233 protein-coding genes, 4 tRNA genes and 2 pseudogenes (2 of these 239 only partly in view) are annotated in these 221,544 nt (G+C 64.9%); 125 read left to right on the top strand and 114 right to left on the bottom strand.

The window, feature by feature from the left end; translation table 11 throughout:
• From ASD73_RS07610 to ASD73_RS07575, 8 genes are all read left to right on the top strand, one after another.
• A protein-coding gene (locus tag ASD73_RS07610; RefSeq protein ID WP_235534460.1) for a hybrid sensor histidine kinase/response regulator crosses the window boundary here: on the top strand, window positions 1-2,337 show its 3' portion. The gene continues 48 nt to the left of window position 1, outside the view; only the last 2,337 of its 2,385 coding nucleotides appear in the window; the start codon falls outside the window, past its left edge; its stop codon occupies window positions 2,335-2,337.
• Window positions 2,327-2,680, top strand: coding sequence for a response regulator (locus ASD73_RS07605; protein ID WP_056371167.1), 354 nt, complete (start codon window positions 2,327-2,329; stop codon window positions 2,678-2,680). The genes ASD73_RS07610 and ASD73_RS07605 overlap by 11 nt, the downstream gene beginning before the upstream one ends.
• A gap of 121 nt (window positions 2,681-2,801) precedes the next feature.
• Window positions 2,802-3,881 (top strand): recombinase RecA, encoded by a 1,080-nt coding sequence (gene recA / locus ASD73_RS07600; RefSeq protein WP_056371166.1) that lies wholly within the window; start codon window positions 2,802-2,804, stop codon window positions 3,879-3,881.
• Window positions 3,882-4,026: 145 nt separating this feature from the next.
• On the top strand, window positions 4,027-4,848 hold the full coding sequence (gene speB, locus ASD73_RS07595) for an agmatinase (RefSeq protein WP_056371165.1): 822 nt from the start codon (window positions 4,027-4,029) through the stop codon (window positions 4,846-4,848).
• A gap of 9 nt (window positions 4,849-4,857) precedes the next feature.
• Window positions 4,858-5,508 (top strand): glutathione S-transferase family protein, encoded by a 651-nt coding sequence (locus ASD73_RS07590; RefSeq protein ID WP_056371164.1) that lies wholly within the window; start codon window positions 4,858-4,860, stop codon window positions 5,506-5,508.
• A complete protein-coding gene (locus ASD73_RS07585; protein WP_056371163.1) occupies window positions 5,498-6,094 on the top strand; it encodes a hypothetical protein in 597 nt (198 codons plus the stop codon). The genes ASD73_RS07590 and ASD73_RS07585 overlap by 11 nt, the downstream gene beginning before the upstream one ends.
• A gap of 72 nt (window positions 6,095-6,166) precedes the next feature.
• Window positions 6,167-8,812 carry an alanine--tRNA ligase gene (alaS, locus tag ASD73_RS07580; protein WP_056371161.1) on the top strand — a complete coding sequence of 882 codons (2,646 nt, stop codon included), beginning with the start codon at window positions 6,167-6,169 and terminating at the stop codon, window positions 8,810-8,812.
• Complete coding sequence (locus ASD73_RS07575) at window positions 8,809-9,285, top strand: SRPBCC family protein (RefSeq protein ID WP_056371159.1); 477 nt, start codon at window positions 8,809-8,811, stop codon at window positions 9,283-9,285. The genes alaS and ASD73_RS07575 overlap by 4 nt, the downstream gene beginning before the upstream one ends.
• Window positions 9,286-9,372: 87 nt before the next feature.
• Here ASD73_RS07575 and ASD73_RS07570 read toward each other — a convergent pair whose 3' ends face one another.
• Both ASD73_RS07570 and ASD73_RS07565 read right to left on the bottom strand, forming a co-directional pair.
• Window positions 9,373-9,786, bottom strand: coding sequence for a holin family protein (locus ASD73_RS07570; RefSeq protein ID WP_056371157.1), 414 nt, complete (start codon window positions 9,784-9,786; stop codon window positions 9,373-9,375).
• Window positions 9,787-9,846: 60 nt separating this feature from the next.
• Window positions 9,847-10,416, bottom strand: coding sequence for a glycoside hydrolase family 108 protein (locus ASD73_RS07565; protein WP_056371154.1), 570 nt, complete (start codon window positions 10,414-10,416; stop codon window positions 9,847-9,849).
• Window positions 10,417-10,489: 73 nt separating this feature from the next.
• Between ASD73_RS07565 and ASD73_RS07560 the strand changes: the two genes are divergently transcribed.
• Both ASD73_RS07560 and ASD73_RS07555 read left to right on the top strand, forming a co-directional pair.
• Complete coding sequence (locus ASD73_RS07560; RefSeq protein WP_056371151.1) at window positions 10,490-11,467, top strand: NADPH:quinone oxidoreductase family protein; 978 nt, start codon at window positions 10,490-10,492, stop codon at window positions 11,465-11,467.
• A 97-nt stretch (window positions 11,468-11,564) separates the two neighbouring features.
• Window positions 11,565-11,888, top strand: coding sequence for an EF-hand domain-containing protein (locus ASD73_RS07555; protein ID WP_056371150.1), 324 nt, complete (start codon window positions 11,565-11,567; stop codon window positions 11,886-11,888).
• On the opposite strand, the gene ASD73_RS07550 is transcribed toward ASD73_RS07555, so the two are convergent.
• The 4 genes from ASD73_RS07550 to ASD73_RS07535 all read right to left on the bottom strand — a co-directional run bounded on the left by ASD73_RS07550 (window position 11,885) and on the right by ASD73_RS07535 (window position 14,737).
• On the bottom strand, window positions 11,885-12,658 hold the full coding sequence (locus ASD73_RS07550; RefSeq protein ID WP_056371147.1) for a TSUP family transporter: 774 nt from the start codon (window positions 12,656-12,658) through the stop codon (window positions 11,885-11,887). The genes ASD73_RS07555 and ASD73_RS07550 overlap by 4 nt on opposite strands.
• A 78-nt stretch (window positions 12,659-12,736) precedes the next feature.
• Window positions 12,737-13,792, bottom strand: a complete 1,056-nt coding sequence (locus ASD73_RS07545) for a proline racemase family protein (protein ID WP_056371145.1) — start codon at window positions 13,790-13,792, stop codon at window positions 12,737-12,739.
• 27 nt (window positions 13,793-13,819) lie between these two features.
• A complete protein-coding gene (locus ASD73_RS07540) occupies window positions 13,820-14,563 on the bottom strand; it encodes a sulfite exporter TauE/SafE family protein (RefSeq protein WP_056375975.1) in 744 nt (247 codons plus the stop codon).
• 97 nt (window positions 14,564-14,660) lie between these two features.
• Window positions 14,661-14,737: transfer RNA gene (locus tag ASD73_RS07535), tRNA-Pro, on the bottom strand.
• A gap of 259 nt (window positions 14,738-14,996) precedes the next feature.
• Between ASD73_RS07535 and yajC the strand changes: the two genes are divergently transcribed.
• From yajC to secF, 3 genes are read left to right on the top strand one after another with little or no spacing between them, the layout of a single operon-like run.
• Window positions 14,997-15,326 carry a preprotein translocase subunit YajC gene (gene yajC, locus ASD73_RS22935; protein WP_052182143.1) on the top strand — a complete coding sequence of 110 codons (330 nt, stop codon included), beginning with the start codon at window positions 14,997-14,999 and terminating at the stop codon, window positions 15,324-15,326.
• A 55-nt stretch (window positions 15,327-15,381) separates the two neighbouring features.
• Complete coding sequence (secD, locus tag ASD73_RS07525) at window positions 15,382-16,995, top strand: protein translocase subunit SecD (RefSeq protein ID WP_056371141.1); 1,614 nt, start codon at window positions 15,382-15,384, stop codon at window positions 16,993-16,995.
• 12 nt (window positions 16,996-17,007) lie between these two features.
• Complete coding sequence (gene secF / locus ASD73_RS07520; RefSeq protein ID WP_056371139.1) at window positions 17,008-17,988, top strand: protein translocase subunit SecF; 981 nt, start codon at window positions 17,008-17,010, stop codon at window positions 17,986-17,988.
• Between the two features lie 62 nt (window positions 17,989-18,050).
• On the opposite strand, the gene ASD73_RS07515 is transcribed toward secF, so the two are convergent.
• Together ASD73_RS07515 and ASD73_RS07510 are read right to left on the bottom strand one after the other, a co-directional pair.
• On the bottom strand, window positions 18,051-19,226 hold the full coding sequence (locus tag ASD73_RS07515; RefSeq protein WP_235534231.1) for a glycosyltransferase: 1,176 nt from the start codon (window positions 19,224-19,226) through the stop codon (window positions 18,051-18,053).
• Window positions 19,227-19,787 (bottom strand): helix-turn-helix domain-containing protein, encoded by a 561-nt coding sequence (locus ASD73_RS07510; RefSeq protein WP_056373343.1) that lies wholly within the window; start codon window positions 19,785-19,787, stop codon window positions 19,227-19,229.
• Between the two features lie 88 nt (window positions 19,788-19,875).
• Between ASD73_RS07510 and ASD73_RS07505 the strand changes: the two genes are divergently transcribed.
• Complete coding sequence (locus tag ASD73_RS07505) at window positions 19,876-20,358, top strand: DUF6456 domain-containing protein (protein WP_082521427.1); 483 nt, start codon at window positions 19,876-19,878, stop codon at window positions 20,356-20,358.
• 30 nt (window positions 20,359-20,388) lie between these two features.
• Here ASD73_RS07505 and ASD73_RS07500 read toward each other — a convergent pair whose 3' ends face one another.
• Complete coding sequence (locus ASD73_RS07500) at window positions 20,389-20,874, bottom strand: DUF2569 family protein (protein WP_056371138.1); 486 nt, start codon at window positions 20,872-20,874, stop codon at window positions 20,389-20,391.
• A 60-nt stretch (window positions 20,875-20,934) separates the two neighbouring features.
• On the bottom strand, window positions 20,935-22,710 hold the full coding sequence (locus ASD73_RS07495) for an ABC-F family ATP-binding cassette domain-containing protein (RefSeq protein WP_056373339.1): 1,776 nt from the start codon (window positions 22,708-22,710) through the stop codon (window positions 20,935-20,937).
• Window positions 22,711-22,844: 134 nt separating this feature from the next.
• Between ASD73_RS07495 and ASD73_RS07490 the strand changes: the two genes are divergently transcribed.
• On the top strand, window positions 22,845-23,591 hold the full coding sequence (locus ASD73_RS07490) for an SIMPL domain-containing protein (protein ID WP_056371136.1): 747 nt from the start codon (window positions 22,845-22,847) through the stop codon (window positions 23,589-23,591).
• Between the two features lie 20 nt (window positions 23,592-23,611).
• Here ASD73_RS07490 and ASD73_RS07485 read toward each other — a convergent pair whose 3' ends face one another.
• Window positions 23,612-24,292, bottom strand: a complete 681-nt coding sequence (locus ASD73_RS07485; protein WP_235534230.1) for a prolyl hydroxylase family protein — start codon at window positions 24,290-24,292, stop codon at window positions 23,612-23,614.
• Between the two features lie 113 nt (window positions 24,293-24,405).
• Between ASD73_RS07485 and ASD73_RS07480 the strand changes: the two genes are divergently transcribed.
• From ASD73_RS07480 to ASD73_RS07425, 13 genes are all read left to right on the top strand, one after another.
• A tRNA-His gene (locus ASD73_RS07480) sits at window positions 24,406-24,482 on the top strand.
• A gap of 98 nt (window positions 24,483-24,580) precedes the next feature.
• Entirely contained in the window at window positions 24,581-25,630 is a 1,050-nt protein-coding gene (locus ASD73_RS07475) for a Glu/Leu/Phe/Val family dehydrogenase (protein WP_056371134.1), read from the top strand.
• A gap of 85 nt (window positions 25,631-25,715) precedes the next feature.
• On the top strand, window positions 25,716-26,069 hold the full coding sequence (locus ASD73_RS07470; protein WP_056371132.1) for a YbaN family protein: 354 nt from the start codon (window positions 25,716-25,718) through the stop codon (window positions 26,067-26,069).
• 210 nt (window positions 26,070-26,279) lie between these two features.
• Window positions 26,280-27,014 carry a heme ABC transporter permease CcmC gene (gene ccmC / locus ASD73_RS07465; protein WP_056371130.1) on the top strand — a complete coding sequence of 245 codons (735 nt, stop codon included), beginning with the start codon at window positions 26,280-26,282 and terminating at the stop codon, window positions 27,012-27,014.
• Window positions 27,015-27,017: 3 nt separating this feature from the next.
• Entirely contained in the window at window positions 27,018-27,173 is a 156-nt protein-coding gene (locus ASD73_RS23020) for a hypothetical protein (RefSeq protein WP_200934911.1), read from the top strand.
• Window positions 27,170-27,607 carry a cytochrome c maturation protein CcmE gene (gene ccmE, locus ASD73_RS07460; protein ID WP_056371128.1) on the top strand — a complete coding sequence of 146 codons (438 nt, stop codon included), beginning with the start codon at window positions 27,170-27,172 and terminating at the stop codon, window positions 27,605-27,607. The genes ASD73_RS23020 and ccmE overlap by 4 nt, the downstream gene beginning before the upstream one ends.
• Window positions 27,604-29,574, top strand: a complete 1,971-nt coding sequence (locus ASD73_RS07455) for a heme lyase CcmF/NrfE family subunit (RefSeq protein ID WP_056371126.1) — start codon at window positions 27,604-27,606, stop codon at window positions 29,572-29,574. Before ccmE ends, ASD73_RS07455 begins: the two co-directional genes overlap by 4 nt.
• On the top strand, window positions 29,571-30,101 hold the full coding sequence (locus ASD73_RS07450) for a DsbE family thiol:disulfide interchange protein (protein WP_056371124.1): 531 nt from the start codon (window positions 29,571-29,573) through the stop codon (window positions 30,099-30,101). Before ASD73_RS07455 ends, ASD73_RS07450 begins: the two co-directional genes overlap by 4 nt.
• A complete protein-coding gene (locus ASD73_RS07445) occupies window positions 30,098-30,532 on the top strand; it encodes a cytochrome c-type biogenesis protein (RefSeq protein ID WP_056371122.1) in 435 nt (144 codons plus the stop codon). Before ASD73_RS07450 ends, ASD73_RS07445 begins: the two co-directional genes overlap by 4 nt.
• Window positions 30,529-31,200: a tetratricopeptide repeat protein gene (locus ASD73_RS07440; RefSeq protein ID WP_056371119.1), complete on the top strand. Its 672-nt coding sequence runs from the start codon at window positions 30,529-30,531 to the stop codon at window positions 31,198-31,200. The genes ASD73_RS07445 and ASD73_RS07440 overlap by 4 nt, the downstream gene beginning before the upstream one ends.
• A 39-nt stretch (window positions 31,201-31,239) precedes the next feature.
• The gene (locus ASD73_RS07435) at window positions 31,240-33,201 is read left to right on the top strand and encodes a potassium transporter Kup (RefSeq protein WP_056371117.1); all 1,962 of its coding nucleotides are present in this window, start codon (window positions 31,240-31,242) and stop codon (window positions 33,199-33,201) included.
• A gap of 89 nt (window positions 33,202-33,290) precedes the next feature.
• Window positions 33,291-34,136, top strand: coding sequence for a hypothetical protein (locus tag ASD73_RS07430; protein ID WP_056371115.1), 846 nt, complete (start codon window positions 33,291-33,293; stop codon window positions 34,134-34,136).
• On the top strand, window positions 34,136-34,612 hold the full coding sequence (locus ASD73_RS07425; RefSeq protein WP_056371113.1) for an AHH domain-containing protein: 477 nt from the start codon (window positions 34,136-34,138) through the stop codon (window positions 34,610-34,612). The genes ASD73_RS07430 and ASD73_RS07425 overlap by 1 nt, the downstream gene beginning before the upstream one ends.
• Window positions 34,613-34,672: 60 nt before the next feature.
• Here ASD73_RS07425 and ASD73_RS07420 read toward each other — a convergent pair whose 3' ends face one another.
• Both ASD73_RS07420 and ASD73_RS07415 read right to left on the bottom strand, forming a co-directional pair.
• A complete protein-coding gene (locus ASD73_RS07420; RefSeq protein WP_056371111.1) occupies window positions 34,673-35,107 on the bottom strand; it encodes a DUF4279 domain-containing protein in 435 nt (144 codons plus the stop codon).
• Between the two features lie 85 nt (window positions 35,108-35,192).
• Window positions 35,193-36,164, bottom strand: coding sequence for an NAD(P)H-dependent flavin oxidoreductase (locus ASD73_RS07415; protein WP_056371109.1), 972 nt, complete (start codon window positions 36,162-36,164; stop codon window positions 35,193-35,195).
• A gap of 310 nt (window positions 36,165-36,474) precedes the next feature.
• Here ASD73_RS07415 and ASD73_RS07410 point away from each other — a divergent pair, with 310 nt between their 5' ends.
• On the top strand, window positions 36,475-37,353 hold the full coding sequence (locus tag ASD73_RS07410) for an OmpA family protein (protein ID WP_056371107.1): 879 nt from the start codon (window positions 36,475-36,477) through the stop codon (window positions 37,351-37,353).
• A gap of 89 nt (window positions 37,354-37,442) precedes the next feature.
• Here ASD73_RS07410 and ASD73_RS07405 read toward each other — a convergent pair whose 3' ends face one another.
• Both ASD73_RS07405 and ASD73_RS07400 read right to left on the bottom strand, forming a co-directional pair.
• Window positions 37,443-37,937: a hypothetical protein gene (locus ASD73_RS07405; protein WP_056371104.1), complete on the bottom strand. Its 495-nt coding sequence runs from the start codon at window positions 37,935-37,937 to the stop codon at window positions 37,443-37,445.
• A 54-nt stretch (window positions 37,938-37,991) separates the two neighbouring features.
• Window positions 37,992-38,819, bottom strand: a complete 828-nt coding sequence (locus ASD73_RS07400) for an alpha/beta fold hydrolase (protein ID WP_056371102.1) — start codon at window positions 38,817-38,819, stop codon at window positions 37,992-37,994.
• Between the two features lie 128 nt (window positions 38,820-38,947).
• On the opposite strand from ASD73_RS07400, the gene ASD73_RS07395 reads away from it, so the two are divergent.
• From ASD73_RS07395 to ASD73_RS07375, 5 genes and pseudogenes are all read left to right on the top strand, one after another.
• On the top strand, window positions 38,948-39,958 hold the full coding sequence (locus ASD73_RS07395) for a GlxA family transcriptional regulator (RefSeq protein WP_056373334.1): 1,011 nt from the start codon (window positions 38,948-38,950) through the stop codon (window positions 39,956-39,958).
• A gap of 89 nt (window positions 39,959-40,047) precedes the next feature.
• A pseudogene (locus ASD73_RS07390) lies at window positions 40,048-40,398 on the top strand (YciI family protein); the annotation flags it as partial.
• A 134-nt stretch (window positions 40,399-40,532) separates the two neighbouring features.
• Window positions 40,533-41,795 carry an RNA polymerase sigma factor gene (locus ASD73_RS07385; protein ID WP_056371098.1) on the top strand — a complete coding sequence of 421 codons (1,263 nt, stop codon included), beginning with the start codon at window positions 40,533-40,535 and terminating at the stop codon, window positions 41,793-41,795.
• Complete coding sequence (locus ASD73_RS07380; protein ID WP_200934909.1) at window positions 41,792-42,460, top strand: DUF6445 family protein; 669 nt, start codon at window positions 41,792-41,794, stop codon at window positions 42,458-42,460. Before ASD73_RS07385 ends, ASD73_RS07380 begins: the two co-directional genes overlap by 4 nt.
• Before the next feature lie 192 nt (window positions 42,461-42,652).
• On the top strand, window positions 42,653-43,690 hold the full coding sequence (locus ASD73_RS07375) for a choice-of-anchor A family protein (RefSeq protein ID WP_056373333.1): 1,038 nt from the start codon (window positions 42,653-42,655) through the stop codon (window positions 43,688-43,690).
• Window positions 43,691-43,792: 102 nt separating this feature from the next.
• Here the strand turns inward: ASD73_RS07375 and ASD73_RS07370 are convergent, their stop codons facing one another.
• From ASD73_RS07370 to ASD73_RS07360, 3 genes are all read right to left on the bottom strand, one after another.
• Window positions 43,793-44,287, bottom strand: coding sequence for a hemerythrin domain-containing protein (locus tag ASD73_RS07370; protein ID WP_056371094.1), 495 nt, complete (start codon window positions 44,285-44,287; stop codon window positions 43,793-43,795).
• 74 nt (window positions 44,288-44,361) lie between these two features.
• Window positions 44,362-44,583: a hypothetical protein gene (locus ASD73_RS07365; RefSeq protein WP_235534229.1), complete on the bottom strand. Its 222-nt coding sequence runs from the start codon at window positions 44,581-44,583 to the stop codon at window positions 44,362-44,364.
• 8 nt (window positions 44,584-44,591) lie between these two features.
• Window positions 44,592-44,903, bottom strand: a complete 312-nt coding sequence (locus ASD73_RS07360) for a hypothetical protein (RefSeq protein WP_056371090.1) — start codon at window positions 44,901-44,903, stop codon at window positions 44,592-44,594.
• Between the two features lie 148 nt (window positions 44,904-45,051).
• Here ASD73_RS07360 and ASD73_RS22740 point away from each other — a divergent pair, with 148 nt between their 5' ends.
• Window positions 45,052-45,189, top strand: a complete 138-nt coding sequence (locus tag ASD73_RS22740; protein WP_156377328.1) for a hypothetical protein — start codon at window positions 45,052-45,054, stop codon at window positions 45,187-45,189.
• A 12-nt stretch (window positions 45,190-45,201) separates the two neighbouring features.
• Here the strand turns inward: ASD73_RS22740 and leuA are convergent, their stop codons facing one another.
• From leuA to ASD73_RS07340, 4 genes are all read right to left on the bottom strand, one after another.
• Window positions 45,202-46,866, bottom strand: a complete 1,665-nt coding sequence (leuA, locus tag ASD73_RS07355) for a 2-isopropylmalate synthase (RefSeq protein WP_056371088.1) — start codon at window positions 46,864-46,866, stop codon at window positions 45,202-45,204.
• A 203-nt stretch (window positions 46,867-47,069) separates the two neighbouring features.
• Window positions 47,070-47,570: a rhodanese-like domain-containing protein gene (locus ASD73_RS07350; RefSeq protein ID WP_056371086.1), complete on the bottom strand. Its 501-nt coding sequence runs from the start codon at window positions 47,568-47,570 to the stop codon at window positions 47,070-47,072.
• Between the two features lie 128 nt (window positions 47,571-47,698).
• Window positions 47,699-48,052 carry a hypothetical protein gene (locus ASD73_RS07345; protein ID WP_056371084.1) on the bottom strand — a complete coding sequence of 118 codons (354 nt, stop codon included), beginning with the start codon at window positions 48,050-48,052 and terminating at the stop codon, window positions 47,699-47,701.
• 86 nt (window positions 48,053-48,138) lie between these two features.
• Window positions 48,139-48,777, bottom strand: coding sequence for a YceI family protein (locus ASD73_RS07340; RefSeq protein WP_056371082.1), 639 nt, complete (start codon window positions 48,775-48,777; stop codon window positions 48,139-48,141).
• A gap of 193 nt (window positions 48,778-48,970) precedes the next feature.
• Here ASD73_RS07340 and ASD73_RS07335 point away from each other — a divergent pair, with 193 nt between their 5' ends.
• Entirely contained in the window at window positions 48,971-50,077 is a 1,107-nt protein-coding gene (locus tag ASD73_RS07335) for a helix-turn-helix transcriptional regulator (RefSeq protein WP_082521425.1), read from the top strand.
• A 254-nt stretch (window positions 50,078-50,331) separates the two neighbouring features.
• Here ASD73_RS07335 and ASD73_RS07330 read toward each other — a convergent pair whose 3' ends face one another.
• Window positions 50,332-50,745: a hypothetical protein gene (locus ASD73_RS07330; protein ID WP_056371080.1), complete on the bottom strand. Its 414-nt coding sequence runs from the start codon at window positions 50,743-50,745 to the stop codon at window positions 50,332-50,334.
• Window positions 50,746-51,065: 320 nt separating this feature from the next.
• On the opposite strand from ASD73_RS07330, the gene ASD73_RS07325 reads away from it, so the two are divergent.
• Window positions 51,066-52,721, top strand: a complete 1,656-nt coding sequence (locus tag ASD73_RS07325) for a pentapeptide repeat-containing protein (RefSeq protein ID WP_056371078.1) — start codon at window positions 51,066-51,068, stop codon at window positions 52,719-52,721.
• Here the strand turns inward: ASD73_RS07325 and ASD73_RS07320 are convergent.
• From ASD73_RS07320 to miaA, 8 genes are all read right to left on the bottom strand, one after another.
• Complete coding sequence (locus ASD73_RS07320; protein WP_056371076.1) at window positions 52,684-53,943, bottom strand: adenosylmethionine--8-amino-7-oxononanoate transaminase; 1,260 nt, start codon at window positions 53,941-53,943, stop codon at window positions 52,684-52,686. The two genes, ASD73_RS07325 and ASD73_RS07320, sit on opposite strands and share 38 nt — an antisense overlap.
• Window positions 53,940-54,548, bottom strand: a complete 609-nt coding sequence (gene bioD, locus ASD73_RS07315; protein WP_056371074.1) for a dethiobiotin synthase — start codon at window positions 54,546-54,548, stop codon at window positions 53,940-53,942. The genes ASD73_RS07320 and bioD overlap by 4 nt, the downstream gene beginning before the upstream one ends.
• Complete coding sequence (locus ASD73_RS07310) at window positions 54,545-55,681, bottom strand: 8-amino-7-oxononanoate synthase (RefSeq protein ID WP_056371072.1); 1,137 nt, start codon at window positions 55,679-55,681, stop codon at window positions 54,545-54,547. The genes bioD and ASD73_RS07310 overlap by 4 nt, the downstream gene beginning before the upstream one ends.
• A gap of 14 nt (window positions 55,682-55,695) precedes the next feature.
• A complete protein-coding gene (locus ASD73_RS07305; RefSeq protein ID WP_056371070.1) occupies window positions 55,696-56,313 on the bottom strand; it encodes a DUF6151 family protein in 618 nt (205 codons plus the stop codon).
• Window positions 56,314-56,353: 40 nt separating this feature from the next.
• The gene (gene ilvC / locus ASD73_RS07300) at window positions 56,354-57,394 is read right to left on the bottom strand and encodes a ketol-acid reductoisomerase (protein ID WP_056371067.1); all 1,041 of its coding nucleotides are present in this window, start codon (window positions 57,392-57,394) and stop codon (window positions 56,354-56,356) included.
• A 104-nt stretch (window positions 57,395-57,498) separates the two neighbouring features.
• A complete protein-coding gene (ilvN, locus tag ASD73_RS07295) occupies window positions 57,499-58,017 on the bottom strand; it encodes an acetolactate synthase small subunit (protein ID WP_037518885.1) in 519 nt (172 codons plus the stop codon).
• Window positions 58,018-58,022: 5 nt separating this feature from the next.
• On the bottom strand, window positions 58,023-59,777 hold the full coding sequence (ilvB, locus tag ASD73_RS07290; protein ID WP_056371064.1) for a biosynthetic-type acetolactate synthase large subunit: 1,755 nt from the start codon (window positions 59,775-59,777) through the stop codon (window positions 58,023-58,025).
• A 74-nt stretch (window positions 59,778-59,851) separates the two neighbouring features.
• Window positions 59,852-60,826 carry a tRNA (adenosine(37)-N6)-dimethylallyltransferase MiaA gene (gene miaA / locus ASD73_RS07285; protein ID WP_056371062.1) on the bottom strand — a complete coding sequence of 325 codons (975 nt, stop codon included), beginning with the start codon at window positions 60,824-60,826 and terminating at the stop codon, window positions 59,852-59,854.
• Here miaA and serB point away from each other — a divergent pair.
• From serB to ASD73_RS07270, 3 genes are read left to right on the top strand one after another with little or no spacing between them, the layout of a single operon-like run.
• Window positions 60,825-61,709, top strand: a complete 885-nt coding sequence (gene serB / locus ASD73_RS07280) for a phosphoserine phosphatase SerB (protein WP_056371061.1) — start codon at window positions 60,825-60,827, stop codon at window positions 61,707-61,709. The genes miaA and serB overlap by 2 nt on opposite strands.
• A gap of 4 nt (window positions 61,710-61,713) precedes the next feature.
• Window positions 61,714-62,385, top strand: a complete 672-nt coding sequence (locus ASD73_RS07275; protein ID WP_056371059.1) for a DMP19 family protein — start codon at window positions 61,714-61,716, stop codon at window positions 62,383-62,385.
• The gene (locus tag ASD73_RS07270; RefSeq protein ID WP_056371056.1) at window positions 62,385-62,735 is read left to right on the top strand and encodes a DUF2200 domain-containing protein; all 351 of its coding nucleotides are present in this window, start codon (window positions 62,385-62,387) and stop codon (window positions 62,733-62,735) included. Before ASD73_RS07275 ends, ASD73_RS07270 begins: the two co-directional genes overlap by 1 nt.
• Window positions 62,736-62,893: 158 nt before the next feature.
• On the opposite strand, the gene ASD73_RS07265 is transcribed toward ASD73_RS07270, so the two are convergent.
• Together ASD73_RS07265 and ASD73_RS07260 are read right to left on the bottom strand one after the other, a co-directional pair.
• Window positions 62,894-63,100 (bottom strand): hypothetical protein, encoded by a 207-nt coding sequence (locus tag ASD73_RS07265; RefSeq protein ID WP_056371054.1) that lies wholly within the window; start codon window positions 63,098-63,100, stop codon window positions 62,894-62,896.
• Between the two features lie 54 nt (window positions 63,101-63,154).
• Window positions 63,155-64,030: a LysR family transcriptional regulator gene (locus ASD73_RS07260; protein ID WP_056371053.1), complete on the bottom strand. Its 876-nt coding sequence runs from the start codon at window positions 64,028-64,030 to the stop codon at window positions 63,155-63,157.
• A 193-nt stretch (window positions 64,031-64,223) separates the two neighbouring features.
• On the opposite strand from ASD73_RS07260, the gene bla reads away from it, so the two are divergent.
• Entirely contained in the window at window positions 64,224-65,138 is a 915-nt protein-coding gene (gene bla / locus ASD73_RS07255; protein WP_056371051.1) for a subclass B3 metallo-beta-lactamase, read from the top strand.
• 21 nt (window positions 65,139-65,159) lie between these two features.
• Here the strand turns inward: bla and ASD73_RS07250 are convergent, their stop codons facing one another.
• From ASD73_RS07250 to ASD73_RS07240, 3 genes are all read right to left on the bottom strand, one after another.
• The gene (locus ASD73_RS07250; RefSeq protein ID WP_056371049.1) at window positions 65,160-65,993 is read right to left on the bottom strand and encodes a phosphate/phosphite/phosphonate ABC transporter substrate-binding protein; all 834 of its coding nucleotides are present in this window, start codon (window positions 65,991-65,993) and stop codon (window positions 65,160-65,162) included.
• Window positions 65,994-66,080: 87 nt separating this feature from the next.
• On the bottom strand, window positions 66,081-66,407 hold the full coding sequence (locus tag ASD73_RS07245; protein ID WP_056371047.1) for a DMT family transporter: 327 nt from the start codon (window positions 66,405-66,407) through the stop codon (window positions 66,081-66,083).
• Complete coding sequence (locus ASD73_RS07240) at window positions 66,404-67,048, bottom strand: FMN-dependent NADH-azoreductase (RefSeq protein ID WP_056373329.1); 645 nt, start codon at window positions 67,046-67,048, stop codon at window positions 66,404-66,406. Before ASD73_RS07240 ends, ASD73_RS07245 begins: the two co-directional genes overlap by 4 nt.
• 93 nt (window positions 67,049-67,141) lie before the next feature.
• On the opposite strand from ASD73_RS07240, the gene ASD73_RS07235 reads away from it, so the two are divergent.
• Window positions 67,142-67,660, top strand: coding sequence for a MarR family winged helix-turn-helix transcriptional regulator (locus ASD73_RS07235; protein ID WP_082521582.1), 519 nt, complete (start codon window positions 67,142-67,144; stop codon window positions 67,658-67,660).
• Between the two features lie 18 nt (window positions 67,661-67,678).
• Here ASD73_RS07235 and ASD73_RS07230 read toward each other — a convergent pair whose 3' ends face one another.
• Window positions 67,679-68,944, bottom strand: coding sequence for an SPOR domain-containing protein (locus ASD73_RS07230; RefSeq protein WP_056371045.1), 1,266 nt, complete (start codon window positions 68,942-68,944; stop codon window positions 67,679-67,681).
• Between the two features lie 257 nt (window positions 68,945-69,201).
• On the opposite strand from ASD73_RS07230, the gene ASD73_RS07225 reads away from it, so the two are divergent.
• From ASD73_RS07225 to ASD73_RS07215, 3 genes are read left to right on the top strand one after another with little or no spacing between them, the layout of a single operon-like run.
• Window positions 69,202-69,924, top strand: coding sequence for a ParA family protein (locus ASD73_RS07225; protein ID WP_037518907.1), 723 nt, complete (start codon window positions 69,202-69,204; stop codon window positions 69,922-69,924).
• Window positions 69,925-69,941: 17 nt separating this feature from the next.
• Window positions 69,942-70,634 carry a hypothetical protein gene (locus ASD73_RS07220; RefSeq protein WP_056371043.1) on the top strand — a complete coding sequence of 231 codons (693 nt, stop codon included), beginning with the start codon at window positions 69,942-69,944 and terminating at the stop codon, window positions 70,632-70,634.
• Window positions 70,635-70,656: 22 nt separating this feature from the next.
• The gene (locus ASD73_RS07215) at window positions 70,657-72,060 is read left to right on the top strand and encodes an SPOR domain-containing protein (RefSeq protein WP_056371041.1); all 1,404 of its coding nucleotides are present in this window, start codon (window positions 70,657-70,659) and stop codon (window positions 72,058-72,060) included.
• A gap of 99 nt (window positions 72,061-72,159) precedes the next feature.
• On the opposite strand, the gene ASD73_RS07210 is transcribed toward ASD73_RS07215, so the two are convergent.
• From ASD73_RS07210 to ASD73_RS07185, 6 genes are all read right to left on the bottom strand, one after another.
• On the bottom strand, window positions 72,160-73,356 hold the full coding sequence (locus ASD73_RS07210) for a hypothetical protein (protein ID WP_235534228.1): 1,197 nt from the start codon (window positions 73,354-73,356) through the stop codon (window positions 72,160-72,162).
• Window positions 73,357-73,508: 152 nt separating this feature from the next.
• Window positions 73,509-74,732, bottom strand: a complete 1,224-nt coding sequence (locus ASD73_RS07205; protein ID WP_056371036.1) for a dihydroorotase — start codon at window positions 74,730-74,732, stop codon at window positions 73,509-73,511.
• Window positions 74,723-75,718, bottom strand: a complete 996-nt coding sequence (locus ASD73_RS07200) for an aspartate carbamoyltransferase catalytic subunit (RefSeq protein WP_056371035.1) — start codon at window positions 75,716-75,718, stop codon at window positions 74,723-74,725. The genes ASD73_RS07205 and ASD73_RS07200 overlap by 10 nt, the downstream gene beginning before the upstream one ends.
• Window positions 75,719-75,731: 13 nt before the next feature.
• Window positions 75,732-76,049, bottom strand: a complete 318-nt coding sequence (locus tag ASD73_RS07195) for a DUF1294 domain-containing protein (RefSeq protein WP_235534227.1) — start codon at window positions 76,047-76,049, stop codon at window positions 75,732-75,734.
• Window positions 76,046-76,507 carry a Holliday junction resolvase RuvX gene (gene ruvX, locus ASD73_RS07190; RefSeq protein ID WP_056371033.1) on the bottom strand — a complete coding sequence of 154 codons (462 nt, stop codon included), beginning with the start codon at window positions 76,505-76,507 and terminating at the stop codon, window positions 76,046-76,048. Before ruvX ends, ASD73_RS07195 begins: the two co-directional genes overlap by 4 nt.
• 15 nt (window positions 76,508-76,522) lie before the next feature.
• The gene (locus tag ASD73_RS07185) at window positions 76,523-77,812 is read right to left on the bottom strand and encodes a DUF3089 domain-containing protein (RefSeq protein ID WP_056373323.1); all 1,290 of its coding nucleotides are present in this window, start codon (window positions 77,810-77,812) and stop codon (window positions 76,523-76,525) included.
• A 203-nt stretch (window positions 77,813-78,015) separates the two neighbouring features.
• Here ASD73_RS07185 and ASD73_RS07180 point away from each other — a divergent pair, with 203 nt between their 5' ends.
• The 8 genes from ASD73_RS07180 to ASD73_RS07145 all read left to right on the top strand — a co-directional run bounded on the left by ASD73_RS07180 (window position 78,016) and on the right by ASD73_RS07145 (window position 86,510).
• Entirely contained in the window at window positions 78,016-79,788 is a 1,773-nt protein-coding gene (locus tag ASD73_RS07180; protein WP_056371031.1) for a DUF4153 domain-containing protein, read from the top strand.
• A gap of 181 nt (window positions 79,789-79,969) precedes the next feature.
• Complete coding sequence (gene gatC / locus ASD73_RS07175) at window positions 79,970-80,272, top strand: Asp-tRNA(Asn)/Glu-tRNA(Gln) amidotransferase subunit GatC (protein ID WP_056371029.1); 303 nt, start codon at window positions 79,970-79,972, stop codon at window positions 80,270-80,272.
• Entirely contained in the window at window positions 80,272-81,753 is a 1,482-nt protein-coding gene (gatA, locus tag ASD73_RS07170; protein ID WP_056371027.1) for an Asp-tRNA(Asn)/Glu-tRNA(Gln) amidotransferase subunit GatA, read from the top strand. The genes gatC and gatA overlap by 1 nt, the downstream gene beginning before the upstream one ends.
• 1 nt (window position 81,754) lies before the next feature.
• The gene (gene gatB / locus ASD73_RS07165) at window positions 81,755-83,221 is read left to right on the top strand and encodes an Asp-tRNA(Asn)/Glu-tRNA(Gln) amidotransferase subunit GatB (RefSeq protein ID WP_056371025.1); all 1,467 of its coding nucleotides are present in this window, start codon (window positions 81,755-81,757) and stop codon (window positions 83,219-83,221) included.
• Window positions 83,222-83,316: 95 nt separating this feature from the next.
• The gene (locus tag ASD73_RS07160) at window positions 83,317-83,793 is read left to right on the top strand and encodes a hypothetical protein (RefSeq protein ID WP_156407318.1); all 477 of its coding nucleotides are present in this window, start codon (window positions 83,317-83,319) and stop codon (window positions 83,791-83,793) included.
• A 16-nt stretch (window positions 83,794-83,809) separates the two neighbouring features.
• Window positions 83,810-85,141, top strand: coding sequence for an amidohydrolase family protein (locus tag ASD73_RS07155; RefSeq protein WP_056371021.1), 1,332 nt, complete (start codon window positions 83,810-83,812; stop codon window positions 85,139-85,141).
• A 98-nt stretch (window positions 85,142-85,239) separates the two neighbouring features.
• On the top strand, window positions 85,240-85,704 hold the full coding sequence (locus tag ASD73_RS07150) for a hypothetical protein (RefSeq protein ID WP_056371018.1): 465 nt from the start codon (window positions 85,240-85,242) through the stop codon (window positions 85,702-85,704).
• A complete protein-coding gene (locus ASD73_RS07145; protein WP_156377327.1) occupies window positions 85,701-86,510 on the top strand; it encodes a hypothetical protein in 810 nt (269 codons plus the stop codon). The genes ASD73_RS07150 and ASD73_RS07145 overlap by 4 nt, the downstream gene beginning before the upstream one ends.
• Here ASD73_RS07145 and ASD73_RS07140 read toward each other — a convergent pair.
• Together ASD73_RS07140 and ASD73_RS07135 are read right to left on the bottom strand one after the other, a co-directional pair.
• On the bottom strand, window positions 86,470-88,155 hold the full coding sequence (locus ASD73_RS07140; RefSeq protein WP_056375974.1) for an amidohydrolase: 1,686 nt from the start codon (window positions 88,153-88,155) through the stop codon (window positions 86,470-86,472). The two genes, ASD73_RS07145 and ASD73_RS07140, sit on opposite strands and share 41 nt — an antisense overlap.
• Window positions 88,156-88,310: 155 nt before the next feature.
• Entirely contained in the window at window positions 88,311-88,508 is a 198-nt protein-coding gene (locus ASD73_RS07135; RefSeq protein WP_056371013.1) for a hypothetical protein, read from the bottom strand.
• Between the two features lie 192 nt (window positions 88,509-88,700).
• On the opposite strand from ASD73_RS07135, the gene ASD73_RS07130 reads away from it, so the two are divergent.
• Both ASD73_RS07130 and tig read left to right on the top strand, forming a co-directional pair.
• Window positions 88,701-88,785, top strand: a tRNA-Leu gene (locus ASD73_RS07130).
• 87 nt (window positions 88,786-88,872) lie between these two features.
• The gene (tig, locus tag ASD73_RS07125) at window positions 88,873-90,480 is read left to right on the top strand and encodes a trigger factor (protein WP_056373321.1); all 1,608 of its coding nucleotides are present in this window, start codon (window positions 88,873-88,875) and stop codon (window positions 90,478-90,480) included.
• A 148-nt stretch (window positions 90,481-90,628) separates the two neighbouring features.
• Here the strand turns inward: tig and ASD73_RS07120 are convergent, their stop codons facing one another.
• Window positions 90,629-91,246 carry a DNA-3-methyladenine glycosylase family protein gene (locus ASD73_RS07120; protein WP_056371011.1) on the bottom strand — a complete coding sequence of 206 codons (618 nt, stop codon included), beginning with the start codon at window positions 91,244-91,246 and terminating at the stop codon, window positions 90,629-90,631.
• Window positions 91,247-91,347: 101 nt separating this feature from the next.
• On the opposite strand from ASD73_RS07120, the gene ASD73_RS07115 reads away from it, so the two are divergent.
• Complete coding sequence (locus ASD73_RS07115) at window positions 91,348-91,665, top strand: 2Fe-2S iron-sulfur cluster-binding protein (protein ID WP_056371008.1); 318 nt, start codon at window positions 91,348-91,350, stop codon at window positions 91,663-91,665.
• 3 nt (window positions 91,666-91,668) lie between these two features.
• On the opposite strand, the gene ASD73_RS07110 is transcribed toward ASD73_RS07115, so the two are convergent.
• Entirely contained in the window at window positions 91,669-92,436 is a 768-nt protein-coding gene (locus ASD73_RS07110; protein WP_056371006.1) for a TrmH family RNA methyltransferase, read from the bottom strand.
• A gap of 79 nt (window positions 92,437-92,515) precedes the next feature.
• On the opposite strand from ASD73_RS07110, the gene ASD73_RS07105 reads away from it, so the two are divergent.
• The 4 genes from ASD73_RS07105 (at window position 92,516) to ASD73_RS07085 (ending at window position 97,375) form a co-directional block, all read left to right on the top strand.
• A tRNA-Tyr gene (locus tag ASD73_RS07105) sits at window positions 92,516-92,601 on the top strand.
• A gap of 197 nt (window positions 92,602-92,798) precedes the next feature.
• Window positions 92,799-94,016 (top strand): tyrosine-type recombinase/integrase, encoded by a 1,218-nt coding sequence (locus tag ASD73_RS07100; RefSeq protein ID WP_056371005.1) that lies wholly within the window; start codon window positions 92,799-92,801, stop codon window positions 94,014-94,016.
• 482 nt (window positions 94,017-94,498) lie between these two features.
• A complete protein-coding gene (locus tag ASD73_RS07095) occupies window positions 94,499-96,286 on the top strand; it encodes a ParB/RepB/Spo0J family partition protein (protein WP_056373319.1) in 1,788 nt (595 codons plus the stop codon).
• 765 nt (window positions 96,287-97,051) lie between these two features.
• Window positions 97,052-97,375, top strand: coding sequence for a DUF736 domain-containing protein (locus ASD73_RS07085; protein WP_056371001.1), 324 nt, complete (start codon window positions 97,052-97,054; stop codon window positions 97,373-97,375).
• A 55-nt stretch (window positions 97,376-97,430) separates the two neighbouring features.
• Here the strand turns inward: ASD73_RS07085 and ASD73_RS07080 are convergent, their stop codons facing one another.
• Window positions 97,431-97,652, bottom strand: coding sequence for a helix-turn-helix transcriptional regulator (locus ASD73_RS07080; RefSeq protein WP_056373317.1), 222 nt, complete (start codon window positions 97,650-97,652; stop codon window positions 97,431-97,433).
• Window positions 97,653-98,189: 537 nt separating this feature from the next.
• Between ASD73_RS07080 and ASD73_RS07075 the strand changes: the two genes are divergently transcribed.
• Genes ASD73_RS07075 through ASD73_RS07060 form a run of 4 tightly spaced genes read left to right on the top strand, consistent with a single transcriptional unit; the run spans window position 98,190 to window position 100,547 of the window.
• The gene (locus ASD73_RS07075; RefSeq protein WP_056370998.1) at window positions 98,190-99,083 is read left to right on the top strand and encodes an ArdC family protein; all 894 of its coding nucleotides are present in this window, start codon (window positions 98,190-98,192) and stop codon (window positions 99,081-99,083) included.
• On the top strand, window positions 99,080-99,331 hold the full coding sequence (locus tag ASD73_RS07070) for a sigma factor-like helix-turn-helix DNA-binding protein (RefSeq protein WP_056370996.1): 252 nt from the start codon (window positions 99,080-99,082) through the stop codon (window positions 99,329-99,331). Before ASD73_RS07075 ends, ASD73_RS07070 begins: the two co-directional genes overlap by 4 nt.
• Before the next feature lie 58 nt (window positions 99,332-99,389).
• Complete coding sequence (locus tag ASD73_RS07065) at window positions 99,390-100,319, top strand: nucleotidyltransferase and HEPN domain-containing protein (protein ID WP_056370994.1); 930 nt, start codon at window positions 99,390-99,392, stop codon at window positions 100,317-100,319.
• Window positions 100,320-100,334: 15 nt separating this feature from the next.
• Window positions 100,335-100,547: a hypothetical protein gene (locus tag ASD73_RS07060; protein ID WP_056370992.1), complete on the top strand. Its 213-nt coding sequence runs from the start codon at window positions 100,335-100,337 to the stop codon at window positions 100,545-100,547.
• Between the two features lie 2 nt (window positions 100,548-100,549).
• On the opposite strand, the gene ASD73_RS23160 is transcribed toward ASD73_RS07060, so the two are convergent.
• On the bottom strand, window positions 100,550-100,768 hold the full coding sequence (locus tag ASD73_RS23160) for a conjugal transfer protein TraD (protein WP_056370990.1): 219 nt from the start codon (window positions 100,766-100,768) through the stop codon (window positions 100,550-100,552).
• Window positions 100,769-100,784: 16 nt separating this feature from the next.
• Window positions 100,785-101,282 (bottom strand): conjugal transfer protein TraD, encoded by a 498-nt coding sequence (locus ASD73_RS07050; protein ID WP_327196913.1) that lies wholly within the window; start codon window positions 101,280-101,282, stop codon window positions 100,785-100,787.
• Between ASD73_RS07050 and traA the strand changes: the two genes are divergently transcribed.
• The gene (traA, locus tag ASD73_RS07045) at window positions 101,281-104,193 is read left to right on the top strand and encodes a Ti-type conjugative transfer relaxase TraA (protein WP_056370986.1); all 2,913 of its coding nucleotides are present in this window, start codon (window positions 101,281-101,283) and stop codon (window positions 104,191-104,193) included. The two genes, ASD73_RS07050 and traA, sit on opposite strands and share 2 nt — an antisense overlap.
• A 9-nt stretch (window positions 104,194-104,202) precedes the next feature.
• Window positions 104,203-104,925: a DUF6118 family protein gene (locus tag ASD73_RS07040; RefSeq protein ID WP_056370985.1), complete on the top strand. Its 723-nt coding sequence runs from the start codon at window positions 104,203-104,205 to the stop codon at window positions 104,923-104,925.
• 270 nt (window positions 104,926-105,195) lie between these two features.
• Here ASD73_RS07040 and ASD73_RS22225 read toward each other — a convergent pair whose 3' ends face one another.
• Window positions 105,196-106,167, bottom strand: a complete 972-nt coding sequence (locus ASD73_RS22225; protein WP_162256169.1) for an HNH endonuclease — start codon at window positions 106,165-106,167, stop codon at window positions 105,196-105,198.
• A 117-nt stretch (window positions 106,168-106,284) separates the two neighbouring features.
• On the opposite strand from ASD73_RS22225, the gene ASD73_RS22220 reads away from it, so the two are divergent.
• The 4 genes from ASD73_RS22220 to ASD73_RS07010 are packed head-to-tail and all read left to right on the top strand — an operon-like array spanning window position 106,285 to window position 109,465.
• Entirely contained in the window at window positions 106,285-107,184 is a 900-nt protein-coding gene (locus tag ASD73_RS22220; protein WP_082521421.1) for an Eco29kI family restriction endonuclease, read from the top strand.
• Window positions 107,185-107,225: 41 nt separating this feature from the next.
• Window positions 107,226-107,648: a very short patch repair endonuclease gene (locus tag ASD73_RS07020; RefSeq protein ID WP_056370977.1), complete on the top strand. Its 423-nt coding sequence runs from the start codon at window positions 107,226-107,228 to the stop codon at window positions 107,646-107,648.
• Window positions 107,645-108,823: a DNA cytosine methyltransferase gene (locus tag ASD73_RS07015; protein WP_056370975.1), complete on the top strand. Its 1,179-nt coding sequence runs from the start codon at window positions 107,645-107,647 to the stop codon at window positions 108,821-108,823. Before ASD73_RS07020 ends, ASD73_RS07015 begins: the two co-directional genes overlap by 4 nt.
• The gene (locus ASD73_RS07010; protein WP_056370974.1) at window positions 108,824-109,465 is read left to right on the top strand and encodes an Eco29kI family restriction endonuclease; all 642 of its coding nucleotides are present in this window, start codon (window positions 108,824-108,826) and stop codon (window positions 109,463-109,465) included.
• Here the strand turns inward: ASD73_RS07010 and ASD73_RS07005 are convergent.
• Window positions 109,462-111,594: a Z1 domain-containing protein gene (locus ASD73_RS07005; protein WP_056370972.1), complete on the bottom strand. Its 2,133-nt coding sequence runs from the start codon at window positions 111,592-111,594 to the stop codon at window positions 109,462-109,464. The two genes, ASD73_RS07010 and ASD73_RS07005, sit on opposite strands and share 4 nt — an antisense overlap.
• Before the next feature lie 521 nt (window positions 111,595-112,115).
• On the opposite strand from ASD73_RS07005, the gene ASD73_RS07000 reads away from it, so the two are divergent.
• The 3 genes from ASD73_RS07000 to ASD73_RS06990 are packed head-to-tail and all read left to right on the top strand — an operon-like array spanning window position 112,116 to window position 116,577.
• Window positions 112,116-113,621: an SIR2 family protein gene (locus tag ASD73_RS07000; RefSeq protein ID WP_056370969.1), complete on the top strand. Its 1,506-nt coding sequence runs from the start codon at window positions 112,116-112,118 to the stop codon at window positions 113,619-113,621.
• On the top strand, window positions 113,618-114,166 hold the full coding sequence (locus tag ASD73_RS06995) for a hypothetical protein (RefSeq protein ID WP_056370967.1): 549 nt from the start codon (window positions 113,618-113,620) through the stop codon (window positions 114,164-114,166). The genes ASD73_RS07000 and ASD73_RS06995 overlap by 4 nt, the downstream gene beginning before the upstream one ends.
• 5 nt (window positions 114,167-114,171) lie before the next feature.
• Window positions 114,172-116,577, top strand: coding sequence for an AAA family ATPase (locus ASD73_RS06990; RefSeq protein ID WP_056370966.1), 2,406 nt, complete (start codon window positions 114,172-114,174; stop codon window positions 116,575-116,577).
• A gap of 653 nt (window positions 116,578-117,230) precedes the next feature.
• On the opposite strand, the gene guaA is transcribed toward ASD73_RS06990, so the two are convergent.
• Entirely contained in the window at window positions 117,231-118,817 is a 1,587-nt protein-coding gene (gene guaA, locus ASD73_RS06985; protein ID WP_056370965.1) for a glutamine-hydrolyzing GMP synthase, read from the bottom strand.
• 197 nt (window positions 118,818-119,014) lie between these two features.
• Between guaA and ASD73_RS06980 the strand changes: the two genes are divergently transcribed.
• Window positions 119,015-121,471, top strand: a complete 2,457-nt coding sequence (locus ASD73_RS06980) for a TonB-dependent receptor plug domain-containing protein (RefSeq protein WP_056370964.1) — start codon at window positions 119,015-119,017, stop codon at window positions 121,469-121,471.
• Here ASD73_RS06980 and ASD73_RS06975 read toward each other — a convergent pair.
• From ASD73_RS06975 to ASD73_RS06950, 6 genes are all read right to left on the bottom strand, one after another.
• A complete protein-coding gene (locus ASD73_RS06975; RefSeq protein ID WP_056370963.1) occupies window positions 121,468-122,517 on the bottom strand; it encodes a glycosyltransferase family 4 protein in 1,050 nt (349 codons plus the stop codon). The two genes, ASD73_RS06980 and ASD73_RS06975, sit on opposite strands and share 4 nt — an antisense overlap.
• Window positions 122,518-122,529: 12 nt before the next feature.
• Complete coding sequence (locus ASD73_RS06970; RefSeq protein ID WP_056370961.1) at window positions 122,530-123,411, bottom strand: UDP-2,3-diacylglucosamine diphosphatase; 882 nt, start codon at window positions 123,409-123,411, stop codon at window positions 122,530-122,532.
• A gap of 151 nt (window positions 123,412-123,562) precedes the next feature.
• Window positions 123,563-124,996: an aldehyde dehydrogenase family protein gene (locus tag ASD73_RS06965; RefSeq protein WP_056370959.1), complete on the bottom strand. Its 1,434-nt coding sequence runs from the start codon at window positions 124,994-124,996 to the stop codon at window positions 123,563-123,565.
• A 132-nt stretch (window positions 124,997-125,128) separates the two neighbouring features.
• Entirely contained in the window at window positions 125,129-126,775 is a 1,647-nt protein-coding gene (locus ASD73_RS06960) for an acetolactate synthase large subunit (protein WP_056370957.1), read from the bottom strand.
• Window positions 126,776-126,956: 181 nt separating this feature from the next.
• Window positions 126,957-127,295 (bottom strand): hypothetical protein, encoded by a 339-nt coding sequence (locus tag ASD73_RS06955; RefSeq protein ID WP_056370955.1) that lies wholly within the window; start codon window positions 127,293-127,295, stop codon window positions 126,957-126,959.
• Window positions 127,292-127,834, bottom strand: coding sequence for a hypothetical protein (locus ASD73_RS06950; RefSeq protein WP_056370953.1), 543 nt, complete (start codon window positions 127,832-127,834; stop codon window positions 127,292-127,294). Before ASD73_RS06950 ends, ASD73_RS06955 begins: the two co-directional genes overlap by 4 nt.
• A gap of 117 nt (window positions 127,835-127,951) precedes the next feature.
• On the opposite strand from ASD73_RS06950, the gene ASD73_RS06945 reads away from it, so the two are divergent.
• Window positions 127,952-128,425, top strand: coding sequence for a hypothetical protein (locus tag ASD73_RS06945; RefSeq protein WP_235534225.1), 474 nt, complete (start codon window positions 127,952-127,954; stop codon window positions 128,423-128,425).
• Between the two features lie 58 nt (window positions 128,426-128,483).
• Here the strand turns inward: ASD73_RS06945 and cobT are convergent, their stop codons facing one another.
• On the bottom strand, window positions 128,484-130,307 hold the full coding sequence (gene cobT, locus ASD73_RS06940; RefSeq protein WP_056370951.1) for a cobaltochelatase subunit CobT: 1,824 nt from the start codon (window positions 130,305-130,307) through the stop codon (window positions 128,484-128,486).
• Window positions 130,308-130,493: 186 nt separating this feature from the next.
• On the opposite strand from cobT, the gene ASD73_RS06935 reads away from it, so the two are divergent.
• Window positions 130,494-131,687 (top strand): MFS transporter, encoded by a 1,194-nt coding sequence (locus ASD73_RS06935; protein WP_200934907.1) that lies wholly within the window; start codon window positions 130,494-130,496, stop codon window positions 131,685-131,687.
• Entirely contained in the window at window positions 131,684-131,815 is a 132-nt protein-coding gene (locus ASD73_RS23425) for a hypothetical protein (protein WP_268800288.1), read from the top strand. Before ASD73_RS06935 ends, ASD73_RS23425 begins: the two co-directional genes overlap by 4 nt.
• Here ASD73_RS23425 and ASD73_RS06930 read toward each other — a convergent pair.
• The 4 genes from ASD73_RS06930 to ASD73_RS06915 form a co-directional block, all read right to left on the bottom strand.
• The gene (locus ASD73_RS06930) at window positions 131,812-133,005 is read right to left on the bottom strand and encodes an alpha/beta hydrolase (protein ID WP_056370946.1); all 1,194 of its coding nucleotides are present in this window, start codon (window positions 133,003-133,005) and stop codon (window positions 131,812-131,814) included. The two genes, ASD73_RS23425 and ASD73_RS06930, sit on opposite strands and share 4 nt — an antisense overlap.
• A complete protein-coding gene (gene cobS / locus ASD73_RS06925) occupies window positions 133,002-133,991 on the bottom strand; it encodes a cobaltochelatase subunit CobS (protein WP_056370944.1) in 990 nt (329 codons plus the stop codon). The genes ASD73_RS06930 and cobS overlap by 4 nt, the downstream gene beginning before the upstream one ends.
• 93 nt (window positions 133,992-134,084) lie before the next feature.
• Window positions 134,085-134,522: an ester cyclase gene (locus ASD73_RS06920; protein WP_056370942.1), complete on the bottom strand. Its 438-nt coding sequence runs from the start codon at window positions 134,520-134,522 to the stop codon at window positions 134,085-134,087.
• A gap of 11 nt (window positions 134,523-134,533) precedes the next feature.
• Window positions 134,534-135,025, bottom strand: coding sequence for a J domain-containing protein (locus tag ASD73_RS06915; protein WP_235534223.1), 492 nt, complete (start codon window positions 135,023-135,025; stop codon window positions 134,534-134,536).
• Window positions 135,026-135,203: 178 nt separating this feature from the next.
• On the opposite strand from ASD73_RS06915, the gene ASD73_RS06910 reads away from it, so the two are divergent.
• The 7 genes from ASD73_RS06910 (at window position 135,204) to ASD73_RS06880 (ending at window position 139,444) form a co-directional block, all read left to right on the top strand.
• Window positions 135,204-135,482, top strand: a complete 279-nt coding sequence (locus ASD73_RS06910; protein ID WP_056370938.1) for a BolA family protein — start codon at window positions 135,204-135,206, stop codon at window positions 135,480-135,482.
• Window positions 135,483-135,484: 2 nt separating this feature from the next.
• Window positions 135,485-135,853, top strand: a complete 369-nt coding sequence (locus tag ASD73_RS06905) for a cupin domain-containing protein (protein ID WP_235534222.1) — start codon at window positions 135,485-135,487, stop codon at window positions 135,851-135,853.
• Entirely contained in the window at window positions 135,853-136,737 is an 885-nt protein-coding gene (locus ASD73_RS06900) for a pirin family protein (RefSeq protein ID WP_056370934.1), read from the top strand. Before ASD73_RS06905 ends, ASD73_RS06900 begins: the two co-directional genes overlap by 1 nt.
• Window positions 136,734-137,183, top strand: coding sequence for a hypothetical protein (locus ASD73_RS06895; RefSeq protein ID WP_056370932.1), 450 nt, complete (start codon window positions 136,734-136,736; stop codon window positions 137,181-137,183). Before ASD73_RS06900 ends, ASD73_RS06895 begins: the two co-directional genes overlap by 4 nt.
• Before the next feature lie 82 nt (window positions 137,184-137,265).
• Complete coding sequence (locus ASD73_RS06890) at window positions 137,266-138,189, top strand: alpha/beta fold hydrolase (protein WP_056370930.1); 924 nt, start codon at window positions 137,266-137,268, stop codon at window positions 138,187-138,189.
• Between the two features lie 224 nt (window positions 138,190-138,413).
• Window positions 138,414-139,196, top strand: a complete 783-nt coding sequence (locus ASD73_RS06885; RefSeq protein ID WP_056370928.1) for a helix-turn-helix domain-containing protein — start codon at window positions 138,414-138,416, stop codon at window positions 139,194-139,196.
• 2 nt (window positions 139,197-139,198) lie between these two features.
• Window positions 139,199-139,444 carry a hypothetical protein gene (locus ASD73_RS06880; protein ID WP_056370927.1) on the top strand — a complete coding sequence of 82 codons (246 nt, stop codon included), beginning with the start codon at window positions 139,199-139,201 and terminating at the stop codon, window positions 139,442-139,444.
• Here ASD73_RS06880 and ASD73_RS06875 read toward each other — a convergent pair.
• A complete protein-coding gene (locus ASD73_RS06875) occupies window positions 139,441-139,860 on the bottom strand; it encodes a hypothetical protein (RefSeq protein ID WP_082521418.1) in 420 nt (139 codons plus the stop codon). The genes ASD73_RS06880 and ASD73_RS06875 overlap by 4 nt on opposite strands.
• On the opposite strand from ASD73_RS06875, the gene ASD73_RS06870 reads away from it, so the two are divergent.
• A complete protein-coding gene (locus tag ASD73_RS06870; protein ID WP_056370925.1) occupies window positions 139,859-141,016 on the top strand; it encodes a serine hydrolase domain-containing protein in 1,158 nt (385 codons plus the stop codon). The two genes, ASD73_RS06875 and ASD73_RS06870, sit on opposite strands and share 2 nt — an antisense overlap.
• On the opposite strand, the gene ASD73_RS06865 is transcribed toward ASD73_RS06870, so the two are convergent.
• On the bottom strand, window positions 141,011-141,832 hold the full coding sequence (locus tag ASD73_RS06865; protein ID WP_056370923.1) for a PhzF family phenazine biosynthesis protein: 822 nt from the start codon (window positions 141,830-141,832) through the stop codon (window positions 141,011-141,013). The two genes, ASD73_RS06870 and ASD73_RS06865, sit on opposite strands and share 6 nt — an antisense overlap.
• Complete coding sequence (gene pdxH, locus ASD73_RS06860; RefSeq protein WP_056373314.1) at window positions 141,829-142,407, bottom strand: pyridoxamine 5'-phosphate oxidase; 579 nt, start codon at window positions 142,405-142,407, stop codon at window positions 141,829-141,831. The genes ASD73_RS06865 and pdxH overlap by 4 nt, the downstream gene beginning before the upstream one ends.
• 133 nt (window positions 142,408-142,540) lie before the next feature.
• On the opposite strand from pdxH, the gene ASD73_RS06855 reads away from it, so the two are divergent.
• From ASD73_RS06855 to ASD73_RS06820, 8 genes are all read left to right on the top strand, one after another.
• Window positions 142,541-143,476 carry a DnaJ C-terminal domain-containing protein gene (locus tag ASD73_RS06855; protein WP_056370921.1) on the top strand — a complete coding sequence of 312 codons (936 nt, stop codon included), beginning with the start codon at window positions 142,541-142,543 and terminating at the stop codon, window positions 143,474-143,476.
• 3 nt (window positions 143,477-143,479) lie between these two features.
• Window positions 143,480-144,556 (top strand): YihY/virulence factor BrkB family protein, encoded by a 1,077-nt coding sequence (locus ASD73_RS06850; RefSeq protein WP_082521416.1) that lies wholly within the window; start codon window positions 143,480-143,482, stop codon window positions 144,554-144,556.
• Window positions 144,553-145,380, top strand: a complete 828-nt coding sequence (gene fabI, locus ASD73_RS06845; RefSeq protein WP_056370919.1) for an enoyl-ACP reductase FabI — start codon at window positions 144,553-144,555, stop codon at window positions 145,378-145,380. Before ASD73_RS06850 ends, fabI begins: the two co-directional genes overlap by 4 nt.
• Window positions 145,373-145,903 (top strand): GNAT family N-acetyltransferase, encoded by a 531-nt coding sequence (locus tag ASD73_RS06840; protein ID WP_200934906.1) that lies wholly within the window; start codon window positions 145,373-145,375, stop codon window positions 145,901-145,903. The genes fabI and ASD73_RS06840 overlap by 8 nt, the downstream gene beginning before the upstream one ends.
• A gap of 4 nt (window positions 145,904-145,907) precedes the next feature.
• Entirely contained in the window at window positions 145,908-146,984 is a 1,077-nt protein-coding gene (gene aroC, locus ASD73_RS06835) for a chorismate synthase (protein WP_056370918.1), read from the top strand.
• Between the two features lie 7 nt (window positions 146,985-146,991).
• Window positions 146,992-148,770, top strand: a complete 1,779-nt coding sequence (locus ASD73_RS06830; RefSeq protein ID WP_056370915.1) for an SLC13 family permease — start codon at window positions 146,992-146,994, stop codon at window positions 148,768-148,770.
• 95 nt (window positions 148,771-148,865) lie between these two features.
• Window positions 148,866-150,218, top strand: a complete 1,353-nt coding sequence (locus ASD73_RS06825) for a dicarboxylate/amino acid:cation symporter (RefSeq protein ID WP_056370913.1) — start codon at window positions 148,866-148,868, stop codon at window positions 150,216-150,218.
• Window positions 150,219-150,265: 47 nt separating this feature from the next.
• Window positions 150,266-151,597, top strand: coding sequence for a dicarboxylate/amino acid:cation symporter (locus ASD73_RS06820; protein ID WP_156377324.1), 1,332 nt, complete (start codon window positions 150,266-150,268; stop codon window positions 151,595-151,597).
• A 3-nt stretch (window positions 151,598-151,600) separates the two neighbouring features.
• On the opposite strand, the gene ASD73_RS22735 is transcribed toward ASD73_RS06820, so the two are convergent.
• Entirely contained in the window at window positions 151,601-152,470 is an 870-nt protein-coding gene (locus tag ASD73_RS22735) for a hypothetical protein (protein ID WP_056375971.1), read from the bottom strand.
• A gap of 173 nt (window positions 152,471-152,643) precedes the next feature.
• Between ASD73_RS22735 and ASD73_RS06810 the strand changes: the two genes are divergently transcribed.
• Both ASD73_RS06810 and ASD73_RS06805 read left to right on the top strand, forming a co-directional pair.
• A complete protein-coding gene (locus ASD73_RS06810; protein ID WP_082521414.1) occupies window positions 152,644-154,047 on the top strand; it encodes a cytochrome P450 in 1,404 nt (467 codons plus the stop codon).
• A 94-nt stretch (window positions 154,048-154,141) separates the two neighbouring features.
• Window positions 154,142-154,534 carry a hypothetical protein gene (locus ASD73_RS06805; protein ID WP_056370909.1) on the top strand — a complete coding sequence of 131 codons (393 nt, stop codon included), beginning with the start codon at window positions 154,142-154,144 and terminating at the stop codon, window positions 154,532-154,534.
• Between the two features lie 108 nt (window positions 154,535-154,642).
• Here the strand turns inward: ASD73_RS06805 and ASD73_RS06800 are convergent, their stop codons facing one another.
• Together ASD73_RS06800 and ASD73_RS06795 are read right to left on the bottom strand one after the other, a co-directional pair.
• On the bottom strand, window positions 154,643-155,137 hold the full coding sequence (locus ASD73_RS06800) for a PIN domain-containing protein (RefSeq protein ID WP_056370907.1): 495 nt from the start codon (window positions 155,135-155,137) through the stop codon (window positions 154,643-154,645).
• Window positions 155,137-155,376: a type II toxin-antitoxin system prevent-host-death family antitoxin gene (locus ASD73_RS06795; protein ID WP_056370905.1), complete on the bottom strand. Its 240-nt coding sequence runs from the start codon at window positions 155,374-155,376 to the stop codon at window positions 155,137-155,139. Before ASD73_RS06795 ends, ASD73_RS06800 begins: the two co-directional genes overlap by 1 nt.
• Before the next feature lie 247 nt (window positions 155,377-155,623).
• Between ASD73_RS06795 and ASD73_RS06790 the strand changes: the two genes are divergently transcribed.
• The gene (locus tag ASD73_RS06790; RefSeq protein ID WP_056370903.1) at window positions 155,624-157,012 is read left to right on the top strand and encodes a cation:proton antiporter; all 1,389 of its coding nucleotides are present in this window, start codon (window positions 155,624-155,626) and stop codon (window positions 157,010-157,012) included.
• 2 nt (window positions 157,013-157,014) lie between these two features.
• On the opposite strand, the pseudogene ASD73_RS06785 reads toward ASD73_RS06790, so the two are convergent.
• Window positions 157,015-158,558 (bottom strand): annotated as a pseudogene (locus ASD73_RS06785) (tryptophan halogenase family protein).
• Window positions 158,559-158,625: 67 nt separating this feature from the next.
• On the opposite strand from ASD73_RS06785, the gene ASD73_RS06780 reads away from it, so the two are divergent.
• Window positions 158,626-159,342 carry an extensin-like domain-containing protein gene (locus ASD73_RS06780; protein ID WP_056370901.1) on the top strand — a complete coding sequence of 239 codons (717 nt, stop codon included), beginning with the start codon at window positions 158,626-158,628 and terminating at the stop codon, window positions 159,340-159,342.
• On the opposite strand, the gene mddA is transcribed toward ASD73_RS06780, so the two are convergent.
• The 11 genes from mddA to ASD73_RS06725 all read right to left on the bottom strand — a co-directional run bounded on the left by mddA (window position 159,339) and on the right by ASD73_RS06725 (window position 168,992).
• A complete protein-coding gene (gene mddA / locus ASD73_RS06775) occupies window positions 159,339-160,079 on the bottom strand; it encodes a methanethiol S-methyltransferase (protein WP_082521579.1) in 741 nt (246 codons plus the stop codon). The two genes, ASD73_RS06780 and mddA, sit on opposite strands and share 4 nt — an antisense overlap.
• 57 nt (window positions 160,080-160,136) lie before the next feature.
• Entirely contained in the window at window positions 160,137-160,493 is a 357-nt protein-coding gene (locus ASD73_RS06770) for a HesB/IscA family protein (RefSeq protein ID WP_056370897.1), read from the bottom strand.
• Window positions 160,493-160,963 carry an SUF system Fe-S cluster assembly protein gene (locus tag ASD73_RS06765; RefSeq protein ID WP_056370895.1) on the bottom strand — a complete coding sequence of 157 codons (471 nt, stop codon included), beginning with the start codon at window positions 160,961-160,963 and terminating at the stop codon, window positions 160,493-160,495. Before ASD73_RS06765 ends, ASD73_RS06770 begins: the two co-directional genes overlap by 1 nt.
• Window positions 160,960-162,141, bottom strand: coding sequence for an aminotransferase class V-fold PLP-dependent enzyme (locus tag ASD73_RS06760; RefSeq protein WP_082521413.1), 1,182 nt, complete (start codon window positions 162,139-162,141; stop codon window positions 160,960-160,962). Before ASD73_RS06760 ends, ASD73_RS06765 begins: the two co-directional genes overlap by 4 nt.
• Window positions 162,138-162,869: a SufD family Fe-S cluster assembly protein gene (locus ASD73_RS06755; RefSeq protein WP_056370893.1), complete on the bottom strand. Its 732-nt coding sequence runs from the start codon at window positions 162,867-162,869 to the stop codon at window positions 162,138-162,140. Before ASD73_RS06755 ends, ASD73_RS06760 begins: the two co-directional genes overlap by 4 nt.
• Entirely contained in the window at window positions 162,866-163,609 is a 744-nt protein-coding gene (sufC, locus tag ASD73_RS06750; protein ID WP_056370891.1) for a Fe-S cluster assembly ATPase SufC, read from the bottom strand. The genes ASD73_RS06755 and sufC overlap by 4 nt, the downstream gene beginning before the upstream one ends.
• A complete protein-coding gene (locus tag ASD73_RS06745) occupies window positions 163,596-163,943 on the bottom strand; it encodes an Imm53 family immunity protein (protein WP_056370889.1) in 348 nt (115 codons plus the stop codon). The genes sufC and ASD73_RS06745 overlap by 14 nt, the downstream gene beginning before the upstream one ends.
• Window positions 163,940-165,427, bottom strand: a complete 1,488-nt coding sequence (gene sufB, locus ASD73_RS06740; protein ID WP_056370887.1) for a Fe-S cluster assembly protein SufB — start codon at window positions 165,425-165,427, stop codon at window positions 163,940-163,942. The genes ASD73_RS06745 and sufB overlap by 4 nt, the downstream gene beginning before the upstream one ends.
• Window positions 165,424-165,885 (bottom strand): SUF system Fe-S cluster assembly regulator, encoded by a 462-nt coding sequence (locus ASD73_RS06735; protein ID WP_056370885.1) that lies wholly within the window; start codon window positions 165,883-165,885, stop codon window positions 165,424-165,426. The genes sufB and ASD73_RS06735 overlap by 4 nt, the downstream gene beginning before the upstream one ends.
• Window positions 165,886-166,182: 297 nt before the next feature.
• On the bottom strand, window positions 166,183-167,070 hold the full coding sequence (locus ASD73_RS06730; protein WP_056370883.1) for a helix-turn-helix domain-containing protein: 888 nt from the start codon (window positions 167,068-167,070) through the stop codon (window positions 166,183-166,185).
• Between the two features lie 101 nt (window positions 167,071-167,171).
• Window positions 167,172-168,992 (bottom strand): DUF885 domain-containing protein, encoded by a 1,821-nt coding sequence (locus ASD73_RS06725; protein WP_056373302.1) that lies wholly within the window; start codon window positions 168,990-168,992, stop codon window positions 167,172-167,174.
• Between the two features lie 93 nt (window positions 168,993-169,085).
• On the opposite strand from ASD73_RS06725, the gene ASD73_RS06720 reads away from it, so the two are divergent.
• From ASD73_RS06720 to ASD73_RS06710, 3 genes are all read left to right on the top strand, one after another.
• Window positions 169,086-170,153, top strand: a complete 1,068-nt coding sequence (locus tag ASD73_RS06720) for a quinone-dependent dihydroorotate dehydrogenase (protein ID WP_056370880.1) — start codon at window positions 169,086-169,088, stop codon at window positions 170,151-170,153.
• A gap of 74 nt (window positions 170,154-170,227) precedes the next feature.
• The gene (gene ggt, locus ASD73_RS06715; RefSeq protein WP_056373300.1) at window positions 170,228-171,919 is read left to right on the top strand and encodes a gamma-glutamyltransferase; all 1,692 of its coding nucleotides are present in this window, start codon (window positions 170,228-170,230) and stop codon (window positions 171,917-171,919) included.
• A 49-nt stretch (window positions 171,920-171,968) separates the two neighbouring features.
• The gene (locus ASD73_RS06710) at window positions 171,969-173,774 is read left to right on the top strand and encodes an AMP-dependent synthetase/ligase (protein WP_200934905.1); all 1,806 of its coding nucleotides are present in this window, start codon (window positions 171,969-171,971) and stop codon (window positions 173,772-173,774) included.
• Window positions 173,775-173,848: 74 nt separating this feature from the next.
• On the opposite strand, the gene ASD73_RS06705 is transcribed toward ASD73_RS06710, so the two are convergent.
• From ASD73_RS06705 to ASD73_RS06665, 9 genes are all read right to left on the bottom strand, one after another.
• On the bottom strand, window positions 173,849-174,295 hold the full coding sequence (locus ASD73_RS06705) for a hypothetical protein (protein WP_052187219.1): 447 nt from the start codon (window positions 174,293-174,295) through the stop codon (window positions 173,849-173,851).
• Window positions 174,296-174,356: 61 nt separating this feature from the next.
• Window positions 174,357-175,085, bottom strand: a complete 729-nt coding sequence (gene gloB / locus ASD73_RS06700; protein WP_056370878.1) for a hydroxyacylglutathione hydrolase — start codon at window positions 175,083-175,085, stop codon at window positions 174,357-174,359.
• Between the two features lie 68 nt (window positions 175,086-175,153).
• Complete coding sequence (locus ASD73_RS06695) at window positions 175,154-175,561, bottom strand: VOC family protein (protein ID WP_056370877.1); 408 nt, start codon at window positions 175,559-175,561, stop codon at window positions 175,154-175,156.
• A gap of 10 nt (window positions 175,562-175,571) precedes the next feature.
• The gene (locus ASD73_RS06690) at window positions 175,572-176,009 is read right to left on the bottom strand and encodes a VOC family protein (RefSeq protein WP_056370875.1); all 438 of its coding nucleotides are present in this window, start codon (window positions 176,007-176,009) and stop codon (window positions 175,572-175,574) included.
• 9 nt (window positions 176,010-176,018) lie between these two features.
• A complete protein-coding gene (locus ASD73_RS06685; protein ID WP_056370873.1) occupies window positions 176,019-176,456 on the bottom strand; it encodes an acyl-CoA thioesterase in 438 nt (145 codons plus the stop codon).
• Between the two features lie 9 nt (window positions 176,457-176,465).
• Window positions 176,466-177,230, bottom strand: a complete 765-nt coding sequence (locus ASD73_RS06680; RefSeq protein ID WP_056373296.1) for an alpha/beta hydrolase — start codon at window positions 177,228-177,230, stop codon at window positions 176,466-176,468.
• Window positions 177,227-177,481, bottom strand: coding sequence for a DUF6356 family protein (locus tag ASD73_RS06675; protein WP_037511175.1), 255 nt, complete (start codon window positions 177,479-177,481; stop codon window positions 177,227-177,229). Before ASD73_RS06675 ends, ASD73_RS06680 begins: the two co-directional genes overlap by 4 nt.
• Before the next feature lie 70 nt (window positions 177,482-177,551).
• The gene (locus ASD73_RS06670; protein ID WP_056370870.1) at window positions 177,552-177,932 is read right to left on the bottom strand and encodes a VOC family protein; all 381 of its coding nucleotides are present in this window, start codon (window positions 177,930-177,932) and stop codon (window positions 177,552-177,554) included.
• A complete protein-coding gene (locus tag ASD73_RS06665; protein WP_056370869.1) occupies window positions 177,929-178,351 on the bottom strand; it encodes a MerC family mercury resistance protein in 423 nt (140 codons plus the stop codon). The genes ASD73_RS06670 and ASD73_RS06665 overlap by 4 nt, the downstream gene beginning before the upstream one ends.
• Before the next feature lie 146 nt (window positions 178,352-178,497).
• On the opposite strand from ASD73_RS06665, the gene thrS reads away from it, so the two are divergent.
• The 5 genes from thrS (at window position 178,498) to ASD73_RS06640 (ending at window position 184,092) form a co-directional block, all read left to right on the top strand.
• Complete coding sequence (gene thrS, locus ASD73_RS06660) at window positions 178,498-180,501, top strand: threonine--tRNA ligase (RefSeq protein WP_056370868.1); 2,004 nt, start codon at window positions 178,498-178,500, stop codon at window positions 180,499-180,501.
• A gap of 2 nt (window positions 180,502-180,503) precedes the next feature.
• A complete protein-coding gene (locus ASD73_RS06655) occupies window positions 180,504-181,352 on the top strand; it encodes a metallophosphoesterase (RefSeq protein WP_056370866.1) in 849 nt (282 codons plus the stop codon).
• Window positions 181,349-182,047, top strand: a complete 699-nt coding sequence (locus ASD73_RS06650) for a helix-turn-helix domain-containing protein (protein WP_056370865.1) — start codon at window positions 181,349-181,351, stop codon at window positions 182,045-182,047. Before ASD73_RS06655 ends, ASD73_RS06650 begins: the two co-directional genes overlap by 4 nt.
• A gap of 9 nt (window positions 182,048-182,056) precedes the next feature.
• Window positions 182,057-183,208 carry a hypothetical protein gene (locus tag ASD73_RS06645; RefSeq protein WP_056370863.1) on the top strand — a complete coding sequence of 384 codons (1,152 nt, stop codon included), beginning with the start codon at window positions 182,057-182,059 and terminating at the stop codon, window positions 183,206-183,208.
• Between the two features lie 122 nt (window positions 183,209-183,330).
• Window positions 183,331-184,092, top strand: a complete 762-nt coding sequence (locus ASD73_RS06640; protein WP_056370861.1) for a sulfite exporter TauE/SafE family protein — start codon at window positions 183,331-183,333, stop codon at window positions 184,090-184,092.
• Here the strand turns inward: ASD73_RS06640 and ASD73_RS06635 are convergent.
• Both ASD73_RS06635 and ASD73_RS06630 read right to left on the bottom strand, forming a co-directional pair.
• The gene (locus ASD73_RS06635; protein WP_056370858.1) at window positions 184,089-186,590 is read right to left on the bottom strand and encodes an ABC transporter permease; all 2,502 of its coding nucleotides are present in this window, start codon (window positions 186,588-186,590) and stop codon (window positions 184,089-184,091) included. The genes ASD73_RS06640 and ASD73_RS06635 overlap by 4 nt on opposite strands.
• Window positions 186,591-187,262, bottom strand: a complete 672-nt coding sequence (locus ASD73_RS06630) for an ABC transporter ATP-binding protein (RefSeq protein ID WP_235534220.1) — start codon at window positions 187,260-187,262, stop codon at window positions 186,591-186,593.
• A gap of 47 nt (window positions 187,263-187,309) precedes the next feature.
• Between ASD73_RS06630 and ASD73_RS06625 the strand changes: the two genes are divergently transcribed.
• Window positions 187,310-188,023, top strand: a complete 714-nt coding sequence (locus ASD73_RS06625; RefSeq protein WP_056370854.1) for an arylesterase — start codon at window positions 187,310-187,312, stop codon at window positions 188,021-188,023.
• 91 nt (window positions 188,024-188,114) lie between these two features.
• Here ASD73_RS06625 and ASD73_RS06620 read toward each other — a convergent pair whose 3' ends face one another.
• From ASD73_RS06620 to ASD73_RS06610, 3 genes are all read right to left on the bottom strand, one after another.
• Entirely contained in the window at window positions 188,115-188,567 is a 453-nt protein-coding gene (locus tag ASD73_RS06620; RefSeq protein WP_056370853.1) for an outer membrane protein, read from the bottom strand.
• Window positions 188,568-188,790: 223 nt separating this feature from the next.
• Entirely contained in the window at window positions 188,791-190,035 is a 1,245-nt protein-coding gene (gene rlmN / locus ASD73_RS06615; RefSeq protein WP_056370851.1) for a 23S rRNA (adenine(2503)-C(2))-methyltransferase RlmN, read from the bottom strand.
• Between the two features lie 81 nt (window positions 190,036-190,116).
• Window positions 190,117-190,860, bottom strand: coding sequence for an SDR family oxidoreductase (locus ASD73_RS06610; protein WP_056370849.1), 744 nt, complete (start codon window positions 190,858-190,860; stop codon window positions 190,117-190,119).
• A gap of 112 nt (window positions 190,861-190,972) precedes the next feature.
• Here ASD73_RS06610 and ASD73_RS06605 point away from each other — a divergent pair, with 112 nt between their 5' ends.
• The 3 genes from ASD73_RS06605 to ASD73_RS23525 all read left to right on the top strand — a co-directional run bounded on the left by ASD73_RS06605 (window position 190,973) and on the right by ASD73_RS23525 (window position 192,058).
• A complete protein-coding gene (locus tag ASD73_RS06605) occupies window positions 190,973-191,365 on the top strand; it encodes a winged helix-turn-helix transcriptional regulator (protein ID WP_056370847.1) in 393 nt (130 codons plus the stop codon).
• 71 nt (window positions 191,366-191,436) lie between these two features.
• Window positions 191,437-191,937 (top strand): DUF3885 domain-containing protein, encoded by a 501-nt coding sequence (locus ASD73_RS23155; protein ID WP_443027973.1) that lies wholly within the window; start codon window positions 191,437-191,439, stop codon window positions 191,935-191,937.
• A gap of 10 nt (window positions 191,938-191,947) precedes the next feature.
• A complete protein-coding gene (locus ASD73_RS23525) occupies window positions 191,948-192,058 on the top strand; it encodes a DUF3885 domain-containing protein (RefSeq protein WP_082521412.1) in 111 nt (36 codons plus the stop codon).
• Between the two features lie 153 nt (window positions 192,059-192,211).
• On the opposite strand, the gene ASD73_RS06595 is transcribed toward ASD73_RS23525, so the two are convergent.
• The gene (locus ASD73_RS06595; protein WP_056370843.1) at window positions 192,212-192,541 is read right to left on the bottom strand and encodes a UrcA family protein; all 330 of its coding nucleotides are present in this window, start codon (window positions 192,539-192,541) and stop codon (window positions 192,212-192,214) included.
• A 151-nt stretch (window positions 192,542-192,692) separates the two neighbouring features.
• On the opposite strand from ASD73_RS06595, the gene ASD73_RS06590 reads away from it, so the two are divergent.
• Window positions 192,693-193,574: a LysR family transcriptional regulator gene (locus tag ASD73_RS06590; protein ID WP_056370841.1), complete on the top strand. Its 882-nt coding sequence runs from the start codon at window positions 192,693-192,695 to the stop codon at window positions 193,572-193,574.
• Here ASD73_RS06590 and ASD73_RS06585 read toward each other — a convergent pair.
• Together ASD73_RS06585 and ASD73_RS06580 are read right to left on the bottom strand one after the other, a co-directional pair.
• A complete protein-coding gene (locus ASD73_RS06585; protein ID WP_056370838.1) occupies window positions 193,571-194,263 on the bottom strand; it encodes an aspartate/glutamate racemase family protein in 693 nt (230 codons plus the stop codon). The genes ASD73_RS06590 and ASD73_RS06585 overlap by 4 nt on opposite strands.
• A 232-nt stretch (window positions 194,264-194,495) precedes the next feature.
• On the bottom strand, window positions 194,496-194,993 hold the full coding sequence (locus ASD73_RS06580) for a hypothetical protein (RefSeq protein ID WP_056373294.1): 498 nt from the start codon (window positions 194,991-194,993) through the stop codon (window positions 194,496-194,498).
• Window positions 194,994-195,163: 170 nt separating this feature from the next.
• Here ASD73_RS06580 and dnaN point away from each other — a divergent pair, with 170 nt between their 5' ends.
• Window positions 195,164-196,279, top strand: a complete 1,116-nt coding sequence (gene dnaN, locus ASD73_RS06575) for a DNA polymerase III subunit beta (protein ID WP_056370836.1) — start codon at window positions 195,164-195,166, stop codon at window positions 196,277-196,279.
• Between the two features lie 52 nt (window positions 196,280-196,331).
• Here the strand turns inward: dnaN and ASD73_RS06570 are convergent, their stop codons facing one another.
• The gene (locus tag ASD73_RS06570; RefSeq protein WP_056370834.1) at window positions 196,332-197,675 is read right to left on the bottom strand and encodes a PQQ-dependent sugar dehydrogenase; all 1,344 of its coding nucleotides are present in this window, start codon (window positions 197,673-197,675) and stop codon (window positions 196,332-196,334) included.
• A gap of 174 nt (window positions 197,676-197,849) precedes the next feature.
• On the opposite strand from ASD73_RS06570, the gene ASD73_RS06565 reads away from it, so the two are divergent.
• Window positions 197,850-198,065: a hypothetical protein gene (locus ASD73_RS06565; RefSeq protein ID WP_056370831.1), complete on the top strand. Its 216-nt coding sequence runs from the start codon at window positions 197,850-197,852 to the stop codon at window positions 198,063-198,065.
• Between the two features lie 4 nt (window positions 198,066-198,069).
• Here the strand turns inward: ASD73_RS06565 and argC are convergent, their stop codons facing one another.
• The 3 genes from argC to ASD73_RS06550 all read right to left on the bottom strand — a co-directional run bounded on the left by argC (window position 198,070) and on the right by ASD73_RS06550 (window position 201,433).
• Window positions 198,070-198,996 (bottom strand): N-acetyl-gamma-glutamyl-phosphate reductase, encoded by a 927-nt coding sequence (gene argC, locus ASD73_RS06560; RefSeq protein ID WP_056370829.1) that lies wholly within the window; start codon window positions 198,994-198,996, stop codon window positions 198,070-198,072.
• Between the two features lie 3 nt (window positions 198,997-198,999).
• Window positions 199,000-199,944 (bottom strand): C40 family peptidase, encoded by a 945-nt coding sequence (locus ASD73_RS06555; protein WP_327196912.1) that lies wholly within the window; start codon window positions 199,942-199,944, stop codon window positions 199,000-199,002.
• 85 nt (window positions 199,945-200,029) lie between these two features.
• Window positions 200,030-201,433, bottom strand: a complete 1,404-nt coding sequence (locus ASD73_RS06550) for a leucyl aminopeptidase family protein (RefSeq protein ID WP_056370825.1) — start codon at window positions 201,431-201,433, stop codon at window positions 200,030-200,032.
• Window positions 201,434-201,487: 54 nt separating this feature from the next.
• Here ASD73_RS06550 and ASD73_RS06545 point away from each other — a divergent pair, with 54 nt between their 5' ends.
• The 3 genes from ASD73_RS06545 to ASD73_RS06535 are packed head-to-tail and all read left to right on the top strand — an operon-like array spanning window position 201,488 to window position 203,478.
• On the top strand, window positions 201,488-202,321 hold the full coding sequence (locus ASD73_RS06545) for a DUF4163 domain-containing protein (RefSeq protein WP_056370823.1): 834 nt from the start codon (window positions 201,488-201,490) through the stop codon (window positions 202,319-202,321).
• A 15-nt stretch (window positions 202,322-202,336) separates the two neighbouring features.
• Window positions 202,337-203,272: an SDR family oxidoreductase gene (locus ASD73_RS06540; RefSeq protein ID WP_082521411.1), complete on the top strand. Its 936-nt coding sequence runs from the start codon at window positions 202,337-202,339 to the stop codon at window positions 203,270-203,272.
• Between the two features lie 23 nt (window positions 203,273-203,295).
• Window positions 203,296-203,478, top strand: a complete 183-nt coding sequence (locus ASD73_RS06535) for a DUF3008 family protein (RefSeq protein WP_056370821.1) — start codon at window positions 203,296-203,298, stop codon at window positions 203,476-203,478.
• Window positions 203,479-203,481: 3 nt separating this feature from the next.
• On the opposite strand, the gene ASD73_RS06530 is transcribed toward ASD73_RS06535, so the two are convergent.
• The gene (locus tag ASD73_RS06530) at window positions 203,482-205,023 is read right to left on the bottom strand and encodes a flavin-containing monooxygenase (protein ID WP_443027958.1); all 1,542 of its coding nucleotides are present in this window, start codon (window positions 205,021-205,023) and stop codon (window positions 203,482-203,484) included.
• A 189-nt stretch (window positions 205,024-205,212) separates the two neighbouring features.
• Here ASD73_RS06530 and ASD73_RS06525 point away from each other — a divergent pair, with 189 nt between their 5' ends.
• The 3 genes from ASD73_RS06525 (at window position 205,213) to ASD73_RS06515 (ending at window position 207,898) form a co-directional block, all read left to right on the top strand.
• Window positions 205,213-206,337, top strand: coding sequence for a DUF47 family protein (locus ASD73_RS06525; RefSeq protein WP_162248136.1), 1,125 nt, complete (start codon window positions 205,213-205,215; stop codon window positions 206,335-206,337).
• Window positions 206,338-206,352: 15 nt separating this feature from the next.
• Window positions 206,353-207,366, top strand: coding sequence for an inorganic phosphate transporter (locus ASD73_RS06520; protein WP_056370818.1), 1,014 nt, complete (start codon window positions 206,353-206,355; stop codon window positions 207,364-207,366).
• 70 nt (window positions 207,367-207,436) lie between these two features.
• Window positions 207,437-207,898, top strand: coding sequence for a hypothetical protein (locus ASD73_RS06515; protein ID WP_056370816.1), 462 nt, complete (start codon window positions 207,437-207,439; stop codon window positions 207,896-207,898).
• Between the two features lie 4 nt (window positions 207,899-207,902).
• Here the strand turns inward: ASD73_RS06515 and ASD73_RS06510 are convergent, their stop codons facing one another.
• From ASD73_RS06510 to ASD73_RS06500, 3 genes are all read right to left on the bottom strand, one after another.
• Window positions 207,903-209,375, bottom strand: a complete 1,473-nt coding sequence (locus tag ASD73_RS06510; RefSeq protein ID WP_056370814.1) for a DUF4403 family protein — start codon at window positions 209,373-209,375, stop codon at window positions 207,903-207,905.
• Between the two features lie 66 nt (window positions 209,376-209,441).
• Window positions 209,442-210,812 (bottom strand): 30S ribosomal protein S12 methylthiotransferase RimO, encoded by a 1,371-nt coding sequence (rimO, locus tag ASD73_RS06505; RefSeq protein WP_056370812.1) that lies wholly within the window; start codon window positions 210,810-210,812, stop codon window positions 209,442-209,444.
• A gap of 19 nt (window positions 210,813-210,831) precedes the next feature.
• On the bottom strand, window positions 210,832-211,551 hold the full coding sequence (locus ASD73_RS06500; RefSeq protein WP_056370810.1) for an esterase/lipase family protein: 720 nt from the start codon (window positions 211,549-211,551) through the stop codon (window positions 210,832-210,834).
• A gap of 64 nt (window positions 211,552-211,615) precedes the next feature.
• On the opposite strand from ASD73_RS06500, the gene ASD73_RS06495 reads away from it, so the two are divergent.
• Window positions 211,616-211,942 (top strand): DUF423 domain-containing protein, encoded by a 327-nt coding sequence (locus ASD73_RS06495; protein ID WP_056373287.1) that lies wholly within the window; start codon window positions 211,616-211,618, stop codon window positions 211,940-211,942.
• Here the strand turns inward: ASD73_RS06495 and ASD73_RS06490 are convergent.
• The 5 genes from ASD73_RS06490 to ASD73_RS06470 all read right to left on the bottom strand — a co-directional run bounded on the left by ASD73_RS06490 (window position 211,939) and on the right by ASD73_RS06470 (window position 216,139).
• Window positions 211,939-213,006, bottom strand: a complete 1,068-nt coding sequence (locus ASD73_RS06490; protein WP_056370808.1) for a potassium channel family protein — start codon at window positions 213,004-213,006, stop codon at window positions 211,939-211,941. The two genes, ASD73_RS06495 and ASD73_RS06490, sit on opposite strands and share 4 nt — an antisense overlap.
• Window positions 213,007-213,147: 141 nt before the next feature.
• Window positions 213,148-213,912: a 5'/3'-nucleotidase SurE gene (surE, locus tag ASD73_RS06485; protein ID WP_056370806.1), complete on the bottom strand. Its 765-nt coding sequence runs from the start codon at window positions 213,910-213,912 to the stop codon at window positions 213,148-213,150.
• 97 nt (window positions 213,913-214,009) lie between these two features.
• Window positions 214,010-215,290 carry a serine--tRNA ligase gene (gene serS / locus ASD73_RS06480; RefSeq protein WP_056373286.1) on the bottom strand — a complete coding sequence of 427 codons (1,281 nt, stop codon included), beginning with the start codon at window positions 215,288-215,290 and terminating at the stop codon, window positions 214,010-214,012.
• A 43-nt stretch (window positions 215,291-215,333) separates the two neighbouring features.
• The gene (locus ASD73_RS06475; RefSeq protein ID WP_200934904.1) at window positions 215,334-215,801 is read right to left on the bottom strand and encodes an SRPBCC family protein; all 468 of its coding nucleotides are present in this window, start codon (window positions 215,799-215,801) and stop codon (window positions 215,334-215,336) included.
• A complete protein-coding gene (locus tag ASD73_RS06470) occupies window positions 215,798-216,139 on the bottom strand; it encodes an ArsR/SmtB family transcription factor (RefSeq protein ID WP_056370804.1) in 342 nt (113 codons plus the stop codon). The genes ASD73_RS06475 and ASD73_RS06470 overlap by 4 nt, the downstream gene beginning before the upstream one ends.
• Before the next feature lie 138 nt (window positions 216,140-216,277).
• On the opposite strand from ASD73_RS06470, the gene ASD73_RS23010 reads away from it, so the two are divergent.
• From ASD73_RS23010 to ASD73_RS06450, 3 genes are all read left to right on the top strand, one after another.
• Window positions 216,278-217,081, top strand: coding sequence for a hypothetical protein (locus tag ASD73_RS23010; RefSeq protein WP_200961042.1), 804 nt, complete (start codon window positions 216,278-216,280; stop codon window positions 217,079-217,081).
• Between the two features lie 717 nt (window positions 217,082-217,798).
• A complete protein-coding gene (dksA, locus tag ASD73_RS06455) occupies window positions 217,799-218,260 on the top strand; it encodes an RNA polymerase-binding protein DksA (RefSeq protein ID WP_056370802.1) in 462 nt (153 codons plus the stop codon).
• Between the two features lie 84 nt (window positions 218,261-218,344).
• A complete protein-coding gene (locus ASD73_RS06450) occupies window positions 218,345-218,734 on the top strand; it encodes a PilZ domain-containing protein (RefSeq protein ID WP_056370800.1) in 390 nt (129 codons plus the stop codon).
• Window positions 218,735-218,779: 45 nt separating this feature from the next.
• Here ASD73_RS06450 and ASD73_RS22205 read toward each other — a convergent pair whose 3' ends face one another.
• The gene (locus ASD73_RS22205) at window positions 218,780-218,938 is read right to left on the bottom strand and encodes a DUF465 domain-containing protein (protein ID WP_082521410.1); all 159 of its coding nucleotides are present in this window, start codon (window positions 218,936-218,938) and stop codon (window positions 218,780-218,782) included.
• 123 nt (window positions 218,939-219,061) lie between these two features.
• Here ASD73_RS22205 and ASD73_RS06445 point away from each other — a divergent pair, with 123 nt between their 5' ends.
• Both ASD73_RS06445 and ASD73_RS06440 read left to right on the top strand, forming a co-directional pair.
• On the top strand, window positions 219,062-219,259 hold the full coding sequence (locus ASD73_RS06445; protein ID WP_056370799.1) for a YdcH family protein: 198 nt from the start codon (window positions 219,062-219,064) through the stop codon (window positions 219,257-219,259).
• 132 nt (window positions 219,260-219,391) lie between these two features.
• Window positions 219,392-219,838 carry a DUF1465 family protein gene (locus ASD73_RS06440; protein WP_235534217.1) on the top strand — a complete coding sequence of 149 codons (447 nt, stop codon included), beginning with the start codon at window positions 219,392-219,394 and terminating at the stop codon, window positions 219,836-219,838.
• A gap of 15 nt (window positions 219,839-219,853) precedes the next feature.
• On the opposite strand, the gene ASD73_RS06435 is transcribed toward ASD73_RS06440, so the two are convergent.
• Window positions 219,854-220,933 (bottom strand): DUF2332 domain-containing protein, encoded by a 1,080-nt coding sequence (locus tag ASD73_RS06435; protein WP_056370795.1) that lies wholly within the window; start codon window positions 220,931-220,933, stop codon window positions 219,854-219,856.
• A gap of 39 nt (window positions 220,934-220,972) precedes the next feature.
• Between ASD73_RS06435 and hisG the strand changes: the two genes are divergently transcribed.
• A protein-coding gene (gene hisG / locus ASD73_RS06430; RefSeq protein ID WP_056370793.1) for an ATP phosphoribosyltransferase crosses the window boundary here: on the top strand, window positions 220,973-221,544 show its 5' portion. The gene runs 91 nt beyond the window's last position; 572 of the gene's 663 nt are visible here — the first part of the coding sequence; its start codon is at window positions 220,973-220,975; the stop codon falls past the right edge of the window.

Genomic DNA, 221,544 nt, shown 5'->3' with positions numbered 1-221,544 from the left:
GGACTGGCCTTGCTGTCCGCCGCGCTGCTGTTCTGGGCGACGCGCGATGCGATATTGGCGGTCGGCTTCCTCGCCGGGCTTGCGGTTGCCGCGGGCGGGGTGCTCCTCGCGCGGCGGCTGTTCCCGGCGGCGGTGACGGGCGAGGCGGTCGCGCCCGACTGGACGATGCTACGTCAGGCGGTGAATCACGACGATGTCGCGATCGCGGTTACCGATCGCGGCGGCCGGATGGTTTGCGCGAACGATCTGTTCGGAACCTGGATGGGCGGTTTTGTCACGCCGCCCGGGCTGCCGCTCGAAGGGCGCGGCGCCGAACTGCTGAAAAATGCCGGCCGTATCGCCTGGCGCGACGGCGAAGGGTCCGTCGACGATATTGCGGTGGGCCCGTTGCAACTGCGCGCGCAGGTGACGCGCACGGGGCAGTCGGAGGATTATCTCGTCTGGCGCTTTTCGGCGATCGAGCGGCTCGATATCGTTTCGGAAATCCTTCGCCATCTCGATGGTCCCGCAGGCCGCACACTCGGCCATGCGGGGGTGATGGCCGCGCTCGTCAGCGCCGAGGGGCGGCTGCGCGTCGCGAACAAGGCATTCCTCCTCCGCGCGCTTGGCGAGGACGATGCGGTCCATTATGCCGGCCGCGATGTCGCGCCGATGATCCGGCTCGACGACGCCGGTGCGCTCTATTTCGCGCGCGAAGGCGATCGCGCGACGCCGGTACGCCTGATCCAGATTCCGCTCGCGCCCGCCGATAACAATACGCCGATGCTGCTCGCAATGCTCGATGAGGAAATGGGGCCCACCGACCGCGGCACCGCGCAGACCTACGTCGAAACCCTTCTCTCGTTGCTTCCCTTTGGCTTGGCCATGGTCGATCGCGACGGGCGCTTCCTCTATGTGAACCGGGCATTCGTTCGGGCGGCTAACCTTCCCGAAGGCAAGATGCCGCGTTATCCGGGCGACATCGTCGTCGGCGAGGACAAGGGCGCGCTCGCCGATATGATCCGCCGTCACAGCAGCGGTCAGCAGGTCGGGGGCGACCTGTCGATCCGGCTCGCGGGGCAAAGCGGCGATCCCGTGTCGATGCGGATCGTTGGCGTGCGCGGACTGGGCGAGGCGGCGGTGCTGCTCAGCCTGAAGGATTCGAGCGAGGAATCGCGCCTGAAGCAGCAGGTGGCGCAGGCGTCGAAGATGCAGGCGGTCGGGCAGCTTGCCGGCGGTGTCGCGCACGACTTCAACAATATCCTGACCGCCGTTCTCGGCGCGTGCGATCTGATGCTGATGCGCCATACGCCGGGCGACAGCGACTATGACGATATCCAGCAGATCCGCAGCAACGCCAACCGCGCCGCCAGCCTGACGCGGCAATTGCTCGCTTTCTCGCGGCAACAGACGCTGCGCCCGCAGATCTTGCAACTGCCCGATGTGATCTCCGAAGTGTCGCACCTCTTGAAGCGCCTGATCGGTGAGACGGTCCAACTGGCAGTGCATCACGGTCGCGGCCTTGGCGCGGTACGCGCCGATCCGGGGCAGCTCGAACAGGTCATCATCAACCTTGCGGTCAATGCGCGCGACGCGATGCCGGGCGGCGGAACGCTGACCATGGAAACCTATCCGGTGTCGGCCGCCGACGTCCGGCAGATGGGCAATGAATTCATGCCGCCCGCCGATTATTGCGCGCTGAAAGTCAGCGACACCGGCACCGGTATTCCCGCCGACGTGCTGCCCAAAATTTTCGAACCTTTCTTCACGACCAAGGATGTCGGCAAGGGGACCGGACTCGGGCTCTCAACCGTCTATGGGATCATCAAGCAATCGGCGGGCTATATCTTCGCCGAAAGCAAACCGGGGCAGGGGACGAGCTTCTTTATCTATCTGCCCGTCCATCGTGCCGAGGGCGATACCCCCGTCGTGGTGCCGCCGCCTGCCAAGCCCAAGAAGAGCCAGTGGGGCACTGGAACGATCCTGCTCGTCGAGGATGAGGATATGGTGCGCGCGGTCGCGGAACGCGCATTGACCCGTGCGGGTTATAGCGTCGTAACCGCCTCGCAGGGCGAAGAAGGGCTCGAGCGTTTTGCCCAGATGGAGAAGGTCGATTTGATCATCAGCGACGTTGTGATGCCGACGATGGACGGGCCCGCGATGGTGCGTGCGATGCGCGCCAGGCGGCCCGACCTGCCGGTCCTGTTCATGTCGGGCTACGCCGAGGAGCAACTCCGCCAGTCGATCGACATCGACGATGTCGCCTTCCTCCCCAAACCCTTCTCGGTCGCGCAGCTCGCCGAGGCGACGTCGGCGGCGCTCGACGAGGCCGCGCATCGGATGTCCAATGGCCAGTAACCCCCGCATCCTGCTCGTCGAGGACGATGTGCTGATCGGCATGATGCTCGTCGATATGTTCGATGCGCTCGACCTTCCCGAACCCGCGCAGGCGACGAGCAACGAAGAGGCGCTGGCGCTCATCGCGGCCGAGCCGCTGGCCGGCGCGCTCGTCGATATCAACCTCGGGGAGGAAAAAGGCTGGCCGGTCGCCGACGCACTCGCCGAACGCGGCATTCCCTTTGCCTTCACTTCGGGCGGCGGCGACGTCATTCCGGCCGCGCACGCGCATCGCAAGCTGATCACCAAGCCGTTCCGGATCAGCGATATCGAGGCGGCGCTAAATGGCTTTTCCACGGAATAGAGCGTTTTTCATCCCTGTGAGTTTTATTTTGTTCTCCACTTGTTCTGGGAGAACAAATGTGGCACATAGTTCCGGCGTTGCGATGCTTCTACTGTCGCTCTAGAGCTGGAAAGGGACGGTTATGGCCGGACAATTGTCACTCGTCGAATCGGGGAAATCAGTGAATAATACGGACAGGCAGAAGGCACTCGACGCCGCGCTCGCGCAGATCGATCGCGCGTTCGGCAAGGGCTCGGTAATGAAATTGGGCTCGAAGGAAACGATGCAGGTCGAGTCGATCTCGACCGGCTCGCTCGGCCTCGACATCGCGCTCGGCGTCGGCGGCCTGCCGCGCGGCCGCGTCATCGAAATCTACGGTCCCGAAAGCTCGGGCAAGACCACGCTGGCGCTGCACACGCTCGCCGAGGCGCAGAAGGGCGGCGGTACGGTCGCCTTCGTCGACGCCGAACATGCGCTCGATCCCGTCTATGCCCGCAAGCTTGGCGTCAACATCGACGAACTCATCGTGTCGCAGCCCGACACCGGCGAACAGGCGCTCGAAATCGTCGACACGCTCGTGCGTTCGAACGCGATCGATGTGCTCGTCGTCGACTCGGTCGCGGCGCTCGTCCCGCGCGCCGAAATCGAAGGCGAAATGGGCGACAGCCACGTCGGGCTTCAGGCACGCCTGATGTCGCAGTCGCTGCGCAAGCTCACCGGCTCGATCAGCCGCTCGCGCTGCATGGTGATCTTCATCAACCAGCTGCGCATGAAAATCGGCGTGATGTACGGCAACCCCGAAACCACGACCGGCGGCAACGCGCTCAAATTCTACGCCTCGGTCCGCCTCGACATCCGCCGCACCGGCCAGATCAAGAATGGCGACGAAATCGTCGGCAACACCACGCGCGTGAAGGTGGTGAAGAACAAGGTCGCGCCGCCGTTCAAACAGGTCGAATTCGACATCATGTACGGGCAGGGCATTTCGAAGATCGGCGAAATCCTCGATCTGGGCGTCAAGGCCGGCATCGTCGAGAAATCGGGCGCCTGGTTCAGCTATGATTCGATCCGCATCGGGCAGGGCCGCGAAAATTCGAAAACCTTCCTCAAGGAAAACCCCGAACTGATGGACCGGCTCGAAACCGCGATCCGCGGTCGCACCGAAGCGGTGGCCGAAGAAATGATGGCCGGCCCCGACGACGAGGGCGACGACGACAATTGATAGCCTTCCGTCCGGTTCGCTTCGGCGGACCGGACGGCTAACGGCGGCGGGCCTCCAGCCCCTTGCACCTGCATCCCTCTCCCCTGCAGGTGGGCCCGCCCGCCGTTGATCCTTGCCTGACGACCGCAAGCGGGTACAACGCGCCATGCCCGCGATCCGCCTCTTCGGTCTTCCCACCGACATCAACAGCAGCTTCGAACGCGGTGCCGCCGCCGGCCCCGCTGCGATCCGCGCGGCGCTATGGAGCGACCGCGGCAATATGGCGAGCGAACTCGGCCCCGAAATCGGCACCGACATCGCGCTCACCGACGACGGCGACCTCCCGCTGACCGAAGACACGGCGCAGGACGACGCTGCCATCCGTCGTTACATCGCGTATGTGCGCGAAGATGGAGAAGTTCCGCTCGCCCTCGGCGGCGACCATGCCGTAACCTTCCCGCTCGTCGAGGCCGCAGCGACGTGCTTCGGACCGGTCGATATCCTGCATTTCGACGCGCATCCCGATCTCTACGACGATTTCGCGGGGAATCCGCGCAGCCACGCGTCGCCCTTCGCTCGCATCTGCGAGGCGGGGCATGCCAAGCGGCTGGTGCAGGTTGGCATTCGTACGCTGAACAACCACTGCCGCGAACAGGCAGCGCGCTTCGGCGTCGAGATTATCCCAATGACCGGTTTTACCGCCGATGCGGTGCCGGTCCTTGACGGGCCACTCTATATTTCGATCGACCTCGACGGTCTCGACCCGTCCGCGGCGCCGGGCGTCGCGCATCCCGAGCCCGGCGGGCTGACGGTGCGCGAAATGCTCGCTATGCTACACAAGCAGACCGCGCCGATCGTCGGCGCCGATATCGTCGAGCTTCATCCCGGCCGCGATATCGGCGATGTGACCGCGATCCTCGGCGCCAAGCTGGTGCGCGAGCTCGTCGCGCTGATCGACCGCAATGGAACCCCGCAAACTGCCCGCTAGGAGAGCGTCATGAGCCTGATCGTCCACCATCTGAACAACAGCCGCTCGCAGCGCATCCTGTGGCTGCTCGAGGAAATCGGCGCGCCGTACGAGATCAAATTTTACGACCGCGATCCGGTGACCAACCTCGCGCCGCCCGAACTGATTGCGGTCCACCCGCTCGGCAAGTCGCCGGTGATCGAGGTGTTCGACGATTCCGCTTCCGGCGGACGGGGCCGCGTCGTCACTGAATCGGGCGCGATCACCGAATATCTGTGCGAGCGGCACGGCGGCGGCCATCTGGTCCCCGAGCGCGGCACTGACGATCATATCAGCCACCTCGAATGGCTGCATTTCGCCGAAGGGTCGGCGATGACGCCGATCCTGCTGCGCATCTATACCGCGCGGCTTGGCGACGCCGCGGCGCCGATCGAGCCGCGCATTTCGCAGCAACTCGATTCGCACTTCGCCTATATGGAAAGCCGCGTCGGTGAGAATGGCCACTTCATCGGCGACAGCCTGTCGGCCGCCGATATCATGCTGAGCTTCCCGGCGGAAATCGCGATCATGCAGGGCATGGCACCGCGCTATCCGAAGCTCGCGGGCTTCGTGAACGCGTGTCACGTCCGCCCCGCATGGCAGCGCGCGCGCGAAAAGGGCGGCGCCTATTATGGCTATTGATCGCTCGGTGCGCGGCCGCCTGATGGTGGTCGCGGCCTTGACGCTTCCTGCACCGGCGGCGCTCGCTGCGCCGCCGGCCGTCGCGCCCGAAGTCGAGCGCGAGGTTGTCGCACCCGAGGGCGTGACCTTCGCGCCCACCCCGACCGACGAGGAAGGCGCAATCGATCGTCTCGCCGCCTATACGATAGCGCTGGCGAAGCGCGATTATAAGAGCGCCTATGCGATGCTGCGCCTGTCGTTCCAGGCGTCGAATCCGCGGCTCGAATGGGAAATGAACCAGCGCAAGCGGGCCGGGCTGTGGGCCGATGGCACGATCCGTATCTTGCGCCTCAGCTGGTATCTCGATCCCGCGGGTCAGCCCCCCGGGCTCTACGCGGCCTTCGATTTCCGCGGCGATCGCCCGGACAAGACGATGGATTGCGGCTATGTCGTCGTCCACCGCGCGGCGCCGGTTGCCGGCTGGACGGTGGTGCGGACCGACACGTCCGAAGTGCCCCCAGACCTGATCGAAGACGGGGTTCCCAAGGCCGATGTGCTGCGCGAGCTGCCCTGCTATCTGGGCAAGGGGATCGCGACCAATTTCTGACCAATTGTGCCGATGACGGTCATCGACACGAACCGGCTTGTCGCATCGCCGCAAAATCCCTAATTCGCGCGCATGACATCGACCAATGACATTCGCCGCTCGTTCCTCGACTATTTCGCGGGGACCGGCCACCATATCGAACCGTCGGCACCGCTGGTGCCGTACAACGACCCGACGTTGATGTTCGTCAACGCCGGGATGGTGCCGTTCAAGAATGTCTTCACCGGGCTGGAGAAGCGTCCGTACAGCACCGCGGCCTCGTCGCAGAAATGCGTGCGCGCCGGCGGCAAGCATAATGACCTCGATAATGTCGGCTTCACCGCCCGCCACCACACCTTCTTTGAAATGCTGGGGAACTTCTCCTTCGGCGACTATTTCAAGGAACAGGCAATCCACCATGCGTGGTCATTGGTCACCAAGACCTGGGGGCTGGCGCCCGAGAGGCTGACCGTCACCGTCTATCACACCGATGATGAGGCGTTCGACCTGTGGAAGAAGATCGCCGGCCTGCCCGAAGAGCGGATCATCCGCATCGCGACGAGCGACAATTTCTGGTCGATGGGCGACACCGGGCCGTGCGGCCCGTGCAGCGAAATCTTCTATGACCATGGCGACCATATCTGGGGCGGCCCTCCGGGATCGCCGGAGGAAGACGGCGACCGCTTCGTCGAAATCTGGAATCTGGTGTTCATGCAGTATGACCAGCGCGGACCCGGCGACCGCGTCGACCTGCCGCGGCCGAGCATCGACACGGGCATGGGACTGGAGCGCGTCGCGGCGGTGCTGCAGGGCGTCCACGACAACTACGACACCGACACGTTCAAGGCGCTGATCGCCGCATCGGTTGACCTGACCGGCGTGCCGGCCGAAGGCGCGACGCAGGCAAGCCACCGCGTGATCGCCGATCACCTTCGCGCATCGAGCTTCCTTGTTGCCGACGGCGTGCTGCCGTCGAATGAGGGGCGCGGTTATGTGCTGCGCCGGATCATGCGCCGCGCGATGCGCCACGCGCATCTGCTCGGCGCTAAGGATCCGCTGATGTACCGGCTGCTGCCGTCGCTGACCGCCGAGATGGGCGCCGCTTATCCCGAGCTGATCCGCGCGCAGCCGCTGATCGCCGAGACGCTGGAACGCGAGGAGACCAAGTTCCGCCAGACTCTCGACAAGGGCTTGCGCCTTCTCGACGAGGCGACGGTCGGGATGAGCGCGGGCGCGACGCTGCCCGGCGATGTCGCGTTCAAGCTCTATGACACATACGGCTTCCCCTATGATTTGACCGAAGACGCGCTGCGCACGCAGGATATCGCGGTCGACCGTGCCGGCTTCGACGCCGCGATGGCGCAACAGAAGGCGGCGGCGCGCGCGGCGTGGAAGGGCAGCGGGCAGAAGGCGTCGGAGGAAATCTGGTTCGACCTGGCCGAAGCCAATGGCAGCACCGAATTCACCGGCTATGGCGCGACCGCGGGCGAGGGAGAGGTCATCGCACTCGTCAAGGACGGCGTGCCCGTCGACGAGGCCAAGGCGGGCGACGAGCTGGTCGTGCTGACCAATCAGACGCCCTTTTATGGCGAGAGCGGCGGCCAGATGGGCGACGCGGGTACGATCGCGACGCTCGAAGGCGCCAAGGCCTCGGTCAGCGATACGAGCAAACCGCTCGGACGGCTGCATGCGCATCAGGCGAAGCTGGAGGCGGGAAGCCTGAAGGTCGGCGATACCGTCCAGCTGACCGTCGATGCCGCGCGGCGCGACCGCATTCGCGCCAATCACAGCGCGACGCACCTCGTGCATGCGGCGCTCCGCAACCGGCTGGGCGGGCATGTCACGCAGAAGGGCAGCCTCGTTGCCGAGGACCGCTTCCGTTTCGACTTCTCGCATCCTAAGGCGCTGAGCGCCGAAGAGATCGCCGACGTCGAAGCCGACGTGAACGCGCAGATTCGCGGTAATGAGGCGGTGACGACGCGGCTGATGACCCCCGACGATGCCGTCGCGGCAGGTGCGCTCGCGCTGTTCGGCGAGAAATATGGCGACGAAGTGCGCGTGCTTAGCATGGGCAAGGCGACCGAGAATCATTATTCGGTCGAACTTTGCGGCGGCACGCACGTGCGGGCGCTGGGCGACATCGCCTTGTTCAAGATCATCAGCGAAAGCGCGGTTTCTTCTGGCGTGCGGCGTATCGAGGCGTTGACGGGGGATGCAGCGCGCGTCTGGCTGAACGGCCGTGACGAGGCGCTGAAGGCGGCGGCGGCGGCGCTCAAGACCTCGCCCGACGATGTGCCGGCGCGCGTCGCGCAACTGGCCGAGGCACTGAAGAAAGCCGAGCGTGAACTCGCCGATGCGAAGAAGGCGCTCGCTATGGGTGGCGGTGGCGGCGCGGCCGCGGGGCCGGCGGTCGAGCAGGTTGGCGATACGGCGTTCCTTGCGCAGGTGGTCGATGGGCTCGACCCCAAGGATCTGCGCGGCACGGTCGACGGGCTGAAGAAGCAGGTCGGTAGCGGCGTTGCGATGCTGGTTGCGGTCAACGACGGACGCGCTTCGGTCGCGGTCGGGGTGACCGACGACAAGACCGGCAGCCTCAGCGCAGTCGACCTGGTCAAGGCGGCGGTCGCGGCGCTTGGCGGGCAGGGCGGCGGCGGACGGCCCGACATGGCGCAGGGCGGCGGGCCCGACGGCGGCGCGGCGAATGACGCCGTCGCGGCGGTCAAAGCCGCGCTCGCTTGAAACCGACCAAGAAGACGCGGCGCATCGATCATGCCGAACGGCTGATCGCCGCGCCGCTCGTCGATGTCTTCGCGGCCTTCACGAGCGCGGCAAAGCTTGCGCGATGGTTGCCGCCCGAGGGCGCGACGGGGACGTTCCAGCATGTCGACCTGCGCGCGGGCGGCGGCTTTTTGATGCGGCTGACCTTCGACGACGCCGATGTCGAGACCAAGAGCGACGACGATAGCGATGTCGTGGAAGTCTATATTCCGACACTCGATGACGGGCGGCTGGTGGTGTGGCAGGTCGAATTCGAATCCGACGATCCGCGCTTTTCGGGGACGATGGAGATGCACTGGTATCTGTCGCGGCAGAGCGGCGGCACGCTGGTCACGATCGACGCGCATCATGTGCCGCCGGGGATTTCGGCGAAGGATCACGTCGAGGGGTTGAATAGTTCGCTCGCGAATTTGGCGCGAGTGGTGGAGGAATAGTCGTCGTCCCTGCGAAGGCGGGGACTGCTGTCGGCCTTGCGCCACATCTCCAGCGTTCCCCGCCTTCGCGGGGACGACGTTTTTTTGCTAGCCCTCCACGCCCTTTGCTTTCCCCCATGCCCGTGCGGCGGTGTACCCCAGATAACCCGTCCCGAAGAGCGCGTAGAGCGACTCCGGAATGCCTGCGAGATAGGCGTTCATGCCATCCGCGATGCCCTTTGCCGTCTCGGGCCGCGCAGCGGCGATCAAGCCCATCGGGATGGCCCAGAGCAGCAGGGCGTACATGACGTAGAGGAAGCTCGGCCGCGCGCGGCTGGTCCATGGGTCGGGGCTGTTCGCTTCGGCGACGATCGCGGTCATTCGGGTGCGGATCGCCTCCATTTCCTGGCTGCTCTCCATTTTGAGGAGTTCGAGCTTGGCGCGGTCGCGCGCTTCGGGGTCGGGGATGATCTTGTCGATCAACTTGGCAATGGGGCCGATCAGGCCTTCGATAATGCTCACGGCAATGCTCCTGCAGGTTCAAAGTTCAGGGAAGTTCAGCCCAATGGCGCGCGTGAGGCTTCAGTCGTTGCCGATGCGGCCCGCGAGCCAACCGTAAAGGAAGGCTTCCTGGCTCGGGCGGCGTTCGGCGAGCGCGATGTAGCGTTCGCCCTGCAGCGCCTCCATCGCGCGCAGGAGGACGGTTTCGCCGTTCTTTCCGCGTGCTTTCAGGAAACCGTCGATCGCCGAAAGCGTGCGCGGACCGACCTCACGATCGACCGCGATGTCGGGATAGTCGCGCGCCGCGCGGTTGAGCGCGTTGAGCGCGCGCTGAAGAAAGCCCGCGGCGGTGCCGGCGCCCATGTTGACGCCGGTGTCGAAGAGTTCGGCGGCAATCCGGGATGCGCGCAGCGCGACCTTATCGAAGCCGGGGCGCAGCCAATAGAGGCGGCGATAGATCGACGCGGCCTCGGCGCGCGGCAGATCGCGCATTGCGCCCGCATAGCCCTGCGCGCGCGCAACGGCTTCGGTGATTCCCCAGCAGGTCGGGCCGCCGCGGTCGGCGGGGTGGTTTACATATCGGCCTTCGCGGTCGATGACGGCATCGATCAATGTGTCGGCCGTGCAGGTCGATGGGTCGGGTCTTGGCATGATTCGTTCCTTCTGGTTGGTTGAGCGGATAGAACGAACCATATAGGGATATTGTAGGAAAGGGTTTTTGCCGATGCGGGCTATCGAGGTTCGCGAATTGCTTCCTGATCACGCGGGCGCAGCACTGGAGGATTTACCCGTACCCGTGCCCGGCCCCGGCGAAGTTCGCGTACGGGTGCGCGCGGCGGCGATCAATTTCCCCGATCTGTTGATGACCGGCGGCGGCTATCAGTTGAAGCCCGACCTGCCATTCGTGTCGGGGCTGGAATTCACGGGCGAGGTCGATTCGGTGGGCGAGGGCGTCGACGGCTGGGCGCCGGGCGACGCGGTGATCGGCGGCAATCGGTTCGGCGCGATGGCCGAATATAGTGTCGTTCCGGCGGCAAACCTGCGTCGGAAGCCCGAACGGCTCAGCTGGGACGAGGCCGCCGCCTATCCGGTCGCCTATCTGACCGCCTATGTCGCACTGGTCCGCTGCGCGCGGGTCGAGCCGGGCGAGTGGGTACTGGTGCATGGCGCCGCGGGCGGCGTTGGGCTGGCGACGGTCGATCTGGCGAAGGCGCTGGGTGCGCGTGTCATTGCGGCGGCGAGCAGCGCGGAAAAGCGCGAGGCGATTGCGCGGCTCTACGCGCCCGATGCGGTGATTTCCGCCGCGCGGGGATTTCGCGAGGAGGTGAAGGCGCTGACCGATGGCAAGGGCGCCGATGTGATTTTCGACCCCGTCGGCGGCGACATATTCGACGAATCGACGCGCTGTATCGCGTTCGGCGGGCGCCTGCTTGTCATCGGCTTTGCGTCGGGGCGCATAGCCGAGGTGTCGGTGAACATGCCGCTGATCAAGGGCTTCTCGGTCGTCGGGGTGCGCGCGGGCGAATATGGGCGGCGCTTTCCCGAGCGCGGGGCGGAGAATGTCGCGGCGATCGATGCGCTCGCCGCCGCCGGGAAAATCCGGCCGCACGTCCATGCGTCGCTCGACCTCGCCGACTGGCGAGAGGGCTTTGCGATGCTCGAGCGGCGCGAGGTGGTGGGCAAGGTCGTGCTGAAACCGTGACGAGCCGAAGCCGCTGGCATAGTTTTGCGACACGCAAGCTGCCATGTCCTCGGCGAGGCGTCCCGGCACTTTTGCCGATATGACCAAAGGACATGGAATGAAGAAATTGACGATGATCGCCGCTTCGATCGGTATGGCTGTTCCAGGCATCGCTGCCGCCCAGCCGCCGCAGGATGGCGGCCGCATGTTCGCGATGATCGACGCCAATAGCGACGGCAAGCTCGACAAGGCCGAGATCACCAAAATGGCTGAAATGCGCGCCCAGAAGCAAGGCGATCCGACGATGGCCTCGCCGGAAAAGGTCGATGCCTTTATCAAGTTTCTCGATGCCAACGGCGACGGCCTGGTCGACAAAGCTGAGTTGGCCGCGAAGCAAAAGGCGCGTGCGGAACCGCCGCCGCCGGCCGATGCACAGCCCTAAAATAGCGTCCACAACGGGTTGGCGGGGTCGGCGAGCAGCTTGGCGGTCAGGGCAAAGGACATGACGACAAGCAGCGGCCGCACCCCGCGACCACCGAAACGGATCGCGAGCCGCGCGCCGAGCTGGTTGCCGGCGACATTGGCGACGGCCATTGAGAGGCCGAGCAGCCACAGGACGTGACCGCCGACGATCATCGCGAGCAGGCCGGCGACATTGGTCGCGAGGTTGAGGAACTTTGCGTTGCCGATCGCGCGAACGAGCCCGAGCCCGCCGAGCGCGACGAGGGTGAGCGTCAGGAACGAGCCCGCGCCCGGGCCGAAGAAGCCGTCGTAGAAGCCGAGCGCCGTGACGATGAGGGTGAGGCCGAGCGGGCCGACGCGCGCGTGGCGGTCGACGCTGCTCATCGGCGGCGCGAGCAGGAAATAGAGCCCCATCGCGATCAGCAGCAGCGGGACGAGCGCGGCGAGGAAATCTGAGCGGACATATTGGACGGCGGTCGCGCCGAGCACCGAGCCGGCAAAGGCGCCGGCCGCGGGCCATGCGAAGCGGCGAAGATCGACATGCCCCGCGCGCCAGAAGGTCAGGAAGGCCGAGCCGGTGCCGATCGTGCTTTGCAGCTTGTTCGTCGCGATCGCCGAGACCGGCGGAACACCGACCGCCATCAACGCGGGAATGGTGAGGAGACCCCCGCCGCCCGCCATCGCGTCTACCGTCCCGGCGAGAAAGGCGACGCCGATCAGGAAGGCGAAGATTTCGGGCGCGAATTCCATGCCGGCGCTCCTAGGTGCGATCGTCCGGCTTGGCCAGCATCTAGCGCCGCCGCATAGCAATGCGGCGGACGCGCCGCGTCACACCGGCGTGTCGAGGTCGGCGAGGCGGCGCGGGAGAGTGAAGCCAGCACCGAAGCGGTCGCCAGGCTCCGCGATCATCTCGCTGCGCCCCGAATACCAGGCCTGGCCGGCGACCCGGACGCGCGACGCGGCATCGAGTCCGGTTCCGCTCGTCGCGGCGAGCGTTCCGATGAAGCCTTCGCCCGATACGCCCCGGATTTCGCAGCTGTCTCCCACTGTCATCTCGCCCTTTGCGGCGGCGAGCGCGATGCGCGCCGTTACCCCGCTGCCGGTCGGCGAGCGGTCGATCTGTCCGTCTGCGAAGATGCAAAGATTGTAGCTGGGCTGGCCGCCATGCATGCCGAGCGCCACATCGTCGGTCAGGATCGTGCCGTAGAGAAAGCCGAGATCGGGTTCGGTCGGATGGACGATGGACCCGCCGGTACGGATCGCCTCGTTGATCGCGGTCGCGGCCTGTACGAGCTCTGCTAGCGGCGTTTCCATCAGCGACAGGCCGATGCGGCTGGCGGGCAGGATCGCGTAGAAGGCGCCCCCGAAAGCGATGTCGACGTGGACCGGGCCGCGGCCGGGAACCTCAACAGTCCGATCGAGCGCGCTCGCAAAAGATTCGACGCTCTCGAATGCGACGCGGGTGACGCCGGCTTCGTCCGTCTCGACATCGACCTGGATGACGCCGCAAGGGGCCTCGAGCCCGAAGCGGGCCTTGCCGTCAACGCGCGCGACGCGCCCCGTGTCGATCGCCCAGCGGCCGATCGCGATGGTCGCGTGGCCGCACATCGTGCTATATCCTTCCTGATGCGTGAAGAGCACGGCAAGGTCGGCCCCCGCTGCGCAGGGCTCGGTCGGGATCACGCCGTACATGCCGTCATGCCCGCGCGGTTCGAGCATCAGCATCGTGCGCAGGTGATCGAAGCGTGTCTGGGCATCGCGCCTTCTTTCCAGGATCGTGTTGCCGGCGAGCGGGGGATATCCGGCCTCGACGATACGGACGGGCTCGCCTGCGGTGTGCATGTCGACGATGCGGATGATCGTGGTTTCGCGATTCGATGTCATATCCGTATCTCAGTCGAGCGCGGGGCGTCAGGCAAGCACGATCTGCGCCGCCTGGAACAGGAAGGTCGCGCCGATGATCGTGACGATCCAGCGGCGGCTGGCGCGGAAATGCGCGTCGCTGATGCGGTCGAGGATGGTGCCACCGACCATGATCCCCGCCATCGACGCGAACACCGCGACCGCGGTGACGGACAGCGGGATGATCTCGCGCGCCGATGTGCTGAGCAGCAAAGCGCCATAGACGAGGATCTTGGACGCGTGCCCGATCGCCTGCATCACCGCCTTGGTCGCGACGACCTGATGCCGGCCCAGCTTGGTACGGATAAACAGCAGGTCGGTGACCGGACCCGATACCCCCGAAACAAGCGCGAGACCGGTCGAGACGAAGCCACCGCCGAGCGCGTGCCAGCGGTTGCTGGCGTCAAGAGCCAGCCAGCGTTCGGGCAGCCAGACGAGAATCGGCATCAGGCCAAGCCCGAGGAAGACGTAGAATTTGGTCGGGGTAAAAATCACCAGCGATAGGAAGCCGATCGATGCCGCGGCGCCGATCCCGAACCAGAGCAGTACCGGCCAGGCGACATGCGCGCGGTGCAGTATGACGCGCCACGCGTTCGAGGCGAACTGGATCACGCCGTGGAGCGCGAGCGCGGTGGTCACCGGCAGGATCCATGCGAGCACGCCCATGAAGACGAGCCCGCCCGCCATGCCGAAAATGCCCGAAAGGATGGAAGTCAGGAATGCGGCGGCAACGATCAGAATGCCCGCCTGCATATCCTTGCGCTTTCCGGTCGTGCCGATGCGCCGCCTCCGGCCCCGATTGGCGCACGATCCTGTCAGCACGCTGTCAGATTGTCATGTAAATTTAAATTGGTCGGGACGAGAGGATTCGAACCTCCGACCCCCACACCCCCAGTGTGATGCGCTACCAGGCTGCGCTACGTCCCGACCGGCCCCCGTAAGGGTAGGCGAGGCCCCTAGCGCGGGTTGGCGGGCGATGCAAGCGGGGATGGCCCGTTGTTGCCGCAATCGTTGCTACGGGCTTGATCTTACCGTCATCATTCCCATTTCGGCCACGCTTGCCAAGGGGGAGGGGCGCAGCGACCGGTTGCGCGCAACTTCCCTGCGTGATAGGCGCCGCGCCATATTTGCGTGCCGGTTCCGCAACGGGAATTGGCAATGCTTACGAACGGAAAGTTTTTCACTCATGTCGACGCAATTGCTTCTGACCCAGGCGGCCGGATCGGGCGGCGGGGCTGCCGGTTTCCTGATGCTAGTCCCCTATCTGCTGATCTTCGCGGTGTTCTGGTTCTTCCTGATCCGCCCGCAGCAGGTTCGCGCCAAGGAACATCGCGCCAAGGTCGCGGCGGTCAAGCCGCGCGACCAGGTCGTGACAGGCGGCGGGATCGTCGGAAAGATCACGCGCGTCGACGATGATTTCGTCGACGTCGAAATCGCGCAAGGTGTGAAGATCAAGGTCGTCAAATCGACCCTCGCCGACGTTCTGCAGCCCGGCGGCAAGCCCGCCAACGACTGACGCGGCGGGCCCCGCGTCCTTCGCGGTCCCGCTCTTGCTATCGGATCTTTAGACCATGCTCGATTTCCCGCGCTGGAAGACCATCGGCATCAGCATCATCCTGCTGCTCGGTATCCTTTTTTCCATCCCCAGCTTCCTGCCTGAAAAAACGCGGGACAGCCTGCCGTCGTTCCTGCAGGCGAAGGTCAATCTGGGCCTCGACCTTGCCGGCGGCAGCCACCTCTTGCTCGAAGCCGACATCGCCGATCTGCGCAAGACGCAGCTCGCGAATATGGAAAAGACCGTGCGCGCCGCGATGCGCGGCGAAAGCGGGGCCGACGACGATATCGCGATCGGCGAGCTGTCGACCGCGGGCGGCAAGATCAGCTTCCTCGTCCGCGATCTCGCGAAGCTCGACGAAGCTCGCGAACGCCTGTTCAACGAGACGCGTGGGGCACAGCTGACGGGCCAGCGCGACTGGACAGTCACCGTGGTCAATTCGACGCGGATCGAGATGACCCCCACTGGCGCCGGACAGGCGCAGGCCGTCGCGAACGCGATGGATACGGCGCGAGATATTATCGACAAGCGCGTCAACGCGCTGGGTACGCGCGAACCGACGATCATCCGCGAAGGCACCGACCGCGTCGTCGTGCAGGTTCCGGGCCTGCAGGATCCCGCCGCGCTGAAGGAACTGATCGGCAAGACGGCGCGGCTTGAATTCCGTATGGTCGACGCCAACGCCGATCCCGCCGAAGCCGCCGCGGGCCGCGTTCCCGTCGGTAGCGAAATCGTTCCCTATGCCGAGGGCGAAGGCAGCGGCGCCGCGTTCGAAGTGCTGCGCCGGCAAGTGATGATCAGCGGCGAGCAGCTGATCGACGCCAAGCAGAGCTATGATCCTCAGAACAACCAGCCCGTCGTCTCCATTCGCTTTGATTCGGGCGGTTCGAGCACCTTTGCCAAGGTGACGGCGCAGAGCGTCGGCAAGCGGTTCGCGATGGTGCTCGACGGCAAGGTGCTGTCGGCGCCGTCGATCAACGAGCCGATCCTGGGCGGCAGCGCGCAGATTTCGGGCAGCTTCAGTGTTGCGAGCGCGAATGCGCTGGCGATTTCGCTGCGCTCGGGCGCCTTGCCGGTGAAGATGACCGTCGTCGAGGAACGCACGGTGACCCCCGAACTCGGTGCCGACTCGATCCGCAAGGGCGCGATCGCGGGCATCATCGCGACGGTGTCGGTGCTGGTGCTGATGATCGTCGTTTACGGCCGGTTCGGCGTCTATGCGTGCGTCGCGCTGGTCTTCAACGTGTTCCTGATCATCGCGGTCATGGCGGCGTTCAATGCGACGTTGACGCTACCAGGGATCGCAGGCTTTGTACTGACGATCGGCGCCGCGGTCGACGCCAACGTGCTGATCAACGAGCGAATACGCGAGGAATTGAAACGCGGGCGAAAGGTCTTTCAGGCCGTCGAGCTGGGCTATAGCGAGGCCAGCCGCGCGATTTTCGACGCTAACGTCACCAACGTCATCGCCGCCGCGTTGATGTTCTGGTTCGGTTCGGGCCCGATCAAGGGCTTCGCGGTTGTTCTAACCATCGGGATCGTCACCAGCGTCTTCACCGCCGTTACCGTCACGCGCATGTTCGTAGCCCATTGGCTGCGGACCAAGCGCCCGACGTCGATCAATATTTAAGGGAGCGAAACGATGCGCTTGCTGAAACTCGTTCCTGACGACACCAATATCGACTTCCTGCGGTGGCGGAAAGTCGCGTCCTTCATGAGCTTTTTCCTCGTGGCCGTGTCGATCGCACTGGTCGCCGTGAAGGGCCTGAACCTCGGCGTCGACTTCGTCGGTGGCCAGTCGGTTCGCGTTGAATTCACTCAGGGGATGCCGCCAATCGACGAAATTCGCGAAAAGGTCGGCGACATCGGCCTTGGGGAAGCGACGATCCAGCAGTTCGGATCGGACAAAGCGGTGTCGATCCGCACCGCGCTTCCTGACGGCGACAAGGCGGCCGCCGAGCGCGCGGGGCAGCAGCTGGTATCGGGCATTCAAAAAGCCTTCCCGACCGCGAAGGCCGGTTCGGTCGAAACCGTTTCGGGTAAGGTCTCGGGAGAATTGATACGAACCGGGGCTATCAGCCTGGGCCTCGCGATCCTCGGCATTTCCATTTATATATGGATACGCTTTGAATGGCAGTTTGGTGTCGGTGCGCTTGGTCGCCTGTTTCACGAAGTGTCGCTGACATTCGGCCTGTTCGCGGTGACGCAGATGCAGTTCGACCTGAACAGCGTTGCGGCGCTGCTGACGATCGTCGGCTATTCGCTCAACGACACGATCGTCGTCTATGATCGTATTCGCGAAAACCTGAAAAAATACCGAAAGATGGAGATCGTTCCTCTCCTCAATCTCAGCATCAATGAAACGCTGTCGCGTACGGTCATGACGACGGTCGCCATGGTCCTGGCGCTCGGCATGCTGTTGATCTTTGGCCCGGACGTGATTTTCGGCTTTACCGCTGCGATGCTGTTCGGTGTGTTTATCGGCGGCTATTCCTCGGTGCTGATGTCGACCCCGGTGCTGGTGTGGCTGAAAGTCGGCCCGCACAGTTTCGTGCCGCGCACGACCGCGGGCATGGACGGTGGCGAGCGCGTCGAGCGCAAGGACGACGGCGCGGTCGTCTGAGGCCCGAAGCTTTGTAAAAATAGGCGCCGGCCTGCTCTGGGAGTGGGCCGGCGTTGCCGTATCTAGCGACTTACGCAGCGGCGGAGATGCGCGGCGAGTTCGCGGCCGTTTCGGTCCCAGTCGAACCGCCCGCCGAGACTCGCAGCGACGTCGGACGGTGAGGGCGGGGCCGCGAGAATCTCTCGAACGGCTGTGGCGATCGCGTCGGGCTTGCGCTCGACGATCCGACCTGCAACCGGTGACGTCACCAGTTCGGCCGCCCCGCCCGCATCGCTGATCACGATCGGCGTGCCGCAGGCGAGCGCCTCGACCCACGCATTGGCGAGCCCTTCGCTGACCGACGGCATCACGACAAGGTTGGCGGCGCGATAAAGCCGGGGGAGGTCGGCGTTGGCGACGGGCCCCAAGAAGTGGACGCGGGTTGCGACACCAAGCTTTTGCGCGAGCGCGCGGTATCGTCCTTCCTCATCGCCCGCGCCGGCAAGCCAGTAGTGGGCGTCCGGCAGCGCGGGCAGCGCTTCGATCACGAGCGCCTGCCCCTTGCGTCCGATCAGTGCGCCGACGGTGAGGATTGTGGGGGTGCCGGTCATGCCCAATGCTGCGCGCGCGGTGGCACGGTCGCCGGGGTGGAAGCGCGCGGTGTCGATGCCCGTGTAATGGACAGCGATCCGGGCGGGATCGATGCCGATCGCGGCCATGTCGCCGCGCATCGCTTCGGAGACGGCGAGCAGGCCGGTGGCTTTCCTGCCCGCCTCGATCACCTGCGATCGCGTCGCCGGGTCATGGCCGAAGTGGCTGATGTCGGCGCCGCGCGCCTTGGCCGAAAAAGGGAGGCTGAGCGTATCCGCGACGCGCATCGCGGCAGGGCCGTCGGGGTAGAAGAATTGCGCGTCGATCACGTCGAAGGACTTGCCGTGCACGGCGGACAGCACGGCGTTTGCGATCTTTGCCGGATTAAAGTGCGCACCAACGCGGGGGATCAACGTGAAGCGCGGGCGGAGGACGGTAAGGCCGTTCCAGCTCTCGCTTCGCGGCAGGTCGCGGAGGGCGCGATAGCGTTGGTGAAACGACAGCGGGAAGGGGGGCAGACCGACAGGGGCGACAATCGTGAGCTCGATGCCCGGCTGCGGCGCAAGCGCGCGCAGGCTCTTCTCGACGAACAGCCCGAAATTGGGCCGCGCGGCGTCGGGGAATAACGTCGCGATCGACAGGACGCGCAGTGGCGGAGCGACGGACACTCAGAGCGTACGGAGCAGACGGACGGCAACCGCGGCCCACGGCGGGTTGCTAACGACCTGCTGGCGCTGGCCGGTGCCGAGCGGGAGGAGGTGAAGTTTCTCGCCGTCAACGTTGAGCAGGCGGGCGAAAAAGAAACGGCCGGCGGGGCGGGGGACGAGCAGGTCGCGGTTGAGCGCGCTCGCCCAGTCGCCCTCGATGCGGCGGCACCAGATTTCGTCGCCCGCGCGATAATCGCCGATCGACGAGGTGACGCGCACCGCGACCATATCCTCGCCCGGGCGCGCGGTGAGCGCCTGTTCGACGCGCGTCGGCGCCTGCGCACCCTCGGCGCCGAGCAGCGCGGTGATCGTGAGCTGCGTGTCCTGCGGCAGCTGGACGAGTTCGGCGGCATCGACCCCGAGCGCGGCGGCGATGCGGTTCATCCAGCCGAGCGACAGCGTACGCGTGCCCGTTTCGAGGCGGCCGATCGTCTGGGCGGTCGTCGGCGGATTGCAGCGCTGGCCGACCTCCTCGAGCGTCAGGCCCTTGGCGCGGCGGACCGAGCGGATGCTGTTGATCATCGCAAAACCTTCAAATAACCAAATCGGTTTCTTCTTTCCTACAAAATAATCCAGTGTCAAGCCCGGCGTGCAAGCCAAGGAGAATCGCATGACCGCACGCCGTCTCGAAACAAGCATCCATCCCGACGACCGGATCGATCCGGGCAAAGGGGGGCCGCAGGTAATGCGCCATGTGACGGTCAATGTCGCCGAAAGCCCGATCGCCTGGCTGGCATCGCGCGGGTTGCTGACGGCGGCGCAATCGGGCGCGGGCGAACGATTGCGCGGCGACTATGAGCTGGCGGGGTTATCGGCGCGGGTGACGATGCGTTGGGACGCCGCGCCGATGGGAAAGAGCCGCGGCGGCGCGCGGGCGTCCGACGCGTCGCTGGCGCGGATCGATGCGCACCGGCGCTTTCACGCCGCACTCGACGCGGCGGGGCCGGGGCTGGCCGACATCTGCTGGCGCGTCATTTGCGCGGGAGAAGGGATTGGCGATGCGGAGAAGGCGCTGGGGTGGCCGGCGCGGTCGGGCAAGCTGGTGCTGGGGTTGGCGCTCGACCGGCTGGCGCGGTTTTACGGGACGGGGTGAAGCGCGCTGGCCGGCACCGGGCTCCGCTCCTCAGGCTGGCTTGTCATAGGTATATGCTACGCGCTTCGACATCACCAAATAGGCCGTCCAAACGACGGAAAAACCACATGATATTCCCGCTGCACGTAATGCGTTTGGAACAAGCGACGCGCGATAATCGGCAACGTCTGTGAAAAAGGCTGCCTTCATAGCAAAGTCCACCAATATCGGCATCAGCGCCAGAAACCACAGACCGATGACGGCGATCCGGATGGACGACCACTGGCGGGCGGCAATGAGCCGATAGGCTAGAAAGATCGAAACAGAGGCGGCAATAAAACCCAGTATCCAACTGGAGCTGATGTAGCTTTGTGTATTGGCGCCGAAAAGAACCTGGTTGAGGATCGCAGCTTCTCTTACATTTGCCATCGCCCGGAGCAATAACAGGATCGGGCAGATGATCATGAGAAGAAAAACCAGAAGCGCGAGCCACCCGCCGACCCCGACCAGTTTTTCTCGTGCGCTATTGTCGTCCATTATTCTTCCCCTTGGGTGCACCATGTCGTGTCTTTGTGCGATTACCACGGCTTTTGGATGTCATCCCAGAGCTTCGACCTCTTCGGCCAGTTCCAGCCAGCGGTCTTCGGCCGCCGCCTTTTCCTCGCGGAGTTGTTCGAGCTTGGCCGTCAGTGCGTTGAAGCGCGCATTGTCGCGCGTGAAGAGGCTGCCGTCGGATAGTTCGCTCTCGATCCCGGCCATTTCCTTCTCGATCGCTTCGATCCGGCCGGGCAGCAGGTCGTAATCGCGCTGGTCCTTGTAGCTGAGCTTCTTGCGCGCGGTCGGCGGGGGCAGCGGCGCGGCGGTCGCGGCCCTGGCTTTTACGGTGTTGGGCTTGATCCGCTTTGCCTCCCAATCGGCATAGCCGCCCGCGACGATGTCGACCCTGCCCGATCCGTCGAGGCCGAGCGTCACGGTGACGGTGCGGTCGAGGAAGTCGCGGTCGTGGCTGACGAGCAGCACGGTGCCGGCATAGTCGGCGATGACTTCCTGCAAGAGGTCGAGCGTTTCGAGGTCGAGATCGTTTGTCGGCTCGTCGAGCACGAGCAGGTTCGATTCGCGGGCGAATTCGCGCGCGAGGAGAAGGCGCGAACGTTCGCCGCCCGAGAGCGCGCCGACGCTCGCCTCCATGACGCCGGGGTCGAACAGGAATTCCTTGAGATAGCCCTGGATATGCTTTTTGACTCCGCGCACTTCGACCCAGTCGCCGCCGTCGGCGAGGATGTCGCGGACGGTTTTGTCCGGCGACATCAGGCTGCGCTGCTGGTCGATGATGATGCCGTCGAGCGTCGGGGCGAGGGTGATGCTGCCTTCGTCGGGCTGGATCTCGCCGGTGAGGAGCTTGAGCAGGGTCGACTTGCCCGCGCCGTTCGCGCCGACGATGCCGATGCGGTCGCCGCGCTGGACACGGAAGTCGAAATTCTTGATGATCGTGCGGTCGCCGAAGCTTTTGGATACGCCCTCGGCGACGATCACCGATTTCGAGCGGACGTCGTCGTTGGCGAGGCCGAGCTTGGCGACGCCGGGGCCGCCGATCATCGCAGCGCGGGTCGCGCGCATTTCCTTGAGCTTTTCGAGACGGCCCTGATTGCGCTTGCGGCGCGCGGTGACGCCGCGTTCGAGCCAATGCGCCTCGAGCCGCAGTTTCGAATCGAGGCGCTGAGCGGCGCGGGCCTCTTCGGCGGCGACGGCGTCGCTCCATTCCTCGAAGCCGCCGAAGCCGATTTCCTTGCGGCGGATGCTGCCGCGGTCGAGCCACAGCGTCTGGCGCGTCAGGCGGGTGAGGAAGGTGCGATCGTGGCTGATCGCGACGAAGGCGCCGGTGTAGCGCGCGAGCCAGGATTCGAGCCAGTCGATCGCGGCGAGGTCGAGGTGGTTGGTCGGCTCGTCGAGCAGCAACACGTCGGGGTTCTGCGCGAGCGCGCGGGCGAGCGCGGCGCGGCGGCGTTCGCCGCCCGAGGCGCTGGCGGCGGTGCGGCTCATGTCGATGCCGAGCTGGTCGGCAATCGCGGCGACCTCGAATTCCTCCGGCGCGTGCGGCGCGGCGACGGCGAAATCCATCAGCGTCGCGAAGGACGAAAAATCGGGTTCCTGTTCGAGCATCACGACATGCGTGCCGGGGACGATCACGCGTTTGCCCTTGTCGGCGTCGATCTGGCCGGCGAGCAGCTTGAGCAAGGTCGTCTTGCCCGCGCCGTTGCGGCCGATCAGCGCGAGGCGGTCGCGTTCGCCGACATAGATGTCGAGATCCTGGAACAGCCAGCCGCTGCCCTGCACAAGGCCGAGGCCTTCGTATGAAAGAATAGGAGCTGCCATGATGAACGGCGCGCTACCGATACGTTCAGCATCATGCAAGCGCCGTCCGCGCAAAGGCCGGAACGGGTTCGCTCCGTCTGCGTTACGGGGCGGAGATCAGGAACCACCGGAAGCCCGGTTCACAGGAGAATGAAATGACGAAGCAATTGTTCGCCGTTATGGCAACCGGACTGGCGCTGATGGCGGCAACGCCCGCGCTTGCGCAGCAGGGAGGTTCGACGGTGACAGCAGCAACGACCCAGGGCCCGATCCTGACCTTTTCGGTCAGCGAGGAAGTGCGTTCGCGTCCCGACCAGGCGACCGTTGGCGCCGGCGTTACGACGACCGCGCCGACCGCGGTCGAATCGATGCGCGCCAATGCCGCCGCGATGGACAAGCTGATCGCAGCCGTGAAGGCGCGCGGGATCAAGGCCGAGGATATCCAGACGAGCGGCATCAACCTGTCGCCGCAGTATGATTATAACAACCGCACCGACGGCCAGCCGCCGCGCTTCCTTGGCTATCAGGTGAGTAACATGGTGCGCGCGACGACGAGCAAGATCGAGGACATCGGGCCGTTGCTTGACGCGCTCGTTGCCGCGGGCGGCACTAACATCGACGGACCGTCGTTCGGCATGAAGGACCCCGACGCTCAGTTGGTCGGTGCGCGCGGCACCGCGATCAAGGCGGCCGAAGCGAAGGCGCAGGATTATGCGCGCCTCGCGGGCTTCCGCGGCGTCGAGTTAGTGTCGATCAGCGAAGGCGGCAGCTTTGGCCCGCAGCCGCCGATGCCGATGGTTCGGATGGCGATGGACGCCGGTTCGGCGAAGGCGACCCCGGTCGAGCCGGGTCGGGTCGCCAATACGCTGACGCTGAATTTCCAGTATCGTCTGGTGAAGTAAGCAGCGGGCGGGAGCTGGCCTTAGGCCAGCTCCCCCTCGGCCCATGGCCAGGGGCGTTCGCGGAACCATTTCGTGATGATATATTTGCGGCCTTTGCGCACCTTCATCCCGTGATGGAGCGTGTCGGGGTTGGCGGTGCCGTCGAGGTGGACATTGTTCCACGCGAGCAGCTTCCCGGCCTCGGGCTGGTGCATCTTGCCGGTCGCGAGGAAGCGCGTCGCGCCCCCGGCGGCGGGTTCGTTGAGGTAGATCATCAGCGTCCAGCTGCGCTGGCCGGGAATCGCGCAATAGGTTTCCCAATCGCTGCCGTGCGGGTCGAAATAATCGGTGTGTGCCTTGAATTCCTGTCCGACGTCGTAGCGCTGGCCCTGCATCGGTTCGCCATATTCGCGCGGGATGCCGGTGAGCTCGTGGAGCCGATCGTTGACCGCGATAACGATCGGGTCGCGATGGTCGAGGTCGCAGGTCGTGCTGGTGCGAAAGGCGTCGTCACCATTCGGGTCGGCGATTGTCGATGGCCGCACGTCGCGGTCGATTTGCGCGATCAGCGCGGTACAGGTTTCGGCGTCGAGAAAGCCCGACAGCATGAACTGCTGCAGCTTTGGCGTCGGCGCGCGGCGGATACCGGGAACGGCGGCGAGCCGCTCGGCGGTACGGTCGGCGCCCGAGGTCGCCATGTCGACATGTTCGTTCGCAGCCATGGCCCGCTTTTTAGCAGGGAAGCGCGTGCGAACAATGCTTGACGAGCGGGGGGATGCGCGCCTATTCGCCGCGCGCTGTCGAGGGTGCTTCGTGCGCGCTCTTCGCTTATGTGGCGACCATAGCTCAGTTGGTTAGAGCGCCGGTTTGTGGTACCGGAGGTCGCGGGTTCGAGCCCCGTTGGTCGCCCCATTTTCTCTATCTTCGCGCACATGCGGGATTTGGGGTGACTCTCAGCCCCTATCGGATTATTGCGTTCGGACGTAATTTTCTAATGCGAGGATGAGTCTATGTCCGCTGTCTGGGATTTCGCCGATTTCGACGATCATGAACATGTCCATATGTTCCGCGATCGCGCCAGCGGGCTGACCGCGGTTATTGCCGTCCACTCGACGCACCTCGGCCCCGGCGCGGGCGGCGTGCGCTATTGGCATTATCCGCAGCGTGCGGCGGCGATCACCGACGCGCTGCGCCTGTCGCGCGGCATGAGCTACAAGAATGCGATGGCCGGCCTGCCGATGGGCGGCGGCAAGGGCGTGATCCTTGCCGACGAACATGGTGCGAAGACCCCCGAACTGCTCGCGGCGTTCGGCCGGTCGGTCGAGTCGCTGGGCGGCGCCTATGTGACCGCCGAGGATGTCGGGATCACCGACGCCGATATGGTCCAGATTTCGAAGCACACCAAGCATGTCAGCGGCCTGCCGGTGGCGAGCGGCGAAGCGGGCGGCGATCCCGGCCCGCTGACCGCGCTCGGCGTCTATCTCGGCATCAAGGCGGCGATTCGCGAAGGGCTGAACACCGACAGCGCGAAGGATGTCCGGATCGCGATCCAGGGTGTCGGCAGCGTTGGCGGCGGCGTCGCGCGGCGGCTGGCGGCCGAAGGCGCGAAGCTGACCCTCGCCGACGTCAATCTGGCGCGCGCCAAGGAACTCGCCGACGAACTCGGCGCTGAGCTGGCCGATTCGGCGGCGATCATGGAGGTCGAGGCCGACGTGCTGAGCCCCAACGCGCTCGGCGCGATCCTGACCGAGGCAAGCATCGAGAAACTGCGCGTGCCGATCATCGCGGGCGGTGCGAACAACCAGCTCGCGACCGCGGCCGACGGCCAGCGCATCCATGACCGCGGCATCGTCTATGCCCCCGATTATGTGATCAACGCGGGCGGCATCATCAACGTCGCGCTGGAATATCTGGGGCAGGGCAGCCGCGAGGAAGTCGAGAGCCGCATCCACCTGATACCCGGCCGGCTCGCCGAAATCTGGGCCGAGAGCAAGGCGAGCGGCACGCCGGCGGCGTCGGTCGCCGACCGGATGGCGCAGAAGCTGATCGGGCGGGGTTGAACGAAATAGCCCCTCTCCTTCAGGGGAGGGGCATAAACGCTTCGAGGGCTGGCGCGCGGTCTGATTTCCGCTAAGCCAGCCGTCGATGAAACGGCATTTTTATCTGGTCGCGGGCTGGGCGTCGTTGGGGCTTGGCGCGATTGGCGCGTTTCTGCCGCTGTTGCCGACGGTGCCGTTCGTCATTCTCGCCGCCTTTTGTTTTGCGCGCTCATCGCCGCGGCTCGAGAACTGGCTGCTGACGCACCCTCATTTCGGCCACCATATCGCGGCGTGGCGCGAGAAGGGCGCGATCAGCCGCAAGGGCAAGATCGCCGCGACGGCCGCCTTTGCCTTCAGTATTATCCTTGCCGCGATCTTTTCGCCCTGGCCGTGGGTGATGGTGCCGGTAATTGCCGCTGCCGTCACCGGAAGCTGGATATGGACGCGGCCCGAGGGGTGAGTTCGCTTCACGTCTTTCGTCACCCCGGACTTGATCCGGGGTCCACGACTTCAAGAACGCCCACGGATCCCGGATCAAGTCCGGGATGGCGAGGGTCTAGTGGTCAAAGGCTTGACCTTCGGCGTAGGGGAGCGGCACAAGCCTCGCCGGGTCGCGCCGGGCAAATTGCTGGACCGCTTTCTCCGGCTCGCCTAAGGACGACGCGATCCGATGCACGCCTACGCTAATCCCACGCGCTTTCTTGCGATTGCCAAGCCGCTGACGCCGTGGTTGCTCGGTGCCGGGCTGTTGCTTGTGCTCGCTGGCGGCTGGGCCGGGCTCGCGATGGTGCCAGGCGATTACAAGCAGGGCGAAACCGCACGCATCCTTTATGTCCATGTCCCGTCGGCCTGGCTCGGCATGGGCGGCTGGACGTCGCTGGCGATCGCGGGGCTGATCCAGCTTGTCTGGCGGCATCCGCTGTCGGGCATCGCGGCGCGCGCGATCGCGGTGCCGGGGATGCTGTTCACCGCGCTGTGCCTTGCGACCGGATCGATCTGGGGACGCCCGACCTGGGGAACCTGGTGGGAATGGGACGGGCGGATGACGTCGATGCTCGTCCTGCTGTTTCTCTACGCGGGCTTCATTGCACTGACGAGCGGCGATGACGGGCAAAGGCAGGGCGGATCGCTTTCGCGCGGCGCGGCGATCTATGCACTCGTCGGCGCGATCAACATTCCGATCATCAACCGCAGCGTCGTATGGTGGAACAGCCTGCATCAGGGGCCGAGCATCACGCTGGGCGGATCGAGCATCGACGGCGCGTTGCTGTGGCCCTTGGGCTTGACCGTGCTCGGCTTTTCGTTGCTATTCGGCGCCATCGTCTTGATGCGGATGCGGCGGATCATCGCCGACAACCGCGTCGCGGCGCGGCTCAGGCGGCTCGCGGACGACGAAGGGGACTGACGCGTGACGGGGGTGATTAGCGGGAGCGGGCAATGGGCGTTTGTCGCCGCGGCCTATGGGCTGACGGCCGTGCTGACCGGCGCGGTGCTGTGGGCCAGCTGGCGCGCGATGAAAAAGGCCGAAAAGCGCAGCGACGCGCTGCGAAAGGACCGCAAGTGAAGGCCAAACATCAACGGCTGATACTGGCGTTGGTCGCGCTGTGCGGTGTCGCGGGCGCGGGTGTGCTCGCGGCGAGCGCATTGCGCGACGAAGCCGCCTATTTCCGTACGCCGGTCGAGATCGAGGGCGGCAAGGCCGCAGTCGATGAGCCGATGCGGCTGGGCGGGATGGTCGCCAAGGGCAGCATCAAACGGCAGGCCGACGGGCTGACCATCCGCTTCGTCGCGACCGACGGCAAGGCGTCGGTGCCGGTCGAATATAAGGGCATCGTCCCCGACCTGTTCGGCGAGGAGAGCGGCATGGTCGCCGACGGCCGGATGCGCGCCGACGGGATTTTCGTAGCCGACCGCATCCTCGCCAAGCATGACGAACGCTATATGCCGCCGCAGATGGGCGACATGCCGAAGAATATGAAGGCGCCGGCAACGACATGATTGCCGAACTCGGTCTGGCCCTGCTGTGGATCGCGGCCGCGCTCGCGTGCCTGTCGCTCGTCGCGGGAACCTTGTTCCTGCGCGGGGGACCGAAGGATCTGGCGGCGCTCGTGCGGCCGGCGAGCGTTGCGCAGGGCGTGCTCACCGCGGCGGCGTTCGGCCTGCTGATCGCGCTGTTCGTGCGCTCGGACATGTCGGTCGAACTGGTCGCGCGCAACAGCAACAGTTTGAAACCGATGATCTTCAAGGTCGCGGGGACGTGGGGCAATCATGAGGGCTCGATGCTGCTCTGGCTGATGATCCTGTCGCTGTCAGGCGGGTTGATCGCGATTTTCGAAAAGCGGCTGCGCGAGGACACGCTGGTCGCGACATTGGCTGCGCAAGCGGCGCTGAGCCTCGGCTTTTTCGCATTTCTCCTCTTCTCGTCGAACCCGTTCAAGCGGCTTCCGGTGGCGCCGCCCGACGGGCAGGGGCTTAACCCGCTGCTCCAGGACATCGGGCTCGCCTTCCATCCGCCGACGCTTTACGTCGGCTATGTCGGGCTGTCGGTCGCGTTCAGCTTTGCCGTCGGCGCGCTGATCACACGCGAGATTGGACCCGCCTTCGCCCGCGCGATGCGGCCGTGGGTGCTGGGCAGCTGGATTTTCCTGACGCTCGGCATCACCGCGGGCAGTTACTGGGCCTATTATGAGCTTGGCTGGGGCGGCTGGTGGTTCTGGGATCCGGTCGAGAATGTCTCGCTGATCCCGTGGCTTGCGGGCGCGGCTTTGCTTCATTCGGTAGCGGTGACCGCCACCCGCAATGCCCTGCGCGCGTGGACGGTAATGCTCGCGGTGATCGGCTTTTCGATGTCGATGGTCGGCACCTTCATCGTGCGGTCGGGACTGCTGACGAGCGTTCACAGCTTTGCCGTCGATCCCGAGCGCGGGACCTTCCTGCTCGCGCTGATGGCGATCTATATCGGCGGCGCGCTGACGCTGTTCGCGCTGCGTGCCGGGAGCGTCGCCGAGGGCAAGAAGTTCGCGCTGCTGAGCCGCGAAGGCTCGCTCGTCATCAACAATCTGCTGCTCACGACGATCCTCGCGCTCGTCCTGCTCGGCACGCTCTATCCGATCGTCGCCGAGGCGATGGGCGAGAAGATTTCGGTCGGCCCGCCTTATTACAACAAGGTCGCGGGGCCGCTCGCGCTGATCCTCTGTCTTGTCATGGTGGCGGGGCCGCTGCTGAGCTGGCGCAAGGATGACGGGAAGCGGCTGTGGTCAAGGCTGCCGCTGGCGATTTTCGCGGGTGCGGTGGTTCTGTTCGGCCTCGTCCTGTTCGGCGGCAAGGTCGGCATTTTGCCGCTGCTCGGCATGACCGTCGCGGGTGTCGTCGCAGTCGCGAGCCTCGCGCCCTTGTGGGGGCGCAACCTGCGCCGCACGCCGCTGGCGACCTGGGGCATGGTTGTGGCGCATTTCGGCGTCGCGGTTTGTCTTGCGGGGATGGGCGCCGAGAGTGCCTTCATCAAGGAACGGCTGGTCGCCGCGGCGCCGGGTGAGGTGATCAAGATCGGCGATTTTGCGGTAAAATTCGCAGGGGTCAAACCGGTGGCGGGGCCGAATTATACCGCGATCGAGGGCACCTTGGTCGCGACCGCCTCTTCGGGTAGCAGTTTCACCATGCGCCCCGAGGCGCGCACCTTCCCAGGTCTGATGGGCACCGCGCCGACCGAGACCAACGAGGCAGCACTGCTGACGCGGCCGGGCGGACAGCTTTATGCCGTGCTGGGCCAGCCGGTGACGAGCGACGACAGCAGCGCCGACCGCTACCAGATCCGCCTGTGGTGGAAACCGCTCGTGTGGTGGATCTGGCTCGGCGGCGCGCTCATCGCCGTCGGCGCATCGCTGTCGCTGCTCGGCCGCGCGCAGTTGCTGAACATCTGGCGCGCGCGCCGCAGCCGCAAATCACAGGAGCGTTTCGCGCCATGAAGAACCGCTGGGTCCTTTTTGTACCGCTGGCGATCATGGGGCTGCTGTTCGGCGCCTTCATCTATCGGCTGGTGACGCCCGCCGAGACGCTGATCCAGTCGCAATGGATCGACAAGCCGATGCCGCTGTTCGACCTGCCGCCCGCGACGGCGGGAGTGGAAGGGCTGAAGAGCAGCCAGCTTGCCGACGGACGGCCGCGGCTGGTCAATGTCTTCGCGAGCTGGTGCATCCCGTGCCGCGCCGAGGCGCCACAGCTCGAGGCGCTCAAGGCCGCGGGCGTTCCGATCGACGGCATCGCGATCCGCGACCGGCCCGAGGATGTCGCGATGTTCCTGCGCGAATATGGCAATCCCTTCGACCGCATCGGGTCGGACATGCAGAGCAGCGTCCAGATCGCGCTGGGGTCGTCGGGTGTGCCCGAAACCTTCCTGATCGACGGCAAGGGCATCATTCGCGAGCAGATCCAGGGCGTGATCCTTGCCGATCAGGTGCCGGGGATTGTCGCCAGGCTCGAGGCGATGAAGTGACGCTCCGGCTCCTGCTTCTCTGCCTGCTCGGGGCATTGGTGCTGCCGTCGGCGGCGCAGGACCGACTGCCGCCCGCGCCCTATGCCTATCAGCAGCTCAAGGATCCGGCGCAGGAAGCGCGGGCGAAGGCGCTCATGGAAGAGTTGCGCTGCCTCGTCTGTCAGGGGCAGTCGATTGCGGATTCCGATGCACCACTCGCGGGCGATATGCGCCACGAAGTGCGCAGCAAGATCGCGGCGGGCGAGAGCCCGGCCGAAATCAAGACATGGCTCGTCGCGCGTTATGGCAATTGGGTCAGCTATGACCCGCCGTTCGACGGCGCCACGGCGCTGCTCTGGCTCGGACCATTGCTCTTCCTCGCGCTCGGCGGATGGCTGGCCTTTGGCCGTTTCCGCCGCGGCGAGAGCGAAGACGGGGAGGATGCGGCATGATCTGGCTGTGGGTCGTACTCGCCGCCCTGCTGACGATCGGCGGCATCTTCTGGCTCGGCAAACTGCCCGCGGCGGCACGGCCGCTGGCGGGGGCGGCGGTGATGCTGGGGCTCGCGGGCTATGCGTTGCAGGGCCATCCGTCGCTGCCCGGCAAGCCCGTTGCGGCGCGCGAGGAGCCCGAGAATTTCGGCAAAGCGCTGACCGATCAGCGGCAAGGCATGTCCGAACGCTTTGGTGCCGCGGCGCAGTGGCTCGGCATGTCCGACGGTTTCGCGCGGACGGGAAAGACCGAGCTCGCGGCGAAGACACTCGAAAAGGGATTGGAGAGATATCCCGATAATGTCGACCTGTGGGTCGGGCTCGGCAATGCGCTGGCGGCGCATGGCGGCGGCGTGATGTCGCCCGCCGCGGCGCTGGCGTTCGACAAGGCGGCGAAGCGGGATCCGTCGCATCCGGCGCCGCCCTTTTTCGCGGGCCTCGCGCTGGCGCAGGGCGGCGACCTGAAAGGCGCCGAGACGGTGTGGAGCCGGCTCCTCGCGCGCAGCCCGGCCGATGCGCCGTGGCGCCCCGATCTGGAGATGCGGCTTGCGCGATTGCGTGACGCACTTGGGCCACAACTGCCCGCCGAAACCCCGGCCGCCGTGCCGGCGCCGGACGTCCCGAATTGAAACCTATTACAAAGGCTCAGGCTCGTCTAAAGGCCCGCAATGACTGCTGAGTCGCAACAGGCGGCGGGCGGCGCCGCGGGCGCCGCGACTGCCGGCGCCGAAACGGCCCATTACGGGCATGGGCATCACAGCGATGGCAAGCTGAAGCTTGCCGTCGGCGCGATCGGTGTCGTGTTCGGCGACATCGGGACCAGCCCGCTCTACGCGTTCCGCGAAACCTTTGCCGGGCATCATCCGATCGAGGCCGACCGGCTGCACATCTATGGCGTGCTCAGCCTCGTCTTCTGGTCGATGATGCTTGTCGTCACCTTCAAATATGTGCTCACGATCATGAAGGCCGACAATAAGGGCGAGGGGGGCAGCCTGGCGCTGCTCGCGCTGATCAGCCGGTCGTCGGGCGAGAAGCGCTGGACATGGCCGATCATCCTGCTCGGGGTGTTCGCGACCGCGCTTTTCTATGGCGACAGCATGATCACCCCGGCGATGTCGGTGCTCTCGGCGACCGAGGGGCTGACCTACGTCAACAAGGGGTTCGAGCCCTATATCGTGCCGATCGCGCTCGCGATCCTCATCGGGCTGTTCGCGATCCAGGCGCGCGGGACGGCGAAGGTCGGGATGCTGTTCGGGCCGATCATGCTCGCTTATTTCACGATGCTGGCGATCCTCGGCATGATCCATATCGTCGATCATCCGGGGATCATCGTCGAGACGCTGAATCCGGTGAACGCGCTGCGCTTTTTCTACGTCGATGGTTTCACCGCCTTCATCGCGCTCGGAGCGGTCGTGCTGGCGGTGACGGGGGCCGAGGCGCTTTATGCCGATATGGGGCATTTCGGGCGCGGGCCGATCGGGCTTAGCTGGCTGACCTTCGTGCTGCCGGCGCTGATGCTCAATTATATGGGGCAGGGCGCGATGGTGCTCGAGGCGGACATGGGACCGCGAAGCGACCTGATCGCCGACCCCTTCTTCCAGATGATGCCCGAGGCGTGGCAGGTGCCCGTCGTCATCCTCGCGATCCTCGCGACGATCATCGCCAGCCAGGCGGTGATTTCGGGCGCCTTCTCGCTGACCCAGCAGGCGATCCAGCTCGGCTTCATGCCGCGTCTGCGCGTCGAGCATACGAGTGCTTCAGCGCAGGGACAGATTTATATCCCGATGGTCAATTGGGGGCTGATGGTGATGGTGATCATCCTCGTGCTCTTCTTCGGATCGTCGAGCAACCTGGCCGCGGCCTATGGCATCGCGGTGACGGGGGCGATGTTCATCGACACCTGCCTGCTCAGCGTCGTGCTCTTCACATTGTGGAAATGGCCGGCGTGGAAGGCGCTGCCGGTGCTCGCGGTCTTTTTCATCGTCGACATCGCGTATTTCGGCGCGAACCTGATCAAGGTGCCCGATGGCGGCTGGGTGCCGCTCGCGATCGGGCTCATCATCTTCACCTTGCTCACCACCTGGTCGCGCGGTCGCAAGCTGATGCAGCAGGAGATGGCCGAAGGCGCGATGCCGATCCCGGTATTCGTGAAGTCGGCGGCGAACAGCGCGACGCGCGTGCCGGGCACCGCGGTGTTCATGACGTCAAGCAGCGACGGCGTGCCGCACGCGCTGCTGCACAACCTCAAGCACAACAAGGTCCTGCACGCGCGGATCATCCTGCTCACGATCAAGATCGCCGACGTGCCTTTCGTGCAGGAGGAGAAATTCTGCCTGCTCGAGGATCTGGGGCAGGGGTTCCATCGGCTTGTGCTCAATTACGGCTTCATGCAGCCGATCGACGTGCCCGAGGCGCTGACCCGCGTGACGAGTTGTGGCGGCGAATTCAAGATGCTCGAAACCAGCTTTTTCCTGTCGCGGCAGACGCTGATCGCGGCGAGCAAGCCCGGCATGCCGATCTGGCGCGAAAAGCTGTTCGCGTGGATGCTGCGCAATTCGGAAAGCGCGATGGAATATTTCCGCCTGCCGACCAATCGCGTCGTCGAACTGGGAAGCCAGGTGGCGATCTAGGTTAACTTTCCGACATCGGGCAATAAGCGTTTGTACATCGGGGTAAGTCTTGCAATGCAAGGTCGACCCAAAAAAGGCCGCGCAATAGCATGGATGTCGGCAACCCTGACGCTCTGATCCTGCCGGTTCCACCGGAACCCTTTGCCCTGATCGTCGGAACGGCGATGCAGGGCGGTTCGAGCGATACCGTCGAAACCGCGCTACGCCGCATGGGGCTGCGGCCCGAGCGCGTCGACGGCGACGGCGCCGATTTGGCCGCGCGGGTCGCGGCACCCCGTTTCCGTCTGACGTTCGGGGCGGTGTCGGTTCTGGCCGGCCCCGCGGCCGATGCCGCGCTGGACCTCGCCGATCCCGATCATCCGTCGACCAGCCTGCTTGCGGCCAGCTTGCCACGACGATGGCGCGAGAGCGGGGCGTGCTGGGTCTTTATCCCGGAGCGTGACCCCAAGCGCGATGGGGCGCCGGGGCCATCGACCGTGCAGCCGACACGAATGCGCGAATTCTTCAAGATGATGGTGCTGCTGATCGACCTGTTCGATGCCAGCCATATCTTCTGGTCGCCGGCGCGGCTGTGGTCGGATGCGCCGCAATTTCGTGCTTCGATCGCCGAAATGCTGGCCAGCGGAATGCCGCCGGTGCTGCACCTCGTCGCGTTCCGGCGCCGCGAAAATGGCGCCGATGCCAGCATGGGAACACGGGGGCTGGTGCTGTTCGCGGGGCAGGAACTGGAAGCGCGAATACCCGTCGGCTGGACCGTCGCCGAAATGGTCCGGCGGCTGTCGCGGCTTGCGCTCGACATGATGCTCAACGGCCCCGTCCAGCATGCGCGGACAATGCGCGGGCTGGAGGCGGGAGAATGGATTGAACTGCTGCCGCCTTTGCGCAGCACGGACCACAGGTCGACCGTCATCGTCGAGTTCGGCCGCGATAGTTGATGCAGCCGCGGGGATGGCAGGGCGCACCGCCGCCGCAAAGTGGGTTCCAGCGCCATCACCTGATCCCCATCGCCCTGACCCAGCGCCCGCAAATGGCGGCGATGTTCGAGCAACTGCATGCCGAAGGTTTCGCGCTCCAGCATTTCGGTCGCAACGGATTGCTGCTCCCCGCGTGCGAGCCGGTGGCGCTGCGGTCCGGTCACGCGCTGCACCGCGGGCCGCATCATGGCTATAACGATGTCATCGCGGCGCGGGTCGAGCGGATCCGGGCACATTTCGCGCTTCACGCACCGGCCGATCCGCGAATGGCACGGCGCACCGCCGCCATGCGCCTGCGCCTGTTGCAGGACACGACGCGCCGCGCCCTGACCGACCGGCACGGCGCGGGTTTCTGGCTCAACCGGCGCGACCCGATGCGGCTGTTCGTCGACCGCCCCTATCTCGACGAGGCGATCGACAGGCTGTTCGGTGCTTAGCGTGCAACGCGGACTTTCGACCGGTTGCGGACGCTTTAAAGAGGCAGGTTTTTCCTAATCTCAGCCGTCTGAAGAAGCGATCGGCCCATCGCCGCTGTCGTATATGTCGAGGTTGAGCGACAAACCACGACGGCCAAGCGCCAGAAGGGTGTCCGCCGAGAGCACCGTTTCTTCGTTTACGCTGTCCATAATAGCCCCGCAGACGATCTCGCTCGTCATCTCGGTGTTAATTCTTTCCCATACAGAATCGTCATCCGGAACTTTTTCGAGCAGTTCCGTTATCAACCGTTCCATTGGCTCGCCGGGCCGCCACCCCGTGGTTAGTTGGAAGCGGCCAGTGCGTGCCACCATCTCCTGACCGTCTTTAGAACGATAGACCTCACCCTTGCGACATTGATAATCGGATGGCTGCCCGAGCCGTTGAGCTAACTCGTCAGGGTCGAGCGTATCTCCGATAAACCACAACGAAACCTTGCACTCTGCAAAATCAACCATTGCGTGAGCATAGCCGATGGAAGTCTCTTTTCCACCCCAAACCAGACATCGCTGAACAGCCCAGCAAGCGGCGTCGGTGCTTGGCTTATAGGCGCACCTTCGCTTCGAGTTCGCGGCGCGCGGCGAAATATTGTGCTTCGAGTTCGGCGACATATTCGGCGACCGGGCGGACCGCGGTGACTGGGCCGATGCCCTGGCCCGATCCCCAGATATCCTTCCACGCCTTGACCTTGGTATTGCCGCCCGAGCCGAAATTCATCGTCTTGAGATCGCCCTCGGGCAGATTGTCGGGATCCATGCCTGCGGCGACGATCGATTGGCGAAGATAGTTGCCGTGCACGCCGGTAAAGAGGTTCGAATAGACGATGTCGCCGGCGCGTCCCTCGACGATACCGTTTTTGTAGCTGTCTTCGGCATTGGCTTCGGCGGTGGCGATGAAGGCGCTGCCGATATAGGCGAGGTCGGCGCCGCACGCCTGCGCGGCGAGGACCGAGCGGCCGTGGCCGATGGCGCCCGACAGCGCGATCGGGCCGTCGAACCATTCGCGGATTTCCTGCACCAGCGCGAAGGGCGATTGGCGGCCGGCATGACCGCCCGCGCCCGCGGCGACGGGGATCAGGCCGTCGGCGCCTTTTTCGATCGCCTTGCGCGCGAAACGGTCGTCGATGATGTCGTGGAGCGTGATGCCGCCCCAGCCGTGCACCGCCTGATTGAGCTCCTCACGTGCGCCGAGCGAGGTGATCGTGATCGGCACCTTCCATTTCTCGCACGTCGCAATGTCGTCGAGCAGCCGGTCGTTCGATTTATGGACGATCTGGTTGACGGCGTAAGGCGCCGACAAGCGGTCGGGATTGGCGCGGTCCCACGCGGCGAGTTCCTCGGTGATCTGGTGCAGCCATTCATCGAGCAGCGATTGCGGGCGGGCATTGAGCGCCGGGAAACTGCCGACGACGCCCGCCTTGCACTGCGCGATGACAAGCTCGGGTCCCGAAACGATGAACAATGGCGAGCCGATCACGGGCAGGCGCAGGCGGTCGAAAATCGGGGGAAGGGCCATGAATCAGTCTCTCCGGTTGCGGTTTGCAACTGACCTTAACGTAAACGGAAGGTTGCGCAAGCGGGTATCGGGCGAAGCGCGCGTGGCGGACGATCGTCTCGTTGACGGACGCGGGTCACCGAATTTTTGCCCTCGAAAAGCTACAAAATAAAAAAATTACGCTTTTGCGACACGGTCTTATCGGTTCGTCGCACCGTCCGTGCGACGACCTGCGCAACTTTTGACTTCGCCGCGAGTAATCTTGTCCCAGAACGGACCACGCGAACACGCGGGCCCATCTGCGCGGGCGGCTGTTTAGAAGGAGAAGTATATGGGCGCCGTTTCCAAGAGTCCGAAAATTCTATTGGCGCTGGCCCTTTTGGCCGGCACCGCAACGGGAAGCCTCGCGGCTCAAGAGCAGGCCCCGAACGATGGCGAAGTCATGGCGACCGTTGTCGGCACGCTGCCTTCGCCCGACCAGATGACCAAGGGTCCGAAGGTCGAGGGCATCATCGCCGCGCGCACCGATGGCCGCATCAAGGTCGCGACCGCCGACGGTAACAGCACCAGCGTCGCGATCGCCGACTACACCAAGATCAAGAGCAGCGGCGGCTTCCTGGGCCTCGATCGCGACAAGCTTGGCGCGGCTCAACTGCTCAACGGCCTGCCCGTTACCATCGACACGCTGCAGTGGGATGGCGGACTGGTGGCAAGCCAGGTCCAACTCAAGAACAAGGACCTCCGCACCGCATCGATGATCCATACTGGCACCGATCAGCGCTTTGCCGAACAAACAGCGGCAACCGAGGCGCTGCGCAGCCGCGTGGGCGATATCGACCAGTACAACGTCAAGGGCACGACGAACGTGAACTTCGACACCGGCAAGGCGGTGCTGACCGAGCAGGCGAAAGCCGATCTCTGCAGCGCGGCAAGCCAGGCCGACGGGATGGACAACGCCCTGCTGCTGGTCGTTGGCTACACCGATTCGACGGGCAGCCAGGAACTGAACCAGGTGCTCAGCGAAAAGCGCGCAAGCCGCGTCGTCAATCATCTTCAGCAGGCATGCGGCTGGAAGCCCTATCGCATGCTGACTCCCACCGGGATGGCCGAAGCCGACCCGGCGGCGGACAACACCACCCCCGAAGGCAAGGCACAGAATCGCCGCGTTGCGGTGAACATTCTGGTCAGCAAGGGCCTCGACGGTATGTAAGATGCGCGGGGTGGGCGGCGCCCACCCCGGCTCGACCGAATGTGACAAGGGCGGCCCGTGAAGGCCGCCCTTCGTCGTTTCGGGATGGGTCAGGCTGCGATCGGGCGGCGGCTGGCCTTCACGGCGAGAGTGCCGAACAGGATCGCGGTGAGGAGGAGTGCGCCCTGTGCCGCAACGAACGGGGGTTCGGTACCGTTCGGGGCCAGCGCGTTGAGCGCGGGGACCTTCAGGAAGGACTGCACGACCAGAACGAAGAGGTTGAGGTAGAGCGCCGCGGTCGCGCTGATCGCGTAGACGGTGGCGGCGCGGCCCGCGAGCTTGCGGCCGTACCAGGCCCAGAAGGCGACCGCGAGCACCAGCGTCGAGACGATCCCCGTGCCGAGCGCCGGGGTGAAAGCAACGATGGGGAAAAGAAAGCCCGTCAGGCTGGTGAGCAGAGTGAACCACAGGAAGATCGCGTTGGTGCGGGGCAGGATGTGGCCGCGGGCGAAGGCGGGGAGGGCGATAAGGCCCGCGCCGATGCCGACGAAACTGATCAAGACATGCAGTGCGGTGAATTGCGGAATGGTCAAACCGAGGATCATGACACGTCTCCTTTGTAGGTGGAGGCGCGGTCGGGGGCCCGCGCCTCTTCCTTATCAGCTGTTGATGAAGTCGAGAAGATCGGCGTTGAAGCGGTCCTGCTCGGTGACGGTGAGGCCGTGGCTGCCGCCCTTGTAGACCTTGAGCACCGCCTGCTTGACGATCTTGACGGTCGAGAGCGCCGCGGCGCCGATCGGCACGATCTGGTCGTCGTCGCCGTGGAGGACGAGTGTGGGCTTGTCGAACTTCTTGAGGTCTTCGTTGAAGTCGCTTTCCGAAAAGGCGCGGATGCTGTCGAGCAGGCCCTTGAGACCGCCGTTCATGCCCTGCCGCACGAAGTCGTCGCGCACAGCGTCGGACACCGCCGCGCCGTCGCGGTTATAGCCGTAGAAGGGCAGCGTCAGGTCCTTGAAAAATTGCGGGCGGTTGTCGAACGTGCCCTTGCGGATGCCGTCGAAGACGTCGATCGGCAGGCCGCCGGGGTTGGCTTCGGTCTTGAGCATCAGCGGAGGGACCGCGCCGATGAGGGCGACTTTGGCGACGCGGCTCGTGCCGTGACGGCCGATATAGCGGGTGACTTCGCCGCCGCCGGTCGAGTGGCCGACGAGGATCACGTCCTTGAGGCCCAGCTGTTCGATCAGTTCGGCGAGGTCGTCGGCGTACTGGTCCATATTGTTGTTGTCCCAGACCTGATCCGAACGGCCGTGGCTGCGGCGGTCGTGGGCGATGGTGCGGAAGCCCTGATTGGCGAAGAAGACCATCTGCGCGTCCCAGGCGTCGGCGCTGAGCGGCCAGCCGTGCGAGAAGACGATGGGCTGGGCGTCCTTCGGACCCCAGTCCTTGAAGAAGATGTTCGTGCCGTCCTTGGTGGTGATGGTGGTCATGATATGGTTCCTTTCGTTTCGAGAAGGGCGGGGTGTCCGTCCCGGTGATCTGGAAATAGGCCGGGACGATCTTGCGCGGGATTGGCGGACGCGACATTATGCGGGTCGATTCCGACAAAGGAGCCGATATGCCCAAGTTGAAGGTGCCGGACGCCCCGCCCGCGTTGGTCGAGGTCGGGATGATGCTTTACCCCGACTGCCAGACCGGGATGGTTCACGGCATCACCGACCTGTTTCATGTCGCGGGCCGTTTCGCGGTCGATCATGGCCGCAGCCCGATCCGCGTCAGCCATTGGCGGCTGCAAGAGGGCGGGGGATTTGCCCGCTGTTATGACAGTCATGCCGAGGAACAGGCCGCCAATTCCCCTGCGGTGCTGATCGCGCCGGGCAGCTTGCACAAATTGCTCGAGCCCGGCGAGGTCGAGCCGTATGCACGCTGGCTGCTCGACCGGCACGCGCAGGGCGCGGTGCTGGCGTCGAACTGCGGCGGGGCGTTTGCGCTGGCGGCGACGGGATTGCTCAGCGGCCGGCCGGCGACGACGCACTGGTTCTTCGCCGAGGAGTTTCGCAGCCGCTTTCCCGACGTAAGGATGGAGGCCGACCGGATGGTGATCGACGATGGCGACATCGTCACCGCGGGCGGGCTGATGGCGTGGACCGACCTGGGGCTGCGGATCGTCGAACGCTTACTGGGGCCGACGGTGATGATGGAGACCGCGCGCTTCCTGTTGATCGATCCGTCGGGGCGCGAGCAGAAACATTATGCGAGCTTTGCGCCGAAGCTGACGCACGGCGACGAGGCGATATTGAAGGTGCAGCACTGGCTGCAGGCGCGAGGCGCCGGGCCGGTCGCGGTGGCGGAGATGGCGGGCGAGGCGGGGATGGAGGAGCGCACCTTCCAGCGGCGCTTCAAGGCGGCGACGGGAATGACGCCGGTCGAATATGTCCAGCATATCCGCGTCGGCAAGGCGCGCGAACTGCTCGAATTTACCAAGCGGACGGTCGACCAGATCGCATGGTCGGTGGGTTATGAGGATGCGGCGGCGTTCCGCAAATTGTTCCACCGCCTGATCGGCCTGTCGCCGCACGAATATCGGCAGCGTTTTTCGACGCCGCAGTCGCTGGCCGAGGTCGCCTGAAATTTTTTTCAGCTCGTGTCGATTTGGCGGCGGCTCGTTCGTCGTGTTGGCAGGAGCCGCTGTTGGCCCGATCGAAAAGGAGATGGACGATGCGTGTAATGGTCTTTGTCAAAGCGACCGAGGATAGCGAAAAGGGCCTGCCGCCGACCGAGGACATGACCGAAATGTTCGAGGCGATGGGCAAGTATAACGAGGAACTGGTCAACGCCGGCGTGATGGTCGACGGTGACGGGTTGAAACCCTCGTCGGCCGGCAAGCGCATCGCGTTCGACGGCGCGAGCCGCACGGTGATCGACGGCCCCTTCGCCGAGACGCGCGAGCTCGTCGCGGGCTATTGGGTCTGGGAGGTTAAGGACATGGACGAGGCGGTCGCGTGGGCGAAGCGCTGTCCGAACCCGATGCCGGGGCCCAGCGAACTCGAAATCCGTCCTTTCTATGAAATGGAGGATTTCGGTGAGGCGTTGACGCCCGAACTCGCCGAGCAAGAACAGAAGCTGCGCGAAAGGCTCGCCGGCGAATAAGTCGTACCGGTCGCATGCTTGCCTCTCCTGCTCTGTTGCCCGAGAAGGCAGGCATGGCGGCCGACGAAACCCACCGTGCGATCGAAGCGGTGTTCCGGATCGAGCGGGCGCGGTTGATTGCCGCGCTCGCCCGGCTGACGCGCGATGTCGACCGGGCGGAGGAACTGGCGCAGGAGGCGCTGCTGATCGCGCTGACCGAATGGCCGAAGTCGGGAGTGCCCGATAATCCGGGCGCCTGGCTGACCGCGGCGGCGAAACGGCGGGTGATCGACGGCGCCCGGCACCATGCGATGCGGGAGCGGAAACATGCCGAAATCGCCCGCGAACTCGATGAGGAGCGCGATATGAGCGCGGAGGCCATCGAGGCGGCGCTCGACGATCCGCTGGGCGACGAACTGCTCGGGCTGATCTTCGCCGCCTGCCATCCGGTGATTTCGCCCGAGGCACGCGCAGCGCTGACGCTGCGGCTGGTCGGCGGGTTGACGGTCGAGGAGATTGCGCGCGCGTTCCTGTCGAACGAAGCGACGATTGCGGCGCGGATCACGCGCGCCAAGAAGGCGATCGCCAAGGCGGGAGCCCAGTTCGAGGTTCCGCGCGGGGCCGAACTTCAGGCGCGCCTGGGGTCGGTGCTCGAGGTCGTCTATCTGATCTTCAACGAAGGCTATGCCGCGACCGCAGGGGCATCGCTCGTCCGACCGCTGCTGTGCAGCGAGGCGCAGCGGCTGGGGCGCATCCTCGCCGGATTAATGCCCGAGCAGCCCGAGGTGCTGGGTTTGCTCGCGCTGATGGAAATTCAGGCGTCGCGGCTGACGGCGAGGGCGGGACCCGACGGGCGGTTCGTCCCGCTGACCGAACAGAACCGGGCGCGTTGGGACCAGTTGCTGATCCGCCGCGGGTTGAATGCGCTTGATCGGGCCGAGAAACTGGGCGGATCGGATGGAGCCTATGTATTGCAGGCGGCGCTCGCGGCATGTCATGCGCGGGCGCGCTCGGCGGAGGCAACCGACTGGCAGCGTATCGCTGCGCTCTACGACCGGCTAGGGCAGGTGATGCCGTCGCCGGTGGTCGAGCTCAATCGTGCGGTCGCGTACAGCATGGCGTTCGGCCCCGAAGCGGGGTTGCGGCTGGTCGACGCGATCGCCGGGGAGGCGGCACTGCGCAATTATGCGCCGCTGCCCGCCGCGCGCGGCGATTTCCTGTTTCGCGCCGGGCGGCCGGGCGAGGCGAGGGTTCAGTTCGAGGCAGCAGCGGCGCTGTCGAGTAACGAGCGCGAGCGCGACTTCCTGCTCGCGCGCGCCGCGGCATGCGCCGAATGACGTCGGTTCGTATCGAGACGATCGGGACCGAGGCGCAGCCGCTCGTCATCCTCGACGATTTCGCGCCCGATCCCGATCGCTTACGGAGCTTCGCACAGGCGGCGGACTTTACCCCGGCACTTAACCATTTTCCGGGGGTGCGGGCGGCGTTGCCCGCCGCCTATCTCGCGACGCAGCTCCCCATCATTGCGGCCGCCGCTAAAGCGTTTGGAAGAACCGGGCCGATCACCGTGGTCGATGCGAGCTTTTCGATCGTCTCGACACCGGCGCCTGACCTGACCATCCCGCAGCGCCTGCCGCATATCGACGCCTTCACCGAGGATCGCATCGCGCTTGTCCATTATCTGTCGCCCGAAGACGGCGATGGCACCGCCTTCTTTCGCCACCGCTCGACAGGCTTCGAGACGGTGGATGAAATGCGGCGCGACCTGTTCTTTCGGCATCTCGACATTGAAATCCGTCACGGCGGTGTGCCGCCACCCGAGTATGTTCTGGGCGATACGCCGCTGTTTGAATGCATCTGCACCAAGCCGGCGCGCTATAATCGTGCTCTCCTTTACCGCAGTTGGAATCTCCACAGCGGTGCGATCTCGCCAGATAATGCGCTGCCGGCTGACCCCGGCGCCGGGCGGCTGACGGTAACCGGCTTCCTTTCCATCGGTTAAGGCCACGTCCGCCGCGATTTTGGCACGGCTGCGCGACGCTTTCGGGCCGCTGTTCCGGAACGGGACAACGGTCCGTCGCACTTCGGTGTAAGCCGCACGACGAACGCCCTAAGGGGCGCCCGCGCCTTCTTATTGAAACTGGACGATAAACCTGTGGCCTTTCCGATCCGTATCCTGTTCCCCGCCGCGATCATGGCGACCGCTCTGGCCATGCCCGCTCTGGCGCAAAGCAAGGCGATCACCGGTATCGACGCGCTGCGCGAGTGGAACCTCGTCGTGCTCGGCAACCTCGACTCCTCTTCGGAAGTCGAGGGCCGGACCTTCGTCGGGGGCAATCTTGTCGGCAATTCTTCGAACTATGGCATCCGCGCAACGACGTCGCCGAACGGCCAGCCCGGACTGACCGTGGTTGGTAACGTCAATGGTGGCCACAAGAATCTCAACAATGGCTCAGGCGCGGTCGTCGGCGGCAATGTGACCAGCGGTTTCAACCTCAATGGTCCGAACCAGACGGTGAAGGTCGGCGGTATGATCAACAACACCAACGTCAACCAGAACAGCGTCATCTCGAACCTCGATCGGAGCGATCCCGCATTTGGGTTGGGGCTTCAGCAGCAGAAGACCGAGCTTAAGAGCAGCATGGGGAGCCTGTCGTTCGAGATGGGCACGCTCAAGTCCAACAGCCAGCTGACGGTGCAGGGCAACCGCGGTACTTTCACTGCGCAGCCGAATGCGCAGGGGCTGGCGGTCTTCAACATCACCGCGGCCGACCTCGACAAGATCGGCGAGATCCAGTTCAACCTGAACGGCGCCGACACCGCGATCGTCAACGTCAGCGGCAGGTCGATCAACCTCAACGACAATTTTCTCGGCGGCACCAACAACCTCGGCGAACGGGTGATCTGGAATTTTCCCGAAGCCGAGGATTTGAAGCTGACCACCGCGTGGGGCGGATCGGTGCTCGCGCCACTCGCCGATGCCGAGACGCGCAATTACATTCAGGGGTCGGCGGTGTTCGGTAACCTCAAGCAGAATGGCGAGATGCATATCGGGACGTTCAAGGGCGGTTATGCGACGTCGCCGCCCAGCGGCAGTTCGAGTGGCGGCGACAGCTTGACCGGCGGCGGCGCGACGCCGGTGTCCGAGCCGGGAATGCTCGGCCTTTTCAGCCTGGGGGTTGCCGGGCTGGTCCTGTCGCGGCGCCGCCGGGCGAAGCGGGACGAGGCGTAATGTGATTACGGTCGCTCGCAGCTACCGTCTTACTCTTGGATGATCATACGTAAGTCGGGCGATGACGCGTGAGACAATCGCGCCATCGCCCCGACGAGATAATTACATCGTCGTCGTTTGTGCGGGCGGCAGGCCGGTGGATTTCGCCTGCGCCTTCAGCTCTTCTTTCCGGGCCAGCATCTGTTCGCCGAGCGCGTCGAGATCGACGTCGGCAGCGCGTGCTTGCTGGAACATATTGTCGTGCTCTTTCTCTTCCTCTTTCACATGATGCTCGATCTCTTCCTTGAGCACGGTGACCTTGGAATCGAAAAATTCGTCGTCGGGGCTGGAGGCGACGATCTCGTTGATCAGAAGCTTTGCGCCGTCATGCTCGACATAGGCTTCCTTCAACAGGTCGTCGTCGATCTTGCCCTTGAGCGCGGGGTAGAAGACCTCCTCCTCAATCTGGGCGTGGATCTTGAGTTCGGTGCAGATCTGGTCGGCGATGCGGCCCTTTTCCTTGGCGCCGCCGGCTTTCTCGAAGCTGGCGAACAGCGCCTCGACCTCGCGATGGTCCTTCGTCAGGATATGGGTGGCGTCGGTGTCTTCGCGCTTCATGGCAGTCTCCGTTTTTGGCCACCCCGGCTGATGGAGAAACGGGGGGATCGGACGAAGGTTGCTCTGGAGGCGGGTTAATAACCGCCCGGCGCGCCTGGCGGGCGGTAGAAGCGGTGGCGTGTGACCGCGCCGTCGATGATATGACCGCGCAGGCGCAGGCGCATTTCCTCGGCGCCGGCGGGTGTGGTGCAGACGAGGCGGGTGCCGCCCGATTGCAGCGGCTCGATCGCGCTGATGCTGACGCCTTGCAACAGGCAGATTTGCTTTACCTCGCTCTCGGGGAGCGTCAGGTTCATCGCGCGGCTCATTCGAAGCCCGGATCGCGCGCCCAAGCGCGGATCGCGGTCGCGACCTGCTCATAGCCGGTGTCGCTGGCGGTCGCGACGGCGAGCGGGCGGCCGCCGAGTTCGGCGTTCTCACTATTGAGGAAGGCGATCGCGGGATCGCGCCCGCCCATCGTCAGGAAAGCGAGCTGGCTGATATCGCCCTGTCGCCGCGCGTCGTCGTGCGGCAGCGGGGTCCGCTTCTGGCGGAAGAAGCTGTTCGATCGCGTCTTGGCGGGAACCGTGCTCTCGTCGATGACGGCCGGGTCGGCGGGGCTGGTTTCGGAATTCATGGCGCGCGGCTCCTCCTTGTAAGCGGGAGCGCGCAAGTCTCTCAGTCGCGGGGGCCTACAAGAACGCGTGCCGCGATGGTCCTCATATGGGGACACGGAGGGGACATTGTAAGGCGCCACGGGGGAATGGCTGCCCGGCGGTGCGGCTTTGGTGCAGGCGATCTCCCGGGTGAGCGGGCGGGCGGCGATCGAGACCGACCGCGACGAAGATGAAGACCGCCTGCGCGACCTTATGATCCGCGTCGGCGTGTCGGTCGCGCGGGCCTCCACCACCGCGAAACGGTGAAGGGGCCGATTTCTACGCGCCGTTGGCGGCCGAAAGGATCGCCCGCACACTCGCCGTCGCGACGTCGGTATCGAGCCCGCAGCCGAACAGGCTCTTCCCGTCCGCGGTGCGGCATTCGACATAGGCCGCAGCCTGCACATTGCTGCCCTGGCCGATCGCGTGCTCGCTATAGTCGACGATGTCCATGATCGGGCCGCCTGACTCCGCGAGCGCGGCGATGACGCTGCTCATCAGGCCGTTGCCGCGGCCGCTGACGCTGCGCGTCGCACCGTCGATGGTGAGCTTGCCGGCGAAGATGCGGTCGGTGCCGGCATGGCTTTCGGACCAGTCGACGAGCTGGAAGCGCTTGCCCTCGGTCACCAGATAGGCGTGGTCGAAGGCGCCCCAGATGTCCTCGGCGCCGAGTTCGCGGCTCGTCTCGTCCGCGAGCGCCTGCACGACATGGCTGAAGCTCGCCTGCATTTTCTTGGGCAGTTTCAGGCCCTTGTCCTGTTCGAGCACCCATGCGACGCCGCCCTTGCCCGACTGGCTGTTGACGCGGATCACCGCTTCGTAGCTGCGGCCGAGGTCGGCGGGGTCGATGGGCAGGTAGGGGACTTCCCAGCGCTCATCATTCTGGCGTTCGCGCGCGGCGAAGCCCTTCTTGATCGCATCCTGATGGCTGCCCGAGAACGCCGTGTAGACGAGTTCGCCGCCATAGGGGTGGCGCGGGTGGACGGGGAGCTGGTTGCAATATTCGACCGTCTGGATGACCTCGTCGATGTTCGAGAAGTCGAGTTCGGGATCGACGCCCTGCGTGTACATGTTGAGCGCGATGGTGACGAGGCAGGTGTTGCCGGTGCGCTCGCCATTGCCGAACAGGCAGCCCTCGACGCGGTCGGCGCCCGCGAGCAGGCCGAGCTCGGCCGCCGCGACGCCGGTGCCGCGGTCGTTGTGGGTGTGCAGGCTGATCAGCGCGCGGTCGCGGTTGGGCAGGTTCTTGCCGAAATATTCGATCTGGTCGGCGTAGATGTTCGCCGTGGCCGCCTCGACCGTCGCGGGGAGGTTGAGGATGATCGGGTTGTCGGTGGTGGGTTGCAGGATCTGCATCACTGCTTCGCAGACCTCGATGCTGAAATCGAGCTCGGCGGTCGAGAAGGTTTCAGGGCTGTATTCGAAGCGCCAGTTGGTTTGCGGCAGGCGTGCGGCATTGTCGCGGAGTTGTTTGGCGCCGTCGATGGCGATCTGTTTGATGTCGGCCATGTCCATGCCGAAGACGATCTTGCGCCACGCGGGGCTGACGGCGTTGTAGACGTGGACGATCGCAGTTTTCGCGCCCGCGAGGCTGTCGAAGCTGGTGCGGATGAGGTCGGCGCGGCTCTGGGTGAGGACTTGGGGCGTCACATCGTCAGGGATGCGGCCGTCGCGGACGAGGCCGGAGATGAAGTCGAATTCGGTCGCGCCGGCGCTGGGGAAGCCGACTTCGATCTCTTTCAGGCCGATGCGGACGAGCAGGTCGAAGAAGCGTGCCTTTTTCTCGGCATCCATAGGGTCGATCAGCGCCTGATTGCCGTCGCGCATGTCGGTGGAGAGCCAGATCGGCGCCTTGGTAGTGACGCGGCCGGGCCATTCGCGGTTCGCGAGGGGAATCTGCGGAAAGGCGCTGTACTTGACCGAGGGGTCGCGGAGCATGGTCATGGTGTGAAAACTTCTTCTGGTGGTTGCGCTGCTGTGTCGATCGGACCCTTGAGCGGGTGGCCGCGACTAGCGCGCAGCCAGTGTCACGCCCAAGGGCGTGTAAGTCGCAGAAGAAGAAGGGCGTTGCCGCGCATGGGGAGGCTATTGGTTTAAAATGTCGCGCGATGCAAGAGGGGAATGCGAAAATTGCGTCGCGCGCGGGCTCAGCCCGTCACCCATTCCACCTTCGGATCGTTGAAATCGACGACGTCAGCGAGTTCGAGGACGTTCGGATAGCCATAGCCGACGAGGTTGATGAAGGTCTGAATATTGAGCGCGAGCGGCGCCGATTTGAGCGGCACCGGGCTGCGGTGGTTCGAGAAATTATTGTTGCAATAGATGAGGATGGGGCGGTCGGGGTTCGCGCCCACAACCGCGGCGAGGCTCTCGGCGGTGAAGTCGGTGAGCGGCAGGTTGACCGCGCCCTTGATATGGCCGCGCGCGAAGGCGTCTTTCGAGCGGGCGTCGAGGAGGAGGGCTTCGGGCTTCGCGGCCTTCGCCTTGAATGCGTCGAAGGCGATGAGGCGCGTCGCGCGCGCCGGGGCGACGCTGGCGGTGAGCGCCTGGAACGCGGGATAGTCGATCTGGGGGTTCGGGTTCGTCGCATTTTGGGCCATCGCGGGGGTGGCGGCGGTGAACGCGAGAGCGAGAAGCAGGGTGCGCATGAGGATCCTCCCTTGAATGAGGGGAGGCTACGCCGCGCTTGCTGGCTCTGCGATGAACCGAAAATGTCGCCGGACCGCAAAGCGGCTTCGCGGTCCGGCGCAGTGCAGGGGGCTGAAAAAGCTTGGGATCAGGCGGCTTCGCTCTCGTCGTCGTCTTCGTCCCACGGTTCGAAAACCTCGTCCTCGATCAGATTGTCGACCGCGTGGATGCGCACGCCGATGCACCAGTCTTGCAGCGGGCCTTCCCATGCGGCCTCGACTTCCGAAAGCACTTCGGCGGCGTCTGCCGGGCGATCGCCGACGAGGTCGAAGTCCTGCACGCCGTCGTCGGGCGGGGTGATGTAGACATGCGGGTCGAGCCGGATATTGGCCCAGCCGGCGGTGGGGGCTAGACCCTCGACCTCGACGACCAGCAGCGGATTTTCCTCGTCGCCGTCGATCGAGGCGTTCACTTCGACAATTTCGCGTACCAGTTCGCTCATCACACGGCTCCCGTACGAAAAGGGGCGGGACCCGCGAAGGTCCCGCCCCATGTTTACGCGGCGCGTGTGACAGATTGGCGTGAGCCTTACTGCTTTTCGAACGCGGCGTGGATTTCGAGTTCGACCGCGTCGCTGACGTAGGGAATGCCCATCGAGACGCCGAAATCGCTGCGCTTGATCGTGGTTTCGGCCTGGAAACCGATCGTTTCCTTCTTGTTCATGCCCATGCCCGCGCCGTGGAAGTCGACGTCGAGCGTGACGGGCTTGGTCACGCCGTTGAGCGTCAGATTACCGGTGACCTTGGCTTCGTCGCCGTCGCTGTCGAGGACGACGCTGGTCGAGACGAATTTGGCGTCGGCGGGGGCGGCGCCGAAGAAATCGGCCTTGCCGCCGTCCTTGCCTGCGCGAAGGAGGTGGCTCGTCAGGCCGGCGCTGGCGGTCGTGACCTTCGACACGGGGATCGTGACGTCGACCTTCGCCGCGGCGAGATTCTTCGGATCGATGACGAGCGTGCCGGTCACGTCGCCGAAAATGCCGGTATATTTGCTGAAGCCGAGGTGATCGACTTCCCACACGACCATCGTGTGGCCGGCGTCGGCGGCGTAGGTGCCCGCGGTGACGCGCGTCTTGTCGGGCGCGCCGGGGGCGGAGCCGCCCTGCGCGAGGACGATCGGGGTAGCCACGACGGCGAGTGCGAGGGCGGCGAGGGGGACGATACGGCGCATGAGAAGTCTCCTGTTGGGGAGGCGGAAGCTAGGCGAAGGCGAGGGACGGCGTCAACAAGTCCCACGGAAACGCAGCGTTGCGATTTGGGCCCACGGCAGCACGTCGTCGCAAGGCGCTTGTGCCGCCCCGGGTTTCATGCTGCAACGCGGTGAAGTACAAAAGCCGGGCACGAAGGCTGGGGGGCCGACGTTCATGGATAGCTTGTTCGCCCGCGAAGCGGGCGAGGTCGAAAATGCCTTTCTGGCGGCGCCGTTCGAAGCGGACGGCTGGAACGCGGCGCTGCGCCTGTTCGCGCGGCGCACCGGATCGTCGCGGGCGCAGTTGCTGGGGCTCGGCGACGATGCGACGTTGTTCAATTTCATGCCCGATATCGACGCGGCCTATCAACGCGAGTTCCTGGAAATCGAAGGGTGGCGGCCCGAGGTCAACTGGCGCGTCGCCGCGAGCGGGCGGCCGATGGAGATTTTGAGCGAGGCGCATTACGACATCGCGCGCCAGCACAGCGGCACCGACGATTATGAAGAGCATATCCGCAAGTGGGACGGTGTGCATGGCTGCCAGACGGTACTGGTCGAAGGCGAGGGATTGCTCGTGGGGCTGGCGTCGCTACGCTCCGAGCGCGACGGCCGTACCGGACAGCGCGACCGCAAGCTGTTCGCGGCGGGCGCGACCTATGCGCTGGCGGCGGTCCGCATGCAGCAGGCGATGGCGCAGCGCGGCGCCGCGATGACCGTCGGTGCCTTCGATGCAATCGGCGTCGCGGCGTTCCTGATCGATCGCCGCGCCGCGGTCGCGGCGCTGTCGGCGGCCGCCGAGGCGATCGTCGGTGAGGGCACCGGCGGGGTACTGCGCCTGCGCCGCGGCCGGCTGGGCGCCGCGCGCCGCGATGCCGATACGGCGTTGCAGGCGGCGCTAGGACGTGCGCTGAACGGGGAGGCGATGCAGCAGCACTGGATCGGGTCACAGCTTGAGGGCGGCGGGGGGCTGCTGTGTGAAATCTTCCGCCTGCCGCGGCGCGAATGGGATTTCGGCTTTGACCCGCGGGTGCTGGTTGTCGCACGGTGCGCTGCGGACATTCCCGCGATGCGGACCGTGCCGCTGCGCGCGGCGCTGGGCCTGACCGAAGCCGAATCCGAGATCGCGCTGCGCCTGGCGAACGGCGAAGCGCGTGAGGACATCGCGGCCGGGCGCGGCACGAGCGCGCAGACGCTGGGCACGCAGATCAAGTCGATCCTGCGCAAGAGCGATGTCGGGCGCGAAGCCGAACTGACCGCGCTGGTGAACCGGTTGCTGCGTTAAGGGCGGCGCGGTAGGCGGCGGGGAAAGGATACCGACGGCGGGTCGCTAGCCGCCGATATCCCCCAGCCAGACGCGAGCGCCACGGGTGTGACCGCGCCCGGTTTTCGATTGCCCCCACACAATCAAATCCCTCTGACGGGCCGGATATCAGCGATTTACGAAGGCGGCATACCCCGTGCGGGGTATATGCGACGAGCCGAGTTCGATCGGGAGCGCCGGGCGCCGGGTCCTCACGCGTCGCAGGGCGCCATGCGTCAGGGCGCGCGGCGCGCCTCGAACCATTCGCGCATCGCCGCGGCGGCGCAGCCGGTGAAGCCGTAGCTGCCGACGGGCGAGCAGCTATTCGGGCGGCTCGCTGCCGCGGCGCCATTGGTATAGCCGTCGACGGCCGAGGCCCAGCTGCCGCCGCCGGCGGGAACATCTTCCTTCAGCTCTTCGCGCAGTTCCTTGGGCACGCGGTAGCGTTCGGTCTCGGGCTGCTGCGCGCAGACGACGATCTCGTCGCCTTTGGGTTCGGGGCAGGGTTCGTCGCCATAGGTGTAGAGGACCGAGGTGCGCTGCGGCGGCTCGCCCGATTGCGCGAGCGAGCTGTCATTCTGCGCGAGCGCGGGGGCGGCGAAGGCGAGCGCCGCGAAGAGGGGGAGGAGGAGGCCGGCTGTTTTCTTCATTCTCGATCGCGTTCCCAGACCCCATATCCCTGCGGCGCAGATTGATGCGCCCAGATGAACCTAAGCCGAACCTGCCTGGCGTAACCCATTGCGCTTTCGGCGGGAACGGGAATGCGGCGAGCGGGCGCGGGGCCGATGCTTTCCAGATGGTGACGCGAAAATGGAAAACCAGACCCCCGCCCGGACTCTATGTTGCGCTGTTGGTTGCGCGCGTTGCTCCGAATGAAAATCAAGCGCATAGAAAGCGGCGGTATGCCGCACGGATCGAGGGTCGATCCCGGTGCGAGGGCCGCCTTTTTTACGAGGGGAACCCGTTCAGGATGCTGACCCGTCTCGCGATCGTCGCTTGTGTTTTTGCCGCCTCTGCCGTGCAGCCGGCCTTTGCCGTGCAATCCTGCCCCAAGGGCGTAGAGATCAAGGCGGGTGGGATCAGGACGGTCGCCGAGATTATTCGGATCAAACGGCTGCATCCGGGACAGCAGATCAATTTCGAGAGGCTCCACCTGCCGCATGCCGATTTTTCGGGGCAGGATATTTCGGACCTGTGCTTCAGCAACGCGAATCTGGTGCATTCGAAATGGACGCGCGCGCGCGGGACAAACAGCCGCTTCGTCGACGCCGCGTTGAACGCGTCGGACTGGCGCGGGTTTGAGGGGCGCGGGCTGGAGTTCCAAGCATCGACGCTCGACCGGGCCAATCTGAGCCATGCGACGTTCCGGCGGACGCGGTTCGGGTGGACGACAATGGAGCATGTCGATGCGTCGCATGCCGATCTTTCGGGCGGTTCGTTCGAGGGAGGCTCGATGGCTTCAATCAAGGGCGCGAGCTTCCGGTCGGCGAATATGACGGGTTTCGAATTCCGGTGTGGGCTGGGGCAAGGCGACAATTGCGGGCAGGACAGCTCGGACGTGTCGCTCGTCGGCGCGAATTTGACGGGCACGGCGTTGCTGATGGCGTCGAAGTCCGATTGGGATCTGACCGGCGCCACGATCGCGAACACGCGGCTCCATATGATGCAGCTCGACTGGCTTCGCCGCAGCCGGATTGCCGGGCCGGTGCTGGTCGAACCGACGAGCTGGACGCCCGCGCGATACGACTGGACCGGCGCCGCGCCGGCATCGGGGCGCGTCGCGCTGTCGCGGCGCGAGATCGAGCAGGTCTGGGCCGCGTTCGACCGGCCCGAGACGCCGGGCTTTGCGTGCGCCCGCGCGCGTTCGGCGGCCGAGCAATATATCTGCCGCGAGCGGTCTGGGGAGGAAGCCGATGCGCCTTCGGCTTTTGCCTATGCGGATCGCGAGCTGAATGATGCCTACGTGATCGCTTGGCGAAAGGACCCGTCGGTCGTGGCGACGCAGCGGCAATGGCTGCGCGAGCGCGACGCGTGCATGGCGGTGGCTGAAAAATGGAAGCGTATCGAATGCTTCGACACGGCTTATCAGGAGCGGACCGAGGCGCTGTGGCGGATGGCGGAGAAACCCGACCTTGCATCCGGCACCCGAATTTATGCCGACGAACAGACGGCGGGCTTTCTGTCCGCAGTCGAGGATCCGGCGCTCCGCCGCAAGCTGGCGCGCGGGGCGTTCTGGAACAGCTGGCAGCTCGTGATCGTCGAATCCCTCGGGCGGGGGCGGCTCTACGCGCGGGGCGAGGCGATGGGTCCCAATTACCATCTCGGCTCGCTGAATTCTCCCGAGGACGGGATGGTCTATGACCCGATTTCAGGCTTTTACGGTGCGCGCGAGATGTGCCTCGCCGGGTATCGCGTGTGCCCCCTCGTCCGCTTTCGCGGACGCTATCTGGAAGTCGGGCCCGAAATTGGCGTCGATCCGGCGACCGGCGACTTCGGCATCAACGAATATGTGATGACCGGCGCGCGGGCCCAGTTCGAGCGGCTGGTTCGCGTACCGCTGGACCGCGGCGATGTCGTGCGGCTGGCCATCAGGCCAGATCCCGAACCGCGCCGAGGGATGTACTGACCGTGTCCCAGACCTGCGCGAGCTCGTCCGCGGTGATGCAATAGGGCGGCATGACGTAGAGCGCGTTGCCGAGCGGGCGGAGGAGGACGCCGCGGTCGCGGTAGAAGGCGATCAGGCGCGGGGCGAGGTTCGAGAGATAGCCTGCGTCCGGTACGACGATGTCGAGCGCGGCGATGGTGCCGAGGCGGCGCGGATTGGCGACGCGCGGGTCGTGGGTGAGCAGCGAGAGGTGCGCCGCCTGCGCGTCGGCGAGGGCGTCGATGCGTTGCTGGACGGGCTCGTCGCGCCAGATTTCGAGATTGGCGTTCGCGGCGGCGCAGGCGATCGGGTTCGCGGTGTAGCTTGACGAATGATAGAAGGTTTTGCTGCGGTCGGTCGAGAAATGGGCTTGGAAGATCGGCTCGATGCAGAGGGTGACTGCGAGCGGGAGTGCGCCGCCGGTGAGGCCCTTCGACAGACAGACGATGTCGGGGATCACGCCCGCCTGATCGCAGGCAAAGCGCGTGCCGGTGCGGCCCCAGCCGGTCATCACCTCGTCGGCGATGAAGAGGACGCCGTGGCGCGCGCAGATGGCGCGCATCTCGGCGAGTACCCACGGCGGATAGATCAGCATGCCGCCGGCGCCGAGGATGAGCGGTTCGACGATGAAGGCGGCCGGTTTGGCTGCGCAGGCGCCTTCGAGCGCGTCGAGCGTCGCCTGTTCGCGGCCTTCGTGCGGGAAGGGGATAGTGTCGACGTCGAACAGCAAAGGCTGCCAGGCGCGGTTGTAGACGCCGCGCTCGCCGACCGACATCGTGCCGATCGTATCGCCATGATAGCTGTGCTCGAGGACGAGGATGCGGCTGCGCGGCTCGCCGATGTTATACCAGTAACCGAGCGCCATCTTGAGTGCGACCTCGACGCTGGTCGAACCCGAGTCCGAGAAGAACACGCGGGTGAGTGGGTCGGGGGTGATGCGGATGAGTTCGGCAGCGAGGCTTTCGGCGGGCTCGTGCGTCCAGCCGGCGAAGATGAGCTGATCGAGTTTTTCGCTCTGTGCGCGGATCGCAGCCATGATGCGCGGGTGCGCGTGGCCGTGGGTGGTAACCCACCACGAGGAGATCGCGTCGATCCAGCTTTGCCCGTCGGCGGCGTAGAGTTTGGCGTCTTTGGCGTGCGAAATCAGCGGGATGGGGTCGCCGAGGCCGTGTTGGGTGAAGGGGTGCCAGACGGGGGAGGTCATGCGAAATCCGCGGGGTCGAAACCGGCGGCGAAAGCTTTTGAGAGGGTTTCGCGCGTCAGCGGATCGATGATCGGCAAGCGGCCCAAGCGGCGGACGCCGCTGATCTGCGCTATCGTCGCCTCGCTGTCGGGCACCGCTTCACCGAGGAAGGCGACGCCGTGGATCGGGACGCCGCGTGACTTTAGCGCCTCGATCGTGAGCAGGCTGTGGTTGATCGTGCCGAGCGCGGTGCGCGCGCAGACGATGACGGGGATCTGCCAGCGCGCAAAGAGGTCGGCATAGAGGGTGGTGCGCGTGACGGGGACGAGCGCACCGCCGGCGCCTTCGACGATGAGAGCGCCGGGGGGCGGGGTCAGCGTTTCGATATTTATGTTAACGCCGTCAATTTCGGCGGCGAGATGCGGCGAGGCGGGGGTGACGAGGCGGTACGCTTCGGGAATGAGGGGTACGCCCGCGAGGCGCGCAACGGCTTCGCTGTCGGTCTCGTCTTCGAGGCCGGACTGGATCGGTTTCCAGTAGGGGGTGCCGGTCGCCTGCGCCAAAGCGGCAGAAAAGATGGTTTTTCCGATGTCGGTGTCGGTGCCGGTGACGACGAAGCGCGTCATGCCGCGGCCATCGCCGAGGCGAGCGCGTCAGCCATCGCATCGATGTTAGCTTCGTCAACATTGAGTGTGATGGCGATACGGAGGCGGGCGGTTCCCTGCGCCACGGTCGGCGGGCGGATGCCGCGAATGTCGAAGCCGGCGTCGCGGAGGCTCCCCGCGATGCGCATCGTGCGGTCGTTGTCGCCGATGATCACGGGCAGGATCTGGGTGCCGCCGGCGGGGATGCCGAGCGGGACGAGGCGTTCGGCGGCGTGGCGGACGAGACTGTGGAGGCGGGCCTGGCGTTCGGGCTCGTTCGCGACGATCTCGATCGCCTGGCGGACGAGCCACGCCATCAGCGGCGAGGGCGCGGTCGAGAAGATGAAGGGGCGGCCGCGGTTGACGAGGAAGTCGGTGGCGATGGCCGGGGCGCAGAGCAGCGCGCCTTCGGCGCCGAGCGCCTTGCCGCAGGTGTGGAGGGTGATGAGGTTGTCGCGGCGCGGCAGGCCGTGCGCGAGTCCGACGCCGCCCGGGCCGAAAACGCCGGTTGCGTGGGCTTCGTCGACGACGAGCACCGCGTCGTGGCGGTCGGCGACGGCGGCAAGATCGGCGAGCGGGGCGCGGTCGCCGTCCATGCTGTAAAGGCTTTCGACCGCGATCCACGGGGTTCCGGCGCCGCCGCCGGCGCGCCAGCGCGCGATGATGTCGTCGAACACCTGTGCATCGTTGTGCGCGGCGGCGATGGTGCCCGCGCGGCCGAGCTTCATGCCGTCGTGCGCGCTCGCGTGGATGAGTTCATCGTGGACGACAAGGTCGCCGCGCTGCGGGAGCGCCGCGAACAGCGCAGCGTTGGCGGCGAAGCCGGTGGGGAAGAAGAGCGCGGCGTCGCTGCCATAATGGCGCGCGGCGTGCGCTTCGAGCGCTTCATGCTCGGCGTGGTTGCCGCGGAGCAGGCGTGAGCCGCCCGAGCCCGCGGGAAGGCCGCGCTCGATGCCGGCGGCGAGCGCGCTGCGGAGCGCGTCGGAATCGGCGAGGCCGAGATAGTCGTTCGACGCGAAATCGCGCCCGGCGCGCGGCGCGAGGGTGCGGCGGCGGCTGTCATGCGCGAGCGCCGCGAGATCGGCGTGGTGGGCGGTGAAGGGAGAGTTCGCCATGATTTCTTTTCAGCTTAGGGCGTTGGGTTGGCCCGGTTGCGATTGAGCGCCTGCCGTTCTTCGCCGGTCAGCCGGTGCGGAGTCGCGATCGGTTCGAGGGTCTTTGCGTCGAAGAGCGCGGCTTTCCGTCGGTCGCCCGAAACGATGTCCTTGATCGCGCGCGCGAAAAAGCGCCGCATCAAGGTGACCATGCTCATTTTGGGTAGCTGGCTGGCGTCGCCGATCGCGTCCTGCGTGAAGAGATGGCCGCGCAGCGGGCCGAAGGCCTGGTCGCGCCTCCCCGGATCGCAGGCGGCGGTCAGGATCGTGATGAAGGGGAGCTTGCCGTTCGCATAGGTGTTGAACAGCGGCGTGCGGCAGCAGGCGGCGTACCAGCGCAGCGTTGGCGCGTCGGTCAGGTGGAGGCAGGCGAGCCGCTCGCGGCCGGCGTCGAGCCGCATATGCGCGCAGCGCGTCTGGTAGAGTGCAGTGCCGCCGTGCGCGTCGAGCAGGCGTTCGGCGTGGCCGAGATGGTGGGTGAGGTCCTGGCAATCGGTGCAGTGGCAGACGACATGGTCGCCCTCGCCGGAAGTGACGCGCAGCGTTCCGGTGACGGTCCCGCAGTCGCAGGCGAAGGAGAGATCGGATGGCATGATCCGGCCCTAGCTCCTCGCCCGCGATTGCGAAAGGCCGTCAGTTCTTCGACTTGTCGACGAGCTGGTTCTTCGCGATCCACGGCATCATCGCGCGGAGTTCGGCGCCGGTCTTTTCGAGCTGATGCGCAGCGGCGGCTTTGCGGCTCGCCTTCAGTTCGGGCTGGCCGGCCTGATTGTCGAGCACGAAGTCCTTCACGAAGCGGCCCGACTGGATGTCGGCGAGGACGCGCTTCATTTCGGCTTTGGTTTCGTCGGTGATGATGCGCGGGCCGGTCTTGATGTCGCCATATTCGGCGGTGTTCGAGATCGAATATCGCATGTTCGCGATGCCGCCTTCATAGAGGAGGTCGACGATCAGCTTGGTTTCGTGGAGGCACTCGAAATAAGCCATTTCGGGGGCATAGCCCGCCTCGACGAGCGTTTCGAAACCCGCCTGGATCAGGTGGGTGATGCCGCCGCAGAGCACGGCCTGTTCGCCAAAGAGGTCGGTTTCACACTCTTCCTTGAACGTCGTCTCGATGATGCCGCTGCGGCCGCCGCCGACGGCCGAGGCGTAGGAGAGGGCGAGCGCCTTCGCGAAGCCGTTGCCCGACGAACCTGCACCCTGCGCTTCCTGCGCGACCGCGATCAGGCAGGGGACGCCGCCGCCCTTCTGATATTCGCTGCGCACCGTGTGACCGGGGCCCTTCGGCGCGACCATGAAGACGTCGATGTCGGGGCGCGCGTCGATCAGGCCGAAGTGGATGTTGAGGCCGTGCGCGAAGGCGAGCGCGGCGCCGGGCTTCATGTTCGGGCCGATATCGTCGGCGTAGATCTTTGCCTGATGTTCGTCGGGGGCGGCGATCATGATGACGTCGGCCCATTCGGCGGCTTCCTTGTTCGAAAGCACCTTGAAGCCCGCGGCTTCGGCCTTTTTGGCGGTTGCCGAACCGGGGCGGAGCGCGATCGCGACGTCCTTGACGCCGCTGTCGCGCATGTTCTGCGCGTGCGCGTGCCCCTGGCTGCCATAGCCGACGACGGCGACCTTCTTGCCCTTGATCAGATCTTGGTCGGCGTCGCGATCGTAATAAACCTGCATGTTCTTCTTCCCTATTTGTCTTTCGTCATGCCGGGCTCGATCCGGCATCCATGGACCCCGGATCAAGTCCGGGGTGACGATGGTTGAAACCTGTATGCGTTAACTCAGAGCGCCTCCGACCCGCGGGCGATGGCGACGACGCCGGTGCGGCCGACCTCGACCAGCCCGCATTCGCGCATCAGCGCGATGAAGCGGTCGACCTTGTCGCTCGTCCCGGTGATTTCGAAGATGAAGCTGGTCAGCGTCGTGTCGACGACCTTGGCGCGGAAGACGTCGGCCATGCGCAGCGCCTCGATGCGCTTGTCGCCAGTGCCCGCGACCTTCACGAGCGCGATTTCGCGTTCGACATGCGCCTCGCCCGCGTCGTTGAGGTCGATGACCTTGTGGACGGGGACGAGCCGGTCGAGCTGCGCGATGATCTGGTCGATGATCGGCGGCGGGCCCGAGGTGACGATCGTGATGCGCGACAAGGCGTGGTCGGCGGTAATATCGGCCACCGTCAGGCTTTCGATATTATAGCCGCGCGCGGTGAACAGCCCGGTGATCTTGGCGAGCACCCCGGCTTCGTTATCGACGGTGATGGCGAGCACGTGGCGCTCGCCGGCTTCGGTTTTGATTTTCATGTGATTTACACCAGTGCCTTGGCTTCGTCGTCCATCGTGCCGGTGACGTCGCTCGGCTGGAGGAGCATTTCGGTGTGCGCGGCGCCCGAAGGGATCATCGGGAAGCAGTTGGCGAGCTGCGCGACGCGGCAGTCGACGATCACCGGGCCCGGGGTCTCGATCATCTTTTTGATGCCGTCCTCGAGCTGGCCGAGATTATCGATGCGCAGGCCCGTCCACCCGTAAGCGTCGGCGAGCTTCACGAAATCGGGCAGGCTGTCCGAATAGCTGTTCGAATAGCGGCTTTCATAGGTGAGTTCCTGCCACTGGCGGACCATCCCCATCCATTCATTGTTGAGGATGAAGATCTTCACCGGCAGGCGGTACTGGCTGACCGTGCCCATTTCCTGGATGTTCATCTGAAGCGAGGCTTCGCCCGCGATGCAGATGACGAGGCGGTCGGGGTGCGCGATCTGCGCGCCGACCGAGGCAGGGAAGCCATAGCCCATCGTGCCGAGCCCGCCGCTGGTGAGCCAGCGGTTGGGGGCGGCGAAGCCGAAATGCTGCGCCGCCCACATCTGGTGCTGGCCGACCTCGGTCGTGATGATCGGGTCGAGCCCGCGCGTCGCGTCGAACAAGGCCTTCACCGCGCGCTGCGGCATGATTTCGGCGCTGGCGTCCTTCTTTTCGGGGAAGTCGAGGCAGCGCGTTGCGCGCCAGCCGTCGACGCGGCGCCACCATTCGCCCAGGTCGCGGCCGTTGTGGCCCGCCGCCTGCCAGCCCGCGATGATCGCATCGAGCGCGCGGCCGGCATCGCCGACGATCGCGAGGTCGACGGGGACGATCTTGTTGATCGAGCTGCGGTCGATGTCGATGTGGATCTTCTTCGAATCGGGCGAGAAGGCGTCGAGGCGCCCGGTCACGCGGTCGTCGAAGCGCGCGCCGACCGCGATGATCAGGTCGGCGCGGTTCATCGCCATATTGGCCTCGTAAGTGCCGTGCATGCCGAGCATGCCGAGCCACTTCTCGTCGTCCGACGGGAAGGCGCCGAGGCCCATCAAGGTCGAGGTGACGGGGGCGCCGGTGAGCGCGACGAGCTGGCGCAAGGCCGCGCTGGCATCGGGACCCGCGTTGATCACGCCGCCGCCGGTGTAGAAGATCGGGCGCTCGGACGCGGCGATCATCGCGACCGCTTGCGCAATCGCGTCGGCGTCGGGTTCGACCTGCGGACGGTAGCTTTTGTGCGCGATCTTTTCGGGGATCACATATTGGCCGGTCGCGACCTGCACATTCTTCGGGATGTCGATCACCACGGGGCCGGGGCGGCCGTGCGTCGCGATATGGAATGCCTCGTGCATGATCGGGCCGAGGCGATCGGGGTCCATCACCAGATAATTATGCTTGGTGCAGTGGCGCGTGATTCCGACGGTGTCGCATTCCTGGAACGCGTCGGTACCGATCAGCGCGGTCGACACCTGCCCGGTCAGCACGACCATCGGGATCGAATCGAGCAAGGCGTCGGTGATGCCGGTGACGGCGTTGGTCGCGCCGGGGCCCGAGGTGACGAGCACGACGCCAGGCTTGCCGGTCGAGCGCGCGTAGCCCTCCGCCGCGTGCGTCGCCGCCTGTTCGTGGCGGACGAGGATGTGCTGGATCGTCGGGTGTTTGTAGAGCGCGTCATAGATGGGAAGGACCGCGCCGCCCGGATAGCCGAACACTGTATCGACCCCAAGGTCGACCAGCGCCTGAACCACCATGTCGGCACCACTCATTTCCGTCACGACAAAACTCCTTCCAACACAAAAAGGCAGCGCCTTGTGCGCTGCAACAGGGTGCGGGCAATAGGTGTATGATTCTATCCTGTCAACAGCTTATCACGTAATATTATTGCTAATTCCTTTATAGAATCGATGTTTAATGACTCGGTGTGACGTGGCCAGTCGGCGGGCGGCTGGTTGCGGAACCACGTATATTGGCGCTTTGCATATTGGCGGGTCGCGGCTTGTGTGAGTTCGAGCGCTTCGGCGCGGGTGATGTCGCCGCGAAGGTGGCCTGCAATCTGGGGGATGCCGATCGCGCGCATCGCGGGGAGGTCGGGGTCGAGACCGCGTGCGAGCAGGGCTTCGGCTTCCTCAACTGCACCATGGTCGAACATCTGGACGAGGCGCGCGTCGCAGCGGTCGCGAAGCCAGTCCCGCGGGGGCAGGAGGACCAGCGGGGCGAGGGCGATCCGGTCGGCGATGCCGCCCTCGATCGCCCGCTGCCAGTCGGTGAGGGTGCGGCCGGTCGAGCGCACGACTTCGAGCGCGCGCGCGACGCGGGTGGTGTCGGCGAGGTTGAGGCGTGCGGCGGCGTCTGGATCGGCGGCGGCGAGCGCGGCGTGCGCGTCTGCAACCGGGAGCGCGCGGACCGCCTCGCGAATACCCGGGTCGATCTCGGGCACCGGCGCGATGCCGTGGAGCAGCGTGCGCATATGAAGGCCGGTGCCGCCGACGAGGATCGGAACCTGTCCCGCGGCGTGCGCGTCGGCGATAACGCCGCGCGCCTCGTCCGCCCAGCGCACGGCGTTATGCGCTTCGGCCGCGTCGATGTGGCCGAAGAGGCGGTGGGGCACGCCTTCCATCTCCTCGTCGGTCGGGCGCGCCGACAGGATGCGGAGGTCGGCATAGACCTGGCTCGCGTCGGCGTTGATGACGACCGCGCCACGGCCTGTCCCGCAAAGAGATTTTGCGAGCATCACCGCCAAAGCGCTCTTGCCGCTGGCGGTGGGTCCGGCGATAAGTGCCACGGGCAGCCGCGTCCTGGCGGTCGAGAAAGAAGGAGATGCCATGTTCGTCGCGACGCTGATAGCAGCAGGAAAGCTGACCGACGAGGTGGTTCGCGAGGGGATCGACCGGCTGGCGGCGACGGGGCATGATGTCGGCGCCCCGCACTGGATCGACGAGCATGACGCGGCCGACATCGTTTTTCACGGCAGCCTGGTGAGCGCGCGCAAGGAACTGGCGCTGATGGACCATGGTTCGCTCGACATCGTCGTGCAGCCGCTGGGCGACCGGACCAAGAAGCTGATCATCGCCGACATGGATTCGACGATGATCACCGTCGAATGCATCGACGAACTCGCCGATTATGCGGGGCTGAAGCCGCAGATCGCGGCGATCACCGAGCGCGCGATGCGCGGCGAACTCGATTTTCGCGCCGCGCTGGAGGAGCGCGTCGGATTGCTCGCGGGGATGCCCGAGACGACGCTGGTCGATTGCCGGATGGAACGCGTGCGGCTGACGCGCGGCGCGCGCACCTTGGTGCAGACGATGAAGGCGCATGGCGCGCACTCGATCCTGATCTCGGGTGGCTTCACCGCCTTTGCCGGGCCGGTGGGCGAGGCGATCGGGTTCGACAAGGTCGTCGCGAACGAGCTCGAGATCGCGGGCGGCAAGCTGACCGGCAAGGTGCGCGAGCCGATCGTCGACAGCAAAACGAAATTGGAGACGCTGAAGGCCGAGGCGGCGAAGCACGGCCTGCCGCTCGCCGAGACGCTGGCAGTGGGTGACGGCGCGAATGATATTCCGATGATCACCGCGGCGGGACTGGGGATCGGCTATTACCCGCACCCCGCGGCGGGCGAGGCGGCGGCGGCGGTGATCCGGCATCATGATTTGACGGCGCTGCTCTGGGCGCAGGGTTATCCGCGGCGGAGCTGGGTGCTGGGGTAGGGGCGTGGCCGAGGGGCGGATCGAGACGTTTATCGTATCGCCCGCCGAGGCGGGTAATCCTGAATCGCAAGAGCTATGCCTGTGGGTCGGCTCTTATATCGATCAGGCGCTCGACGAGAGCCGGGGCGGCTATCAAGGCAGTGAATTGCCGCTGCTGGCCCAGCATTTCCATGACCTTTGGACCTACTATGGCGAATGGTGCAACGGCGGGCACGCCTACTATAACGGGAATATTGCCGATCCCGAAGCATGGGCTCGGGCTTCCGTCTTGCTGGGCCGCATGGGGCTTGCTGCTCATCGGCAATTGCTGGACGACTTCATCGCCTTTTCGGCCGCGAACGATAACAGGATCACTGAACTCTTCCGTAATGGACAGGGACTTGAGGCCACCCGCAGCTTCTATCCGTTCGACCACCGGTTTCGCGATCTGGAAAAGGAGTTCGGTCCGCTCCACCTGCGTCTTCACGATTGGTTGTTGCAGCAGCCTTGGCTGACGATCGAGCCTGCCTTGCCGCGGCTCCATTCGGGGCTGCTTGCTGAATATGTCCCTCCGCATCCGAAGCAGGCCGAGCGTCGCGCTGCAAATATCCGTCGACGGAAAGCCGAAATGCGCGGGGGGATAACGGTATTTCTTCATCGTTTGCGTGACCGTTTGACCGGACGAGGAACCCGTTGATGACCAAACATCGCATCTATTCGATCAGCGTCGCGAGCGTGTATCCGCATTATATCGCCAAGGCCGAGAAGAAGGGGCGGATCAAGGCCGAGGTCGACGAGATTATTCGCTGGCTGACCGGCTATAGCCAGGCGGCGCTTGAGGGCGAGCTGGCGAAGGGCACGAATTTCGAGGATTTCTTTGGCGGGGCGCCGAAGCTGAACCCGGCGCGCGAACTGATCACCGGGCTGATCTGCGGCATCCGGGTCGAGAATATCGAGGATCCACTGATGAAGGAGATCCGGTATCTCGACAAGCTGATCGACGAGCTCGCCCGGGGCAAGAAGATGGAGAAGATCTTGCGGAGCTGATCACGAACGATGACGTGATCGCGGTTTCTCCTGTCAATATTAACAATGTCAACATTTCTGTCGTTCAAATGCGAACGATGTTTACGTCGTCAACACTGATGCGGAAACTGGCGTCGGCGCGGCGGTTGGAAGTGGCCGCGCCGTCCACAAGACTGGCGTCAGTCCTTCGCCTTGACCTTGACCCACACATGGACCGTCGCGGCGAATTTGCCGGGTTCGGGTTTGCCCACGTCGATCCGTTCGGCGGTGACGAGTTCGCCGGTCGCGAGGTTGAAGCTGGCCCATGGTTTCGGCATGCGGCCGAAGGTCATTTTCTGGACCGGCTGGCCGGTGGCGGTGTTCATGATTGTCGCGGTGATACCCATGGCGGCCGGGTAGCGGCGGGGTAGTGATTCTGTCCAGAGCGGAAAGCGGGATCGCTATGCAGTCGTGGCGATTTCGTCGATGAGCCAGCTGCGGAAGCCCAGCATAGCGTCGCTTTCGGGGCGCGACATCAGGCGGGTGAGCCAGTAGCGGCCGGCGTCGATGGTCGCGGCGAAGGGCTGGACGAGCAGTTCGGCGGCGAGTTCGCGGGTGAACATTGCCGGCGGGGCGAGTGCGACTCCCTGACCCGCCGCCGCCGCGGTCGCCATTAAAGCCGAGCTGTCGAAGACGGGGCCGCGCAGGACCGGAACCTGCACGCCCGCGGCGGCGAACCAGAGCGCCCATTCGTCGGCGCGGTACGAGCGCAGCAGCCGCTCGTGGATCAGGTCGGCGGGGGTCTTGAGGCGCGCGGCGATCGCGGGGGCGCAGACCGGCGCCATCGGCGCGGCGAGCAAGGGCTCGGCATGGGTGCCGTGCCAGGCGCCGTCGCCGAAGCGGATCGCATAGTCGAGCGCCTCGCCCGCGAGGTCGACGCGATTGTTGTTGGTCGAGATGCGCAGGTCGATCGCGGGGTGCAGGCGCGCGAAGGCGTCGAGGCGCGAAAGCAGCCAGCCGGTCGCGAAGGTGCCGACGACACCGACCTTGAGCGCCTCGCGAAAGCGGCCATCGGCATATTGGTCGAGCGTTGCGGCGACGCGGTCGAAGGCGTCGGCGAGCACCGGGACGAGCGCATGCCCCTCGTCGGTGAGCGCGATCCCGCGCGGCAGGCGGTGGAAGAGGCGGGTGCCGAGGCGGCGTTCGAGCTGCGCGACCTGATGGCTGACGGCGCCCTGGCTGACGCAAAGTTCGATCGCGGCGCGGGTGAAGTTGAGGTGGCGCGCCGCGGCCTCGAAGGCGCGGAGAGCGTTGAGGGGGAGTTGGGCGCGGTCCATGGGGCCTCTTTGCCTATCTCGCCTCGTCATCCCGGACTTGATCCGGGGCCCACTGACGCGACGTCGAGAAAATGGATCCCGGATCAAGTCCGGGATGACGAATTGTATGAGATATTCTCATGGCTTTGTCGAGAAATCATGCTTTGTGAGGGCCGCCCGAGCGCGGCATCCCGGCGATGAAAGGGAGACAGATATGATCGTGATGATGACAATCGCCGCCTGGCTTGCGGGCGTGAGCCATGTGCCGCTGCCGCTCGCCGAGGAGGCGAACGCACAGATGGCCACGGGCGGGGTAGCGCCGGAAGCCGAAGACCCGTTGACGCGGCCGATTGCGGCCTCGCGTGCGGCCGAATGGCTGGCGCCCGCGAAACCCGAGAAGATTTTCGGGACGAGCTATCTCGTCGGCTTCGGCGGGCTGAGCGTCGCACTGATCGATACGGGCGACGGGCTGGTGCTGGTCGACGGTGCGCTGCCGCAGGCGGCGCCCGCGATCCTCGCCAATGTCCGTGCGCTGGGTTTCGACCCCAAAGACATCAAATTTATTCTGAGCACTGAGCCGCATTTTGACCATGCCGGGGGCCTCGCGGCGCTGGCGCGCGACACCGGCGCGACCGTCGTGGCGAGCGCGCGCGGCGCCGAGGGGCTGCGGTCGGGCCGCCACGCGAAGGACGATCCGCAGCTAGCCTATGGTGGGAGCTGGCCAGCGGTGACGCGGCTGCGCGTGATCGGCGACGGCGAGGTGCTGAAGCTCGGCAAAACGGCGATCGCCGCGATCGCGACGCCGGGGCACACGATGGGGAGCATGAGCTGGCGCTGGCAGGCTTGTGAGGGCAATGCGTGCAAGACGATCGTCTTTGCGTCGAGCCTCAACCCGGTGTCGGCCGACGACTATCGCTTTACGTCAAAGGCGGGTGCGCCGATCGTCGCGGGGTTCGAGGCGAGCTATCGCAAGATGGATGCGACCGCGTGCGACATACTGATCTCGGCGCATCCCGACAATGCGGGGCAGGGGCGCTATAACGACAAGCCCGGTGCATGCCGCGCTTACGCCGAGCGATCGCGCAAGGCGCTGGCAGCGCGTCTCGCGAAGGAAAGGGCCGGAGACTGACCCTTCTTCGGCCGCGACGCTTCAGGGAAGCGGCGGCTCCGCCCGGAACGGATCATAGCGGGCCGGGTCATAGACGCCGAAACGCACGGCACCCTCGGTTTCGCTCCATCCTTTCGACAGGGCGATCGCTACCTCGCCGCCATCGGCAAGAAGGGCGCGGTGCACTGCGGCGCAGGGCACCGATGCCTGGTCGCGACAGACCAGCGGCCCCGGCGGGAGCGGATCAGATCGCCAGATCTGAAGAAGTGTAGCGGCGGCGGCGGGATCGTCGGCCTGCAACTGGCGCCAGGGGCCTTCGGCGAGCGCTGCGACGTCGGTGCGGTCGGCAAGCAGCTCTGCCAGCGCGGCTTCATGAGTGCCCGCATGGCGCCGCGTCGCAAAAGCCGGGACGCGACCGGTGCTTCGCAGCGCGGCCGCCTGAACCAGCGCGCCGGACGTCGAGCCCGGCAGCACTTCGGTGTAGCGCAAGTCGCCCGTGCGCGCACCGAGGGCGTCAAGCGATGCGAGGCCGCTGTCGCGGCGCACCAGCAGGACGCCCCGATAGCGATCGAGCACGGCCGGGGGCGTGGAAAGCACGGCGATCGGCCGGACATCCGGGCAGGAACGAGCCTCGACGAATGCGCCGAGATTGGTCATCGCAATATCGATCTCGCCGCGGCAGAGCGCCTTCGCCAGCGCTTCGGGCGTATCGAGCAAGCGGACCTCGGCCGGCCGCCCGGACGCGCGTTCGACGAGTGCGGCAAGCGGTGCCAGCGCAACCGACCGGTCGTAGCGCGGATAAAGATAGGTGCCGACGCGCAGCGCCGGTGGTGTTTCAACCGGCGATGCCCATGCCGCGAAAAGGGTCAGAATCATGACCGCGTGATGGACGGGGCGGTGGTCGAAGCAAAGGATTCTACGACCAACGACGTGCTGGAGCGACTAGCGATCGACGGCGGCGGATCATGAGCTGAGCTGAAGGCCGATCGTGCCGCCGACGATGATGATGATGCACGCGATGCGAGCGGCGGTGACGGCTTCGCCGAACAAGATCATCCCCAGCACTGCGGTGCCCGCAGCGCCGATGCCCGTCCACACGGCATAAGCGGTGCCGACGGGAAGCACCGCGAGAGCCTGGGTGAGCAGATAGACGAAGGCGGCGACGAGCAGGAGCGACAACGCCGACCATTCGAGATTGCGGAACCCGTCGGCCTTTTTCATCGACAAGGCCCAGGCGATGTCGATGAGCCCCGAGGCGACGAGGTAGATCCAGCCCATCGTCGGGGTCATGCGACCGACTCCAGAAAGGTGGCTGCGCGGTGGCGGAGGCGCTCGGTAGCGTCGGCGCGTGCGGCGGCGACGGCTTCGGGCGGTCCGGCGGTCGGCCCGACATGTTCGACCGCGACGCCCTCGATCCCCAGGAACGCGAGTGCGGTTTCGAGATAGGGGGTCGCAAGGTCAGGGCGACCATAACTGAGCCCCGCGCTGTAATCGCCCGCGCTCGCCATGATTACCAGGGCCGGGCGTGAGGCGACGACGGGCGCATAGCCGGTCGCGGGGTCGAAGGTGAAGGTCAGCCCCGGCTGGGTGATCAGGTCGATCCAGTGTTTGAGTTTATACGGGATACCGAAATTCCACATCGGGGTCACGATGACGATCGCGTCGGCGGCGGTGAAGCGCGCGGTGAGCGCGCCGATCACGTCCCACGCGGCGGCGAGGTCGGCGTCCATCGCCTTGCCCGCGAGCTTCGCATATTTGGCGGCAATCAGCGCGCCGTCGAAATCGGGGAGCTCGGCGTTCCACAGGTCGAGCCGGTCGATTTCGACATCGGGCCGTGTGGTAGCGAGCGAGACGAGGAACTGTGCCCCGGCGCGGATCGAGGCGGCGTCATCCTTGCGAGGCGAGGCCTCTATATAAAGCAATTTGGTCATCGAATCATCTCCATGCGACTGCATGTAGATATATGCAAACGCATGAAGACTGTCAAACTTGATGCAATCGCATGAATGTGGCAGGTTGAGCCGATGGCAAAAGCGACCGACCCGAAATCGAACGATGATGCACCGACGCGGCGCGCGAACGATGCTGCCGCCGCGACGCGGCGGCCGAGCGACGCCGTTACCGCGGCGTGGATCGCGCTGATGCGCGCGCAGCAGGTGGCGATGCGCCGCGCCGAGCGCGCGCTGCGCCGTGCGGAGCTGCCCGCCTATGGCTGGTATGATGCTTTGTGGGAGCTCGAGAAGGCGGGCGAGGACGGTTTGCGGATCGGCGAGATCGAGCAGCAGATGCTGGTCGCGCAATCAAATGTATCGCGGCTGGTCGACCGGCTCGAAGCCGCGTCGTGCATAGTCCGCCGGCCGTGCCCGACCGACGGGCGCGCGCAATTGATCGTCATCACGGATGCGGGGCGCGCGGTGCGTGCGCGGATGTGGCCGATTTACGCCGAGGTGATCCAATCGGTCGTCGGCGACCATGTCAATGACGCCGACGCGAGCTTGATTGCCGCGATCCTGGCGCCGGTCATCGCCGATCGCGGCGACTGAAGATCGGCGTACCTCTGCCTATCTGTCGATGACAAGGCAGGCCTGACCGTCCTTGCGCACGCTCGCGCAGAAGCTTTCGGCTTCGCCCTTGTTCGCGAAGCCGCCGGCCTGGAGGCGGGTGAGCTTGCCGCTCTTGACCAGATAGGGCGTGCGCCCGGCGAGGGCGGGGTTTTTCTTTTCGAGGGAGGCCCAGAGGCCCCGGGCGTTCGCCTCGACCCCGAAGGCGCCGAGCTGCGCGCGCCAGGGGCTGGCGGCGCCATTGTGGACGCGGACGGCGGCCGGCGCCGCTGCGGTAGCGACGGGTGCAGCCTTGACGGATGTGGGCTTGATCGGCGCGGGTTTGGGTTCGGCGGGCTTGGGCGCGGGCTTTGCCGGCTCGGGCTTCGGCGGCAGCTTGCCGCTTTCGGGCGGCGCGGCGTAGGTCGTGCCCGGTTGCCCGGTCGCGGCGACAGCCTCGGCGGTCGCTTCGGCGGCCGCGGCTGCGGCGGCGCTGGCGACGGGCGACGACGGCACGGCAACGCTGCGCACGGGTTCGGGCTTAGGCTGCGGTGCGGGCTTGGCAGGCGGCGTGTCGATCACCGGCGGCGGGGTATAGCGGGTGCCGGGGGTCGAGGCGGGCAGGTTCGCGACCTTCACCGGCGAGGCGGCCGGCACGGGCTTGGGTGCGGGCGGCGCGGCGGCGTTGACTGCGGCGAGGCGGGCCTGCTGTTCGCCGCGCTCGATTTCGGGGAGCATCGCGAGGCCGCGCTGTCGCTGGTCGAGCGGAATCAGATTGTCGAGCTGTGCAAGGCGCGCGGAGGCGATGCCGAGCCCGGCGTCGCTGGCGCGCTTGGTCAGCGCGTAGGCGCGCGGCCAGTCCTGTGCCGCGAGGTCGCCGTTGAAGTGCGCGGTGCCGAGGACATATTGCGCGCGCGGTTCGCCGCGCGCGGCCGAAGCGAGGATGAAGGGCATCGCCTCTTGCCGGCGGTTCGCGGTGAAGAGCACGAGGCCGAGATTGTCCTCCGCCTGCAAATGCCCCTGTTTCGCGGCGCGGCGATACCATGCCTCCGCTTGCACCAGATCGGCGGGAACGCCGCGGCCTAGCTTATAGGCTTGCCCCAGATTGAACTGCGCATCGGCGTCGCCCGTGAGGGCGAGCGGGCGCCATTCGGCGACTGCGGCCGCATAATTGCCCGCCTGCCACGCATCGACGCCGTCCTTGACGTCGGCATGGGCGGGCGCCGCCAGCATCGATGCCGCGAGCAGCGGCAGAGCCAGCGAAAGGACGGTGCGGAAAGAACGCATCTTATTCTCCAATGACTTGCGCCGCGTGAGGCCGGCTGCAGTCCCCGGGGTCTTTATAGCGTCAATTGGCTAACACGGCGTTAGCGACAAAGTGCGCTGCGCCGAACTTGATCCGTTCTGGCACAAGTTCGTCTTAGGGGTTCGTTTATCATATTCATGAGGAAGTCGTTCACCCTCTTTTTATCATCGTTAACCCAATTTTAGCGCCCCGCATGGCATCCCTTCGCCGAATTTTGGATTTCCGAGGGGGTAACGCAGTGCGCGTATTGGCATTGGCTTCACAGAAAGGCGGGTCGGGAAAGACCACGCTGTCGGGGCACCTGGCGGTGCAGGCGCAGCTTGCGGGCGCCGGCCCCGTCGTTCTGATCGACATCGATCCGCAGGGCTCGCTCGCCGACTGGTGGAACGAGCGCGAAACCGACCTTCCGGCGTTCGCCCAGACCACGGTCGCCCGGCTGGCTTCCGACCTCGAAATCCTGCGCCAGCAGGGCTTTAAACTGGCCGTCATCGATACGCCGCCGGCGATCACCATGGCGATCCAGAGCGTGATTTCGGTCGCCGAGCTGATCGTCGTCCCGACCCGGCCCAGCCCGCACGATCTGCGCGCCGTCGGCGCCACCGTCGACCTGTGCGAACGCGCCGGCAAGCCGCTGGTGTTCGTCGTCAACGGCGCGACGCCGAAGGCGAAGATTACCAGCGAAGCCGCGGTCGCGCTGTCGCAGCACGGCACCGTCGCCCCGATCACGCTACACCACCGCACCGATTATGCCGCGTCGATGATCGACGGCCGCACGGTGATGGAAGTCGATCCCAACGGACGCTCGGCCGACGAGATCAGACAGCTGTGGACGTATATGAACGACCGCCTCGAAAAGAATTTCCGCCGGACCGTATTTGCCGCGCCGTTGCCGACACAGGGCAATTATGGCGCGGTTCGCCCGATGGGTGGTGGCTTCGGCCGCCGCATCGCTGGCCAGTGACGGGAGGTATAGGAACCATGGGCGAACCCAAACCCCTCGCATCGCTGAGCGCCGGACTGCTTGCCCGCAAGGGCGGAGCGCGTCCTGCCATGCGCCGCCAGCCGCTCGGTAGCGGCCCCGCGCCTCTCAATCCCGGCGGTTACGACGACCTCGGCTGGAACGACATGGGTTATGATGTCGATCCCGACCAGTCGGCCGAACCGGCGCGGATGCTCGACCTGAAGCCGCTGCTCACCGGATCGGTGCTGGCGCATAATGTCGAGGCCGAACATGCGGTCGACGACAGCGTCGGTCACGAACTGACGCCGGAATTTTCGGCCGAATATACCGGCGAACCGATCGGGCTGACCGAGGATTATGGCGTCGACCAGTTCGAGGCCGAAGCCGCCGAGGTTCCGGAAATCGTCCGCCAGCAGGAATCGCTGATCGAGCGCGTCGCTGCGGTTGCGCGGAAGGTCGAGGCACGTCCGGCACCCGCTCCGAAGAAGGAAAAGGCACCGCGCGCGCTCCGTGCTCGCGAAAAGGCCGCTTTCACGCTGCGCCTCGATGCCGAGCGCCATCTGCGCCTGCGCCTCGCAAGCGCGGTGACGAACCGGTCGTCGCAGGTGATCCTGACCGACCTGCTCGACGAATATCTGGCTTCGCTGCCCGAAATCGACGCGATGGCGAGCCGCTTGCCTGCCACGCGCCCGGTGCGCGGACAGCGCTGAAGAGAAAAGAGGGGGACCCGTCATGAACCGCAAGATGCTGATGAACCTGGCCGTTTCGGGTTTTGTCCTGAGCGTGGCCACCGGATGCAGCGGCATGGGCAAGATGGCCGACGCGCCGTCGCGCGCCGCCGGCAAGCCCGCGATCGCCGCCAAATCGGCCGACCAGGCGCGCGTTGCGCTGGAAGCCGGGAAAGCCAGCAAGGCGGTCGGTCTGGCCGAAGCCGCGGTTGCGGGCAGCCCGCGCGATGCAGGTTATCGCGCGCTGCTGGGGCAGGCGTATCTTAATGACGGGCGCTTTGCATCGGCGACCGCGGCGCTGACCGAGGCGATCGAACTCGGCGCGAGCGACGGTAATACGGTGCTTTCGCTGGCGCTCGCGCAAATCGCGCAGAACAAGAATGCCGATGCCGTTGCGCTGCTGACGCAGCATCGCGCGGCGGTGCCGGCGTCGGACCTCGGGCTGGCGCTGGCGCTTGCGGGCGATAATGAAGGCGCCATCTATGTGCTGAGCGAAGCCGCGCGCGCCCCAGGCGCCGGGGCACGGACACGGCAGAATCTGGCGCTGGCGTTTGCGCTGTCGGGCCGCTGGGCACAGGCGCGAATCCTCGCTTCGCAGGATCTGTCGATCGCCAAGCTCGAAGGGCGGATGGCCGAATGGTCGAAGCTGGCCGAACAGCCCGATGCGCAGATGCGCGTTGCGAGCCTGATCGGGACGAAGGTGCGGCACGATGCCGGCATGCCGGTCCAGCTCGCGCTCAGCAATTTCGGCGCCCCGCAAATGGCCACGGCCGAGCCCATGGTCCAGCTCGCGAGCGCAGATCCGGCGCCGGTCGCAGACTATGCGCCGCCGCCGCCGGTGCTTGCCCCCGTTCTTGCCGACGCGAGCAGCGCGATCCGCAGCGTCGAACTGCCGATGCCCGTGCGGGGCGCCGATGGCGTCGTGCCGGTGACCGAATTGCCGCAGCCGAAACCGGCGGGCGAAGTGATCCTCGCCGATGCGGCGCCCTATCGCGCCGCACCGCGCGTGGCGGGTGAGGGGCGTATCCGTCCCGCACAGCAGCAGGCGATCGAGCTTGCCACCGTGCTGATCCCGAAGGCGATGGGTTTCGACGCGAAGAAGCCGACCGGCTGGGCGGTGCAACTGGGCGCCTATGACAGCCTGGGCATTGCCAGGGAAAAATGGGGCAGCCTGAAGAAACGCAACGGCGTTCTCGCGAACTTCCCGGCGTCGAGCCACGCCGCGACGGTGAACGGCCGCAATTTCTATCGCCTGACGGTGAACGGCCTCGCGACACGCGCCGACGCGGCGAGCCTGTGCAACCAGCTGAAGGCGCAGGGCCAGACCTGCTTCATCCGTGCGATGGGCGGCGGCGAGGCGATCCAGTGGGCGTCGAAGACCGGCCCGATGCGGCTCGCTTCGCGCTAAAAGACTTTACCCGGATAAGGGGGAGGGGCGTGGCCGCGAGGCCGCGCCTCTTTTGTCTTGGCCCGCCCGGTCCGTGAGGTCTCGGGCGGGCCAAGGCTTTTATGATCCTGCCGATCCAGCCATGTTTTTGGCGACGGGAGCAGGAACAACCTCGGTCACTCCGGGGAAATCCATGCGCGTCATCACCTGTCCGGCGCAGCTGTAGGTCGCGCGATTTTCGATCCGGGCTTCGACCATCCGCGCCGCTGCATCGGGCTGAAAACCCGCCATTGCGGCCTTGGCTTCGTCGAAGTTGCGCGCATAGCCCATGCCGCTGTGCTCGCCACCCGTTGCCAGTTTTGCGCCGAGAAAGGGAGACGCGTCGGCGAGATAGGCATATTCGCCTGCCTTGATCTCAAAAGCCGGAGCGCCAAAGCAATTGGTTGTGTTGGGTAGAACCGTACCCACCGCATCGGTTTGCAAGACATACCAACCCGGGGTCAGCTTCACGACCTGCAATTCATAGGCCGACTTCTTGTCCTTGCTGACAAATTCGCTGCCATAGGTGGTGCGATCGCCTTTTTTCTTCCAATCGCGCGGCTGATAGAAAAGGTCGCCATTTTCACGGTCGAAACGGCGGATCTGGACGCGGCCGGACCGTCCCGCGCTTCCGGCATCGTTGCGGCGGAACGCGATGACCAGCGCGCCTTCATTGTCCGCAAGCGCTAGCGGTGCTTTGGGATCGACTTTCTTGCCCAGAAACAGCGACGGCGGGCCGGCGAGCGTGCCGCTCATATTCAGCTTGTCGTCCGCCACCGGCGTGAAGCTGGTCATTTCGGTAATGTCGCCGTCGACCGTCTGCGCGCCAACCACGGTTTCGAAATAGCTTTGCCGTTCGGCGTCCGGCATGGCGGCGACCTTCGCGGCCTGCGCGGCAGGAAGGTCCACCAGGCGCCATCCCTTGATCAGCAAGCAGTTTTTCCGGTTGGCGCGGCGCATCTGGCCTTCGACGATGGCGGCGCCGATGGCCGCACCGATTCCGCTGCCGATACCCGCAGCAAGCGGCGAGATCGCGGGGTTGTACATCGCGGGATCATAGATCGGCACCGATCCGGCCGGTGTCTGGGACCCGCGTGCGATCAAACGGCAGCTTTGCCAATCGGCGTTATATTCCGCGCGGCTGGCGCCCGGCTTGTTGTAAAAGCGACTGTCCTTGAGATCACGCGCAGCATCTTCGGCAATTTCCTGGGCCATATCGGCATCGGTATCAGCCTCCTGCGCCGCAACCGGCTGCGCGATCAGTGCGGCAGCCGTCAAAAACAATATCGCCTTTTCCATATTCGCTCCCCCTTTAGCCCCGAGCCGAAGCCCGAGACTTCTGTGATGGGATCGGCGGAGGTCGTCAATCGGTTAAGTCGGCGGTATTTCTGTAGCGGTCGAAGGATTTAGGGCGGCTAGTCTTGCGGAGTCTAGCGAATGCGCAACCCGCCCTTCCACATCATCGTCGCGCGGCCCTGGACGGGCATGCCGTCGAAGGGGGTGTTGCCGGCCCAGGCGGCCATCTTCTTGGCGTCGACCTGCCACGGCGTACCCTCGTCGACGAGGATGAGGTCGGCTTCCTTGCCCACCGCGAGTTTGCCGGCGTCGACGCCGAGCAGGCAGGCGGGAGTGGCCGCGAGCAGTTCGAACAGGCGGCCGGGCGAGATATGGCCGTCGCGCACGAGACCGAGGCCGAGCGCGAGCAGGGTTTCGGCGCCCGCCATGCCGGGCAGAGCTTCGGCGAAGGGCAGGCGCTTGTCCTCGGGGCCCCGCGGGTCGTGGCCCGAGGCGAGGATGTCGATCGTGCCGTCGGCGATCGCGGCGAGGCACGCGTGGCGATCGTCCTCCGACCGGAGCGGCGGCGACAGGCGCGCGAAGGTACGGAAATCACCGATCGCGGTGTCGGAGAGCAGCAGGTGCGCGGGGGTGATGCCGCAGAGGACGGGTAGCCCCTTCGCCTTGGCGGCGCGGATCAGGTCGAGCCCGCGCGCGGTGGTCACTTGCCGGAAGTGGACGGGCGCGCCGGTCTCCTCGACGAGCGCGAGGTCGCGTGCGATCGCGATCGCCTCGGCGATGGCGGGGGCGGAGGCGAGGCCGAGGCGCGTCGCCATCTCGCCGTCGGTCGCGACCGCGCCGGCGGTCAGCCCTTCATCCTCGGCGTGGATGATCGTGACGAGGCCGAGCGAGGCGGCGTAGGCGAGGACGCGGCGCATCACGCCGCTGTCGGTAATGCGGGCGCGGCCGGTGGCGATGGCGCGCGCGCCCGCCTGTTTCATCAGGCCGATTTCGGCGAGTTCCGTGCCTGCGAGCCCTTTCGTTGCGGCGGCGAGCGGGTGGACCCAAAGGTCGGGCTTGCCGCCCTTCGCGGCGCGCTCGACGAGCCCGGCGCCGTCGAGCGGGCCGTTGTCGGGCATCAGCGCGGCGCGCGTGATGCCGCCGAAGTGAAAGGCGGGCTTGTCGGTCGCGAAGACACCGAGGTCGATGATGCCGGGGGCGAGCCACTGGCCCCTGGCGTCGACGGTCTCGGCGCCGTCGGGGATGTCGGTCGGATCGATGGCGGCGATGCGGCCGTCGGCGACGAGCAGGCTGCCGGGGCGCGGCGTGTCGCCGTCGACCAGCAACGCGCCCACGATGTGGAGCGGTTTCAGTTCCATCCGACGACTCCCCGCTTGCGGCGCGTCAGGATGTCGAGGCAGGCCATGCGCACCGCGACCCCCATTTCGACCTGTTCGGTGATCGTCGAGCGGACGGGATCGTCGGCGACGCTGCTGTCGATTTCGACCCCGCGGTTCATCGGGCCGGGGTGCATGACGATGGCATCGGGTTTCGCTTTTTCGAGCCGCTTGGGGGTTAGGCCGTAGAGCGCGTGATATTCGCGGGCGCTGGGCAGGTAGGCACCGTCCATGCGCTCGTTCTGGAGGCGGAGCATCATCACGACGTCGGCGTCCTTGATGCCTTCGTCCATGTCGGTGAAGGTCGTTACATGCATGCGATCGATCGCGGGCGGGGTGAGCGTCGGCGGCGCGACGACGCGCACTTCGTTGCCGAGCAGGGTCAGCGCGAGGATGTTCGAGCGCGCGACGCGGCTGTGGAGGACGTCGCCGCAGATCGCGATCGTGAGCCCCTCGACGCGGCCGAGGCGGCGGCGGATGGTGAGCGCGTCGAGCAACGCCTGCGTCGGATGTTCGTGGCGGCCGTCGCCCGCGTTGAGCACGGGGCAGTCGACCTTGTCGGCGATGAGCTGGACCGCACCCGAGCTGCCGTGGCGGATCACCATCGCGTCGGCGCGCATCGCGTTGAGCGTCATCGCGGTGTCGATCAGCGTCTCGCCCTTCTTCACGCTCGATTGTGCGGCGTGCATGTTGACGACGTCGGCGCCGAGGCGCTTGCCCGCGATTTCGAACGACAGAAGCGTGCGCGTCGAATTTTCGAAAAAGGCGTTGATGATCGTGAGCCCGGCGAGCCGGTCGTCATGCTTCGCGGCGCCCGAGCGGTTGAGATCGACCCACTCCTCGGCGGCGTCGAGGACGTAGCTGATCTCCCATGGGGTCAGCTGGGCGATGCCGATCAGGTGGCGATGGCGAAAGGCATCGCCGCCGGGCGGATAGTCGCTGGCGGGTCGGAGTGTGGAGCTTGTCATTAAAGCCGAGCGTCTACGCAGACGGGGGTAAATAAGCAAGCACCGCGGCGACGATCGGCTTGAGCAAATCGAGCGCCCAAAGCCCGAGCAGGACGATTTCGGCGGCGCAGAGCAGGACCATTTTTGCCGCAAAGGGCTGTTTGCGCGTCTTGTGCCGGACGAGGCGCGAGGCCGCGCAAGTGCCGATGGCGCCGCCGAGCCAAGCCCAGCCGAGCAAAGTGCCTTCGGATATGCGGCGCGTGCCCGCCTCGGCGCGGCGCTTGTCGGCGACCATCAGGCCGAAGGCGATGCCGTTCGCGACGCCAAGCCAGATCAGGATATATTCGCTCAACCCCGCGTCATCGCGTCGATCGCGCCCTGAAGGATGAAGGCCGCGGCGGCGCTGTCGACGCGTTCGGCGCGTTTGGCGCGGCTGACGTCGGCGGCGATCATCGCGCGTTCGACCGCGGCGGTCGACCAGCGTTCGTCCCAGAGGAGGAGGGGGAGGGCGAGCGGGGCGAGGTTGCGCGCGAAGGCGCGGGTGCTTTGGGTGCGCGGGCTGTCGGTGCCGTCCATATTGAGGGGGAGGCCGACGACGAGGCCGACGATGCTGTGCTGCGCGATGAGGGCTTTCAGGGCCTCGAGATCAACCGAGAATTTCTTGCGGATGATCGTCTTGTCGGGGGTCGCGAAGCTCCAGTTCACGTCGCAGAAGGCGATGCCGATCGTCTTGGTGCCGACGTCGAGCCCCATCATGCGGCCGCCGTTCGGGAAGTTGGCGGCGAAGTCGGGGGCGGCGGTGGTGATCATCGAGCGGGACCCGGATCAAGTCCGGGGTGACGAAGGTGGGGGAGCGGGCACAGCGGGAGGAGGCATCGGCGCCGCGGCGGGCGGCACCGGCGACGGTTTACCTTCGTAAGTCGCGAGGCGGCGGAGTGCGTCGGCGCGGACGTTCGCCCAGAAGAGGGTGATGTCGTAGACGTGGTAATTGTTGCCGGGGAGCACATAGCCCGCGACGACATATTTTTTCGCGATGTCGGCATCGCCAATCATCAGGAAACCGCGCGTGTCGTCGCATTTCGCGCCGATCTTGCCTGCGATCAACGACCCGCTCTTGAAACCTTCGGTCGGCTTCAGCGTGCCGATATTCCCCTCGGGCGGCGCTTCGGTGTCGGGGATGCCGGTGAGCGGGTTGGTGCAGAGCATCCGCGTTTCGGCGCGCGGGCGGCCGTCGAACCCGATCGTGCCGTCATAGGCGGCGGTGACCATCGCGGGATCGGCGGGCTCGGCGAAGGTCGCCCAGCCGACGAGGCAGCCCTTTTGTTCGGGGGTCTGGCAGGCTGGAAGGCCGAGCCCGGCGATGTCGGTGTCGAGACTGACCGGCCAGCCGATGACGTACGCCGCGACGATGCGCTTCGCGAGCGGCGTGCCGGCGATCTTGTTTTTGAGCAGCGTGGTGAGGTGGAGCGCGCCCTGGCTGTGGCCCGCGAGGATGATCGGCTTGTTCTTCGGCTGCGCGGCGAGGAAGGCGTCGAACGCCTCCTCGACGTCGCGGTAGGCCGAATCGATCGCCTTGCCCGCGGTCACGCGGTCCTCGGCGAGGAAGGCGCCGAGCGTCGCCTGGCGGTAGCGCGGGGCCCAGATTTCGCCGGCGTCGGCAAAGGCGCTCGCCATGCCCTGCACGAAGAGATTGGCGCGGTGGTCGGAATCGCGATCCTCGAGCGGGGCGTTCCAGCTCGAGCGGCTGTAATAGCTGGTCGGGTGGACAAAGAAGACCGCGGCGTCGCCTTTCGGCGTCGCGGCTTCGGTCGCGGTGGGCGCGGCATTGGCCGGAGGGACGAGCTGGTCGCCCGTTTTGGTGTCTTCTGTGCCGGGGGTTTCGCTGCCGTCGGCGGCGGGGCGCCAGGCCGACGGATCCTTGTCCATGCCCGGGCGCGCGAACCACATTTTCGGATCGTCATAGGCGTTGGGGGCGACCGCGGCCTGAGGTTTGAATTCGGTGCTGGGGACGAAGGCGGTGCGCGCGATCCAGCCCGGGAAGAGCTGGTACACAACCCCGGCAGCGACGATCAGCAGGATGATGGCGGCGATGATGTAGAGGAATTTGCGGGCCAAATGGGGTTCCATACGGTCGGGGGAGACGGATTGCGGGCCTCTCTAGCCGCTCCCGTGCCCGCCTACAAATAACTCGTCATGCCGAACTCGTTTCAGCATTCATGGTCTTAACTCGTGTCCATAGGCGATGGATCCCGGATCGGGTCCGGGGCAGGCTCTGAAACAAGTTCAGGATGACGAGGTTACGGGATAGATTGAGGTCCATGACCGACACGACCGCACCCGCCGCACCCGATTCGTCCGCCCGATCGTCGCGCGTTTCGGCGCGTCTCGACGACAATGACCTGCCCTGGCCGCTGCGCCCGTGGATCATGGCGGCGATCTGCGCGGCGGCGGGCCTGGCGTTTCACCTGTTGATCAGCCATCACTATGACGACGCGCTGGCCGATTGGCGGAGCGCGCTGGCGACCGGCGTCGCGGCCGCGGCGGTGGTGTTCGTGCTCGGCGTCGAGCTTCGGCGCTGGCGCTGGGCATTGGGATTCTCGCTGATCTGGGGCGTGATCCTCGGGCTGATCGCATGGCAGACCGCGGCGTATAATATTCGGGGAAATCCGGTCGAATGGCCGTTCTGGTCAGGAATCCTCGCGGTGCTCGTCGCGACGCCTTTGTTCCAGACGCGGCGCGATGTCGCGCCCGACTGGCGGTTCTGGAAGCTTTGGCAGATGCCGTATGAGCGGCTCCACAGCCATGCCTGGACCGATGCGGTGATCGGCGCGGCGAGCCTCGCGTTCGTCGGCATCACCTTCCTGCTCGTCGTGTTGATCGGGCAGATGTTCAAGCTGATCGGGATCAACCTGATCTTCGACCTGCTGAACGACGAATGGTTCGGCTGGATGCTGGCAGGCGCGGCGTTCGGCGGCGCGGTCGGCCTGCTGCGCGAGCGCGACAAGCTCGTTTCGACGCTGCAGCGGCTGGTGATGATGGTACTCGCGGTGCTGGCGCCGGTGCTGGCGGTCGCGCTGGTGCTGTTCCTGCTCTCGCTGGCGGGGACGGGGCTGCAAAAGCTTTGGGATTCGGGATTTTCGACAGCGGCGGTGATGATGGGAGTCGCGGCGTTCGCGGTGCTGCTCGCCAATGCGGTGATCGGCAACGGCAGCGACGACCGCGCGACGAACCCGATGTTGCGTTGGGCGGCGCCGGTGCTGGTCATCGCGGTGCTGCCGCTCGCGGGGATCGCCTTTTACTCGATGCATTTGCGCGTGATCCAGTACGGCTGGACGCCCGAGCGCATCTGGGGGGTGATCGCGGCGATGATCGCGCTGGCTTATGGTCTCGCGGGAGTGTGGTCGGTGGTGAAGGGGCGGCGCGGTTTCGATGACTGGCTGCGGCCGCTGCAACAGAAACTGGCGATCGGGCTGGCGCTGCTTGCGCTGTTCCTCGCGCTGCCCATCCTCGATTTCGGGGCGATTTCGACGCGCGACCAGCTGGCGCGGCTGAAATCGGGGGCGACGCCGGTCGAGAAATTTGACTGGGCGGCGCTGGCCTATGATTTCGGGCCGAGCGGGCGGGCAGCGTTGAAAGAGCTGGAAAGATCGCCGTACAAGGCGCGCGCCGATGCAGCGAAAGCGGCGCTGGAAGCGAAGAATCGCTGGGATTTGACTGGGCCGGATGGGCCGACGTTGCTCAAGCCCTTTGCCGAGCGGCTGCGCGTCGTTCCGGCGGGTCGCCCGCTGCCTGCCGAGGCGCTGGAGCGCGTTGCGGCGAGCTATATGTGCAGCCGCGCGAAAGCGTGCGTCGCGGTGTGGCTCGATGACAGGAGGATCGGTGTGCTGGGCCAAAATGCGCCGGGCGAGTCGCTCAATTTCGATTTTGTGACGCAGAATGACGCGGGGCAGTGGGTGCAGGGCGATTGGGCCAAGGCCGCGCCGGCGAAAAAGCAGGACGTCGATCTGTCGAAGGCGCGGATCGACGTGGAGACGGTGCAGCAACGCCGCATATTGGTAGATGGCGTGCCGGAATCGGGGGCATTCGAATAAGTAGCTGCGCGAACGATTTTTTCCTCGTCATTCCCGCGAAAGCGGGAACCCGGTTCGCCCCGCGCTGGGGGGGCCCGCTTTCGCAGGGATGACGAAGGTTTTTGGCGAGTTTGGCTGGCCACACCTTGAAGCGTCGGAACGGGGATGCTAGCGGCGCGGCTTCGTTAAAGTTAGGGCGATCATGTCAATCGATCAGGCAACAGTGAGGAAAATTGCGTCGTTGGCGCGCATCGCGATCAGCGATGCCGAAGCGGCCGCGATGGAAGGCGAATTGAACGGGATTCTGGGCTGGGTCGAGCAACTCGGCGAGGTCGATGTGACCGGGGTCGAGCCGATGACGGCGGTGATCCCGAACACGCTGCGGCTGCGCGACGATGTCGTCGATGCCGACCCGCTGACCGGCGGCGGCCGCCGCGACGATGTGCTGGCGAATGCGCCGGCGGCGATGCACGGCTTCTTTGGCGTGCCCAAGGTGATCGAATAATGACCGACCTTACGAATCTTACTGTCGCGCAGATCCGCGACGGGCACCGCGCGGGCGATTTTAGCGCCGTCGAAGTGGCAGAGGCGTTCAATGCCAATGTCGCGGGCGCGAAGCTGCTCAATGCGTTTATCGTCGAGACGCCCGAGCATGCGCTCGCCGCGGCGAAGGCGGCCGATGCCGACCGTGCGGCGGGGACGCTGAAGCCGCTGTCGGGCGTGCCGATCGGGATGAAGGACCTGTTCGCGACGAACGGCGTCCAGACGACCGCGGCGAGCCACATGCTCGAAGGCTTCGTCCCGCGCTATGAATCGACGGTGTCCGCGAAGCTGTGGGACGCGGGTTGCGGCATGCTCGGCAAGCTGAACCTCGACCAGTTCGCGATGGGGTCGTCGAACGAGACGAGCTATTTCGGCAATGTGATCAGCCCGTGGAAGCGCAACGACGGCGGCAATGCCGCGCTCGCGCCGGGCGGGTCGTCGGGCGGCAGCTCGACCGCGATCGCGGCGCGGCTGTGCCCCGCGGCGACGGGGACCGACACCGGCGGCTCGATCCGCCAGCCCGCTGCCTTTACTGGCATTTCGGGGATCAAGCCGACCTATGGCCGCTGCTCGCGCTGGGGGATCGTGGCGTTCGCGAGCTCGCTCGATCAGGCGGGGCCGATGGCGCGCGACGTCAGGGATTGCGCGATCATGCTCGAGAATATGGCGGGCTTCGATCCGAAGGATGCGACGAGTCTCGATATGGCGGTGCCCAATTGGGAAGCGGCTTTGTCGAGCGATCTCAAGGGCAAGACGGTCGGTATTCCCAAGGAATATCGATTGGAGGGCATCGACCCCGACATCGACGCGATGTGGGATGCCGGCATCGCGATGCTGAAGGATGCAGGCGCGGACGTGGTCGAGATCAGCCTGCCGCACACCAAATATGCGCTGCCGGCCTATTATATCATCGCGCCCGCCGAAGCGTCGTCGAACCTCGCGCGCTATGACGGCGTGCGATACGGTTTGCGCGACCTGCCCGACGGTGCGGGGTTGCAGGACATGTACGCCGCGACGCGCGCCGACGGCTTCGGGCCCGAGGTCAAGCGCCGCATCATGATCGGTACCTATGTGCTCTCGGCGGGCTTTTACGACGCTTATTACACGCAGGCACAAAAGGTTAGGACGCTGATTGCACGCGATTTCGAACAGGCGTTCGGGGTGTGCGACGTGATCCTCGCGCCGACCGCGCCGTCGGCGGCGTTCGGGCTGGGCGAGAAGATGGCCGATCCGCTGGCGATGTACCTCAACGACGTGTTCGCAGTGCCTGCGAGCCTCGCCGGACTGCCCGCGATGTCGGTCCCCGCGGCGCTGAACCGCGAAGGGCTGCCGCTGGGGCTGCAGATCATCGGTAAGGCGTTTGACGAGCAGGGCGTGCTGAACGCCGGGCTGGCAATTGAAGAGCGGGCGGGCTTCAACGCCCGCGCGGAGAAGTGGTGGTAAAATGAGCGATTATCGCATCAAGGGCGAAACCGGCGAGTGGGAGGTCGTAATCGGCCTTGAGGTCCATGCGCAGGTTACCTCGAACGCCAAGCTGTTCTCGGGCGCCGCGACGGCGTTCGGGGCCGAGCCGAACACGCAGGTGTCGCTGGTCGACGCCGCGATGCCGGGGATGCTGCCGGTGCCGAACCGTGAGTGCATCCGCCAGGCGGTGCGCACGGGCATGGCGATCGAGGCGCAGATCAACAAATATTCGCGGTTCGACCGCAAGAATTATTTTTATGCCGATCTGCCGCAGGGTTACCAGATTTCGCAGCTTTATCATCCGATTGTAGGCGAGGGTTCGCTGACGATCGCAGCCGATGAAAAGGCCGGGATTCCGACCGACAAGGCAATCGGCGTCGAGCGCATCCATGTCGAGCAGGACGCCGGCAAGCTGATGCACGACCAGCATCCGACGATGTCGTACGTCGACCTCAACCGCTCGGGTGTCGCGCTGATGGAGATCGTCTCGCGCCCCGACATGCGTTCGCCCGCCGAGGCCGGCGCATACGTGCGCAAACTGCGTTCGATCCTGCGCTATGTCGGGTCGTGCGACGGCAATATGGAAGAGGGCTCGATGCGCGCCGACGTCAATGTCAGCGTGCGCAAGCCCGGCGACGAATTCGGCACGCGGACCGAGACGAAGAACGTCAATTCGGTGCGCTTCGTGATGGCGGTGATCGAAGGCGAGGCGAAGCGTCAGGTCGAACTGATCGAAAGCGGCGGCACGGTGGTGCAGGAAACGCGGCTTTACGATCCCGACCGCAACGAGACGCGGTCGATGCGGTCGAAGGAAGATGCGCATGACTATCGCTACTTCCCCGATCCCGATTTGCTGCCGCTGATCCTCGACGATGACTTTCTCGCCGAGTGCCGCGACAGCCTGCCCGAACTGCCCGACGCCAAGCGCGCGCGCTATCTGGCGGCGGGGATTTCGCCGTATAACGCCGATGTTCTGACCGCCGAGGTCGAGGCGGCGCGCTGGTTCGATACGTTGCTCGATGCGGGCGCGAAACCCGTCGCGGCGGCGAACTGGGTGACGAGCGAATTGTTTGGCGCCTTGAACCGCATGGGCCGCGATATTTCGGATTCGCCGGTTTCGCCCGAGCATGCCGCCGAACTGCTGGCCCTCGTCGCCGATGGCACGATTTCGGGGACGATCGCCAAGGCGGTGTTCGAAAAGATGCTCGAAAGCGGCGACGCCGCGGGCGTCATCGTCGAGCGCGACGGGTTGAAGCAGACGAGCGACACCGGCGCGATCGAAGCCGAAATCGCCAAGATCCTGACCGCCAATGCCGACAAGGTCGAGCAGTATAAGGGCGGCAAGGAAGCCTTGTTCGGCTTCTTCGTCGGGCAGACGATGAAGGCGATGCAGGGCAAGGCGAACCCGCAGGTCGTCAACGAACTGCTCAAGAAGGCGCTGGGCTGACCGCTCGCCAAGTGATCGAGTTCACAGCGAATTCAGTTGCTTCGATGTCATGGGTATTGAAATGATGCCGGTATGACGACGAAGGACGGATGATGATGAAACGGGCTTTGGTTCTGGTTGGTGGTGCGCTGGCGCTGAGCGGCGCGGCGAGCGCGGCGGGTGTGCCTGCGGTGAACGACGGTTATGACTGGGCGATGCGCGTCAACGACGAGGACCGCGCGTCGAGCGCCATCCTTGCCTATGAAGTCGACGGCACCGACGATCAGCCGTTGAACTTCACCTGCGAAGAGGGCGGCAACCGGATTTTTGCCGGTATCTCGGGCAATTCGCCCGACCTGACCGCAATCGAACTGGTGTCGGGCGATGCAACGCTGCGCGTGATCGGGACGACCGAAGTCGACGAGATGCCCTATTTCTCATCGGACGAAATTGCCGGGGATTCGCCCTTCATCCGCGCTTTTGCGGCCAATGGCTGGCTGCGCATGACCGACGGTCGCGGGACGATGGACATGGCGGCGAGCGCGGGCGGCAAGCAGGTGATAAGGCGCTTTGTCACCTTCTGCACCGGCTGACGCGCGCGGGCCGGCGGTGCTGCGCGCGCTCCTGACGCTGTGGCTGATGCTCGCCTGCGTTTTCGCGGCGCGAGCGGAGACGATCGTCTTCACCGATGTCAATGTCGTGCCGATGGACCGCGAGCGTGTCATCCCGCGCACGACGGTGATCGTTACCGATGGCGTGATCGCGAGCATCGGACGCATGGCGAAGCTGCCCGCGGGGACGCCGGTGATCGACGGCAAAGGCGCGTGGCTGGTGCCGGGGCTGGCCGATATGCACAATCATGTGACGAGCCGCGACGATCTGTCGCTGCTGCTCGCCAATGGCGTCACGACGATGCTCAACATGGGCGAGGCGACCAACGCGTTCGCCCGGCGAACGCGGATCGCGGTGAACAAGGGCGAGGTGCCGGGGCCGCAGATCTTCACCGCCTTCGTCGTCGACAGCGACCCGCAATATGGGCATTTCGTCGTGCGGACGGCCGACGAGGCGCGCGCGATCGTGCGGCTGGCGAAGACCAACGGCTACAGCTTCATGAAGGTCTATACGAACCTGTCGGCCGAGGCGTTCGCCGCGCTCGCCGACGAGGCGAAGCGCCAAGGGATCGGGATCGTCGGGCATAATGTGAAGGCGGTCGGGCTTGCGAAACAGCTCGCGGCGGGGCAGTCGATGATCGCGCATGTCGAGGAATTTTTCTACGGCTTTTTCCCCGAACCGCCCGGAGCCGACCCGAACGCGCCGCCCGCCGACGCGTGGATCGCCGAGGCGATCGCGCTGGTGAAGGTGCATGACGCGTTCGTCACGTCGGACCTGTTCAACTATCGCACCATCGCGGCGCAATTCGGCGAGCCCGAGGTGGTGAAAGCCTATCTGGCGGCGCCCGAGGCGCGCTATCTGTCGCCCGCCGACCGGCTGGCGTGGGCGGGGTCGGGCTATCAGAAAAAGGCGGTCGACCTGTCGCGGCGCGTGACGTTCGAGGCGCGCTTCGTGAAGGCGATGGCCGACGCCGGGGCGCCGCTGATCGCCGGCGGCGACGCGCCGACGATCCCGGGGCAGGTCCCGGGGTTCGCGCTGCACGGCGAGATCGATGCGATGCTGAGTGCCGGGCTGACGCCGTGGCAGGCGCTGTCGGCGGCGACGCGCACGCCGGGCGCGTTCATCGCGAAGACGGTGCCGGGGACGGCGAAGTTCGGCGTCGTGGCGCCGGGTTATCGCGCCGACCTGTTGCTCGTCGCCGACAATCCGCTCGAAAAGCCGGCGACTTTGCGGGCTCCGCTGGGCGTGATGGCGAATGGGCGATGGTATGATCGCGCGGCGCTGGACGCGATGCTGGCCGAGGTTTCGGCGCGGCGCGCTGTCCCCTGATTCTGCACGGGCAAGGCACCGAAATCGGACGATAATCCGGCTTGCGGAATCGCCCGGTACGGCGCATTCAGCGCAGAGGATGAGGCCGGGGGGCGTCGATGAAATCGCTATTGTGTATCGCTGTACCGATCGCGACGCTGGCGTCGTCGCCCGCAGCCGCGCGCGACTATTATTTTTTCAACAAGCCTGGCGTCGACCGGCAGGTCTATCTGGAGGACCGGCTGGCATGCGACGCGCTGGCTGGCGGGGTCGCGCGCATTTCGCCCGACACCACCGCGATGAACCAGCAGATATGGCAGAACCGGAATCTGACGATGGGGCAGTCGGCCGCAGCGGCGGGAATCGCTGGTCTGCTAGTGGGGCTCATGGCGGGTAGCGAGAACCGGCGGCTGCAATGGCAGGTCGAGCGCATCTGCCTCGCCGACAAGGGCTATCGCCGGTTCGAGATGGACAAGGCCGAGTGGAAGACGATCGAAAAGACCGAAGATATGGCGGAGCGCATCGATAAATGGTTCGCGCTCGCGTCGGGCGCGACGCCGCAGGGCAAGGAAATGTACGAATGACAGGGATGATGCGCGCGTTGCTGGCAGCCGGGCTGTTGACGCTGGCCCCGCCCGCCGGGGCGAAGATCAAGTCGGCCGATCAGATGAAGACCGAGAAAGCCTATCTGCTCGTCCAGATCGAACCGGTCGAATTCCAGATGATGGGCAATAACCGCCTGGTGACGGGTGTGATCTTTGCGCCCTATGATCCGGTGACGAAACAGACCCGCGAGAACCTGCTGGCTCGGAGGGACCCGGTCGCGAAAGACGGCAAGCGGCGGCTCTATCTGATCGAGGTCGATCCGGGGACCTGGGTGATCGCGGGAACGGGAGGAAGCGATTCGCAGATGGGATCGGCCGACACCAGCTTTTCGCTCGGCAGCTATCATTTCGATGTCCATGCGGGCGAGCTTGTCGATCTTGGCGTCTTCGTGCCGCAACGCGAGGAATCGGACAATCCCGATACAAGGATGAATACCGGCAACGTCCTTGGAATGGCCTTGTTCGGCGCGAGTGTCGAACCGGTGCCGAACCGGCTGACGGTTCGTCCTCGTGGTACAGATGATCTCGTGATCCCGGCATGGCTTGCGGTAAGGCCGCTGGTGCAGCCGGCGTTCGTCTATGGCGGCACCTTCGGCAACAATCTGGGAGGGCTGGTCAATCGCATCGATGGCAAGGCGGGACGCGGCCGGACCGCAGGCGCCGCAGCCTATCTGTCGAAGCCGGGACAGCCGGCAGTCGAGGTCCCGTCTTCCGGGTCCGCGATGGAACCGGCGAGCGCCCCTGCTAGCGTGGAGCCGCCTGCCACACCGTCCTCCCTTCCTTGATCGTCGAGAGGACGCGGATGTCCTTGATGGCGTCCACCGGCGTCGCCAACGGGTTCTTGTCGAGGATGACGAAATCGGCGAGCAGGCCGGGCTTAATGCGGCCTTTGCGGTCTTCCTCGAAGACCTGCCACGCGGGGCCGGTGGTAAGCGCTTGTAGCGCTTCGTAAGCGTTCATGCGCTCGCTAGCGCCACTCACGACGCCGGTGGGCGAGACGCGCGCCATCGAGGTCCAGAGCATGAAGCGCGTGTCGAGCGGGGTGACGCTGTAATCGCTGTGGTTCGATGCGATGAGCCCCGCGGCGCGCGCCGAGCGGAAGGGGCTGATGAAATCGACGACCTCCCCCGGAAAGTTGGTGCGGTGGACGTCGGCCCAATACCAGACGTGGTTCGAGAAATAGGCGGGGCCGACGCCGATGCGGGCGTAGGCCGGAAGCTGGTCGCGGCGCTGGAACTGCGAGTGGATGACGATCGGGCGGCGGTTGTCGGCGGCCTTGATGCCGAGCGCGTCGAAGCCCTTGATCGCCATGTCGATCGCAGCGTCGCCATTGGCGTGGACGAAGAGCTGCCAGCCGCGGCCGTTCGCCTTGCGCGCCAGCCCAAGAAACTCCGTGTCCGACATGCCGGGATGACCGTGCCAGGGATGATCGCCGGCGGGGCTGCCGCGCGCATAATCGCGCGTGAAATAGCCGGTGCGCGCCTGCACCGATCCGTCGAGGATGAACTTGATCCCCTGCAATTTCACATGGTCCTGATAGACGCCGAACTTGCGGTCGGGGCCCGCGAGCAGCGCGTCGAGCTCGGTGTAGACGGGGAGCAGGGCGAGGTCGATCTTGAGCCGATCGCGCGCCGCGGGGCTGGTCAGGAAGGCGAGGTCGGCGCGCTGCGTCGCGCCGTCCTGCGCGTGGGTATAGCCCTCGGCGAAATAGCGGCTCTGCGCCGCGTCGAGCGCCGCGAGCTTCTGCTCGGCACTGGGCTGCGGCAGTTTGGCGAAGAGGAGATACATCGCCTTTTCGAGCAGGACGCCGTTCAGCTTGCCCGCGTCGTCGCGCAAGATCATCGCGCCGGGGGGAACGGGGGTGCTTTCGTCGATACCCGCGGCGGCCAGCGCGGCGCTGTTCGCGACGGCGCCGTGCAGCGAAACGTGAAAGACGACGATCGGCCGGTCGCTCGCCACTGCGTCGAGTTCGGCGCGGGTGATGTGCCGCTTTTCCGCGAGCGTTTCATGGTCATATTGCCAGACAACCACCCAGCCATCCTTGGGGAGCGCGCGCGCGGCGATATGATCGCGGATCGCGCCTTGCAGGCCAGCGATGTCGGCGACTGGGGGCCCGCCGCCATCGCGCAGGTCGAGCCCGCCCGCCATCATCGTCGCAAGGGTGAAATGCGAATGGGCGTCGATGAAGCCGGGGAGCAGCGTGGCGCCCTTGAGATCGCGGATCGCGGCGTCTTTTCCGGCCGCCTTGCGGGCCTGCTTTTCGGGGCCGGCGAAGGTGATGCGGTCGCCGGTCGTGACGACCGCCTCGACGGTTTGCGGGGTGTCACCGTCCATCGTGATGATCGGGCCGCCGCGGTAGAGCGTGGTGTCCTGCGCGGTGGCGATGGTGGTGGTTGCCAAAAGCAGTGCGACAGCGGCAGCGAATCTCATCTATCTCTCCCCTTCGTCGCATCGTGCGGAGGGCGACGAGAGAGGTCAAGTATTCCTGAGCAATCTAACCTTTGGCATTCCCGCGAAAGCGGGAATCCCGCTTTTGATACATTAGCGGGATTTCCGCCTTCGCGGGAGTGACGAGGGAAGCGCCGTCAAACCTGTTGCGGCGGCACCTCGTCGGGCCCGCGGCCGGGCTGGTCGATGTCGCCGCCACCGGGGCGGCCGGGGATTTCGCTGGGCTGGCCGGCGGGGTCTTCTTGCGGGGTCGGTTGCGTCGGCTGCTCGGGCGGCGACTGCGGTTCGATCGTGTCGGGCTTGGGCTTGGGAAGCGGGTCGGGGGTATTCGTCATTGTCACTCTCCTTGAGTTAACCAACGAACGGGCGCGGTGCATGTTCCGACGGCGGGCGCCGAGCATATGTTCCGCCAGCGGAACGCGGGGCTTTGTGCCCTTGCCCTCGGCGACGCGTCTGCTATAGCCCCGCGCGGCCCGCACGGGCGTGCGCGGCAGCGCGCGATTTCGTGCACCCGGCCGAAAACACCTGCGGGCGTGGCGGAATTGGTAGACGCGCTGGTTTTAGGTACCAGTATCGCAAGATGTGGGGGTTCGAGTCCCTTCGCCCGCACCAATCTGCAATGCAGGCCGGGATCATGGGGAACTCCGCCGCTCTGGCGGGGTTCGATACGAGATTTTGAGCAAGGATAAGACCAAGGCAATGAAGACCGTCGAAACGCTGAACGAAGGCCTGAAGCGCGAATATCGCGTGACCATCACCGCCAAGGATATCGACGCGCGCGTCGACGACGAGGTGAAGAGCATCGCCCCGACCGTCCGCATGCCCGGCTTCCGCCCCGGCAAGGTGCCGCCGAACCTGATCCGCAAGATGCACGGCCCGGCGCTGTCGGCCGACGCGCTCAACAAGGCGATTGACGCCGGCGTGCGCGACCTGATGGCGAAGGAAAAGCTTCGCCCCGCGCTGCAGCCCGCCGTGTCGCTCGACGAAGGCTATGAAGCCGGCAAGGACGCCGAACTGACCGTCAGCCTCGAAGTGCTGCCCCAAATCGAAACGCCGTCGATCGACGGTCTGAAGCTCGAACGTCTGACCGTTCCCGCCGACGACAAGGCCGTGATGGCCAAGATCGAGGAATTCGCCGCGCAGATGAAGCGCTTCGAAGAGGCGCCGAAGACCAGGAAGGCCGCCCAGGGCGACCAGGTCATCATCGACTTCGCCGGCAGCGTCGACGGCGTCGCCTTCGACGGCGGCACCGGCGAGGACATGGCGGTCGAAATCGGTTCGGGTCAGCTGATCCCGGGCTTTGAAGACCAGCTCGTCGGCGTCAAGACCGGCGACGAAAAGGTGCTGAAGGTCAGCTTCCCCGACGATTATCCGGTTGCGGACCTCAAGGGCCAGCCCGCCGAATTCGCCGTGACGGTGAAGGAAGTGAAGGTTCCGGCCACGTCGAAGATCGACGACGAGTTCGCCAAGACGCTTGGCCTCGAAAGCCTCGACAAGCTGAAAGAGCTGATGAAGGACCAGGTCGAGCAGGAACTGAACGGCCTGACGCGCACCTATATGAAGCGCAAGCTGCTCGACCAGCTCGCCGCCGCGCACGACTTCGACGTGCCGCCGACGATGGTCGAAGCCGAGTTCAACCAGATCTGGCAGCAGCTCGAGCATGAAGTCAGCCACGAGGAAGATCCCGAAGCGGCGAAGGCCGAACTCGAGAACGACCGCGACGATTATCGTGCGATCGCGGTGCGCCGCGTCCGCCTCGGCCTGCTCCTCTCGGAAATCGGCCAGGCGCATGGCGTCCAGGTGAGCAGCCAAGAAATGTCGCGCCTGATCGCGCAGGCGGCGCAGCAGTATCGCCCCGAAGACCGCACGCGCTTCATCGAATATGTCCAGCAGGACGCGCTCGCCGCGGCGCAGCTTCGCGCCCCGCTCTATGAAGACAAGGTCGTCGACTTCCTGTTCGAAAAGGCCGAGATCAGCGACCGCGAAACCACCCGCGAGGAACTGGAAGCCGCAATCGAAGCCGATGACGACAGCGGCCACGTCCATGGCCCGGGTTGCGGCCACGACCATGACCACGACCACAAGCCGGCGAAGAAGGCTGCGGCAAAGAAGCCCGCTGCCAAGAAGGCCGACGTGAAGGAAGAGGCCAAGGCCGAGGAGGCTCCCGCCAAGAAGGCACCGGCGAAGAAGACCGAAGCCAAGACGGAAGAAAAGCCCGCCGCGGCGAAAAAGGCTGCTCCGGCGAAGGCGGCCGAAGACAAGCCCGCTGCCAAGGCTCCGGCCAAGAAGGCTGCGGCGAAGAAATAAGCTTCGGCTGACGATCAAAAAAAGGCCGGGTGGAGGATGCTCCACCCGGCCTTTTTTTTGTATCACGTCGCCCCTGCGAAGGCGGGGCCGCTGGCAACCTTGCGCTACACCGATCGCGGCCCCCGCCTTCGCGGGGGCGACGATATGATCAGATCACGTCCATATTATAGCAATGCCAGCTGAAGATCGCTGCGGCCCCACGGTGCGGGCGCCAGGCCTCCGCCAGTTCGCGCGCCTGTTTTTCGCTCGGCCGCGTGCCGAGCTGGAAGATGCGGCCGACGGCTTCCTGCACCGCGAGGTCGCCCGCGGGCCAGATGTCCGGACGCCCCTCGGCAAACAGGAGGTAGATTTCGGCCGACCAGCGGCCGATGCCCTTGACCTTGGTAAGTAGCGCGATCGCTTCCTCGTCGTCGGCGGGGAGGGCGTCGAACTGGAGCTCGCCGTCGAGGATCAGCTGCGCAAGACTCTTGGCATAGCCTTGTTTCTGGCCCGACAGGCCGCACGCGCGCAGCGTGTCGAAGTCCGCGGCGGCGACCGTCTCGGCGGGGCAGCCCTCGCCGAACTGCGACTCCAGCTTGTTCCAGATCGAGTTGGCCGCGGCGACGCTGACCTGCTGGCCGACGATGGTACGCAGCAGCGTCGCATAGCCGCGCGCGCGGATACGGGGTTCGGGGTAGCCGACATTGCCGAGCGCGCGCGCGACGTTTGAATCCCGCGCCGCAAGCGCATCGATTCCCGCGTTCAGCTGCTGCTGGCTGAGACCCATCGCATATTCTCCTTTTGTTCCTTTAGCTATCACTAGCAACGCTTGATTTGCCGCGCAACGCGCGACATAGCGCCTGCAACAAGAAACCTATGGGGACTAGCATGGCCAAGCTGATTGTCGTGACGCGTGACGGGACCGAGCATGAGATCGAGGGCGATACCAGCCTGACGGTCATGGAAAATATCCGCGACGCCGGGTTCGACGAACTGCTCGCGCTGTGCGGCGGTTGCTGCTCGTGCGCGACCTGCCATGTCCATGTCGAAGCCGGCGCGACCGACCAGCTGCCCGCGATGAGCGAGGACGAGAACGACCTGCTCGATTCGACCACCGACCGCGACGACGCCTCGCGCCTGTCGTGCCAGCTGCCATTCAGCGACGCGCTCGACGGCCTCCGCGTGCGGATTGCCGCCGAGGACTAAGCCTTACTGGCCGGCCGTCGCGACCGCGTAGAGCGCGACCGCGGCGGCATTGGAAATATTCAGGCTCTCCATCCGCGGCGAGATCGGCAGCTTTGCCAGCACGTCGCAATGCTCCATGACATTGTGGCGCATGCCATCGCCTTCGGACCCGAGCACCAGCGCGACGCGGTTGCCGTCGAGGACCGAACCCAGCGTCGTTTCGGTGTCGCCCATCAGCCCGATGCGCCAATATTGCGCCTCGGCGATTTCCTCGAGCGCGCGCGACAGGTTGACGACGCGGATCCACGGCACGATTTCGAGCGCGCCCGACGCCGAGCGCGCGATGACGCCGCTTTCGGGCGGGCTGTGACGATCCTGCGTGACGATCGCGGCGGCGTCGAACGCAGCGGCCGAACGCAGCACAGCGCCGATATTGTGCGGGTCGGTGACCTGGTCGAGGACGATCAGCGGGCGCCTGCTGTCGGCGTCGACCTCCTGCTGCAACAGATCGCCGAGGAAGACGTCCTCGAGCGGGTCGACCTCGATCACGAGTCCCTGATGCGGCGCGTCGCGCGCGACGAGTCGCGCGAGGTCGGTGACCTCGGCGTAGCTGATCGGAATCACCGGCGGCAGGTCGAGCTGGCCCAGGGCCTCGCGCGTGCCCCAGATGCGCTTGACGGTGCGTTCGGGGTTGGCGAGCGCGGCCAATACGGCGTGGCGGCCCCAGAAGCGAATGGCCTGTCCGCGCGAGTTTTGGCTGGCGGGGCGGCGGTGACGGGAAAATTGTCTCATGTGCGCGCCTTTCCCATGACTGCCATTGACAGGCAAGCCTCGTTTCGCCATTGGACCGCTTCCCAAAGCGGGCCCCAATGGACAGGTGGCCGAGTGGTTAAAGGCAGCAGACTGTAAATCTGCCCGGGTTTCCGTACGCTGGTTCGAATCCAGCCCTGTCCACCACCCTCTGGTCCGAGGGCATCTCCTAAAACCCCTAGAAATGGCTGAAAACCTAGCGTATACTGCCGCTATCGTCCCCTTTCGTCTCGCTGCATTTCACTGCAGCCAAGACACAGTGTGGGGGAAGTGTGGGGGAAGAATCGCTTTCCCCCACATCTTGGTTTCCCCAAATGCGGGGAGAAAATGTGGGGGTAAATCCCATGGGCAAACTCACGGCGGTTGCGGTCAAGGCCGCTTTGGCGAATCCCGGCAGCTATCAGGACGGTGACGGGCTGTTTTTGAAGGTCGATAAACGGGGCGGGGCTTCCTGGTTTCTGCGCCTGCAACGCGACGGGAAGCGGCAGGACATCAGCCTTGGAAGCGCCAAGCTGACTACGCTGGCCGAAGTGCGCCAGAAGGCCTGGGAGCTCCGCAAGGCGATCAAGGTGGATCGGCGCGACATTCTCGCAGAGCGAAAGGACGAAGCTGCCGCGAAGGTCACGTTTCGGGAGGCTGCGCTTCAATATCACGCTGCGAACGAAGCGGGCTGGAAGAGCGACATATATGCCCGTCAGTGGCTGGCAACGCTCGAAAACTATGCATTCCCCAAATTGGGCAGCGAGCCTACCGGGGCGATCGCTGCGGCAGATATCATCGATGTGCTGACGCCGATCTGGCAGGATATTCCGGAGACCGCTCGGCAGGTGCGGAACAGGATATGCACCGTGCTGGACTTTGCGCATGCGAAGGGCTGGCGGTCGCGAGAGGCGCCTTCGGGCAACGGCAGTCTAAAAGCAGGGCGTGGTTTGCCGCGGCAAGTGAAGTCGCGCGAGAATCGCAAGGCCATGCCCTACGTCGCTTTGCCCGGCTTTCTTAGGGCTCTTCAGCGCAAGCCATCCTACAGTCGGCTTGCGCTCGAACTGCTCATCCTGACCGGGGCCCGCAGCCAGGAGGTCCGATTGGCTACATGGGCCGAGTTCGACTCGGATGAACGCTTGTGGACGGTCCCTGCCGATCACATGAAAAGGGGCAAGTCCCACATTGTTCCGCTTTCTGACGCCGCGCTGGAGGTTATCGGCAAGGCGAATGCCCTTCGCTTGCCCAACACAGAGGTCGTGTTCCCGGGCATCTTGGGTAAGCCCATGTCGGACATGACGCTGCTGAAGGTGGTACGCGATATGAGCGAGCCGTTCCATGTCCATGGCTTTCGTTCGACCTTTACCGACTGGGCGGCCAACGAAGGCTTCGCCGACGCCGTCGTGGAAGCCGCGCTCGCGCACAAGACGCCCGACGCCGTCCAGGCCGCCTATCGCCGAACAACCTATCTTGGCACCTTGGACAAGCCGGGCGCCCGAGTGAAGCTGATGGAGGCGTGGGGGGCTTATTGTACCGGCAAGGTCATCGAATCGGACAAGGTTGAGTCGGACGCGGGAGATTGATCCCTTGATTGCGTCTGCCTCGTCGGCGGCATGATTGCGCGGCTCTCGCATCCGTCCACTTGCTGCGGCGGCTGGCCGCGCAGAGCGCTTGTCTCGCGTCCTGGCGCCGCGGGCTCGCGGCCCTCGCGGCGGATAAACAGCGCATAGCGCTGTTCCGGGCGCGGCTTTGTCACGCCCGACCCGCCGTCGATCCGCGCACGCCGCGGCGCCTGCGGCTGAGACAAGGGCGCGTTTGTTTCCCGATGATGACGCCGCGCTGACCGCGGGGCGACGCTGTGCTTGGGCCGGCCACGGACAGCGTGGCAGTCGGCGCACGGCTGTGGGACCGCGCGGCCGGTGCGCAAGCCGGGTCTTCGCCCCGGCTCCTCCATTGCATTGCGGCCCTGCGGGTGCGTTCCGTCCTTTGACGCGGTCCCGTCGCCTTTCCTCGCCGCCCGCCCCGCCGTCCGGGGCCGGGTGTGGTGGAAGGAAAGGAAGAAGTCATGAAGCTCGATTTTATCGATGTGGACCATCTGTCGATTGCGGCGACCAACATGCGCGGGAAGGGGAAAGACCCCGATGTGTCCGACCTGCTCCCCAGCGTTCGCTCCCGCGGGGTGCTGGTTCCTCTGCTCGTTCGTCCGAACTGTGCCGAAGGCCGTTTCGAGATCGTCGCGGGACGTCGGCGCTTTACCGCCGTCAACGCGGTGGCGCGCGAGGGCGGGGCGGTGAAGCCCATTCCCTGTGCGATCCTCGACGAGGGTGACGATGCCGATGCGCTCGAAGCGTCGATGCTGGAAAATCTCGCACGCGTCCGACCCGACGAAGTCAGCCAGTGGGAAGCGTTTGTGGCACTGGTCAAAACCGGTCGCAGCGTGGACGAGGTTGCCGACACGTTCGGCTTCGAGCCGTCGGCGGTGAAGCGCATCCTTGCGCTTGGCAATCTGCTCCCCCGCATCCGTACCCTCTATCGCGGTGGGCAGATCGACGTGAACACGGTGCGGCATCTGACCCTTGCCTCGAAAAGCCAGCAGAAGGCATGGCTGGCGCTGTTCGATGACGAAAGCGCCTATTGCCCGACCGGCCATCAGCTCAAGGCGTGGCTGTTCGGCGGCACGGCCATTGCGGTGACGCATGCCCTGTTCGACGTCGAGGCGTTCAAGGGCGGGATTGTTGCCGACCTGTTTGGCGATGATCGCTTCTTTGCCGACAGCGATGCATTCTGGACCGCGCAGATGGGCGCCATCGAGGTGCGCAAGGCCGACTATCTTAAGGCCGGATGGTCCGACGTGATCATCATGGAGCGCGGGCAGTGGTTCCGGTCATGGGATCATGCCCATGCGGGCAAGCGTAAGGGCGGTCGCGTCTATGTCGAGGTTCGCGAGAGCGGAGAGGTTATCTTCCACGAGGGCTATGTCACGGCAAAGGAAGCGACGCGGCTTTGCAGCGGCGGTAGTGGCGAGGCGGATGCGGTAGCCGAGAAGCCATCGCGTCCCGAGGTGTCGGGTCCGCTCAATGCCTATATCGATCTTCACCGTCATGCAGCTGTGCGCGCCGACCTGCTAGCACATACCGATGTCGCGCTGCGGGCGATGGCCGCGCATGTCATTGCGGGTGCAGACCTGTGGCGGGTGGATGTCGAGACACAGCGCGCGCCGAAGGAAGAAATTGCCGAGAGCGTGGAGACCTGCCTCGCCGAAACCGCTTTCGACACGAAGCGCCGCGCGGTGCTCGCGGTGCTCGGCTTCGATGAAGACGCGCCGACCATTACCGGCAAGGGTTGTCACCGGCCCCCTTTTGCGCCCTTGTTCGCTCGGCTTATGGAATTGCCCGATCCGGTGGTTTTGGAGATCGTAGCGATCGTCATGGGCGAAACGCTGGCGGCGGGCAGCGAGGCGGTGGAAATGATCGGGCTACATATCGACACCGACATGCACCGGCATTGGAAAGCCGACGCGGCGTTCTTCGACCAGCTTCGCGACCGCGAAGTGCTGCTCGCCATCGTCGGCGAGGTTGCGGGCGCGGAGGTCGCAGCAGCAAACGCCCGTGAGAAGGGTAAGGCGCTGAAAGCGATCATCTCCGATTGCCTTACGGGCACCAACGGCCGCGCCAAGTCCGAGCCGTGGGTTCCGCAGTGGATGGCGTTCCCGCCGACTGCCTACACGTCGCGCGGCGGTGTCGGCAGCGTGAAGGCTGCGGCGCGTGTGGCTTTCGATCTCTCCGCGAGCATTGTGCCTCTCACCGAGGTCAGCAGCGGACCGGAAACCGACGAACCGCCATTGGCGGCATAACAACAGGGCGGGCGGCTTTAGGTCGCCCGTCTATTTTTCCCTCACCGGTAACGGACGCGCTGTCCCTTCGGGCCAGCGCGGCGCTTTCATTTTTGGCTCGCCGCCGCAAGCGGCGACGGCGCGGAGGCCGGAAGGAAAAAAGGCGGCGCGATAAATCGCGCCGCCTTAAACGATGGTCTGCGTTGCAGAATATCGCCCCCCACCACCGAACGGTCCCCTGGGTCGCAATCAGGGAGCGTCCGACGAAAGTTCGTGTTGCGAGGCCTATGGCCGTTGCCGGTCGGGCAGGATTGTACAGACCCGCCAAAACGGAGCGATGGCGCTAGATCATTGCATTTTCCACTGCCCCGGTGGGTTGCCCAATCCGCGCTATGGCGCCGGAACAACCAAAGTTGCGGAATGTCCGCGCTGGACCTTCCGTGACGATGTGTCTCTGGCGCATGGAGCCGTGTGTTCTGCTTGACCATCGTGCTTCCATGGCGTCACTAATCCAGCCTGCCGATCACCGTCTCGATTAAACCGAGGACCATCCCCGGCGACGGGCATTTGACCTGAACCGGCGCGGCGTCCCGCAAAAGTGCGACGGCGCGATTATTTCCCCGCCGGCTGTGCCGGCTCCTCGCGGACGCTTCGCTGCAAATAATCGCGCCGCCGCACTCCTCCGCTGCGCTGCGGCCCTCCGGATACGCGGGGCGCCTCATGCGCCGGTCTCTGGTCCGCCCATGTCGCAGGGATGGTCCCGCGGCACATTCAAGGAGACGACCAATGGCAGCTATCGGCTTTGTGAACGGCACCATCGAAAAGGGCTTCGTGGGCCAGCTGAAAACCCTCACGATCCGCGCGGCGATCGAAATCCGGACCAACCGCTCGAAGAGCGGCGACGTCCAGCCCGATTACCGGGTCTATTCCGAAGGCGTCGAGATCGGCGCCGGCTGGATCCGCGTCGGGCAGGCTTCAGGCGAACCCTATGTCTCGCTGAGCCTCGCCGCTCCCGAGTTCGGACCGCGACGGCTCTATGCCAACCTGGGTCGCGCTGCCGGTCAGGACGGCGAAGATGGCTATGGCCTGATCTGGAACCCCGCCGACTGATCGGGTCGTCGGACCCCGCGCCGCTCCGGCGGCGCGGGGTTTTACCATGCGTGACCTACGCCGCTTCGCGCGGGAGGTCCGCAACCGTGAATGAGATCGGGTTGCGCAGCCAGATGTTGACCTCGGACTCGCGCCAGCCGCAGCAGCGCTCGGCAAGCTTATATTGTGTCGGGAAGGTGCCGGATGCGATTTTCCGGTAGAGCGTCGCGCGGCTGAGACCGGTGCGGTCGAGTACGTCGTTCAGGCGAAGATAGCGTTCGAATGGCTGCGATGTCATGATCATCTACTCCATGAGTTGGTGGTTGATGATGCCCCTGCCAAACAAGATTGGGCGGCAGCCCGCCCGCCGCAACCCCTTGGAAACCCGCCGATGATTGAACTGCGCCCAGGATGTATCGCAAAGGTGCCGGGAGCACTCTAAAGCCCTACGCAGTGCGATAAAAAAATTAGCCTCAATCTGGACCTATCGCCCTGAACACCGGAATTGAGACCGTCTGAGACGGTCGCGTCTGGAGATAGACCGCGCCGCATGCGGCGCGCGCGTAGTGCGATTACCGGGATGAAAGGCGGCGCTGGCGCGCATGCGGTCGCCGCTGCGCGGCGGCGTTGGTCTGTCCCGGCAGGTCGGGGGCAGGGTGGGCGTCACTCGCCTTAGCCCCGCCCGGCCGGGCTGCAACCCGCGTGCCGCGGGTCCTCCTCTTCGTTCCGGTCCTGCGGATGCAGCCCGCCCGATGATGCGGGTCTGCCGGCTCCTTCCTGCCGCCCACCCCGCCCCCTTCCGGGCCGGGCTGCGGTGGCTGGAAGGAGAAAGGATATGCGTGCCGAAAGGACCGAACGGGCGAGCCTTTATTCGGAGGTCACGGACCGGATTATCGCGGAGCTTAAGGAAGGGCGGCTGCCGTGGGTGCAGCCGTGGGATAGCGCGGCCTGCGGTTGCACGATGCCGCAGAATGCCGGAACGGCGCGGCGCTATTCGGGGATCAATGTACTGATCCTGTGGGCCGAAGTCGTTGCCAAGGGCTATGCGTCACAGCGTTGGCTGACCTACCGGCAGGCCGAGGCGGCGGGCGGCAATGTCCGGCGCGGCGAGAAGGGCACGGTGATTTGCTATGCCGAACGCTTTACGCCGAAGGCCGAGCAGGGACAGGCTCGCAGCGAGGACCGCGAGGCGCGGCAGGTTGCGTTCCTGAAACGCTTTGTCGTCTTCAATATCGACCAATGCGAGGGACTGCCCGACGATTACTTCGCGCCGATGGTCAGCGCCGATCCGGTATTTGCGATTGCCGAGGCCGATGCGCTGATCGCCGCGACCGGCGCGCGGATCAATATCGGCGGCGGCGAGGCCTTTTACAGCCCGAGCCATGACTTTGTGCAAGTGCCGCCGCAGGTGGCGTTTCCTGAACCGATCAACTGGTATCGCACCGCGCTGCACGAACTTGGTCATTGGACCGGTCATGGCAGCAGACTTGACCGTGACCAGAAGGGCGGGTTCGGGTCGGAATCCTACGCCAAGGAGGAGGTTGTCGCAGAGATGGCGGCGGCGTTCACATGCGCATCGCTCGGCATCGCGCCGACCGTGCGCCATTCGGACTATATCGCGTCATGGCTGTCGGTTCTGCAGGGCGATGACAAGGCAATCTTCCGCGCCGCCAGCCAAGCCAGCAAGGCGAGCGATTTCCTGCTCGCCTGCGCGGGAGAAGAACAATGACCGCCCGCAAGTCGCGCGAAGAGCGGCTGCGCCTTTGGCGCGCCGAGCGCGTGGTGGACCGGATGCACGGCATGGACCGCAAAGTCTTTCTGGCGATCCGCGTCGATGAGATGAGCTATTCGCAAATCGCTGCTCGGTTTGACATCAGCGTTGCCGATGTTGAAGCCCATTTCGCAGCCAGCCTGCGTATCATGATGAAAGCCATGGACGACAAGGATCCATGGTGGTGGCGATTCCGGCTGTGGTGACCATGTTCGCGCCGGATGGCGCTTGCCATCCGGCGCTTCCAATTACAGGGTAAAACCAATGCGTACCGATCTCGATCATCTTCCAGCCAACAAGCAGCGCGAACTTGAGCGCGTAAAGCAGATCATCTTCGAGGAATTCGCCGACAGCGTCGCGCTGGCGACGATGAACTGGAAGAAGAAGGGCCGGATCGACAAGATCATCCTTTACGGCAGCTATGCGCGCGGCGGCTGGGTCGATGAGCCGCACACGGCCAAAGGCTATCGGTCCGACTTCGATTTGCTAATCATCGTCAGTGACAAAAGGCTCACCGATAAGGTCGATTATTGGCTCAAGGTCGAGGACCGGCTCAACCGCGAGCTCGCCATCGACAAGACGCTGCACACGCCAGTAAATTTTATTGTCCACACCATGCAAGAAGTGAACGACGGCCTCGCGCATGGGCGCTATTTCTTCATGGACGTCGCGAAAGACGGGATCGCGCTTTACGAATTTGACGACAAGGAACTGCACAAGCCGAAGCCCAAGACGCCGCAGCAGGCGCTCGACATGGCGCGAGAGTATTTTGATGAGTGGATTCCCAGCGCGGCGAGCTTCGTAAAGGGCTATCGTTTCTATCTCGAAGAACGCGATTGGAAGAAAGCTGCTTTTCTACTGCATCAGGGTACCGAGAGTTTGTACCACGGCGTCCTCTTGGTCTGCACATTTTACACTCCGCATGTTCATAATCTCGGATTTCTGCGCACCCAGGCCGAGCGCATCGACATGCGGCTCGTCGATGCCTGGCCCCGTGAACTAAAAGCGGATCGGAAGCACTTCGAGAAGCTCAAAGAAGCTTATGTGAAAGCGCGCTATTCAAAACATTATCGGATCACCGAAGAGGAATTGCGCTGGCTCGGCGACCGCGTCGAAGAACTCGGCCGCGCGGTGCACGCAATCTGTTCGGAACGCATCGCCCAGCTTGAAGCATCGGCGCAGGTTGGTCGCTGATAGATGCCCAGAAGCATGACCATCGCCGGGCAAATCGAGGCGCTGATCCAGCGCCTCGACGGCGTGGCGATCTGTGATGATTGCATCACCGACCGCCTCAATTTGTCAGTGCGCTCACAGGCCAATGTCGTGACGCGCGGTCTCGGCGGCGCAAACGGATTTCGGCGCGAGAAGCAGCCGTGCGGTCTTTGTAGCTCCATCAAAGTTTCGACATCGCATCAGCGCTGAGGCTAAACAGCCTCATCACCTTCCGCCAAAAACGCGCGCCGTCCCCGGCGGCGCCATAGTAATAATTGCCTCTCGCGACCTTCGCCGCGCAGCGTTGCGGCGGCTTCGCCCAGCAGCCCGAGAATGACTGCCCGATCGTCGTCGGTCAGTTCGATCAGGTCGGCTTTGGCAACGAGGCCGCCCAGCTCGATCAGCTGACGCGTGCGCTCGCGGCGCTTCACCTGCCATGCCCGCGTGTCATGCCGCGCCCGTTTCGCCTGAAGACGATTGCGAGCCTGCACCGCTCGCCGATGCGCCGCCCGCGTTCCGGCCAGCGCCTTTGCGAGCGCGGGCGCCGTCGCCGCGAAAGAACGCCGCGCCGCTCTTGCGCCACGCCTCCTTCCGCGATGCGTCCGATCGCACGGCATCGAGCAGGGCGCCAGCAAGTTGCTCGATAGATAGTGCATCGGCGCCCGTCGCGGTGACCAGCTCGCCGAGCTGACTTTGCTTTTTCGTCTTGAGCGCCTTTGCCTTGTCGGTGAGCGCCTGGAGTTCGGCATCAAAATCACGGGGTTTGCGCATAGTCTGTCCTTCCGTTTGATGGGGTCGGACGAACCAGCTATGCCGAGTCTCATCGCCGTTCAAGCAGCTGAAATCTCTTGCGACTTTGTGATCCCGAGCGCGATGAAATCGTGTGAGGGCGCGCTTATACGTCGTGCCGACGTGCTCGTTTTGCTGTAAATGGATTGCCGTCATGGCAATCTATCATTTCTCGGCCAAAGTGATTTCCCGCGCTGTCGGCAGCAGCGCGGTGGCGGCGGCTGCCTATCGTTCGGCCGATCGGCTCCACGATGAGCGGCTTGGACGCAGCCACGATTTCTCGAACAAGGCGGGTGTCGTCCACAGCGAAGTGCTGCTGCCCGAGAATGCGCCGGAGGAATGGCGTGACCGCGAAACGCTCTGGAATGATGTCGAAGCGGCCGAGATCCGCAAGGATGCGCAGCTTGCCCGCGAAATGGAGTTCGCGATCCCGCGCGAGATGACCGAGGAACAGGGCCTCGCGCTGGCCCGCGACTTCGTCCGAGACGAATTCGTCGAGCGCGGCATGATCGCCGATCTCAATGTTCATTGGGACATCGGAGCCGATGGGCTGGCGCGACCACATGCGCATGTCATGCTGACGATGCGCGAGATCAAGATCGGCGAGGATGGATCCGGCGAGTTTGGCGCGAAGGTGCGTGACTGGAACCGCACCGAACTGCTGAACCATTGGCGCGAAGCCTGGGCCGATCATGTCAACGAACGCCTCGCCGAGCTCGATATCGATGCGCGCATCGATCATCGCAGTCTCGAAGCGCAGGGGATCGAGCTTGAGCCGCAGCACAAGATCGGTCCCGCCGCGTCGCGCATGGCCCTGCAGGGGCTCGAAGTCGACCGCGCCGAGGAGCATCTCGAAATTGCGCGGCGGAACGGTGAGAAGATACTCGCCAACCCGGCGATCGCGCTCGACACCATCAGCCACCATCAAGCGACGTTCACCAACCGTGACCTCGCGATGTTCGTGCATCGGCACAGTGCCGGCGCCATCCAGTTCGATGCGGTGATGGGCGCTGTGAAGGCGTCGCCCGACCTCATCGCGCTTGGTAAGGATGGGCGCGGTGAGGATCGGTTCACGTCGCGCGCGATGATCGAGACCGAGCAGCGGCTCGAACGCGCGACTGCCGCGCTCGACGCGCGCCGCAATCATGGCGTTGCCGATCGTCATCGCGAGCTTGCCTTGGCGCGTGCCAGCGGCCGCGGTCTCGACCTATCGGCCGAGCAGCGCGGCGCGCTTGAGCATGTCACGTCGGCGCGCGGTGTCAGCAATGTCATTGGCTATGCCGGCACCGGCAAGAGCGCGATGCTCGGCGTCGCACGGGAGGCGTGGGAAGCGGCGGGCTACCAGGTGCAGGGCGCCGCACTGTCGGGTATCGCCGCCGAAGGGTTAGAGCATGGCTCGGGCATCGGTTCGCGCACGCTCGCGAGCCTCGAACATCAATGGGCCAACGACCGCGAGCGGCTGACCCACAAGCATATCCTTATCATCGACGAGGCCGGGATGATCGGGACGCGCCAACTGGAGCGCGTCGTGACCGAAGCCGAGAAGCAGGGCGCCAAGGTCGTCCTCGTCGGCGATCCTGAACAGCTGCAGGCGATCGAGGCGGGCGCAGCATTCCGCGCCGCGGCCGAGCGCCACGGCGCCGTCGAGATCAGTTCGATCCGCCGCCAGCATGCGGAATGGCAGCGGGATGCGACGCGCGAGTTTGCCACCGGGCGGACCGGTGAGGCGATCGGTCGCTATGCCGACGCCGGGCATGTCCACGCCGCCGACACCCGCGACGGTGCGCACACCGAACTGGTCGATGCGTGGGATCGCGATCGGCAGCGTCATCCCGAGGCGAGCCGGATCATTCTCACTCACACCAACGACGAAGTGCGCCAGCTCAATGACGATGTCCGGGACAGGCTGCGCGCTGGCGGTGCGCTCGGTGAGGATATCGCGATCAAGGTCGAGCGCGGTGACCGCAGCTTCGCCGAAGGCGACCGGGTTATGTTCCTCCGCAACGAGCGCGATCTGGGCGTGAAGAACGGCTCGCTCGGCACGGTGCAAAATGTCGACCGGATGCGCATGGCCGTCATGCTTGATGACGGGCGCAGGATTGCCTTCGACCTTAAAGATTACGCCCATATCGATCATGGCTATGCCGCGACGATCCACAAGGCGCAGGGCATGACGGTTGACCGGGTGCGGGTGCTAGCAACGCCGGGGATGGACAGGCACGGTGCCTATGTCGCGATGTCGCGGCATCGAGATAGTGTCAGTCTCCATTATGGCCGCGACGACTTTCGCGATCAGTCCAAACTCGTCCGCACGCTCAGCCGCGAGCGCGGCAAGGATATGGCCAGCGACTATCGCACCAAAGAGGCCGCGCCCAAGGCCGAACCGAAACGCAGTATGTTCGCGGGTCTGAAGCTCAAACCTACCGTCTCTGCGGCAGCGCTCGGTAAAGCGGCTCCCGCACAGCAACGGCCCGAACGCACCCGCAACATCCGTGTCAGCACGCGGGGGCTGGGCGCGGCGGCTGATCGTAGCGCACTCGACAAGGCGGTCGAGTGCTATGCCCGCGCGCAGCGCGAGATCGATGCTATGCGCGGCAAGGGGCTGTCGCCCGTCATCCACCAGCAGAAAAGCCTCCATGCTGCGGCGCGCGACATCGATGCTCTCCGCAGCGATGGCGCAAAGGATTTTGCGACGGCGCTGCGCAATGACCCGTCGCTCACCGCTGAGGCAGCGAGCGGCCGCACGCAGCGCGCTATGGAAGCGATGCGCACCGAAACCAAACTGCGCATCGACGCACCGGCCCGGGCTGATCGCTTCGTTGCCGAGTGGCAGGCGAGTTCCAAGCAGCTCCGGGACCACAAAGCGAACTATGATGATGTCGGCGCAAAGCGTGTCGGAGCCCACCTCAATGACATGGCAAAGAGCCTGCACCGCGACCCGCAGCTCGAGTCGCTGCTGCGCAACCGAACTCACGAACTGGGCCTGAAACCGCTTGAGAAACATTCGGTGTCTCAGGCGCTCCAGGAATATCTCCGCCCCTCGCGTTCCCTTGGAATGGGGCTTTAGGGTGTCGCCATGCAGAACAAAGACCCTGAAAATCTTGGCTCCGACGACGTCGCCGAAGATATCGCCCTCGACCAGGCCTTCGACAGAATGTCGGGCATCATGTCGACGCTCGCCGCTGCCATCGATCAGTTCGGCTTGCGTCTGAACGATGTGGTGGGGCGGGATTACACTGACGATCTCGCGAAGATCGACCAGAACTGGGAAAAGGCGCGCGAGGCATTCAAGCGGTTGGCCGAACGTCCTGCGCTGGCGCTCACGCCAGAGGTCATGGGCGAGCAGATGAGGTTGGCGGGTGCGCGCGCGAGAGAGACCGAACAACAAGCCTTACGCGACGCGCGTTCGCGTCTCGATGAAGCAGTGAAATCGATCTGGCTCGTCGTCGCTTCGGCACGGACGCAGGAGCAGCAGAATTTTTGGGTCGCGATCAGCGCCGGCGTTGCCGCAATCCTGGCGTTCATGGCGGGCTGCACTGTCCCGTCCGCGGTCGATCGGGCCGTGCCCGACCATTGGCATTGGCCGGAGAAACGTGCAGCCACCCGGTTGGAGCGTGACATGTGGGGCGCCGGTGTTCGGCTAATGCAGATAGGTGATCCCCGCAGGTGGGAGGCGGTCACACGCGCTTCCAGGCTTTACAAGGGGAACGAAAAGAAGGTCGCGGATTGCGAAAAGCAGGCGGAGCGGAAGAAGAAAGCCGTGGCATGCACGATCAAGGTCCAGCCTCTCAGCGTCTAGTTAATCGGCTGCTTTGCGCCTGATGTCGGCCATTGCCGGAGGCGCGACGTTCTCCTGAAAGCGGACGATCGGTGCAGCGGGGAGGGCTTCCATTTTGAGCTCGATCTCACTCGTCCGGCTACCTTTTCGGCGATTCGAATAGCGGCGTCAGTCGGATTAGATCCAAATGTGAACATCATCGGATATGCCGTCTGGCGGGCGAGAGAAATCTTCGCCTCATTTTCGCCTGCGGCCGGGTGACAGGGCGTGAGGGGCCAGCCGCGCGCGCCGCTATTGGGAGCCATCGGATTGCCGGGTAGCGGAGGTTTCAAAAGACATTCGCCGATGCTCGGCCCGGTGGCAGCTCGCGCACAGGCATATAAGGTCTGCAACGGTCGTGTGATGCCCCGCCGGCATTGTCGCGACGGGAATGGCGTGATGAATCTCGAAGACACTTTCGGCGACCGGGACCGGGAAAATGTCGTACCAGTCAACGAGGCACGCCGGGTTCTCGCAAATCAGCTTTCCATCATGCTCGCGGCGCACTGCGTCGCGCTTCGCCGCCGCAGCCGCCGGATCGCGGCGACGCTCTGTTCGCAGATGCCGACTGAGTTTGGCATCGCCCTCTGCCCACTCTCGCTCTTCGGGATCGGGAGGAGCATCATCCTTTTCGCGACTAGCGGGCGGCGAATTACGGTCGTCGCTCTTGGGGACGACACGAAATCCAGCGACCTCGAGGAGTTCGAAGCTTGCCTGGCCTGGAGCGACGTTGAAATGTCCTGGAAAGACCTCGATGCCCAGCGCGATCTCGAGCGCCAAGCCAAAGACTTTCTCTGGAGCAAGTCGCGTGCCGCCGGTGGCGATTAGCTCATAATCGCCTGTCTCTGGAAAATTGGGCGCTTCCGAGCCAGCGATCACCCGGTCAGCCGCTTCCCGGATCTGTAGCGGGGTCACACGGCGTTGTGTCGCCGCGGTGAGCGGAACGATCGAGGGAGGCTGAGCCTTTCCGGTCGCTCCCTCGCCCCGCAGTCCCAGCATCTCGATGATTTCCGCGCCAGAAAGCCTGAAGTCGAACCTAATTTGCTTCGTCGAATTGCCCCCTTTCGTGCCTTTCGCTTGCCCAAAGCGGCGCATCCGGACCCGAATCTCGCGTGCGAGTTCGTCCGGTCGCAGGGACGCGATCTCGACGCGATCGACGAGCAAGCGCTCGCTTTCGGGCAGGCGCCGCGAGGGAGCGCTGTCAATCAGCACGCGATCAAGCACCTTTCCAATTCGTCCAGAGCGACGACAAATTTCGATAAGCGCCAAGGCATAGCTGGTGTTACGCGCGGGCCTTCCTCCCGTGGCACCGCCTCGACTGTGAAGAATTACTGATCGGCCATGGAGCTCAATCCGTGCGTCATGGGGCTGCTCGCCGTCTGGCCCAATCGTGAAATACATATCCGCCTGATATCGCTTTGGCGGCCCGAGGAAAAGCGTCCGTCATCTAGGCATCCGCTCGGATCGCGCCCATTCTGGCATGCGTGGCTCCATGGAGATTCAGCGACCAGACTTGCCCAACGTGGTGTCGGCGCGATATCGCGCCCGTCGATGCCGAGAAACTCGAGTCCCGTTGACCCGTTCGATCCACTTGCGGTGGAGAATGTCGGCGTGACTCTCGCGATCGAACTAATGGAGCAGCCACTTCACTCGGTCCCTCCGCAAACGAGATTTGGCGGAGCCGGCGTATATGCGCTCTACTACGGCGGTGACCTTGAGGCCTACGCTCCGCTTGTCGCGCTCGACAAGGCTGAAGGCGGATGGTGGATTCCTATTTATGTTGGTCGGGCATTGCGTGAAAATGCGCGGAAGGGTTTCACCACACGACCGGTGACCGAGGATTCGCTGCACGAACGCATCAAAAAGCACGCCCGCTCGATCGCGCAAACTGAGAATCTGAATCTGGCTGATTTTCGCTGCCGCTTCCTGGTGCTGAACGACGCCTATATCAGCCTCGCCGAAAGTGTGATGATCGCGACTTTTCGTCCTCTCTGGAATGGAATGGGGCTCGGAAGCAATCAGACGGGCGGTCCCCGCATGGCTGGCCAGGCATCGCAATGGGATTCGCTTCACCCCGGCCGGAAGGGCCGACCGGCCGGCACACCCGAGAGCCGGGCGCTCGCGGCCGAGGCGGTCACGAATATTATCGCGAGTCTGGGCGACCCTCGCGATGATCCAAGAACCGAGGCCATGATCGAGAAAATTCGGCGCCGGGGTCCAGGAAATCCACTATCCGGCTGATCTGGCGTTGAACGGCATTCGTGTGCGAGCGTTGACCAAATATGGTTGATACACTCACTCGCGCCGAGCGCGGCGCGCGCATGGCCTTGGTCAAGGGGCGGGATACCAAACCCGAGATGATCGTTCGGCGATTATTGCACGCGATGGGCTATCGCTACCGCCTTCACGCGAAAGACCTTCCCGGAAAGCCGGACATCGTGTTTCGCGGACGCAAGAAGGCCATCTTCGTCCATGGCTGTTTTTGGCATCGTCATCCGGCTCATGGGTGCCGCCTCGCGCGTCTCCCCAAGAGCCGTCTCGATTTCTGGGAGCCCAAGCTTGACGCGAACCGGAGGCGGGACGAGACGAATGTCTTGGCGCTGGAAAAAATGGGGTGGGATGTGTTCGTATTGTGGGAATGCGAGTTGCGCGACCGTGAACAATTGGGCAACAAGCTATCCGAATTCGTTGGGGAGTCACCATGAACGCGATTGAACTTTTTGCCGGTGCCGGCGGCCTTGGGCTTGGGGTGGCGCGCGCGGGATTCAAGACGCTCGACGTCGTCGAATGGGACCGATGGTGCTGTGACACAATTCGCCAGAACAGGGCACGCAAGGCCGCCGGAATGGAATATTGGCCAGAGCCGCGCGAAGGCGACATTCGCCAGTTTTCCTTCGATCAGTTCGAGGGCAAGGTGCAACTCGTCACCGGCGGCCCACCCTGCCAGCCGTTTTCGCTCGGCGGACGGCACCGCGCGCAACAAGATCATCGCGACATGTGGTCCGAGGCGGTACGCGTCGTGCGTGAAACTCAGCCGACAGCCTTCATCTTCGAGAACGTGAAGGGTCTCACGCGCGCGACGTTCGAGACCTATTTCACTTACATCTATTTGCAGCTCTCCTATCCGGAAATCGCTATTCGCGACGAAGAGAGCTGGCTCGATCACCGCGCGCGCCTCGAACAGCATCATAGCTCAAAGGGCAGCTCGGCGCTGTCGTACCAAGTGATGCCGCCCAAGGTGCTCAATGCCGCGAACTTTGGCGTGCCGCAAAAGCGGGAGCGTGTCTTCTTTGTCGGTTTTCGTGCCGATACCGGCATCCAATGGTCGTGGCCGCGCGAGACACATTCGCGCGAGGCGATGATATGGGATCAGACTCATGGCGACTATTGGGATCGACACAAGGTCGCTAAGCGGGACCGCGCGACTGAACCTCGGCCATCGCCGTTTGCTCGCGACGTGCGGCCTGAGGGCGAGGCCTGGAAGACGACGCGCGACGCGCTGGTGGGATTGCCTGACCCTGAGCTCGCGCCCGGCGCGCGGTCGAAGTTCACCGATCATCGGTATCAGCCTGGCGCGCGCAGCTATCCTGGACACACGGGTAGTCCCCTCGATGAACCGGCGAAGACACTGAAGGCAGGTGTCCATGGCGTACCCGGTGGAGAGAATATGCTACGACGTCCCGATGGATCCGTGCGCTATTTCACGATCCGCGAGAGCGCGCGGCTCCAGACGTTTCCGGACGAAATGCTCTTCCATGGCTCATGGAGCGAGACGATGCGACAGCTCGGGAACGCGGTGCCGGTTGATCTTGCGCACACGGTGGCGGACTCGGTCGCCGGGCATTTAAAGGCCATGGAAGCGCGCACGGGCAACGCCTAAATGACCGACGTCTATAATCCGCTCGACAAAATCAATCTCGGTAAGTCGGTTGCGGAAGCCCTGCTTGACTGCCCGGCGCGACCGCTAGGCTCGATAGAGCCGTTCGAGGGTGCCGGGATATACGTCCTCTATTATGCTGGCCCGCATCCGGCATATGCTCCCATCGCGGCGGCGAATGCGGACGCCGCGCGCTGGCCGATATACATTGGTAAGGCCATCCCATCGGGCGGGCGCAAGGGCGCGAGCCTCACCGCGAGTGCGCGAGGGGCGGCCCTTTACAAGCGGCTGGCCGATCATCGCGACAGCATTCGAGAAGTCGAACTGGGTTCGGGGTCGCTTGCCGTCGCCGATTTTCAAGTACGTCATCTAGCCGTCGACGATATCTGGATTCCGCTCGGTGAAAGCCTGCTCATCGCGCAATTTCGGCCGGTATGGAACATCGCTCTCGATGGCTTCGGAAATCACGACCCGGGCAAGGGCCGCTACAGCGGACTACGCCCGCTGTGGGATCATCTCCATCCCGGTCGTCCTTGGGCCGATCGGTGCGCGCCGCGCGAGGAATCGCTCGAGGAGGTGCGCGGGCGGATCGCCGATTTCATCGACGCGCACCCCTTCGACGACGGTGAAAGCGCCGAGAGCTAGGCGGCGACCTTCGCCGCGAACACGCACGACGCCGCCTGCGCGGGACTCGCGAGCATCGGCCACCAGAACGGACCTGCTTTCCAGCCAAGGGCGGGGCCGCCCTCTTGCCTGAGGAGAACGATCGCTGGCGCGTTGCGGTCTGGCATTGTTACCAGTGCGCGCAACTCCGGGGTACCGAGAATCGAGAGGCCCGATCGATCCCCTGATCTCGCGCGGTCGAGCCTGCGCCCAGTTTCCGCGAGGACGAGTACCGAGCCGTTACTCTTCTCCGCGTAGTAGCGCAGCAGGCTCTTCATCGCCTTCCAGTCAAACGTGTCATCTTCCGGAAGAACCAGTGTCGGCGCGATGGCATCGATCAACGCGAGAGCGGTGTCGAGGCCGATGTCGACAAAGGTCTTGCTGTCCGTGGCGACCGCGGGAACGAGCGCGTCGACCTGCTTCATTTCGCGCGTCAAATAGGTAGCTGCGATCGTGTCGAAGCCCGTTGGCAGCAATACGCCATTCGGGCGGACCGCGACGACGTCGCTCATCGTTATTTTGCTTGGCGCGCACGGGACGAAGCCCGCCGCTGCGTCGCTCTGGATAAACACGACGCCACTGTCATGCGCCCCACTTTCGAAGGCCTCGCGGAGCGCGACTTCAAGCGCGTGGATCTTGGACAGGCGTTTGTGAACGCCCGCCGAGGTGTAGAAGCGCGTGACCGCGAGATCATCTCGCGGTCTTGCTCCATACATGCGCGAATGCTGGAGCACCGTGTCAGCCTGCATGCGTTTGGGATTGCGACCGTAGTAGAAGGCAATGAGGTGCGGCACCGTAATGCCGCGATCCAATATGCTGCCGCCGATGAAAATATTGGCCTTTGCGCGCAGCTTCAACTCGGCCGTTTCCTGATCAAGCAGAGGCTCGAGTTGAGTGTCGGAATTCACCCGCTGCGCATGAAGTTCGCCATCGGCGATTAGTTGGCAAACGTCGGCGAAGGCCTCATCGGCGCTTGGCATAGGGCCTTCGTTGGCGAGCACGGAGCGCGAAATATCGGCATAAGCTTCGTCAAACACCGCGCGAAGCCGCGCGTCATTGTCTTCGACCGCCACCTCAAACGCGGCGATAAGCCGCTGAACGATTTCCCACTGCCAGTCATGCGCGGCGCGCTGGGTGTCGTTATGAATGATCATCGCGTATTTAAGTGGGCGCTGCTCGAGCATTTGCTGTTGCCGGCGGCGCACCGCGACCGCTAACAGGAAGCTGAGTAGGCTTCGACGCAGGATCTTGACGTTCTCACTGGTCCAAAGGCGATCGTCGCGAATGGTTCGGCCGTCAATCGAACGCAGCGCGTCATGCTCGCGATCATCGACCGGAACGTGCAAATAGTAGCAAGGGTCATCCGCGCCGCATCCTCCAAAATAGGACTCGCCGCCGACATATCGGTCATGGATCGGCAGCAACTCGGTGAAGGCCGGCCGCTTCGGAAAGAAAAGCTCTTTCGCCTGCGACGCCTGCTCGTAGTTTTCGGGCTGAAGATACAGAGCGTATGGTGTCGCGGTCACCTGCAGAAAGGAAATACTTGGGAGCGTGTCGCGAAGCGTGTCCATTTGCGACGCGATCCGGCCTTGGTCATATTCACCCTCGCCCTTTTTCTTAGTGAAGCGAACGCTTGCCATGTCGGCTTCGTCGTCGACGAGGATAACGTTTCGACCCTTGAGCTCCGGATACTGCTCGTCAAAAAAATCCTGGACGCGATCGAGGTTATGGACCTGCTTTTTCGCGACAATAATTATTTTGCGCCGCAACTCCGATTTGGTCAGTCGCTCCGGCGCGCTCATGATGTCAAAAAGGACAATCTCGTCCTCGTCGATAAACTCCTTGAAATCGCTGCCAATGCGTTTGACCGTCTGGCTTGCGAGCGTCTTAGTCCCCTTCGTGAGCACGATGGCTATGTCAAAGTCTCGGTCAAAGGCACGCGCGATGATGCCTAGGAATGCTCGCGTCTTTCCCGACTGGATCTTGCCCAGCAACATGCCGGGCCGAGCGGGATCATCCGCAGTCTGGAGCTGGTCGACAACCGTCTCAACGCAATGCTGAAGCGCTTCATCGTCACCGCGCGTGTCGCGGAGTCGTGAATAAAAACCCATAGAATCCCCCCATCGTGGAGGGGCGGGCGCCGCCTCCAAGAATCTCTTCGAGACGGATTAGTCGCAAACATCGCGCGCTTGAATATGCAATCGCAGAAATACATTCAGTTCGGACCAAAATGCCGGTTTGCAAACGGCCTGCTCGCGATCGGCTGGTTCGCCGCCTCGGCCTAAAGGTTTAGATGAGATGCGGGCGCCGCACCGCCAATGTCGCTCCAAAGCAACTGGATCAACCGCCAAATTCCCTTTAGGGTCGCAATTTCGGCACGCGCCAATTACATTGAATGTCGATTAACGGCTAACACCATGCGGGGGCATGGTCATTGGGGGGATATTTGCCGACTGCGGGGGAAATCACGGTTTCTGAGACGCTGATGCTCCTCGAGACAAGTTCTCCAGGGCTCGCAGAAGGTGTAGCACGCGGTCTTTACGCGCTGTGGCTAGGTTCCGGTATTTCGCTTGAACGTGTTGTCGGTGTCCCTGCTGTAATCGGCCGAGTCATCGAATATCTGCGATCGCGCATGGACCCAGCGGACAATGGCTGTCGCTACAAGATTGCGCTCGACCAAGTTATCACGCAGTTGTCGCCTCCCGAGCGCCAGCTTTTGCATCTCGATCAGCCGGTCGAGGATTGGCCGGCAAACGACCGACTGACCGTCACCTGCCGTCTGGCTGGCTTCTATTCCGAAGTACTCGAGACCCAGCTCGACGGTGAAGCCGATGCGGATTTTTTGCTCTGGCAGGCCGTGGACGTGCCGGGCAGCTTCACAGGCGACGATCCCGACGCAGAGCATCTTTGCATCGTAATGTTGACGCTCGAGGGCGCGTTTCGCGACATCTCTTCGGCCAACTGGGACTATCTGATAGAAGCCGCAGAGCGCGAACTCGCCGGCACCGTTGGGTCACAAATTGATGTCTGCATCCGTGCCGGTGATTTCCAGGGTGCCGGCGGCCGCGCGAAGCTGCTCAAATATCACGGCTGCGCCGTTAAGGCGGTGGCGGAGCCTGACATCTATCGCCCGTTGCTGATCGCCCGAACCCCGCAAATTCAGGGCTACCGACTCAACGCCGCCTACAACGTCATGCGCGGGCATCTGGTTACGCTCGTCCAGCAACGCCGCACCTTGATGATCGGCTTCTCTGCACAGGATAATGATGTTCAGGAGATTTTCGTCGAGGGCGCTCAGCACAGCAATTGGGACTGGAACGCGGCAATGAAGGCCTTCATCTTCGCTGAAGAGGACCTGAAGCAGGGCCAGAAGGGCGTGCTTACCAGTGCCTATGGCGAACCGAACTATCATGCGAACCGCGTCGCGATCGAAGCGGACGCACGTGTGCGTGCGTTCGCCAAACCGCTGCTGATCGCGCTGCTGTTGAATGTGCTCGAACTAAAGGTGGCCGCACTCACGGAACTCGGTTTACCGGCGGGATGGCTCGCCGATCAGAAGGTCGCGATCGCGTCCGGACTGCGGCAGTTGCGCGATGGAGCAGCAGCGACCGCCGCAGATCCGCTCGCTTTCGTCCGCCGAGTGATCAGCGCGCTCAACCACGGCCAGGATCTCTTTCAGCATGGGAACAGTGATCATGGGCGCTATTTGCCGATCAGCCGCGACTCGCTTCAGCAAATCGGTGGGGTGAGTGCAGCAACCGGACTTCGTCAGGCATCAGTCGCACTGGCGCTGCTAGGCCACGGAGCGGAAGCCGGGGATTGGGGGATCAGTAACGACACCGCCGGTAACACGCCCATGAGGCTGGACCAAGAAGGCAAGACAACTCGCGTGTTCCTCGCCGCCAATGACTATGTCGCTTCCAGCATGGTACAGAACGGGCATGTTGATCCCGACTCCGACGATACGGTGGTACTGCTCAGCGCTTCTGCGAGGCAACGCAACGCGCGCTTCCCTGGGGGCAAATATGGCCGTGACGGCAAGGTCAACCTGCGAGAGATCTGCATGTCCTCAGTGATCGAGGATGCCACAGACGCGGCCGATCTGCTTGAGTCCTTCAAGCGGAGCGCAAGTCTGTGACTCCGCTCGACCGCGTAATCGATTTACTCAAGACCAAGGGCTTCCGGGACGCCCAGCAGCCGTTCGGCATCGGCTCGGCCACCTTCAAATTCGACGCCGTCCTCACCGCCGACAAGACCCTCAACCTTGTCATCCTGCAAGACACCACGGTCGGCTCCATCGAGCGTCTGCGCCGCGAACTGCTTGCGTTCGGACGGTCGCTCGATGTTTTGGGCTCCCGCCGTACCCTGACACTCGTACTGGTCGGTCAGCGGATCGATGCCGATGTCGCCGAAAGCCTGTCGCAGGTTTGCCGTTTACTTACAGTCAGCGCCACCTCCGATGACGCCCAACTTCGCGACAGTCTTGCCGTGCTGTTGCCGCTCGAATTGCCCACAACCATTGAGCTCCAGGGCGACTGGGGCAGCGAGGTGCGCAAGCGCCTGCCCGCCAACACCACTCGGGTCGCCGCGACGTACCTCGCCGCCGCCGAGCAGGGCGAGGCCGGGGTCCGCCACGAATTGCGCCGCCGAATCGATCGTGCCCTGTCGGACGGTCTGTCATGAGTGGGATGCTCACCGAACTGGTCGTAACCAATTTCCGCAGCATTCGCGGGACTATCTCTGTCCCGCTCGACGCTCCGATCGTACTTATTCACGGTCCGAACGGCGCCGGCAAAACGAGCATCGCTACCGCGCTAGAGATCGCTCTAACTGGCGATGTTGCCGCGCTGCGCCGAAGCGACGATAATGTGCAGGCGCACCTCGTCAACCGCCACGCCGAGGTGGCAGAGATAAGCCTCAAAGTGTCCGGAGGCTTGCGGCCTGAGACGAGCATCTCGGTACGCAAGGGCGTCATCGACGGTCGGCCGCTGCTCGGGCGGGATCATGAAACCTTCTATTCAGATCGCTGCTACCTGTCGCAATCGACTCTCGGGCGCCTGCTCGACATCTATCAGTCGCCTGCTTCGCGCGATCCTACCAACACGCCACTCACGAACTTCGTAAAGAGCCTGCTGGGCCTCGACCAGCTCGAGTCCTTGATCGACGGTCTGCATGCCGCCGGCGATAAGCGCCGGATGGCAAAACTCAGCAGCGATTTCGACCGGGCAGACAATCTTCAGGGCCGTCTCGAAGGTGAGCTGCACGAGGTTACCGCGCTCGACAAGCGCGAGGCTGCAGAAATCGCGGAACTGCAGGATCAGCTCGCGCCGCTTCGTGTATCGCTCGAGCTTCCGGACGATCTGGTCGCCGCCGCTAATCTGCTCGCGGTCGTCGACAGTAGTGAAGCGTTGGCGCGGGAGGTGGCGCGGGTGAACAGCGTCGTCAGCCTGCAGCATCAATGGTCGCAGCTCGCGACCGATGACGATGCTTTGAGCATTGCCGCACTTGAGCGTGCTGAAGCGGAAGCAGCCGACGCGCTGACGCGACATCGCCAAGGTCCGGGCAAGCGGCTCGCAGACGCCATTACCACGCTGCGGCCGATCTTTCCCGATGTTCCCGACCCCGACCAGAATGATCCGGAAGAAGCGCGTAACGCGGCACTCGCGCTCGTCATTCGCGAGATCGCTAGGCTAGAAGGACTGGTGGCCACATCCGCGACTTCGACCCAGGCGCTTACTGCCACCGATCAGCAACTGCGGCAGCATCGCGCCCGGCTAACGGTATTGGATACGCAGGTCGAGCACGTCGCCGGAGACACCGCGGGTTTGGGTCAGGCGCTCGCCGCGCTACTACCCCATATCCATGACGACACTTGCCCAGTCTGCCACCGCGACTTCAGCGAAGTCCCCGGAGCCAATCTGAAGACGCATGTCACGGAGGAGATTGCGCGGCTCGTCGGCAGGTCCGAGCGGCTTAACGAACTCATCACCGAACGCAAGCAGGTGCAGGATCAGATCGCGCAAGCCGAGCGCGCACGTAGCGCCGACCAAGCTCGCGCCCTGCCCCAGACCGATCTCACCGGCCATCAGCAGCGGCTTGCGACCTTGCGTACGGCCAGACCCGAACTTGCCGAACTGGCTGGGGCAGCGGGGCAAGGGAAGGAGCTTCGTGATATCCATGCCGCAGCCGCTAGCCGGACCGGTCAGGCCCGGTTCCGCGATTCGACCGGCGGCGAAATCCGCGCGGCGCTTACGAATCTAGCGGTCACAATCGGCGCGATCGATGTCACCGACGCCGAACCCACACAGGACGTGCTCGTGCGCTTGCTGACCGCAGTAGAGGCTGCTCGCGACACTGCTAGGAAGCAGGCCGAAGATCGCCAGTCCGCAGCGCAAATCATTCTCGATATTCAGTCCCGGCAGCTTGAAAAGACACGGCGCGACGCGGAGAATGTCGACCGCAGGCAGCGGCTCGAGCGGCTGACGGCAGCCCAGCGTGTCGTGCGCACCGAACGCGAGATGGCCAACCGCCTGCGCGTTGCCGCTAACGAGGCGCGGACCGCGATCGTCGGCCGGGTGTTCAACGACCGGCTCAATATGATCTGGCGCGATCTCTTCGTCCGGCTCGCGCCCAACGAGCCCTTTGTACCTGCATTCGTCTTGCCATCGAAGGATGGCGATCCAATTTCTGCCCTGTTGGAAACCGTGCATCGGGAAGGCGGCACATATGGCCGTCCTGGCGCTATGCTGAGCGCGGGCAACCTCAACACCGCCGCACTGACCCTGTTCCTGGCCCTCCACCTGTCGGTCAATCCCGACCTGCCATGGCTGGTGTTGGATGACCCTGTTCAGTCGATGGACGAACTACATGTCGCACAGTTCGCCGCATTGTTGCGAACGCTGGCGAAGCGCGAAGATCGCCAGATCATTATCGCGATCCACGAACGGCAACTGTTCGATTATCTGACGCTCGAATTAAGTCCGGCCTTTCCTGGCGACAAGCTCATTACTGTCGAGATCAGCAAGTCGCCCGAAGGCTCGACCGAATATTCGACAAACGTGCTTGGTTTCGAGCCCGACCGATTGGTAGCTTGAGCCCGCCGATTTTGCTTGCGGCGGAAGCGGAAAACGGCCTCGCCAGTTTTTTTGACGATTGAGGTCGGGATGATCGAAGCTCTGCATCGTCCTGCACGGTGAACGAATAAGCTGTCGGTCGACAATGCTTTATACCTATAGATGGTCTGACGGTATCAAATGTCCCAACAAGTAATCGATTGTACAGCCGAGTTGCCAGTGACAAGCGACAAGTTTCGACCGCGTGATTCCCTTCGGAACGCCCCTCATGTGAGGGCTGTTCGCCTTACAAGCGTGGCGAGGGAACGGCAGCTATATCCTTATGCTGCCGAAAACCTGCCGGTCCGTAATCGGCCAATGACGGTCAATTAGCGAGAAGTCCATTCGGGCGACAGTCGTGATTGCCGAAATAGACAATTTTATCAGGTGCTTAGTTTCAACAAAAACACCGTCAGGGGAGTCCGTGCTGCCCGATCCGATACTTTGACGGAAAATCGGGCCCAAAACACCGTCAAAAACACCGTCAAATTGTATCGCTATGAATTCGGCATTTGACTTGATAGACGTAGATTTCAACGAGTTAGGTCTCGTTGATGATGTGGAATTTATGATTTCCGGTGTGGTTCGTAAATATCTGTAAATAAACGATAATTTGCAGAAAATTCACGATTCTTTCATTCCCACTCGATCGTGCCCGGCGGTTTCGACGTATAGTCGTACACCACGCGGTTGATGCCCTGCACCTCGTTGATGATGCGCGTCGCGCAGCGGCTGAGGAAACTCGCGTCGAACGGATAGATGTCCGCCGTCATACCGTCGGTCGAGGTCACGGCGCGGAGCGCGCAGACATGGTCGTAAGTACGCCCGTCGCCCATCACGCCGACAGTCTTGACGGGCAGCAGCACCGCGAACGCCTGCCAGATCGCATCATAGAGCCCCGCATTGCGGATCTCTTCCAGATAGACGGCATCGGCCTTGCGGAGGATGTCGCAGCGTTCCTTTGACACTTCGCCCGGAATGCGGATCGCGAGGCCGGGGCCGGGGAAGGGATGGCGGCCGACGAAAATGTCGGGAAGGCCGAGTTCCTTGCCGAGGAGGCGCACTTCGTCCTTGAACAGCTCGCGCAGCGGTTCGACGAGCTTCATGTTCATGCGCTCGGGAAGGCCGCCGACATTGTGGTGGCTCTTGATCGTGACACTCGGACCGCCAGTGAAGCTAACGCTTTCAATCACGTCGGGATAAAGTGTCCCCTGTGCGAGGAAATCGGCGCCGCCGATCTTCTTCGCTTCTTCCTCGAACACGTTGATGAATTCGCCGCCGATGAACTTTCGTTTCTTTTCGGGGTCGGTGACGCCGGCAAGGCCGCTCATGAAGCGTTCCTCGGCGTCGACGACGACGAGCGGGATATTGTAATGGTCGCGGAACAGCCGCTCGACCTGCTCGCGCTCGTTCATGCGCAGCAGACCGTGGTCGACAAAGACGCAGGTGAGCTGCTCGCCGATCGCCTCGTGGATCAGCACCGCGGCGACCGCGCTGTCGACGCCGCCAGACAGGCCGCACAGCACGCGCTGGTCGCCGACCTGCGCGCGGATTTCGGCAATTTTCGTCGCGCGGAATTCGGCCATCGTCCATTCGCCGCTGCAGCCGCAGACGTGGCGGACGAAATTAGCGATCAGCTTGGCGCCATCGGGCGTGTGAACGACCTCGGGGTGGAACTGCGTGCCGTAATAGCGGCGCTCGTCATCGGCGATGAGCGCGAAGGGCGCGCCGTCGCTGATTGCGACGATGCGGAAGCCCGGGGCGAATTTGGTCACGCGGTCGCCGTGGCTCATCCACACCTGATGGCGCTCGCCGACCTCCCACAGGCCGTCGAACAGCACGCAGGGCTCGGTAACGGTCAGGAAGGCGCGGCCGAATTCGCCGTCGCGTTCGCCATCGGTGCCGCCGGGTTCGACCTGTCCGCCAAGTTGCTGGCTCATCACCTGCTGCCCATAACAGATGCCGAGGATCGGCAGGCCGCTGTCGAAGATCGATTGCGGTGCGCGGGGGCTCCCCGCCGCGGGGACCGATGCGGGCGAGCCTGACAAGATCACGCCCTTCGGCTTCATTCGTTCGAGCGCGGCCTCGGCAGCGCTGAACGGGACGATCTCGCTATACACGCCGGCTTCGCGGACGCGGCGGGCGATGAGCTGGGTCACCTGGCTGCCGAAATCGACGATCAGGATGGATTCGGGCGGAGCGGAAGAGTCTGGAGTCGGCATGGGTGGCCGATAAGGGCGAAGGTCCATGCTGTCCAGCGGTCGATATGGATCATCGGTCGAACCGGCATAGCCTCGACACATTGTTGCGACAATTGCGCGACATAAATGAACCGCGAGCAAAGCGCGGCGTCAGCGGGCGTTAAGCGCTCTCATGCGAAGAAAAAACGAAGACAGAAAAGAAACAAAGGTTCTCCCCCATGAATAACATCCGCCTGACCATTTCCGCACGTGCCGCCCTGCTCGCCGCAGGCGCCTCGTTCGCGCTGCCCGCGATGGCGGAGGCGCCGATCGGTCCGCCGGCCGCCGCCGCGGTCGCCGAACAGCCGGCCGAGTCTGCCCCGGCCGCGCCCGAAACGGTCGAGGATGCCTATGACGATTACAGCGAGGACGAGATCGTCGTCACCGCGCCGCGCCTCGCCGGCCAGCTCGACACTGACATCAAGGCCGAGGCCGAACTCGATGAGGCGGCGATCGCGAGCTACGGCGTGTCGAACGTCTCCGAATTGCTCGACGCGCTCGCGCCGCAGACGCGCTCGGGCCGCGGGCGCGGGGGCGGGCGGCCGATCATCCTCGTCAACGGCCGCCGCATCGGCGGCTTCGGCGAGGTGCGCAATCTGCCGCCCGAAGCGATCGCCAAGGTCGAGGTGTTCCCCGAGGAAGTCGCGCTGCAATATGGCTATTCGGCCGACGAGCGCGTCGTCAACATGGTGCTCAAGCCCAATTTCCGCCAGGTCGCGATCGAGGGCGAGGGCGGCATCCCGACGCAGGGCGGCCGTTTCCAGAGCGAACTTCAGCCAAGCTTCCTGATGATCGGCGAAAATGGGCGCCTCAACGTCAACGCCGGCTGGGACCATAAATCGATGCTGCTCGAAAGCGAGCGGAACTTCGATTATGACGATCCGGCACAAGCGGCCGAGGCCCGGGCGCGCAGCCTGCTTGGCGCATCGGACGAATATTCGATCGACGCGACGATCCAGCGCAGCCTGAACAAGCTGACCGACGCGTCGATCAACGTCCGCTTCGACCAGACTGACAGCCTGTCGCTGCTTGGCCCCGGGGTCGGCGGCGTCGACGATCCGCTCGAACGCGACAGCCGCAGCCGCAACCTCACCACCACCGCCAGCGTCAACGGCATGCTCGGCGACTGGCGCTGGTCGCTGTCGAGTAATTATGCCGACGCCGACCAGCTAACCTTCACCGACCGCATCAGCGGAACCCGCGACCGGTTCGAGAGCAGCCAGCAGACGTTCGGCGGCAACGCCAACCTGTCGGGCACGGTGACCGACGGCTGGGCCGGTCCGATCCGCCTTTCGATGACCGGCAGCTATTCGGGGCTGCGCTTTGACAGCCGGTCGGACAATGCCAACGGCATTACCACGACCGACCTCGCGCGCGACCTGCCAGGCGTGTTCGGCTCGCTTACCGTGCCGCTGCTCGATCCGGAATATGAGGTCGGCAACATCGGCCGCGTCTCGCTGACACTGAGCGGGCAGGTGCAGAATCCCAGCGACTTCGACGCGCTCAAAAGCTGGGGCGCGAACCTCAACTGGGGCGTGACCGACAATTTGTCTCTGATCGCCAGTTTTAACCAGGACGAGGCGGCGCCAGGCATCCAGCAGCTCGGCGCCGCGCCGCTGGTGACCCCCGCGGTGACCTATTACGACTTTGCGACCGGCCAAACGGTGCAGATCACGACGACGACGGGCGGCAACCCGTTCCTGCTCGCCGAACAGCGCCGCGATTTGAAGCTCGGGCTCAACTGGTCGCCGCCGATGCTCGAAGGGCTGAATGTCTCGGTCAATTACAACAGCAATAAAAGCTATGACACCGCGAACAGCCTGCCCTTGCTGACCCCCGAGATCGAGGCCGCCTTCCCCGACCGTGTCACGCGCGACGCGAACGGCGTGCTGCTCGCGCTCGACCAGCGGCCGGTCAACTTCGACCGGTCCGAAAATTCGCAGATCCGCTGGGGCCTCAATTTCGGCAAGAGTTTCGGCCAGCAGGAGCAGCGCGGCCCCGGCGCGGGTGGCCCCGGCGGCGGACGTCCCGAAGGTGCGGGCGCTCGCGAAGGCGGCGGATCGGGCGCCGGTGAGGGGCGTCGGCGTGGCGGCGGTGGTCCGCGCATGGGCGGCCGCGGCGGCCGCGGTGGTCCCGGCGGGATGTTTGGCGGACCGCAGGGCGGGCGTTGGCAAGTGTCGCTCTATCACACGATCAAGCTGACCGACAAAGTCCTGATCCGTCCGGGCGTGCCCGAACTCGACCTGCTCAATGGCTCGGCGACGGGCAGCGGCGGCGGCAGCAACCGCCACCTGTTCGAACTCGACGGCGGTCTGTTCAACAAGGGCATGGGCGTCCGGCTCAGCGCCAAATATGACAGCGGCAGCACGGTCACCGGCGGCACCGCGGGCGACCTGAAGTTCGGCGACCTTGCCACCTTCAACCTGCGCTTCTTCGTCGACCTGAACCAGAAGGCGAAGCTGACCGAGAAGCTGCCGTTCCTCAAGGGATCGCGCCTGCGCCTGTCGGTCGACAATGTCTTCGACGCCCAGCGCAAAATCACCGATGCAAACGGTCGCGTGCCGCTCAACTATCAGCCGGGCTATATCGACCCCCTGGGCCGCTATATCGAGCTGGAGTGGCGCAAGACCTTCTAGGCCGCGACGCGCGCGCCGGCGATCGCGTCGCGCGGCGGTTCCGAAGGAACAAAGGTCAGCGCCTTCGCGAATTGCGCGGTGCAACTCGCCCAGCTGTACCGCGCGCCGAGCGCTTCGGCGTCGGCACGGTTGCACGCGAGCGCCGTGTCGATCGCGCGGCCCAGCTCCTCGTCGAGTGCGCCCGCGCCATCGCGCACGATGTCGCCCGGGCCCGCCACCGGATAGGCGGCCACCGGGGTTCCGCAGCTCATAGCCTCGATGATGACGAGTCCAAAGGTGTCGGTGCGGCTGGGAAAGACGAAGACGTCGGCGCCCGAATAGGCTGAGGCCAGCGCTTCGCCGCCCAGCTTGCCGAGGAACAAGGCGTCCGGATGCTGCGCCTTCAACTCGGCGAGCGCGGGGCCTTCGCCCACGATGACTTTCGTGCCCGGCCGGCCGGTCGCGAGGAAGGCGCCGATATTCTTCTCGACCGCAACGCGCCCGACATACAGCTGGATTGGCCGCGCCAGCCCGGCATAGGCCGGGTGCGGCGCGCGATCGGGGCGGAACAGCTCGTGATCGACGCCGCGTTCCCACATCATCGTCTGCGGGAGGCCCTGATCGGCCAGCTCGCGCGCCAGGCTGCGCGTCGCGACCATGATGTGCCGCGCCGGGCGGTGGAACCAGCGGATGAAGCGCCACACAAAGGCAGGCGACACGGGGAGCCGCGCCGCGACATATTCGGGAAAGCGCGTGTGATAGGCGGTGGTGAAGGGAAATTTATTCGTCAGGCACCAGCGCCGCGCCGCCATGCCGAGCGGGCCCTCGGTCGAGATGTGGATCGCCTGCGGACCAAAGGCGCGGATGTGCCGCCCGACCTTGCGCCATCCAGCAAAGGCGAGGCGAATTTCGGGATAGGAGGGGCAGGGGAGCGACCGGAACAGGTCGGGCGAGATGATACCGACCTCGTGCCCTGCGGCGCGCAGTTCGCCGACCGTCGCCTGCAATGTGCGGACAACGCCGTTGACCTGCGGCTCCCACGCGTCGGTGACGATCAATATCCTCATGCGGCGATATCCTTATGCGGCACGCGCCGGGGCGGGCAGTTTCAGCGGTGTCGGCGCGGTGCGGCTTGCGACTTCCTCGGCCCAGTGGAGGATTTCCATCGTGCCGTCATGATGCTCGACGAGCGCGGTGCAGCCTTCGACCCAGTCACCGTCGTTGTAATATTCGGTACCCTCGATCTCGCGCATCTCGGCGCTGTGGATGTGGCCGCACACGACACCATCGACGCCGCGCGAGCGGGCCGCGTGGGCGACGACTTCCTCGTACCGCCCGATGAACTGGACCGCGTTCTTGACCTTGTGCTTGGCGACCATCGACAGCGACCAATAGGGCAGGCCGAAGGCGCTGCGGATGCGGTTGACGACCACATTGCACTTCATCAGCGCGGTGTAGGCGGCGTCGCCGACGAAGGCGAGCCAGCGGTGTGCGAGCATCACCGCGTCGAATTCGTCGCCGTGGACGACGAGCAATTTGCGGCCGTCGGCGGTCTCGTGGATCGCCTCGCGGCGAATCTCGACCCCGCCGAAATCGAAGCCGTCGAACGGCTTGCACATCTCGTCATGGTTGCCGGGGACATAGACAACGCGGGTGCCGCGCTTGGCGCGCTTGAGCACGCGCCACACGACGTCATTATGCTCGGGCGGCCAGAAATGGCGCTTCTTGAGCCGCCAGCCGTCGATGATGTCGCCGACGAGGTACAGCGTCTCGCAATCGACATGGTCGAAGAAGTCGATCAGCATCGCTGCGTTGCACCCGCGCGTGCCGAGGTGGATGTCGCTCACCCACACCGTGCGATAGCTCCGCCGCTCGCCGATCACGCGTTCGGGAATATGCGGGTCGCTGGTGAACGGGTCGGGAAAACGCGCGGGGATGGGCAGGGTCGAAATCGTGGCCATGTCACACTCCGTAAGCAGCCTCGGGCTGCCCACGGCCTAGACAGGAGATTTGTTACACCCTGCGATTCAAAGTCGCGACAATTCAGGGACTGTTCGGCGTCACTTCCATGACGTTGCCTATTTGACACATATGCGGTTAACCATGATCCAATCAGGTTCGCCGAATGACCAGGTTCCTGATTTCGCTCATATCTTCCATGGCGAAGCGCACGCCCTCGCGGCCGAGCCCGCTGTCCTTCACCCCGCCATAGGGCATATTGTCGACGCGATAGGAGGACACATCGTTGACGACGATCCCGCCAACGTCGAGATGATCCCATGCGTCCAGCACCTTGTGGATGTCGCGCGTGAACAGCCCCGCCTGCAGTCCGAACTTGCTGTCGTTGACCTCGGCGAGCGCCGCCTCCCAGTCGGTGAATTTCGACAGGATGACGACCGGGCCAAAGGCTTCCTCGCGCACCACATCGGTGTCGCCGGGGACATTCTCCAGCAGCGCAGCCTCGAGCATATTGCCCTCGCAGCCGCCACCCGCGAGCAGGGTCGCGCCCGCGGCGACCGCATCGTCGATCCAGCCCTTCAGCCGCTGCGCTTCCTTCACCGAAATCATCGGGCCGATGAAGGTGTCGCGATGCTTCGGATCGCCCGATTTCAGCGTCTTGACCTTTGCGGTCAGCATGTCGCGGAACCTGTCGTAAATCTCTTCATGGATGATCACGCGCTGCACATGGATGCAGCTTTGCCCCGACTGGTAATAGCCGCCGAAGATGATCCGCGCGAGGGCATGGTCGAGGTCGGCATCCTTGTCGACGACGACCGCGGCGTTGCCGCCGAGTTCGAGCACGACCTTTTTCTTGCCGGCCTTGGCCTTCAGGTCCCAGCCGACGCCGGGCGAACCGGTGAAGCTGAGCAATTTCAGCCGTTCGTCGGTGGTGAACAGGTCGGCGCCGGCGCGGGTCGCGGGCAATATGCTGAACGCGCCCTCGGGCAGGATGTCGCATTCGGCGAGAACCTCGCCCATGATGATCGCGCCGAGCGGCGTCAGCGACGCGGGCTTCATCACGAAGGGGCAGCCGATCGCGATCGCCGGCGCGATCTTGTGCGCGGCGAGATTGAGCGGGAAGTTGAACGGCGAGATGAAGCTGCACGGCCCGATCGGCACGCGCTTCCACATCCCCATATAGCCTTTGGCGCGCGCTGAAACGTCGAGCGGCTGGACCTCGCCATAATTGCGCGTCGCTTCCTCGGCGGCGATGCGGAAGGTGTCGATCAGCCGCGTGACCTCACCCTCGCTGTCGGCGATCGGCTTGCCCGCCTCGACGCACAGCGCATAAGCGAGTTCGTCGAAGCGCTCCTGAAACCGCGTGACGCAATGGGTGAGCACGTCGCGCTTCTCGAAACTCGCCAGCCGCGCCATCGGCTCGGCGGCGCAGACGGCGCCCGCGATCGCCTCGTCGATCACGTCGGGGGTCGCGAGTGCGGTGCGGAACGCGACCTCGCCGGTGAACTTGTCGATCACCTCGAGGTCGGTGTTCGGCTGCACCGCCTTGTTGTTGAGATAGAGCGGATAGACGTCCTTGAGTTTCATTCAGCATCTCCCCCTCCCGCAGGCGGGAGGGACTGGGGGTGGGCAGCGGTGGCGTATCGGCCCACCCCGCTGCGACTAACAGCGAGCTCGCAAGTCTCACTGCCCCTCCCGCTTGCGGGAGGGGATGGAAAATCAGAGCTCTTTTGACAACCGCTTGATGTCGTTGTTCAAAATCTGGTCATTCTCCGAATAGTCAACCGGACAGTCGATCAGATGCACACCCGGCGTGCTCAGTGTATGCGCGAGCAGTTCTTTCAAATGCGCCGCGCTCTCGACCCGATGCCCATGCGCACCATAAGCCTCGGCATATTTGACGAAATCGGGGTTGCCATAGGTCAGCCCCCAATCCTTGAAGCCCATGTTCGCCTGTTTCCAGCGGATCATGCCATAGCTGTTGTCGTTCAAAATCAGCACGGTGATGTTGAGCCCGAGGCGCACCGCGGTCTCCATCTCCTGGCTGTTCATCATGAAACCGCCGTCGCCGCAGATCGCCATGACCTTGCGCCCCGGATAGACCATCGCCGACATCATCGCGCTCGGCAGCCCCGCGCCCATCGTCGCGAGCGCATTGTCGAGCAGCACCGTGTTCGGCTTGCACGCGGTATAGCCGCGCGCAAACCAGATCTTATAGACGCCATTGTCGAGGCAGATGATCCCGTCGTCGGGCATCGCATCGCGCACCGACTGCACCAGATGTGGCGGAAAAATGGGGAAACGCTCGTCCTTCGCCAGCGGCGCGGTGTGCGCGACCTCGCCCTGACGATAGGCGAGCAGATGGTCGAATTTCCACCCGCCGTTGGGGACGATGTCCTCCTTAATCTGCCACACCGCGTTGGCGATATCGCCGATGACCTCGATGTTCGGAAAATAGACCGGATCGACTTCGGCGGTCTTGCTCGATACATGAATGACGGTCGGGCCGCCGCGCTGCATGAAGAAGGGCGGCTTCTCGATCACGTCATGGCCGAGGTTGACGATGCAGTCCGACGCCTCGACCGCGCGGTGCACGAAATCGCCCGATGACAGCGCGGCGCAGCCCAGAAATTTCGGATGCCGCTCGTCGATCACGCCCTTGCCGAGCTGCGTCGTCAGAAACGGAATCCCGGTCTTTTCGATGAACTGCAGGAGCATGCGGCCAGTCATTGTGCGATTGGCGCCGGCGCCGATGACAAGCACGGGCGAGGTCGCCTTTTCGAGCGCTTTCACCGCCTCGCGGATCGATTTCACATCGGCGTTCGGGCGCCGCGAATGGCTGCGCTTCAAGGGCGTCGAATCGGTATGCTCGTCGGCGATATCCTCGGGAAGTTCGATGTGCACCGCGCCGGGCTTTTCCTCTTCGGCGAGGCGGAAGGCTTCGCGCACTCGGCTCGGGATATTGTCGGATGAGGCCATCTGGTGCGTATATTTGGTGATCGGCCCCATCATCGCGACGACGTCGAGGATCTGGAAGCGGCCTTGCTTCGATTTCTTGATCGGCTTTTGCCCGGTGATCATCATCATCGGCATGCCGCCAAGCTGGGCATAGGCGGCCGCAGTGACGAAGTTCGTCGCGCCGGGGCCGAGCGTCGCGAGGCAGACGCCGGTCTTGCCGGTGTGGCGGCCATAGGTTGCGGCCATGAAGCCCGCGCCCTGTTCGTGCCGCGTCAGGATCAGCTTGATCTTGGTCGAGCGCGACAGGCTGTCGAGGAAATCGAGATTCTCTTCGCCCGGAACGCCGAAAATATATTCGACGCCTTCTTCTTCCAGACACTCGATGAACAGGTCGGATGCTTTTTTCATGCTACAGTCGCCCCCTCAGCCACGCACCCCATCGGTGCGGCCCCAAGTCATGCCGGCGACCCCTCAGCACAAATGTCGTTGCAGCGGCGCTCGTCATAGGTCGCGAGTCCCTGCTGCATCGGAAGGGTTTGTAACGAGGGGGAAAGGGGTTGTCACCCTGCGCGCCGGGGGCAGCGCCTGGTCAGCGCCGGTCGATCCAAAGATCGCGGTCGAGGCGCCCCGAAACTTCGGCTCCGGCGGCGATTTCGGCGCTCCGCCCCGTCGGGAGGAAGGGCAGGGCAAGGAAGGCGGCGGCGGTCGCCGCCGTGTCGCCTGCGTCTTTTTTGCCGCGCGCTTCGATCATGCCGCTCACGCGCAGCGGTCCGCCAGGCATTTCGGCGTAGAGCAATTGCACGTCGAGTTTGCCCGACCGCACCAGCAGGCGCGCCGGCAGGGCGCCAGCGGTGACGGGCTCTTCCGCGGCGGCCGGGCAAGCCAGCGCCAATGCGATCGCGATCAGCAGGGTGCGACCCGTTGTCACGGCGCCGCAGGTTTCGGGCGCGGGATTGCGGTGTCCTGCTCGACAAAGCCGGTCATCAGTTCGCCGGCCTTGATCTTGGCATTGTTGCCCTTGGCGAGCAGGCCGAGCGGCCCCAGTGCGATAATACCCAACGCGGTCTCGGCGCCGCCGCCCGCGCCCTTGGCTTCGTTGTTGCCGCTGATCGGCACCCGATACCCCGCGACATCGACATAAAGCAGCCGCGCCTCGAGCGATCCCGACTTGCCGGCGTTGCCGCTTTTCTTCGCGGCGAGCACTTCGCCCCACGCGGTCGTGCCTACGGGCAGCGCAAGGACACCATCGACGAAAACCGGCTTGTCGACGCGCAGCCGGAACCGATGTCCCTGGGTGTGGGTCTTCGTCGTTACTTCCGACACCACCATGAAATGGACAGGCGTGTCGCGTTTCAGGATGAGGGGGGCGATTGCGGGCTCGAGGGCGATCGCCGGGGCGGGTTCTTCGGGCGGGTTCGTTTCAACGGCCGCCGCGGACTGCGCCGATGCGCCAAGTAAAACGGCCACTGCCGCGCCAAATATCAATGCCATTATCTGCCCCCTGCAACCCCGCATCAGATAGGCCATGAATAGCCGAAGTTGCCAAGCCAGAATTTTGTTGACCCGGCTGAAAAGGAGAGAGAATTGTCGGCGATCAACAAGGGGGAGAAGGCGATGAAGTACGCAAGGATATTAGCGGCGGTGAGTATCGCCGTAATGGTCATTTCGACGCCCGCGATGGCGAAGAAAAAGGACGTCGCGCATGTGATGGTCAACGAGGAAATGGGCGTGCCCGTTTTCCCCTATGACATCACCGACAAGCCGTACAAGATCGTCGGCGTGGTCACCGCCGGCGTCCGCAAGGCGACGATCTTTAGCAAGGAGCCGTCGCAGAAGAAAATCTACGACGAAATATGGGAACGCGGCGAAAAGCTGGGTGCGGACGCCGTGATCGGTGCCAAATATGGCGACAGCCACATCACCGCGCTGAGCTGGGGCAACACGAAGGCTGGCGGCGTCGCGATCAAATTCCTGACCGCCGAGGAAATCGCGGCGGGGACCAAGGGCGACACGCTCGAAGGGTTCGATCCCGAAGCGTGGACCGGCAAGACGAAATAGGCGTCCGCATCACGAAGCAGTGGGGGAGCGGCGTCGCCGTTCCCCTTTTTGCTGCCGGTCAATCGATGTCGAACAGCCCCGCGAGCTGTTCGACCATCGTCCCACCCAGCTGCTCGGCGTCCATGATCGTCACCGCGCGGCTGTAATAGCGTGTCACATCGTGCCCGATGCCGATCGCGCAGAGCTCGACCGGCGAGCGGTTCTCGATCCATTCGATCACCTGCCGCAGATGCTGGTCGAGATAGGCGCCGTGGTTGACCGACAACGTGCTGTCGTCGACCGGCGCGCCGTCGGAGATCACCATCAATATCTTGCGCTCTTCAGGGCGGCCGATGATGCGGCTGTGCGCCCACGTCAGCGCCTCGCCGTCGATATTCTCTTTCAGCAGCCCCTCGCGCATCATCAGCCCGAGCGACTTGCGCGCGCGGCGATAGGGTTCGTCGGCGGGCTTGTAGATGATGTGGCGGAGGTCATTGAGGCGGCCGGGATGCGCGGGGCGGCCGGCGGCGAGCCAATCCTCGCGGCTTTGCCCGCCCTTCCACGTCCGCGTCGTGAAGCCCAAAATCTCGGTCTTCACGCCGCAGCGTTCGAGCGTGCGCGCGAGGATGTCAGCACTGATTGCGGCGATGCTGATCGGCCGCCCGCGCATCGACCCGCTATTGTCGATCAGCAGGGTAACAACGGTGTCGCGGAAATCGGTATCGCGCTCGATCTTGTACGACAGCGACTGGCCGGGCGAGACGATGACGCGCGCGAGGCGGGCTGCGTCGAGCTGGCCTTCCTCCTGGTCGAAATCCCACGCGCGGTTCTGCTGCGCCATCAACCGGCGCTGCAGCCGGTTGGCGAGCTTGGTCACCGCGCCCTGCAGATGCTGCATCTGCGTGTCGAGATAGGCGCGCAGCCGCGTCAGTTCGTCGGCGTCGCAAAGCTCGGTCGCGGCGATGATCTCGTCATGCTTCTCGGTGAAGCGCAGATAGTTGAAATCGGGAATGTCGCTCGGCAGGCGGTTGGGGCGCACGGGCAGCATGCCCTCGTCGCCTTCGCCGCCCATTTCGGGTTCGCCGTCGGCTTCCATTTCTTGCGCGTCGGGGTCGCTGTCGCCGTCGTCGGCCTGATCGCCCGCCATTTCGGCGCGCGCATCAACCTGGCTTTCACCGGCGCCGCCGTCTTCGCTTTCCTGCTCTTCCTGGCTCTCTTCGGCCTCGGTCTCGTCCTGCTCGCCGCCGTCCTCGGCGCCTTCCTCCAGCGGCTCGTCGCTCTGGATCAGGTCGAGGTGGCGGAGCGCAAGCTTCGCGGTTTCGGCAAAGGCAGCCTGATCGTCGAGCAGCATCGACAGCGCGGTCAGGTCACCGCCCGCCTCGTTGGTGATCCATTCGCGCACCAGCGACAGGCCGGTCTCGGTCCCCTGCGGCGCCTGTTCACCGGTCAGCGCCTCGCGCAGCATCAGTTCGAGCGCGCTCGAAATCGGCACATCCTCACGGCCCTGCGCGCGGCTGATCGGATCGCTGCGCATCCGCATCGCGAGGCTGGCGGCAAGGTTGCCGCGCATGCCGTTCATGTGGCGCGCGCCGAGCGCTTCGACCCGCGCGCGCTCCATCGCGTCGAACGCGGCGGCGGCGATCGGATCGGCGGGGCGCGCCGCGGCGTGCAATTTCTCGCTGTGATGCTTCATGCGCAGCGCATAGCTGTCCGCAAAGCCCCGCGCCTCGGCGACCTGATCGGCGGGCAGCGTGCGCGACGGCGTCGGCACCTTGATCGCCTTGCCGATCTGCGCGGGCGCGTCGGCGGTAAAGCCGACCTCGACCTCGGCATCGCGGGTGACCGCGCGCGCGACGCTCGACAGCGCGGCCTTGAAATCGTCGAGGGGAGATTGGGAAGTCATTTCGAGTCGGCTCTAACCAGCTTTTGTCGTCGAAGGAAGAGAGTCAGGCGACCGTATTTCCAATCGTCACCCCGGACCTGATCCGGGGTGACGAAGGGAGAGTAAGGGAGCTTATAGCTATGCTCGCTTGACCTTCCGCGGGCTCGGGAGCATCCGCGGCTTATGTCCTCCCCCGCACTCTCCCCCATGAAAAAGCCCTGGATCGTCATCCTCTGCGCTGCCCTCATCGTCACGCTGGCGATGGGCGTGCGCCAGTCGTTCGGCCTGTTACTGCCGCAGATGAGCGTGGATATCGGGATCAGCCGCTCCGATTTCGGCCTCGCGATGGCGCTTCAGAATTTGCTGTTCGGCCTCGTCCAGCCCTTCGTCGGCGCGCTTGCCGACAAGCATGGCGCGGGGCGCGTCGTACTCGGCGGGGCGCTGCTTTATGCGCTCGGGCTGATCGGCGCGGCGTTCGCGACCGATGCGGTCGGGCTGCATATCAGTTTTGGCCTGCTGATCGGCATGGCGCAGTCGGCGACGACCTTTGTCGTCGTGCTCGGTGCGGTCGGACGCGTTGTCAGCCCGGAAAAGCGCAGCAGCGCGTTCGGTATCGTCACCGCGGGCGGCTCGCTGGGCCAGTTTCTGGTGGTGCCGCTCGCATCGATGCTGCTCGGCAATATCGGCTATCACGAAACCCTGTGGATCATGGCGGGGCTCGTCGCGCTTTGCGGCCTGCTCGCGATCGGCGTCGCGGGTCGCACCGATACGCCGGGTACGGTGCAAGCCGAAGAACAGACGGCCCGAGACGCGCTGCGCGAAGCCGCCGTCCACCGCGGCTATTGGCTGCTCAACGCGGGCTTTTTCGTCTGCGGTTTCCACATCGCCTTCATCGCGACGCATCTGCCCGCCTATCTCGACGACAAGGGACTCGGGATCGAAATCGGCGCGCAGGTGCTTGCGCTCGTCGGGCTGTTCAACATCCTCGGTTCGTACGTATTCGGCCGCGCCGGCGACCTGATGCGGCAGAAATATGTGCTGTCGGCGCTCTACACCGCGCGCTCGGCGGTGATTGCTCTGTTCCTGTTCCTGCCCTTGAGCCATGCAAGCGCGCTCGTCTTCGCGGGTGCGATGGGCTTCCTCTGGCTCGGCACCGTGCCGCTCACCAGCGGCATCGTCGGGCGCATCTTCGGCATCCGCTATCTCTCGATGCTCTATGGCATCGTGTTTTTGAGCCACCAGCTCAGCAGCTTCTTTGGCGCGTGGATGGCGGGGCTGATCTTCGATGCGACCGGCAGCTATAATATCGCGTGGGGCTTCTCGATCGCGCTCGGGCTGTTCGCGGGGCTCGTCCACCTGCCGATCGCCGACGCTCCGGTCAAACGGCTGGCACCGGCGTGAGGCTCGCGCGACAGGACTGGGTGGCGCTCGCGCTCTTTGTCCTGATCGCGGCGGGCGGTCTCTGGCTGTGGACCGGTGAGGGGCCGGTTGTCTGGCTCACCAATTTCGCGATCATGTGCGGTTTTTAGGGCGCTTCCGCCGCAGGAATGCGATTGCAGATGCCCTCATCGTCGGGTTTCGGGTCCGCCTGATCGGGGAGCAGCCGGAACACATGCTTTAGCTGCGTCGCCGTGCGCTCGGGCCGCGTCCGCTTGCCCGCGACGACATCGACGAAATCGCGGCACGCGACCGCGCTGCGCAGGAAATTGCTGTGGCCGGTGGTCGTCCGCGAAACATCGGTGGTGTCGATCACCGTCAGCCCCGAAATCGCCGCCGGGTAGCAGCGCACCGGTAGCCCCTTCGCTTTCAGGTCCGCCGCTTCGAACGGGTTGAAGCAATAGGGCGAGCCGAGGCGCGGATAACCGTGCAGCGCGCGCGACGCCGCGAGGGCCTTGTCGGCGTGCGAGACGTATACGGTGATCCGCCGTCCCACTGCGACGCGCCGTGCAGACAGCACTTCCTCCTCGATATCGCGCTCGAAGGTTTCGCGATCGATGTCGGGTGAGGCCAGGATGACATTCGAAATATTGCTGCTGTCGGCGCTGCTCGATGTCCGGTCGACATAGGAAATCGCCGGGATCACCAGCCGCGCGCCCAGCGAGTGCGAGACGACGACGATTTCCTTGACCCAAGGCCGTTCGGCGAGTGTCTTCAGGAAATCGCGGAAATTGCGGACGTCGTGATACATGTTGGTTTCGTCGACGGCATAGCTCAGCACTTCGCCCTGCGACGGCCAGCTATATTCGATCACCGGCCCCGCAAAGCCCGTCATCCGCGCGATCTGGGCGGCGTCCTTCGATGTCGTCTCGAACGTCTCGCGATAGCCATGGACATAGAGCAGGACACGGCCCTGTCTCCTGTCCGTCTCGGCCTGCAAGGCTTTCCACCAGTCGCCCGAATCCTGAAACGCCATCGGGGTCCGCAAAGTCTTCTTTTTGCCGACTTCGATTTCGCGCGGCGCGGCAAAGTGGCCGTAACGGATCTTGTCGCCGCGATGGCGGAGCAGGCTTATGTCATCGGTGCGGCAGTCGGGCAGGCGGCTGGTCGCGAAGAACAGCGGCAGCGCCGCCCCATCGATCACCGCGCCGGGCTTCGCGGTGCAGCGGGGATCGGCGACATAGTCGGCATGGCGGACTTTGCCATAGTCGACCGCCGCGATGCTGCAGCCCGACAGCGCCAATGCGGCGGCCGCCACCAGCAGGTGGCGCGCCGGGATCACTTGCCGACCACGCTCTCGGGCAGGTCCTCGCCGAACACGCGCTGATAATATTCGGCGACGATCATCCGCTCGGCCTCGTCACACTTGTTGAGGAACGAGAGGCGGAAGGCGAAGCCGATATTGTTGAAGATCGCGGTGTTCTGTGCCCAGCTGATCACGGTACGCGGCGACATCACGGTCGAAATGTCGCCGTTGATGAAGCCCTGGCGCGTCAGGTCGGCGACCTTGACCATATTGGCGACGGTCGTCTCGTCGGTGTTCGGCACCTTGGCGAGGATGATCGCGCTTTCGGTCGCCGCGGGCAGATAGTTCAGCGTGACGACGATGTTCCAGCGGTCCATCTGGCCCTGGTTGATCTGCTGCGTCCCATGATACAGCCCGCTCGTGTCGCCGAGCCCGACGGTGTTCGCGGTCGAGAACAGGCGGAAATGCGGGTTCGGGCGGATCACCCGGTTCTGGTCGAGCAAAGTCAGCTTGCCCTCGGTCTCCAGCACGCGCTGGATCACGAACATCACGTCGGGGCGGCCCGCGTCATATTCGTCGAACACGAGCGCGGTCGGGGTCTGCAGCGCCCAGGGGAGCAGACCTTCACGGAACTCGGTCACCTGCTGCCCGTCGCGCAGGACGATCGCGTCGCGACCGACGAGGTCGATGCGGCTGATATGCGCGTCGAGATTGACGCGGATGCACGGCCATTTCAGGCGCGCCGCGACCTGCTCGATATGCGTCGACTTGCCGGTGCCGTGATAGCCCTGCACCATCACGCGGCGGTTGTATTTAAAGCCCGCAAGGATCGCGAGCGTCGTGTCTCCGTCGAAGACATAAGCGGGATCGAGGTCGGGGACGCGCTCGTCGGCCTCGCTGAACGCCGGCACCTTCATGTCGATATCGACACCGAAAACCTCGCGCGCATCGATCTCGACATCGGGCGCCGAAAGGAGCGTCGAGCCGTGATGGTCGGGGAGGCTGTTCGGGATATCGGTCATGTCTCTTGTCCAGCGATATGGTCAGGGAGAGTCGCCGTCAGGTGGCGCTTCGCCAGCGCGGTATCGTCATGGGTTGCGCCTTGCAACGCCTTTTCAGAGCAAACCGAGCGCCTTCATCACCGCCGACTGGTCATAATAGGGACGTTCGCAGACGATCTTGTCGCCGCCCGGCGCGAATTCGAAGCTTGCAGCCATACGAATGCGGAACGCCTTGCCGGTCGGCTCGATCGTCCTGAGGCCGAGCTTCAGCGGGCCGAGATGCGTGCCGGTCAGCCAGAATTCGACGAGCACCGTGTTCGTGCCCGCGTCTGCGGCGATCGCGATGACCTCGTTCGCCTGATCGGGAAAGGGTTCGCGCGACGTGGCGAAATAGGACCGCACCGCCGCTTCGCCGTCGAAAATCGTGCCGGGGCCCATCAATTCGTATCGTGGGTGGTCGAAGGTCGCGAGGACGCCGTCCCAATCGTGCGTGATCTCGAGCGCCATGTGCCGGCGCACCACCTCGATCCGTGCTTCGTTCAGGTCGGTCATCGTGCGTCTCCCTATGCGAAAGCCTTCGTCTTCCTCAGCAATTGATACGCCTGGACTACCTCGCCCAGCCTCGCTTCGAAACTGCGATCGCCGCCATTGCGGTCGGGGTGATATTTGCGGACAAGCTCGCTGTAGCGTCGCCGCAGCGCCGCGCGGTCGGCGTCGGCGGGCAGCGCGAGCAATTGCATCGCCGCATGCTCCTCGCGCGACAGGCCGGGATTCTTCGCCTCGCGCCGCGCCTCGTCCATCCGCTGGCGAAAGCGCGCGCCGAGCGCGTCGATCGGGTCGCGGAAATCGGCCCAGCGCGGCGGCAGGTCGGCGCTGCCCGCGGCGCGGAAGGTACGGCTTTCGGTTTCCCACCCAGCCGTAGGAGACTGCGCCTCCATGATCTGGTCGGCGGTCATGCCCTCGAAGAAATTATAGCCCGCGTTGAATTCGCGCACATGGTCGAGGCACAGCCAGCGATATTGCGGCGGGCCATCGGGCGAGCGCGTCCACGCCATCGGCGCGCGGAATTCGCCGGGCTCGCGGCATCCGGGTGCGGCGCAGGCTTCCTTGCGGGGGACGCGGCCATGAAAACGGGAAGGGCGAGATGGAGACGGCACAACAGGCTTTCGGAATCGGGGAGGCTGACCTTTGGGAGGCCTTATAATTTGGCGACGAAGCGCTTATGGTCAACCCATGAGCAGCAAAGGCCCCGCACAGCAAGAGATGGAAAGCCTGCTCACCGCAGCCTTTCCCGACGCAAAATTCGTCCTGAACAACGACAGCACCAGCCATCATGGCCATTCAGGCGACGACGGCAGCGGCGAGTCGCATTTCAGCTTGAACATCGAGTGGGTGGGCTTTGCCGGGATGAATCGCGTCGCGCGCCAGCGCGCGGTGAACAAGGCGCTCGGCGACATGCCGGGGCAGCGCGTCCACGCGCTCGCGATCAAGGCGACCGCGCCGGGAGAATGACGATGCCGGACAAGGTGAACCTCGCCGAAGCCTTCGCAAAAATCCCCGACGCATGGAACCCTCGCGTTGCGGGCGACATCAACGATTTTCAGGTCAAGCTGGTCAAGCTCGACGGCAAGTTCGACTGGCATCATCACGATATCGAGGACGAACTTTTCCTCGTCGTCGCCGGCCGGATGAAGATGGCGTTTCGCGACCGCGACGTGATCGTCGAGCCCGGCGAGTTCATCATCGTCCCGCACGGCACCGAACATTGCCCCGAGGCGCTGGACGGCGAATGTCAGGTGCTCCTCCTCGAACCAAACTCGACGCTGAACACGGGCAATGTCGAAACCGAAAAGACCAAGAAAACACTGGAAAGGCTCGATTGATGTTCGACATCATCACTCCCTCGACTCACGATCTCGGCGCCTTCGAAGTGCGCCGCACGCTGCCGAACAAGGCGCGGACGATGGTTGGCCCCTTCATTTTCGTCGACCAGTTCGGTCCCGCGCATTTCGACATCGGCCGCGGCATGGACGTGCGCCCGCATCCGCACATCAATCTCGCGACGGTCACCTATTTGTTCGAAGGCGCGATCGACCATCGCGACAGCATCGGCACCTTTGCGACGATCCGACCCGGCGCGTGCAACTTGATGACCGCGGGCAGCGGCATCGTCCATTCGGAGCGCACGCCCGCCGCTGAGCGCGCGACCGGATCGGGCATCTCGGGAATGCAGACCTGGCTCGCCTTGCCCGACGGTAAGGAAGAGATCGACGCGGCGTTCGAACATGTTGCAAAGGACGACCTGCCGCTGATCGAGGATAATGGCGTGTCGGCGCGCGTGATCATGGGCAGCCTGTGGGGCGCGACCTCGCCGATTACGCAGCATGCCGCGACGATCTATGCCGACATATTGATGAACGCCGGCGCGACGATCCCGATCGATGCCGAGGCCGACGAGCGCGCGGTGCTCGTTGCGCTTGGCGACGCGAGCCTCGATGGCGAGGCGCTCGACCGTCACAGCCTCTATATATTGAAACCCGGTCAGGCGATGACGCTCCGCGCCGAGAGTGACGCGCGCGTGATGCTGCTCGGCGGCGAGGCGTTCAAGACGCCGCGCCACGTCTGGTGGAATTTCGTGAGCTCCAGCCGCGACCGCATCAACCAGGCGAAGCACGACTGGAAGGAACGCAACTTCCCGCTCGTCCCCGGCGACAGCGAGGAATTCATCCCGATCCCCGAGGTGCCGAAGACGGTCAGCTATCCGTGAGCCTGCTGCTGGCGCTGACGCTCGCGGCAGGCACCGAACCAGTCTTCCACTGCAGCTTTGGTGCCAAGCAGCTCACCGTAACGCAACAGGGCAACGCGCTCATCTATCGCTATGGCACCAAGAGCAAGACCGAGCTTCGGATCGTCGCCGATGCCGCGAGCGGGCGTGTCTTCTATAACCGGCGGCTCTATCCGCGTGCCGAGGATCAGACGCTGCGCTTCGTCAGCGGTGACTATAGCTATATCGTCTATGCCCATTGGTCGGCGCCGAGCATGGGGATGACCGAGGAGGGCAGCACGCCCGAAAGCTATTATGGCGGGCTCCATGTGTGGCGTGGCGAGACCGAACTGTCATCGCGCCGTTGCATCAGCGGCGGCGACATGCGCGAATGGCCGATCTTCAAGACGCTGCCGCAGGACGACGAGAATCTGACGCCGGAAGAATAGGAACCGGCCATTTGTTGCAGCTTGCCAGCCGCAACGATCCCCGCCAGATTGGTTTCGAAAAGAAACCAAAGGAGCGGAATGGATGATCGGCGATTTCGAACAACAGCGCGTCAAGCTTGCGACCGGGGCCGAACTCGACGTCGTCGACATGGGCCCGCGCGATGCGCCGGCCCTCATCTTCCTCCACGGCTTTCCCGAATCGCACCGCACCTGGCGCTATCAGCTGCCACATTTCGCAGATCGCTTTCGCTGTATCGCGCCCGACCAGCGCGGCTATCGCGGCTCGTCGAAGCCGCAGGACGCCGAATCCTACACCCCCGACAAGCTGATCGCCGATATCTTCGCGCTCGCCGATGCGCTCGGCGTCGGCGAATTCACGATCGTCGGCCACGACTGGGGCGGGGCGATCGCGTGGGGTGTCGCGCTCGGCGGCCAGCCGGGCGGGCTGCATCCGGCGTGGGCGGGCCGGGTAACGCGCGCGGTCATCGCCAACGCACCGCATCCGGGCATCTTCCAGCACCTGCTCGCGACGAACGCCGATCAACGCGCCGCAAGCCAATATATCCGCACCTTCCGCGACCCGGCGAGTGACGCGATCATCGAGGAGCATGGCATTGCGGGCATTCTGGCCCACGCCTTCGAAGGACGCGTGCCGAGCGGCGGCGTCCAGCCCCCCGACGAGATCGCCCGGCTGCTGGGGGATTGGGAGAATCGCGACAGCTGCCGCGCGATGATCAACTGGTATCGCGGCTCGCCCGCCGTGGTTCCCGCGATGGACGAGCCCTATGCCGACTCGCCCGCGGCGCCCTTCCCGAAGCTTACCATCCCGACGCTCGTCATCTGGGCGCTCGACGATGTCGCGCTGCCGCCCTGCAATCTCGATGGCATCGAAGAGCTCGTGCCCGAGGTGACGATCGTCAAGGTTCCGGGTTGCGGGCATTTCGTGCCGTGGGAGGCACCCGATGCGGTCAATCGCGCGATGGATGAATTCCTCGCCCCAAAATAATCAAGGCTATCGTTTCGCTCAGGAAAAAGTGGCGGGCGGCGATTGCGCCGCCCGCCGTCGGGGGGGTCTGTTCATGCGTGTCTGGGGCACGCGTATTAGCCTGGCCCACGCCTCATTTGTCTCAGCTGCGACTAGGGCCGAGGACTTTGGGTAGGGCGATTTAACCATATTATTGCGTAATATGGCAGGCTTTCACATTTTCCCATTCTTGCCATATTCATGCGATGGAAGTGGGTGGACTCAGGGTCGCCTCGATCGTTGACCGGATCGATGGCCCGTCAAACTGGACGATCGAGCGCGATGTCCATGTGCTGATCCTGTATGAGGCGGGAAGTTACCACTGGCTCGAAACATGGCTCGATGAACAGCGGACGTCGCTCGGCGACCCGTTGCCGGGCGAAATGTGGTTGATTCCCGCCGGTCAGACATATCGCGGCACGGCCAAGGGTGGCGCGGTCCGCACGATCGAGGTCGAGATTCCGGTAACGCTTCTGACCGTCGCCCCCGATACGCGTGCGCTCGCGGCGCATCACGACCTCGCGCTGGCCGCGCTTGTCCGGGCCTTGCTCGCGAACGATGCGGCCGCCGCCGATCCGCTCGTCACGATCCTCGCCAAGACGCTTCAGGGCATGGCCGGGCGTCCCGAATCGCCCGCGATCGCCCAGCGCATCAACGATCTCATGGCCTATATCCAGACCCAGCTCGAAGTGTCGCTGACGGTCGAGGATATGGCGGCGGAGGCCGGCATGTCGGTCAACAGCCTGATCGTTCATTTCGCGCGCGCGACCGGGCGCACCCCGGCGCAATATGTGCTGCACCAGCGGCTGCGCCACGCCTGCTGGTTCCTGATGAACCGTCCGCTCTCGATCGCCGAGATCGCCTTCGCGACCGGCTTTTCGAGCCACGCGCATCTGTGCGCGATCTTTCGCCGCAAGATCGGCATGTCGCCGGGCGAGTGGCGCCGCCGACATCGATCGGATATTCTGCCAGATGCAGGGGAGGGATAGGGATGTCGCACACGACCATCATGCTGCTGGCCGGGCTCGCCCTGCTGATCCTGCTGCGCCTTGCGATCAGGGATGCGGCGTGGGCGACGCGGCTGTTCTTCATTCTGTGGTTGCTTGTCGCGATCGGCAATCTGCTCGTCGGCGTGCTCTATGCCGGCTACGGCTGGGCCGAGGAGGCGGGGATTGCGCTGGTCGTCTTCGGCGTACCCGCGGCGCTGGCGCTATTCGCACGCCGCTTCTGGCGTTAGTTCTCGGGCCGCAGCAGGCAGCCGCTGGCCCCGGCGTAGCGTGCGCTGCGCGAGGCGAGTAGCGGCACACTGCCGGTTATCGTTTTGGTCGCGGGATCTTCGCTGAGCGAAATCATTTCCATCCCGGGCTCGAAATCGCTCTGGCAGCTTTCGAGGCTGCGGCCCTGCACATAGCGGCACGAACAGCCGACCCGCGCGGCATAGGCAGAACCCAGTTCGGCCTGCGCCTTGAATGACGGGAATTTCCAGATGGTGAAGATCGCGAGCAGCACGGCAAGCCCGATCGCCCAAGGCAGGCAGCCGCCCCAGCGGCTCGGTTTTTTCGCGGGATAAGGGGGATTCGCGGGCGGCGGCGCTGGGGCCGGCGTCACGCCCGTTGTCGGCCCGGTCGGATTGATGTTATTCACCCATGCCATGATCACCAAAAAACGGCTGCTGGCAAGTGCCGCCCTCGCGATGCTCGGCGCCTGGTCGCTGACGCAGGCGGCGGGGCAGGGTAATATGGCGCCCGCGTCGCCGGCGCCGAAATTCGGTGCATCGCTCGATGGCGTCGCGGCGGTCGAGACGCCGCAGGCTCTGCCTGCGTTGCCCGCCGCGATCCGCGCGCGCGCCGACGCATTGTTCGCCGATGCCGACGATGTCGGGCAGACACGCGCGTTGCTCGTGCTGCGCGACGGCGAGCCGATTTACGAACGCTATGCCGCGGGTTTCGGCCCCGAATCGAAGCTGATCAGCTGGTCGATGGCGAAAAGCATCACCGCAGTGCTCACGGGTTTCCTCGTCGCTGACGGCCAATTGTCGCTCGACGGGCCGGCACCCGTGGATGCATGGCAGCGCAGCGGCGATCCGCGCGGCGCGATCACGCTGCGGAGCCTCCTCCATATGTCCTCGGGGCTCGAGCATGTCGAAAATGGCGATCCGGTGTGGCAGGGCGATACCGTCGCGATGCTGTTCGGCAGCGGAGCGGGCGACATGGCGGGTTTTGCCGAGGCCAAGCCCGCCGCCGCACAGCCCGACGAGGTCTTCAACTACAGTTCGGCGACCAGCGTCATCCTGTCGGACGTCCTCGCCGACACGCTGACACCGTCGCAAAATCCGGATGCGCGGCGCGATGCGATGCATGACTTCATCGGCGGACGGCTGGTCGAGCCGCTCGGCATGACCAGCCTGACCCCCGAATATGATGCGCACGGCACGATGATCGGCGGATCGATCATGCACGCGACCGCGCGCGATTATGCGAAGTTCGGCGAATTCCTGCGCAACCATGGCGTCGTGAACGGCCAGCGATTGCTCCCCGAAACCTGGATGCGCTTCATGCTGACGCCCTCGAAGAACGACGCCGGCTATGGCGGGCATATCTGGCTCAACCGCCGGCGCCCGGCCGGAGTCACCCCCGCGCTCTGGCCCGATCGCGGCCCGAACGATTTGTTCGCGTGCATCGGGCACCAGGGGCAATATATCATCGTCTCGCCCTCGCAGCGGCTGACGATCGTGCGGCTGGGTGTCACCAGCGACGACCAGTTCCCCGCGCTGCGCCGGCACCTCGCCGACCTCACCGCCGCGCTATAGCAAAAAGTCACCGACCAGCGTCGTGACGCAGGTTCCGGTCAGCTCGACCATGTCGCCATCAAGGCGGCATCCGACATGCCCACCGCGCGCGCTCGCCTGATAAGCGGCGAAGCGGTCTCGCCCCAGCCGCACCGTCCAATAAGGGGTGAGCACGCTGTGCGCTGAGCCGGTGACCGGATCCTCGTCGATCCCGGCCCCGGGTGCGAATGCGCGGCTGACGACGTCGGCGCCCGATGGATCGTCGGCGCCCGGCGCGGTCGCGATATAGAGGATGTCGCCGCCCTCTTTCAGCGCGCGCAGGTCGGGCGTCAGCGCCCGCACGCTCGCCGCGTCGCGATAAGCGATCAGCGCATAGCCGCCGTCGTGCCACATCGTCTCGACCGGATCGCCGCCGAGCGCGCGGACGATGTCGGGCATGGCCTTCGGCGCGGGCGTATAGCCGGGCAGGGCCATCTTATAGCCCTCGTCCTCGCCGTTGCGCGCGACGCGCAAGATCCCCGCCTTGCGCGTGCGGAAGGTCATGTCGCTCCGCCACTGCGCCGCCGTCAGCAGGACATGCCCGCTCGCCAGCGTCGCATGGCCGCAGAGCGCGACTTCGACCGCCGGCGTGAACCAGCGCAGCTCATAATCGGCCTCGTCGCTTTCGTCGGGGACCAGAAAGGCGGTTTCGGCAAGATTATTCTCCGCCGCGATCGCCAGCAGCGTCGCATCGTCGAGCCATTCCTCGAGCGGCATCACCGCCGCGGGGTTGCCCGTAAAGGGGCGGTCGGCAAAGGCATCGACTTGGGTGATCGGCAGGCGGCGGGGTGCGCTCATGGATACAGCAATCCTTTCGTCCAGCCGGCGCCGGTGCGGGTGAAGACCGTACGCTCGTGCAGCCGGTGAGCGCGATCCTGCCAGAACTCGATAGCCGAAGGATTAACGCGCCAGCCCGACCAGCGCGGCGGGCGCGGCACATCCTGTCCCGCGAACCGCGCCTGCATCTCCTCGAAGCGCGCCTCAAACGTCTCGCGGCTGGCGAGCGGCCGCGACTGGTCGCTCGCCCACGCGCCAAGTTGGCTGTCGCGGCTGCGCGTCGCGAAATAGGCATCGGCGACGCTGTCGTCGACCGGCGTCACCGCGCCCTCGATGCGGACCTGGCGGCGCAGCGATTTCCAGTGAAAGAGCAGCGCGACGTGTCGGTTCGCCGCGAGTTCGCCGCCTTTGCGGCTGTCGAGATTGGTATAAAAGACAAAGCCGTCGGGCCCGTGCCCCTTCAGCAGCACCATGCGGAGCGACGGGTGCCCGTCGGGCGTCGCCGTCGCGAGCGCCATCGCATTGGCGTCATTAGGCTCGCTGGTGCGCGCCTCGGCGAACCAGCTGTCGAACAGGGCAAAGGGATCGTCGCTCATCCGCGCGGTCATAATGCGCCAGGCGTGCAGGGTCGAGCGCGATATCGAGGGAACTTGACCTTCGACGGGACATTACCACATCGACGCGCAATCGGGCTTCACGCCCAGTCACTTATCGGGCTACAGGAGCAAAATGGCCGATCCCTATTCCACCCTGGGCGTTGCGAAGAGTGCAAGCGAAGCGGAAATCAAGTCCGCATACCGCAAGCTCGCCAAGGAATTGCACCCCGACAAGAACAAGGACAACCCGAAGGCATCGGAGAAATTCTCCGACGTGACCAAGGCGTATGACATCCTGTCGGACAAGACGAAGCGCGCGCAGTTCGACCGCGGCGAGATCGACGGCGAGGGCAATCCCGCGATGCCCTTCGGCTATGGCGGTGGCGGCGGTTTCCGCGGGGACCAGCGCACCGGCCCCGGCGGTTTCAGCGGTTTCGGCAACGAGAGTTCCGATTTCGGCGATATTTTCGAAGGGCTGTTCGGCGGCCGCGGTAGCAGTTCGGGCGGCGGGCCGTTCGGCGGCTTCGGCGGGCGCGGCGCGGCTCCGCCCAAGGGCGCCAATGTCGCCTATCGCCTTTCGGTCAGCTTCATCGACGCCGCGACGCAGGCGCCGCAGCGCATCGCCCTCGCCGATGGCGCGACGATCGACCTGAAACTGCCCGCCGGGGTCGAAACCGGTACGCAGATGCGGCTCGCGGGCAAGGGGCAGGCGGGGCCGGGCGGCACAGGTGACGGCATCGTCACGATCACGGTCAAGGACCATCCCTTCTATGAGCGCGAGGGTGCCAACATCCGCCTCGACCTGCCGGTGACGCTGAACGAGGCGGTCAAGGGCGCGAAGATCAAGGTGCCGACCGTCGACGGCCCGGTGATGCTGTCGATCCCCGCCGGCTCCTCGTCGGGCAAGGTGATGCGCCTCAAGGGCAAGGGGTTCAGCCAGAAAAGCGGCGGCCGCGGCGATCAGCTCGTGCGGCTGATGGTCGACCTGCCTTCTGACGACGAGGCGCTGATCAAGCTGCTCAGCGAATGGGCCGATCCGCGCGACGTGCGGGCGGAGCTTGGCGTGTGATGCGTGGCTGACGCCAGCGAGAAAAAGATCGTCGCCGCGCTCGAGCGCGAGGTTGCCGACGAGGTCGGCAAGGAATTTCTGGCCGAAGGCCATTCGCCGCATTCGCCCGAGGCGCGCGCCGAACGCGCCAAGCGCGTCAAGCTGCGCGCGCGGGCGCAAGGCGTTCTCGACCGCGGCCGCGAGCAGCTCGGACCGGGCACGCGCGCCTGGCGCATCGCCCGCCGCGTCGTCGTCGGCACCTATACCGACGGCTTCATCCACGCGGGCAATCTCGCCTATCTGGCGCTGATCGCGCTCTTCCCCTTCTTCATCCTGCTCGCCGCGGCGCTGTCGATCTTCGGCGGCAGCGTCGGCGGCGAAGCGGCGATCGAGGCGGTCTTCTCGACGATGCCGCCGACGGTCGCCAAGGCGCTGTCGGGGCCGATCCGCGAAGTGATGACCGCGCGCACCGGCATCTTCCTCTGGCTTGGCGCGCTCGTTGCGCTGTGGACCGTCGGCAGTCTGATCGAGACGGTGCGCGACATCTTGCGCCGCGCCTATGGCACGCATTTTTCCAAGGGCTTCTTCCACTATCGGCTGCTGTCGATCGGCATCATCACCGGCGCGGTGGTGCTGATGCTGCTGTCGTTCAGCATGCAGGTGCTGATCGTCGGGGTCGAACAGTTCGTCACGCGTGTGCTGCCCGAGCGATACCAATCCTTCGGCATCGTCCTGATCTCGCGCGGTGTGTCTGGCTTCGGCCTGTTCCTCGCGATTTACATGCTTTTCTACAGCCTGACGCCGTCGAAATACCGGCGCAAACAATTCCCCAAATGGCCGGGCGCGCTGTTCACGACGCTCTGGTGGATCGGCGTCACCCTCGCGCTGCCTCCCTTGCTCGCCAGCCTGCTCAGCTATGACGCAACCTACGGCAGCCTCGCGGGTGTGATGGTCGCGCTCTTCTTTTTCTATCTCGTCGGATTGGGTATGGTGATGGGCGCCGAACTCAATGCCGCGCTCGTCGAGGTTGAGGATTTGGGCCACGACGCTATTGGGCGCGTCGACGATGTGATTATTGAAAAGACCGGAGACACAAAATGACGGGTCTGATGACTGGCAAGCGCGGGCTGATTATGGGCCTTGCGAACGACAAGTCGCTTGCGTGGGGCATTGCCAAGGCGCTGCACGGCGCGGGCGCCGAACTGGCGATTTCGTATCAGGGCGATGTGATGCTGAAGCGGGTGAAGCCGCTCGCCGACGAACTCGGCTGCGATTTCCTGATCGATTGCGACGTGTCCGACATGGACAATCTCGACGCGGCGTTCGCGACGCTCTCGGCGCGCTGGCCGACGATCGACTTCGTCGTTCATGCGATCGGCTTTACCAACAAGGAAGCGCTGCGTGGCCATTATGCCGATGTGACGCTCGACGACTTCCTGATGACGATGAACATCAGCGTTTACAGCTTCACCGCGGTCGCCAAGCGCGCGGCATCGATGATGACGCCCTTCGACCCCGAAACGGGCAACGGCGGCGGCTCGCTGCTCACCCTGAGCTATTATGGCGCCGAAAAGGTGATCCCGCACTACAACGTCATGGGAGTCGCGAAGTCGGCGCTCGAGACGAGCGTCAAATATCTCGCCAACGACTACGGCCCGCAGGGCGTGCGCGTGAACGCGATTTCGGCCGGCCCGATCAAGACGCTGGCCGCAAGCGGCATCGGCGATTTCCGCCTGATCCTCAAATGGAACGAGCATAACGCCCCGCTCCGCCGCAACGTCACGATCGACGATGTCGGCGGCTCGGCGCTCTACCTGCTGAGCGACCTGTCGAGCGGCGTGACGGGCGAAACGCATCATGTCGATGCGGGTTACCACACCGTCGGCATGAAGCAGGAAGACGCCCCGGACATCTCGCTTGTCTGACGAAATCGGCATCCGCGCCGCGACGGCGGCGGATGCCGATGCCATTGACACGGTGATCCGCGCCGCCTTTGCGGGAACGGACTTCGGTCATCAGGGCGAGGCGGAACTGGTGCGGATGATCGACGCGGACGGCGACGCGCTGGTGTCGCTCGTCGCCGAACGTGACGGCGCGATTGTCGGGCATATATTGTTGAGCCGGATGAGTATCGAGGCCGAAGGCGCCGCGCTTTCGGGCGCCGGTCTCGCGCCCGTGTCGGTCGCGCCCGGCAGCCAAGGGCAGGGCATCGGCGACGCGCTGATCCGCGCCGGACTCGACGCGCTTCGCAAACAAGGTGTCGCGATCAGCTTCGTCCTCGGCCACGAGGATTATTACTCGCGCTTCGGTTACTCGCCCGAGCTGGCCGCGCGCTTTGCTTCCCCCTTCGCCGGACCGCATTTCATGGCAATGATGCTGGACTCGGGCGCGGCTTGGCCGCTAGGCGGACGCGCGGATTACGCACCCGCATTCGGCCGGATGGGATAGGGCAATGAGTTTCAACAGCTTCGGACGCGTTCTTCGCTTCACGACATGGGGGGAAAGCCACGGCCCCGCGCTCGGCGCGGTCGTTGACGGTTGCCCGCCGCGGCTGTCGCTGTCCGAAGCCGACATCCAGCCCTATCTCGACAAGCGCCGCCCCGGCCAGTCGCGCCACACGACGCAGCGGCAGGAACCCGACCAGGTGCGCATCCTGTCGGGAACTTTCGAGGGCAAGACGACCGGCACGCCGATCAGCCTGATGATCGAGAATGTCGACCAGCGATCGAAGGATTATGGCGAGATCGCACAGGCGTATCGCCCCGGGCACGCCGATTACGCCTATGACGCCAAATATGGCATCCGCGATTATCGCGGCGGCGGCCGGTCGAGCGCGCGCGAGACCGCGGCGCGTGTCGCTGCCGGCGGTGTTGCACGGCTCGTGATCCCCGAGGTGCAGATCCACGCCTGGGTCGCCGAAATCGGCGGCGATGCGATCGACCCCGCGAATTTCGACCTCGAGGAAATCGATCGCAATCCCTTTTTCTGTCCCGATCCCGCCGCCGCGCAGCGCTGGGAGGGGCTGATGGACGCCGCGCGCAAGTCGGGCAGCTCGCTCGGCGCCGTGATCGAATGCGCGGCGAGCGGCGTCCCCGCCGGCTGGGGCGCCCCCATCTATGCCAAGCTCGACAGCGACCTTGCCGCCGCGATGATGGGGATCAACGCGGTGAAGGCGGTCGAGATCGGTGCCGGCTTCCACGCCGCGCGCCTGCGCGGTGAGGAAAATGCCGACCCGATGCGCCCCGCAACCGACGGCAGCAACCGTCCCGATTTCCTGTCGAACAATGCGGGCGGCATCGCGGGCGGCATCTCCACCGGCCAGCCTGTCGTTGTGCGCGTCGCGTTCAAGCCGACCAGCTCGATCCTCACTCCCGTGCCGACGATCAACAAGGCGGGCGAGGCGACCGACATCGTCACCAAGGGCCGCCACGATCCTTGCGTCGGTATTCGCGGCGCGCCGGTGGTCGAGGCGATGATGGCGCTCGTCCTTGCCGACCATAAATTGTTGCACAGGGCACAAAACGGCTGATGGCCTAGTGGATTTCGTCGCCGCATTTGTCGCGGAGCAAAAGGCGGTTATTGGTCTGTTCGTGCTCGCGGGCATGTTCGCTGCTTTTGTCTGGGAACGCTTCTCGCCTTCGGTCGTCGCGGTGGCGGGGGCAGGCACCATGCTCTCGCTCGGCCTGCTCGACGAAAAGGGGGCTTTTGGCGTTTTCTCGAACAGCGCGCCGCTCACCGTCGGGGCGATGTTCATCCTGTCGGGCGCGCTGATCCGCACCGGGGTAATCGACAAGGTCGGCAATTATGTCGTCGGCCGCGCCAAGCGGCACCCGCGTCTCGCGGTGATCGAAGTGTTTGGCGGCGGCCTGCTGGTGTCGGGCTTTATCAACAGCACGCCCTTCGTCGTCGTGATGATGCCGGTGTGCTTCCGGCTTGCCGAGGCGCTGGGCGTTTCGCCCAAAAAATTGCTGATGCCGCTGTCGGTGATCGCGGTGCTCGGCGGCTGCCTGACGCTGATCGGCACCTCGACCAACCTCGTCGTGTCGGGCATCGCCGAACAGGCGGGGCTCGAACCCTTCGGTCTGTTCGACATCACGCCTTATGGCCTCGCGGTCGCGGCGGCGGGGATCGTGGGCCTGCTCGTGATGGCGCGTTTCCTGCCTTCCGACTATCCACGCATCGCCGAAAAGGCCGACGGGGCGGAGCAGCTCTATCTCACCGAACTTGGCCTTCGGGACGATGATACCGCCATCGACATGGCGCTCGACGCCGCCAATCTTGGCATAGCGCCGGCGCAGATCGTCGGCGTGATCGCAAGCGGGCGGCTGATCACCGGCGGCGATGCCCGGCACCACCGGCTCGCGGCGGGCAACCGGATCGTCGCGCGGCTCGACGGGGCGGCGCTGATGACGCTGCGCAGCGAAGGGCGCTTCGCGATCGGCATCGGCGATAGTCCCGACGGCGCGGCTACCGTGGTCGAGGTGACGGTTTCGCCGAGCCACCGCTCGATCGACCGGCCGCTCGCCGAAATCCCCTTCCTCCAGCGCCAGCGCGTGCGCATCCTCGGCGTCACCCGCTTTCGCCACCTCCCCGGGCCGACGCTGTCCGAAAGCCGCATTCGCGCCGCCGACCGTCTGCTGGTCGACGCCGACGAGGCGAATATCGCGCAGCTGCGCGACAATCCCAATCTGATCGGGCTCGCGATGGCGTCGGTCACCGCCTTCCGCCGCCGCCGGGCGTGGATCGCGATCCTCGTGATGGCCAGCGCGGTGCTGTTCTCGGCGACCGGCATCATGTCGATCGGTATCGCGGCGTTCATCGGCGTCGCCATCGTGCTGCTGACGCGGTGCATCGACGCGTCGGAGGCGTGGGGCAGCATCGACGGCGATGTGCTGATCCTGATCTTCGCGATGCTTGCCGTCGGCGCGGCGCTCGAACAATCGGGGTCGGTCGCGCTGATGGTCGGCGCGCTCGACCCGGTGCTGACGGGCGCACCCCAATGGGCGGTGATCGCGATCGTTTATTTCTCGGCGCTGTTACTGTCCGAACTGCTCAGCAACAATGCGGTCGCTGCGCTGATGGGGCCGCTGGTGATCGGCATTGCCGGGGCGACCGGCGTCGCGCCGCAGCCGCTGCTGATCGCGCTGATGCTCGGCGCCTCCGCCTGTTTCGCGACCCCGGTCGGTTACCAGACGAACACGCTCGTCTATGCTGCGGGTGACTATCGTTTTATGGATTTCGTGCGCATCGGCGTCCCGCTCAACATCCTCACGGGTATTGCGGGCTGCGCCGCGCTCGCCTTCTGGACGCCTTGACCGCGCGATAGGCCCGGCAGCGATTGCCCGCGGCGCATCACCCTGTTACCCCGGCTCGCATAAAGATCCGCCCAGGGCGGAACAGGGAGTAATTTATGGGGCATCGCCTGACTTTGTATATTCTGATCGGGATGATCCTGGGGGTCATCACCGGCTATCTCGTGCGGGTCTATGTCCCGGCCGACAGCGAAGCCTTCACCTATTGGCTGCGCAGCTTCAGCACGCTTTCGACCATCTTCCTCAACCTGATCAAGCTGGTCGTCGCGCCGCTGATACTCGGCACGCTCGTCGCGGGGATCGCGCATATGGGCGACAGCTCGGCGCTCGGCCGCATCGGCACCCGCGCGATCGCCTGGTTCATCCTCGCCAGCCTGATTTCGATCAGCCTCGGCCTGATCATGGTCAATTTTTTCGAGCCCGGCGCGGGGCTCAATCTCACCGTCGGCGCGCATTCGATCGCCGAAGTCGGCGAGGTCAAGAAACTCGATCTGTTCGAGTTCATCGAGCATGTCTTCCCGAAGAATATCTTCCAGGCGATGGCGGACAACAATGTCCTCCAGATCCTCGTTTTCGCGCTGTTCGCGGGCGTCGGCCTGACGGCCATCGGCGACAAGGGCAAGCCGCTGGTTCGCGGCGCCGAGGCGCTCGCCGAACTGATGCTGCAGATCACCGGCTATGTGATGCGCCTTGCGCCGATCGCGGTGTTCGGCGCGCTCGCGGGGGTCGTCGCCAAATATGGCCTCGGCATCCTCGGCACTTACGCGGAGCTGGTCACCGAATTCTATCTTTCGCTTGTGGTGCTGTGGGTGATCCTGCTCGGCGCGGGCGCGATTTTCCTCGGCCGCCGGATCTTCTCGCTGATCCGCTATATCCGCCAGCCGCTGCTGATCGCGTTTTCGACCGCCTCGTCCGAGGCGGCGATGCCGAAGCTGTTCGAACAGCTCGACCGTTTCGGCGTGCCGCGCCGCATCTCTGGCTTTGTGCTGCCCTTGGGCTACAGCTTCAACCTCGACGGATCGATGATGTATGCGAGCTTCGCGACGCTCTTCATCGCGCAGGCCTATGGTATCGAGCTGTCGATCACGCAGCAGATCCTGATCCTGCTCACCCTGATGGTGTCGTCGAAGGGGATCGCCGCGGTGCCGCGCGCCAGCCTCGTCGTGATCACCGCGACGCTCGCGATGTTCGACCTGCCGGTCGAGGGCGTCGCGCTGATCTTCGCGATCGACCAGTTCCTCGACATGGGCCGCACCGCGACCAACGTCGTCGGCAACGCCGTCGCGACAAGCGTGATCACCAAGTGGGAAGGCATGCTCGAAGCGCCCGAAGCGCCCGATCTCGAACGGCCGCATGCGCCGGCGCATACGCCGCATCATGGAACCCGCGGGCTCGATCTTCGTGATGACATAGCGGGGGAGGAAAAAAAGCCGGCGGCCGATAACGCGTAACGCGCGAGCTTCGGGCCGCCCGACCGGGGCGAGCAAGGAGCTGAGACATGGCCGAAGCAGCGGCAATCGACGGGGCGCATCGTGACGAAGCGCGCGCCCGGCGGCTGCGCTGGCGCATGCTCGTCGGTTTCCTCGCGGGCCTCCTCATCGGGCTGGCGGTCCATTATGGCGCGCCGGGTGCGCCGTGGGTCGAAACGATCACCACTTATGTGACGGGCCCGCTCGGGCAGATTTTCCTGCGCCTGCTGTTCATGCTCGTCATCCCGCTGCTTGTGTCGGCGCTGATCGTCGGGGTCGCCGAAATGGGCGAGATGCGCGCGCTGAAATCGGTCGGCGTTCGCACGCTCGTCTATACGATCGCGGTGTCGACGATTTCGGTCATCGTCAGCCTCGCCGTCGTCAATTTGCTTCAGCCCGGCGCGGGGGTCGATCCCGCGCTTGCGCGTTCGCTGATCGCGGAGGGCGCGGAGGGGGCGAAGGCCATCGCCGACCGCGCGGGCGAGGCGAAGACCGGGATGGACGCAGTTGTCGCGATCGTCCCCGACAATCTGTTCGCCGCGATGGGCCAGAATGACGTGCTCGCGGTGATGTTCTTCGCCCTCTTCTTCGGCATCGGGCTGATGCTCGTCCGCACCCCGCGGACCGAGGCGCTCAAGACGGCGATCGAGGGGGTGTTCGAGGTCGTGATGAAGCTGATCGGCCTCGTCATCCAGCTCGCGCCGATCGCGGTCTTCTGTTTCATGTTCAACCTCGCCGCGCAGTTCGGCTGGGACCTCATCATCCGGCTGTCGGCCTATGTCGGCGTCGTGCTGCTCGCGCTCGCGCTCCAGATGTTCATCGTCTTTCCCATCCTGCTGAAGACGCTGGCGGGGAAATCGCCCGTCGCCTTTTTCCACCAGACGCAGGAGGCGTTCGTGATGGCGTTCGCGACGGCGTCGTCGAACGCGACGCTGCCGACGGCGCTCCGTGTCGCGCACGACCAGCTGCGCCTGCCCGACAAGGTCGCGCGCTTCGTGCTCACCATCGGCGCGACCGCGAACCAGAATGGCACCGCGATGTTCGAGGGCGTGACGGTGATCTTCCTTGCCCAATTTTTCGGCATCGACCTGACGCTGCAGCAGCAAATCGTCGTGATGCTGGTGTGCATCCTGGGCGGGATCGGGACGGCGGGCGTCCCCGCGGGGTCGCTCCCCGTGATCGCGCTGATTCTCGCCTCGGTCGGCGTTCCGCCCGAGGGCATCGGGCTCATCCTCGGCGTCGACCGCTTCCTCGACATGTGCCGCACGACGCTCAACGTCGTCGGCGATCTCGTCGCCGCGACGGTGGTATCGGCGGGTATGAAGGATCGGCCGGAGGCACCGAAGGCGCCGCCGGCCTGACCATCAATCGGGGCGCTCGTTGCGCGCGCCGGCGCGCCCGGCAGGTGCGGTCGCGCGCGGAGGTGGCGGGGTGCGCGCAGCCGGTGCCGGCCGCGGGGCGGGTGCGGGCCGCGCCACAGGCGCGGACTGGTCCGGGCGCGGCCGCCCCATCCCGGTACCACGGTCGGGGCGTCCGGGATTGCCTGGAGGGGCACCTGCGCCGGGTCCGCGGCCGGGCCGCGTGCCGCGCGGGCCGTCATTGTCGCGGTCGGGGCGGTTCCAGCCGCCGGGGCGGCCCGGCCGACCGGGATTTCCGTCGGGACGTCCGGGATAGCCCGCCGCCGGCGGCGTTGCCGGATTGCCGTCTCCGCGCCCCGGACGCGTGCCGCGGGGGCCGTCATTATCGCGGTCGCCGCGGTTCCAGCCGCCGGGGCGGCCCGGACGGCCATCGCCCGGACGGCCGTCGTGATCGCCGCGATTCCAGCCGCCGGGGCGTCCCGGCTTCCCGTCGCCGCGCCCGCCATGATGCTTCCACCAGGCGCGGCGCCCGCCCCAATAATTCAGATAGCGGTCGCGCAGCGGGTAGCGGTTGCGGTAATTATCGAACATCCACATGCCATAGCCGGGGTAATAATAATCGTCGTACCAGCCGCCGCCGAAGCCGATCTGGGCAAAGCCGTTGCCATAATCCGACGCGTCATAGCAGTCGTAACCATAGCCGTCGTCATAGGCATAGCCGTCATAATCATAATAGGCGTCGCCATAGCGCGACGAGCAGTCGCCGCCCGACGCATAGCTCGCACCATAGACACCGCCGGAATAGCAGCCGCCAAGCATCGTCGTCGCGAGAACGCCGAGCGCGATGGAGAGGGGGCGCTTCAAACTCTTCGCCATGGCTTTGTCCTTTTGGGTCCAACGGTTGCGACCCGTCACCTTGGACACTGGTTTGCACGAGTCGAGTTGAATTTGCGGTGAATGCTGTTCCACTCCCGCCAAAGCGTTACTTGCATCAGTGTCAGTAGTCCGTTACGCATCGGGACAAAGCAGAATGGACGAGGATTGACCCGATGAACGCGCCCGCGAATATTCAGCAGACGAAAAACTGGTCCGAAAAGCGCTTCGGCCCCGACACGCGGCACTGGCTGCCGCGCAATTCCGACAGCGCGATCGATCATATTCCGGGCGAGGACGGCATGCCGATCATCGGCAATACGCTCGAACAGCTCGGAGACTATCCCGCCTTCACCCGCCGCATGGTCGCCAAATATGGCCGGGTCTATCGCAACAACAGCTTCGGCGGGCGCAGCGTCGCGCTCCACGGGCCGGAGGCGAACGAGCTCGTCATGTTCGACCGCGAAAAGATATTCTCATCCGAACAGGGCTGGGGTCCGGTGCTCAATCTGCTCTTCCCGCGCGGGTTGATGCTGATGGATTTCGAAAAGCATCGCGCCGACCGCAAGGTGCTGTCGGTCGCGTTCAAGCCTGAACCGATGCGCCATTATGCCGATTCGCTGAACGAGGGGATTCGTGACCGCATCGGCCAGTGGAGCGGCAAAACCTTCAAATTCTATCCCGCGATCAAGGAACTGACCCTCGATCTCGCCGCGACCAGCTTCCTCGGCATCCCGTTCGGTCCCGAGGCCGACAAGGTCAACAAGGCGTTCGTCGACATGGTGCAGGCGTCGATCGGCGTCGTGCGCGTGCCGATGCCCTTCACCGCGATGGGTCGCGGCGCGAGGGGACGCGCCTATCTGGTCGATTATTTCGGCAAGATGGTGCCCGAACGCCGCGAGGGCACGGGCGAGGACATGTTCAGCCAGATCTGCCGCACACGCGACGACAATGGCGATTATATGAGCGTCGAGGCGATCGTCGACCATATGAACTTCCTGATGATGGCGGCGCACGACACGATCACCAGCTCGATCACGACGCTCGTCTGGGAACTCGCGCGCAACCCCGAATGGCAGGACAGGCTGCGCGAAGAAATGCTCAGCGTCGCGCCAGCGGGCGAGGGGGTCGGGCACAACAGCCTCGGCCAGCTCGAAATGACCGAATGGGCGTTCAAGGAAGCGCTTCGCCTCGTGCCCCCGGTGCCAAGCTTCCCGCGCCGCGCGCTCAAGGATTTCGAATATGGCGGCTATCGCATCCCCGCTGGCACTTCGGTCGGGGTCAGCCCTGCCTATACCCATATGATGGAGGAGCATTGGCCCGAGCCCCAAAAGTTCGACCCGATGCGCTTTTCGCCCGAGGTCGCGCGCGAGCGGCACAAATATGCGTGGGTGCCCTTCGGCGGCGGCGCGCATATGTGCCTCGGGCTGCACTTCGCCTACATGCAGGCGAAAATCTTCTTCCACCACGTCATCACGACGCACCGCATCACCGTCGCCGACGGCTATGCGCCCGAATGGCAGGTGCTGCCGATCCCTCGGCCGAAGGACGGGCTGACGGTGAGTTTCGTCCCGCTTTAGCTGCGGATGACAGCTTTGGGGTGGGAAGCTGACTGGCGGCTTTCGGATAAAAGGATCACATTGCGAACACCCGCCGTTACGTTAAGCTCGCCGGATGCGCGAACCAGACTTTGAAGTTGACGGGTGGTGCCTTGAAAATGGCGAGGCTTACCACGCTGAAGCGCCAGATACCTTCTGGCTACCTGAGCGGAGTAGGCGAGAGACCCTACAGCCCGGAGACATTGCAAAGCTCATCTTCCGGATCAGCGTCGAGAACGAGGAAGAAAGTGTTGCGGTGGAGCGAATGTGGGTACTCGTTCGGGAGGTGGTTCCGGGCGGGTATCTCGGAGTCCTTGACAACGAGCTCGACGCTATCGCCGAAAATGACGAATTTTGGCTGGGCACAGAACTACCTTTCACTGCAAAGCACGTAATCAACATTGAGGAGCGGGACGCGAACACCATCGCACTGGCTCAAAATGAGCCGCGACGGCGTTGGTCGGGATAGCACTTTCAATGTCCGCTTACCGGGCTTGGCCACGGACCATAGAAGGGCTGAGGTCGGTCGTTAGCCGCCGCTTCTTATTTCAATGATCTCGATAAGTCCCGCTGACGCTCACCCTCGAATGAACAGGCTCCGGATCCACGGCGACCGCGCGCGCGTTGCCTCGCGCCAGTCGCCGTCTTCGACCGTATCGGCGGCGATGCGGCTGGGGTCGAGCAGCTTCAACCGCGCGCCGCGAAACGCCGCGCCGCGACAGGTGACCAACGTCAGCCCATGTTCGAGCGCGGTCGCAGCGAGGAGCGCGTCGCGGTCATTGTCGAGCGCGAGTGCGGCGCGGCGGCGCGCGATGGTCAGGTCGACCGACAGGACGCGCCCCTCGAACGCGGGCAGCACTTGCCCGTCGATCCATTCGCGCCACGCTGCGCCCTCGGCCTTGCCCTGCTTCGCTGCCAGCGCGGCTGCATTTTCCAGCTCGACGAGCGAGAGCACCGACAGGAACATCGATTGCCGCGAGGTGCGCTGCGCCCATCCGGCAAGCGCGGCGCCATCGCCGTCGGCGCGGGCGTGGCGCAGGTCGAACAGGATTTCTGCGTCGAGCAGGAACATCAGCCGCGCCGGTCCAGCGCCTTGCGCAGATGTCCGCGATCGAGCGCGATGTCGCCCGGCGGGGCGGCGAGCAATTGCGCCATCGTCTCCCGCTCGCCGCTGAGCTGGCGCCAGGCGTCGATGCTGATCAGGACATGCGTGGGCCGCCCGCGGTCGGTGACGAACACCGGCTCGACGAGCGCGAATCGCTTCGCGCGGCTGACATCCTGATTGAGTTCGCGGCTCGTGACACGCTTCATGACCACCCCTCGCTGATGCCAATCAAGGCATATTGTGATCGTTCACATGTAGGTATGTTACTACACTGTGACCGGCTCGCAACAAAAATGATCGTTACGCGGAAAATCGGCAAGTGCGGGCGCGCCCAATCGCGGGAGCGGCATTGCGCTCGCTACGCTTTCATGTCTCCTGATGCAGGGAACAGGCGGATCGCGGCGTAGTTCAGATCGCGGACGCCAGGGTGGGAGAGGGAAATTGGTATCAAATATGTTCGATGAACTGGTCCGCGCGATCGGCGACGTTCTCGGCGCGCACGGCCCGGCGGTCCATTCTGCGGCCAGCTATACGCCGACCGATTTCAGCATCCATTTCTTCCTCCAGATCGCGGTGATCCTCATCGTCTGCCGCGCCGTCGGCTGGGCCGCGAAGAAATTCCTCGGGCAGCCGCAGGTTGTTGGCGAAATGATCGCCGGCGTCCTCATCGGCCCCTCGCTTTTCGGCCTCTTCTTCCCCGAATTTCAGGCGGCGCTGTTCCCCAAGGAAACGCGGAGCATCCTCTACGTCTGCGCGCAGGTCGGTGTGGGCCTGTATATGTTCCTCGTCGGCACCACGCTGCGCCTCGACCATTTCCAGTCGAAGGCGAAGAGCGCGATGGGCGTGTCGGCGGCGGGCATTATCGCGCCCTTCCTGTTCGCTGCGCTTATCACGCCGTTCCTGCTCGACGTTCCGGGCCTCTTCACCGAAGGGCTGAGCCAGGGCAGCGCGACTTTGTTCATGGGCGCGTGCATCGCGCTCACCGCTTTTCCGATGCTCGCGCGCATCATCAACGAGCGCGGCCTCGCCAACACCGCGCTCGGCACGCTCACGCTGACCGCCGGCGCGTTCGACGATGCCGTGTCCTGGTGCGTGCTCGCGATCGTGCTCGCGACCTTCGGCGGCGGCCCCGGCGTGGCGCTGATCGCGATTATCGGCGGGCTCAGCTTCGCGCTGTTCATGTTTTTCATCGGACGCCGGCTGCTCGTCCCGCTCGGCCGCATCGTCGAGGAACGCGGCGAGATGAGCGACACGATGCTGTCGATCGTCCTGATGCTCTTCGCGCTCTGCGCCTTTGTCATGGACGCTGCGGGCATCCATGCGGTGTTCGGCGGCTTCATCCTCGGCGTCTGCATGCCGCGCGGCAAGCTGACCGAGGAGATCAAGCGCAAGATCAGCCCGATCACCATCCTGCTCGTCCCCGTCTTCTTCACCTATTCGGGGCTCAACACGCGGCTCGACACGGTGAACAGCCTGACCTTGCTCGCGCTCGCGCTCGGCATATTGCTCGTTTCGATCGCCGCGAAGTTCGGTGCGTGCTGGCTCGCCGCGCGGCTCGCGGGTGAGGACAATCGCACCGCGCTCGGTATTGGCGCACTGATGAACGCGCGCGGGCTGATGGAGCTCATCATCATCAACATCGGGCTTCAGAAGGGCATCATCGGGCCGACGCTTTTCTCGATGATGGTGCTGATGGCGATCGTCACGACGGTGATGGCGGGGCCGCTGTTCGAATTCGTCTATGGCCGCAAGGCGCGCGAAACGGGCGAACTCGGCCAACTCGGCACCGACGGCCCCGAAGAGCCGCAACCCGTCGAACGGCTGGCCGTCAGGCCCGCCTGAAGTCAGGCGTACGCGCCGCCCGCGTTGATCTGGTCGATCATCGCGCGGTGCGCGGGCAACTCGCTCGCGGCGCGGTCGCCAAAGCTCCTGATCCGCGCAAAGATGCGTTCCGCCTCGGCGGTGTCGGGAAACTCCTCGCGCACCGGCGACAGGTCGGTGCGATATTCCATGCCATAGAGGATATATTGGTAGTTGAAGAAGGCGAAGCTTTCGAGGTCGAGGATGAAATCGAACCGCCCCGGCGGGCGATAGCGCCACTCCTCGAGCAATTCCTTCAGCCGGTCGGGGATTGACGCCGGGTCGCCATTGTCGCGCCAGAAGGCTTCTTCCCGCTGGCTCAGGCAATAATGGAGCTTCAGGAAGTTGATCGTGTTTTCGTAGCGCGCCGCCATCAGCTCGTTGAAGCGCCGCGCGGGCGCACCGACCGGACCGTTCAGCGGGAACATCTCGGCGATCATCGCCGCCGCGGTCTCGATCATCACGAGCCCGGTCGATTCGAGCGGCTCGAGGAAGCCGCCCGACAATCCCACCGCGACGCAATTCTTCACCCATGACGCGGGCCGATACCCCGCCTCGAACGGGATCGACCGGACATTGACGTCATGGCTGCGCCCGCCGGTATAGGCCGCGAGGATGTCGGCGGCGCGGTCGTCGCTCATATGGTCGCTCGAATAGACGCAGCCGATGCCGCGCGCGCCGGCGAGGCCGATGTCCCACGTCCACCCCGCCTCGTGCGCCGCCGCGATCGTATAGCTCTCCAGCGGCATGTCGGGACGATCATAGAGCAGCTTGCACGCGAGCGCGCGGTCGGTGAACAATTGGTCCTTTACGCCCTTGAACGGCGATTGCAGCGCGCCGCCGATCAGCTCGGCGCGGAAACCCGAACAGTCGATATAGAGGTCGGCGGCGAGCGTCCCGTGCTCGGCGGTCACGACATGGTCGATCGCGCCGGTTTCGGGATCGAGCCCGACCCCGGTCAGCGTCCCGCGCAAATGCTGAACCCCCATCGCGCGCGCCTGTGCCGACAGCACCTCGGCGAGCCGTGCGGCGTCGAAATGATAGGCATAGTTCAGCGGACCGGTGAATTCGCCCTCGCGGGACGCTTCGGCGCGCGCTGCGCCTCGGCGACGCGGTTCTGGATTGTCATCGCCTCGGCGAACGGCCGCCGCGTCGCCTCATCCTGGAGCAGCCAGTAGGAGACGAGGCTGTAGCCGTCGCCATGATAGGGCGCCTCGAACGGGTGCAGATAATGGCTCGACCGGCCGCCCTCGGGCGTCCGCACCCAGTCGTCGAAGCGGATGCCCTGCTTGAACGTCGCCGAGGTCGCGCGCACGAACGCGCTTTCGTCGATGCCGATGAATTGCAGCGTGTTGCGGATCGTCGGGAAGGCGCCTTCGCCGACCCCGATGCTGCCGATCTCGTCCGATGCCAGCAAGGTGATCGACAAACGGGGATTGCGCGGCAGGTCGAAAAAGCGCGCGAGATAGGCGGCGGTGAGCCATCCTGCGGTGCCCCCGCCGACGATCAGGATCGAGCGTTTTGCCACCCGGAACGCTATCGAGCCGCAAAGCCCTTTCAACAAGCGGTAATTTGCGGCACGCAGAACGGACACGATGAAGACTCTCCGACCCTATCTGATCTGGTTCGCCGTCGCGGTGCTGCTGACCCTCGGCGCGGTCCTCGGCATGCAGTGGGTGCGCGCGCATCCCGAGCATATTCCCGGCGCGCGCTTCGAACTGACGCATCCCTGGGGTTGGGCGACGAACCGCAAGCTGGTGGCGCTGGCAGGGGACGACGGCGCCTGCTTCGCCGCTTTCGATCGCGCGGAAGCCGGCTATCTGCGCCGCCCGGCGATCGGAACCGGCGCGTGCCGCGCGAGCCAGCGCATGATCCTGACGGGCGACAGCTTCGTGCCGACAATGCGCCCCGCCAATGTCGCGCCGGGCTGCGCGGTGACCGCGGCGATGGCGCTATGGAATCGCGACGTGGTCCAGCCGCTCGCGCGAAAGCATTTTGGGCAAAAGGTCGTCGAGCTCGAAAATCTCGGCAGCTATAATTGCCGCAAGATCGCGGGGCAGCCAAACCAAAGCCAGCATTCGACCGCCAATGCGATCGACATCTCGGCCTTCGTGCTCGCCGACGGCACGCGCATCTCGCTGATCAACGACTGGGCGCCGGGCGACAAGCGCAGCGAGTTTCTGCACGCGGTCCGCGACGAAAGCTGCGGGCTGTTCAGCACATTGTTGTCGCCCGATTATAACCGCGCGCACGCCGACCATTTCCATCTCGACATGGCGGCGCGGACGGCGGGCTGGACTGTGTGCCGCTAGGTGCGCCGCCGCCCGCCGGTACCGGGCACCAGCATCGGTGTCGTCTCGCGATACGCGATATAGTCGGCGCCGAATGTGTCGATCAGGTTGCGCTCCTCCAGCCTGATCGCGATCAGCATATAGATCGACAGGCCTATAGCGAGCAGCAGGTGCCCTGCTGTCATCGCGGGCGTCGCCCAGAAGGCGAGGAAGAAACCCGCATAGAGCGGATGCCGCACGAATTTGTAGAAGAGCGGCTGGCGCAGCACTGGCGCCGCCGCCGCCTTTTCGCGCAGCGCGAACCATGCCTGCTGCAGCCCGAACAGCTCGAAATGATTGATCAGGAAGGTGCTGAAGAGGACGATCAGCCAGCCGAGCCCGAACAACGCCCACAGGATCACGGCGCCCAGGGGATTGGTGATGGTCCAGACGGGTGCGGTCAGTTGGTACCAGAACAGCATCAGCACGATCAGCGCGAGGCTGGCGAACAGCACATAAGTGCTGCGCTCGATCGCGGAGGGAACGATATGCGTCCACCTTGCCTTGAAACCGGGCCGCGCCATCACGCTATGCTGGATACCGAACAGCGCGATCAAGGCGATGTCGATCAGCGCGGCTTTTCCGGGCGCGGCAAAGCGCGCGAAGTCGACCGTCACCGGAACGAACGAGAGATTGCCGACAAAGGCGATAAGATACAAAAAGGTCGCGAAAAAGATCGCGTAAGCCACTGCGGCATAAAGCAAATAGAGCGTACGCATCATGACAGCCCCTGCTATTTCGGGGCGTTATAGCAGGTTTTTCGCGGAAATGCGCGCCTAGACGGTGAAGCTCTCGCCGCAGCCGCACGCGCCCTTGGCGTTCGGATTCTCGAAAACGAAGCCCGCGGCGAAGTCATCCTCGACCCAGTCCATGATGCTGCCGATCAGGTAGAGCACCGACGCGCCGTCGATGTAGAAGACGCCGCCGGGGGTCTCGATCTTCTCATCGAACTTCACCTCTTCGGTGACATAATCGACTGAATAGGCGAGCCCCGAACAGCCGCGGCGCGGCGTCGACAGGCGCACGCCGATCGCGCCCTCGGGCGCGGTGGCCATCAGCTTCGCGATGCGCGCTTCGGCGCCGGCGGTCAGGGCGACGGCGGCGGGGCGGGCGCGGGTCTTGGTTTCGGTCATCACAGCATTCCCAATTCGAGCCGCGCTTCGTCGCTCATATTCTGCGGCGACCACGGCGGATCCCAGACGAGATTGACTTCGGCGTCGCCGACGCCGGGAACCGCGCCGACGCGTAGTTCGACTTCGGCGGGCATCGATTCCGCGACCGGACAATGCGGCGTCGTCAGCGTCATCGTCACGACGGCGTGGCCCTCGTCGATCTCGACATTATAGATCAGGCCGAGGTCATAGATGTTCACCGGAATTTCGGGGTCGTAGATGTCCTTGAGCGCGTTGATCACGGCTTCGTACAGGTCGCCGCCGACCGCGCCGGGCTCGACCGCCGCGGGCTTGGCCGCAAGGAAGCCTTCCAGATAGTCGCGCTTGCGCTCCAATTTCTCGGGCGCAGTTTCGACATCCTCGACACGCGCCTTCGGCGGGGCTTCGACGCTTTCCACTTCCTCGACCTTGATCATGCGGTCCTCGCTCATCCGAAAATCCTCTCGACGCGGGCGAGGCCATCGATCAGCGCCGCCACATCGTCGTCATTGCTGTAAACGCCAAAACTCGCGCGCGCGGTCGCGGGAACCCCGAGGTGCTCCATCAGCGGCTGTGCGCAATGGTGCCCGGCGCGGATCGCGACCCCGCTTTCATCCAAGATAGTGCCGATGTCGTGCGGATGAACCCCCGCCATCGAAAAGCTTACGATTCCGGCACTGTTTTCAGGGCCGAACAAGGTGATGCTGTTCTTGCGCGCCAGTGCCTCGCGCAGCCTGCCGACCAGCGACACCTCATGCGCATGGATTGCATCGATCCCGATTGCTTCGACATACTCGACCGCCGCCGCGAGCCCGATCGCCTCGATAATCGCGGGCGTGCCCGCCTCGAAGCGGGTGGGGGCGGGGGCATAGGTGGTCTTTGCAAAGGTGACGCGGTCGATCATCGACCCACCGCCCTGCCACGGCGGCAGCGTATCGAGCTTGTCGCTCCACAGCACGCCGACGCCGGTAGGGCCGTAAAGCTTGTGCCCCGAGAAAACATAATAGTCGCAGCCGAGCGCCGCGACATCGATGGGCAGACGCGGCACAGCCTGACAGCCGTCGATCAGCAGCTCAGCGTCGACGCGGTGCGCCAGTTCGGCGGCGCGCGCGACGTCGAGCGGGCTGCCGAGCACGTTCGAGACATGCGCGAAGGCGACCATCGTGTGTTCGGGGGTCAGCAGCTTCTCTGCGGCATCGAGGTCGATGCAGCCGTCGGCGGTCAGTGGGCAGACGTCGACCTGCCAACCCGCAAGCTGCCAGGGCACGATATTGCTGTGATGCTCCAGCACCGACAGCAGCACGCGGCCCTTCTTCGGATGCGAGTAAGCGACGAGATTGATCGCCTCGGTCGCGCCGCGCACGAACGCAATCTCATTCTCCCGCGCGCCGATAAACGCCGCGATCCGCCGCCGCGCCGCCTCATAGGCGAGCGTCATGTCGGCCGAGCGCGCATAGACGCCGCGGTGCACGGTCGCATAGTCGCGGCCCATCGCGTTCACCGTCGCATCGATCACCGCCTGCGGCTTCTGCGCGGTCGCGGCGGTGTCGAGATAGTGCCAGCCCGGCGTCAGGCCGGGGAAATCGGCACGGACGTCGGGGAAGGTGCGGAGGGCGGTCGTGGTGCTCACACCAATTCCCCCAGCTTCGCCAACGCCAGTTCCTGCAGCTGCACTTCATCCTCGGCGCCATCGAACACGCCCGCGACAAATGCCTGGAGCATCAGCTTCTTTGCCTCACCGGGCGGCAGGCCGCGCGACTGGAGATAATAAAGCCCCATTGCGTCGAGCTCGCCGATCGCGCAGCCATGCGCGCATTTGACGTCGTCGGCGAAGATTTCGAGTTCGGGCTTGGCGTTGGCGGTCGCGCTGCGGTCGAGCAGCATCGCCTTCACATCCTGCTCGCTGTCGGTCTGCTGCGCGTCGCGCGCGACGGCGACCTTGCCGAGATAGGTGCCGGTCGCGGTGCCGCCGAGCACCGAGCGCACCACCTGCCGCGACGTCGCGCCGGGTTCGGCGTGCGTGACCGTGGTGACGATCTCGAGATTCTGCTCGCCGCCGCCGATCTGCGCCGCGCCGAGATGGAAATCGGCGCCTTCGTGCAGGATTACATTGAGTTCGATACGGCCATAAGCGCCGCCAATGTTGAGCACATGCAGCGACGCGGCAGCGCCCTTGCCGAGCACGAGTTCGATCTGCCGGATGTCGCCCGCGTCCTGCACGATCGCGCGCGCGAACTTGCCGCCCGCGGGCACGATGATACTCTCGGGCGCGGGCAACGGCCACGCCGCGGTCACCGCGTCGATGTCGCTATAACGCCACGCTTCGTCGCGGCGCGAGGGGAGGGAGCTCGTCGTCAAGCCGCGATCTCCGCATAACCATGCTCTTCGAGCTCGCGCGCCAGCTCGGGCCCGCCCGACTTCACGATCCGGCCGGCGGCAAGGACATGCACGAAATCGGGCTGCACATAGTCGAGCAGGCGCTGGTAATGGGTGATCAGCAACACCGCCTTGTCGGGGCGCCGCATGATCGCGTTGATCCCGTCGCCGACGGTGCGCAGCGCATCGATGTCGAGGCCGCTGTCGGTCTCGTCGAGGATCGCGAGCTTGGGGTCGATGATCCCCATCTGCACCATCTCGTTGCGCTTCTTCTCGCCGCCCGAAAAGCCGACGTTCACGGGGCGCTTGAGCATGTCCATGTCCATCTTGAGCAGCCCCGCCTTCTCGCGCGCGAGTTTCAGGAAGTCGCCGCCCGACAGCGGCTCCAGCCCGCGCGCCTTTCGCTGGGCGTTGAGCGCCTCGCGCAGGAACTGGACGTTCGACACGCCGGGGATTTCGACCGGATATTGGAATCCCAGGAACAGCCCCGCCGCGGCGCGCTCATGCGGCTCCATGTCGAGCAGATCCTGCCCGTCGAAGGTGGCCGATCCTTCGGTGACCTCATAACCGGGGCGCCCGCCAAGCACATAGGACAAAGTCGACTTGCCTGCGCCATTGGGGCCCATGATCGCATGGATTTCGCCCGCATTGATGCTGAGCGACAGGCCCTTCAGGATCGGCTTGTCGGCGACGGTGGCGTGGAGGTTTTCAATTTTGAGCACTTAAACTTCTTTCACTTTCGAGGGCGGCGTCCACATTTCCAATCCATCCGCGGAACTCTCCGAGCAACGCATCCAATTTCAGTGGACCGCATGCGCCTTTGATTGAGGTTCCTTCACGCTTTAGAACGAGCCAGTCATGTCCTTCCTCAAGCTGATGCTCGCCCAAGGAAATTTCTGGGCCCGCGAACTGCGCGTAAACTGTGTCGGTCAGCTCAAACTTGAAAAGCCATCCCGGATTATCACAGTTGTCGATGGCAAAGCCGTAGCCATGCTCCCACTCTCCGTCGCACAAGAAGAGATAGAAGTTCTGCAGCCACTCGAGGTTCGAGGTCACCCGACGCTCCCCTCAAGGCTGATGCCAAGCAACTTCTGCGCCTCGACCGCAAACTCCATCGGCAACTGCTGCAGCACTTCCTTGGCAAAGCCGTTGACGATCAGCGCCACCGCCTCTTCCTGCCCCAGCCCGCGCTGCATCGCGTAGAAAAGCTGGTCGTCGCTGATCTTGCTCGTCGTCGCTTCATGTTCGACGGTCGCGGTCGGGTTGCGGACCTCGATATAGGGCACGGTATGCGCGCCGCATGTGCTGCCCAGAAGCAGGCTGTCGCACTGGGTGAAGTTGCGCACGCCCTCGGCATTGGGCGCCACGCGAACAATCCCGCGATAGGTGTTGTTCGACTTGCCCGCGCTAATGCCCTTCGAAACGATGGTCGAGCGCGTGCGCTTGCCATTGTGGATCATCTTGGTGCCGGTGTCGGCCTGCTGATAATTGTTGGTGACCGCGACCGAATAAAATTCGCCGACGCTGTCGTCGCCGTTGAGCACGCAGCTCGGATATTTCCACGTGATCGCCGAGCCGGTTTCGACCTGCGTCCACGACACCTTGCTGCGCTTGCCCTGGCACAGCGCGCGCTTGGTCACGAAATTATAGATGCCGCCGAGGCCCTCGGCATTGCCCGGGTACCAGTTTTGCACCGTCGAATATTTGATCTCGGCATCGTCGAGTGTCACCAGTTCGACCACCGCGGCGTGGAGCTGGTTCTCGTCGCGCATCGGCGCGGTGCAGCCCTCAAGGTAGCTGACGTACGCGCCCTTGTCGGCGATGATCAACGTTCTCTCGAACTGTCCCGTATTCTCGGCGTTGATGCGGAAATAGGTGCTGAGCTCCATCGGGCAGCGGACGCCCTCGGGCACGTAGACGAAGGTGCCGTCGGAGAAGACCGCGCAATTCAATGTCGCGAAATAATTGTCGTGCATCGGCACGACCTTGCCGAGCCACTTCTTCACCAGATCGGGATATTCGCGGATCGCTTCCGAGATCGACAGGAAGATGACGCCCGCGCGCTTCAATTCCTCGCGGAAGGTCGTAGCGACGCTGACGCTGTCGAACACCGCATCGACCGCGACCTTGCGCGCGCCCTCGACGCCCGCGAGCACCTTTTGCTCCTCGATCGGGATGCCGAGCTTCTTGTAGACTTCGAGGATTTCGGGATCGACCTCGTCGAGGCTGCCGAGCTTGGGCTTCGGCTTCGGCGCCGCGTAATAATAGGCGTCCTGATAATCGATCGGCGGCACGTTGAGCTTCGCCCAGTCGGGCGTCTCCATCGTCTGCCAGTGGCGAAACGCCTTCAGCCGCCAGTCGAGCATCCATTCGGGCTCGTTCTTCTTCGCGCTGATGAAGCGGACCGTATCCTCGGTCAGCCCCTTGGGCGCGAAGTCGGTCTCGATGGTCGAGGACCAGCCATGCTCATAATCGGCGACCTTCGCCGCGGCGTCGTGCGCGGCCTGGTCCTTGACGGGGAGTTCGGTGTTGTCGGTCATAATCTGATCTCGTCGCCGGCCAATGCCGGGATCGGCGGAGGGGAGGGGAGTTTCGGAGCAACGCTCAACGTCGCCAGGCTGATCTCTTGCAAGGCCCCGCGCACCGCGCCGTTCACGACGCTCCAATGCGGCTGCACCTTGCAGCTGCCCTCGAGCGAGCAATCATGGCGTCCTTCGGCGACGCAGCTGGTCAGCGCGATCGGCCCTTCGACCGCTTCGATGATGTCGGCGACGCTGATCGCCGCCGCGGGCCGCGCGAGCCGCACCCCGCCGCCGCTGCCGCGCGATGCGACGAGCAGCCCGGCGCGCGCGAGCTGGCTCACCAGCTTCTGCGCGGTCGGTCCCGGGATGCCCGTCTGCTCGGCCAGCATGCCGGCGTGAATCGGCACCGACCCGCACTGGCGGGCGGCGGCGCTCATCAGCACCACGGCATAGTCGGCAAGGTTGGACAGGCGCATTGTTCTTTTCCGTCGCAGTTGCGAACGATTCTTAACTGGAGTAAATCACTCCACTTACATAGGCGTGCGGTCTCGGGAGCGCAAGCAATCGCGGATGTGCGCGATGATAGAAAAGTTGCGCCAAAAAAAAGGCACCCATCGGGCCGAAGCCAAATGAGTGCCAAGATGAAGGTCTCAAGTCCTCGTCAGAGGATGAGCTCTTCTGGGTCGCAACGGGGGATTATGCCCGGGCGACGATTCGTGATTGGATGAAAACGCCAAAACGACGCGGCCTGCGCTTTTGATGGTTAACTGCGCTCAGGTTTCCGAAACAAGCGGACTGACCCGGCCGGCGAGCTGCTTTCGGCCCTTTGTCGTCGCCTCGGTATAGCTTGTCGGCTTGCCGAGCTGGCCGGGCGTGGCGCCGGCAAAACGCTTGATCTCGCGGATCAGGTGCGACTGGTCGTAAAAGGCGTCGCCGAGCTGCGCGGCATCGAGCCCTTCGCCGCGTGCCAGCGCCGACGCGGCGCGCACCGCGCGATATTTGCGCGCGAGCATGCGCGGCGACAGGCCGTAATAATGTTTCGTCATCCGTTCGACTGACCGGATCGACATGCCCGTCGCCTCGACCAGTTCGGGAACCTGCGGCGAGGGCGATTCGGTGAGCCATCCATCGACGGTGCGGATGAACCACATCGGCGCGGTCTCGCCCCGCGTCAGCACCTCGCGTGCGAAATTATTGCCGATGACCAGCTTGTCCTCGACGCTCGCCGCCGTTTCCAGTGCGGTTGCGACCTCGTCGATCCAGGGGCCGAACAGGTCGGCGGCATTCATCGCCCGGTCGGTCAGCTTGTCGGCATCGGCGCCCATCAGCGCCGCCCAGCCTGCGGGCAGCATGCCGAATCCGAACATCTGGGTGGGGCAATTGCTGATCGCGCGCACGCGCCCGCTCGTCGGTCCGACGATATTGGCCCGGCAGACCGGCGCGCGATGATCGTCGGCGAAGACATATTCGCCGTCGGCGGCGGTGACGAAGCGGAACTGGGGGCGGTCGGCGCGCTCATATTCGTCGAAACGCGGCATGTTGACGCGCGCGAAATAGAAGCTCGACACCATCTCCGCCAGATCGGGATCGGGCGGGAAATAGTGCAGTTCGAACGGCGCGACGCCGTCCACGCCCGCAGGCGAGGAAGAAGTATCCGACATGAGACCCAGACCTTTGGCACCCGTGACCCGGCTGCCTTATTTTTCTGGATCAAATCATTTGCGTTTCGGCCCGGCGCGTCAAGCGCCAATCGTCAATTTTCTTAACCCTTCTGCGCCGCGATCCACCCATCGACGCGCCGTTCGAGCACATCGAGCGGCACCGGGCCCGATTCGAGCACGACATCGTGGAAGGTCCGGAAATCGAACTTGTCGCCGAGCGCCGTCTGCGCACGGCCGCGCAGCTCCATGATCTTGAGCTTGCCGATGAGGTAGGCGGTCGCCTGCCCCGGATAGACGATATAGCGCTCAATCGCCTTTTCGATGTCGCCCTGCGGATTGGGCGTATTGTCCTTGAGATACTGGATCGCCTGCTCGCGGCTCCACCTTTTGTCGTGGATGCCGGTGTCGACAACGAGGCGGCACGCGCGCCACAACTCCATGCCGAGGCGCCCGAAATCGCTGTACGGATCGGTGTAGAAGCCCATGTCCTTGGCGAGTTCCTCGGTATAGAGGCCCCAGCCTTCGGTATAGGCGGTGAAGCCGCCGAAGCGGCGGAAGGGCGGCAGCCCGGTCAGCTCGGTCTGCACCGCGCGCTGGAGGTGATGCCCCGGGACGCCCTCATGATAGGCGAGCGCCTCGAGTTCGGTCTTCGACATATCGCGCAGGTCATAGAGGTTCACATAATAGGTGCCAGGCCGCGACCCGTCGGGCGAGGGCGACTGGTAAAAGGCTTTGCCCGCCGATTTCTCGCGGAATGCCTCGACCGCCTTCACCTGCAGATGCGCCTTTGGCAGCGTGTTGAAGAAAGCGGGCAGCCGCGCCTCCATCGCCTTCACTTTGGCGTCGACGTCGGCGAGATAGGCTTCGCGGGTCGTGTAATAATATTGCGGGCTGGAGCGCAGATGCGCGAAGAATTGCTGCAGCGTGCCCTTGAAGCCGACCTTCGCCATGATCTTTTTCATCTCGCCATGGATGCGCCCGACCTCGGAAAGGCCGAGGTCGTGGATCTCGGTCGCGGTCATGTCGGTCGTCGTGTAATTGGCGAGCAGCGCCTCATAATAGGCTTTGCCGTCGGGCAGCCGCCACACGCCGTCCTGCGTCGGCGCGCTCGCCTGCTGGCGCTTCATTTCGGCGAGCAGGCGGCCATAGGCGGGACCCGCGCTTTCGCTCCACGCCGCTTTGGCTGACGCGATCAGCCGCGCCTTTTTGGCATCGTCGATGGCAAGCTTGCCGACCTTTGCCGTGATGTCTTCGATCACCGCATTGTCGGGCTTCTGCAGATTGCCAATGTCGGAGATGAGGTAGGCATAGACCCACTTGGGCGGCTGGATACCCATCTTCGCTCGCTCGGCCGACTGCGCCGACAGCGCGTCGAGTATCGGGCCAAGCCCGCGGATACGCTCGACATAGGCTTCGGCCTCGGCGGCGTCGGCGACGCGGTGGATGTTGATAAGGAAGGCGGGAAGCTGGCTCTGTGCGCCGTTCATCTGGTCGAAAACATAGCCGTGGTTGCGGTACGGAAACAGGCGCGCGGCGCGCGCGGCCTGCGCGTTGAAGAGCTCGAACGACAGCGCCTCGTCGGCCGACATCGTCCTGGGGTCGAAGCTGCCGCGCATCGCTTCGGCGGTCGCCTGCTGCAGCTTCTGGTTCGCGACCGCGGCTTCGTCGCTGACATCGTTCCATTTGCCATAATCGGCATCGCGAATGCCGCGATACGCCTTGCCCTGTGGTGATAGCGAGAGCTGCGCAGCGTCATAATTTTCAAAGAATTGCGCAAGGTTCGCGCCGGCGGGGACGGCGTCGGGGGCGGGTGTCGCGGCTACGGTGGCAGGCGCTTCCTGTACGGCGGCCGGGGCGCAGCCCGCGACGGCGAGCAGGGCGAGCCCGGTGGACAGGCGAGCGATTATGCGAAGGTGCGACACGAATTTCTCCCGGTTTTTCCGATGACTTTGCTGGTCCCGCCAATAGTCGAGGCGGGGCTTGCCATAGGCCCCGGCTCGGCGCAATGGCGGGCCATGTCGCTTTTCGCCTCGCTCACCGATAGCGCCTATGCGCTCGTCCGCCCGATCGTCCACGCCACCGATGGCGAGGCCGCGCATAACCTCACGCTCAGCGCGCTCCAGCCGCTGCCGCGCGCGCGCCATGCGCTCACCAGTCCGGCGCTCGCGACCGAGCTTGCGGGTCTCAAATTCCCGAACCCCGTCGGCCTCGCGCCCGGCTTCGACAAGGATGCGCGCGTGGCGCATGTGATGCCGCATTTCGGTTTCGGCTTCGTCGAGGTCGGCACGCTGACCCCGTTGCCGCAGGAGGGCAACCCGCGCCCGCGCCTGTTCCGCCTCGTCGAGGATCAGGCGGTGATCAACCGCATGGGCTTCAACAATGGCGGGCAGGAAAAGGCGGCCGAGCGCATCGCCTGCCTGCGCCGCTATGGCCTGCCGGTGCCGCTCGGGATCAACATCGGCGCGAACAAGGACAGCGCCGATCGCATCGCCGACTATGCGAAGGGCACCGCCGCGATGGCGCCGCTTGCCGATTATCTGACGGTCAATATCAGCTCGCCGAACACGCCCGGCCTTCGTGCCTTGCAGGACAAGGGCGCGCTCGAAGCCTTGCTCGACGTCGTCGCTGCGGCGCAGCCCGCGGGCGCGGCGAAGCCGGTGTTCCTGAAGGTCGCCCCCGACCTCGAACCCGCCGACATCGACGACATCGTCGCGGTGGCGTTCGACAAGGGGCTCGCCGCGGTGATCGTCTCGAACACCACGATTGTGCGCCCCGGGCTCGCCTCGCGCCATGCAGAGGAAGCCGGCGGCCTCTCGGGTGCGCCGCTCGCCGAATTGGCGCTGCAACGGGTCCGGGATTTCCGCAGCGCCAGTAGCGGCAAGCTCCCGCTCGTCGCGGCGGGCGGGATCGCCTCGCCGGAACAGGCGTGGGAGCGCATCCGCGCGGGCGCCAGCCTGGTCCAGATCTATTCGGCGATGGTCTATGAAGGCCCCGGTCTCGCGGGCCGGATTGCGCATGGCCTCGAAAGGCTCGCCGCGCGTGACGGCTTCGCGCGGGTGGCCGACGCGGTGGGGACGGAATAAGCTGTTCTCCCCGTCCGCAAGCGGGACGGGAACAAGGGTTGCGCTGTCTCGACCTGCACGCCAATGTCGCGCGCATGTTGAAAAGATTCCTCCCGCTCGCCGCCCTTCTTTCCGTCACCGTCTCCTCGCCCGCGCTTGCGCAGGGCGTCACCTCCTCCGCCGATCCACGCGCGACCGAGGCGGGGCGCGAGATTTTGCATGAGGGCGGGACCGCCGCCGACGCCGCGATCGCGATGGTCGCGGTGCTGACCCTCGTCGAACCGCAGTCGAGCGGAATCGGCGGCGGCGGCTTCATGGTCCACCACAATGCCAAGGACGGCAGCATCTCGACGATCGACGGCCGCGAAATGGCGCCCGCGGCGGCCAAGCCCGACCGTTTTCTCGGCGCCGACGGCAAAGCGCGCGGTTATATGGACGTCATCCCCGGCGGGTTGTCGGTCGGCGTCCCCGGCAATGTGCGCCTGATGGAAATAGCGCACAAGAAATGGGGTAAGCTCGAATGGAAGGCGCTGTTCCAGCCCGCAATCAAGCTCGCCGAAGAAGGCTTCATCGTCACCCCCGCGCTCAATAACTGGCTTGTCCAGTTCGAGCCGATGTGGAAGGAATTTCCCGCTCCCAAGGCAATTTACTATGTCGACGGCAAGCCGGCCCCGGTCGGCACGCGCATCAAGAATCCCGCTTATGCCAAGCTGCTGCGCGACATCGCGGCGCGCGGTCCCGAGGCTTTCTATTCGGGCGCCAATGCCAAGGCGATCAGCGAGGCCGTCGCAAAGGCGCCGCGCCACCCGAGCCAGCTCACCGTCAAGGATATAGCGGCTTACAAGGCGAAGGAGCGCCCCGCGGTCTGCACCACCTACCGTATCTACAAGGTCTGCGGCATGGGCCCGCCCTCGTCGGGCGCGACCACCGTTTTCGGCATCCTCGGCATGATCGAGGGCTGGGACATGAAGGCGATGGGCAAGGACAATCCGATGAGCTGGCATCTGCTCTCGGAAGCGATGCAGCTCTCCTATGCCGACCGCGCCGCCTATCTCGGCGACGGCGATTTCGTCGATGTCCCGGTTAAGGGGCTGCTCGACAAGGCCTATCTCGCCGAGCGCCGCCAGCTCATCTCGCCTTATGGTGCCGCGGGCAAATATGAACCCGGCACCCCGCCGGGCGCGAAGCCGCGCGCCGCTGCGCCGCCGGTTCAGGAGCAGGGGACGACGCATTTCGTCACCGTCGACAAGGACGGCAACCTCGTCTCGATGACCTCGACGATCGAAAGCATCTTCGGCAGCCAGCTGATGGCGAACGGCTATTTCCTCAACAACGAACTCACCGACTTCGATCTCGCGCCGACCGAGGGCGGCATGCCGACCGCGAACCGCGTCGAAGCCGGCAAGCGTCCCTTGTCGTCGATGTCGCCGACGGTGGTCTACGGCCCCGACGGAAAGGTCGTGCTCGCGGTCGGCTCGGCGGGCGGCAAGCGCATCATCATGCATGTGACCAAGGTGCTCGTGGGCGTGCTCGACTGGGGCCTCGATGCCAAGACCGCGATGGAGCTTCCCAACCTCTTCTTCGGCCAGCAGGGCGTGCTGATCGAGAATAACGAGGCAGGCAAGGCGATCGCCGCAAAGATGAAACCTTTCGGCTACAGCTTCACCGCAACGAGCCTCGGCTCGAAGCTCAACGCGGTTGAGCGCACCGCCGAGGGCTGGCGCGGCGCGGCCGACCCGCGCGGACCCGGAAGTTCGTCGATCGACGGGGCGCCGGCGCAGAATTAGTCAATGATAATAAAAAGAAAGCAATGTAATCTCCCTGGAGAGAGGCAGAATGAAGCTTGAAAATCCCCATCTCGACCATTTTTCGAGTCTGGTCGCGATGTTCTTCGACCGTGCGGGGCGCGGCGGCGAAGATCCCTTCCTGTGGCGCAAGTCCGACCGTGCCTGGCAGCCGCTGAGCTGGCGGCAGGTCGCCAATCAGGTTTCGGCGCTCGCGCATAATTTGCGCGAACTCGGCCTCAAGGAAGGCGACCGGGTGGTGCTGGTCAGCGAGAACCGGCCCGAATGGTGCATAGCCGACCTCGGCATCATGGCCGCGGGCTGCATCACTGTGCCGACCTATACGACCAACACCGAACGTGACCACCAGCACATCCTCGACAACAGCGGCGCGAAAGCGGTGATCGTTTCGACCGCCAAGCTCGCGCGCACGCTGATGCCTGCGGTGATGCGCTCCGAGGCGCATATCGTGATCAGCATGGAGAGCCTCCGCATCGGCCAGCAGGGCGAGGTTGCGGTTCACGACTGGGATCCGCTCGTGCAGGGCGGCGAGGCGCGGCTCGAAGAAACCAGCGCGCGTGGCGCCGCGATGAAGCGCGAAGACACCGCGTGCCTGATCTACACCAGCGGCACCGGCGGCGCGCCGCGCGGGGTGATGCAGCATCATGGCGCGATCCTGCACAATGCGGCGGGTGCCGCCGAAGTGCTCGTCAATGATTTCGGTATCGGCGACGAGGAGGTGTTCCTGTCGTTCCTGCCGCTCAGCCACGCCTATGAACATTCGGGCGGCCAATTCCTGCCGATCATGGTCGGCGCGCAAATCTATTATAGCGAGGGCCTTGAAAAGCTCGTCTCGAACATCGAGGAAACGCGCCCGACAATCATGGTCGTCGTGCCGCGCCTGTTCGAGGTGATCCGCGCGCGGATGATCAAGTCGGTCGAGAAACAGGGCAAGCTCGCGAACTGGATGCTGCGTCAGGCGCTGCGCGTCGGCGAAAAGGATTATGAGTGCCGGATGGGCGTGCTCGATCGGCCAGTCGACCTGATCCTCGACAAATTGTTCCGGCCCAAGATCCAGAAACGCTTCGGCGGCCGGATGAAGGCGCTGGTGTCGGGCGGCGCGCCGCTCAATCCCGAAATCGGCGTCTTCTTCCACTCGATCGGGCTGACCCTGCTTCAGGGCTATGGCCAGACCGAAGCGGGGCCGGTGATCAGCTGCAACCGCCCGAGCGCGGGAATCAAAATGGACACCGTCGGCCCGCCGCTGATGAACACCGAGGTGCGCATCGCCGACGATGGCGAAATCCTCGTGCGCGGCGAGCTGGTGATGAAAGGCTATTGGCGCAACAAGGCCGAGACCGAGCGCGTACTGGTCGACGGCTGGCTCCACACCGGCGACATCGGCCATATCGACGGGCAAGGCCGCATCGTCATCACCGACCGCAAGAAGGACCTGATCGTCAACGACAAGGGCGACAATGTTTCGCCGCAGCGCGTCGAAGGGATGTTGACGCTCCAGCCCGAAATCCTGCAGGCGATGGTCTATGGCGACAAGCGCCCGCACCTCGTCGGCATTCTTGTCCCCGATCCCGAATGGATGGCCGAATGGGCGGAGGCCGAAGGCTTGCCCAAGGATCTCGAACGGCTGCGCGAGCATGAGAAATTTCGCACGGCGCTGCGCGCCGCGGTCGACCGCGTCAACGGCCAGCTCTCGGTGATCGAAAAGGTCCGCAAATTCGACTTCGCCGACGAAGCCTTCACGATCGAGAATGAACAGATGACGCCGTCGATGAAGATCCGGCGCCATATCCTGAAGCAGGTCTACGAAGACAAGATCGCGGCCCTCTACAAGGCGTGATCATCATAGCAGGCGGGGGTGCGACCCGAAGAGCTCGGCGCAAACCGGACCCCGCCTACGACTGAACCCAAGGCTCAGCCTTTGTCCCCCGCCGGTTTGCGATAGGGGACGAATTCGCCAAAAACACATGTCGGACCGCGGATTCCGCTCGACCGGTCGACCAGGTGGAAGAAATCGCCTTCGCAGGTCGACGACCCGAACTGGCGTACCACCATGATGTCGCTGTCACGGGCAAGACCCGGGCAACTACTCTTCAAGTCATTACGATATACCAGATTGCCACCGGAACGATAGAGCAAGATGCTGTCCGACACGCGGATCGTATCATTACTTCGGTAATTCGGAAGACAGCGGACCGGTTCACCCGGAACCTTGCCCGCGAGCTGCTTGTCGAGCCGTTCGGCCTGTTTTGGCGTGAGCGCGGCGGCGCCGGGCTCGCCCGAACCGGCGGGCGCACAGCTTGCGACCAGCGGCGCGGCCGCGGTCAACAGCGCGGCAGCCATCAGGTTCAGCTTCGCCATGAATATGCTCCTTGAGATCGGCCACTATGGCCGGGACAGATGAATGGGCGCTGAAGCGGCATCATGCCGCATCCTTGAGCGCGCGGATACGGCCGAGTTCGGCCGCGCTCGGCGCGCGCAAAAAAGGGTTGGTCGCGCGCTCTTCGCCGATGCTCGTCGGCACCGTCGCTTCGCCGGCCGCGCGCGCGGACTCGACCGCGGCGAGCCGCTTGGCCAGCGCTGCATTCTCGGGCTCGACTGTCACCGCGAAGCGCGCGTTCGACAGCGTATATTCGTGCGCGCAGTACACGCGCGTCGCATCGTCGAGCGTGCCGAGTTTCTGCATGTTTGCGAACATCTGTTCGGCGGTGCCTTCGAACAATCGGCCGCAGCCCATCGCGAACATCGTGTCGCCGACGAAGATCGCGGCGTCGCTCGCGAAATGATAGGCGATATGCCCCGCGGTATGCGCGGGCACGTCCCAGACGTCGGCGACATGCTCGCCAAGTTGCACGCGGTCGCCGCCCTTTACCTGCACGTCGAGCGTCGGGATGCGCGAATATTCGGCCGCGGGGCCGGTGATCGTACAGCCGGTTGCTTCCTTGATCGCGGCGTTGCCGCCGGTGTGGTCGGGATGCCAGTGGGTGTTCCAGATGTCCGTGATCGTCCAGCCGCGTTCCGCTGCCGCCGCCAACACGGGCTCGGCGACCGCGGGATCGACCACCATCGTCGCCTTGCTATCCGGATCATGGACCAGCCAGACATAATTGTCGCTGAGGACGGGAATACGGACGATGTCCAGCGCAGCCATGATAACTCCTTTCCAGCGTCTCGCTCCTTCAAGACGGAGCGGCGGCGCCGGGACCTTGATCCGCCTGCTCAGGTCAGAAGGGCGTCATAGCCCTGCTCGTTGAACTCGATCAGGCAGAATCCGTTGCCGAACGGATCGGCGAACATCGCCTGTCTGCCATAGGGCAGGTCCAATGTCTCGCCCTCCTGTGTCGCGCCGGCGGCCAAGGCCTGCGCGACCGCGTCGTCGAGGTTCGAGACGGAAAAATCGGGATGCACCGGTGTCCAGTGCCGGTTGTAGCGGCGGAAATCGCTGCCGCGGGGGCCGAGCGCCGACCCCGCGGGCTTGGCGATCAGATAGATGGGCGCCTCGCACCCGGTCAGCTCGACGATGTCGTCGTCGAACCGCCGGGCTGCGGGCAGTCCCAGCGCATTTGTGTAGAAACGCTCTCCAGCGGCGAGGTCGGGCACGTCGATGTTGATCAACAGGCCCGGCATCGCGCGGCTCCTACCAGCTGCCGGTGTTGGGCATCGAGGCCCAGGGTTCGGCGGGGTCGAGCGTGCCTTCCTGCAGCAGCTCGACCGAAATGCCATCGGGCGAGCGCACGAACGCCATATGCCCGTCGCGCGGCGGACGGTTGATCGTCACCCCGGCGTCCATCAGCCGCTGGCACGTCGCGTAAATATCATCGACGCGGTACGCGAGGTGGCCGAAATTGCGGCCGCCGCCGTATTCCTCGGGTGGGCTGCCGTCTTGAGGTGGCCAATTATAGGTCAGCTCGACCTCGGCCACGTCGCCTTGCCCGGGGGCGGCGAGGAAGATCAGCGTGAAGCGGCCGCCCTCATTGTCGAAACGGCGCGTTTCCTCCAGCCCGATCAGCTTGAAGAAATCGACGGTGGCGTCGGGATCCGACACGCGGATCATCGTGTGAAGATATTTTGTCATGGCGCTATATTAGGCGCGAAGGGCGCGCGCTTCAAACGCTTCGAACAGGAATAGGAATTCGTCGGGCACCGGCGCGGGTGCGCCCTGCGCCTCGGCGACATGGACATAGATCAGCTGTCCGTCGGCGCGCAGATCGTCTTTCCCCGCGCCGTGCAGTTCGAACAAATAGGTCATCGAGCTGGTGCCGACGCGCGAAGCACGCACGCAAATGTCGATTTCCTCGTCGAGCAGGATCGGCGCGCGATAATTGACCTCGGCGCGCGCGACGTGGAATTCGGGGCTGCTGTGCGCCGGCCAATGGTCGTAGACGCCGACGCCGCGCCAATATTCGGTGATCCCGATGTCGAAATATTCGAGGTAGCGGCTGTTGAACACCACCGCCTGCGCGTCGATCTCGGCATAGCGGACGCGCTTCTTGACGCTGAATTTGAAGTCGCTGCGAGCCATGATATCCCTCTAATGTGTCGCGAGCCGTGCGACGGTGTCGATCAGCAGCGCGATATCGGTCTCGCGCGACAGGCGGTGGTCGCCGCCTTTGACCAGCGTCACTTGCACATCCGCGCTCGCGAGCGCCGCCGACAGGCGCAGGCTGATATCGGACGGCACATCGCCATCCTCCTCGCCGTGGAGCAGGCGCACGGGGCAGATAAGGGGAATTTCTGTATCGAGCAGCCGGTTCGCCTCGCCCGACTGGAAAAAGCCGCGCGTCGTCACATAGGGCTGGTCGCTGTACGGCGTCTCCTCGACCAGCGCGCCCTCGGCAAGGATGATCGCTTTCTCGGCGTCGCTGAAACCCCAGTCGGTGAAATCGGGCGCCGCGGCGATCCCGACGAGCCCCGCCACTCGGCCCGGACCATCGCGCTGCACCAGCGCCAAGGCGGTGAGCAGCATCAGCCACCCGCCCATCGACGATCCGGTGATGACCACCGGCCCCTCGGCCTTCGCGTCGACCAAGTCGAGCACATCGCCGCGCCAGTCGAGCAGCGTTTGCTCCGCGAACAGCCCGTCCGACAGCCCGCATCCGGCATAATCGAGCAACAGGCACGCCTGACCCTCCGCCGCCGCCCAGTCGAACAGCGCGGTCGCCTTGCCGCCCGTCATGTCGGACATATAGCCCGGCAGGAAAATGATCGTCGGCCCGGTGCCGGCTGTATAGCGGTAGGCGAGCCGCGGGCGGCCCGAACGGTCGAGATAATCGGGCGCGGTGTCCACCGGGATCAGATGACCCAGTCGATCGTGCTCATCTGCATCACGGCCTGTCCCTTGGCGCGCCGCTTTTCGACCATGATGTGGTTCAGCCGCTGGATCGTGTCGCTGCCCGTGGTGATGCACCAGCCGGGGACGACCGCGTGAACGAGCGCACACAGGCCGCCATAGATCATCGTGACGCCGAATTTCGACGCGACGCCGAAATGCTCGATGTAATTCTCATCGACGCTCTTCGGATGGTCGACGAATAGGCGCTTGAACATGGGGAAGGCTCCTTTCCGGCTGGCCGTCGCCGTAGCGGTGGATGGTGAGTCTCGCAAGGGCAGCTAGGGGTCAGCCGATCAACCGGCTCGGCCAGCCGATACGGACCAGCGTTTCGTCGGGATCGGATAGCGCGAATTCATACATGCCCCACGGCTTGTGCGTCGGCGCCTTTTCGCGTTCGAGGATTGCATCGCGCACGATCTCGGCCAATTCCGCGACGCGCTCGGTGTAGAGGTACAGCCCGAACGGATTCTGCCCCGGCACCAGCCATCCTTCGGGCGACTCGTTCGTCAGATGAAGCTGCCAGCCCCTGCCATCCTCGAGCAGGCGATAGCTGCCATGGTCGCCGACGACCGACAGGCCGAGCTTTTCATAGAACGCGGTGCTGGCATCGAGGTCGGTGCACGGCAGGATCGCGGCGATGCTGTGGAGCGGCGGGGTGTCGGTCATGCGGGCAGCTTATGCCCACCGCCGCGGTGACGCCAGCGCCAGTTGACGAGATGCGCGGCGGCAAGCGTCAGCGCGCCGACGGAGGTCAACAGGCGGTCGGCCGCCTCGGGATCGGCGACGGCGATCCACCCCTCGTGCGCCGACAGTCCAAGCGCGAGCAGGCCCAGCCCGGCGGTCGCGAGCACCGCGGGCACGATCCGCCGATGCCGCCGCCAACCATCGCGCATCGCGATCATGGCAGCGGGCAAGGCCAGCAGCAGGATCGCAGCATGCACCCCCTCGGGCAGCGCGATCCAGCGGCTGAGCGCGGGGGCGAGCAGGAGGAGGAGTGGCAGGGCAAGGCAATGGATCAGGCAGGTGAACGACAGGACGATCCCCGTCAGGTCGGCGAGGCGCGGGCGCGCGGCGGGGAGGCACATGTTCTATCTTTCGCAGGAGGGGTTCCGGCGCCAGATAAGGATACATTATCTCATTGCAAGCCTTGTTGTGAATCCGCCCCTTGCCGCCCATATCGCATGCTGGCAAAGGGGCGCCGCACTTTTGCGCAAGAAAGGCCGATTTTTCGATGTCCGACATGATCCGCGTCACCCTTCCCGATGGCTCTGCCCGTGAAGTCGTGCGCGGCACTACCGCGTTGCAGATCGCGGCCGACATCGGACCCGGCCTTGCCAAGGCCGCGCTCGCGGCAAAGATCGACGGCGAACTGCGCGATATCATGCGCCCGCTGGAGGAAGACACGAACCTGTCGCTCGTGACGAGCCGCGACGAGGCCGACGCGCTCGAGCTCTTCCGCCACGACTATGCGCATGTCCTCGCGGAAGCGGTGCAGAATCTGTTCCCCGGCACGCAGATCACCTTCGGCCCTTCGACGGGCGACGGCTTCTATTACGACTTTGCGCCCGCCGCCGATCGCGGCCCGTTCCGCGACGACGAGCTGCCGCTGATCGAGGAGGAGATGCGCAAGATCATCGCCGCCGACCTGCCGCTGACGCGCGAAGTGTGGGAGCGCGACAAGCTCATCGCCAAATGGGCGGCCGAGGGCGAGAGTTTCAAGGCCGAATGGGCCGCCGAACTGCCGCAGGGCGAAGAACTCACCGTCTATCGCAGCGGCGAAGGCTGGATGGACATGTGCCGCGGCCCGCACTTGGCCTCGACGGGCAAGCTCGACCCCGCCGCGTTCAAGCTGACGCGCGTGTCGGGCGCCTATTGGCGTGGCGACCAGAAGAACGCGCAACTGTCGCGCATCTATGGCACCGGCTGGCTCAACAAGAAACAGCTCGCCGAACATCTCGTCCGGCTGGAGGAGGCCGCGAAGCGCGACCATCGCAAGATCGGCCGCGAAATGGACCTGTTCCATCTGCAGGAAGAGGCGCATGGCAGCGTCTTCTGGCACCCCAAGGGTTACCGGATCTACCGCGAGCTCGAGGCCTATATGCGCCGCGCGATCGACGGTTCGGGCTATCAGGAGGTCAAGACCCCGCAGGTGATGGACGCACGCCAGTGGGAGCAGTCGGGCCACTGGGGCAAATATCGCGAGAATATGTTCGTCATCCCCGACGAGGTGCCGAACATCGAGGATGACGGTCCGATCGTCTCCGACGGCGCCGAGTGGATGGCATTGAAGCCGATGAACTGCCCAGCGCACGTCCTGATCTTCCGTCAGGGGATGAAGTCGTACCGCGACCTGCCGCTGCGCATGGCCGAAATGGGCTGCTGCCACCGCAACGAGCCGCACGGCGCGCTGCACGGGATCATGCGCGTGCGCCAGTTCACGCAGGATGACGGCCATATCTTCTGCCGCGAGGACCAGATCGTCGAGGAAGTGCGCGATTTCTGCGCGCTGCTCGACCGCGTCTACAAGCAGCTCGGGTTCGAGAAATATGCGGTGAAGCTCGCACTGCGCCCCGACATGCGCTTCGGCACCGAAGACATGTGGGACAAGGCCGAGGCCGAGCTGCGCGAAGCCGTCGAACGCGCGGGCATGGCGAACGACGATTATGGCTGGGAAGAACTGCCGGGCGAGGGCGCTTTCTATGCGCCAAAGCTTGAATTCCACCTGACCGACGCGATCGGCCGCACCTGGCAGTGCGGGACGATCCAGTCCGACCGCGTGATGCCCGAGCGCCTCGACGCCAGCTACATCGGCGAGGATGGCGAGCGCCACCGCCCGGTGATGCTCCACCGCGCGATCCTCGGCACCTATGAACGCTTCATCGGCATTTTGATCGAGCATTTCGCGGGCCGTTTCCCGACCTGGCTCGCGCCGGTGCAGGCGGTCGTCGCGACGATCGTGTCTGACGCCGACGATTACGCGAAGGATGCGGTGGCGCAGCTCGTCGCGGCGGGCATCCGCGCCGAAAGCGACGTGCGGAACGAAAAGATCAACTACAAGGTCCGTGAACACAGCCTTGCCAAAGTCCCCTACCTGCTGGTGGTCGGCAATCGCGAGGCCGAGGAAGGCACCGTCGCGATCCGCACGCTCGGGCAGGACGGCCAGCGCATCATGCCGCTCACCGAAGCGATCGCCATGTTGAAGGGTGAGGCGACCCCGCCGGATCTTCGCGATTGAACGTGAAGGCGCGGCGACGCTGGTTGCGCTGGGCAGCGCTGCTCGCGCTGCTCGGCGCCGGCCTGCTCGCCAGGGGCTATTGGAATGCGACGCGCGACCCGGTGATCCGCACCGCGACGGTCGCGGTTGCCGATTGGCCAGCGGGCCAGCCGCCGCTCAGGCTGCTGTTGCTGTCGGACATTCATGTTGCGGGCCCCGACATGCCGCCCGAACGGCTGACAAGGATCGTGGCGCGGCTAAACCGGCTGAAGCCCGACCTCGTGCTGATCGCGGGCGATCTCGTCAGCGAAAAGCGCAGCGCGACGCACATCTACTCCGCAGCCGAGGTGGTCGCACCGCTCGGCGGTCTCCGCGCGCCGCTGGGCGTCGTCGTCGCACCGGGCAATCACGATCATTGGTTCAGGCCCGATGCGCTGCGCGGCGAGATGGAGAAGCGTGGGCTTCGTGTGCTGCAGAATGCGGCTGTGAAGCTGGGCCCGTTGATCGTGGGGGGCGTCGATGACGATTATTCGGGGCATGACGATGTTCCGGCTACGCTTGCCGCAATGGACCGGCTTGGTCCGGGTGTGCCACTGCTGCTGACGCACAGTCCCGACATCGTCCCCGCAGTGAAGCGCCCGGTCGCGGCAATCTTCGCGGGGCATACGCATTGCGGCCAGATCCGCTTCCCTTTCATCGGCGCGCTCACCTATGTCTCGCGCTATGGGGATCGCTTTGCCTGCGGCGACATAAGCGATGGTGCGCAACGCATCTTCGTCGGCGCCGGGCTCGGCACCAGCCTTTTGCCGCTCCGTTTCCTGACGCCGCCCGATGCGTGGCTCGTCACCATCGGCCCGAACGCTGCAACATGAACGATCCGATTCCAATCGCGGGCGTTGGGCGCTATCCGGCGGGCGAATGCCTGCCGCGGCATCGCCATGTCCATGGCTATGTCGCGCTCGTACTCGGCGGCGATTATGAAGAATCGGGCGATCAGGGGCGCATCGCGGTGCGGCCGGGAACGGTCGTCGTGCACGGCGACTGGACCGCGCATCAGGACCGTTTTGGCGCGCGCGGGGCGCAGGTGCTCAATCTTCCGGTGGCAAAGGGATTCGCGCTGGGGGCGGGGCATATCGCCGACCCCGATACCGCCGCGCGCCTCGCCGAACGCGATCCGCAGGCGGCCGCCGACTATGTCCGCGATCATTTCCGCATGGGCGCGGCGCGGCGCGACGATTGGCCCGACCTGCTCGCCGCGGCGCTTACCGCCGATCCCGACATATTGCTCGCCGACTGGGCCGATCATATGGGGCTCAACCCCGCGTCGATCAGCCGCGGCTTCGCGCGCGCCTATGGCGTCAGCCCCAAACGCTTCCGGCTCGAGGCGCGGACGCGGCAGGCGCTCACTGCGCTCGATGCTTGGCAGGGCAGTCTCGCCGACCTCGCCGCCGACCAGGGGTTCGCCGATCAGGCGCATATGGCGCGGTCGATCGCCGCGATGACCGGCGACCCGCCGATCCTGCACCGGGCAAAGTCCGTTCAAGCCGGGCGCGTCGATCCCCGCTAAACCGGGTTCATGGATCGCCGCTTCTTCATTGCCGCCTCGCTCGGCACCGCCGCCCTCGCTGTTCCCACCATCGTTTCAGCGCAAAATCAGCGTCCGCCGATGCGCACGCAATGGAAGGTGCGCGCGTCCGAAGGCTTCGACGCGCTCGCCTTTCTGGGGCCGCTGGCGGGGGGAGAGCTTTATTTGCCCTATTACCAGACCGACGTCGACGCCTTCGCGCCGCGCCTTTCGGCTGCGGCGCGCGCCGAGATTCCGACGCTGTCGCGCGAGGCCAATGATGCGGGTTTCGGGCTGCTCGGCCCGGTCTTGTCGCTCATCTTTTCGGGCGACGACGACAGCAACCTCGACGCGCTGATCGCCGCCGCCGCCGCGCCCGAGACGCGCTTGCTTCCCGCCTATCGCGCGAGCAGCAATTGGAACGAAACGGATTGGGGCTGGTTCGCCGCGCATGCCCCGCGCGTGAAAGCGGTGCTCGAAGCGATGCGTAATGCGGGCTTCGCGGCCTTTCGCGCCGAGCGCATCGCCGCGCTCGAAGGACGGATCGTTCAGCTTCAGGCCGATCTGGGCGCCTATGATGTGATCCGCCTGCATGAAAAGCTGACCGGCCGGAACTTCGACCCCGAAATCGAAGTGGTGCTGCTGCAATTTTGCAAGCCGCACGGGATCAAGGTGCAGGGCCAGACCTTCCTCCAGGCCGCCGACTGGAACACCGCGATCACCGTGCGCAACGCGGGCCATGAAATGCTCCACCCGCCCGTGGTGATGGACGGCCCCGCGGCAAAGGCCGCGCTCGCCATCCTCGCCAAAGACCCGCTGATCCCGCGCGTCGTCGGCGACCATGACCCCAAATGGGGCTATACGACGCTCGAAGGCTTGCTGAACGAGGATCTGGCGCAGGCGCTCGACCAGCTGATCGCTGAGGCACTGGGGGTCGCGCGCAATCCCGCCGACCGTTGGCGCAAATCCGACGATGGCATCCATATTCTCGCCGGGGCCTTTTACGGGATGCTGCGTCAGGACAAGTGGATCGAAACCGGCGGATCGATCGAAACCTGGCTTGCCGACGCGGCAAAGACAGGACGCCTCGCACCGCAAAAATTGCACAGCATTGCGGCGCACGTGCTCGAACGCCCGGTCGACAAGCTTTGGCCGCTGGCTTGAACGGCGGGGGCTAGCCGCCCCGGCGTTCCTGCGGTATCGGCCGGGCGGTTCGATCCGCTGCCGGGGAAACAAGCGCTGCCCTTCCATCCCGCCTTCCGCCCGTCCGTCGTGGCGCACGCCGCTTGACCGGCCTGTCGCAGCTTGTCGGCATCGCGCCGCTGACGCTTGTGGGCGCGGCGGCGATGACCTTTGCCGCCGCCTATGTCCGCGGCCTCACCGGCTTTGGCATGGCGATCATCCTCGTGCCGCTCCTGGGCCTGATCATCGCACCCGGCGAGGCGGTGGTGCTTGGCATATTGCTGCAACTGCTGATCGGCCCGGTCGGGATCGGGATCATCATGGCCGACGCCGACCGCGCGACCGCGGTGCCGATCGCGCTGCTCGCGATGGCGACGACCCCGATCGGCATGGTCGCGCTCGATGCGACGACGCCCGACATTGCGCGGCTGCTGATTACCTTGGTCGCGGTCGGTGCCTTTGTCGCGGTGCTGCTGCCCAAGCAGCCCGAGGGACATCGCCCGGGGCGCGGCGCGATTGCGGGGACGGGGGTCGCATCGGGCATCCTCACCGGCTTTGCCGCGATGCCGGGGCCGCCGGTCGTGCCCTTTTACCTCCGCCGCCATCTCGAACCCAAGGTCGCGCGCGCGTCGATGCTGCTGATCTTCTTTGGCACCGCGATCGCGGGCACGCTCGCCGCGCTCTGGGTTGGCATCGCGACGTGGCGATTGTTCCTGCTCGCGGTGATCCTGTTCGTGCCGATGTGGCTGGGCAATTATGTCGGCGCGCGCCATTTCGGCCGTGTCCCGCCGCATGTCTGGCAGGCGATGGTCGCGATCGTCCTCGGCATCGCGGCGGTGTCGGCGGTGGTGCGGCTCTTGAACTAAAGGCTGCGTAGCGCCTGCGCGGGTTTCGCCGACAGCAAAGGCCAGCTCCCCGCAATCCCGATCAGGAACGACAGCCCCGCCCCGCCGAGCAACGTCATCCCGACGACCAGCGGGTCGGGCGCGAAGTCGAAATCGAACAGTTGCGTCACGACATACCAGGCGCCCGCAAGGCCCAGGCCCAGTGCGAGCACCGCCAAAATACCCGCGAGCACCGCATATTCCATGCCCTGTGCGCCCAAAATCTGCCCGCGCGTCGCGCCGAGCAGCTTCAGGATCACGCTGTCGTAAACGCGCCGCTCGCGGCTCGCCGCGATCGCGCCGATCAGCACCGCGATCCCAGCAAGGATCGCGATGCTCGCCGCCGCGGCGATCGCCTGGCTCATCTGCGTCAGCAGCATCGTCACCTGTGACACGACATCACGCACCGCGATCAGCGAGGCCGACGGAAAGGCGCGCGGGATGCTGCGCGACAAAGCGGCTTCGGCCTCGGGGCCGACGGCGACCGTCGCGACCATATTATGCGGCGCCGCATCGAAAGTGCCGGGCGAAAAAACCAGCACATAGTTCAGCCCGAAATTGTCCCAGTTGACGGTGCGGAACGATGCAACCTTCGCCTGCACCTCGACCCCCAGCACATTGACCGACAGCGTGTCGCCGATCTTGAGCCCGAGGGATGTGGCGACTTCCTGCTCGACGCTGACCAATGGCGGCCCCTTATAATCGGCCGCCCACCATTGGCCGCCGACGAGCTCGCTGCCGTTGGGCAGCACCGGACTGTACGTCAGCCCGCGGTCGCCGCGCAGCACCCACGCGCCCTCGGGCAGCTCGGCGAGTTCGTCGACGCGCTGGCCGGCAAATTCGGTGACACTGCCGCGCAGCGCGGGGATCATGTTGATCTCGGCCTTGGGGTCGGCCTCCGTCACAATCGTTTGAAAGCGTGCAGTCTCGGTGCGCGGCACGTCGAGCACGAAGAAGCTCGGCGCGCGCTGCGGCACGGTCGACTGGATTTCGGCGGTGATGCTCGTCTGGATCGCCGCCAGCGTCACGAACAAGGTCAGGCCAAGCCCGAGCGCGACGACGAGCGCGCCGGTCGCAGCGCCGGGACGATGCAGGTTCGCGAGCGCGAGGCGGAAGAGCGGGCGCTTGGGGCGCGGCAGCCGGCTCGCGGTGCGCCGCACCAGCCAGCCGAGCCCGACGAGGATGAGCAGCAGCCCGATCGCCGCTCCGATGAACCCGAGCGCGAACAGCGGCTCGCGTGCGGTCCCGACCGCCAGCGCGATGATCGCCGCCAGCGCCGCCGCGACCGCGACGACCGTCTGCCGGTCGACCCGCGCCGCGCCGCTCACCGTCGCGCGGTAAAGCCCCGCGGCGGGAACGTGCCGCGTCGCCGCAAGCGGGGGCAGGGCAAAGGCGATGGCGATCAGCAGGCCGTAAGCTGCGCTGACTGCGAGCGGCAGCGGATAGATGGCAACGCCGGGTTTGACCGGCAGCACATCGCCTGCAATCGCGCCGATGATCGCGGGCGCAAGCGCGCCGACGATCAGGCCAGCGACGATCGATACCGCCGCGACGGCAAGAATCTGCAATCCATAGATACGCGCCACCGTGCCGCTGTCGGCGCCGAGCACTTTCAGCGTCGCAAGGCCGGGACGCTTGCCCGCAAGATAACTCGCGACGCCATTGCCGACGCCGATCCCCGCGATCACCAGCGCGGCGAGGCCGACGAGCGACAGGAATTGCCCCATGCGCTCGATGAAGCGCCGCGTCCCGGGCGCGCCGTTGCTGCTGTCGGTGATGTCCCAGCCCGCATCGGGGAATTCGGCGGTCAGCGCCTTGCCGACCGCTTCGGGGTTCGCACTGTCGGGCAAGCGGACGCGATATTTGCTCTCGTAAAGGCTGCCCGGCTGGATCAGCTGCGTCGCGGGCAGATCGGCCAGCCCGATGATCGCGACGGGGCCGAGCGTGAAGCCTTCGCCCAACCGGTCGGGCTCCTCGGCAATCACGCCGTCGATCAGGAAGCTTTTCTCGCCAAACTTCACGCGCTCGCCGACCTTGAGGCCCAGCCGCGAGACGAGATCCTTGCCGATCCAGATGCCGCCGGGCGGCGGCGGACCTTTGCGCGCGCCGCTCTCCAGCTGCATCGTGCCATAGAGCGGGTAGACGTCGTCGACCGCCTTCAGTTCGGACAGCAAAGCCTCGCCGTCGGGATCGTTCGCCATCGCGCGCAGCCGCACGGTGGCCGAGGGCGTGCCGACGCGGCGGAAACCCGTCATTTCTTCAGTGCTTGCTTCGCGCTGCGGCAGGCTGAACTCGACATCACCGCCGAGGATCGTCTGCCCGCGCACTTCAAGCTCGGACGTGATGCCGCGCGTCAGGCTGCCGATCGCGGCGAGCGTCGCGACGCCTAGGAACAGGCAAACCGCGAGCAGGCGAAGCCCGCGGATGCGCGTCGCAAGGTCGCGGCGCGCGATCCGCCAGAGCGTGGCGAGCGGCAGCACCTACGCCGCCCGCTCTTCGATTTTCCCGTCGTGCATCACGACCACGCGATCGCAATGCTCGGCGAGTTCGGGGTCGTGGGTGATGATGAGCAGCGTCGCGCCCAATGCGGCGCGGCGGGCGAAGATCAGGTCGATGATCGCCTGGCCGGTCGCGGTATCAAGATTGCCTGTCGGCTCGTCTGCAAAGATGATCGCGGGCGAGCTCGCCATCGCGCGCGCGATGGCGACGCGCTGCTGCTCGCCGCCCGACAATTGTGCGGGGTAGTGCGTCAGACGGTGGCCGAGACCGACGGCTTCGAGTTCGGCGGCGGCGCGCCCGAAGGGATCGGATATGCCCGCGAGTTCCAGCGGGACCGCGACATTTTCGAGCGCGGTCATGGTCGGAAGCAGGTGGAAGGCCTGCAAGACAATGCCGATCCGCCCGCGTCGCGCCCGCGCGAGGTCGTCCTCGTCCATCGTCGCAAAATCGAGCCCGGCGACGCGGATGCTGCCGCCGTTCGCGCGTTCGAGCCCGGCGAGCACCGCCATCAGCGAGCTTTTCCCCGACCCCGACGGTCCCAGCAGCGCGACCGATGCGCCCGCGGGAACCTCCAGATCGACGCCGCGCAAAATTTCGACAGGGGCCTTGTCGCTTCCAAGCGTCAGCGTCACATTATGGGCGGCGATCGCCACGTCGGGCGATTGTCGTTGGGCGTCGGGCAAGGAGAGGACCCTTTGAAATGAGAACGGCCGGATGGCGCTCTGCTCTTACATATGGTTGTGTCGCAATTCTTTGCCAACCACTCGCCGCATGCGGATCGGCAGAAAATCCATCTGCTTCGACGAACGACAAGGTCGCGACGAAAGCGTCGCCGGCGATTCCCGCCGACGCGCCGCTCGTGATCGCCTTCGGCGACAGCCTCTACGCGGGTTACCAGCTCGGGCCGAAGGAAGGGCTCGCACCGCAATTGCAGGCCGCACTCGCAGATGATGGCGTCGTCGCGCGCGTCCAGAATGCCGGCGTTTCGGGCGACACCACCGCCGCGGGGCGCCAGCGCCTGACCTATGTGCTCGACAATGCGAAGGCGAAGCCCGCGCTCGTCGTGCTCGGGCTCGGCGGCAACGACATGCTGCGCGGGATCGGCCCCGACCAGACGCGCGCCAATCTAGACGCCATGCTCGCGGAGCTTCGGAAGCGCGAAATCCCGGTCCTGCTCACCGGCATGATGGCCGCGCCCAATCTCGGCAGCGACTATGCTAAGCAGTTCAACCCCATCTATCGCGAGCTCGCGTCGAAATATGATGTGAGCTTCTATCCGTTCATCCTCGACAATGTCGTCACTGACAAGGCGCTGATGCTCGGCGACAATATGCATCCCAATGCCAGAGGCGTGACGGTCGTGGCGGAGGGGCTGGCGCCGCTGGTCGAACAGGCGCTGCCGACCGCGGGATGAGAATTCTCGCTGTCGCGTAACGACGGGGCAAATAAAAAGGGGCGACCCGATGGGCCGCCCCTCTCATTTCGTTTCGCTGGTTCCGAAACGATCAGAAAGCGAGGCCGACGCCGACCGCGAAGGTGTCGAAATCGCTGAAGTTCTCGATGAACTGGTGGCGATACTCGGCCTTGGCGTAAAGGTTCTGGCCCAGCTTGTGCTGGTAGCCGGCACCGACATAGGGATCGTCGATCTGACCGAAGGTGTAACCGGCGTTGGCATAGAGCTTGCCATTGGCGCCGACCTTGGCGCCCGCGCGGCCGCCGGCCGAGAACTGGACCTTGGCGCCGTCGATCAGCACCTTGTCGCCCGCGATTTCGGCACCCGCGAACGCGCTCGAGCCGAGGTCGAAATCATAGCCGGCCGCGGCGCCAAGCGTGGCGTCGTCGAGGCCGCTGCCCGTGACATAGCCGCCGCGCACTTCGACGCGGCCTTCGCCCTGGGCCATGGCGGGGGTTGCAACGATGGCCGTCAGGAGAGCGGCTGCAACTGCAAATTTCTTCATGTTTTTTTCCTTCTGCTTTTAATCGGTCACGCCCTTTGGGTCGCGACGCCCCCTAAATGGAGCTCGCGGCTGTCGCTGCAATGAACGGATCGTTCAGAATGTGACAATTTTCTTACCTGTGTTATTTTTACCACACAGTATAGAATAGGTATGCGGTCACAATCCCGCATATCCGCGGGTTTTTGACGCTTGTTGAGATGGAAAAAAGACGCTGTGGGCGTCTTTAGCCGAGCGCGGCCTGCTTTTCCTCGGCGATCCGGTCGAGTTCGGCGCGGGTCGGTTTGGTCGCCGCGCTCTTCAGCTGTCCGCACGCCGCCATGATGTCGCGCCCGCGCGGGGTGCGCACCGGCGCCGAAATCCCGGCCTTGAAAATCAGGTTGCTGAACGCGCGCACGCGCTCAGGCGACGAACATTCATACATCGCGCCGGGCCAGGGGTTGAAGGGGATCAGATTGACCTTCGCGTGAAGGCCATATTGCCTGATCAGCCGGACGAGCTCGCGCGCATCGTCGTCGCTGTCATTCTTGTCCTTCAGCATCACATATTCGAACGTGATGCGCCGCGAATTGCCTGCACCCGGATAATCGGCGCACGCTTTTAGCAGTTCGTCGATGCCGTATTTGCGGTTGAGCGGGACGATCTCGTCGCGCACTTCCTTCGACACCGCGTGGAGCGAGACCGCGAGGTTCACCCCGATCTCTTCGCCGGCGCGCGCCATCATCGGCACGACGCCGCTCGTCGACAGCGTGATACGGCGGCGCGACAGCGCAAGCCCGTCGCCGTCCATGACGATCTTGAGCGCGCCCTTGACCTCGTCGAAATTATACAGCGGCTCGCCCATACCCATCATCACGATGTTGGTCAGGATGCGGCCGTCGGCGGTGTAATTGCCGCCTTCTTCTTCGTCGTCGTCCTCGGGATCGGGGCCGAAGCCCGCCATCGTCCCCTTGGGCCATTCGCCGAGCTCGTCGCGCGCCAGCATCACCTGCCCGACGATCTCGCCCGCGGCGAGGTTGCGGACGAGGCGCATCGTACCCGTGTGGCAGAAACGGCAGTTGAGCGTGCAGCCGACCTGGCTCGACACGCACAAGGTTCCCCGATCGGCGTCGGGGATGAAGACCATTTCATATTCTTGGCCGTCGGCCGCGGCGAGCAGCCACTTGCGCGTGCCGTCGCTCGACACCTGCGCCTCGCGTACCGTCGGGCGGCCGATGATGAAACGGTCGGTCAGCCACGGGCGCATCGCCTTCGCGATGTCGGTCATCGCCTCGAAATCGGTGACGCCGCGGTGATACATCCAGTGCCAGATCTGCTTGGCGCGCAGCTTCGCAGCCTTGGCGTCGAGGCCGGCCTCAACCAGCACGCCGCCGATCGCGTCGCGCGTCAACCCGATCAGGTCGATGCGGTTGCCGCCGCGCAAGGGAACGGTGCCCGTCGTGACGGGGTCGATATGGCCGGGAATCTGCATGATGGGCGGCCATATAGGGGGGAAGCGGCAAAAGCGCAATTGCGCGTGATGTCCCCTCCCGCTTGCGGGAGGGGAGCATTGTTACAGCGACGCCAGCATCCCCAGCACCTGCGGAACCGTCCCGTTCGCCTCGGCATTGCGCAGCGGCAGGACATTCTGCACCAGGATTTCCTCGGGCGTCGGCTCGACCGCGAACAGCGCCATCACCTCGTCGGCGAAATCATCGAGCGGCATATAGCCCTCGCGCGTCGACTGGCCGGGGGTCAGGTCCGTGCGCACCGCGGGCGGCGCCAGCTCGATCACCTCGACCTTGCCGGCAAGCTGGATGCGCAGCGCGACCGAGTAACTGTGGATCGCCGCTTTCGTGGCCGAATAGGTCGGCGCCTTGGGGAAGGGGACGAACGCCAGCCCCGACGTCACATTGACGATCGCACTGTCCGCCTGCGCCGCCAGATGGTCGACCAGCGCATCGATCAGCCGGATCGGGCCGAGGATGTTGGTGACGACCGTCGCTTCGGCTTCAGTCAGGTCTCGTTTCGCGCTCGCATCCTCGGCATTCATGATGCCGGCATTATTGACCAGCACATTGAGGCCGGGGTGTTTGGCGACGATCTCTTTCGCAAAAGCCGCGATCGCTTCGGCATCGGTGACGTCGAGCGACATCGCCGACATGTTCGGCCGCCCCGCGATCGCCGCTTCCAGCTTCGCGGCATTGCGCCCGGTGACGATGACATTGTTGCCTGCGTCGTGCCAGCGCTGCGCGAGCGCCAGCCCGATGCCCGAACCCCCGCCGGTGACGAGGATGGTGTTGCTTGTGGTTTTCATGATTGCCTCCTTTGGGGTGGTGAGAAGGTCCAAATACGCCTATACTCTCCAAAAGAAAGAAGGCACCCAAAAGTGCTATAGTTACCAAAAAGAGAGATTTGGATTTTCCGCCATGCCCGCACCTGAAAAAATTTCGTACGATCCGAATGCGCCGGTCGACCCGCGCGTTGAAACGCTCGTCAACGAACTGATCGGCCGAGTCGCCGACAAATGGACCCTACTCGTTCTCGAGGAGTTGGAGGATCACGGAACCTGCCGCTTCACCGAATTGTCGCGCCGCGTTCCGGGCATCAGCCAGAAGATGCTGACGCAGACCTTGCGCCAGATGGAACGTGACGGACTACTCGTGCGAACAGTCCACCCGGTCGTCCCGCCCAAGGTCGAATATTGCCTGACCGACCTCGGCCACAGTCTCGGCGAAGCCTTTTGCGGCGTATGGGTATGGGCTGAAGCCAATCTGGAACAGGTCGCAAGGGCGCGGATGGCGTTCGACGCGCGGGGGTGAGGACAAGGCAAGTTCGCGTTGGCATGTTTCGACCGGTTGTGGACGTTCCATTCGTTCGATAAGTTTTGAAGATGACCTTATCTCTAGGACGTAATTGGCAACACGATTTATGGATTTCGCGATACCGGCTACGGTTTGAGCTTGATGATGGTGATTATATTGGGAGGTATGTGACCAGGTTCACAACGAGTTACGACCGTGCCCGAAAACTCGCACGCGCAGTGCTACCATCCGACAACGTCGTCGGAATCATCGGGGCCTTCCCCGACCCAAGCGTGGATTTGGACGCCGATCGCCTTGGCTGGACAACCGGGACTGGATTTGATCACCTTGCTAAATTGGGCGTCCCAACCGGTGCCGCTTTTGCCGAGTGGGAAGATTTTTGGTGGCCTGACGACGAAGACGACCCGGAAGCAAAGCGGTGGCTCCTTCGCGCTGTTTACCTGACTTGGGAGCAAGTCGACATTCTGCTGTGGAATCAGATCGCACAGGATTTAGGGGTGAAGCCAAGAGCACCAGTGTTCGCGAAGTTCGTCGATCTGGCGTGGGGGGGTAAGCGTGTATGCCTATGACGACCGGGGAATGGACGTCACCGCCCTCAACAAAAAGCCGTTGGAAGAGCTATACTTACAGTACGGTAGTTGGCTGCTTGACGATGATCGAGGCAGAATGGCGGCAATATTCGAAAGCTAGCGGGACGTCCGCTTTCCACCCCAAATTCGTTCTTCCGTCGCGAACAGGCCTTCCGGCCTTCGGGCGACTATCAGTCCAATAGCAAGCCGGGACCATGATCGTGCCCGAATCATGGCCCCGGCTTTGACGGGCCCTGCAACTTGGGTCCGCCGATCATTTGCGGATCGAGCTGACCTGGATGACCTGGTCGCGCGACGCATTGGCGACCACCACATCGGCCTGCGCCGAGGCGACGCTCCGCGTGTCGCGGCGGCACTGCCGCACATCATTCTTGCCCGCGATGTCGAAATCCGGAGCGGTGCCGCACACTTCGACGACGGCGCGCCAGATGCGACGGTCGAGCGCCTTGGTGCCGGCCTCGGTCCGAAGGTCGAGGTCGCGGTGCGTCACAGCGACGCTCGGGTTCGCAGGGGCGGTTTGCGCCGATACGGGCTGGCCGATCGATACGGCAGCGAGGGCGGCGAGGATCAGAAGCTTTTGCATCTTGAGTCTCCATCGGCCGGCTGGGGAGGAGGGGAGGAGCCGGTGGAGAACCAGATAATCGATCGCGCGGGGCGAAAGGAGCAACGATGTTGCCGGACCATTCTGCAAAATTGCAGAATGCCGCCAAGCCCATTATGACGCACAAGACATCATGTACGACTGGAACGACCTCAAAGCCTTTCTCGCGGTAGCGGAGACCGGTAGCACGCTATCGGCTGCGCAGGCGCTGCGCGTCAGCCAGACGACCGTCGCCCGGCGCATCGCCGCGCTCGAGGATGCAACGGGCGTCATTCTGTTCGAACGGCGGCAGGCGGGCTATGCGCTGACCCCGGTGGGCGAGGCGATGCTCGCGAGCGCGCTGGCGGTGCGCGACGCCGCCGACCGCTTCGGCGAGGCCGCGGGCGCACGCTCGCGCGATGCCGGCGGGACGGTCAGCCTGACGACGATGGAAATCTTCGCGGTGACGATCCTTCCGCCGATCCTGCGCGACCTTCGCGCCGCGCACCCCGGCATCCACATCCATCTCGATACGGCGGACGAACCGCGCGATCTGGCGGCGGGCGCCGCGGACATCGCGATCCGCAGCAGCAAGCAGCCGAACGGAGCGGGTCTCGTCGGGCGGCGCATCGCCGACAATCCGTGGACCGTCTATTGCAGCCGCGATTATGCCGACCTGCACGGCATCCCGCACAGCCGAGAGGAACTCGCCGCCCACCCCTTCATCGGCGGCGGCGGCTATGTCTGGGAACCCTATCAGGCGTGGCTGCGGCAATATGGGCTCGAGGAATCGGTGGTGATGAAATATGACACCGGCACCGGGCTGCTCGCCGGCGTGCGCTCGGGTATGGGGCTGACCATATTGCCCGCCTTCATCGCCGAGCACGAACCCGACCTGATCCGCTGCATCCCGCCCAAGAATGAAGACACGACCGGCCTGTGGCTCTTGACCCACGAACGGCTGCGCCATGTCCCGCGCGTCCGTCTCGTCCTCGATTTCCTTGCCGCCGAACTGACGAAGCTCGCGCGCAGCTAGCTAGCTATTGCCGCAGCCACGGCCGCATCGACGTGCAGCGCCAGCGTATCGAACAACGGCACCGCGCTATCCTCCGCGCTGACCAGCAGCATGATTTCGGTACAGCCAAGGACGATCGCCTCGGCACCGTTCGCGACCAGTGCGGCGATGATCCGCCGATATTCGGCCCGTGACGCGTCGCTAACCACGCCCTGCACCAGCTCGTCATAGATGATGCTGTGAACGATCGCGCGATCGGCGTCGTCGGGGATCAGCGCCTCGATCCCCGCCGCCGCCATGCGCGCTGTATAAAACGGCTTCTCCATCGTGAAGGCGGTGCCGAGCAGCCCGACGCGTGAAAAGCCCGCCGCCTGAATGGCCGCGATGGCGGGGTCGGCGATGTGGAGAAGCGGCACCGGTGTCGCTGCTTCGACCGCCTCGGCGCACAGGTGCATCGTATTCGCACAGATCAGGAGCAATTCGGCTCCCCCGGCCGTCAATGATCTGGCGGCGTCCGCCATCTGCCCGTCGAGCACTGCCCAGTCGCCGCTCGCCTGCAACTCGGCGATGGGTGCGAAATCGACCGACAACAGCAATATGCGTGCCGAATGCAGCCCGCCCAGCCGCGCCCGCACCCCTTCGTTGAGCAGCCGGTAATATTGGGCCGAACTTTCCCAGCTCAAACCGCCGATCAGGCCGATTGTCTTCATCGCGTCCGTCCGTTCCGAAATCGCTGTCCTACAATATTGCGCTGATCTAACCGGCCCGGCGATGGTGCGCGACACAGCTTTTTTTCCATTCCCGATACCTGTGCTCCCCGGCGAAAGCCGGGGTCCGGCTTGCTGCGGCGCATCGTAGGGGTCCCAGATCCAGTCCGGGATGACGGAGATTTGCGAATCGCGAGTGAAGTTGCGCAGAAATCCGCTAATTCCCCAAAGCGCCTCACCGCAGTTTCGCGCAACCCAGCGCGGCCGCATCGATCGCGGTCGCGGCGCCACGCAGTCGATAGGTGTCGGCGATCGCGCCGCCCGTTACGGTGCCGCTTTCGACGCTCATGCTCGGCGCCGATCGCATCGCTGCGACGATCGCCGCGTCCATCCGCGGGTCGCTGGCCCAGCCGTGCGCGCCGTTGCCGGTCAGGATGAAGCGGCGGCCGCCGATCGTCAGGCGTAACTCGCGCCCGGGCGCATGCTCTTTCGACAGGCGAACGTAAAATTGCCCGCGAATGCGCGACTTCGGCCAGTAACCGACGCTTGCATAGGCTTTGACCTTCGGCGTCCCGATCGTCGCCGACGGCGCGGCGAGGGCGTAGCAGCGCGGGGTCGCAGGATCACGAAACGCGCCCCAGCCATCGAAAATGCCGAGCGCGGTGGGGCTGGCGGCAAGCGCCACTGCGGGCATCGCCGCCGCTATCAGGAAAAGAGGGGCCCAGCGCCGCATCGCGCCTCGTTCGCGCGATTGGGGATGCTTTGCAAGCATGGCTTGCACGCCGCGATGCGTACGTTAAGGAAGGTGGACATTTTCAGGGGCCAGAATCGGGGTACGAATCGCCTCCGATGGTCTGTCCCTCAGGGACTTTTCCCGCGAAACACAGGGATGGCGGATTAAGAATGAAAGCGACGATCGAACGCGCAGTGTTGTTGAAAAGCCTCGGCCACGTCCAGTCGGTGGTCGAACGGCGTAACACGATCCCGATCCTCTCGAACGTGTTGATCGAAGCTGATGCGTCGGGCCAGCTCAAGCTGATGGCGACCGACCTCGATCTGCAAGTCGTCGAGACAATCGCGGCGAAGGTTGAAACACCGGGCACGACCACCGTGTCGGCGCACACGCTTTTCGAAATCGCGCGCAAGCTGCCCGAGGGCGCCGAGGTCAGCCTCGCCGCCGCCGAGGGCAAGATGCAGGTCAAGGCTGGCCGCTCGAACTTCAACCTGCCGACGCTGCCGCGCGACGATTTCCCGGTGATTGCCGAGGGCGACCTGCCGACCAATTTCGAGCTGCCCGTCGCCGAGCTGATCCAGATCATCGACAAGACCCGCTTCGCGATCTCGACCGAGGAAACGCGCTACTATCTCAACGGCATTTTCCTGCACGTTGCCGAGGATGCATCGGGTCCGGTGCTCAAGGCCGCGGCGACCGACGGCCACCGCCTCGCACGCTACACCGTCACGCGTCCCGAGGGCGCCTCGTCGATGCCCGACGTCATCGTGCCGCGCAAATGCGTCACCGAAATCCGCAAGCTGCTCGACGAGGCCGAAGGCAATGTCGAAATCAGCCTGTCGGCGAGCAAGGTCCGCTTCCAGCTCGGTAACGCGATCCTGACCTCGAAGCTGATCGACGGGACCTTCCCCGACTACAGCCGCGTCATCCCGACCGCGAACGACAAGTTGCTCAAGGTCGATCCGAAGAGCCTGTATCAGGGCGTCGATCGCGTCTCGACGATCGCCAGCGAAAAGACCCGCGCGGTCAAGGTCGGGCTCGACAAGGACCGGATCACGCTGTCGGTCACCAGCCCCGAAAACGGCACCGCCGCCGAAGAGGTTGCGGCGGTTTACGACAGCGACGCGATGGAAATCGGCTTCAATGCCCGCTACCTCAGCGACATTCTCGGCCAGGTCGATGGCGACACTGTCGAACTGCACTTGGCCGACGCCAACGCCCCGACGCTGATCCGCGAAAGCGAAAAGAGCCCGGCGCTTTATGTACTGATGCCGATGCGGGTTTAATCACCCGCTAAAGCCCGAAACGAAAAAGGCCCCGCGCTTGCGGGGCCTTTTCTTATCCGGCCTTCGCGACCCGCCAGATCACGCCGCCAGTATCGTCGGCGACCAGCGCGCTGCCGTCCTTCGCGACTTTCACATCGGCCGGGCGGCCGCGGGTGGTCTTGCCGTCCTTGCCAAGGAACTGGTCGAGCAGCGTGACGGGCAGCGCGTCGACCGGCTTGCCGTTGGCACCGAACTTGACGAACACGACGCTGTAACCCGCGACGGGCTCGCGGTTCCACGACCCGTGCAGCGCGATCAGCGCGCCGTTCGCCCAGCGATCGCCAAGGTCGAGACCCTGGGTGAAAGTGAAGCCCAGCGGCGCGGTATGTGCTCCCAGCCCATATTCGGGGCGCTTGACATATTGGCGGCGATCCTCGGCCTCGGGCTCGACACGCGGATCGACGTAACCGCCCCAATAATACCAGGGCCAGCCATAGAAATCGCCTTCGGTGACGTCGCTCAGATAGTCGGGAACGAGGTCGCTGCCGAGCATGTCGCGCTCGTTGACGACGGTCCACAGCCGGTCGCTGCCGGGATAGAAATTGAGGCCCACCGGGTTCCGGATGCCCGCAGCGAAGGTGCGCATATATTTGTTCTCGGGCCGCACCTCGAGCACGCTGGCGCGGCGGAACTCGCGGTTCATGCCCGCTTCGCCGATATTCGAGTCGGCGCCGACGCCGATGTAGAGCCATCCGTTAGGTGCAACCGCGAGGCTCTTGGTCCAATGGCGGTTGGTGCCCTTCGCGGGCAGGTCGACGAGCTTGGCCGGCTTGCCGCTCATCTTCGTTTCGCCCGCCACATAGGGGAAAGCGAGCAGCGCGTCGGTGTTCGCGACATAGAGCGTGCTGCCGACGAGCGCCATGCCGTAAGGCGAATTGAGCCCCGTGATGTAAGCGGTCTTGACCTCGGCCTTGCCGTCGCCATCGGCATCGCGGAGCAGCGAGATACGGTTCGCCGACGGTTTCCGGCCCGTGCCGCCCTTGCCCATCAGATTCTTCATGACCGCGCCCTGCACGCCGCCATCCTTGCGCGGCGGGCTCTGCGATTCCGCCACCAATATGTCGCCGTTCGGAAGCACCAGCATCGTGCGCGGATGGTCGAGCCCTTCGGCAAAGCGCGCCACCGCCAGCCCCTGCGCGGCGCGCGGCGCCTGGCCCGCGGGCCAGCTCGTCGCCTCGGGCACATTCACCGTCGGGAAGCTCTCGGTCTTTTGCGATGCCATCACCGGCACGCGCCCGCTGAGCTCGGCGGTCGAGAAGCGCGCCACATCGGGTCGCGACATGACGTATAATGTGATGCCGCCGACGATCAGCAGCAGCAACAGGGCGAGGGCGGCATATTTCAGGATCTTGCGCATGGCGCCTGTCTACACGGGCAAAGCGCGGCGTCAAAGGGGCTTGAATCGGCACGCGAAGGGTTAACCGTCGGGGCTTTTGAATTAACCTTACCCAATTGTTCATCACGGTTGGGAACGGCGCGGTGAGGGGCGAGGCGTAGGAGGGCGCTCACCCTAAAACGGACCAGGAATTCGATGCACCTGCCAGCACCCTTTCTCACCGACCGCGCCGCGGTCGAGGATGCCCATGCGCTGATCAGCGTGCATGGCGAAGAAGCGGGCTTTGCTGCCGCGGCGCGCGCCGAACAGTATCGCGTGCTCGGCAACCATGTCCATTTCGCGCGCTGGCGCCAGATCGAGCGGCTCATCACCTATTTGTCGATCGAGGACATCCTCGACACGGTGCACTGAGCGACTAGATTCGCAGCCCCGCGGTTTCGGGTAATCCCGCCATGATGTTGAGATTCTGGACGCACGCGCCACTCGCGCCCTTGCCCAGATTGTCGAGCCGCGCGACGAGGCGCGCCTGGCTGGCATCGTTATTGGCAAAGACGAACAGCTCGATCCGGTCATCGCCCGCATCGGACGCGCGGAGGAGCATTTCGCCGTCCGCCGGCTTCTCGCCCATGACGACGATCGGGCTCGCGCCATAGAATTCGGCAAGCGCCGCGCGCAGCGCGTCGGGCGATGCAGCACCGGGCATGGCATTCAGCGGCAACGGAACCTCGACCACCATTCCACGATGCGCCGCGATCACGGCGGGCGAAAAAAGCGGGCCGATCGCAAGGCCGCACCGCGCCTGCATTTCGGGCACATGCTTGTGGCCCAGCGCCAGCGCATAGCCGCGCCATGCGATGTCGGGGTCTTGTTCGAAGCGCTCGATCAGCGCCTTGCCGCCGCCCGAATAGCCGCTGACCGCGTGGCAGATATAGGGCCAGTCGGCGGGAATCAGGCCCGCCTGCACGAGCGGAGCGACCAGCGCGATGAAGCCCGTCGAATAGCAGCCCGGGTTGGACACGCGCGCGGCTTCGGCGACAGCGTCGTGCCCGCTGACTTCGGGGAAGCCATAGACCCACCCCGGTGCGACACGATGCGCGGTCGACGCGTCGATGACCCGGGTGCGATCATTGCCGATCATCGCGACCGCCTCGCGCGCCGCATCGTCGGGAAGACAGAGGACGACGAAATCGGCGTCGTTCAGCGCCTCGCCCCGCGCCGCGGCATCCTTGCGGCGCGCATCGTCGAGCGTGATCAGCGTGAACTCGTCCCGACCCGCAAGGCGCTCGGCGATTTCGAGGCCCGTCGTACCCGCCGCGCCGTCGATGAAAACCGTTTTCGTCATATGTTATCGCAGTCTTTTATATCCGCTCACCGGCGGATCATGATCCTTTGCGGCCGAACGCGCGATGACGTCGGCCAGCGGTTCGCTGTTCACCGCCATCCATCGTCGGCTGGCGTGAATGATCGTCTGGCTGTCGGCCATGATGCCGACGTGGCCGGGGAAAAACACGAGGTCGCCGCGCGCGAGCGCCGCCGGATCGACATCCTTGTCGGGGCCGAGCGCCGCGAGCTGGAGGTCGCTGTCGCGCGGCAGCTGGATCCCCGCGGCAGCCCATACGAGCTGGACGAGGCCCGAACAGTCGATGCCTTTCGCGGTGCGACCGCCCCAGACATAGGGCGTGCCGATCATCTGTTCGGCGAGTTCGGCGGGGTCGTTATCCTCTGTGCCGACTTCGACGAGCGACGCCAGCGGCAGATAGCCGTGCGACGTCGCGAGCCATTCGCCCTCGGGCTCGCCCATCACCAGCGCGCCGCGCGGCAGGACGGCGGGGCCGCCGCTTGCGGCATCGGGCGCGCTGTGCAGCATTGCCTCGATCATCTCCACGCGGTGCGTCGGCGCGATCGGCGCGGCGAGCGCTTCGGCGGCGAGATAGCCGATATAATGGTCGGCGAGACAATAGCCCCAGGCCCAGCCGCCGGTGAGGTCGAGCAGGGCAAAGCCTTCGCCGAACAGCAGCTCGCTCGTCTGGTCGGCGTCGACCGACGGCGACGCGCGCAGCGACGCGGCGGGCAGCACGCCGCTACGCATCATCGGCGCGGCATAATGCGGCGCGAAATGCGTTCCCGCGACCGCGATATCGGCCAGGTCGGGACGGATCGCGACGACGCGCGGATCGAAGCTCTGCGACGTACCGGTCAGACCAAAGCGATCGCGGCCCGCGCCCGCGGCGCCGGGCCGCCCCATGCGCACGCGATTGGCCGCTGAATTATCGCCACTTTCTGCTGTCACTTGCCGTCCCGTGTAAACCCGACATCCGCGTGCTGCGGACAATCGCGCGCCATTAGACCAGCAGGCCCCTCTTTATCAAGAATGTTCAGTTTTTCCCGCGTCGGTCGTAGCGCGACTGGAGCATCGCCCACGCCGCGCGGAGGCCCAGCGCGGCGCCGCCTTTCGGACGCCCCGGCTTCGCCGAAGGACGCCAGGCGAAGGTGTCGAGGTGCGCCCATAGGGTGCCATCGGGGACGAAGCGCTTCAAGAATAGCGCAGCCGTGATCGATCCGGCAAAGGGCGAACTGCCCGCGTTCCCGAGGTCGGCGATGTCGGTTTCGAGCAGGTCGGCGTAGCCGTCCCACAGCGGCATGCGCCACAAGGGGTCGTCGCGGTCGAGCCCGCCGCTGAGCATCGCATCGGCCAGCGCATCGTCATTGGAATAGAGCGGCGGCAGGTCGGGGCCGAGCGCGACCCGCGCTGCTCCGGTCAGCGTCGCGAAATCGACGATCAACTCGGGTTTGCCCTCGCCGGCCTTTGCGAGTGCGTCGCCCAGAACCAACCGTCCCTCGGCGTCGGTGTTGCCGATCTCGACCGTCAGCCCGAGGCGGCTCTTCAGTACATCGCCGGGACGGAACGCATCGGCGGAGATCGCATTTTCGGCCGCTGCGACAAGGCAATGAAGCCGCACCGGCAGCCCGCTCGCCATCACCAGCTCGGCGAGCGCGAGCACATGCGCGGCACCGCCCATATCCTTTTTCATCAGCCGCATGCCCGCCGCGGGCTTGATGTCGAGCCCGCCGCTGTCGAAGCTGATTCCTTTGCCGACCAGTGCGATGCGCGGGTGGTCGTCCTTGCCCCACTCGATCTCGATCAGGCGCGGCGCGTGATGCTTTGCCGCCGCGCGCCCGACCGCGTGGATCATCGGATAACCCTGTTCGAGCGCCTCGCCCTTGGTGACGGTCAGCTTGCCGCCATGCGCCTTCGCGATGCGTTCGGCCGCCTTTTCGATCGCGGCCGGCCCCATGTCCGCGGCGGGTGTGTTGACCAGATCGCGGACGAGCGCGGTCGCGCGCATTTCGGCGACCATCGGCGCGATCGCGCCGACATCGCTCGTCAACAGCACACGCGGGCCCTTGGCGGGCGCGTTCGATTTATAGATGTCGAAGCGATATTGCGCGCTCATCCAACCGAACAGCGCCTTGCCTGGCTGCTGACCTTCGAGGCGATAGCGGCCTTCGGGCAGTATTTGCCCCAGCTTGGCGAGGCACCAGGCCGACAGGCTGTCAACCTTCGCGACCGTGGTGACGACCGCCCATTTTTCGGGATCGTCCCCCGGCAGGATCGCGTGGACAAAGGCATCGGGCTTGAAGCCGACCGCGGCAAGATGCGCGCGTTCGCGTGCGCTGCGGCCCTTCAGCCATTCGTCATAGCCCTTCTTGTCGACGAGGTGGATCGGGCGTGCGTCCTGCCCTTTGTCGGGCTGGATCAGATCGGAATAGTCGGTCATCGGGCCGTGCTAGGCCGCTCGGGATATTTTGTCGATTCCCGGCGTTATGTCTGCATGACGACCGACGCACCCTGGCGAAATGCCACTTCGATTCTTGCCGGCGCGCTGCTGCTGGCGGGCTGTTCCGACGACGCGCCGACGAAGGCGGAAAAAGTGGCCGCGGCTTCCGTGCCCGGCGCGCCATCCGGTGCCGCCGCCGACGAAGCGGCGAAAGATGCGCCCGCGTCGAACGTCAGCGAGAGCAACGACCTGATCGAGTTCGGTTACGCTTATCCTCAGGAAGCCGCCCAGATTCCCGAACTCGCCAAGGCGCTCGACAGCGACCGGGAGGCGAAGCGTGAGGCGTTGATCGCCGCCGCGCAGCGCGACGAGGCGGCCGCCGAGAAAGGCGAATATCCCTATCGCGCGCATAGCCATCGTCAGACTTGGCAACGTGTGACCAGCACACCGCGCTTCCTCAGCCTGTCGGCCGAGATCGAGATCTATACCGGCGGCGCGCACGGCATGCAGACCTTCGACACGCTGATCTGGGACCGCAACCGGCGCAAGCAGCTGAAGCCGCTCGACCTGTTTCAGAGCAGCGAGGCGTTCGACACCGCGATCCGCGAGCCATTCTGCGCCGGCATCAAGCGCGCGAAGGCCGCGAAGGGGATAACGGCCGACGAGGCGCCCGACAGCCCCTTCGGCAAATGCCCGCCGGCGTCGGCGCAAACGGTGTGGCTCGGCTCGTCGGACGGGCGCTACCTCGACCGTATGACGATCGCGATCGCGCCCTATGAGGTCGGCCCCTATGCCGAGGGAAGCTACAAGATCAACGTGCCGGTGACGGGTGCGCTCGTAAAAGCCGTGAAGGCCGAATATGCGCGCGACTTCCTTCCCATCAACTGACCGAAGGACAAGGCCATGGCGAAGCAGCCCAGAGCCGGCAAGATTGGCGAAAGCGCAAAGGAAAAGAAGGGCAAGCGGAGCGCCGCGACGAAATTGCGCCGTGCAGTCGGGTCGGGCAAAACGATCGCCAGGCCGCCTTCCGATCGCGAAGCCGATCTCGACCGCGCCCCCAAATGGCAACCGCGATATCCGGGCTCGGGCCGGCTCGACGGCAAGGTCGCAATCGTCACCGGCGGCGACAGCGGGATCGGCCGCGCGGTCTGCGCGCTATTCGCACGCGAGGGCGCGGACGTCGCCATCGTCTATCTCGACAACAAGGCGGATGCCGACGACACCGCTGCGATCGTCGAAGCCGAAGGGCGCCGCGCGATCATAATCAAGGCCGATGTCGGCAAGGCAAAGGCGAGCGAAAAGATCGTTGCACAGACAGTTGAGAAGCTCGGCCGCCTCGACATCCTCGTCAACAACGCCGGCGAACAGCATCCGGCCGCAGATATTCGGGACATCAGCGAAGACCAGCTGCAGCGCACCTTCGCCACCAATATTTTCGGGATGTTCTATCTGGTGCAGGCGGCGTTGCCGCATCTCAAAAAGGGCGCGGCGATCGTCAATTGCACCAGCGTCACCATGTATCAGGGGGCAAAGGGTCTGCTCGACTACAGCGCCACCAAGGGCGCTATCACCGCCTTCACCCGCTCGCTCAGCGAAAATTTGGTCGCCAAGGGCATTCGGGTGAACGGTGTTGCGCCAGGTCCGATCTGGACCCCGCTTAACCCGCGCGGCGGCGCGCCCGCCGAGAAGGTCGCGACCTTCGGTGAAAGTACACCGATGAAACGGCCGGGCGAGCCCAATGAAGTTGCGCCCTGCTTCCTGTTCCTCGCTTGCGACGACAGCAGCTATATGTCGGGTCAGGTGCTGCATCCCAACGGAGGTACGATCGTTAATGGCTAGCGGGGCGGGCAAGGAGAATTGCCATGCCAGCCAAATCGAAAGCCCAGCAGAAAGCCGCCGGCGCCGCGCTTAGCGCAAAGCGCGGTGATACGCTCAGGTCGAAACTCAAAGATGCATCGAAAGAGATGGCCGAGAGTATGACCGAAAAGCAGCTCGAGGATTTCGCCAAGGGCTCAACCAAGGGCAAGCCCGAACACGTCGACTAGGGCTTATTCCGCGGCTTCAAGCTCCGCCGGTGCCGATGCCACTGTCGCTTGCGCGTTGGAGAAGGTCAGTACCCCGTCGGCAATCGCGCCGGTGCGCATGTCGATCCGGTCCTGGACATAATTCTGGCTGAGGCGCCAAGGCAGCGCGACCGTGCTCTTCGGCATGATGTGCAACGACCGCTGGATATAGCCTGACGAGAAGTCGAAGACATTTTCCTCTTCGAGGCTCGACGGGTCGGCGAGCGCCGGGGTCGCGACCGTGGTCCCGGTATCACGCATATGGTTGAGCACGCGGCAGACATATTCGGACACGATGTCGGCGCGCAGCGTCCAGCTCGCGTTGAGATAACCGAACACGGCCGAGAAGTTCGGCACGTTCGAGAACATGCACGCCTTGTAATAGAAATGGTCATGCCAATCGACCGGCGCCCCATCGACGCGCACAGGAATCTTGCCCGCGACCGCGAGCTTCAGGCCGGTTGCGGTGACGATGATGTCGGCGTCGAGGTGCTTGCCCGATTTGAGCTCGATGCCGGTCGCGTCGAATTTCTCGATATGATCGGTCACGACCGATGCCTTATCGGCCTTCATCGCCTCGAAGAAATCGGCGTCGGGGACGAGGCAGAGCCGCTGGTCCCACGGATTGTACGGCGGGGTAAAGGCTTCGGCGTCGTAGCGGTCGCCAAGGCTCTCCTGCAGCTTCTTTGTCAGGAACTCCTTGACCTTCTCGGGCTTCTCGCGTGCGCGGCGGAAGGCGATGTCCTGCAACCGGACATTCTTGAACCGCGTGATCTTGTACGCGAGCGTCTCGGGCAGGAACTTGCGAAGGAAGTTGGCGAACCCGTCCTTTGCGGGCCGGATGAAATACCAGGTCGGCGTGCGCTGGAGCATCGTGACGTGGGCGGCTTCCTTTAGCGACGGGACGATGGTCACCGCGGTCGCGCCCGATCCGATCACGACGACTTTCTTGCCTTTGTAGTCGAGATTCTTCGGCCAGAATTGCGGGTGGATAATCTGGCCCTGAAAATCGTCGCGGCCCGCGAATTGCGCGTCGAAGGGCTCGTCATAGTCATAATAACCCGAGCCGAGGTAAAGCCAGCGCGCGGTCGTGGTCGACCTCGTGCCCTTGCTGTCCTCCATCGTCACCGTCCAGCGCGCCGCATTGCTGTCCCAGTCGGCCCCGACGACCTTGCTGTCGAGGCGGATGCGCTCGCGGATATGGCGCTCGTCGACGATGCGATTGAGATATTCGAGGATCGACGGGCCGTCAGCGATCGATTTTTCATGCTTCCACGGTTCGAAGACGAAGCCGAGCGTGTGCATATCGCTGTCCGATCGGATGCCCGGGTAGCGGAAGAGATCCCAGGTGCCGCCAAGCTGTTCGCGGCGCTCGACAAGGATGAAGCTGCGGTCTGGAGAATTCATCTGCAAATGCACGGCCATGCCGATGCCCGAAATCCCCGCGCCGACGATCAGCACATCCTGATCGACCGGTGCAGCTTTCGCGTCCGCGGGGCGTGCCGTCGTCGCCGTGCCTGCCATCATCCTGTCTCCCGACTATGTTTGATGGGTAGATTACGCACCGCGTTTCATTTTGCAATCGAATTGACGTTTACGGAAAGTGCGGCTGCGATGAAGCGTCCTTGTCGCTGTCACATTATTGTCATAGGGGCGTAACCTCTTTGTCACCCATGGCCTCGCGCGCCCGAAACCGCCGGAAAGGATGAAAGCCTCATGCGTCAGATCGCCGTCCTTCCCTATCGATTCGGCGGACCCGCGCAGGACGGCCCGACCGAAATCCTGCTGATCACGTCGCGCGAAACAAAGCGTTGGGTCGTGCCAAAGGGAAATCCGTTGACCGGCATGTCGCGCCACGCCGCCGCCGCGGTCGAGGCCGAGGAAGAGGCGGGGGTGATCGGTGCGGTCTGTCCGACGCCGATCGGCAGCTATGAATATAGGAAGCGCCGGGCCAATGGCGCTTCGATCATGTATAATGTCGAGGTCTTCCCGCTCGCCGTGACGAACGAGCTCGAAGACTGGAAGGAAATGGACGAACGCGACCGCAAATGGTTTTCGTTCCGCGACGCCGCGTCGGCGGTCGAGGAACCCGATTTGCAGGCGCTGATCCGCTCGTTCGGCGATGGCGGTTTCCGCGCCGTCGCCCAGCCGCGCGGGGTCGCCCTCAACGTAGCAGACAAGACAGGGGTTAGCTGGATGTTCGCATGGTTTCAGCGTTTGCTGCCGCGACAGGGAAATTTCTTCGAATTGTTCGAAAGCCACGCCGCGACGCTCGTCGCGGGGGCGAACGCGCTGTCGCGCATGTTGCAGGGCGGCGAGGGCATGGCCGACCATGTCCAGGAAATCATCGAACGCGAACATGACGCCGATGCGATCACCCGCGAAGTGTTGCAGACCGTTCGCCGGACCTTTCTGACCCCGTTCGACCGCAGCGCGATCACCGACCTGATCGCCTCGATGGACGACGCCATCGACGAGATGCAAAAGACCGCGGGCGCGGTCGACCTGTACGACGTCACCGAATTCGAGCCCGAAATGCGCGACATCGCGGGCATCATTGTCGATGCCGCGCGCCTGACCGCAGAGGCGCTGCCGCTGCTCCGCAACATCGGCGCCAATGGCCCGCGGCTCCACGAACTGACCGAGCGGCTGGTGCGGATGGAGGGCCATGCTGACGAAATCCACGCCGCCGGGCTCAAGCGCCTGTTCCGCGAGCATGGCGAATCGAACCCGACCCGCTTCCTGATCACGCGCGAACTCTTCCGCCATCTCGAGCGCGTCACCGACAGCTTCGAGGATGTCGCGAACGAAATCGACGGCCTGGTCATCGACCACGCATAAGCGGGGACGTCCACCATGCACGAACTCGCTTTCCCGCTCCTCGTCGGCCTCGTCATCCTCGCGCTGGCGTTCGACTTCCTGAACGGTCTGCACGACGCCGCGAACAGCATCGCGACCGTCGTCGCGACACGGCTGCTGCGGCCGGTGCAGGCGGTGTTGTTTGCTGCCTTTTTTAACTTTGCCGCTTACTTCCTGTCGGTCATCTTTCCCGAACTGCACAAGGTCGCCGAGACGATCGGCAAGGGGATCATCGACAAGGATCTGGTAACCCCCGCGGTCGTTTTCGGCGCGCTCGTCGGCGCGATGTTCTGGAACGTCGTGACCTGGCTGAAGGGCATTCCGTCCTCGTCAAGCCACGCGCTCGTCGGCGGGATTGTCGGCGCGGGCGTCGCGCATGCCGGGTTCGAGGGGATCGAATGGACCGGGCTCAACAAGACGGTGATCGCGATCTTTCTGTCGCCGCTGCTCGGCATGATGCTTGCGATGCTGGTGATGCTGGCCAGCAGCTGGGCGCTGCGCCGCGCGACCGCCGGTTTCGCCGAAAAAACCTTCCGCCGCCTGCATCTTCTTTCGTCTGCCGCCTATTCAATCAGCCACGGGCTGAACGACGCGCAAAAGACGATGGGGATCATCACCGTGCTCCTCTATTCGACCGGCTATCTCGGCGGCGAATTCCATATCCCGCATTGGGTGGCGTTCAGCTGCTATGTCGCGATTGCGCTTGGCACGCTGTCGGGCGGGTGGAAGATCATCGAGACGATGGGCGGCCGCATCACCAAGCTGTCGCACCATCAGGGCTTTGCCGCCTCGACCGGCGGGTCGATCATGGTGTTCACCGCCAGCCTGCTCGGCATCCCGGTGTCGACGACGCACACGATCACCGGCAGCATCATCGGCGCCGGCGTCGCGCGCCGGGCCAGCGCGGTGCGCTGGGGCGTCGCGGGCAACGTCGTCGCGGCATGGTTCATCACCATCCCGGCGAGCGCGCTGGTCGCGGCGGCTTTCTATGGGATTACGCGGCTATTCTGAACCGCGCAGGGTTGCGTTCGATCCGGAACGTAATAAGAACATTCGTCGACGATCACGAGGAGTGCACGCGATGGCCGGCGATTTCGATTTCCAGATTGGCAGCTGGCAGGTGCGGCACCGCCGCCTGAAGGAGCGGCTTGCCGGCTGTACCGAATGGGAAGAGTTCGACGGCACTTCGGATATGCGCCCGATCCTGGGCGGCGAGGGCAACGTCGAAGACAATCTCCTCCATATACCCGGCGGAAGCTATCGGGCGATCGCGCTGCGATCCTATGATCCGGCGCAAGGCAGCTGGGCAATCTGGTGGCTCGATGCGCGCAGCCCGCACGCGCTCGATGTCCCGGTTATCGGCCGGTTCGAGGATGGCGTCGGCCATTTCTACGCCGACGACACGCTCGATGGTCGTCCGATCCGGTTGCGCTTCATCTGGAGCCGCACCGGTACCGCGACGCCGCGCTGGGAGCAGGCGATGTCGGCCGACGGCGGTGAAAGCTGGGAAGTGAACTGGACGATGGATTTTACCCGCCGCTGACCGATCAGCGCGCCGGGCGATAATCGACGCTGGCCCCGCCGACCATCCGCACCGGCAGATAAAGGCCGTTGCCATAAGCCTTGATCTCGCCGGTTTCGAAGCGGTCGACGCGGGTACGGATGACGAAGGCGCCTTCGCGCCGCTGGTCGACCGCACGCTTTATCTTGGCTTGCAGCTTGCCGAGGTCGTTCGTAAAATTCTGCGTCAGCGCGTCGGCGATCAATGGTGCGAAACCCTCGCTGCGGCCGAGAAGGATGAGGAGGTCGCCACCGACCCCGTCGGTGTCGCCGTTGATGGCGAGGTCGGTGAAATGAACCTCGGCCGAGCCCGGCCTGTTGACCGGGATCGCGGTCATCCAGATGCGCCCCCGCGTCGGCGCGCCTGATCGCATGTCCAGCTTCGCCTCCACGTCGACGCCCACCGCGATCCGGCCGCCGGGCGCGCCATAGATCGTCGATTTGCCGAATTTGACCATCATCGAGCCGAGCTTTGGAAGGACGAAAGGCCGCGTCGAGCGTTTTGCGAGTGCGCGGTCGACAACGGGTTGGAGTATTGCATAGTCGGCGATCACCGGCACGCGGACATCGAGATGCGGTTTGGGGGCTTCGCGCACCAGCCGGGGCAGGGGCGTCGGCTTGGGGTCGGAAGGCCGCCCCGAAACGAAGGTTTCGGTTATCGCCTCGAGTCCGAGGTTGAGGTTTATCCGATCGGCCTCGATCCGGTAACCGCCATAGAGGATGCGCTGCGGCGTCACGCGCATCCACACCGGCGGATTCTCGCGGTTGAGTTCGAGCGTGGTAAAGCTCTGCCGCCACACATCGGCCGCCTGCTTGCGGATATCGATCTTAGCAATCTCGCGGGTCACCTCGCGCTCGACCCCCGCCACGACGGGTTTCAGCTTCGCATCGGCCTGATCGGTGAAGGTGATCCGGCGCCCGAGAAAATCGATCCCCGGCGCCTTGGTCCAGCCATAGCTGATGCGCGCCTTGCCCTGCGTGCGCCAGTCGGGGGTGAGTTCGATGCGGACCCGCGCATGCGCCATCGCGGCGCCCGTCGCGGTCTCGCCCTTCAGCACCCCGCCGACGTCGCGCGCGGCAATTGTCGCTCGAAGCGGTACGTCAACGACGATCTCGCTCCCTTCGCCGCGCAATCGCAGCGGCCCGCGCGTCACCTGACCAACGATCGTGCAGGCGATCGGCGGCGTGACCTTGACCTTCTTGCCGAAGACCTTGACCCGCTGCGGCTGGACGCACGCCGGTTCACGCTGGTTGATCGTCCACAAGACGCGCGGAACCGCGCGTTCGAGCGCCTGTTTCAGCGAGGCGGTATTGGCGTTGATCGGCACCGCGATCAGCGATTTCTGCGTCGGCGAGGGCGCCTTGTCGGTCGCGCGCGGCGGCGCTTCGGCCGCAGTCTGGCGATCGCAGGCGGTTAGCGATCCCGTCAGTATCAATGCAGCAAATATTCTGGCGTGCATAGTACGGCCCCTGTTCGACGTCCTCTAGGTAACATCGAACAGGTAATACCGTTCCAATATTATGCTTTAGCCCGTGACGACCCCGAACAGGTCATGCTCGTCGGCGTCCTCGACCTCGACATCGACGATGTCACCGGCTTTGAGCGTCGCCGCGACGTCGCGCAGATAGACGTGGCCGTCGATTTCGGGCGCGTCGGCCTGTGAGCGGCCCGTCGCACCGATGCTGCCGTCTTCGTCCGCCTCGCCAACCTCGTCGATGATCACCGGCAGCGTGCGGCCGATTTTGGCTTCGAGCTTTGCGGCGCTGATCGCGGCCGTCTTGGCCATGATGCGCTGATAGCGTTCTTCCTTGACCTCTTCGGGTACCTGATCGTCGAGCGCGTTCGCCTGCGCCCCCGCGACGGGTTCGAAGCGGAAGGCGCCGACTCGGTCGAGCTGGGCTTCGTCGAGCCAGTCGAGGAGATATTGGAAATCGGCCTCGGTCTCGCCGGGGAAGCCGACGACGAAACTGGAGCGGATCGCGATGTCGGGGGCGATCGCGCGCCAGTTCTTCAGGCGCTCGAGCACCTTTGCTTCGTTCGCGGGGCGCTTCATGCGCTTGAGGACGCTCGGCGCCGCGTGCTGGAAGGGGATGTCGAGATAGGGCGTCAGCAGCCCCTCGGCCATCAGCGGGATGACCGCGTCGACGTGCGGATAGGGATAGACATAGTGAAGGCGCACCCACGGGGCGCGGCCTTCGCTGGTCTGGAGCTGGCCGAGTTCGCGCGCGAGATCGGTCATGTGCGCGCGGACTTCGCGGCCGTGCCACTGGCGCGGGTCATGACGGATGTCGACGCCGTACGCCGATGTATCCTGACTGATCACCAGCAGTTCCTTGGTCCCCGCGGCGACGAGCTTTTCGGCCTCGCGCAGCACCGCGTCGATGCGGCGGCTGACGAGTTTGCCGCGCAGATCGGGGATGATGCAGAAGGAGCAGCTGTGGTTGCAGCCTTCGCTGATCTTCAAATAGCTGTAGTGGCGCGGCGTCAGCTTCAGCCCGCCCTCGGGGACGAGATCGACGAACGGTCCCTGTGTCGGCGGCGCGGCGTCGTGGACGGCGTCGACGACCTGCTCATATTGATGCGCGCCGGTGACCGCGAGCACGTTGGGGAAACGCGCGCGGATGACCTCGGCCTCATTGCCCATGCAGCCGGTGACGATGACGCGGCCATTTTCGGCCATCGCTTCGCCGATAGCCTCGAGGCTTTCTTCTTTTGCCGAGTCGAGGAAGCCGCAGGTGTTGACGAGCACGACGTCGGCGCCGGCATAGTCGGGAGACAGGCCATAGCCGTCGGCGCGGAGCTTGGTCAGAATCCGTTCGCTGTCGACGAGTGCCTTGGGGCAGCCGAGCGAAACCATGCCGACCTTCGGCTGGGTGGGGAGGGTTTTGACTGTCATGATTGGCGGCGCCCCTAGTCTATTTTTCGGGGTTTGTCACGCCTGCCAATGTGTCGGCGACGATTCGCCACACGCGCGGGTTGATGCCGAGGCCGAGATGCGTGCTGGCGACTTTGATGTTCCGCGCCTGCGGGTTGTAGATGTCGACCGCGATGTCGGGGCCGACGATGCCGTCGCGATCGGAGTAGATGATGGTGAGCGGCTGGGTCAGCCCCTTGAGGTTTCGCGCATGAATCTCGCGCTCGATCGCATCGAAATCGCGGCCGGCGAAGCGCTGTGCGAGCGTGGTATATTTGGGGCCGCCGATGATCGGGGTGCCCAAGGTGATGATCTCGCGGACGAGGTGGGGATGGGCGCGCGCGGTTTCGCGGGCGATGACGCCGCCGAGGCTCCATCCGATGAGGGTGAGCGGGGCACCGTCGGCCTGGACCCATTCGGCGGCCTGCGCCGCGAAGCGCTCGACATCGGCGGCGACGCGGCCGTTGTTGCGTCCCATGCCCCAGTCGCGGACATGGTAGCCGAGGTGGCGGAGATATATCTCCAAGGGCCGCATCGAGAGTTCGCTCGCGCCATAGCCGGGAAGGAGGGCGATCCCAAGTCCATCGCCGCGCGGGGCGCCGAGGAGGTGCCAGCCCGACAGGCCGTAGCGCAGCATGTCGAGCGGCAGCGCGAGCTCGCCGAGCGTCGCAAGCCGGCTGGGTGGCTTCAACCCTTCGGGAAGCGGGGTGTTGCGGGGCATCGCCTTCTCCCTATCGTCCGCCTATAGCTCGCCGCATCGGCACGGCATTGCAAGGATGGTGAACATGATTGGCGTATTTGCGGCGATTTCGGCGGCGGTGGCGGTGGCGGCCGGGGCGTTCGGCGCGCATGGTGCGGCGGGGCCGCAGGAGGCCGAATGGCTGCGCACCGGGGGGCTGTACCAGCTGATCCACGCGGTCGCGGCGCTCGCGATCATGGGCGTCGCGCGCGGCCCCGCGATCCTGCTGCTCGTCGGCGGGGCGCTGTTTGCGGTCACGCTTTACGCGATGGCTCTGGGCGGGCCGCGGTGGCTCGGCGCGGTGACGCCGATCGGCGGGACGTTGCTGATTGTCGGCTGGCTCTGGGCCGGCTGGCTCTACTGGCGCGCCTAGCCGCCAGGGACGCTGGCTTCGCATTCTTCGCAGCGGACGACTTCGACCACTTGATCGCCCTGTTCGAGTCGCTGGGCTTCGGGTTCCCAAAAGCCATAGGGCTTGCCGCTGCGATAGATGCGTAGCCCGCGCCCGCCGCTGGCGAGCTGGTCGATGCTGCGGCCGATTTCCTCGGCCCCCACCGCGCGTTCGCGCAGCTGGACGCGTCCGCCGATGCTGGCGAGGTCGGCCATATAGTCGGCGACATGCGCACCCTGCGCCGATCCGGCGAGCAGCAGGCCGGTGAAGCTGACGGGGTTGATGACATTGTTCGCGCCCGCCTGCCGCGCGAGCAGCTCATTGTCCTGCGCGCGGATGACAACGCTGATCGGCACCTTGGGCGACAGGTGGCGGACGGTGAGGACCATGAGGATCGATGAGTCGTCGCGCCCGGCCGACACCAGCACCGACTGCGCGCGCGCGATCTGGACGTCGATCAACGTGTCGTCGTTCGATGCGTCGCCTTGCAGCACGTTGCAGCCCATCGTTTCGGCCTCGGCGATCCGCGATGCCGACTGGTCGATAACGACGATGCATGCCGGGTCGGTGCCGCGCGCGATCAGTTCCTTGACCGCCTCGCTGCCGCTGATGCCGAAGCCGAGGACGACGATATGGTTGGTGAGCTTTGCCTGGATGCGGGCCATACGCCATTTATCCCATGTGCGTTTGAGGGCGAATTGATAGGCGGTGCCGACGAAAATGAAGAGCACCGCGATGCGGATCGGGGTGACGATGATCGATTCGATAAGCCGCGAACGGTCGGAGACCGGCGCGATATCGCCGAAGCCCGTCGTGGTGACCGAGATCATCGTGAAATAGACGACGTCGAGGAAGCTGATATGGCCGTCGTGGCTGTCCTTCAGCCCCGCACGATCGATCCAGTGGACGAGAACGACGATCGCGATCAGGAAAAAGGCGACGCCGAGCCGCGTGATGACATCGGCCCAGATCGGCCAATTACTCGCGCGTTTCAGCGGGCGGAAGATGTGCGGCATCTTCAGCTTGTCTGACGGGCCTTTGCTCATCGGGGCGGCAGTTGCTTCATCGGATCGACGGGTATGCGATTTTTGCGCAACTGGAAATGGAGTTACGACGTCTGGACCTGACCGGTCGCGCCGGCGCGGCCGATGACGTCGCCTGTGCGGACGCGTGGTGGATCCCGCTTATCAGCCGCCATAGGCACCGCGCAACGCCGCGAGCGAGGCGTCATGCGTCAGGTCGAGCTGGAGCGGGGTGACCGAGATATATTTGTCGTCGATCGCCTCGAGGTCGCTGTCGTGGCCGAGGCTGTGTTCGATGCCGTGAAGGCCGAACCAGTAATAGCGATAACCACGCGGGTCGGTGCCCTCGACGATCGAGCCGCGGCCGTAATCGTGGAAGCCCTGCCGCGTGACGCGGATGCCCTGCACCTCTTCGGCGGGAATCGCGGGGAAGTTGATGTTGATCAGCGTGCGCGGCGCCATGTCCATCGCGAGCAACGGGCGCAGCACCTTGGCGCCCCATGCCGCGGCGGCTTCGAAGGGCACGCTGTCGCCCATGCCTTCCTTGGCATAAACCTGGCTGAGCGCGATCGACGGGATGCCCGCGAGCGCGCCCTCGATCGCCGCCGATACCGTGCCCGAGTAAGTGACGTCGTCGCCAAGATTCGCGCCGCGGTTGACCCCCGACAGGATCAGGTCGGGCTTTTCAGGCATCAGCTTGCCGATCGCCATCATCACCGAATCGGTCGGGGTGCCGCTGCACGACCAGCGGCGTTCTTCGTGCTGGCGGATGCGCACGGGGCGCGAGAGGGTGAGCGAGTGGCCGGCGCCCGACTGTTCCTCGGCGGGGGCGCAGACCCAGATATCGTCGCTGAGTTCGCGTGCGATCGCTTCGAGCACCGCCATGCCGGGCGCGTGATAGCCGTCGTCGTTGGTGAGGAGGATGCGCACGTTTTTCGTCTCTCTTTCTTCGTCATCCCGGACTTGATCCGGAATCCATTCGGCGATGGCGTCATGGACCCCGGATCAAGTCCGGGGTGACGACTGTTTAGTTGGCCGGGGTGAGCTTGGTGATGCCGCCCATGTACGGCAGCAGCGCCGTCGGAACGTCGACACTGCCGTCGGCCTGTTGGTAGTTTTCGAGGATCGCGACGAGCGTCCGGCCCACGGCAAGCCCCGATCCGTTGAGCGTGTGGACGAACTCGTTGCTCTTGCCGCCTTCGCGGCGGAAGCGCGCATTCATGCGCCGCGCCTGGAAATCGCCGCAGGTCGAGCAGCTCGAAATCTCGCGATAGGCGTTCTGGCCGGGCAGCCACACTTCGAGGTCGTAGGTCTTGCGCGCCGAAAAGCCCATGTCGCCGCTGCACAGCAACATCTTGCGATAGGGGAGTTCGAGCGCCTCAAGGATCACCTCGGCAGCGCGCGTCTTGCGTTCGAGTTCGGCATCCGATTCCTCGGGGCGGACGATCGACACGAGCTCGACCTTCCAGAACTGGTGCTGGCGGATATAGCCGCGCGTGTCGCGCCCCGCCGATCCCGCCTCGGAGCGGAAGCAGGGGGTGAGGGCGGTCATGCGGATCGGCAGATCGGACTCGGGCAGGATTTCCTCGCGCACCGCGTTGGTCAGGCTCATTTCGGAGGTCGAGATGAGCCAGCGGCCGTCGGTGGTCTGGAACAGGTCCTCGCGGAACTTGGGGAGCTGCGTCGTGCCGTAAGCTGCTTCGTCGCGAACCATCAATGGGGTCGCGCATTCGGTGTAGCCGGCCTCAGTAGTCTGCTTGTCGATCATGAACTGGCCGAGCGCGCGTTCGAGCCGCGCCATCTGGCCTTTCAGGAACGCAAAACGCGCACCCGACATCTTGGCCGCGGTCTCGAAATCGAGGCCGAGCGCGGGGGCGAAGTCGGCATGCTCCTGCGGCGGGAAATCGAACGTGCGGGGCGTGCCCCAGCGCGAAATCTCGACATTACCTTCCTCATCCGCGCCGTCGGGGACATCGGCAAGCGGGATGTTCGGGAGGGCGGCGAGAATGTCCTGCAATGCGGCGAGCTGTTCGCGCTCGGCGTCTTCCTTGGCGGGAAGCGAAGTCTTGAGGTCGGCGACCTCGGTCTTCAATGCTTCGGCCTTGTCCTTGTCGCCGCTGGCCATCGCCTGGCCAATCAGCTTCGACGCTTCGTTGCGGCGCGCGAGCGATGCCTGGATTTCGGTCTGCAACGCGCGCAGCGACGCGTCGGCCGCCACGATCCGGGCGGACAGGGGTTCGAGGCCGCGGCGCGCGAGGCCGGCGTCGAACGCTTCGGGATTTTCCCGGATCAGGCGGATATCGTGCATGCGCCGCGCTATGGCGGCGGCGCCCGCGCGGCGCAAGCCCGTCTTAGCGTTCCACCAACTCGGCCAACTGGCCGATCGCAGTGCCCCAGCCTTCGTAAAAGCCCATCTCGTCATGCTTGGCGCTGTCCTCGGGCGTCTTGTGGAGCACACGCGCCGAATAGAGGGTGCCACCATCCTGCGCTTCGAAGGTCAGGATCGCGGTCAGCGCGAGCCAGGGCTCGGCGGGCTGCCAGCCTTCGGTGAGCACAGTAGTGAAGACGAGCCGCTCGTTCGGGATCGCCTCGAGGAAACAGCCATCGACATGCGGCTGAAAATCGCCAGCGCCGGCTTCGCGCATTCGCGTCACGAACCCGCCGCCCGGCCGCAGGTCGAGCGTGACGACCTCGCATTCGATCGGCGCCGGGATCCACCATTTCGCGAGATTCTCCGGCACGCTCCACGCGTTCCACACGGCCGACGGCGGCGCGGCGATCAGGCGGGAGATCGTCAGGATCGTGTCGTTGGTCATCATATTTTCTCCGGGGGATTTTGCGATTCGACGAAGTCGGCGAGACGGTCGGTGCGGCCCTGCCAGATCGCGCGTTGCTGCGAGAGCCAGCCTTCCGCCGCCGCGAGCCGCTCGGCATCGACACGGCAGGTGCGGACGCGGCCCTGCTTTTCGGTGCGGATCAGTCCCGACAGCTCAAGCACCGACAGATGCTTGAGGAAGGCGGGAAGGCCCATTTCAAACGGCTCGGATAGCTGCTTTACCGGCGCGGCGCCTTTGAGCAGGCGGCTGACGACCGCGCGGCGCGTCGGGTCGGCGAGTGCGTGGAAGAGCGAATCGAGTGCGGCTTGTTGGTTCACCATATGGCGAACTATATAAATAGTTTCCCATATGGCAAACTGATTCGCGTCGCGCATAAAAAAGGGCCGTCCCGAAGGGCGGCCCTTAGTTCGGTGGTCTGGGTTAGCCCCCCGGACCGCCAGTGGATTTCTCAAGCCGCGTTGGCGTCGTCGTCGTTGCGGTTCGCCGCGCGGCGCCGCGCGACAAGCGCAGCGGCTGCAGCGCCGAACAATAGCATCATCGGCGGTGCAGGAACAGGGGTCGGATCGCCCGACGAGCTGCTGGTGCTGCCGCCGGAGCTGGACGACGAAGACGAAGAGGATGACGAGCTGCTGCTCGACGACGATCCGGTGCTGCCGGTCGACCCCCAGCTGCTGCTCCCACCCGTGGCGCCCGACGAGGTTGCCCCGCTTGAGGTGCTGCTGCTCGACGACGAGGAAGAGCTCGATGACGAACTGCTCGAACCGCCCGAGCTGCCGTGGGAGGAACTGCCCCAGCCCGAGCTGCCCTTCGACGAGCTGCCGCCCGACGAGGACGAGCTCGACGACGACGAAGAGGAGGACGAACTCGACGACGAGCTGCTGCTCGAAGAGGAGGTGCTGACGTTACCCGAAGAGGTCGAAACATTGCCCGACGAGGTCGAGGTGCTGACGCTGCCGGTCGAGGTCGAAACGCCACCGGTGGAGGTCGAAACACCGCCAGTCGAGGTCGACACCCCGCCGGTGGAGGTCGACACGCCACCCGTCGAGGTCGAGACGCCCGACGAGGTGCTGGAGGTTGTGCTGAGGCCGCCGGTTGTCGTCGAGGTGACGACGATGCTGCCGCTGCTGCCGCCGCCGCTGCTGCCGCCGAAGAAACCCCCGAAGAAACCGCCGCCGAAACCGCCGCCAAAGCCGCCGCCGATGACGGTCACGCCGCCGCCGCTGCTACCGCCTTCAAAGCCGCCACGCGGGAAGGGCGCATAAGGGATCGGTGGCAGCGGGATCGTCTGCGTTACCACCTGCGTCTGCGGGGTCGCGGTGCGAATGATGCGCTTCGTCGTCACGACGCGGCGCACGCGCTTCACGGGCTTGCGCGCCGCATGGCGCTTGCGCACGACCTTCTTGCCCGCGCACGGCGAGCACGACTGGACCGTCTGCGCGCGCGCCTTCGGGACGTCCGCGATCTGCATTGCGCCGCTACCGATGATCGCCCCGCCGCAGGTGCAGGCGCAAAGCTTGGCCAGGGCCATTCGGACAGACATAGGCTTTTCTTTCTTTCCCGTTGCAGGTGCGAAGCGCCCTCGACCGGCACCCCCCGTTCACCTTCGCTATAACTCAAAAGGCCAAAGCTTTGTGAACGCGGCAATTGTGTTAACCGCGTTTGCCTGTCCGAGAGCGGGAATTGGCACGCGGAATCAACAAAAATCCCGCTATCTGTCCCAAAACAGAACGGATTGTGCAGCAATTCTATGCAATTGGTTAACCTTCGGACCTAAATTGCGTCCGCGCGGGCTGCTCGACAGGCCCGCCACCGGGCGGCAGAATCGCCCTCGACGCGATGCCGGTTCATCGCCGCTTCACGGGTTGTCGCTATCGGCAGCTTAGGCGCTTGTATCGTCGCCAGCGGCTGGGTATAGGCGCGCCACTCCCCGAGCTGTTTAACAGCCCGTAAGGTGACAGGAAAGGACGCGAGAGCCCCTCATGCCGACCAAGATTGCCGACGTTGGCGCTGACGCGCTTCGCGAAGCCAAATCCAATCTCGATTCGGACTATGTCCCCGGCGACGACGAAGAGTTTATGAACGAGCGGCAGCAGGACTATTTCCGCGGCCTGCTCCTCGCCTGGAAAAAGTCGATCCTGTCCGAATCCGAATCGACGCTGGCGCATCTTCAGGACGGCCCGCTGCGCGAGCCCGACCTCGCCGATCGCGCGTCGAGCGAGACTGACTGGGCGATCGAACTTCGAACACGCGACCGCCAGCGCAAGCTGATCGCCAAGATCGATTCGGCGATTCGCCGCATCGACGAAGGCGAATATGGCTATTGCGCGGTCACTGGCGAGCCGATCTCGTTAGCACGCCTGCAAGCCCGCCCGATCGCGACGATGACGCTGGAGGCGCAGGAGCGCCACGAGCGCAACGAACGGATTTCACGCGAAGATTAGTGGCCGGGGCCTCGGCCCCATTTACGATTCCGCAATGACCCCGTCCTAGATTCCACTCCTCAATCACAAGAGGAACGGGACGCAATGGATTCACTAGGACCCAGATCGGTCGACGAGGAAGTCGCGGCGCTGTCGCGCGGCGCCGATCGCGACAGCCTGTTCCTGCAGGCCGGCCTGATCCTGCCCGGCCATGCCGATCCCGTTACCGTCCGCGTGCGCAACCTGTCGCCCGGCGGCATGCTGGCCGAGGCGAACGTCAAGGTCGCGCAGGGCGCGGCGGTCGAGGTTGACCTGCGCAACGTCGGCTCGGTCGCGGGCCGCGTGATCTGGGTAGGCGAGGGCAAGTTCGGTATTGCGTTCGACCGTCAGGTCGACCCGCAGGCGGTGCGTCGTCAGGTGGTTTCGCAGTCCGATTTGCCGCCACATCTTCGGCGCACGGGGCTCGAGACGGGGCCCTTCTACCGCCGGCGCTGATGCGTCCTTCACAGGGTGGCATCAGCGGGGCGATAGCGCTGGCGGTCAGGCGATCGCGAGCATCTCTTCCTTGAGTTTCAGTTTCTGCTTCTTGAGCTGCGCAACCACTCCGGTATCGGGGGCGGGGCGGCGCTCTTCATTCGCAATTTTCGCATCGAGGTCCGCGTGGCGGGACTTCAGGGTGGAAAGGTGCGACGTGCTCATTGGCATTCTCCTTTTCGACTCGATGGGCAGGACGAATTAAATCACGAAACCACCTCGATGTCGTGCCGATTCGGCCAAGCGGTCCCCGTTGCGGACCAGTGGTGAACGTGGCAGGGAGGCGATGTGAACCCAGAGGAAATTACCCAGCGCCTGGAGCTTCTTCGCATCGAGCATCGCGACCTCGATGCGGCGATCATTGCGCTCGGCACCGCGGCGATTCCCGACCAGCTGCAGCTCGCGCGCCTGAAAAAACGCAAGCTGCGCCTGCGCGACGAGATCTCTTGGTGCGAAGATCAGCTGCTTCCCGATATCATCGCCTGATCGATGCCGCTCGCCTTTTAAACGCCTGAATCAAAACGGGACGGTTGGCGTGCGTAATTTCATGGTTACCGACGTTGCGGACCCGATAGCCGGCATGGCATCTCCCGCGTCATGGTCGGTGGGCGAACGAACATGATGGCGATCGATGTGCCGGTGCAACGCGCACAGGTCGAAAATCTCTATGTCGAGGCGATGCTGCTCGCCGACGAGGCGCACGCCGCCTTTGCCGTGCAGCGCGACCTCGGGCGTGCCGGCGGCGACGCTGCGGCGCAGATCGGCCTTGCGTGCGAATCGTTGAAGACGACGACGCGGCTGATGCACGTCATCGCCTGGCTGCTCCACCGCCGCGCGATGTTCGCGGGCGACCCGGGGGCGGGGCCGCACGACAGCGCGGCGCGGATCGGGCAGGCGGTTGCGGCCGACTGGGCCATATGCGCGAGCTTCGATGTGTCGGTACGCCGGATTGTTTCGGCGAGCGAACGATTGTTCGAGCGGATCGCGATGCTGGAGGCCGGCTGGGAAGCGCCGGCCGTGACCCCGGTGCAGCAATTGCTGGCGCGGTTGGAGGCGCGGCTTTAACGACGAAGGGCGTGTTTAGCCCAGCCACTCGATCCACGCGCCGTGCGCGTGCGCCTGGGCAATTTTCTTCGGCGCTTCGCCGTCCGGCCAATAGCGCACGGCCAGTTCATGATGATGCACCGTCCGGTTCGCCTCGAGCGCGATCCACGCGAGCGGCCGGTCGGCGGTCGCGCGCTTGCCAGCTTCCTCCATCGCGACGGTGACGCGCGCCTGCTGGTCGGCGGGGACATATTGCCAGACGACCGAATGCATCAGCACGCGCGTCGTCCCTTCAGCTTGCGGTTTCGCGAGTTCGGCCTTGACGAAATCGGCGGCGTTCGCGCGGATCAGTTGCGGTGGGTCCTCGGTCGCCGCCGCAATCGCCGCCTCGATGCGCGCGAAGCGGATATGCTGCTCGGGCCAGATATAGGCTTTCAGCCGCAGCGCCTGCGCGGGATCGGTCAGGTCGACGGGGGCAACGTCGCAACCTTTGAGGCCGGTGAATTCGATCGCGTGCTGCGGCGGATGGTCGCCGCGCCAGTCGGGGGTGAAGGCGATCGCGCCCGGCTGCGGCCCGACATGCACGCCGCCTAGGTCGTAATGATAGCGGTCGATCATCAGGTTGATCCCGCCGCTCGATCCGATTTCGAGGCAGTCGAAACGCGGGGGCAGGCCCTTGTCGGCAAGCCAGAGCATCGCGGCGATAAAGTTCGACGAGCGCCCCGCCTCGTTCGTCTGGGGCGGGCCGTCGAGCCAGGGAAGCAGCGCCGCTTCGTGCCGCGCGACGACGCCGGCGATGACCGCATTGTCGTTGATGTCTTCGGAATCGGCGTAGATGGGCGCGAGTTCGTGCGCGGTTCCCGACAGATGCAGCGCGTGGATACCGCCAGCGGCGCGGAGCGGCAGCGCGTCGGCGAGCGGGGGCCCTTGCCAGCCGGCGATGCGGCGCGCGAATTCGCTCGTCGGCTTGGCAAGCAGCGCGGCGAGCGCCGCGACGACGCGGGCGGTGACGCGCGCGTCGTTGGCGCGGCAATATGCGACCTGATTGGCAAAGGCGGTGCGGACGGCCTTCGGGCCGGTCTCGGCCATGTCGATGAACTCGTAGCGCTCGCTCATTGCCCTTTTTCCTCTCGCCGCTTATGGGCGCGCAAGCTTATGCCCGAACCGATCATCTTTGCCATCCCGAAGGGGCGCATCCTCGACGAGGCGCTGCCCCTGCTTGCGCGCGTCGGGATAGAGCCGTCGGGCGAGTTTTTCGACAAGAAAAGCAGGGCGTTAGTTTTTGGGACAAACCAGCCGCACATCTCGCTGATCCGCGTGCGCGCGTTCGATGTCGCGACCTTCGTCGCGCATGGCGCAGCGCAGCTCGGTATCGTCGGGTCGGACGTCGTCGACGAGTATGCTTACAGCGAGCTTTACGCGCCGGTGGACCTTGGCATCGGCCATTGCCGCCTGTCGCTCGCCGGGCCCGAGGGCAGCGCTCCCCCGGGATTGGGTGAAAGTCATATCCGCGTCGCGACCAAATATCCCGCAACGACGCGCCGCTGGTTCGAAGCGCAGGGCATCCAGGCCGAATGCATCAAGCTGAACGGCGCGATGGAAATCGCGCCGAAGCTGGGGCTCGCCTCGCACATCGTCGATCTGGTTTCGACCGGACGCACGCTCGTCGAGAACGCGCTCGCCGAGCAGAAGATCATCAGCGAGGTGTCGGCGCGGCTGATCGTCAA

This window comes from Sphingopyxis sp. Root154 (genome assembly GCF_001427105.1).
Lineage (GTDB): Bacteria > Pseudomonadota > Alphaproteobacteria > Sphingomonadales > Sphingomonadaceae > Sphingopyxis.
The sequence above is the reverse complement of the archived record's forward strand: the minus strand, read 5'-3'. Positions and strand labels throughout refer to the sequence as shown.

Coding starts and splice junctions, on each gene's coding strand:
- ASD73_RS07605 (WP_056371167.1), top strand. CDS start 2,327: ATGGCCAGTAACCCCCGCATCCTGCTCGTCGAGGACGATGTGCTGATC.
- recA (WP_056371166.1), top strand. CDS start 2,802: ATGGCCGGACAATTGTCACTCGTCGAATCGGGGAAATCAGTGAATAAT.
- speB (WP_056371165.1), top strand. CDS start 4,027: ATGCCCGCGATCCGCCTCTTCGGTCTTCCCACCGACATCAACAGCAGC.
- ASD73_RS07590 (WP_056371164.1), top strand. CDS start 4,858: ATGAGCCTGATCGTCCACCATCTGAACAACAGCCGCTCGCAGCGCATC.
- ASD73_RS07585 (WP_056371163.1), top strand. CDS start 5,498: ATGGCTATTGATCGCTCGGTGCGCGGCCGCCTGATGGTGGTCGCGGCC.
- alaS (WP_056371161.1), top strand. CDS start 6,167: ATGACATCGACCAATGACATTCGCCGCTCGTTCCTCGACTATTTCGCG.
- ASD73_RS07565 (WP_056371154.1), bottom strand. CDS start 10,416: ATGCCAAGACCCGACCCATCGACCTGCACGGCCGACACATTGATCGAT.
- ASD73_RS07560 (WP_056371151.1), top strand. CDS start 10,490: ATGCGGGCTATCGAGGTTCGCGAATTGCTTCCTGATCACGCGGGCGCA.
- ASD73_RS07555 (WP_056371150.1), top strand. CDS start 11,565: ATGAAGAAATTGACGATGATCGCCGCTTCGATCGGTATGGCTGTTCCA.
- ASD73_RS07550 (WP_056371147.1), bottom strand. CDS start 12,658: ATGGAATTCGCGCCCGAAATCTTCGCCTTCCTGATCGGCGTCGCCTTT.
- ASD73_RS07545 (WP_056371145.1), bottom strand. CDS start 13,792: ATGACATCGAATCGCGAAACCACGATCATCCGCATCGTCGACATGCAC.
- ASD73_RS07540 (WP_056375975.1), bottom strand. CDS start 14,563: ATGCAGGCGGGCATTCTGATCGTTGCCGCCGCATTCCTGACTTCCATC.
- yajC (WP_052182143.1), top strand. CDS start 14,997: ATGTCGACGCAATTGCTTCTGACCCAGGCGGCCGGATCGGGCGGCGGG.
- secD (WP_056371141.1), top strand. CDS start 15,382: ATGCTCGATTTCCCGCGCTGGAAGACCATCGGCATCAGCATCATCCTG.
- secF (WP_056371139.1), top strand. CDS start 17,008: ATGCGCTTGCTGAAACTCGTTCCTGACGACACCAATATCGACTTCCTG.
- ASD73_RS07510 (WP_056373343.1), bottom strand. CDS start 19,787: ATGATCAACAGCATCCGCTCGGTCCGCCGCGCCAAGGGCCTGACGCTC.
- ASD73_RS07505 (WP_082521427.1), top strand. CDS start 19,876: ATGACCGCACGCCGTCTCGAAACAAGCATCCATCCCGACGACCGGATC.
- ASD73_RS07500 (WP_056371138.1), bottom strand. CDS start 20,874: ATGGACGACAATAGCGCACGAGAAAAACTGGTCGGGGTCGGCGGGTGG.
- ASD73_RS07495 (WP_056373339.1), bottom strand. CDS start 22,710: ATGGCAGCTCCTATTCTTTCATACGAAGGCCTCGGCCTTGTGCAGGGC.
- ASD73_RS07490 (WP_056371136.1), top strand. CDS start 22,845: ATGACGAAGCAATTGTTCGCCGTTATGGCAACCGGACTGGCGCTGATG.
- ASD73_RS07485 (WP_235534230.1), bottom strand. CDS start 24,292: ATGGCTGCGAACGAACATGTCGACATGGCGACCTCGGGCGCCGACCGT.
- ASD73_RS07475 (WP_056371134.1), top strand. CDS start 24,581: ATGTCCGCTGTCTGGGATTTCGCCGATTTCGACGATCATGAACATGTC.
- ASD73_RS07470 (WP_056371132.1), top strand. CDS start 25,716: ATGAAACGGCATTTTTATCTGGTCGCGGGCTGGGCGTCGTTGGGGCTT.
- ccmC (WP_056371130.1), top strand. CDS start 26,280: ATGCACGCCTACGCTAATCCCACGCGCTTTCTTGCGATTGCCAAGCCG.
- ASD73_RS07455 (WP_056371126.1), top strand. CDS start 27,604: ATGATTGCCGAACTCGGTCTGGCCCTGCTGTGGATCGCGGCCGCGCTC.
- ASD73_RS07450 (WP_056371124.1), top strand. CDS start 29,571: ATGAAGAACCGCTGGGTCCTTTTTGTACCGCTGGCGATCATGGGGCTG.
- ASD73_RS07440 (WP_056371119.1), top strand. CDS start 30,529: ATGATCTGGCTGTGGGTCGTACTCGCCGCCCTGCTGACGATCGGCGGC.
- ASD73_RS07435 (WP_056371117.1), top strand. CDS start 31,240: ATGACTGCTGAGTCGCAACAGGCGGCGGGCGGCGCCGCGGGCGCCGCG.
- ASD73_RS07430 (WP_056371115.1), top strand. CDS start 33,291: ATGGATGTCGGCAACCCTGACGCTCTGATCCTGCCGGTTCCACCGGAA.
- ASD73_RS07425 (WP_056371113.1), top strand. CDS start 34,136: ATGCAGCCGCGGGGATGGCAGGGCGCACCGCCGCCGCAAAGTGGGTTC.
- ASD73_RS07420 (WP_056371111.1), bottom strand. CDS start 35,107: ATGGTTGATTTTGCAGAGTGCAAGGTTTCGTTGTGGTTTATCGGAGAT.
- ASD73_RS07415 (WP_056371109.1), bottom strand. CDS start 36,164: ATGGCCCTTCCCCCGATTTTCGACCGCCTGCGCCTGCCCGTGATCGGC.
- ASD73_RS07410 (WP_056371107.1), top strand. CDS start 36,475: ATGGGCGCCGTTTCCAAGAGTCCGAAAATTCTATTGGCGCTGGCCCTT.
- ASD73_RS07405 (WP_056371104.1), bottom strand. CDS start 37,937: ATGATCCTCGGTTTGACCATTCCGCAATTCACCGCACTGCATGTCTTG.
- ASD73_RS07400 (WP_056371102.1), bottom strand. CDS start 38,819: ATGACCACCATCACCACCAAGGACGGCACGAACATCTTCTTCAAGGAC.
- ASD73_RS07395 (WP_056373334.1), top strand. CDS start 38,948: ATGCCCAAGTTGAAGGTGCCGGACGCCCCGCCCGCGTTGGTCGAGGTC.
- ASD73_RS07385 (WP_056371098.1), top strand. CDS start 40,533: ATGGCGGCCGACGAAACCCACCGTGCGATCGAAGCGGTGTTCCGGATC.
- ASD73_RS07380 (WP_200934909.1), top strand. CDS start 41,792: ATGACGTCGGTTCGTATCGAGACGATCGGGACCGAGGCGCAGCCGCTC.
- ASD73_RS07375 (WP_056373333.1), top strand. CDS start 42,653: ATGGCGACCGCTCTGGCCATGCCCGCTCTGGCGCAAAGCAAGGCGATC.
- ASD73_RS07370 (WP_056371094.1), bottom strand. CDS start 44,287: ATGAAGCGCGAAGACACCGACGCCACCCATATCCTGACGAAGGACCAT.
- ASD73_RS07365 (WP_235534229.1), bottom strand. CDS start 44,583: ATGAACCTGACGCTCCCCGAGAGCGAGGTAAAGCAAATCTGCCTGTTG.
- ASD73_RS07360 (WP_056371090.1), bottom strand. CDS start 44,903: ATGAATTCCGAAACCAGCCCCGCCGACCCGGCCGTCATCGACGAGAGC.
- leuA (WP_056371088.1), bottom strand. CDS start 46,866: ATGACCATGCTCCGCGACCCCTCGGTCAAGTACAGCGCCTTTCCGCAG.
- ASD73_RS07350 (WP_056371086.1), bottom strand. CDS start 47,570: ATGCGCACCCTGCTTCTCGCTCTCGCGTTCACCGCCGCCACCCCCGCG.
- ASD73_RS07345 (WP_056371084.1), bottom strand. CDS start 48,052: ATGAGCGAACTGGTACGCGAAATTGTCGAAGTGAACGCCTCGATCGAC.
- ASD73_RS07340 (WP_056371082.1), bottom strand. CDS start 48,777: ATGCGCCGTATCGTCCCCCTCGCCGCCCTCGCACTCGCCGTCGTGGCT.
- ASD73_RS07335 (WP_082521425.1), top strand. CDS start 48,971: ATGGATAGCTTGTTCGCCCGCGAAGCGGGCGAGGTCGAAAATGCCTTT.
- ASD73_RS07330 (WP_056371080.1), bottom strand. CDS start 50,745: ATGAAGAAAACAGCCGGCCTCCTCCTCCCCCTCTTCGCGGCGCTCGCC.
- ASD73_RS07325 (WP_056371078.1), top strand. CDS start 51,066: ATGCTGACCCGTCTCGCGATCGTCGCTTGTGTTTTTGCCGCCTCTGCC.
- ASD73_RS07320 (WP_056371076.1), bottom strand. CDS start 53,943: ATGACCTCCCCCGTCTGGCACCCCTTCACCCAACACGGCCTCGGCGAC.
- bioD (WP_056371074.1), bottom strand. CDS start 54,548: ATGACGCGCTTCGTCGTCACCGGCACCGACACCGACATCGGAAAAACC.
- ASD73_RS07310 (WP_056371072.1), bottom strand. CDS start 55,681: ATGGCGAACTCTCCCTTCACCGCCCACCACGCCGATCTCGCGGCGCTC.
- ASD73_RS07305 (WP_056371070.1), bottom strand. CDS start 56,313: ATGCCATCCGATCTCTCCTTCGCCTGCGACTGCGGGACCGTCACCGGA.
- ilvC (WP_056371067.1), bottom strand. CDS start 57,394: ATGCAGGTTTATTACGATCGCGACGCCGACCAAGATCTGATCAAGGGC.
- ilvN (WP_037518885.1), bottom strand. CDS start 58,017: ATGAAAATCAAAACCGAAGCCGGCGAGCGCCACGTGCTCGCCATCACC.
- serB (WP_056371061.1), top strand. CDS start 60,825: ATGTTCGTCGCGACGCTGATAGCAGCAGGAAAGCTGACCGACGAGGTG.
- miaA (WP_056371062.1), bottom strand. CDS start 60,826: ATGGCATCTCCTTCTTTCTCGACCGCCAGGACGCGGCTGCCCGTGGCA.
- ASD73_RS07270 (WP_056371056.1), top strand. CDS start 62,385: ATGACCAAACATCGCATCTATTCGATCAGCGTCGCGAGCGTGTATCCG.
- ASD73_RS07265 (WP_056371054.1), bottom strand. CDS start 63,100: ATGGGTATCACCGCGACAATCATGAACACCGCCACCGGCCAGCCGGTC.
- ASD73_RS07260 (WP_056371053.1), bottom strand. CDS start 64,030: ATGGACCGCGCCCAACTCCCCCTCAACGCTCTCCGCGCCTTCGAGGCC.
- bla (WP_056371051.1), top strand. CDS start 64,224: ATGATCGTGATGATGACAATCGCCGCCTGGCTTGCGGGCGTGAGCCAT.
- ASD73_RS07250 (WP_056371049.1), bottom strand. CDS start 65,993: ATGATTCTGACCCTTTTCGCGGCATGGGCATCGCCGGTTGAAACACCA.
- ASD73_RS07245 (WP_056371047.1), bottom strand. CDS start 66,407: ATGACCCCGACGATGGGCTGGATCTACCTCGTCGCCTCGGGGCTCATC.
- ASD73_RS07240 (WP_056373329.1), bottom strand. CDS start 67,048: ATGACCAAATTGCTTTATATAGAGGCCTCGCCTCGCAAGGATGACGCC.
- ASD73_RS07235 (WP_082521582.1), top strand. CDS start 67,142: ATGGCAAAAGCGACCGACCCGAAATCGAACGATGATGCACCGACGCGG.
- ASD73_RS07230 (WP_056371045.1), bottom strand. CDS start 68,944: ATGCGTTCTTTCCGCACCGTCCTTTCGCTGGCTCTGCCGCTGCTCGCG.
- ASD73_RS07220 (WP_056371043.1), top strand. CDS start 69,942: ATGGGCGAACCCAAACCCCTCGCATCGCTGAGCGCCGGACTGCTTGCC.
- ASD73_RS07215 (WP_056371041.1), top strand. CDS start 70,657: ATGAACCGCAAGATGCTGATGAACCTGGCCGTTTCGGGTTTTGTCCTG.
- ASD73_RS07205 (WP_056371036.1), bottom strand. CDS start 74,732: ATGGAACTGAAACCGCTCCACATCGTGGGCGCGTTGCTGGTCGACGGC.
- ASD73_RS07200 (WP_056371035.1), bottom strand. CDS start 75,718: ATGACAAGCTCCACACTCCGACCCGCCAGCGACTATCCGCCCGGCGGC.
- ruvX (WP_056371033.1), bottom strand. CDS start 76,507: ATGATCACCACCGCCGCCCCCGACTTCGCCGCCAACTTCCCGAACGGC.
- ASD73_RS07180 (WP_056371031.1), top strand. CDS start 78,016: ATGACCGACACGACCGCACCCGCCGCACCCGATTCGTCCGCCCGATCG.
- gatC (WP_056371029.1), top strand. CDS start 79,970: ATGTCAATCGATCAGGCAACAGTGAGGAAAATTGCGTCGTTGGCGCGC.
- gatA (WP_056371027.1), top strand. CDS start 80,272: ATGACCGACCTTACGAATCTTACTGTCGCGCAGATCCGCGACGGGCAC.
- gatB (WP_056371025.1), top strand. CDS start 81,755: ATGAGCGATTATCGCATCAAGGGCGAAACCGGCGAGTGGGAGGTCGTA.
- ASD73_RS07160 (WP_156407318.1), top strand. CDS start 83,317: ATGAAACGGGCTTTGGTTCTGGTTGGTGGTGCGCTGGCGCTGAGCGGC.
- ASD73_RS07150 (WP_056371018.1), top strand. CDS start 85,240: ATGAAATCGCTATTGTGTATCGCTGTACCGATCGCGACGCTGGCGTCG.
- ASD73_RS07145 (WP_156377327.1), top strand. CDS start 85,701: ATGACAGGGATGATGCGCGCGTTGCTGGCAGCCGGGCTGTTGACGCTG.
- ASD73_RS07140 (WP_056375974.1), bottom strand. CDS start 88,155: ATGAGATTCGCTGCCGCTGTCGCACTGCTTTTGGCAACCACCACCATC.
- ASD73_RS07135 (WP_056371013.1), bottom strand. CDS start 88,508: ATGACGAATACCCCCGACCCGCTTCCCAAGCCCAAGCCCGACACGATC.
- tig (WP_056373321.1), top strand. CDS start 88,873: ATGAAGACCGTCGAAACGCTGAACGAAGGCCTGAAGCGCGAATATCGC.
- ASD73_RS07120 (WP_056371011.1), bottom strand. CDS start 91,246: ATGGGTCTCAGCCAGCAGCAGCTGAACGCGGGAATCGATGCGCTTGCG.
- ASD73_RS07115 (WP_056371008.1), top strand. CDS start 91,348: ATGGCCAAGCTGATTGTCGTGACGCGTGACGGGACCGAGCATGAGATC.
- ASD73_RS07110 (WP_056371006.1), bottom strand. CDS start 92,436: ATGAGACAATTTTCCCGTCACCGCCGCCCCGCCAGCCAAAACTCGCGC.
- ASD73_RS07100 (WP_056371005.1), top strand. CDS start 92,799: ATGGGCAAACTCACGGCGGTTGCGGTCAAGGCCGCTTTGGCGAATCCC.
- ASD73_RS07095 (WP_056373319.1), top strand. CDS start 94,499: ATGAAGCTCGATTTTATCGATGTGGACCATCTGTCGATTGCGGCGACC.
- ASD73_RS07085 (WP_056371001.1), top strand. CDS start 97,052: ATGGCAGCTATCGGCTTTGTGAACGGCACCATCGAAAAGGGCTTCGTG.
- ASD73_RS07080 (WP_056373317.1), bottom strand. CDS start 97,652: ATGACATCGCAGCCATTCGAACGCTATCTTCGCCTGAACGACGTACTC.
- ASD73_RS07075 (WP_056370998.1), top strand. CDS start 98,190: ATGCGTGCCGAAAGGACCGAACGGGCGAGCCTTTATTCGGAGGTCACG.
- ASD73_RS07070 (WP_056370996.1), top strand. CDS start 99,080: ATGACCGCCCGCAAGTCGCGCGAAGAGCGGCTGCGCCTTTGGCGCGCC.
- ASD73_RS07065 (WP_056370994.1), top strand. CDS start 99,390: ATGCGTACCGATCTCGATCATCTTCCAGCCAACAAGCAGCGCGAACTT.
- ASD73_RS07060 (WP_056370992.1), top strand. CDS start 100,335: ATGACCATCGCCGGGCAAATCGAGGCGCTGATCCAGCGCCTCGACGGC.
- traA (WP_056370986.1), top strand. CDS start 101,281: ATGGCAATCTATCATTTCTCGGCCAAAGTGATTTCCCGCGCTGTCGGC.
- ASD73_RS07050 (WP_327196913.1), bottom strand. CDS start 101,282: ATGACGGCAATCCATTTACAGCAAAACGAGCACGTCGGCACGACGTAT.
- ASD73_RS07040 (WP_056370985.1), top strand. CDS start 104,203: ATGCAGAACAAAGACCCTGAAAATCTTGGCTCCGACGACGTCGCCGAA.
- ASD73_RS22220 (WP_082521421.1), top strand. CDS start 106,285: ATGGAGCTCAATCCGTGCGTCATGGGGCTGCTCGCCGTCTGGCCCAAT.
- ASD73_RS07020 (WP_056370977.1), top strand. CDS start 107,226: ATGGTTGATACACTCACTCGCGCCGAGCGCGGCGCGCGCATGGCCTTG.
- ASD73_RS07015 (WP_056370975.1), top strand. CDS start 107,645: ATGAACGCGATTGAACTTTTTGCCGGTGCCGGCGGCCTTGGGCTTGGG.
- ASD73_RS07010 (WP_056370974.1), top strand. CDS start 108,824: ATGACCGACGTCTATAATCCGCTCGACAAAATCAATCTCGGTAAGTCG.
- ASD73_RS07005 (WP_056370972.1), bottom strand. CDS start 111,594: ATGGGTTTTTATTCACGACTCCGCGACACGCGCGGTGACGATGAAGCG.
- ASD73_RS07000 (WP_056370969.1), top strand. CDS start 112,116: ATGGACCCAGCGGACAATGGCTGTCGCTACAAGATTGCGCTCGACCAA.
- ASD73_RS06990 (WP_056370966.1), top strand. CDS start 114,172: ATGCTCACCGAACTGGTCGTAACCAATTTCCGCAGCATTCGCGGGACT.
- guaA (WP_056370965.1), bottom strand. CDS start 118,817: ATGCCGACTCCAGACTCTTCCGCTCCGCCCGAATCCATCCTGATCGTC.
- ASD73_RS06980 (WP_056370964.1), top strand. CDS start 119,015: ATGAATAACATCCGCCTGACCATTTCCGCACGTGCCGCCCTGCTCGCC.
- ASD73_RS06975 (WP_056370963.1), bottom strand. CDS start 122,517: ATGAGGATATTGATCGTCACCGACGCGTGGGAGCCGCAGGTCAACGGC.
- ASD73_RS06970 (WP_056370961.1), bottom strand. CDS start 123,411: ATGGCCACGATTTCGACCCTGCCCATCCCCGCGCGTTTTCCCGACCCG.
- ASD73_RS06965 (WP_056370959.1), bottom strand. CDS start 124,996: ATGAAACTCAAGGACGTCTATCCGCTCTATCTCAACAACAAGGCGGTG.
- ASD73_RS06960 (WP_056370957.1), bottom strand. CDS start 126,775: ATGAAAAAAGCATCCGACCTGTTCATCGAGTGTCTGGAAGAAGAAGGC.
- cobT (WP_056370951.1), bottom strand. CDS start 130,307: ATGACTTCCCAATCTCCCCTCGACGATTTCAAGGCCGCGCTGTCGAGC.
- ASD73_RS06935 (WP_200934907.1), top strand. CDS start 130,494: ATGAAAAAGCCCTGGATCGTCATCCTCTGCGCTGCCCTCATCGTCACG.
- cobS (WP_056370944.1), bottom strand. CDS start 133,991: ATGACCGATATCCCGAACAGCCTCCCCGACCATCACGGCTCGACGCTC.
- ASD73_RS06920 (WP_056370942.1), bottom strand. CDS start 134,522: ATGACCGACCTGAACGAAGCACGGATCGAGGTGGTGCGCCGGCACATG.
- ASD73_RS06915 (WP_235534223.1), bottom strand. CDS start 135,025: ATGGCGTGGACGCGCTCGCCCGATGGCCCGCCGCAATATCGCTGGCTG.
- ASD73_RS06910 (WP_056370938.1), top strand. CDS start 135,204: ATGAGCAGCAAAGGCCCCGCACAGCAAGAGATGGAAAGCCTGCTCACC.
- ASD73_RS06905 (WP_235534222.1), top strand. CDS start 135,485: ATGCCGGACAAGGTGAACCTCGCCGAAGCCTTCGCAAAAATCCCCGAC.
- ASD73_RS06900 (WP_056370934.1), top strand. CDS start 135,853: ATGTTCGACATCATCACTCCCTCGACTCACGATCTCGGCGCCTTCGAA.
- ASD73_RS06890 (WP_056370930.1), top strand. CDS start 137,266: ATGATCGGCGATTTCGAACAACAGCGCGTCAAGCTTGCGACCGGGGCC.
- ASD73_RS06885 (WP_056370928.1), top strand. CDS start 138,414: ATGGAAGTGGGTGGACTCAGGGTCGCCTCGATCGTTGACCGGATCGAT.
- ASD73_RS06880 (WP_056370927.1), top strand. CDS start 139,199: ATGTCGCACACGACCATCATGCTGCTGGCCGGGCTCGCCCTGCTGATC.
- ASD73_RS06870 (WP_056370925.1), top strand. CDS start 139,859: ATGATCACCAAAAAACGGCTGCTGGCAAGTGCCGCCCTCGCGATGCTC.
- ASD73_RS06875 (WP_082521418.1), bottom strand. CDS start 139,860: ATGGCATGGGTGAATAACATCAATCCGACCGGGCCGACAACGGGCGTG.
- ASD73_RS06865 (WP_056370923.1), bottom strand. CDS start 141,832: ATGAGCGCACCCCGCCGCCTGCCGATCACCCAAGTCGATGCCTTTGCC.
- pdxH (WP_056373314.1), bottom strand. CDS start 142,407: ATGAGCGACGATCCCTTTGCCCTGTTCGACAGCTGGTTCGCCGAGGCG.
- ASD73_RS06855 (WP_056370921.1), top strand. CDS start 142,541: ATGGCCGATCCCTATTCCACCCTGGGCGTTGCGAAGAGTGCAAGCGAA.
- fabI (WP_056370919.1), top strand. CDS start 144,553: ATGACGGGTCTGATGACTGGCAAGCGCGGGCTGATTATGGGCCTTGCG.
- aroC (WP_056370918.1), top strand. CDS start 145,908: ATGAGTTTCAACAGCTTCGGACGCGTTCTTCGCTTCACGACATGGGGG.
- ASD73_RS06825 (WP_056370913.1), top strand. CDS start 148,866: ATGGGGCATCGCCTGACTTTGTATATTCTGATCGGGATGATCCTGGGG.
- ASD73_RS06820 (WP_156377324.1), top strand. CDS start 150,266: ATGGCCGAAGCAGCGGCAATCGACGGGGCGCATCGTGACGAAGCGCGC.
- ASD73_RS22735 (WP_056375971.1), bottom strand. CDS start 152,470: ATGGCGAAGAGTTTGAAGCGCCCCCTCTCCATCGCGCTCGGCGTTCTC.
- ASD73_RS06810 (WP_082521414.1), top strand. CDS start 152,644: ATGAACGCGCCCGCGAATATTCAGCAGACGAAAAACTGGTCCGAAAAG.
- ASD73_RS06805 (WP_056370909.1), top strand. CDS start 154,142: ATGCGCGAACCAGACTTTGAAGTTGACGGGTGGTGCCTTGAAAATGGC.
- ASD73_RS06800 (WP_056370907.1), bottom strand. CDS start 155,137: ATGTTCCTGCTCGACGCAGAAATCCTGTTCGACCTGCGCCACGCCCGC.
- ASD73_RS06795 (WP_056370905.1), bottom strand. CDS start 155,376: ATGAAGCGTGTCACGAGCCGCGAACTCAATCAGGATGTCAGCCGCGCG.
- ASD73_RS06790 (WP_056370903.1), top strand. CDS start 155,624: ATGTTCGATGAACTGGTCCGCGCGATCGGCGACGTTCTCGGCGCGCAC.
- ASD73_RS06780 (WP_056370901.1), top strand. CDS start 158,626: ATGAAGACTCTCCGACCCTATCTGATCTGGTTCGCCGTCGCGGTGCTG.
- mddA (WP_082521579.1), bottom strand. CDS start 160,079: ATGCGTACGCTCTATTTGCTTTATGCCGCAGTGGCTTACGCGATCTTT.
- ASD73_RS06770 (WP_056370897.1), bottom strand. CDS start 160,493: ATGACCGAAACCAAGACCCGCGCCCGCCCCGCCGCCGTCGCCCTGACC.
- ASD73_RS06765 (WP_056370895.1), bottom strand. CDS start 160,963: ATGAGCGAGGACCGCATGATCAAGGTCGAGGAAGTGGAAAGCGTCGAA.
- sufB (WP_056370887.1), bottom strand. CDS start 165,427: ATGACCGACAACACCGAACTCCCCGTCAAGGACCAGGCCGCGCACGAC.
- ASD73_RS06735 (WP_056370885.1), bottom strand. CDS start 165,885: ATGCGCCTGTCCAACCTTGCCGACTATGCCGTGGTGCTGATGAGCGCC.
- ASD73_RS06730 (WP_056370883.1), bottom strand. CDS start 167,070: ATGTCGGATACTTCTTCCTCGCCTGCGGGCGTGGACGGCGTCGCGCCG.
- ASD73_RS06720 (WP_056370880.1), top strand. CDS start 169,086: ATGTCGCTTTTCGCCTCGCTCACCGATAGCGCCTATGCGCTCGTCCGC.
- ggt (WP_056373300.1), top strand. CDS start 170,228: ATGTTGAAAAGATTCCTCCCGCTCGCCGCCCTTCTTTCCGTCACCGTC.
- ASD73_RS06710 (WP_200934905.1), top strand. CDS start 171,969: ATGAAGCTTGAAAATCCCCATCTCGACCATTTTTCGAGTCTGGTCGCG.
- ASD73_RS06705 (WP_052187219.1), bottom strand. CDS start 174,295: ATGGCGAAGCTGAACCTGATGGCTGCCGCGCTGTTGACCGCGGCCGCG.
- gloB (WP_056370878.1), bottom strand. CDS start 175,085: ATGGCTGCGCTGGACATCGTCCGTATTCCCGTCCTCAGCGACAATTAT.
- ASD73_RS06695 (WP_056370877.1), bottom strand. CDS start 175,561: ATGCCGGGCCTGTTGATCAACATCGACGTGCCCGACCTCGCCGCTGGA.
- ASD73_RS06690 (WP_056370875.1), bottom strand. CDS start 176,009: ATGACAAAATATCTTCACACGATGATCCGCGTGTCGGATCCCGACGCC.
- ASD73_RS06685 (WP_056370873.1), bottom strand. CDS start 176,456: ATGGCTCGCAGCGACTTCAAATTCAGCGTCAAGAAGCGCGTCCGCTAT.
- ASD73_RS06675 (WP_037511175.1), bottom strand. CDS start 177,481: ATGTTCAAGCGCCTATTCGTCGACCATCCGAAGAGCGTCGATGAGAAT.
- ASD73_RS06670 (WP_056370870.1), bottom strand. CDS start 177,932: ATGACCGACACCCCGCCGCTCCACAGCATCGCCGCGATCCTGCCGTGC.
- ASD73_RS06665 (WP_056370869.1), bottom strand. CDS start 178,351: ATGTGCCTCCCCGCCGCGCGCCCGCGCCTCGCCGACCTGACGGGGATC.
- thrS (WP_056370868.1), top strand. CDS start 178,498: ATGTCCGACATGATCCGCGTCACCCTTCCCGATGGCTCTGCCCGTGAA.
- ASD73_RS06650 (WP_056370865.1), top strand. CDS start 181,349: ATGAACGATCCGATTCCAATCGCGGGCGTTGGGCGCTATCCGGCGGGC.
- ASD73_RS06645 (WP_056370863.1), top strand. CDS start 182,057: ATGGATCGCCGCTTCTTCATTGCCGCCTCGCTCGGCACCGCCGCCCTC.
- ASD73_RS06625 (WP_056370854.1), top strand. CDS start 187,310: ATGAGAACGGCCGGATGGCGCTCTGCTCTTACATATGGTTGTGTCGCA.
- ASD73_RS06620 (WP_056370853.1), bottom strand. CDS start 188,567: ATGAAGAAATTTGCAGTTGCAGCCGCTCTCCTGACGGCCATCGTTGCA.
- rlmN (WP_056370851.1), bottom strand. CDS start 190,035: ATGCAGATTCCCGGCCATATCGACCCCGTCACGACGGGCACCGTTCCC.
- ASD73_RS06610 (WP_056370849.1), bottom strand. CDS start 190,860: ATGAAAACCACAAGCAACACCATCCTCGTCACCGGCGGGGGTTCGGGC.
- ASD73_RS06605 (WP_056370847.1), top strand. CDS start 190,973: ATGCCCGCACCTGAAAAAATTTCGTACGATCCGAATGCGCCGGTCGAC.
- ASD73_RS23155 (WP_443027973.1), top strand. CDS start 191,437: ATGACCTTATCTCTAGGACGTAATTGGCAACACGATTTATGGATTTCG.
- ASD73_RS23525 (WP_082521412.1), top strand. CDS start 191,948: ATGGACGTCACCGCCCTCAACAAAAAGCCGTTGGAAGAGCTATACTTA.
- ASD73_RS06595 (WP_056370843.1), bottom strand. CDS start 192,541: ATGCAAAAGCTTCTGATCCTCGCCGCCCTCGCTGCCGTATCGATCGGC.
- ASD73_RS06590 (WP_056370841.1), top strand. CDS start 192,693: ATGTACGACTGGAACGACCTCAAAGCCTTTCTCGCGGTAGCGGAGACC.
- ASD73_RS06585 (WP_056370838.1), bottom strand. CDS start 194,263: ATGAAGACAATCGGCCTGATCGGCGGTTTGAGCTGGGAAAGTTCGGCC.
- ASD73_RS06580 (WP_056373294.1), bottom strand. CDS start 194,993: ATGCGGCGCTGGGCCCCTCTTTTCCTGATAGCGGCGGCGATGCCCGCA.
- dnaN (WP_056370836.1), top strand. CDS start 195,164: ATGAAAGCGACGATCGAACGCGCAGTGTTGTTGAAAAGCCTCGGCCAC.
- ASD73_RS06570 (WP_056370834.1), bottom strand. CDS start 197,675: ATGCGCAAGATCCTGAAATATGCCGCCCTCGCCCTGTTGCTGCTGCTG.
- ASD73_RS06565 (WP_056370831.1), top strand. CDS start 197,850: ATGCACCTGCCAGCACCCTTTCTCACCGACCGCGCCGCGGTCGAGGAT.
- argC (WP_056370829.1), bottom strand. CDS start 198,996: ATGACGAAAACGGTTTTCATCGACGGCGCGGCGGGTACGACGGGCCTC.
- ASD73_RS06550 (WP_056370825.1), bottom strand. CDS start 201,433: ATGACCGACTATTCCGATCTGATCCAGCCCGACAAAGGGCAGGACGCA.
- ASD73_RS06545 (WP_056370823.1), top strand. CDS start 201,488: ATGACGACCGACGCACCCTGGCGAAATGCCACTTCGATTCTTGCCGGC.
- ASD73_RS06540 (WP_082521411.1), top strand. CDS start 202,337: ATGGCGAAGCAGCCCAGAGCCGGCAAGATTGGCGAAAGCGCAAAGGAA.
- ASD73_RS06535 (WP_056370821.1), top strand. CDS start 203,296: ATGCCAGCCAAATCGAAAGCCCAGCAGAAAGCCGCCGGCGCCGCGCTT.
- ASD73_RS06530 (WP_443027958.1), bottom strand. CDS start 205,023: ATGATGGCAGGCACGGCGACGACGGCACGCCCCGCGGACGCGAAAGCT.
- ASD73_RS06525 (WP_162248136.1), top strand. CDS start 205,213: ATGCGTCAGATCGCCGTCCTTCCCTATCGATTCGGCGGACCCGCGCAG.
- ASD73_RS06520 (WP_056370818.1), top strand. CDS start 206,353: ATGCACGAACTCGCTTTCCCGCTCCTCGTCGGCCTCGTCATCCTCGCG.
- ASD73_RS06515 (WP_056370816.1), top strand. CDS start 207,437: ATGGCCGGCGATTTCGATTTCCAGATTGGCAGCTGGCAGGTGCGGCAC.
- ASD73_RS06510 (WP_056370814.1), bottom strand. CDS start 209,375: ATGCACGCCAGAATATTTGCTGCATTGATACTGACGGGATCGCTAACC.
- rimO (WP_056370812.1), bottom strand. CDS start 210,812: ATGACAGTCAAAACCCTCCCCACCCAGCCGAAGGTCGGCATGGTTTCG.
- ASD73_RS06500 (WP_056370810.1), bottom strand. CDS start 211,551: ATGCCCCGCAACACCCCGCTTCCCGAAGGGTTGAAGCCACCCAGCCGG.
- ASD73_RS06495 (WP_056373287.1), top strand. CDS start 211,616: ATGATTGGCGTATTTGCGGCGATTTCGGCGGCGGTGGCGGTGGCGGCC.
- ASD73_RS06490 (WP_056370808.1), bottom strand. CDS start 213,006: ATGAGCAAAGGCCCGTCAGACAAGCTGAAGATGCCGCACATCTTCCGC.
- serS (WP_056373286.1), bottom strand. CDS start 215,290: ATGCACGATATCCGCCTGATCCGGGAAAATCCCGAAGCGTTCGACGCC.
- ASD73_RS06475 (WP_200934904.1), bottom strand. CDS start 215,801: ATGATGACCAACGACACGATCCTGACGATCTCCCGCCTGATCGCCGCG.
- ASD73_RS06470 (WP_056370804.1), bottom strand. CDS start 216,139: ATGGTGAACCAACAAGCCGCACTCGATTCGCTCTTCCACGCACTCGCC.
- dksA (WP_056370802.1), top strand. CDS start 217,799: ATGCCGACCAAGATTGCCGACGTTGGCGCTGACGCGCTTCGCGAAGCC.
- ASD73_RS06450 (WP_056370800.1), top strand. CDS start 218,345: ATGGATTCACTAGGACCCAGATCGGTCGACGAGGAAGTCGCGGCGCTG.
- ASD73_RS22205 (WP_082521410.1), bottom strand. CDS start 218,938: ATGAGCACGTCGCACCTTTCCACCCTGAAGTCCCGCCACGCGGACCTC.
- ASD73_RS06440 (WP_235534217.1), top strand. CDS start 219,392: ATGATGGCGATCGATGTGCCGGTGCAACGCGCACAGGTCGAAAATCTC.
- ASD73_RS06435 (WP_056370795.1), bottom strand. CDS start 220,933: ATGAGCGAGCGCTACGAGTTCATCGACATGGCCGAGACCGGCCCGAAG.